The sequence below is a fragment of the Bradyrhizobium sp. ma5 genome (assembly GCF_042258955.1).
Lineage (GTDB): Bacteria > Pseudomonadota > Alphaproteobacteria > Rhizobiales > Xanthobacteraceae > Bradyrhizobium.
This window is the reverse complement of the sequence record NZ_CP170156.1, coordinates 4,377,882-4,600,679: the sequence shown is the minus strand read 5'-3', so window position 1 is coordinate 4,600,679 and position 222,798 is coordinate 4,377,882. Positions and strand designations below refer to the sequence as shown.

General features: G+C 63.9%; 229 protein-coding genes, 3 tRNA genes and 2 pseudogenes (2 of these 234 running past the window's edge). 90 read left to right on the top strand and 144 right to left on the bottom strand.

Annotated elements, in window-relative coordinates; all coding sequences use genetic code 11:
• The 4 genes from pxpB to ACE103_RS21245 all read left to right on the top strand — a co-directional run.
• Positions 1-103, top strand: the 3' end of a protein-coding gene (pxpB, locus tag ACE103_RS21260) for a 5-oxoprolinase subunit PxpB (RefSeq protein ID WP_375774775.1). Its footprint begins 629 nt before the window's first position; only the last 103 of its 732 coding nucleotides appear in the window; its start codon lies off the left edge, out of view; its stop codon occupies positions 101-103.
• Positions 100-1,134 (top strand): biotin-dependent carboxyltransferase family protein, encoded by a 1,035-nt coding sequence (locus ACE103_RS21255; protein ID WP_375774774.1) that lies wholly within the window; start codon positions 100-102, stop codon positions 1,132-1,134. The genes pxpB and ACE103_RS21255 overlap by 4 nt, the downstream gene beginning before the upstream one ends.
• Before the next feature lie 31 nt (positions 1,135-1,165).
• On the top strand, positions 1,166-1,939 hold the full coding sequence (locus tag ACE103_RS21250; RefSeq protein WP_092114433.1) for a LamB/YcsF family protein: 774 nt from the start codon (positions 1,166-1,168) through the stop codon (positions 1,937-1,939).
• 146 nt (positions 1,940-2,085) lie between these two features.
• Positions 2,086-2,502: a hypothetical protein gene (locus tag ACE103_RS21245; RefSeq protein ID WP_375774773.1), complete on the top strand. Its 417-nt coding sequence runs from the start codon at positions 2,086-2,088 to the stop codon at positions 2,500-2,502.
• Positions 2,503-2,576: 74 nt separating this feature from the next.
• Here the strand turns inward: ACE103_RS21245 and ACE103_RS21240 are convergent, their stop codons facing one another.
• The 4 genes from ACE103_RS21240 to ACE103_RS21225 form a co-directional block, all read right to left on the bottom strand.
• A complete protein-coding gene (locus ACE103_RS21240; protein WP_223975101.1) occupies positions 2,577-2,729 on the bottom strand; it encodes a hypothetical protein in 153 nt (50 codons plus the stop codon).
• Positions 2,730-2,996: 267 nt separating this feature from the next.
• A complete protein-coding gene (locus tag ACE103_RS21235; protein ID WP_223975102.1) occupies positions 2,997-4,154 on the bottom strand; it encodes a CmpA/NrtA family ABC transporter substrate-binding protein in 1,158 nt (385 codons plus the stop codon).
• Entirely contained in the window at positions 4,151-4,741 is a 591-nt protein-coding gene (locus ACE103_RS21230; RefSeq protein WP_028332037.1) for an ANTAR domain-containing response regulator, read from the bottom strand. Before ACE103_RS21230 ends, ACE103_RS21235 begins: the two co-directional genes overlap by 4 nt.
• 235 nt (positions 4,742-4,976) lie before the next feature.
• Positions 4,977-5,669 carry an Imm21 family immunity protein gene (locus ACE103_RS21225; RefSeq protein ID WP_223975103.1) on the bottom strand — a complete coding sequence of 231 codons (693 nt, stop codon included), beginning with the start codon at positions 5,667-5,669 and terminating at the stop codon, positions 4,977-4,979.
• A 144-nt stretch (positions 5,670-5,813) separates the two neighbouring features.
• On the opposite strand from ACE103_RS21225, the gene rimO reads away from it, so the two are divergent.
• Entirely contained in the window at positions 5,814-7,133 is a 1,320-nt protein-coding gene (rimO, locus tag ACE103_RS21220) for a 30S ribosomal protein S12 methylthiotransferase RimO (protein ID WP_375774772.1), read from the top strand.
• A gap of 6 nt (positions 7,134-7,139) precedes the next feature.
• On the opposite strand, the gene ACE103_RS21215 is transcribed toward rimO, so the two are convergent.
• Entirely contained in the window at positions 7,140-7,436 is a 297-nt protein-coding gene (locus ACE103_RS21215) for a hypothetical protein (protein ID WP_375774771.1), read from the bottom strand.
• Between the two features lie 310 nt (positions 7,437-7,746).
• Here ACE103_RS21215 and ACE103_RS21210 point away from each other — a divergent pair, with 310 nt between their 5' ends.
• Positions 7,747-8,943 carry an acetylornithine transaminase gene (locus tag ACE103_RS21210; protein WP_375774770.1) on the top strand — a complete coding sequence of 399 codons (1,197 nt, stop codon included), beginning with the start codon at positions 7,747-7,749 and terminating at the stop codon, positions 8,941-8,943.
• Between the two features lie 34 nt (positions 8,944-8,977).
• Positions 8,978-9,054, top strand: a tRNA-Arg gene (locus ACE103_RS21205).
• A gap of 48 nt (positions 9,055-9,102) precedes the next feature.
• Here ACE103_RS21205 and ACE103_RS21200 read toward each other — a convergent pair.
• From ACE103_RS21200 to pcsA, 3 genes are all read right to left on the bottom strand, one after another.
• Positions 9,103-10,077: a quinone oxidoreductase gene (locus ACE103_RS21200; protein ID WP_092114426.1), complete on the bottom strand. Its 975-nt coding sequence runs from the start codon at positions 10,075-10,077 to the stop codon at positions 9,103-9,105.
• Positions 10,078-10,212: 135 nt separating this feature from the next.
• The gene (locus tag ACE103_RS21195; protein ID WP_375774769.1) at positions 10,213-10,938 is read right to left on the bottom strand and encodes a TerC family protein; all 726 of its coding nucleotides are present in this window, start codon (positions 10,936-10,938) and stop codon (positions 10,213-10,215) included.
• A complete protein-coding gene (gene pcsA / locus ACE103_RS21190; RefSeq protein WP_298379892.1) occupies positions 10,935-11,663 on the bottom strand; it encodes a phosphatidylcholine synthase in 729 nt (242 codons plus the stop codon). Before pcsA ends, ACE103_RS21195 begins: the two co-directional genes overlap by 4 nt.
• A gap of 132 nt (positions 11,664-11,795) precedes the next feature.
• Between pcsA and ACE103_RS21185 the strand changes: the two genes are divergently transcribed.
• The gene (locus ACE103_RS21185; protein WP_375774768.1) at positions 11,796-12,980 is read left to right on the top strand and encodes a UbiH/UbiF family hydroxylase; all 1,185 of its coding nucleotides are present in this window, start codon (positions 11,796-11,798) and stop codon (positions 12,978-12,980) included.
• 12 nt (positions 12,981-12,992) lie between these two features.
• On the opposite strand, the gene ACE103_RS21180 is transcribed toward ACE103_RS21185, so the two are convergent.
• Positions 12,993-13,946: an AEC family transporter gene (locus ACE103_RS21180; protein WP_375774767.1), complete on the bottom strand. Its 954-nt coding sequence runs from the start codon at positions 13,944-13,946 to the stop codon at positions 12,993-12,995.
• Positions 13,947-14,067: 121 nt separating this feature from the next.
• On the opposite strand from ACE103_RS21180, the gene hspQ reads away from it, so the two are divergent.
• Positions 14,068-14,400, top strand: a complete 333-nt coding sequence (gene hspQ / locus ACE103_RS21175) for a heat shock protein HspQ (RefSeq protein ID WP_024584048.1) — start codon at positions 14,068-14,070, stop codon at positions 14,398-14,400.
• A gap of 50 nt (positions 14,401-14,450) precedes the next feature.
• Here hspQ and ACE103_RS21170 read toward each other — a convergent pair whose 3' ends face one another.
• Positions 14,451-15,725: an MFS transporter gene (locus ACE103_RS21170; RefSeq protein ID WP_375774766.1), complete on the bottom strand. Its 1,275-nt coding sequence runs from the start codon at positions 15,723-15,725 to the stop codon at positions 14,451-14,453.
• Positions 15,726-16,113: 388 nt separating this feature from the next.
• Entirely contained in the window at positions 16,114-16,947 is an 834-nt protein-coding gene (locus ACE103_RS21165) for an invasion associated locus B family protein (protein ID WP_375774765.1), read from the bottom strand.
• A 384-nt stretch (positions 16,948-17,331) separates the two neighbouring features.
• On the opposite strand from ACE103_RS21165, the gene ACE103_RS21160 reads away from it, so the two are divergent.
• The 3 genes from ACE103_RS21160 (at position 17,332) to ACE103_RS21150 (ending at position 21,999) form a co-directional block, all read left to right on the top strand.
• Complete coding sequence (locus ACE103_RS21160; protein WP_375781150.1) at positions 17,332-19,068, top strand: extracellular solute-binding protein; 1,737 nt, start codon at positions 17,332-17,334, stop codon at positions 19,066-19,068.
• Between the two features lie 85 nt (positions 19,069-19,153).
• Positions 19,154-20,665, top strand: coding sequence for an AMP-binding protein (locus tag ACE103_RS21155; protein ID WP_375774764.1), 1,512 nt, complete (start codon positions 19,154-19,156; stop codon positions 20,663-20,665).
• Positions 20,666-20,772: 107 nt separating this feature from the next.
• Positions 20,773-21,999: a GGDEF domain-containing protein gene (locus ACE103_RS21150; protein ID WP_375774763.1), complete on the top strand. Its 1,227-nt coding sequence runs from the start codon at positions 20,773-20,775 to the stop codon at positions 21,997-21,999.
• A 108-nt stretch (positions 22,000-22,107) separates the two neighbouring features.
• Here the strand turns inward: ACE103_RS21150 and ACE103_RS21145 are convergent, their stop codons facing one another.
• The 4 genes from ACE103_RS21145 to ACE103_RS21130 form a co-directional block, all read right to left on the bottom strand.
• Positions 22,108-22,575 carry a hypothetical protein gene (locus ACE103_RS21145; protein ID WP_375774762.1) on the bottom strand — a complete coding sequence of 156 codons (468 nt, stop codon included), beginning with the start codon at positions 22,573-22,575 and terminating at the stop codon, positions 22,108-22,110.
• Positions 22,541-28,342 carry an AIDA repeat-containing protein gene (locus ACE103_RS21140; protein ID WP_375774761.1) on the bottom strand — a complete coding sequence of 1,934 codons (5,802 nt, stop codon included), beginning with the start codon at positions 28,340-28,342 and terminating at the stop codon, positions 22,541-22,543. The genes ACE103_RS21145 and ACE103_RS21140 overlap by 35 nt, the downstream gene beginning before the upstream one ends.
• Positions 28,343-28,850: 508 nt before the next feature.
• On the bottom strand, positions 28,851-32,369 hold the full coding sequence (gene mfd / locus ACE103_RS21135) for a transcription-repair coupling factor (protein ID WP_375774760.1): 3,519 nt from the start codon (positions 32,367-32,369) through the stop codon (positions 28,851-28,853).
• Complete coding sequence (locus ACE103_RS21130; RefSeq protein ID WP_342711233.1) at positions 32,366-32,656, bottom strand: succinate dehydrogenase assembly factor 2; 291 nt, start codon at positions 32,654-32,656, stop codon at positions 32,366-32,368. Before ACE103_RS21130 ends, mfd begins: the two co-directional genes overlap by 4 nt.
• 253 nt (positions 32,657-32,909) lie before the next feature.
• On the opposite strand from ACE103_RS21130, the gene recG reads away from it, so the two are divergent.
• On the top strand, positions 32,910-35,018 hold the full coding sequence (gene recG, locus ACE103_RS21125; RefSeq protein ID WP_375774759.1) for an ATP-dependent DNA helicase RecG: 2,109 nt from the start codon (positions 32,910-32,912) through the stop codon (positions 35,016-35,018).
• A gap of 215 nt (positions 35,019-35,233) precedes the next feature.
• Here recG and ACE103_RS21120 read toward each other — a convergent pair whose 3' ends face one another.
• From ACE103_RS21120 to ACE103_RS21110, 3 genes are all read right to left on the bottom strand, one after another.
• Positions 35,234-36,019: a DUF502 domain-containing protein gene (locus tag ACE103_RS21120; RefSeq protein WP_223975127.1), complete on the bottom strand. Its 786-nt coding sequence runs from the start codon at positions 36,017-36,019 to the stop codon at positions 35,234-35,236.
• Between the two features lie 197 nt (positions 36,020-36,216).
• Positions 36,217-38,043 (bottom strand): glutamine--fructose-6-phosphate transaminase (isomerizing), encoded by a 1,827-nt coding sequence (glmS, locus tag ACE103_RS21115; RefSeq protein ID WP_375774758.1) that lies wholly within the window; start codon positions 38,041-38,043, stop codon positions 36,217-36,219.
• Between the two features lie 211 nt (positions 38,044-38,254).
• The gene (locus tag ACE103_RS21110) at positions 38,255-38,434 is read right to left on the bottom strand and encodes a hypothetical protein (RefSeq protein WP_375774757.1); all 180 of its coding nucleotides are present in this window, start codon (positions 38,432-38,434) and stop codon (positions 38,255-38,257) included.
• Positions 38,435-38,641: 207 nt separating this feature from the next.
• On the opposite strand from ACE103_RS21110, the gene ACE103_RS21105 reads away from it, so the two are divergent.
• The gene (locus ACE103_RS21105; RefSeq protein WP_375774756.1) at positions 38,642-39,856 is read left to right on the top strand and encodes a diguanylate cyclase; all 1,215 of its coding nucleotides are present in this window, start codon (positions 38,642-38,644) and stop codon (positions 39,854-39,856) included.
• Between the two features lie 217 nt (positions 39,857-40,073).
• Here the strand turns inward: ACE103_RS21105 and ACE103_RS21100 are convergent, their stop codons facing one another.
• Together ACE103_RS21100 and ACE103_RS21095 are read right to left on the bottom strand one after the other, a co-directional pair.
• Complete coding sequence (locus ACE103_RS21100; RefSeq protein ID WP_375774755.1) at positions 40,074-40,868, bottom strand: adenylate/guanylate cyclase domain-containing protein; 795 nt, start codon at positions 40,866-40,868, stop codon at positions 40,074-40,076.
• 140 nt (positions 40,869-41,008) lie between these two features.
• A complete protein-coding gene (locus tag ACE103_RS21095; RefSeq protein WP_375774754.1) occupies positions 41,009-42,073 on the bottom strand; it encodes a carbon-nitrogen hydrolase family protein in 1,065 nt (354 codons plus the stop codon).
• 259 nt (positions 42,074-42,332) lie between these two features.
• Between ACE103_RS21095 and ACE103_RS21090 the strand changes: the two genes are divergently transcribed.
• From ACE103_RS21090 to ACE103_RS21080, 3 genes are all read left to right on the top strand, one after another.
• Positions 42,333-43,283, top strand: a complete 951-nt coding sequence (locus tag ACE103_RS21090; RefSeq protein WP_375774753.1) for a LysR family transcriptional regulator — start codon at positions 42,333-42,335, stop codon at positions 43,281-43,283.
• Positions 43,284-43,360: 77 nt separating this feature from the next.
• The gene (locus ACE103_RS21085) at positions 43,361-43,651 is read left to right on the top strand and encodes a DUF485 domain-containing protein (protein ID WP_375774752.1); all 291 of its coding nucleotides are present in this window, start codon (positions 43,361-43,363) and stop codon (positions 43,649-43,651) included.
• Positions 43,652-43,665: 14 nt separating this feature from the next.
• On the top strand, positions 43,666-45,249 hold the full coding sequence (locus tag ACE103_RS21080; protein ID WP_375774751.1) for a cation acetate symporter: 1,584 nt from the start codon (positions 43,666-43,668) through the stop codon (positions 45,247-45,249).
• A 278-nt stretch (positions 45,250-45,527) separates the two neighbouring features.
• On the opposite strand, the gene glmU is transcribed toward ACE103_RS21080, so the two are convergent.
• The gene (gene glmU, locus ACE103_RS21075) at positions 45,528-46,886 is read right to left on the bottom strand and encodes a bifunctional UDP-N-acetylglucosamine diphosphorylase/glucosamine-1-phosphate N-acetyltransferase GlmU (RefSeq protein WP_375774750.1); all 1,359 of its coding nucleotides are present in this window, start codon (positions 46,884-46,886) and stop codon (positions 45,528-45,530) included.
• Between the two features lie 183 nt (positions 46,887-47,069).
• On the opposite strand from glmU, the gene ACE103_RS21070 reads away from it, so the two are divergent.
• Complete coding sequence (locus ACE103_RS21070) at positions 47,070-48,455, top strand: hypothetical protein (RefSeq protein ID WP_375774749.1); 1,386 nt, start codon at positions 47,070-47,072, stop codon at positions 48,453-48,455.
• Positions 48,456-48,551: 96 nt separating this feature from the next.
• Positions 48,552-48,932 (top strand): hypothetical protein, encoded by a 381-nt coding sequence (locus ACE103_RS21065; protein ID WP_018271584.1) that lies wholly within the window; start codon positions 48,552-48,554, stop codon positions 48,930-48,932.
• Here the strand turns inward: ACE103_RS21065 and ACE103_RS21060 are convergent.
• The gene (locus tag ACE103_RS21060; RefSeq protein WP_375780985.1) at positions 48,892-50,520 is read right to left on the bottom strand and encodes a beta-(1-6) glucans synthase; all 1,629 of its coding nucleotides are present in this window, start codon (positions 50,518-50,520) and stop codon (positions 48,892-48,894) included. The genes ACE103_RS21065 and ACE103_RS21060 overlap by 41 nt on opposite strands.
• A 244-nt stretch (positions 50,521-50,764) precedes the next feature.
• Here ACE103_RS21060 and ACE103_RS21055 point away from each other — a divergent pair, with 244 nt between their 5' ends.
• The 6 genes from ACE103_RS21055 to rfbG all read left to right on the top strand — a co-directional run bounded on the left by ACE103_RS21055 (position 50,765) and on the right by rfbG (position 59,477).
• Entirely contained in the window at positions 50,765-51,376 is a 612-nt protein-coding gene (locus tag ACE103_RS21055) for a beta-1-3, beta-1-6-glucan biosynthesis protein (RefSeq protein ID WP_375780984.1), read from the top strand.
• A 194-nt stretch (positions 51,377-51,570) separates the two neighbouring features.
• Positions 51,571-54,444 (top strand): glycosyltransferase, encoded by a 2,874-nt coding sequence (locus tag ACE103_RS21050; RefSeq protein WP_223975146.1) that lies wholly within the window; start codon positions 51,571-51,573, stop codon positions 54,442-54,444.
• Positions 54,445-54,621: 177 nt separating this feature from the next.
• Positions 54,622-54,697, top strand: a tRNA-Lys gene (locus tag ACE103_RS21045).
• A gap of 640 nt (positions 54,698-55,337) precedes the next feature.
• A complete protein-coding gene (locus ACE103_RS21040) occupies positions 55,338-57,197 on the top strand; it encodes a glycosyltransferase family 39 protein (RefSeq protein WP_375780983.1) in 1,860 nt (619 codons plus the stop codon).
• A gap of 182 nt (positions 57,198-57,379) precedes the next feature.
• Positions 57,380-58,381, top strand: coding sequence for a glycosyltransferase family 2 protein (locus ACE103_RS21035; RefSeq protein WP_375780982.1), 1,002 nt, complete (start codon positions 57,380-57,382; stop codon positions 58,379-58,381).
• 46 nt (positions 58,382-58,427) lie between these two features.
• The gene (gene rfbG, locus ACE103_RS21030) at positions 58,428-59,477 is read left to right on the top strand and encodes a CDP-glucose 4,6-dehydratase (RefSeq protein WP_375780981.1); all 1,050 of its coding nucleotides are present in this window, start codon (positions 58,428-58,430) and stop codon (positions 59,475-59,477) included.
• Here rfbG and ACE103_RS21025 read toward each other — a convergent pair.
• Positions 59,474-60,613, bottom strand: coding sequence for a Gfo/Idh/MocA family oxidoreductase (locus tag ACE103_RS21025; protein WP_375780980.1), 1,140 nt, complete (start codon positions 60,611-60,613; stop codon positions 59,474-59,476). The two genes, rfbG and ACE103_RS21025, sit on opposite strands and share 4 nt — an antisense overlap.
• Positions 60,614-60,814: 201 nt before the next feature.
• On the opposite strand from ACE103_RS21025, the gene ACE103_RS21020 reads away from it, so the two are divergent.
• The 3 genes from ACE103_RS21020 to ACE103_RS21010 are packed head-to-tail and all read left to right on the top strand — an operon-like array spanning position 60,815 to position 63,604.
• Positions 60,815-62,065 carry a class I SAM-dependent methyltransferase gene (locus tag ACE103_RS21020; protein WP_375780979.1) on the top strand — a complete coding sequence of 417 codons (1,251 nt, stop codon included), beginning with the start codon at positions 60,815-60,817 and terminating at the stop codon, positions 62,063-62,065.
• Positions 62,066-62,116: 51 nt separating this feature from the next.
• Positions 62,117-62,887, top strand: coding sequence for a glucose-1-phosphate cytidylyltransferase (gene rfbF / locus ACE103_RS21015; protein WP_375780978.1), 771 nt, complete (start codon positions 62,117-62,119; stop codon positions 62,885-62,887).
• Between the two features lie 6 nt (positions 62,888-62,893).
• Entirely contained in the window at positions 62,894-63,604 is a 711-nt protein-coding gene (locus tag ACE103_RS21010; protein ID WP_375780977.1) for a class I SAM-dependent methyltransferase, read from the top strand.
• A gap of 294 nt (positions 63,605-63,898) precedes the next feature.
• On the opposite strand, the gene ACE103_RS21005 is transcribed toward ACE103_RS21010, so the two are convergent.
• Positions 63,899-64,144: a hypothetical protein gene (locus tag ACE103_RS21005; protein WP_223975150.1), complete on the bottom strand. Its 246-nt coding sequence runs from the start codon at positions 64,142-64,144 to the stop codon at positions 63,899-63,901.
• A gap of 366 nt (positions 64,145-64,510) precedes the next feature.
• On the opposite strand from ACE103_RS21005, the gene ACE103_RS21000 reads away from it, so the two are divergent.
• On the top strand, positions 64,511-64,960 hold the full coding sequence (locus ACE103_RS21000) for a BLUF domain-containing protein (protein WP_375780976.1): 450 nt from the start codon (positions 64,511-64,513) through the stop codon (positions 64,958-64,960).
• A gap of 1 nt (position 64,961) precedes the next feature.
• Here ACE103_RS21000 and ACE103_RS20995 read toward each other — a convergent pair whose 3' ends face one another.
• From ACE103_RS20995 to ACE103_RS20965, 7 genes are all read right to left on the bottom strand, one after another.
• Positions 64,962-65,156: a hypothetical protein gene (locus ACE103_RS20995; RefSeq protein ID WP_223975152.1), complete on the bottom strand. Its 195-nt coding sequence runs from the start codon at positions 65,154-65,156 to the stop codon at positions 64,962-64,964.
• Positions 65,157-65,206: 50 nt separating this feature from the next.
• Positions 65,207-65,584, bottom strand: coding sequence for a hypothetical protein (locus ACE103_RS20990; RefSeq protein ID WP_375780975.1), 378 nt, complete (start codon positions 65,582-65,584; stop codon positions 65,207-65,209).
• A 177-nt stretch (positions 65,585-65,761) separates the two neighbouring features.
• Positions 65,762-66,244 carry a hypothetical protein gene (locus ACE103_RS20985; protein WP_375780974.1) on the bottom strand — a complete coding sequence of 161 codons (483 nt, stop codon included), beginning with the start codon at positions 66,242-66,244 and terminating at the stop codon, positions 65,762-65,764.
• 30 nt (positions 66,245-66,274) lie between these two features.
• Positions 66,275-66,439 carry a hypothetical protein gene (locus ACE103_RS20980; RefSeq protein WP_375780973.1) on the bottom strand — a complete coding sequence of 55 codons (165 nt, stop codon included), beginning with the start codon at positions 66,437-66,439 and terminating at the stop codon, positions 66,275-66,277.
• Between the two features lie 87 nt (positions 66,440-66,526).
• On the bottom strand, positions 66,527-66,790 hold the full coding sequence (locus tag ACE103_RS20975) for a DUF3551 domain-containing protein (protein WP_223975155.1): 264 nt from the start codon (positions 66,788-66,790) through the stop codon (positions 66,527-66,529).
• A 287-nt stretch (positions 66,791-67,077) separates the two neighbouring features.
• Positions 67,078-67,929, bottom strand: a complete 852-nt coding sequence (locus ACE103_RS20970) for a 3-hydroxybutyryl-CoA dehydrogenase (protein ID WP_375780972.1) — start codon at positions 67,927-67,929, stop codon at positions 67,078-67,080.
• Between the two features lie 141 nt (positions 67,930-68,070).
• Positions 68,071-68,565, bottom strand: a complete 495-nt coding sequence (locus ACE103_RS20965) for a hypothetical protein (RefSeq protein ID WP_375780971.1) — start codon at positions 68,563-68,565, stop codon at positions 68,071-68,073.
• Positions 68,566-68,792: 227 nt separating this feature from the next.
• Between ACE103_RS20965 and ACE103_RS20960 the strand changes: the two genes are divergently transcribed.
• From ACE103_RS20960 to ACE103_RS20935, 6 genes are all read left to right on the top strand, one after another.
• Positions 68,793-69,008, top strand: coding sequence for a hypothetical protein (locus ACE103_RS20960; RefSeq protein WP_375780970.1), 216 nt, complete (start codon positions 68,793-68,795; stop codon positions 69,006-69,008).
• A 104-nt stretch (positions 69,009-69,112) separates the two neighbouring features.
• On the top strand, positions 69,113-69,370 hold the full coding sequence (locus tag ACE103_RS20955) for a hypothetical protein (protein WP_375780969.1): 258 nt from the start codon (positions 69,113-69,115) through the stop codon (positions 69,368-69,370).
• Positions 69,371-69,576: 206 nt separating this feature from the next.
• Entirely contained in the window at positions 69,577-70,866 is a 1,290-nt protein-coding gene (locus ACE103_RS20950) for a hemolysin family protein (protein WP_375780968.1), read from the top strand.
• Between the two features lie 118 nt (positions 70,867-70,984).
• Positions 70,985-71,584 carry a formyltransferase family protein gene (locus ACE103_RS20945; protein WP_375780967.1) on the top strand — a complete coding sequence of 200 codons (600 nt, stop codon included), beginning with the start codon at positions 70,985-70,987 and terminating at the stop codon, positions 71,582-71,584.
• Positions 71,585-71,777: 193 nt separating this feature from the next.
• Complete coding sequence (locus ACE103_RS20940) at positions 71,778-72,137, top strand: hypothetical protein (RefSeq protein WP_223975167.1); 360 nt, start codon at positions 71,778-71,780, stop codon at positions 72,135-72,137.
• Complete coding sequence (locus ACE103_RS20935; RefSeq protein WP_223975169.1) at positions 72,082-72,636, top strand: hypothetical protein; 555 nt, start codon at positions 72,082-72,084, stop codon at positions 72,634-72,636. The genes ACE103_RS20940 and ACE103_RS20935 overlap by 56 nt, the downstream gene beginning before the upstream one ends.
• A 68-nt stretch (positions 72,637-72,704) precedes the next feature.
• Here the strand turns inward: ACE103_RS20935 and ACE103_RS20930 are convergent, their stop codons facing one another.
• Together ACE103_RS20930 and ACE103_RS20925 are read right to left on the bottom strand one after the other, a co-directional pair.
• On the bottom strand, positions 72,705-72,911 hold the full coding sequence (locus tag ACE103_RS20930) for a hypothetical protein (RefSeq protein ID WP_223975171.1): 207 nt from the start codon (positions 72,909-72,911) through the stop codon (positions 72,705-72,707).
• Between the two features lie 11 nt (positions 72,912-72,922).
• Positions 72,923-73,321 carry a RidA family protein gene (locus ACE103_RS20925; protein WP_223975173.1) on the bottom strand — a complete coding sequence of 133 codons (399 nt, stop codon included), beginning with the start codon at positions 73,319-73,321 and terminating at the stop codon, positions 72,923-72,925.
• A gap of 141 nt (positions 73,322-73,462) precedes the next feature.
• Here ACE103_RS20925 and ACE103_RS20920 point away from each other — a divergent pair, with 141 nt between their 5' ends.
• Complete coding sequence (locus ACE103_RS20920; RefSeq protein ID WP_223975175.1) at positions 73,463-74,338, top strand: DMT family transporter; 876 nt, start codon at positions 73,463-73,465, stop codon at positions 74,336-74,338.
• Positions 74,339-74,417: 79 nt separating this feature from the next.
• Here ACE103_RS20920 and ACE103_RS20915 read toward each other — a convergent pair whose 3' ends face one another.
• Positions 74,418-74,663, bottom strand: coding sequence for a BrnA antitoxin family protein (locus ACE103_RS20915; protein ID WP_092114100.1), 246 nt, complete (start codon positions 74,661-74,663; stop codon positions 74,418-74,420).
• Between the two features lie 3 nt (positions 74,664-74,666).
• On the bottom strand, positions 74,667-75,641 hold the full coding sequence (gene cysK / locus ACE103_RS20910) for a cysteine synthase A (protein ID WP_375780966.1): 975 nt from the start codon (positions 75,639-75,641) through the stop codon (positions 74,667-74,669).
• A 229-nt stretch (positions 75,642-75,870) separates the two neighbouring features.
• Between cysK and ACE103_RS20905 the strand changes: the two genes are divergently transcribed.
• Entirely contained in the window at positions 75,871-76,086 is a 216-nt protein-coding gene (locus ACE103_RS20905; RefSeq protein ID WP_223975179.1) for a hypothetical protein, read from the top strand.
• Between the two features lie 10 nt (positions 76,087-76,096).
• On the opposite strand, the gene tgt is transcribed toward ACE103_RS20905, so the two are convergent.
• Positions 76,097-77,230 carry a tRNA guanosine(34) transglycosylase Tgt gene (gene tgt / locus ACE103_RS20900; RefSeq protein ID WP_375780965.1) on the bottom strand — a complete coding sequence of 378 codons (1,134 nt, stop codon included), beginning with the start codon at positions 77,228-77,230 and terminating at the stop codon, positions 76,097-76,099.
• A 255-nt stretch (positions 77,231-77,485) separates the two neighbouring features.
• Between tgt and ACE103_RS20895 the strand changes: the two genes are divergently transcribed.
• The 6 genes from ACE103_RS20895 to ACE103_RS20870 all read left to right on the top strand — a co-directional run bounded on the left by ACE103_RS20895 (position 77,486) and on the right by ACE103_RS20870 (position 82,729).
• A complete protein-coding gene (locus tag ACE103_RS20895) occupies positions 77,486-78,619 on the top strand; it encodes a patatin-like phospholipase family protein (protein ID WP_375780964.1) in 1,134 nt (377 codons plus the stop codon).
• 98 nt (positions 78,620-78,717) lie between these two features.
• Positions 78,718-79,455 (top strand): TetR/AcrR family transcriptional regulator, encoded by a 738-nt coding sequence (locus ACE103_RS20890; RefSeq protein WP_375780963.1) that lies wholly within the window; start codon positions 78,718-78,720, stop codon positions 79,453-79,455.
• 307 nt (positions 79,456-79,762) lie between these two features.
• Positions 79,763-80,365 (top strand): PepSY domain-containing protein, encoded by a 603-nt coding sequence (locus tag ACE103_RS20885; RefSeq protein WP_375780962.1) that lies wholly within the window; start codon positions 79,763-79,765, stop codon positions 80,363-80,365.
• Between the two features lie 249 nt (positions 80,366-80,614).
• Positions 80,615-81,652, top strand: coding sequence for an aspartate-semialdehyde dehydrogenase (locus ACE103_RS20880; protein WP_375780961.1), 1,038 nt, complete (start codon positions 80,615-80,617; stop codon positions 81,650-81,652).
• A 140-nt stretch (positions 81,653-81,792) separates the two neighbouring features.
• Positions 81,793-82,125, top strand: coding sequence for a tautomerase family protein (locus ACE103_RS20875; RefSeq protein WP_375780960.1), 333 nt, complete (start codon positions 81,793-81,795; stop codon positions 82,123-82,125).
• Positions 82,115-82,729: a GNAT family N-acetyltransferase gene (locus tag ACE103_RS20870; protein WP_375780959.1), complete on the top strand. Its 615-nt coding sequence runs from the start codon at positions 82,115-82,117 to the stop codon at positions 82,727-82,729. Before ACE103_RS20875 ends, ACE103_RS20870 begins: the two co-directional genes overlap by 11 nt.
• Positions 82,730-82,732: 3 nt before the next feature.
• On the opposite strand, the gene queA is transcribed toward ACE103_RS20870, so the two are convergent.
• The 5 genes from queA to coaD form a co-directional block, all read right to left on the bottom strand.
• Positions 82,733-83,809 (bottom strand): tRNA preQ1(34) S-adenosylmethionine ribosyltransferase-isomerase QueA, encoded by a 1,077-nt coding sequence (gene queA / locus ACE103_RS20865; RefSeq protein ID WP_375780958.1) that lies wholly within the window; start codon positions 83,807-83,809, stop codon positions 82,733-82,735.
• A gap of 112 nt (positions 83,810-83,921) precedes the next feature.
• Positions 83,922-84,386 (bottom strand): peptidylprolyl isomerase, encoded by a 465-nt coding sequence (locus tag ACE103_RS20860; protein WP_223975197.1) that lies wholly within the window; start codon positions 84,384-84,386, stop codon positions 83,922-83,924.
• Positions 84,362-84,802 carry a TonB C-terminal domain-containing protein gene (locus ACE103_RS20855; protein WP_223975199.1) on the bottom strand — a complete coding sequence of 147 codons (441 nt, stop codon included), beginning with the start codon at positions 84,800-84,802 and terminating at the stop codon, positions 84,362-84,364. Before ACE103_RS20855 ends, ACE103_RS20860 begins: the two co-directional genes overlap by 25 nt.
• Positions 84,803-84,808: 6 nt before the next feature.
• Positions 84,809-85,372, bottom strand: a complete 564-nt coding sequence (locus ACE103_RS20850) for a peptidylprolyl isomerase (RefSeq protein WP_173643492.1) — start codon at positions 85,370-85,372, stop codon at positions 84,809-84,811.
• Positions 85,373-85,419: 47 nt separating this feature from the next.
• A complete protein-coding gene (coaD, locus tag ACE103_RS20845) occupies positions 85,420-85,917 on the bottom strand; it encodes a pantetheine-phosphate adenylyltransferase (RefSeq protein WP_092114077.1) in 498 nt (165 codons plus the stop codon).
• Between the two features lie 265 nt (positions 85,918-86,182).
• Here coaD and ACE103_RS20840 point away from each other — a divergent pair, with 265 nt between their 5' ends.
• The 4 genes from ACE103_RS20840 to ACE103_RS20825 all read left to right on the top strand — a co-directional run bounded on the left by ACE103_RS20840 (position 86,183) and on the right by ACE103_RS20825 (position 89,580).
• Positions 86,183-86,440, top strand: a complete 258-nt coding sequence (locus tag ACE103_RS20840) for a hypothetical protein (RefSeq protein ID WP_212319671.1) — start codon at positions 86,183-86,185, stop codon at positions 86,438-86,440.
• Positions 86,441-86,594: 154 nt separating this feature from the next.
• Positions 86,595-88,493, top strand: a complete 1,899-nt coding sequence (locus ACE103_RS20835) for a potassium transporter Kup (protein ID WP_374708069.1) — start codon at positions 86,595-86,597, stop codon at positions 88,491-88,493.
• Between the two features lie 111 nt (positions 88,494-88,604).
• Positions 88,605-89,399 (top strand): phosphotransferase family protein, encoded by a 795-nt coding sequence (locus ACE103_RS20830; protein WP_375780957.1) that lies wholly within the window; start codon positions 88,605-88,607, stop codon positions 89,397-89,399.
• Positions 89,344-89,580: a hypothetical protein gene (locus ACE103_RS20825; protein WP_375780956.1), complete on the top strand. Its 237-nt coding sequence runs from the start codon at positions 89,344-89,346 to the stop codon at positions 89,578-89,580. Before ACE103_RS20830 ends, ACE103_RS20825 begins: the two co-directional genes overlap by 56 nt.
• A 46-nt stretch (positions 89,581-89,626) precedes the next feature.
• On the opposite strand, the gene ACE103_RS20820 is transcribed toward ACE103_RS20825, so the two are convergent.
• Both ACE103_RS20820 and ACE103_RS20815 read right to left on the bottom strand, forming a co-directional pair.
• Entirely contained in the window at positions 89,627-89,818 is a 192-nt protein-coding gene (locus tag ACE103_RS20820; protein ID WP_223975205.1) for a hypothetical protein, read from the bottom strand.
• Positions 89,815-90,624: a transglutaminase family protein gene (locus tag ACE103_RS20815; RefSeq protein ID WP_223975206.1), complete on the bottom strand. Its 810-nt coding sequence runs from the start codon at positions 90,622-90,624 to the stop codon at positions 89,815-89,817. Before ACE103_RS20815 ends, ACE103_RS20820 begins: the two co-directional genes overlap by 4 nt.
• Positions 90,625-90,883: 259 nt before the next feature.
• On the opposite strand from ACE103_RS20815, the gene ACE103_RS20810 reads away from it, so the two are divergent.
• On the top strand, positions 90,884-91,063 hold the full coding sequence (locus ACE103_RS20810) for a hypothetical protein (protein ID WP_092114072.1): 180 nt from the start codon (positions 90,884-90,886) through the stop codon (positions 91,061-91,063).
• Between the two features lie 408 nt (positions 91,064-91,471).
• Here ACE103_RS20810 and gyrA read toward each other — a convergent pair whose 3' ends face one another.
• From gyrA to ACE103_RS20795, 3 genes are all read right to left on the bottom strand, one after another.
• Positions 91,472-94,201, bottom strand: coding sequence for a DNA gyrase subunit A (gyrA, locus tag ACE103_RS20805; protein ID WP_223975208.1), 2,730 nt, complete (start codon positions 94,199-94,201; stop codon positions 91,472-91,474).
• 212 nt (positions 94,202-94,413) lie between these two features.
• Positions 94,414-94,812 (bottom strand): DUF2306 domain-containing protein, encoded by a 399-nt coding sequence (locus ACE103_RS20800; protein WP_375780955.1) that lies wholly within the window; start codon positions 94,810-94,812, stop codon positions 94,414-94,416.
• 257 nt (positions 94,813-95,069) lie between these two features.
• Positions 95,070-95,564, bottom strand: a complete 495-nt coding sequence (locus tag ACE103_RS20795) for a single-stranded DNA-binding protein (RefSeq protein ID WP_097672149.1) — start codon at positions 95,562-95,564, stop codon at positions 95,070-95,072.
• A gap of 445 nt (positions 95,565-96,009) precedes the next feature.
• Here ACE103_RS20795 and ACE103_RS20790 point away from each other — a divergent pair, with 445 nt between their 5' ends.
• The 4 genes and pseudogenes from ACE103_RS20790 (at position 96,010) to uvrA (ending at position 101,354) form a co-directional block, all read left to right on the top strand.
• On the top strand, positions 96,010-96,753 hold the full coding sequence (locus ACE103_RS20790; protein ID WP_375780954.1) for an outer membrane protein: 744 nt from the start codon (positions 96,010-96,012) through the stop codon (positions 96,751-96,753).
• 96 nt (positions 96,754-96,849) lie between these two features.
• Positions 96,850-97,236 (top strand): annotated as a pseudogene (locus tag ACE103_RS20785) (outer membrane protein); the annotation flags it as partial.
• Positions 97,237-97,461: 225 nt separating this feature from the next.
• Positions 97,462-98,121, top strand: a complete 660-nt coding sequence (locus tag ACE103_RS20780) for an outer membrane protein (RefSeq protein ID WP_375781149.1) — start codon at positions 97,462-97,464, stop codon at positions 98,119-98,121.
• A 245-nt stretch (positions 98,122-98,366) separates the two neighbouring features.
• Complete coding sequence (gene uvrA / locus ACE103_RS20775; protein WP_375780953.1) at positions 98,367-101,354, top strand: excinuclease ABC subunit UvrA; 2,988 nt, start codon at positions 98,367-98,369, stop codon at positions 101,352-101,354.
• Positions 101,355-101,457: 103 nt separating this feature from the next.
• On the opposite strand, the gene ACE103_RS20770 is transcribed toward uvrA, so the two are convergent.
• The 5 genes from ACE103_RS20770 to ACE103_RS20750 all read right to left on the bottom strand — a co-directional run bounded on the left by ACE103_RS20770 (position 101,458) and on the right by ACE103_RS20750 (position 104,887).
• Positions 101,458-101,826: a VOC family protein gene (locus tag ACE103_RS20770; protein ID WP_375780952.1), complete on the bottom strand. Its 369-nt coding sequence runs from the start codon at positions 101,824-101,826 to the stop codon at positions 101,458-101,460.
• Between the two features lie 158 nt (positions 101,827-101,984).
• Positions 101,985-102,317, bottom strand: coding sequence for a PRC-barrel domain-containing protein (locus tag ACE103_RS20765; protein WP_375780951.1), 333 nt, complete (start codon positions 102,315-102,317; stop codon positions 101,985-101,987).
• Between the two features lie 201 nt (positions 102,318-102,518).
• Positions 102,519-103,457 (bottom strand): cytochrome D1 domain-containing protein, encoded by a 939-nt coding sequence (locus ACE103_RS20760; protein WP_375780950.1) that lies wholly within the window; start codon positions 103,455-103,457, stop codon positions 102,519-102,521.
• Positions 103,458-103,459: 2 nt separating this feature from the next.
• On the bottom strand, positions 103,460-103,999 hold the full coding sequence (locus tag ACE103_RS20755) for an SRPBCC family protein (protein WP_375780949.1): 540 nt from the start codon (positions 103,997-103,999) through the stop codon (positions 103,460-103,462).
• A gap of 156 nt (positions 104,000-104,155) precedes the next feature.
• Positions 104,156-104,887, bottom strand: a complete 732-nt coding sequence (locus tag ACE103_RS20750) for an AAA family ATPase (RefSeq protein ID WP_375780948.1) — start codon at positions 104,885-104,887, stop codon at positions 104,156-104,158.
• A gap of 177 nt (positions 104,888-105,064) precedes the next feature.
• On the opposite strand from ACE103_RS20750, the gene ACE103_RS20745 reads away from it, so the two are divergent.
• Together ACE103_RS20745 and ACE103_RS20740 are read left to right on the top strand one after the other, a co-directional pair.
• Positions 105,065-105,472: a PaaI family thioesterase gene (locus ACE103_RS20745; RefSeq protein ID WP_375780947.1), complete on the top strand. Its 408-nt coding sequence runs from the start codon at positions 105,065-105,067 to the stop codon at positions 105,470-105,472.
• Between the two features lie 3 nt (positions 105,473-105,475).
• A complete protein-coding gene (locus ACE103_RS20740; protein ID WP_375780946.1) occupies positions 105,476-105,799 on the top strand; it encodes a hypothetical protein in 324 nt (107 codons plus the stop codon).
• A 253-nt stretch (positions 105,800-106,052) separates the two neighbouring features.
• Here the strand turns inward: ACE103_RS20740 and ACE103_RS20735 are convergent, their stop codons facing one another.
• From ACE103_RS20735 to ACE103_RS20725, 3 genes are all read right to left on the bottom strand, one after another.
• Positions 106,053-106,928: a PCC domain-containing protein gene (locus ACE103_RS20735; RefSeq protein WP_375780945.1), complete on the bottom strand. Its 876-nt coding sequence runs from the start codon at positions 106,926-106,928 to the stop codon at positions 106,053-106,055.
• 4 nt (positions 106,929-106,932) lie between these two features.
• The gene (locus tag ACE103_RS20730) at positions 106,933-108,573 is read right to left on the bottom strand and encodes an acyl-CoA synthetase (RefSeq protein ID WP_375780944.1); all 1,641 of its coding nucleotides are present in this window, start codon (positions 108,571-108,573) and stop codon (positions 106,933-106,935) included.
• Positions 108,574-108,783: 210 nt separating this feature from the next.
• Complete coding sequence (locus ACE103_RS20725) at positions 108,784-109,185, bottom strand: SPW repeat protein (RefSeq protein ID WP_223967680.1); 402 nt, start codon at positions 109,183-109,185, stop codon at positions 108,784-108,786.
• A gap of 343 nt (positions 109,186-109,528) precedes the next feature.
• Between ACE103_RS20725 and ACE103_RS20720 the strand changes: the two genes are divergently transcribed.
• Positions 109,529-109,801: a GNAT family N-acetyltransferase gene (locus tag ACE103_RS20720; RefSeq protein ID WP_298363310.1), complete on the top strand. Its 273-nt coding sequence runs from the start codon at positions 109,529-109,531 to the stop codon at positions 109,799-109,801.
• 14 nt (positions 109,802-109,815) lie between these two features.
• Here ACE103_RS20720 and ACE103_RS20715 read toward each other — a convergent pair whose 3' ends face one another.
• Together ACE103_RS20715 and ACE103_RS20710 are read right to left on the bottom strand one after the other, a co-directional pair.
• Positions 109,816-110,607 (bottom strand): fumarylacetoacetate hydrolase family protein, encoded by a 792-nt coding sequence (locus ACE103_RS20715; RefSeq protein ID WP_375780943.1) that lies wholly within the window; start codon positions 110,605-110,607, stop codon positions 109,816-109,818.
• A gap of 153 nt (positions 110,608-110,760) precedes the next feature.
• Complete coding sequence (locus ACE103_RS20710; protein ID WP_038387103.1) at positions 110,761-111,174, bottom strand: DUF3597 domain-containing protein; 414 nt, start codon at positions 111,172-111,174, stop codon at positions 110,761-110,763.
• Between the two features lie 288 nt (positions 111,175-111,462).
• Between ACE103_RS20710 and ACE103_RS20705 the strand changes: the two genes are divergently transcribed.
• Both ACE103_RS20705 and ACE103_RS20700 read left to right on the top strand, forming a co-directional pair.
• The gene (locus ACE103_RS20705; RefSeq protein ID WP_375780942.1) at positions 111,463-112,374 is read left to right on the top strand and encodes a DUF2189 domain-containing protein; all 912 of its coding nucleotides are present in this window, start codon (positions 111,463-111,465) and stop codon (positions 112,372-112,374) included.
• A gap of 233 nt (positions 112,375-112,607) precedes the next feature.
• Positions 112,608-113,423, top strand: a complete 816-nt coding sequence (locus ACE103_RS20700; RefSeq protein ID WP_375780941.1) for a lytic transglycosylase domain-containing protein — start codon at positions 112,608-112,610, stop codon at positions 113,421-113,423.
• A 121-nt stretch (positions 113,424-113,544) separates the two neighbouring features.
• On the opposite strand, the gene ACE103_RS20695 is transcribed toward ACE103_RS20700, so the two are convergent.
• The gene (locus ACE103_RS20695; protein WP_374707969.1) at positions 113,545-113,820 is read right to left on the bottom strand and encodes a hypothetical protein; all 276 of its coding nucleotides are present in this window, start codon (positions 113,818-113,820) and stop codon (positions 113,545-113,547) included.
• Between the two features lie 755 nt (positions 113,821-114,575).
• Here ACE103_RS20695 and ACE103_RS20690 point away from each other — a divergent pair.
• From ACE103_RS20690 to ACE103_RS20675, 4 genes are all read left to right on the top strand, one after another.
• Positions 114,576-114,728, top strand: a complete 153-nt coding sequence (locus ACE103_RS20690) for a DUF1127 domain-containing protein (RefSeq protein ID WP_016846063.1) — start codon at positions 114,576-114,578, stop codon at positions 114,726-114,728.
• Positions 114,729-114,944: 216 nt separating this feature from the next.
• Entirely contained in the window at positions 114,945-116,378 is a 1,434-nt protein-coding gene (gene trmFO, locus ACE103_RS20685) for a methylenetetrahydrofolate--tRNA-(uracil(54)-C(5))-methyltransferase (FADH(2)-oxidizing) TrmFO (protein WP_375780940.1), read from the top strand.
• A 5-nt stretch (positions 116,379-116,383) separates the two neighbouring features.
• Positions 116,384-117,487: a serine/threonine protein kinase gene (locus ACE103_RS20680; protein WP_375780939.1), complete on the top strand. Its 1,104-nt coding sequence runs from the start codon at positions 116,384-116,386 to the stop codon at positions 117,485-117,487.
• A 138-nt stretch (positions 117,488-117,625) separates the two neighbouring features.
• On the top strand, positions 117,626-117,847 hold the full coding sequence (locus ACE103_RS20675; protein WP_375780938.1) for a hypothetical protein: 222 nt from the start codon (positions 117,626-117,628) through the stop codon (positions 117,845-117,847).
• Here ACE103_RS20675 and ACE103_RS20670 read toward each other — a convergent pair.
• The 5 genes from ACE103_RS20670 to yajC are packed head-to-tail and all read right to left on the bottom strand — an operon-like array spanning position 117,844 to position 122,140.
• Entirely contained in the window at positions 117,844-118,707 is an 864-nt protein-coding gene (locus ACE103_RS20670; RefSeq protein ID WP_375780937.1) for a phytoene/squalene synthase family protein, read from the bottom strand. The genes ACE103_RS20675 and ACE103_RS20670 overlap by 4 nt on opposite strands.
• Entirely contained in the window at positions 118,704-119,087 is a 384-nt protein-coding gene (locus tag ACE103_RS20665; RefSeq protein WP_223967691.1) for an Mth938-like domain-containing protein, read from the bottom strand. Before ACE103_RS20665 ends, ACE103_RS20670 begins: the two co-directional genes overlap by 4 nt.
• 6 nt (positions 119,088-119,093) lie before the next feature.
• Positions 119,094-120,128 carry a protein translocase subunit SecF gene (secF, locus tag ACE103_RS20660; protein ID WP_223967692.1) on the bottom strand — a complete coding sequence of 345 codons (1,035 nt, stop codon included), beginning with the start codon at positions 120,126-120,128 and terminating at the stop codon, positions 119,094-119,096.
• Positions 120,129-120,138: 10 nt separating this feature from the next.
• On the bottom strand, positions 120,139-121,743 hold the full coding sequence (gene secD, locus ACE103_RS20655; protein WP_223967693.1) for a protein translocase subunit SecD: 1,605 nt from the start codon (positions 121,741-121,743) through the stop codon (positions 120,139-120,141).
• Positions 121,744-121,783: 40 nt separating this feature from the next.
• Positions 121,784-122,140 carry a preprotein translocase subunit YajC gene (gene yajC / locus ACE103_RS20650; protein ID WP_050400518.1) on the bottom strand — a complete coding sequence of 119 codons (357 nt, stop codon included), beginning with the start codon at positions 122,138-122,140 and terminating at the stop codon, positions 121,784-121,786.
• Positions 122,141-122,330: 190 nt separating this feature from the next.
• Between yajC and ACE103_RS20645 the strand changes: the two genes are divergently transcribed.
• The 3 genes from ACE103_RS20645 to ACE103_RS20635 all read left to right on the top strand — a co-directional run bounded on the left by ACE103_RS20645 (position 122,331) and on the right by ACE103_RS20635 (position 125,862).
• Entirely contained in the window at positions 122,331-123,314 is a 984-nt protein-coding gene (locus ACE103_RS20645) for an ATP-binding protein (RefSeq protein ID WP_375780936.1), read from the top strand.
• A 79-nt stretch (positions 123,315-123,393) separates the two neighbouring features.
• Positions 123,394-123,873, top strand: coding sequence for a hypothetical protein (locus ACE103_RS20640; RefSeq protein WP_375780935.1), 480 nt, complete (start codon positions 123,394-123,396; stop codon positions 123,871-123,873).
• Between the two features lie 357 nt (positions 123,874-124,230).
• Positions 124,231-125,862: a porin gene (locus tag ACE103_RS20635; RefSeq protein ID WP_375780934.1), complete on the top strand. Its 1,632-nt coding sequence runs from the start codon at positions 124,231-124,233 to the stop codon at positions 125,860-125,862.
• An 86-nt stretch (positions 125,863-125,948) separates the two neighbouring features.
• On the opposite strand, the gene ACE103_RS20630 is transcribed toward ACE103_RS20635, so the two are convergent.
• Complete coding sequence (locus ACE103_RS20630; RefSeq protein ID WP_375780933.1) at positions 125,949-127,334, bottom strand: peptidoglycan DD-metalloendopeptidase family protein; 1,386 nt, start codon at positions 127,332-127,334, stop codon at positions 125,949-125,951.
• 110 nt (positions 127,335-127,444) lie between these two features.
• Positions 127,445-128,101: a protein-L-isoaspartate(D-aspartate) O-methyltransferase gene (locus ACE103_RS20625; RefSeq protein WP_375780932.1), complete on the bottom strand. Its 657-nt coding sequence runs from the start codon at positions 128,099-128,101 to the stop codon at positions 127,445-127,447.
• Between the two features lie 374 nt (positions 128,102-128,475).
• Between ACE103_RS20625 and ACE103_RS20620 the strand changes: the two genes are divergently transcribed.
• On the top strand, positions 128,476-128,853 hold the full coding sequence (locus ACE103_RS20620) for a response regulator (protein ID WP_375780931.1): 378 nt from the start codon (positions 128,476-128,478) through the stop codon (positions 128,851-128,853).
• Positions 128,854-128,953: 100 nt separating this feature from the next.
• On the opposite strand, the gene surE is transcribed toward ACE103_RS20620, so the two are convergent.
• The 12 genes from surE to ACE103_RS20560 form a co-directional block, all read right to left on the bottom strand.
• The gene (surE, locus tag ACE103_RS20615) at positions 128,954-129,721 is read right to left on the bottom strand and encodes a 5'/3'-nucleotidase SurE (RefSeq protein WP_375780930.1); all 768 of its coding nucleotides are present in this window, start codon (positions 129,719-129,721) and stop codon (positions 128,954-128,956) included.
• Between the two features lie 78 nt (positions 129,722-129,799).
• Positions 129,800-130,717 (bottom strand): hypothetical protein, encoded by a 918-nt coding sequence (locus ACE103_RS20610; RefSeq protein WP_375780929.1) that lies wholly within the window; start codon positions 130,715-130,717, stop codon positions 129,800-129,802.
• 13 nt (positions 130,718-130,730) lie between these two features.
• Complete coding sequence (gene serS, locus ACE103_RS20605; protein ID WP_375780928.1) at positions 130,731-132,062, bottom strand: serine--tRNA ligase; 1,332 nt, start codon at positions 132,060-132,062, stop codon at positions 130,731-130,733.
• 204 nt (positions 132,063-132,266) lie between these two features.
• Positions 132,267-133,073 (bottom strand): twin-arginine translocase subunit TatC, encoded by an 807-nt coding sequence (gene tatC / locus ACE103_RS20600; RefSeq protein ID WP_375780927.1) that lies wholly within the window; start codon positions 133,071-133,073, stop codon positions 132,267-132,269.
• Positions 133,070-133,594, bottom strand: a complete 525-nt coding sequence (gene tatB / locus ACE103_RS20595) for a Sec-independent protein translocase protein TatB (protein ID WP_375780926.1) — start codon at positions 133,592-133,594, stop codon at positions 133,070-133,072. Before tatB ends, tatC begins: the two co-directional genes overlap by 4 nt.
• A 159-nt stretch (positions 133,595-133,753) precedes the next feature.
• Positions 133,754-133,987: a twin-arginine translocase TatA/TatE family subunit gene (locus tag ACE103_RS20590; RefSeq protein ID WP_050400528.1), complete on the bottom strand. Its 234-nt coding sequence runs from the start codon at positions 133,985-133,987 to the stop codon at positions 133,754-133,756.
• Positions 133,988-134,134: 147 nt separating this feature from the next.
• Positions 134,135-135,004, bottom strand: a complete 870-nt coding sequence (gene scpB / locus ACE103_RS20585; protein ID WP_375780925.1) for an SMC-Scp complex subunit ScpB — start codon at positions 135,002-135,004, stop codon at positions 134,135-134,137.
• Between the two features lie 76 nt (positions 135,005-135,080).
• Positions 135,081-135,902 (bottom strand): ScpA family protein, encoded by an 822-nt coding sequence (locus tag ACE103_RS20580; RefSeq protein ID WP_097672191.1) that lies wholly within the window; start codon positions 135,900-135,902, stop codon positions 135,081-135,083.
• The gene (gene nagZ, locus ACE103_RS20575) at positions 135,899-136,921 is read right to left on the bottom strand and encodes a beta-N-acetylhexosaminidase (protein WP_375780924.1); all 1,023 of its coding nucleotides are present in this window, start codon (positions 136,919-136,921) and stop codon (positions 135,899-135,901) included. Before nagZ ends, ACE103_RS20580 begins: the two co-directional genes overlap by 4 nt.
• A 46-nt stretch (positions 136,922-136,967) precedes the next feature.
• A complete protein-coding gene (locus tag ACE103_RS20570) occupies positions 136,968-138,434 on the bottom strand; it encodes an SPOR domain-containing protein (protein WP_375780923.1) in 1,467 nt (488 codons plus the stop codon).
• 118 nt (positions 138,435-138,552) lie between these two features.
• The gene (gene argS / locus ACE103_RS20565) at positions 138,553-140,349 is read right to left on the bottom strand and encodes an arginine--tRNA ligase (protein ID WP_375780922.1); all 1,797 of its coding nucleotides are present in this window, start codon (positions 140,347-140,349) and stop codon (positions 138,553-138,555) included.
• Between the two features lie 9 nt (positions 140,350-140,358).
• Positions 140,359-141,567 (bottom strand): deoxyguanosinetriphosphate triphosphohydrolase, encoded by a 1,209-nt coding sequence (locus tag ACE103_RS20560; protein WP_375780921.1) that lies wholly within the window; start codon positions 141,565-141,567, stop codon positions 140,359-140,361.
• A gap of 138 nt (positions 141,568-141,705) precedes the next feature.
• Here ACE103_RS20560 and erpA point away from each other — a divergent pair, with 138 nt between their 5' ends.
• Positions 141,706-142,035 carry an iron-sulfur cluster insertion protein ErpA gene (gene erpA / locus ACE103_RS20555; RefSeq protein WP_021081206.1) on the top strand — a complete coding sequence of 110 codons (330 nt, stop codon included), beginning with the start codon at positions 141,706-141,708 and terminating at the stop codon, positions 142,033-142,035.
• A 61-nt stretch (positions 142,036-142,096) separates the two neighbouring features.
• Here the strand turns inward: erpA and ACE103_RS20550 are convergent, their stop codons facing one another.
• Positions 142,097-145,225, bottom strand: coding sequence for an efflux RND transporter permease subunit (locus ACE103_RS20550; RefSeq protein ID WP_375780920.1), 3,129 nt, complete (start codon positions 145,223-145,225; stop codon positions 142,097-142,099).
• Positions 145,226-145,228: 3 nt separating this feature from the next.
• Complete coding sequence (locus tag ACE103_RS20545) at positions 145,229-146,362, bottom strand: efflux RND transporter periplasmic adaptor subunit (protein ID WP_375780919.1); 1,134 nt, start codon at positions 146,360-146,362, stop codon at positions 145,229-145,231.
• A gap of 162 nt (positions 146,363-146,524) precedes the next feature.
• Here ACE103_RS20545 and xth point away from each other — a divergent pair, with 162 nt between their 5' ends.
• The gene (gene xth, locus ACE103_RS20540; protein WP_375780918.1) at positions 146,525-147,316 is read left to right on the top strand and encodes an exodeoxyribonuclease III; all 792 of its coding nucleotides are present in this window, start codon (positions 146,525-146,527) and stop codon (positions 147,314-147,316) included.
• Positions 147,317-147,369: 53 nt separating this feature from the next.
• Here the strand turns inward: xth and ACE103_RS20535 are convergent, their stop codons facing one another.
• The 7 genes from ACE103_RS20535 to ACE103_RS20505 form a co-directional block, all read right to left on the bottom strand.
• Positions 147,370-148,206, bottom strand: coding sequence for a tetratricopeptide repeat protein (locus tag ACE103_RS20535; protein ID WP_375780917.1), 837 nt, complete (start codon positions 148,204-148,206; stop codon positions 147,370-147,372).
• Entirely contained in the window at positions 148,193-149,917 is a 1,725-nt protein-coding gene (gene ilvD, locus ACE103_RS20530) for a dihydroxy-acid dehydratase (protein WP_375780916.1), read from the bottom strand. The genes ACE103_RS20535 and ilvD overlap by 14 nt, the downstream gene beginning before the upstream one ends.
• Before the next feature lie 714 nt (positions 149,918-150,631).
• On the bottom strand, positions 150,632-152,215 hold the full coding sequence (locus ACE103_RS20525; RefSeq protein ID WP_375780915.1) for a diguanylate cyclase: 1,584 nt from the start codon (positions 152,213-152,215) through the stop codon (positions 150,632-150,634).
• Positions 152,216-152,407: 192 nt separating this feature from the next.
• Positions 152,408-153,322, bottom strand: a complete 915-nt coding sequence (locus tag ACE103_RS20520) for a hydroxymethylglutaryl-CoA lyase (protein ID WP_375780914.1) — start codon at positions 153,320-153,322, stop codon at positions 152,408-152,410.
• Complete coding sequence (locus ACE103_RS20515) at positions 153,319-155,328, bottom strand: acetyl/propionyl/methylcrotonyl-CoA carboxylase subunit alpha (protein WP_375780913.1); 2,010 nt, start codon at positions 155,326-155,328, stop codon at positions 153,319-153,321. Before ACE103_RS20515 ends, ACE103_RS20520 begins: the two co-directional genes overlap by 4 nt.
• A 2-nt stretch (positions 155,329-155,330) precedes the next feature.
• Positions 155,331-156,935: a carboxyl transferase domain-containing protein gene (locus ACE103_RS20510; RefSeq protein WP_375780912.1), complete on the bottom strand. Its 1,605-nt coding sequence runs from the start codon at positions 156,933-156,935 to the stop codon at positions 155,331-155,333.
• Between the two features lie 88 nt (positions 156,936-157,023).
• Complete coding sequence (locus tag ACE103_RS20505) at positions 157,024-158,196, bottom strand: isovaleryl-CoA dehydrogenase (RefSeq protein ID WP_223967719.1); 1,173 nt, start codon at positions 158,194-158,196, stop codon at positions 157,024-157,026.
• Positions 158,197-158,388: 192 nt separating this feature from the next.
• Here ACE103_RS20505 and ACE103_RS20500 point away from each other — a divergent pair, with 192 nt between their 5' ends.
• Together ACE103_RS20500 and ACE103_RS20495 are read left to right on the top strand one after the other, a co-directional pair.
• Positions 158,389-159,042 carry a TetR/AcrR family transcriptional regulator gene (locus tag ACE103_RS20500; protein ID WP_375780911.1) on the top strand — a complete coding sequence of 218 codons (654 nt, stop codon included), beginning with the start codon at positions 158,389-158,391 and terminating at the stop codon, positions 159,040-159,042.
• Between the two features lie 2 nt (positions 159,043-159,044).
• Positions 159,045-159,542 (top strand): Lrp/AsnC family transcriptional regulator, encoded by a 498-nt coding sequence (locus ACE103_RS20495; protein WP_375781148.1) that lies wholly within the window; start codon positions 159,045-159,047, stop codon positions 159,540-159,542.
• Between the two features lie 64 nt (positions 159,543-159,606).
• On the opposite strand, the gene ACE103_RS20490 is transcribed toward ACE103_RS20495, so the two are convergent.
• A complete protein-coding gene (locus tag ACE103_RS20490) occupies positions 159,607-159,912 on the bottom strand; it encodes an ETC complex I subunit (RefSeq protein WP_375780910.1) in 306 nt (101 codons plus the stop codon).
• 242 nt (positions 159,913-160,154) lie between these two features.
• On the opposite strand from ACE103_RS20490, the gene ACE103_RS20485 reads away from it, so the two are divergent.
• On the top strand, positions 160,155-161,318 hold the full coding sequence (locus ACE103_RS20485) for an OpgC domain-containing protein (protein ID WP_223967723.1): 1,164 nt from the start codon (positions 160,155-160,157) through the stop codon (positions 161,316-161,318).
• Between the two features lie 9 nt (positions 161,319-161,327).
• Here ACE103_RS20485 and ACE103_RS20480 read toward each other — a convergent pair whose 3' ends face one another.
• A complete protein-coding gene (locus tag ACE103_RS20480) occupies positions 161,328-162,218 on the bottom strand; it encodes a VOC family protein (protein WP_375780909.1) in 891 nt (296 codons plus the stop codon).
• 850 nt (positions 162,219-163,068) lie between these two features.
• Here ACE103_RS20480 and ACE103_RS20475 point away from each other — a divergent pair.
• Positions 163,069-165,321 carry a TOMM precursor leader peptide-binding protein gene (locus ACE103_RS20475; protein ID WP_375780908.1) on the top strand — a complete coding sequence of 751 codons (2,253 nt, stop codon included), beginning with the start codon at positions 163,069-163,071 and terminating at the stop codon, positions 165,319-165,321.
• A 30-nt stretch (positions 165,322-165,351) separates the two neighbouring features.
• Positions 165,352-166,800: a SagB family peptide dehydrogenase gene (locus tag ACE103_RS20470; RefSeq protein WP_375780907.1), complete on the top strand. Its 1,449-nt coding sequence runs from the start codon at positions 165,352-165,354 to the stop codon at positions 166,798-166,800.
• 7 nt (positions 166,801-166,807) lie between these two features.
• Here the strand turns inward: ACE103_RS20470 and ACE103_RS20465 are convergent, their stop codons facing one another.
• Positions 166,808-168,625 (bottom strand): carbamoyltransferase, encoded by a 1,818-nt coding sequence (locus tag ACE103_RS20465; RefSeq protein WP_375780906.1) that lies wholly within the window; start codon positions 168,623-168,625, stop codon positions 166,808-166,810.
• Positions 168,626-168,991: 366 nt separating this feature from the next.
• Between ACE103_RS20465 and ACE103_RS20460 the strand changes: the two genes are divergently transcribed.
• A complete protein-coding gene (locus tag ACE103_RS20460) occupies positions 168,992-169,273 on the top strand; it encodes a hypothetical protein (RefSeq protein ID WP_375780905.1) in 282 nt (93 codons plus the stop codon).
• 358 nt (positions 169,274-169,631) lie between these two features.
• On the opposite strand, the gene ACE103_RS20455 is transcribed toward ACE103_RS20460, so the two are convergent.
• The 5 genes from ACE103_RS20455 to ACE103_RS20435 form a co-directional block, all read right to left on the bottom strand.
• Positions 169,632-170,408, bottom strand: a complete 777-nt coding sequence (locus tag ACE103_RS20455; protein WP_375780904.1) for a cyclase family protein — start codon at positions 170,406-170,408, stop codon at positions 169,632-169,634.
• A 915-nt stretch (positions 170,409-171,323) separates the two neighbouring features.
• Positions 171,324-171,400 (bottom strand) — tRNA-Pro (locus ACE103_RS20450).
• A gap of 120 nt (positions 171,401-171,520) precedes the next feature.
• Positions 171,521-172,000, bottom strand: a complete 480-nt coding sequence (locus ACE103_RS20445) for a DUF192 domain-containing protein (RefSeq protein WP_375780903.1) — start codon at positions 171,998-172,000, stop codon at positions 171,521-171,523.
• A 122-nt stretch (positions 172,001-172,122) separates the two neighbouring features.
• Complete coding sequence (locus ACE103_RS20440) at positions 172,123-172,785, bottom strand: cold-shock protein (protein ID WP_375780902.1); 663 nt, start codon at positions 172,783-172,785, stop codon at positions 172,123-172,125.
• A 199-nt stretch (positions 172,786-172,984) separates the two neighbouring features.
• Positions 172,985-173,746 (bottom strand): NAD-dependent deacetylase, encoded by a 762-nt coding sequence (locus ACE103_RS20435; RefSeq protein WP_375780901.1) that lies wholly within the window; start codon positions 173,744-173,746, stop codon positions 172,985-172,987.
• Positions 173,747-173,781: 35 nt separating this feature from the next.
• Here ACE103_RS20435 and ACE103_RS20430 point away from each other — a divergent pair, with 35 nt between their 5' ends.
• Positions 173,782-173,991, top strand: a complete 210-nt coding sequence (locus ACE103_RS20430; protein ID WP_375780900.1) for a hypothetical protein — start codon at positions 173,782-173,784, stop codon at positions 173,989-173,991.
• 23 nt (positions 173,992-174,014) lie between these two features.
• A complete protein-coding gene (locus ACE103_RS20425) occupies positions 174,015-174,176 on the top strand; it encodes a hypothetical protein (protein WP_223967733.1) in 162 nt (53 codons plus the stop codon).
• Between the two features lie 69 nt (positions 174,177-174,245).
• On the opposite strand, the gene ACE103_RS20420 is transcribed toward ACE103_RS20425, so the two are convergent.
• The 3 genes from ACE103_RS20420 to ACE103_RS20410 form a co-directional block, all read right to left on the bottom strand.
• The gene (locus ACE103_RS20420; RefSeq protein WP_375780899.1) at positions 174,246-174,521 is read right to left on the bottom strand and encodes a hypothetical protein; all 276 of its coding nucleotides are present in this window, start codon (positions 174,519-174,521) and stop codon (positions 174,246-174,248) included.
• Between the two features lie 334 nt (positions 174,522-174,855).
• Positions 174,856-175,041 carry a hypothetical protein gene (locus ACE103_RS20415; RefSeq protein ID WP_375780898.1) on the bottom strand — a complete coding sequence of 62 codons (186 nt, stop codon included), beginning with the start codon at positions 175,039-175,041 and terminating at the stop codon, positions 174,856-174,858.
• A 241-nt stretch (positions 175,042-175,282) separates the two neighbouring features.
• On the bottom strand, positions 175,283-175,630 hold the full coding sequence (locus tag ACE103_RS20410; protein ID WP_223967736.1) for a GrlR family regulatory protein: 348 nt from the start codon (positions 175,628-175,630) through the stop codon (positions 175,283-175,285).
• Positions 175,631-175,797: 167 nt separating this feature from the next.
• Here ACE103_RS20410 and ACE103_RS20405 point away from each other — a divergent pair, with 167 nt between their 5' ends.
• The 3 genes from ACE103_RS20405 to ACE103_RS20395 all read left to right on the top strand — a co-directional run bounded on the left by ACE103_RS20405 (position 175,798) and on the right by ACE103_RS20395 (position 178,197).
• Positions 175,798-175,971: a hypothetical protein gene (locus tag ACE103_RS20405; protein ID WP_223967737.1), complete on the top strand. Its 174-nt coding sequence runs from the start codon at positions 175,798-175,800 to the stop codon at positions 175,969-175,971.
• 786 nt (positions 175,972-176,757) lie between these two features.
• Positions 176,758-177,210, top strand: a complete 453-nt coding sequence (locus ACE103_RS20400; protein WP_097672220.1) for a VOC family protein — start codon at positions 176,758-176,760, stop codon at positions 177,208-177,210.
• A 345-nt stretch (positions 177,211-177,555) separates the two neighbouring features.
• On the top strand, positions 177,556-178,197 hold the full coding sequence (locus ACE103_RS20395; RefSeq protein WP_375780897.1) for a glutathione S-transferase family protein: 642 nt from the start codon (positions 177,556-177,558) through the stop codon (positions 178,195-178,197).
• 12 nt (positions 178,198-178,209) lie between these two features.
• Here the strand turns inward: ACE103_RS20395 and ACE103_RS20390 are convergent, their stop codons facing one another.
• Together ACE103_RS20390 and ACE103_RS20385 are read right to left on the bottom strand one after the other, a co-directional pair.
• Entirely contained in the window at positions 178,210-178,455 is a 246-nt protein-coding gene (locus ACE103_RS20390) for a hypothetical protein (protein ID WP_375780896.1), read from the bottom strand.
• A gap of 31 nt (positions 178,456-178,486) precedes the next feature.
• A complete protein-coding gene (locus ACE103_RS20385) occupies positions 178,487-178,744 on the bottom strand; it encodes a PilZ domain-containing protein (RefSeq protein ID WP_375780895.1) in 258 nt (85 codons plus the stop codon).
• Positions 178,745-180,500: 1,756 nt separating this feature from the next.
• On the opposite strand from ACE103_RS20385, the gene ACE103_RS20380 reads away from it, so the two are divergent.
• On the top strand, positions 180,501-181,856 hold the full coding sequence (locus tag ACE103_RS20380; protein ID WP_375780894.1) for a molecular chaperone: 1,356 nt from the start codon (positions 180,501-180,503) through the stop codon (positions 181,854-181,856).
• Between the two features lie 64 nt (positions 181,857-181,920).
• Here ACE103_RS20380 and ACE103_RS20375 read toward each other — a convergent pair whose 3' ends face one another.
• Positions 181,921-182,421, bottom strand: a complete 501-nt coding sequence (locus tag ACE103_RS20375) for a hypothetical protein (RefSeq protein WP_375780893.1) — start codon at positions 182,419-182,421, stop codon at positions 181,921-181,923.
• Positions 182,422-182,536: 115 nt separating this feature from the next.
• The gene (locus ACE103_RS20370; protein WP_223967744.1) at positions 182,537-182,707 is read right to left on the bottom strand and encodes a hypothetical protein; all 171 of its coding nucleotides are present in this window, start codon (positions 182,705-182,707) and stop codon (positions 182,537-182,539) included.
• Between the two features lie 299 nt (positions 182,708-183,006).
• Between ACE103_RS20370 and ACE103_RS20365 the strand changes: the two genes are divergently transcribed.
• Positions 183,007-183,825 carry an extracellular solute-binding protein gene (locus ACE103_RS20365; RefSeq protein WP_375780892.1) on the top strand — a complete coding sequence of 273 codons (819 nt, stop codon included), beginning with the start codon at positions 183,007-183,009 and terminating at the stop codon, positions 183,823-183,825.
• Here ACE103_RS20365 and ACE103_RS20360 read toward each other — a convergent pair.
• Positions 183,799-184,497 (bottom strand): ABC transporter permease, encoded by a 699-nt coding sequence (locus tag ACE103_RS20360; protein ID WP_375780891.1) that lies wholly within the window; start codon positions 184,495-184,497, stop codon positions 183,799-183,801. The two genes, ACE103_RS20365 and ACE103_RS20360, sit on opposite strands and share 27 nt — an antisense overlap.
• A gap of 432 nt (positions 184,498-184,929) precedes the next feature.
• Between ACE103_RS20360 and ACE103_RS20355 the strand changes: the two genes are divergently transcribed.
• From ACE103_RS20355 to ACE103_RS20340, 4 genes are all read left to right on the top strand, one after another.
• Positions 184,930-185,325 carry a response regulator gene (locus ACE103_RS20355; RefSeq protein WP_223967747.1) on the top strand — a complete coding sequence of 132 codons (396 nt, stop codon included), beginning with the start codon at positions 184,930-184,932 and terminating at the stop codon, positions 185,323-185,325.
• A 484-nt stretch (positions 185,326-185,809) separates the two neighbouring features.
• Positions 185,810-186,262, top strand: a complete 453-nt coding sequence (locus ACE103_RS20350) for an Hsp20 family protein (RefSeq protein WP_223967748.1) — start codon at positions 185,810-185,812, stop codon at positions 186,260-186,262.
• 399 nt (positions 186,263-186,661) lie between these two features.
• The gene (locus ACE103_RS20345) at positions 186,662-186,964 is read left to right on the top strand and encodes a hypothetical protein (RefSeq protein ID WP_223967750.1); all 303 of its coding nucleotides are present in this window, start codon (positions 186,662-186,664) and stop codon (positions 186,962-186,964) included.
• Between the two features lie 2 nt (positions 186,965-186,966).
• Positions 186,967-187,146 carry a hypothetical protein gene (locus tag ACE103_RS20340; RefSeq protein WP_223967751.1) on the top strand — a complete coding sequence of 60 codons (180 nt, stop codon included), beginning with the start codon at positions 186,967-186,969 and terminating at the stop codon, positions 187,144-187,146.
• Between the two features lie 332 nt (positions 187,147-187,478).
• On the opposite strand, the gene ACE103_RS20335 is transcribed toward ACE103_RS20340, so the two are convergent.
• The 4 genes from ACE103_RS20335 to ACE103_RS20320 are packed head-to-tail and all read right to left on the bottom strand — an operon-like array spanning position 187,479 to position 189,811.
• Positions 187,479-187,853 carry a DUF1515 family protein gene (locus tag ACE103_RS20335; protein ID WP_223967752.1) on the bottom strand — a complete coding sequence of 125 codons (375 nt, stop codon included), beginning with the start codon at positions 187,851-187,853 and terminating at the stop codon, positions 187,479-187,481.
• Positions 187,850-188,176 (bottom strand): hypothetical protein, encoded by a 327-nt coding sequence (locus ACE103_RS20330; RefSeq protein ID WP_375780890.1) that lies wholly within the window; start codon positions 188,174-188,176, stop codon positions 187,850-187,852. The genes ACE103_RS20335 and ACE103_RS20330 overlap by 4 nt, the downstream gene beginning before the upstream one ends.
• A complete protein-coding gene (locus ACE103_RS20325; protein ID WP_375780889.1) occupies positions 188,163-188,564 on the bottom strand; it encodes a hypothetical protein in 402 nt (133 codons plus the stop codon). Before ACE103_RS20325 ends, ACE103_RS20330 begins: the two co-directional genes overlap by 14 nt.
• The gene (locus ACE103_RS20320; RefSeq protein WP_375780888.1) at positions 188,561-189,811 is read right to left on the bottom strand and encodes a peptidoglycan-binding protein; all 1,251 of its coding nucleotides are present in this window, start codon (positions 189,809-189,811) and stop codon (positions 188,561-188,563) included. The genes ACE103_RS20325 and ACE103_RS20320 overlap by 4 nt, the downstream gene beginning before the upstream one ends.
• Before the next feature lie 79 nt (positions 189,812-189,890).
• Between ACE103_RS20320 and ACE103_RS20315 the strand changes: the two genes are divergently transcribed.
• Both ACE103_RS20315 and ACE103_RS20310 read left to right on the top strand, forming a co-directional pair.
• The gene (locus ACE103_RS20315; protein ID WP_375780887.1) at positions 189,891-190,073 is read left to right on the top strand and encodes a hypothetical protein; all 183 of its coding nucleotides are present in this window, start codon (positions 189,891-189,893) and stop codon (positions 190,071-190,073) included.
• A 167-nt stretch (positions 190,074-190,240) separates the two neighbouring features.
• A complete protein-coding gene (locus ACE103_RS20310; protein ID WP_375780886.1) occupies positions 190,241-190,453 on the top strand; it encodes a hypothetical protein in 213 nt (70 codons plus the stop codon).
• Between the two features lie 252 nt (positions 190,454-190,705).
• On the opposite strand, the gene ACE103_RS20305 is transcribed toward ACE103_RS20310, so the two are convergent.
• Genes ACE103_RS20305 through ACE103_RS20265 form a run of 9 tightly spaced genes read right to left on the bottom strand, consistent with a single transcriptional unit; the run spans position 190,706 to position 199,097 of the window.
• Complete coding sequence (locus ACE103_RS20305) at positions 190,706-191,065, bottom strand: hypothetical protein (protein ID WP_375780885.1); 360 nt, start codon at positions 191,063-191,065, stop codon at positions 190,706-190,708.
• Between the two features lie 5 nt (positions 191,066-191,070).
• Entirely contained in the window at positions 191,071-192,930 is a 1,860-nt protein-coding gene (locus ACE103_RS20300; RefSeq protein ID WP_375780884.1) for a hypothetical protein, read from the bottom strand.
• A gap of 3 nt (positions 192,931-192,933) precedes the next feature.
• On the bottom strand, positions 192,934-193,305 hold the full coding sequence (locus ACE103_RS20295; protein WP_375780883.1) for a hypothetical protein: 372 nt from the start codon (positions 193,303-193,305) through the stop codon (positions 192,934-192,936).
• Complete coding sequence (locus ACE103_RS20290; protein ID WP_375780882.1) at positions 193,302-193,856, bottom strand: hypothetical protein; 555 nt, start codon at positions 193,854-193,856, stop codon at positions 193,302-193,304. Before ACE103_RS20290 ends, ACE103_RS20295 begins: the two co-directional genes overlap by 4 nt.
• Positions 193,853-194,257 (bottom strand): hypothetical protein, encoded by a 405-nt coding sequence (locus tag ACE103_RS20285; protein ID WP_375780881.1) that lies wholly within the window; start codon positions 194,255-194,257, stop codon positions 193,853-193,855. Before ACE103_RS20285 ends, ACE103_RS20290 begins: the two co-directional genes overlap by 4 nt.
• Positions 194,257-194,694 carry a hypothetical protein gene (locus ACE103_RS20280; protein WP_375780880.1) on the bottom strand — a complete coding sequence of 146 codons (438 nt, stop codon included), beginning with the start codon at positions 194,692-194,694 and terminating at the stop codon, positions 194,257-194,259. The genes ACE103_RS20285 and ACE103_RS20280 overlap by 1 nt, the downstream gene beginning before the upstream one ends.
• A gap of 1 nt (position 194,695) precedes the next feature.
• Complete coding sequence (locus ACE103_RS20275; RefSeq protein WP_375780879.1) at positions 194,696-195,127, bottom strand: hypothetical protein; 432 nt, start codon at positions 195,125-195,127, stop codon at positions 194,696-194,698.
• Entirely contained in the window at positions 195,124-198,633 is a 3,510-nt protein-coding gene (locus ACE103_RS20270) for a host specificity factor TipJ family phage tail protein (protein ID WP_375780878.1), read from the bottom strand. The genes ACE103_RS20275 and ACE103_RS20270 overlap by 4 nt, the downstream gene beginning before the upstream one ends.
• A complete protein-coding gene (locus ACE103_RS20265) occupies positions 198,618-199,097 on the bottom strand; it encodes a hypothetical protein (RefSeq protein WP_375780877.1) in 480 nt (159 codons plus the stop codon). The genes ACE103_RS20270 and ACE103_RS20265 overlap by 16 nt, the downstream gene beginning before the upstream one ends.
• A gap of 245 nt (positions 199,098-199,342) precedes the next feature.
• On the opposite strand from ACE103_RS20265, the gene ACE103_RS20260 reads away from it, so the two are divergent.
• A complete protein-coding gene (locus tag ACE103_RS20260) occupies positions 199,343-199,570 on the top strand; it encodes a hypothetical protein (RefSeq protein WP_375780876.1) in 228 nt (75 codons plus the stop codon).
• A gap of 80 nt (positions 199,571-199,650) precedes the next feature.
• Here the strand turns inward: ACE103_RS20260 and ACE103_RS20255 are convergent, their stop codons facing one another.
• The 15 genes from ACE103_RS20255 to ACE103_RS20185 all read right to left on the bottom strand — a co-directional run bounded on the left by ACE103_RS20255 (position 199,651) and on the right by ACE103_RS20185 (position 209,845).
• Positions 199,651-200,175 carry a DUF1833 family protein gene (locus ACE103_RS20255; protein ID WP_375780875.1) on the bottom strand — a complete coding sequence of 175 codons (525 nt, stop codon included), beginning with the start codon at positions 200,173-200,175 and terminating at the stop codon, positions 199,651-199,653.
• Positions 200,176-200,177: 2 nt separating this feature from the next.
• Positions 200,178-200,543 (bottom strand): hypothetical protein, encoded by a 366-nt coding sequence (locus ACE103_RS20250; protein WP_375780874.1) that lies wholly within the window; start codon positions 200,541-200,543, stop codon positions 200,178-200,180.
• A 10-nt stretch (positions 200,544-200,553) separates the two neighbouring features.
• Entirely contained in the window at positions 200,554-202,758 is a 2,205-nt protein-coding gene (locus tag ACE103_RS20245) for a hypothetical protein (protein WP_375780873.1), read from the bottom strand.
• A complete protein-coding gene (locus ACE103_RS20240) occupies positions 202,758-203,126 on the bottom strand; it encodes a hypothetical protein (protein WP_375780872.1) in 369 nt (122 codons plus the stop codon). The genes ACE103_RS20245 and ACE103_RS20240 overlap by 1 nt, the downstream gene beginning before the upstream one ends.
• Positions 203,123-203,584, bottom strand: coding sequence for a hypothetical protein (locus ACE103_RS20235; RefSeq protein ID WP_375780871.1), 462 nt, complete (start codon positions 203,582-203,584; stop codon positions 203,123-203,125). The genes ACE103_RS20240 and ACE103_RS20235 overlap by 4 nt, the downstream gene beginning before the upstream one ends.
• A gap of 104 nt (positions 203,585-203,688) precedes the next feature.
• Entirely contained in the window at positions 203,689-204,912 is a 1,224-nt protein-coding gene (locus ACE103_RS20230; RefSeq protein WP_375780870.1) for a phage tail tube protein, read from the bottom strand.
• A 21-nt stretch (positions 204,913-204,933) separates the two neighbouring features.
• Positions 204,934-205,389: a hypothetical protein gene (locus ACE103_RS20225; protein ID WP_375780869.1), complete on the bottom strand. Its 456-nt coding sequence runs from the start codon at positions 205,387-205,389 to the stop codon at positions 204,934-204,936.
• 12 nt (positions 205,390-205,401) lie between these two features.
• Positions 205,402-205,869 carry a hypothetical protein gene (locus ACE103_RS20220; protein WP_375780868.1) on the bottom strand — a complete coding sequence of 156 codons (468 nt, stop codon included), beginning with the start codon at positions 205,867-205,869 and terminating at the stop codon, positions 205,402-205,404.
• On the bottom strand, positions 205,869-206,159 hold the full coding sequence (locus ACE103_RS20215) for a hypothetical protein (RefSeq protein WP_375780867.1): 291 nt from the start codon (positions 206,157-206,159) through the stop codon (positions 205,869-205,871). Before ACE103_RS20215 ends, ACE103_RS20220 begins: the two co-directional genes overlap by 1 nt.
• Entirely contained in the window at positions 206,159-206,536 is a 378-nt protein-coding gene (locus ACE103_RS20210) for a hypothetical protein (protein ID WP_375780866.1), read from the bottom strand. The genes ACE103_RS20215 and ACE103_RS20210 overlap by 1 nt, the downstream gene beginning before the upstream one ends.
• Entirely contained in the window at positions 206,536-206,928 is a 393-nt protein-coding gene (locus ACE103_RS20205) for a hypothetical protein (protein WP_375780865.1), read from the bottom strand. Before ACE103_RS20205 ends, ACE103_RS20210 begins: the two co-directional genes overlap by 1 nt.
• Positions 206,929-206,935: 7 nt before the next feature.
• Positions 206,936-207,295 carry a hypothetical protein gene (locus ACE103_RS20200; RefSeq protein ID WP_375780864.1) on the bottom strand — a complete coding sequence of 120 codons (360 nt, stop codon included), beginning with the start codon at positions 207,293-207,295 and terminating at the stop codon, positions 206,936-206,938.
• Entirely contained in the window at positions 207,295-207,915 is a 621-nt protein-coding gene (locus ACE103_RS20195) for a head-tail connector protein (RefSeq protein WP_375780863.1), read from the bottom strand. Before ACE103_RS20195 ends, ACE103_RS20200 begins: the two co-directional genes overlap by 1 nt.
• A 64-nt stretch (positions 207,916-207,979) precedes the next feature.
• On the bottom strand, positions 207,980-208,429 hold the full coding sequence (locus ACE103_RS20190; RefSeq protein ID WP_375780862.1) for a hypothetical protein: 450 nt from the start codon (positions 208,427-208,429) through the stop codon (positions 207,980-207,982).
• 102 nt (positions 208,430-208,531) lie between these two features.
• Complete coding sequence (locus ACE103_RS20185) at positions 208,532-209,845, bottom strand: phage major capsid protein (RefSeq protein ID WP_375780861.1); 1,314 nt, start codon at positions 209,843-209,845, stop codon at positions 208,532-208,534.
• Positions 209,846-210,053: 208 nt separating this feature from the next.
• Between ACE103_RS20185 and ACE103_RS20180 the strand changes: the two genes are divergently transcribed.
• Both ACE103_RS20180 and ACE103_RS20175 read left to right on the top strand, forming a co-directional pair.
• Positions 210,054-210,323: a hypothetical protein gene (locus ACE103_RS20180; RefSeq protein ID WP_375780860.1), complete on the top strand. Its 270-nt coding sequence runs from the start codon at positions 210,054-210,056 to the stop codon at positions 210,321-210,323.
• Positions 210,324-210,369: 46 nt separating this feature from the next.
• Complete coding sequence (locus ACE103_RS20175; protein ID WP_375780859.1) at positions 210,370-210,600, top strand: hypothetical protein; 231 nt, start codon at positions 210,370-210,372, stop codon at positions 210,598-210,600.
• Between the two features lie 955 nt (positions 210,601-211,555).
• Here the strand turns inward: ACE103_RS20175 and ACE103_RS20170 are convergent.
• The 15 genes and pseudogenes from ACE103_RS20170 to ACE103_RS20100 all read right to left on the bottom strand — a co-directional run bounded on the left by ACE103_RS20170 (position 211,556) and on the right by ACE103_RS20100 (position 222,251).
• Entirely contained in the window at positions 211,556-212,425 is an 870-nt protein-coding gene (locus tag ACE103_RS20170; protein WP_375780858.1) for a S49 family peptidase, read from the bottom strand.
• Complete coding sequence (locus tag ACE103_RS20165; RefSeq protein ID WP_375780857.1) at positions 212,418-213,686, bottom strand: phage portal protein; 1,269 nt, start codon at positions 213,684-213,686, stop codon at positions 212,418-212,420. Before ACE103_RS20165 ends, ACE103_RS20170 begins: the two co-directional genes overlap by 8 nt.
• Before the next feature lie 77 nt (positions 213,687-213,763).
• Positions 213,764-215,524, bottom strand: a complete 1,761-nt coding sequence (locus tag ACE103_RS20160) for a terminase TerL endonuclease subunit (RefSeq protein ID WP_375780856.1) — start codon at positions 215,522-215,524, stop codon at positions 213,764-213,766.
• On the bottom strand, positions 215,524-216,021 hold the full coding sequence (locus ACE103_RS20155) for a hypothetical protein (RefSeq protein WP_375780855.1): 498 nt from the start codon (positions 216,019-216,021) through the stop codon (positions 215,524-215,526). Before ACE103_RS20155 ends, ACE103_RS20160 begins: the two co-directional genes overlap by 1 nt.
• A gap of 79 nt (positions 216,022-216,100) precedes the next feature.
• Positions 216,101-216,409: an HNH endonuclease gene (locus tag ACE103_RS20150; protein ID WP_375780854.1), complete on the bottom strand. Its 309-nt coding sequence runs from the start codon at positions 216,407-216,409 to the stop codon at positions 216,101-216,103.
• 355 nt (positions 216,410-216,764) lie between these two features.
• Positions 216,765-217,397 (bottom strand): transcription termination/antitermination protein NusG, encoded by a 633-nt coding sequence (locus ACE103_RS20145; RefSeq protein ID WP_375780853.1) that lies wholly within the window; start codon positions 217,395-217,397, stop codon positions 216,765-216,767.
• On the bottom strand, positions 217,370-218,620 hold the full coding sequence (locus tag ACE103_RS20140) for a helix-turn-helix domain-containing protein (protein ID WP_375780852.1): 1,251 nt from the start codon (positions 218,618-218,620) through the stop codon (positions 217,370-217,372). The genes ACE103_RS20145 and ACE103_RS20140 overlap by 28 nt, the downstream gene beginning before the upstream one ends.
• 57 nt (positions 218,621-218,677) lie before the next feature.
• On the bottom strand, positions 218,678-218,920 hold the full coding sequence (locus tag ACE103_RS20135; protein ID WP_375780851.1) for a hypothetical protein: 243 nt from the start codon (positions 218,918-218,920) through the stop codon (positions 218,678-218,680).
• 40 nt (positions 218,921-218,960) lie between these two features.
• On the bottom strand, positions 218,961-219,299 hold the full coding sequence (locus ACE103_RS20130; protein WP_375780850.1) for a hypothetical protein: 339 nt from the start codon (positions 219,297-219,299) through the stop codon (positions 218,961-218,963).
• A 35-nt stretch (positions 219,300-219,334) separates the two neighbouring features.
• Positions 219,335-220,579 (bottom strand): hypothetical protein, encoded by a 1,245-nt coding sequence (locus ACE103_RS20125; protein WP_375780849.1) that lies wholly within the window; start codon positions 220,577-220,579, stop codon positions 219,335-219,337.
• 122 nt (positions 220,580-220,701) lie between these two features.
• Positions 220,702-221,133 (bottom strand): ABC transporter permease, encoded by a 432-nt coding sequence (locus ACE103_RS20120; protein ID WP_375780848.1) that lies wholly within the window; start codon positions 221,131-221,133, stop codon positions 220,702-220,704.
• The gene (locus ACE103_RS20115) at positions 221,130-221,615 is read right to left on the bottom strand and encodes an HNH endonuclease (RefSeq protein ID WP_375780847.1); all 486 of its coding nucleotides are present in this window, start codon (positions 221,613-221,615) and stop codon (positions 221,130-221,132) included. The genes ACE103_RS20120 and ACE103_RS20115 overlap by 4 nt, the downstream gene beginning before the upstream one ends.
• Positions 221,615-221,873, bottom strand: a pseudogene (locus tag ACE103_RS20110) (DUF2312 domain-containing protein). Before ACE103_RS20110 ends, ACE103_RS20115 begins: the two are co-directional and overlap by 1 nt.
• Positions 221,870-222,025, bottom strand: coding sequence for a hypothetical protein (locus tag ACE103_RS20105; RefSeq protein WP_375780846.1), 156 nt, complete (start codon positions 222,023-222,025; stop codon positions 221,870-221,872). The pseudogene ACE103_RS20110 and the gene ACE103_RS20105 overlap by 4 nt, the downstream one beginning before the upstream one ends.
• Before the next feature lie 19 nt (positions 222,026-222,044).
• Positions 222,045-222,251 (bottom strand): hypothetical protein, encoded by a 207-nt coding sequence (locus tag ACE103_RS20100; protein ID WP_375780845.1) that lies wholly within the window; start codon positions 222,249-222,251, stop codon positions 222,045-222,047.
• A gap of 82 nt (positions 222,252-222,333) precedes the next feature.
• Here ACE103_RS20100 and ACE103_RS20095 point away from each other — a divergent pair, with 82 nt between their 5' ends.
• Positions 222,334-222,798: the 5' portion of a LexA family protein gene (locus tag ACE103_RS20095; RefSeq protein WP_375780844.1), read on the top strand. The gene runs 165 nt beyond the window's last position; only the first 465 of its 630 coding nucleotides appear in the window; its start codon is at positions 222,334-222,336; the stop codon falls past the right edge of the window.

The following is a 222,798-nucleotide window of genomic DNA, read 5'->3' as shown; positions in this document are numbered from 1 at the left end:
GGGCGATGCCGTCAGCTTCAAAGCGGTGGATGCCAAGACCTTTGCCGAACAGGACCGCGCCGCCGAGGCGGGCGAGTTCGTCGCAGAACTGGTGACGCCATGAGCAAGCTCGTCGTCACCTCGATCGGCCCGGCAAGCTCGGTGCAGGACGGCGGACGTCCGGGCTCGCAGCGCTACGGCCTGACGCCGAGCGGCGCGATGGACCGGCTTTCGCTGGCGGCCGCCAACACGTTGGTCGGCAATGAGCCGTTTGCCGCCGTGGTCGAGATCGGCCCGTTCGGCGCCACCTTCACCGCGCGCGGCGGCGCGGTGCGCATCGGGCTCGCCGGCGCGTCGCGCAATGCTGACATCGGTGGCCGGCCGGTTGCCTTCGACAGTTCGGCAACGCTCGCCGAAGGCGAGACGCTCAATCTCGGTTTTGCGCGCGGCGGCTCGTTCAGCTATCTCGCGATCGAGCACGGCATCGAAGGCGAGCCGATGTTCGGCAGCCTCGCCGTCAACGCCCGGGCCGGGCTCGGCAGTCCCTACCCGCGGCCGCTGCAAAGCGGCGACGAGTTGAAGACGAAGGCTGCGAGCGGCGCCACTGAGCGCCGCATCGAACTGCCGGCCGCCACCGATGCGCCGATCCGCATCGTGTTCGGCCCGCAGGACGACGAGTTCACTGCGGAAAACAAGCAGCTGTTCCTCGACAGCGAATGGAAGATCTCGGCCACCAGCGACCGCATGGGCTACCGGCTCGAAGGCGCCGTCATCAAGCACAGCGACGGCCACAACATCGTCTCCGACGGCACCGTCAATGGGAGCATCCAAGTGCCCGGCAACGGCCAGCCGATCGTGCTGATGCCGGACCGCGGCACCAGCGGTGGTTATCCAAAGATCGCAACCGTGATCACCGCCGATCTTGGCCGCTTCGCGCAGACCTCGGCCGGCCGGCCGTTCCGTTTCAAGGCCGTCACGATGGCGGAAGCGCAGGCCGAGGCGATCAAGTTCCACGCGCTGCTGCATTCGCTGCCCGATCGCCTCCGCGGCATCGACGATCTCGGCCTCAACATCGAGGCGCTGCGGGATGCGAATGTCGCGGGTCAGGCGGTCAGCGCCGTCGATGTGACGACCTGGCAAGTTGCGCTACCCTGAATCAATACGAACAACGAACGGATCGATCGTCATGACTGCAACCATCGACCTCAATTGCGATCTCGGCGAAAGTTTTGGCCCCTGGGAAATGGGCAATGATGCCGCGATGATCGAGCTTGCAACCTCGGTCAACGTCGCCTGCGGCTTCCATGCCGGCGATGCCGACATCATGCGCAAGACCGTCGAACTCGCGAAGGCGCGCGGCGTCAGCGTCGGCGCCCACCCTGGGTATCGCGACCTGCATGGTTTCGGCCGCCGTCCGATGCCGGGGCTGACATCCTCCGAGATCGAGAACCTGATCGCCTACCAGATCGGCGCCTTGCAGGCGATCGCAACCGCGGCCGGCCACAAGGTCACCCACGTGAAGGCACATGGCGCGATATCCAACGTCGCCTGCGAGGACGACATGACCGCACGCGCGATCGCCAATGCGATCAAGGCGGTCGACCGCAATCTCATCTTCGTGGTGCTCGCTAACTCGAAGCTGGTGCGCGCGGGCGAAGCCGCCAATCTGCGGATGGCGCATGAAGTGTTTGCCGACCGCGCCTATGAGGACGACGGCAATCTGGTGTCGCGCAAGAAGCCCGGCGCAGTGCTGCACGATCCCAAGGCGATCGCCGAACGCGTGGTGCGGATGGTGCAGGATGGCGCGGTTGTCTCGGTCACCGGCAAGGTGATCAAGATGCAGACCGACACCGTCTGTATCCATGGCGACACCCATGGCGCCGTCGAGATCGCGCGCGGTCTGCGCGAGGCGCTGAGCAAGGCCGGCATCACGGTAGCGCCGTTCAAGACCGCGCACTGAGCCGCCAATGCATCGACGGGGCCGGCTATCGCGCCGACCCTTTTAGATTCCGTTAAGAGTCTTCTTAAACCCAAACTTGCCGTTTGATTGCTAGGTGCAGCTTCCGAGCCTTTGATTGTCCTCTCAGGAAAATTGGGTACGAAAGCATGTTCCGCACCAGCCTCTCCCTCGCAATTGCTGCGGTGGCCACGGCCGCCTTCACCAGCGCGGCCTCCGCCGGCTGCTACAGCTGCTATACGCCGCCGCCCCAGCCCTGCACGACCTGCTATCAGGTGCAGACCGTGCCGCCGCAGTATCGCACCGTGCAGGAGACCGTGATGGTGTCGCCGGGCCGCGTCATCGCGCATCGTACGCCGCCGCAGTATCGTACCGTGATGGTGCCGAAGACCGTAATGGTCGCGCCCGAAGGCGTCGCCTATGAGCGCATCGCGCCGCAATACGCCACCCAGGAGCGCACCCAGATGGTCTCGCCGGGCTATTCCTACTACGCGCCGGTCCAGCAGACCTGCAGCACCTGCGGCGGTGGTTACGGTTACGGTTATGGTCGCGGCTACGGCTACTGAGCCGTCAGCGTCCAGACAGCACAAAGCCGCCGCCTGAGGACATCAGACGGGGGCTTTGCAGTTCTCTCAGGGCCTCAGAACGGGTGGACGGAGAGTGTGCCGAACACGATGGCCGCGATCACTGCAAACGCGCTGTAGAGCGCCGCAGTGTGAACTCCGGTCCCGGACTTCCTTGAAATTTGTCGCGCGTAAAAGTGCAGGCGGGCTTCCGCCGATAGCTCGCGCATGGTCGATCTCCAACGCCCCATTCTCAGGCATATGGAATATCGTTCGCGCGCCGATTCAAGCGGGTGGCAAAAATAGCGACGTCGCTCCCTCGGCGAACCCGGTTCCCAGAGGAATATTCTTCCCCGAAGGCCGGCCCGAGAATCTTATTCGTTGCAATTCGAGGCGTCGGGAACCCGCGCCAAGCTTGCAATAACCGAAAATCTCGAAAACAACCCCATGCAAAGTAGCCGACGGTGGCCAACTGAGGCGCGGCCGCTGCGTCGCGCTCAGGGCTTCCAGCGCCCAATTTTGAAGGCCGCCAGATGGCCGGGAACGTCGGTCGGATCGAACGGCGGACCGGCGAACGCGCCTATGGCGTGGGAGGTATCGGCCGGGCGCCCGGCCGCGGCGTCGTAGAGGTCCGGCCTGAACACCGCCATGGCAGCCTTCAGCGCCTCCGGCCGGTACGGTGTCTGGCCCCAGCGAACCATCTGCGCGTAGAGCCAGGCCGCCTGCCCCGGGTCCGGCCGCGCCGCCGCCTCGCGCCCGACCAGCAAATAGCGGCTGCTTTCGCGCATGGTGCCGTCGGGCAGGATCTTCAGCCGGCCATCGAACGTGCGCTGGATGACGCTGGCGTCGACGCCGAGCCGCTCGGGCTGCGCCAGGATGCGCGCGACCTCGGGGCGGTTTTCCGGCTGCTCGATGAACTCCGCGGCGCGCAGATGCGCGCGCACCAACGCGGCCACGACGTCGGCGTGCTTCTCCGACCAGCTCTGGCGCACCGCCAGCACCTTCTCCACCGCGCTGAGCAGGATGTCCGAGACGAAGTGCAGGATGTGGCCGACGCCGAGATCGACCGCGATCGAATTCCAGGGCGCGCCGACGCAGAACGCGTCGACATGCCCGTTGGCCAGACTGTCCACCATGTAGGGCGGCGGCAGCACCACGAGCTGGACGTCCTCGTCGGGATCGACGCCGCCGGCGGCCATCCAGAACCGCAATTGATAATTGTGGGTCGAGAACGGAAAGGTCATGCCGAACGTCAACGGCTCCGCCCCGCTCTTCCGCCGTTTTGCAACCACGCGCGCGAGCGCCCGCGCGGTCGCCATCGGATCGAAGCGGTCGCCGTCGATCTCTGCCATCAGCGCGGCGTGCAGCGCCGGCGATACCGTGATGGCGTTGCCGTTGAGCCCGAGATTGAACGGGGCTGCGATCGGCACCTTGACGTGACCGAGCCCGAGGTGTGATGCGATCGCCACCGGCGCCAGCAGATGAGCCGCGTCGAACAGGCCTATATTGAGCTTGTCGCGGACGTTCGACCACGACACTTCGCGCACCAGCGTGACGTCGAGGCCCTCAGTCGCCGCAAACCCCTTGTCGACCGCGACGATCAAGGCGGCAGCGTCCACCAGCGGAATGAATCCGATGTGCAGGGGTGTGGTCATTTCAACAGCTCCGACGCCGTCAGGATCGATTGCGCGATCTCGCCGATCTTCTTCTTCTCGCGCATCGCGGTCGAGCGCATCAGCACGTAGGCCTCTTCCTCGGTCAGCCCCTTCACTTTCATCAGGATGCCCTTGGCGCGGTCGATCACCTTGCGCTCCTCCAGCGCATGCTTGGTACGGTCGAGTTCATCCTGCAGCTTGGCGAAGGCATTGAAGCGGGAGACGCAGAGATCGAGGATCGGCTTCATCCGCTCCTTCTTGAGGCCGTCGACGATGTAGGCGGAGACGCCGGCCTCCACCGAGGCCTGGATCGAGGCGGCGTCACTCTGGTCGACGAACATCGCGATCGGCCGGCGGACCGCACGGCTGACCTGGAACATTTGTTCCAGCACGTCGCGGCTGGGGTTCTCGAGATCGATGACGATGATCTCGGGATCGAGCGCATAGATCCGCGACAGCAGGCTCTGCATCTCGCTGATGTGGACCACGTCCGTGTAGCCGGCCTCCCGCAGCCCCTCCTCCAGGATGGCCGCACGGATCGGGCTCTCGTCGACAATGACGATCTTGGGAGACGATTCAGCGCTCATCGACCACTCTTAAAGCCCGGCAACAACCACCCATATCACGCCGGGGCGGCGCGGAAAGGGTTGTAATTCTCGGCAATTGGGACTAGCTCCTGCCCATCAATCAGGCAGATTCACAGATATGCAAGAGGCCGCCGCGCCGAAGGTAAGCTTTGTGTCCTTGGTTGGTCCTGAGGCAAGGAATGTAAACTCTTCGAGCCGGCTATTCAGCCCGAAGCCGGTCGACTGGCCCCGGAATCTAACCAGCTTCGTTGAGCGGTGATTTGATCCGGCGGATTTCGCGAACGACAATCGCGAGCCCGGCTGAACAGTAGTACGCAGCCTTCGCGAGGTAGCTCCCTGGCAGCAACGCGAGAGCTTGATGATTGCCGCGCAGATCGCGGCCTCGATCGCTTGCATCAATCAGCCACATCGTGCCGGACGCACCTGTTTCCAATTCAAGCCGCTCAGCGTCTGAGCTTCCCAAAATGTCCCGCAATTGTGGTGTGCGCAATGCAGGCTCGATGAGTCGTTCGTCATCGACGCCGATCCATTGAACGAGAAAGCCCCCGTCACCCTGACCATCGGAATACCATGCGATGTCGCCGGCATCGCCAGATAACACAACAGCTTTGCCTCGGTGGCAGGCAATTGACCCCAACCAGGTCGTCACTCTGCACGCACGGGCATAGTCACTTTGGTCAGCCGGATCTCCATGGTCGCGCCATCCCTCGATACCCCGCCAATGTAACAGCTGTTCATCAGCAATTACCAGGTGAGGACCGCCGGACGTCGCTATCCAGTTGTGTGTTCGGGTCATGCGTATCCAATAGCAGTATTTTTCCGGCTGGCCGATCGCTGGCCGGCGAATGTTCGTTCTTGTGCCGGTTGCGGGGTTGGGCATCCGGCCGACTGCCTGGGCGAAGCGCTCGCGCGCGTCGAATTGTTGCATCCCAAAGAACTGGTGGATTGCAGATCGTCAAGAACAAGCAAAACTTTCTCATCGCCGGAACGCGCTAGCGGTTGAATTTTGCTATGAGATCAATTAGTTGGATCACCATATCCGAACAATTCAGATCAGGCTCCAGGCGACCACATGGAAAGAGCGCCCCATATTTCGTTCGTCAGTCTCGGCTGCCCCAAGGCGCTGGTCGATTCCGAGCGCATCATCACCCGGCTGCGCGCGGAGGGCTATGAGCTGGCGCGCAAGCATGACGGCGCCGACATCGTCATCGTCAACACCTGCGGCTTCCTCGACAGCGCCAAGCAGGAATCGCTCGCCGCGATCGGCGAGGCGATGGCCGAGAATGGCAGGGTCATCGTCACCGGCTGCATGGGCGCCGAGCCTGAGCAGATCGAGAGCGCCTATCCCGGTGTGCTGTCGATCACGGGGCCGCAGCAATATGAGAGCGTGCTGGACGCCGTGCACCGCGCGCTGCCGCCGGCGCACAACCCGCATCTCGACCTGGTGCCGCCGCAGGGCGTCAAGCTCACGCCGCGGCACTACGCTTACTTGAAGATTTCCGAAGGCTGCAACAACCGTTGCAGCTTCTGCATCATCCCGAAGCTGCGCGGCGACCTGGTGTCGCGGCCGGCCAATGACGTGCTGCGCGAGGCCGAGAAGCTGGTGAAGGCCGGCGTCAAGGAATTGCTCGTCATCTCGCAGGACACCTCGGCCTATGGCGTCGACATCAAATATGCCGAGAGCCCGTGGCAGGATCGCAGCGTGCGCGCAAGATTCTTCGATCTCGCCAAGGAGCTCGGCGAACTCGGCGCCTGGGTGCGGCTGCAATATGTCTACCCCTACCCGCATGTCGACGAGGTCATCGGCCTGATGACCGAGGGCAAGGTGCTGCCTTATCTCGACATCCCGTTCCAGCATGCGAGCCCCGATGTGCTGCGTGCGATGAAGCGCCCGGCAGCACAGGAGAAGACGCTGGCGCGAATCCAGAAGTGGCGCGAGCAATGCCCGGAGCTGACGCTGCGCTCGACCTTCATCGTCGGCTTCCCCGGCGAGACCGATTCCGATTTCGCCTATCTGCTCGACTGGCTCGATGAAGCCGAAATCGATCGCCTCGGCTGCTTCAAATACGAGCCGGTCGCCGGCGCCGCGTCAAATGCAATTGGCAATGTGGTGCCTGACGAGGTCAAGCAGGAGCGTTGGAATGCGCTGATGGCGCGGCAGCAGAAGATTTCGGCAAGGCGCCTGAAGCGCGAGGTCGGCACCCGCCAGCAGGTTATCATCGACGAGGTCGGCCCGACGGTCGCGAAAGGTCGTTCAAAGGCCGACGCACCGGAGATCGACGGCGCCGTCTATCTCACCAGCCGCCGCCCGCTCAAGGTCGGCGAGATCGTCACCGCCAAGATCGAGCGCGCCGACGAATACGACCTGCACGGCAGCGTCGCCGGATTCTGAACGCACCTAACTGGCAGTTGGCGGAGTGGCGAGCGCGGCATCGAGCGTGCGAAGCACGCGATGGATGCGGACCGAGCTTGCGATGCCTGCATTGCGCACATAGGCATCGATGACCTCCTCGCTCTCGACCACGACGAGGCCGAACAGCTTGCGGTCGTCGGTCGCGTAGGTGCAGAGCCAATGCATCTTGCCTTGCGTCGCGATGATGGCGTCCAGCGCGATCCGCGCGTGACGCGCCGCCTGCGCGTCATCGGTCACATCGAAACCGGCCGGAAGATCTCGTTCGATCAGCAGCTTGATCACGGTGCCACCTCCAGGATTTGCCTGGTCGCAGCCTAACACGCTCAACGAGCCCGTCGCGTCCGATATCACCGCCCGCTTGACACCACCGGCCCTTCGGCTGTATGGCCCTGCGCCATGAAGCTGAACCGGACCCACCGCCGCGCCATCAACCGTCGTCGCACCCGCGACGATGCTGGGCTGCGCCGTGTCCGACGCCACCGCTGATTAGCTAAATCAGCCAAGGTTTTCGAGAAGGCCGCGCCCCCAAAGCGCGGCCTTCTCGCTTTTCGGCCCGCCCTTAATCCCCACACCGACCCCAGAGGAGATCGACATGACCAACGCCACCCATCCGTTCGATGCGCTGATGGACATCACCGCTCGCCCCGAGGTCGTGTTCGTGCGCGGCGCAGGCTCGTATTTGTGGGACGCCAACCGCAAGCGCTATCTCGACTTCGTGCAGGGTTGGGCGGTGAATCCGCTCGGCCACTCGCCGACCATCGTTGCCGATGCGCTGGCCGCGCAGGCCAGGCGGCTGTTGACGCCGAGCCCGGCGTTCTACAATGAGCAGAGCCTGAAACTGGCGAAGATGCTGGTCGACAAAAGCTGCTTCGATCAGGTGTTCTTCGCCAATTCCGGTGCCGAGGCCAATGAGGGCGCGATCAAGCTCGCGCGCAAATTCGGCGCCAAGTACAAGGGTGGCGCGCACGAGATCATCACCTTCGAAGGCGGCTTCCACGGGCGCACGCTCGCGACCATGTCGGCGTCGGGCAAGAAGGCGTTCGAGCCGTTGTTCGAGCCAAAGGTCTCGGGATTCCGAAAGGCCAAGCTGAACGACATCGAGTCGGTGCGGAAGTTGATTTCGCCATCGACGGTGGCGGTGATGCTGGAGCCGATCCAGGGCGAGGCCGGCGTGTGGCCGGCGACCGACGCGTTCCTGCAAGAGTTGCGGGCGCTGACCCAGCAGCGTGGGCTGCTGCTGATCGTCGACGAGATCCAGACCGGCATCGGCCGGACCGGAAAGCTGTTCGGCCATGAGCACGCCGGAATCGCGCCCGACATCATGACGCTCGGCAAGGGCATCGGCGGCGGCGTGCCGCTCGCAGCGCTGCTCGCGACCGAGCACGCCTCCTGCTTCGATCACGGCGACCAGGGCGGCACCTTCAACGGCAACCCCCTGATGTGCGCCGCTGGGCTTGTCGTGCTCGATAAGATCGGCCAGCCCGATTTCCTGAAATCGGTGGTCGATACCGGTCTGCTGCTCGAGCGCGAATTGCAGCGGCTGTCGGCGCGTCACGGGCTCGGCGAGATCAGAGGCCGCGGCCTCCTGCTCGCGCTCGATCTCAAGATGCCGCTCGGCGCCGCCGTCGTCGCCGAGGCGTTCGCGGCCGGCGTGCTAGTGAACTCGCCGCAGCCGGACACGCTGCGCTTCATGCCGGCGCTCGACGTCACGCGGGAAGAGATATCCGCTGTCATCGATTGTCTGGATGGAGTGCTGACGAAGGTCGGTGCGGCGAGACGCGTGGCGTAGACAGGCGATATCAGATCGCGGCCGATGATGGCATGGTCCCGTAGCTCAATTGGACAGAGCACCGCGTTGCGGACGCGAAGGTTCGAGGTTCGAGTCCTCGCGGGACCACCATCTTGCCGGGTTGGCTCGTCCGGCAAAGTGCTTGCGACCGTAGCATCTCTACGGCCGCAAGATCGCCGCGCCCGTCGTAGCCCGGCTCTCCAGATCGATATGCGCCTTGGCGACGTCCTTGAGCGCATAGGCGTGGTTGATCGGCACGTGCAGCTTGCCGTTGATCACGGCGGCGAACAGCGTGTCGGCGCCTTCGAGCAATTCCTTGCGGGTGCCGACATAGTCGTTGAGCTTCGGCCGCGTCGCGAACAGCGAACCGTGGTTGTTGAGCTCGGCGAGCGGGAACGGCGGCACTGGACCCGAGGCGTTGCCGAACGAGACGAACAGGCCGCGTGGCCGCAGGCACGACAGCGATCCCGGGAAGGTGGTCTTGCCGACGCCGTCATAGACGACGTCGCAAAGTTCGCCGCGGCTGATCTGTTTGACGCGTTCGACGAAATTCTCCTCGTTGTAGAGGATGACGTGGTCGCAGCCATTGGCGAGCGCGATATCGGCCTTCGCCTTCGAGCCGACGGTGCCGATGACATGCGCACCGAGCGCGTGGGCCCACTGGCAGGCCAGCAGCCCGATGCCGCCGGCCGCCGCATGAATCAGCACCCGATGGCCCTGCTCGACCTTGAAGGTCTTGTGCAGGAGGTACCAGACCGTGAGGCCCTTAAGCATCAGGACGGCGCCCTGCTCGTAAGTGATGTGGTCGGGCAGTTTGACGAGTTTGTCCGCCGGGATGACGCGCTCTGAGGCGTAACCGCCGAGGTTGTAGTAGTAGGCAACACGATCGCCGGGGTGGAAATTGGTCACCCCCGGACCAACGGCCACGACCTCGCCCGCGGCCTCGTTGCCGGCGATGAACGGCAGGCCCGGCGCCTTGTAGAGGCCGGTGCGGAAATAGACGTCGATGAAGTTCAGCCCGACCGCATGCTGGCGGATGCGGACCTCGCCGGTCCCCGGCGCCCCCACCTCGACATCCTCATAGGTCAGGACCTCCGGGCCCCCCACCTTGTGCACCCGCACAGCCTTGGTCATGTCGTCGCTCCCTCAGATCTCAGCGTCAAACGAGCGAATGCCATCGGCACCGGCTTGTCAACCAACCTGCCGGAACCGGGGGCTACAGCATGATCCGGAAAAGTGCGAAGCGGTTTTCCGAAAAAATCATGCCCTTTAGCGCGCCGGCTTCCTGCGGTTGCGTTTGGCCAGCACGTTGAACATCTCGACCGCCGCCGAGAATGCGATGGCGAAATAGATGTAGCCGCGCGGGATGTGGAATTTGAAGCCGTCGGCCACCAGCGCCACGCCGATCAGCACCAGGAACGCCAGCGCCAGCATCTTGGTGGTCGGATGCTCGGCGACAAACCGCGCCACCGGTCCCGACGAGACGTACATGATGATGCACGCGATCACGACCGCCGCGATCATGATCTCGATGTCCTGCGCCATGCCGATCGCGGTGATGATCGAATCCAGCGAGAACACCAGGTCGATGATGATGATCTGCACGATCACCCAGAAGAACGCGTTGGGGCTCGGCTTGTCATTCTCCTCGGCGTCACGCGCCTCGACCTCGGCGTGGATCTCGTGGGTCGCCTTCGCAATCAGGAACAGGCCGCCGCCGATCAGGATGATGTCGCGCCACGACAGCGCGACACTCTCGATGGTGATCACCGGCTGCGTCAGCCCGATCAGCCAGACCAGGACGCTGAGCAGGATGATGCGGAACACCAGCGCCAGCAGCAGGCCGATCTGCCGCGCGCGGTTGGCCTGCGGCTGCGGAATCCGCGAGACCAGCACCGACAGGAAGATGACGTTGTCGATGCCGAGCACGATCTCGAGCGCAGTCAGGGTCAGCAGCGCCGCCCAGGCTTCCGGGCTGGTGATCAATTGCATCATGCTCTGAAGGCTTTCATCCGGCGTATCAAGGTGTCGCTGCCGACGATGTAGACGGCGATGGCGCAGAGGCCGAAGGTGATCGGGGCTCCGACCACGAAATCGTTGGCGAGCGTGTACATGCCGAGCAGCGCCCAGGCGCCGAGCAGCCACAACGTGAGCCAGCGCAGCCGCACCACGCGGAACGGGTGCAGCACATGGAACGGCGCAAAGGTCAGCACGATCAGCAGCGCGACCACGATCGTCGACAGCACCGGCGGCAGATGCAGCAGGAACAGGTAGAACGCCGCCGCATTCCACAGCGCCGGGAAGCCGCGGAAATGGTTGTCGTCGGCCTTCATGCGGCGGTCGGCGAAATACAGCGCGCTGGAAACCACGATGCCGATGCCGAGCACCGGCGCGGCCAGCGGCAGCAGCATGCCGCTCGCGGTGATCGCATAGGCCGGCACGAACACATAGGTGACGAAATCGACCACCAGGTCGAGCACCTCGCCCGACCAGTTCGGTTGCAGCCGCACCACGTCGAGCCGGCGCGCCAGCGGGCCGTCGATCCCGTCGATGATCAGCGCCACCCCGAGCCAGGCGAACATGTTGGCCCAGTGCTCGCGCACCGCCTCCAGCATCGCCAGCAGCGCGACCCCGGCGCCGAGCGCCGTGAAAATATGAACGGAGAATGCGGCGGTCCGCATCCGTTCTGGCAACGCATCCGGCTGGCTCGAGTGCTCCATCGGCCGAGTGCTATCAGGAATCGGCCCCCTTTGCATATGCAGTCTTGCGGCGTTCCGCCGCGCAAACCATTGGAAGGATTCAGTGGTTACCGATGGCTTGAAAATCGGGCCAAGCATGTCAAATGTCCTGATATGACCGACAGCTCGCAGGATTATGACGTTATCGTAATAGGCGGCGGCCCGGCCGGATTAACGGCTGCGATTGCCCTCGCCGACGCCGGCGCGCGCACCGCGCTGTTGGCGCGCCGCGCCCCCTATGCCGACAACCGCACCACCGCGCTGCTCGGCGCCTCGACCGAGATCCTGGAGCGGCTCGACGTCTGGCGGCGCTGCAGCGACAAGGCTGCCGCGCTCAAGACCATGCGCCTCGTCGACGACACCGGCCGCCTGATCCGCGCGCCGGAGGTGCGGTTCACCTCCGAGGAGATCGGCCGCGAGCAGTTCGGCTTCAACATCGACAATCGCTCGCTGGTCGCAGCGCTCGAGGAGCGCGCCGGCGAGATGGCCGCAATGACGCGGTTCGACGACGAGGCCGCCTCGGTGCAACCGGATGATGCCGCGGTCACCGTGGTGACGCGGCAGGGCCAGACGTTATCGGCCCGGCTCGTGGTCGGCGCCGACGGACGCAATTCGCTCTCGCGCGAGGCCGCCGGCATCGAGGTGGTCAGCCGCGAGCTCGGCCAATCCGCCCTCACCTTCAACATCACCCACAGCCGGCCGCACAACAACATCTCAACCGAGTTTCACACCGAGCATGGCCCCTGCGTGTTCGTGCCGCTCAGCGGCAACCGCAGCAGCGTGGTCTGGGTCTCGGCGCCCAAGGAGGCCGAACGGCTGAAGGCGCTTGGCGATGACGAGTTGTCCGAAGCGGCCGAGCGACAGTCGCATTCGATTCTCGGCCGCGTCGAGGTCCAGGGCGGCCGTTACGTGTTTCCGCTTGCGATCGAGCGGCCCCGGCAATTCGCCAAGGACCGGATCGCGCTGGTCGGCGAATCCGCCCACGTGCTGCCGCCGATCGGCGCGCAAGGACTCAACATGGGGCTGCGCGATGCTGCCGATATCGCCGAGATCACGGGCCAGTCGATCGGCCGCGGCGAGGATCCCGGCGCGCCGAATGTGCTGTCGCGCTACCAGGCGGCGCGGCGTCCTGATGTCGCCAGCCGGACCTGGGCGATCGACATCGCCAACCGGTCGCTGCTCAGCGATTTCCTGGGCGTACAGACCGCGCGTGCCGCCGGCCTGCATCTGCTCGGTGCCTTCGGCCCGCTGCGGCGGCTGGCGATGCGCGAAGGCCTCGCGCCGTCATGGCGGCGGTAGCCCCTACTCGTCTTAGGGAAACACCAGCCGTCCGCTCTGGATGAACCACATCACGCTGGTCAGCGTGACGACCGAGGCGAAGGTGCCGATCAGCACCGCGACCGATGCCGGCTCGATCCAGGTGTCGTTCTGGCGCGCGATCACGAACACGTTGAGTGCCGGCGGCAGCGAGGCCATCAGCACCGCGGTCGCAGCCCAGGGCTGCGCGAACGGACCGAACAGCAGCATCAGTCCGAAGGCGAGCAGCGGATGGATCAGAAGCTTGATCGCGACCACGCCCGGCACCTCCCACGGCACCCGCTCGAACGGCCGCAGCGCCACGGTGATGCCGAGCACGAACAGCGCCGTCGGTGCAGCGGCGTTCTCGAGGAACTGGATGGTGCGGTCCAGCGCGACCGGGATCGGGATGTGAAACGCGGCCACCAGCGCGCCGAACACCGCCGACATGATCAGCGGGTTCTGCACGATCTGCCGGAGCACCACGCCGAATGCGTGCAGCAGCGAGGGATGGTCGCGGTCGGTGAGCTCGATCAGGAGCGGCACGATCGAGAACAGGAAGATGCTGTCGCAGCAGAAGATCAGCGCGGTCGGCGCCGCCGCCTTGGTGCCGAGCACGGCGAGCGCGAGGCCAGGCCCCATGTAACCGATATTGCCGTAGGCGCCGGACAGGCCCGCGAGCGTCGCCTCGCGCAGCGACAGCCCGCCGATCAGTCTGCCTGCGACCATCGCCAGGAAGAACGCGATCACGGTTCCGAGCGTGGTGGCGATCAGGAATGGCGGGTTGTTCAGCTCGGCGAACGGCGTCTTCGACATGATCCCGAACAGCAGCGCCGGCAACGAAACGTAAAGCAGGAAGAAATTCATCCAGGCGAGCCCGCTCTCGGGCAAACCCTTGGCTTTTCCGCACGCGTAGCCGATGAAGATCAAGCCGAAATACGGCAACGCCAGATTGAGGATATCGATCATTCTGAAAGTAGTTTCTCGGCCGGATTTCGGGTCGTTTTTGCAGGGCTAGAATCGGTAAACCGGGGGTTAATTCGAGGCTTAGCCCCTAGCATCGGCCACAATGTTGGTCTATCGACGAACCATGATCAAAGCGCGCACCGCCAAGTTTCAGATCGGGCAGATCGTCCGTCACCGGGTGTTCTCCTTCCGGGGCGTGATTTTTGATATCGACCCGGAGTTCAACAACACCGAGGAATGGTGGCTGTCGATCCCCGAGGACATGCGGCCGCACAAGGACCAGCCGTTCTATCACCTGCTCGCGGAAAACTCGGAGACCGAGTACGTCGCCTATGTGTCCGAGCAGAACCTGCTGCCCGACGATTCCGGCGAACCGATCCGGCACTCGCAGGTGGCGGAGATCTTCGTGAAGGACAAATCGGGCGGCTACCGTCCGCGCAACCCGTCGCTGAACTGACGCGCGGCGCCTGTCCGGCGACGGACGCGACGGCGCGGCTTCCGAACTGCTCATACCCCCTCACGCGCGGCCAGCGCCGCCGCGATTGCCCACACCGCAAAACCCGCCAGGGCCAGTCCGGCACCGACGAGACCGGTCGAGGTCCAGCCGTAGCCGGCTGCGACGGCCATTCCGCCGAGCCACGGCCCCAGCGCATTGGCAACGTTGAAGGCGGAATGGTTGAGCGCCGCGGCGAGGCTCTGCGCTTCGCCCGCGACATCCATCAGCCGGGTCTGCAACACGGTGGCGAGCGCGCCGCCCAGGCCGATCAGGAACACGTCGGCGCTCAGCGTCCAGAAGTCCGCCGCCGCCAGCGGATACAGCGCCAGCGTCGCGGCCGACCACAGCAGCAGGCCGCCGGCGGTTGCCATCAGCGCGCGGTCGGCGAAGCGCGGCACGATGATGTTGCCGGCGGTGAGGCCGGCGCCGAATACGCATAGCGTGACGGGCACCAGCGCGGGCGACGTATGCGTCACCGCCAGCATGGTCGACGCCAGATAAGTGTAGACCGAGAACAGTCCGCCGAAACCGATGGCGCCGATCGCAAGCGTCAGCCAGACATGCTTGCGCCCAAGCGCCGAGAGCTCACGCAACGGGCTCGCATTGGTGTCGGCGACGTCACGCGGCGCGAAGATCAGGACCAGGATGGACGTCAGTAGCGCGAGGCCGGCAACGATCGCAAACGCCCAGCGCCAGCCGATCGCCTGCCCCACGCCATTTGCGAGCGGCACGCCGATCGTCGTCGCAATGGTGAGGCCGAGCAGCACGCGTCCGACGGCCGCCGTACGCTTGTCGATCGGGACCAGCGAGGCCGCGACGAGCATGGCGATGCCGAAATAGGCGCCGTGCGGCAGCCCGGCGAGGAAGCGCAGCGCCAGCATGGTGTGATAATCCGGTGCGAGCCCGGAGAGCCCGTTCATCAGCGCAAAGAAGCCCATCAGCGCGATCAGCAGCGTCCGCCGCGTCATTCGCGCCGACAGCACGGCGATGACAGGCGCGCCCACCACGACGCCGAGCGCGTAGGCGCTGATCGCGTGGCCGGCCTGGGGCTCGCTGATGTGCAGGTCATGGGCGAAGAACGGCAGCAGGCTCATGGTCGCGAATTCGGCGATGCCGATCGCGAAGCCGCCCATCGCCAGCGCAAGATGAACGATGCCCGGATGGAAGCTCCCGGGGGCGTTGTCCTGGTTGAGGCGCCCGCCGGCATCGACCGAAGCGCGGCCGGTCGGCTGCTCCGAAGGCCGGGAAAGCGGTTCCCGCCGCTGCGTGCTGACTCGCTGGGACATTGGGGACTTTCATGATTGCGAACGACGGACGGACTTGCGGCCCAGGCAAAGTCCAGTCGCATCGCGCCATCACGCTTCCACACAGTGGCCGGGGTTCGCAGCGAACGACGCACGCATTTGCGCATCGAAGGCGCGTTCCGCGCTTTCGTCCGGCCTCCCGTGACAGATTTATGATTGTGCTTCGACGCCGGACTTGTCCGGACAAGGCAACGACGATGCGGCTTGGCGCGATCGAATTGCCTTGCGCGACCATCGCACACGACCTGCGCGATCACCAGCGCGGCAGGCTGCCATCAGCCAGTCTGTTTCGCATGACAAAAAAGGCGCCCTTGCGGGCGCCTTTTGCTTGTGACGATCTCGCGCTTTCTTGAACGCGCGATCGACGTTGTTACTTCGCTGCCGGATTGGCCGGAGCCGGCGCCGCGCCACCGCCCGCGCCTTCCAGCTTCTTGCGCTGTTCTTCGGCGCGCTTCTGCAACTCTTCCTGCAGCTTCTTCGAGTTTTCCTCGAACACCTTCGGATCGGTTGGCGGGCCGTCATAGGCCTTGGCGAATTCGGTGTTGAGCGGCAGCGGCAGCGTCAGCGGCGCGCCGTTCGAATTGATCGCCTGGACCACGAGGTTCTGGCCCTTCTTCATGTTAGCGATCAGCTCGGGGGTTGCTTCATAATCGGACATGCAGCCGTTCTGGAAGCAGATCACATAGGGCGCCTGCTGCGGCGGGTTGCTGTCGACGATGATGCGGGTGCCGTGAACCAGCTGCATGCCGAGCGGCAGCGTGACGCGCAGGATCTTCTTCGGCTCGCCTTCCGGCTCGATGATCACGGCGGCGATCACGGGCTGGCCCGACTCGATGCGGCCATCCTTGCCGGTGAAGCAAACCTGCTTGGCGTTGGCTTCCTGGCCCTTCAGGCAGAACTTGGTCCAGGGGGCGTAGATCAGCTGGATCTGCTGATCCTGGGGCGGCTGGGCTGCCGCGGCGGGCGCCTGACCTGCGGCCGGGGCCTGTGCCTGGGGCGCCGCCTGGGCTGCCGGAGCCGGCGCCTTCGGAGCTGCCTTGGGTGCCGCCTTGGGCGCGGCCTTCGGTGCCGCAGGCGCCGGCGCTGCCGGCTGCTGGGCCTGAGCGGCAGGAACCAGGAGCGCTGCAGAGAATACCGTCGCCGCCATCAGGGCAACAATTCGCCCATGCGGCCGGACCGGGGCGGCCAAGATACGGAAATTCATTGCGGAAAACCCTTTCTGAACGGCAGCGCCCGAAACCGCTGCAGGCGCCGACACATAGCCGTTTGGGCGGCTGTCTCCTAGTCAATTGAGGCGGATACGTGACAGGCGTTCCCGCCTTCGAATTGCACGCCTTCAATACAGCGGCGCGCGGAAAGATCAATGCCGACAAGCGCATTTGCGCACCTGTCACGGCGAGTTTTGCCGCCCTGTGATAAACCTCCCGATGTGACGTTTCGCGAATCAAATCCGGCGCCTCATGCACGTGTTCCCGGGCCCGTTTGGCGCGCCGCATTGGCCGCCATCTGGCTCGTGCTGGCATCGGCTCTGGGTTTCCTCACGACCGCACTTGCCCCCGCGGCCGCCAGCGAGAGCCACGCCATCGCGATGCATGGCGCGCCCGCGCTGCCTGCCGACTTCAGCCACCTGCCCTACGCCAATCCTGACGCCCCCAAGGGGGGCCGTCTGGTCCTGAGCCCCCGGGAGGGCACCTTCGACAGCCTCAATCCCCTGATTGTCAGGGGTCTCGCCGTGCAGCAGCTCCGGGGCTACGCCTACGAGCGCGGCTATGTCTACGAAAGCCTGCTGGTGCGGAACAATGACGAGCCGTTCACGCTGTACGGCCTGCTCGCCCGCAGCGTCGAGACCGACGATGCCAGAAGCTATGTGACATTCCACCTCGACCCCCGCGCGCGCTTCTCCGACGGGCACGAGGTCACGGCCGACGACGTTGTGTTTTCGCTCGAGCTGCTGCGCCATCACGGCCGCCCGCTGCATCACCAGTATTATTCGAAAGTCGCAAAGGCCGAGGTGCTCGACCCGCTCACGGTGCGGTTCGATTTCGGCGGCGTTGCGGACCGCGAATTGCCGCTGATCCTCGGCCTGATGCCGATCCTGCCGCGCCATGCCACCGACGTCTCCAAGTTTGAAGAGACCACCTTGGCGCCGCCGATCGGCACCGGCCCGTACCGCGTGACGGCGGTCAAGCCCGGCAGCAGCGTGACCTTCACCCGCAATCCGGATTACTGGGGGCGCGACCTGCCGGTGAACCGCGGGCTCTGGAATTTCGACGAGATCAGGCTCGATTACTATCGCGACGCCAACGGCCAGTTCGAGGCGTTCAAGCGCGGCCTCTATGACTTCAGGACCGAGCCCGAACCGCTCCGCTGGCATGACGGCTACGACTTCCCCGCCGCGAAAAGCGGCGAGGTGATCCGCGACACCATCAAGATCGGCACGCCCGATCCGTCGGAATTCCTGGTGTTCAACACCAGGCGGCCGAAGTTCGCCGACGTCAGAGTGCGCCAGGCGCTGCTGATGCTGTTCGATTTCGAATGGATCAACCGCAACTACTATTTTGGACTCTATTCGCGCGCCGGCGGTTATTTCGCCGGCTCGGACCTGTCCGCCTATGGCCGCCCGGCGGATGATCGCGAGCGCGAGCTCCTCAAGCCGTATCTGTCGCATATCGCGCCCGACATCCTCGAGGGCCGCTATCGCCTCCCCGAGACCGACGGCTCAGGCCGCGACCGCACCGTCCTTCGCGACGCGCTCAAGCTGCTGTCGGACGCCGGCTACGCGCTCGACGGCACGGTGTTGAAAGAGCGCGCGACCGGGACGCCGCTGCGGATCGAGCTTCTGGTGACGACACGCGAGCATGAGCGGATCGCCCTCGCCTATCAGCGCGACCTGAAGCGGGCCGGCATCGACGCCGCGGTCCGGGTGGTCGACGCGGTGCAGTTCGAGCAGCGCCGGGTCGCCTATGACTTCGACATGATCCCCATTCGCTGGGACCAGTCGCTGTCGCCGGGCAACGAGCAGTGGTTCTACTGGGGCAGCCAGGCCGCCGACGTGCCAGGCACCCGCAACTACATGGGCGCCAGGGATCCGGCCATCGACGCCATGATCGCCGCGCTGCTCGCGGCGCGGGAGCGGCCGGCCTTCGTCTCGGCGGTGCGGGCGCTGGACCGGACCCTGATGTCCGGCTTCTACGCTATCCCCCTATTTAACTTGGGAGAGCAATGGATCGCGCGCTGGAATCGGATAGAACGGCCTTCGGCCACCGCGTTGACGGGCTACCTGCCGGAGACCTGGTGGCAGAAGCCCGGCGCGCAATCCAATTGAGCTGCCAAGTTGAGCTACCAAGTGATTTGCGACCCGACGCGGCATGGTCCGGTCTGATCGAAGCGATGCAACCGACGTTGAACCTGTGAACCAGTCGATCACCTCGCCCACGCTCGATACGCTGTTCAAGCGCAGCTTGGCGCGGCAGCCCGAGGCGCTGGCGCTGGTCGACCCGATCAACAAGCAGCGCATCACCGGACAGACCTGCAAGCGCCTGACCTATGCTCAGGCCGACCGCGCGATCTCGGCGATCGCCGCCCATTTCGTCGAGAGCGGATTGCCGGCCAATACCGTGATCGCGGTTCAGCTTCCCTCGACGATCGAATTCGCCCTGACCGTGCTCGCCGCCCATCGCGTCGGCCTCGTGGTGGCGCCGTTGCCGCTATTGTGGCGGCAGGCCGAGCTGACGTCCGTCCTCAACCGCACCGCGGCGCGGGCGATCGTCACCTGCGGCAAGATCGACGGCGTCTCCTACGCCGACATCGCCATGAACGCCGCGGCGGAAGCCTTTTCGATCCGCCATGTCTGCGGGTTCGGCACCGATCTGCCCGAAGGCATGACGTCGCTCGATGACGCGATCCTGCAGGACTCGCGGACCGCGCGCCCGATGATCCAGGACGGCCGCAAGCCGGCGCTGATCTCCTTCGACGTCACCAGCGAGGGCTTTCGCCCGGTGCCGCGCGCGCATTTCGGCCTGATCGCCGGCGGGCTCGCGATGTCGCTGGAAAGCGACCTGGCCCAGGGCGCCACCATCATGTCGGCATTCGCACCGATGTCGTTCGCCGGCATCTGTTCGTCGCTGGTGGCCTGGCTGCTGTCGGGCGGAACGCTCGTCATGCATCACCCGTTCGACGAGGAAGCGTTCGAAACCCAGTTCAACGATCACGGCTGCGACACGCTGATCGCGCCGGCGCAACTCGCGCTGCGGCTCGACGAGTGCGGCCTGTCGGAGCGTCTGCCCACGCTGCGTAACGCGATCGGCCTCTGGCGGACGCCGGAGCAGGTTGCCTCCAGTGCGCACTGGACGTCGCGGCGGGTGACCTTGACCGACGTCTATCTGTTCGGCGAGGCCGGGCTGTTCGGCGCCCGCCGCAACGCCGAGGACGGATCGCCGGCCCCGATCAAGGCCGGTCCGCACAGCGCGCCGCGTGAGACTCCCGGCGCATCGATCGCCGGCGAGATCCTGCTGACCCCGAAGGGCACGCTCGGCTTGCGCGGCCCGATGGTGCCGGTCGCCGCCTATGCGCCGTCGCCGCCCCCGGGCGACACCCTGATTGCGCCAGCGCCGCGCGATTACGTCGACACCGAATATGCCGCGCGGGTCGATCGCGCGACCGGCGCCGTCAACATCACCGCCCCGCCGTCGGGGGTCATGACGGTCGGCGGCTACCGATTCATCGCCCAGGAGCTACAGGAGTGGTCGCGCCGCCTCGGCCAGGGCGCATTGTTGACGGCACTGCCCGACCGCCTCAGTGGCCACCGGCTGGCCGGACGAGCCCAGGACAATGCGCGGGCCCGCGACGCCCTGACAGAACTTGGGCTTAACCCCTTGATGGTCGAAGCATTTCGCGACCGCGGCGGCACCGGAACGCCCTAGAATCTTATCATTGCGTTAGTCTTAGCATTGCGTTGACGCCGCATTAAGCCATGCCAACTAGCATCGTAGCCGTTTGCTGATCTTAAGCATTGGTTTCGAGCGTTCGAATGTCTCAACAAGGTCCGGTCCTCATCGTATCTGCGTCGGCAAAGCCGCCGTTTGCCGCGGTCCTCGATGAGACGAAGCTGTTTCCGGTCGTGGTCACCGACTGGAACGAGGTCGGACGCGCCATCGAGCAGGTCAAGCCGGCCGCGATCATCGCCGCCGCCGAGGGAGTCGACTTCGTCGCCCTGTCGGGCCTCGCCAAGCGCGCTGCCGCCCGCGCGCCCTATCTGCCACTGATCGCGGTCGATCCTGCGACCACCCTACCCGACACCGTCATCGCGTTCTTCCAGCACAAGGGCATGCCGGATCGCCTGGTCGCCCGGCTCAACGCGTCCTTACGCGTTCGCGCCTTGCATGCGACCGTGATGCGCCGCCTGATGCCGCCGGCGCCGATCGCAATGTCCGATATCGATCCGGTCGGAGAGGCCACCGCGCTCCTGATCGGCCGCGGCGGCGCCTACCCGGCCCTGTCGGTCGCGCTCGGCGAACGCGCCGGCGTGGTTGGTGCGCTGAGCATCGAGGCGGCCGCAAAACATCTCTCCAACCGTGACATCGACGGCATCGTGCTGGCCGAAGGCTTCACCCCGCGCGTGATGGATGCGTTCCTGACGGTGCTGACCGAGGATGTTCGCTTCCGTCCGTTGCCGGTGATCGTCGCCTCCGGCGAGTTGACGCCGCGTTACGAGCTGCCCAATCTCGAGATCGTCACGGCCGGACCGACACGCGTCGGCGACATGGTGTTGCCGATGATCCGGCAGCATGCCTTCGAGGCGCGGCTCGGCCGCATGTTGAAGGCGATCGACGCCAAGGGCCTGATCGATCCCCGCACCGGTCTGCTCACCAAGGCCGCGTTCGAGCGCGACTTCGCGACCGCCGTCTACCAGACCGCCGAGCGCGGCGGCGCACTCTCGGTGGCGCGCTTCACCTTCGACAATACGCAGCCGCGCGCGCAATTCGACGGCGCCCGGATCATCAGCCGGCTGATGCGCCAGGCCGATTTCGGCGCCGTGCACGACGACCGGTCGCTCGTCGTGGCGTTCGCCGGGACCGACATGCGCAACGCCCAGGCAATTACGCGGCGATTGGCGAGCGTGATGCGCCACACCCAGAACGGCCGCCGCGACAGCAGGGCCGAGCCCGCCGTCAGCATCGCAACGCTGCTGCCGGGCGATTCCGCGATGTCGCTGCTGGGACGATTGTTCGGGACGCCGGAGCGCGCGGCGTCGTAATCAAGCTCTATGCCGCTTTTCAGTTGCTGCAATCGCTGCGCAGGCAGCGTCGGCAGCAGGCGAAGCCACCTTATCTTGGTGGCTCCGCATGCCTCTCATCCTCAAGCCTCACGCATGCTGTGGCTGCGCCAGCTGGCTAACCTGCGTCGCCGGCGGATCGACAACCAGGGTCCCGCCATGGCCGTCACTCGAGGTCGTGAAGGTCGAGGCCATGTAGTTGCCGAGCAGCGCAATGCTCGCCGTGACGGTGCCGTCCGTCACCGTGAGCGTTCCGCCCGCTGCGTTTCCGCTGAAGCTCGGGGTGTGAACGCTCGCGAAATTGATGTTCGCGAAATCGATCGCATCCGAACCGGTCATCCCGGCGACGGTCCCGCTAAAGCTCGCGGAATTGTCGAGCTTCAGCGTCCCCGTCGAACCCTGGAACGTCACGGTGGCGTTCGAGGCCCCCGGCAATTCCAGGGTCGCGCCCGCCGCGATGGTGGCACTGGTGGAACTCTCGCCGGTCGCGTTGAAAGACTGCCAAGCCCCCCACGCGGTGCCGTCATTGGCCCGGATCCAGAGTTGGTCTGTGCCCAAGCCGGCCTGATAGGTGGCCTGGGAAAGTTGCGCCGCCGTGATGTCGATCTCGGTATTTGCCTTCTGCGTGACGTTGTTGACGATCCAGGCCCCGTTCGTGTTGGAATCCCACAACGCATATTTCGTGATGGTATCGCCATCTGCGTCCGTCGCGCTGAACAGGCTCGATGCGGCGAAGGTCTGCCCGGAGACCGTCGCCACGTTCGGTCGGCGCCTGGTTGGTTGCGGTCGCCGTGAACGCCGTCCAGTTCCCCCACAACTTGCCGTCATTGGCCCGCACATAGAGCGTATCCGACGGCGAACCACCAGGGCCGAATACGTAGCTCACCTGCGTCAGGTTCGCCGCCGAGACGTCGATCTCGGTGTTGGCTAGCTGGGCGACGCCATTGATCGCCCAGTGGCCGTTGCCGCCGGTGTCCCAGAACGCGTACTGGGTGATCGTGTCGCTGTCGGCATCCGTCGCCGAGAACAGGCTCGTGGCTACGACCGAATGGTCGTGGGTCCCGGTCGCGTTCGATGCCGTCACAACGGGCGCGTGGTCGGGCCCCGGCGTTGCCGTGAATCCCGTCCAGGTTCCCCACAACAGGCCATCGTTGGCCCTGACGTACAATGTGTCGGGCGTGGTGCCGGTCGGCCCGAACACGTAACTCACCTGTGACAGGTTCGCCGCCGACACATCGATCTCGGTGTTGGCTGCCTGCGCGACGCCATTGATCGCCCAGTGGCCATTGCCGCCGGTGTCCCAGAATGCGTACTGGGTGATGGTGTTGCTGTCGGCATCCGTGGCCGAGAACAGGCTCGTGGCGAGCGCCGACGTCTCGCCATGGGTTGCTGCGACGTTCGGCGCCGTCACCACCGGCGCATGATCGGACCCTGACGGGGCCGTGAAGCCCGTCCAGCCGCCCCACATGAAGCCATCGTTGGCCCTGATGTACAGCGTATCGGGCGGCGAGCCGGTCGGCCCGAACACGTAGCTCACCTGCGACAAGTTCGCCGCCGACACATCGATCTCGGTGTTGGCCGCCTGCGCGACACCATTCACCACCCAGTGGCCGTTGCCGCCGGTGTCCCAGAACGCGTACTGGGCGATGGTGTCGCCATCGGCATCCGTCACCGAGAACAGGCTCGTGGCGAGCGTCGACGTCTCTCCTGGGGTTACTGTCACGGTCGGCGCCGTCACCACCGGCGCGTGGTCAGGCCCCGGTGTTGCCGTGAACGCCGTCCATGTGCCCCACAACATGCCGTCATTGGCCCGCACGTAGAGCGTATCCGACGGCGAACCACCGGGGCCGAACACGTAGCTCACCTGCGACAGGTTCGCCGCCGACACATCGATCTCGGTGTTGGCTGCCTGCGCGACGCCATTGATCGCCCAGTGGCCGTTGCCGCCGGTGTCCCAGAATGCGTACTGGGTGATGGTATTGTTGTCGGCGTCCGTGGCCGAGAACAGGCTCGTGGCGAGCGCCGATGTCTCGCCATGGACTGCTGTGACGTTCTGCGCCATCACGACCGGCGGATTGTCGGCTCCCGGCGGGGCCGTGAACGCCGTCCAGGCGCCCCACAAATAGCCGTCGTTGGCCCTGACATACAACGTATCGGGCATCGAGCCGGGCGAACCGAACACGTAGCTGACCTGCGAGAGGTTCGCCGCCGACACATCGATCTCGGTGTTGGCCAACTGGGCGACGCCATTCACCACCCAGTGGCCGTTGCCGCCGGTGTCCCAGAACGCGTACTGGGTCATCGTGTCGTTGTCGGCGTCCGAGGTCGAGAACAGGGTCGTGGCGAGTGTCGACGTCTCTCCTACGGTTACCGTCACGTTCGGCGCCGTCACCACCGGCGCGTGGTCAGGCCCCGGCGTTGCCGTGAAGGCCGTCCAGGTCCCCCACAGGTAGCCGTCGTTGGCCCTGACGTACAGCGTATCGGGTGTCGACCCTGTCGGCCCGAACACGTAGCTGACCTGCGACAGGTTCCCCGCCGACACGTCGATCTCGGTGTTGGCCAACTGGGCGACGCCATTGATCGCCCAGTGGCCGTTGCCGCCGGTGTCCCAGAACGCGTACTGGGTCATCGTGTCGTTGTCGGCGTCCGAGGTCGAGAACAGGCTTGTGGCGATCGCCGAGGTCTCTCCATGGGTTGCGGTCACGTTCGGCGCCGTCACCACCGGAGCGTGGTCAGGCCCCGGCGTTGCCGTGAACGCCGTCCAGGCGCCCCACAGGTAGCTGTCGTTGGCCCTGACGTACAGCGTATCGGACGTCGACCCTGTTGGTCCGAACACGTAGCTCACCTGCGACAGGTTGGCCGCCGACACATCGATCTCGGTGTCGGCTAACTGGGCGACGCCATTGATCGCCCAGTGGCCGCTGCCGCCGGTGTCCCAGAATGCGTACTGGGTCATCGTGTCGTTGTCGGCGTCCGAGGTCGAGAACAGGCTCGTGGCGAGCGCCGAGGTCTCTCCATGGGTTGCCGTCACGTTGGGCGCCGTCACCACCGGCGCCGCATCCGGCCCCGGTGTTGCGGTGAACGCCGTCCAGGCGCCCCACAGAATTCCGTCGTTCGCTCTTATGTAAAGCGTGTCGGGCGTCGATCCTGTCGGCCCGAACACATAGCTCACCTGCGACAGGTTGGCCGCCGACACATCGATCTCGATGTTGGCCAGCTCGGTAATACCATTCACCACCCAGTGGCCGTTGCCGCCGGTGTCCCAGAACGCGTACTGGGTCATCGTCTGGTGATCCGGATCGGTCACCGTGAAGAGACTTGACGATGCGGCAACCGACGTTTGGCCGTGCACCGCTGCGACATTGGCGGCATGCACGGTCGGTGGAGTGTCCACAAAAGCGGTTGCGGTAAATTGAGTCCAGCCGCCCCAAGCCGTACCGTCATTGGCCTTTACGAAGAGGGTATCAGCCGTGCCACTCGGACCGAATACGTAGCTCACCTGCGACAGGTTCGCTGCCGCAACATCGATCTCGGCGTTGGTGGCCTGGACGACGCCGTTGATGGCCCAGTGGCCGTTACCTTGCGTGTCCCAGAATGCGTATTGGGTGATGGGATCACCATCGGCGTCCGACACCGTAAAGAGGCTGGACGCCAGCACAGAGGTCTGGCCGACCGTTGCCTGTACATTGGGCGCTGACGTGACCGGTGCGATATCGGCACGCGTCGTGACCAGCGTGCCGGTGCCGGAATCCGTGCTGACGCTGAACCGCACGCCAGGCGTCTGATCAAGCTGAAGATCGTAGAAGGTCCCACCCTCCGTGACCTGCATGACATTGCCCGCGAGCAAGGTCACCGAGCCGCCGGAAGAGAACGTCACCCCGGCCAGATCGATGCTGTCGCCCAGCACCAGCCCGCTGATGGTCGTCGTCGGCATCGAGGTGCTGTCGATCTTGAGCTGCCCGCCGGACCCGCTGAAGGTGATGCCGCCGCTCGCGACGCTGCCGGCCTGCAACTCGACCACGCCGCCCGAAATCGTCACCGGACCAGTCGACCCGCCGGAGGAAACGATTTCCGTGCCGCCGGCAAACACCGTCACGTTGCTGGTCACTGCGCCAGCCACTTTGAACGTGCCGCCGCTGGAGACGGAAACATTGTGGGCCGTCGCCCCGGACAGAACGTTCAACATGCCGCCACTGCTGACGGTCGTGTGGTCGATTGCGCCTCCCGACGACACGTTGACCGTGCCGCCTGAAATCCCGGTTCCGGAGCCGGTCACGCCGATAACCACACCTCCCGAGAACACGTTCTCGATGCCGCCGGCAAAGACCGCGACGTTGCTCAGAACCGTGCCGCCGACGTTGAAGATGCCGCCGCTCGAGACGGAGATATGGTCCGCCGTCGCGCCGGACGAGACATTCAGGTCACCGCCACTGAAGACGGTCGCATATTCGAACGAAGCGCCGGAGAGAACGTCAACCACGCCCGAAATTGCGGTCCCCGAACCAGTGACGCCGGTGACGGAGCCACCCGCAGAGACGATTTCGTGGCCGCCGCTCTGAACGGTGACATTGCTGGTGATCTTGCCCCGCACGTTGAGCGTGCCGGACACGTTGATCATGCTGGCCGAGCCTCCGGCCAGAACGTTGAGCGTCGCACCGACTGCGACGAACGTGCCCGTACCGGCCGTGCCGCTGATGGTGCCCTGGATGACACCGCCGGACGAGACGTTCTCGATACCACCGCTCAGCACTGCGACCGTATTGGACGTGGTCCCCGTCACGTTGAGAGTGCCGCCCGCCGAGACGGTCGTCCCGGTGGCAAATCCACCAGCCAGGACGTCGAGCGTTCCCCCGGATACGAGCGTTCCGCTGGCGGTGCCGCCGCTGCTGACAAACATCGTCGCGCCGCTTGCAACGAAGGCATTCGTATCGTTGCCCGCGACCGCTTCGGTGCCGCCGGACGAGACGGCCGTACCCGTGTCGCTGCCGCCCTTGCTGATGGTCAGAAGTCCGCCGCTGCTGACGGTGGTGCCGACGGCTGTCCCGCCGGAGGCAACGAACATCGAACCGCCATTGAGGACGGTATCACCGGTGTCGGTTTGGCCACTCGACACGGTGTAGGATGATCCGCTGCTTACGGTCACAGGGGCGCTTTCGATAACGACTGTGCCGCCATTGCTGGTGACGTTCGTGACATTGGCGCCGGTGATGAGAATCAAGGTGCCGCCGCTATCGACCACGATGCCGCTTGCGGTGCCGCCGGACGAAACGACTTCGGTGCCACCGGAGCTGATCACTGTGCTGCTGGCGATCCCGCCCGCCATGACGGTCTCGGTGCCGCCGGCACTGATCACCGTGGTCCTGGCGATGCCGCCGGATGAAACGATCTGGGCACCGCCGGAGCTGATCACAGTGCTGCTGGCGATGGGGCTGTACACGCCGCCGCCCCACACGATCTGTTCACCGCCCGCGATCAGCGTGGTGGAGATCGCCGTTGCGCTGCCGCAGTATTGGCCTTCGCCGACATATTGGATGCTGCCGCTGCCGGTGACCGTCGTGTTGACGGCCGTGCCGGTTTCAACGTAGCCGTACGGCGCAATGTACTGGATTCCACCGTCGGTGACGGTGGTATTGCTGGCGTAACCAATACCGGCGGTTCCGAAGGCGGCATAGCCGATGTACTGCGTAGCACCATCGATGATGGTGCTGACCGCGCTGCCGGCGCCGAGAAATCCAACGATCTGTTCGGAACTGCTTCCCACCACCGTGGTGTTGGACACGACTGCGCTGCCATAGGCGCCAGGGTTGTTATTGTAGTCGTTTGAGACGTACTGGTATCCTCCGCTCACAACCGTGGTGTTGATCGCGGTGCCGCCATAGATGTCCTGCCTACCGCCATTGAGAGTGGTATTGATTGCCGTGCCGCCGAAAAAGGTCAGACTGCCGCCGCTGGTGACCGTGGTGCTGCTTGCGGTTGAGCCACTGTCAATTGTCAGTCGGCCACCGATGATCGTCGTGCTGATCGCGGTTCCAACGCCGGTTGTGTAGGAAGGGAGATAGCTGAAGCCGAGGATCGCGTTGCCACCGCTGATCACGGCGCTGATGATGGTGCCGAGAACGTAGAGCTGCGCGGCACCATTTGAGTCGTTGGATACGGTGTCGCCGAAATCGGTGCCGCCGGAGGACACAACGACGGTGCCGACATCGAGCGTGCTGCTGATATACCCACCATTCAGCACGTAGAGCGTGCCGCCGTCCTGGACCGTGTTGCCGCTCTCCGTATCGGACACAGAAACGGTGCTGCCGCTGCCGACGTTCACACCCATCAACCCCTCCCCCGAAAAAACTGATCTCGAAATCCAATAAATCTGGCCGGCAATTCGCCCCCGCAGCCGAGCCTGGCCGATGGCCCAACAGTCGACGCAAACGCCTCCTGGCCCTCACCAACTCACTTGGCGCGGGGTCTCGATCACTGAGTTTTGGAGAGCAGTTGAAATGCTGGCGGGACGCCAACCAGATTCAAGTTGCTACGTCATCCAAAATATAAAGGCCGATCTGAACTAAAAACACGATCAGCTTACAATTCGCCCCAAAGCCGTCAAGATCCAGGTCGCAAAAGTTCAATGTTTCTCGCCAGTTGTTCACATTGTGGAATCGTCGCGCCCGCCTCAGATCTTCCGTTCGCTCTCTGAGTCGAGCCGCGCCAAGGTGCAGAAATATTTGGAAACGAACTGATGTTTGAGAACCACCATGTCCGGGCTTATCCCGGGCATGACGAGTTTGCGTGAGATCGCCTCAAGCTTACAGATGCAACAACCACCGGGAGTGTGAACCTCACGCCGCCTTCTTGTTCTCCGCGAGATTGGCGAGCTGGCGCAGGATCTCGGTGGTGCCGGCGAGCCGCTCTTCGGGCGTATCCCATTCCTGGAAGAACACCACCTTCATATCGGGTCGCACCTTGGCGGCCTGGCCGTGCTGGCGGATGAACGTCACCAGCCGCTCCGGATGCGCAAAGCTGTTGTCGCGGAACGCGATCACCGCGCCCTTCGGGCCGGCATCGACCTTCCCCACATTGGCCCGGCGGCAATAGGCCTTGATCGCGGCGACCTTGAACAGATAACGCACCTCGTCCGGCAGCACGCCGAAGCGGTCGCGCATCTCCGCGGCGAAACTGTCGATCTCGTCGTCGGTCTCGAGATCGGCGAGACGCCGATAGAGCGACAGCCGTACGCTGAGATCGTTGACGTAGTCCTCGGGGATCAGGACCGGCATCCCGATCGTGATCTGCGGCGACCAGCGGTCGGCGGCGGGCTCGGCGACGCCGGCCTTGAGGTTGATGATCGCCTCCTCGAGCATCGACTGGTACAGCTCGAAGCCGACTTCCTTGATGTGGCCGGACTGCTCTTCGCCCAACAAATTGCCGGCACCGCGAATGTCGAGGTCGTGCGAGGCGAGCTGGAAGCCCGCGCCCAGCGTCTCCAGCGATTGCAGCACCTTCAACCGCCGCTCCGCCTGCGCCGTGATCTTCTGCTGCGCCGGCAAGGTGAACAGCGCATAGGCGCGCAGCTTGGAGCGGCCGACACGACCCCGCAGCTGGTAGAGCTGGGCGAGACCGAACATGTCGGCGCGATGCACGATCAGCGTGTTGGCGTTCGGGATGTCGAGACCGGACTCCACGATCGTGGTCGAGAGCAGGATATCGTATTTGCCGTCGTAGAACGCGGACATGATGTCCTCGATCACGGTCGGCGGCATCTGGCCATGCGCGACCGCGACCTTCATCTCCGGCACGTTCTTGTCGAGGAAATCCTTGACGCCGGCGAGGTCCTCGATCCGCGGGACGACGTAGAACGCCTGCCCGCCGCGGTAGCGCTCGCGCAGCAATGCCTCGCGGATCATCAGGGGATCGTGCGGCGCGACGAAGGTGCGCACCGCGAGGCGGTCGACCGGCGGCGAGGCAATGATCGAGAGCTCGCGCACGCCGGTCAGCGCCAGTTGCAGCGTGCGCGGGATCGGGGTTGCCGACAGCGTCAGCACATGGACCTGGGCGCGAAGCTGCTTCAGCCGCTCCTTGTGGCTGACGCCGAAATGCTGCTCCTCGTCGACGATCAAAAGACCGAGGTCTTTGAACTTGATGGCCTTGCCGAGCAGCGCATGGGTGCCGACGACGATGTCGACGTTGCCATCGGTGAGTCCCTTCTTGACCTGGTTCAACTCCTTGGTCGAAACCAGCCGCGACGCCTGCGCGACATTGACCGGGAAACCTTTGAAGCGCTCGGTGAAGGTGCGCGAGTGTTGCCGCGCCAGCAGCGTGGTCGGGACCACGACCGCGACCTGCCGGCCTTCGAGCGCCACGGCGAACGCCGCGCGCAGCGCCACCTCGGTCTTGCCGAAGCCGACGTCGCCGCAGATCAGGCGATCCATCGGGCGGCCGATCTCGAGGTCGTTCAGGGTCGAAGTGATGGCTCCCAACTGATCCTCGGTCTCCTCATAGGGGAAGCGCGCGCAGAACTCGTCATAGATGTGCGGCTGCAGCGGAAATTTCGGCGCCTCGTGCAGCTGCCGCTCGGCCGCGATCTTGATCAGTTCGCCGGCGATCTCGCGGATGCGGTTCTTGAGCTTCGCCTTACGCACCTGCCAGCCGCCACCGCCCAGACGATCGAGCTCGACATTGGCGCTGTCGGAGCCGTAGCGCGACAGCAGCTCGATGTTCTCGACCGGCAGGAACAGCTTGGTCTCCGCCGCATAATGCAGCTCGAGGCAGTCATGCGGCGCGCCGGAGACTTCCAGCGTCTGCAGCCCGACGAAACGGCCGATGCCGTGCTCGACGTGAACGACGAGGTCGCCGGTCGCAAGGCTCGTCACCTCCGAGATGAAATTGTCGAGCTTGCGGCTCGCCTTGCGCGGCCGCACCAGGCGGTCGCCGAGAATGTCCTGCTCGCTGATGACGGCGAATTCGTCGGTCTCGAAGCCGGACTCCATGCCGAGCACGGCCAGCATGGTCTCGTTGCGCGGGGTCGCCTGCACGATCCGCCAGGTGTTGACGCTCGTGGTGTTGAGCAGCTTGTGGTCGCGCAGCATCGCGCCCATGCGGTCGCGCGAGCCCTCGCTCCACAGCGCGACGATCACCTTCTTGCGCTGCGACTGCAGCGCGCCGATGTGGCCGACGACGGCCTCGAACACGTTGACATTGCCGTCGGCGCGCTCCGGCGCGAAATTGCGGCCCTGCCGCGCGCCGGCGTCGAACACGTCGGGCGAGCCTTCCGGCACCGCGAACGGCGTCAGCCGCGCGAGCGGTGTATCGCCGAGCAGCCTGGTCCATTCGGCCTCAGACAGATACAGCTTGTCCGGCGGCAGCGGCTTGTAGATCGCGCCGCTGCCCGGATGCTCCAGCGCTTCGCGCCGTGCGTCATAGTAGTCGGCAATCTGCGTGAAGCGCTCGCGCGCGGCGTCCTCGCCCTGCGGCTCGATCGCGATCGTCGCGCCGTCGAGATAATCGAACAGCGTGTCCATCCGCTCCTGGAACAGCGGCAGCCAGTGCTCCATGCCAGGATGACGCCGTCCCTCGGAGACCGCTTCATAGAGCTGGTCGTCGCGTCCCGGCGCGCCGAACGCTGCGACATAGCCCATCCGGAAACGGCGGATGGTTTCGGTCGTGAGCTGGAACTCGGACACCGGCACGAGATCGAGCCCACGCATGTCGAGCAGCGTGCGCTGGGTCTCGGCATCGAAGGTGCGGATCGACTCCAGCGAGTCGCCGAAGAAGTCGAACCGCACCGGCTGGTCGAGGCCGGCCGGAAACAGATCGAGGATGCCGCCGCGCACGGCATATTCGCCGGGCTCGCGTACCGTGGACGAGCGGGTGTAGCCGTTGTGCTCGAGCCAGGCCACGACCGAATCCATCGGCACGACGTTGCCGGGCGCAACCGACAGCGCTTGCGCCGCGACCTGATCGCGCGCCGGCACCCGCTGCACGGCGGCGTTCACCGTGGTCAGCACGATCAGCGGCTTGTCGGAGCCGACCAGCCGCGACAGCTTCGCCAGCGCCGTCAGCCGCTGCGCCAGAACGCCGGAATGCGGCGAGACGCGGTCATAGGGCTGGCAGTCCCAGGCCGGAACCTGCATCACGGCGATATCGGGCGCAAAAAACTCCAGTGCGCGGGCGAGCTGCTGCATCCGCGCGCCGTCGCGGCACACCACGGCGAGACTGACCGCCGACCGCTTCGGCTGCGCGGCGATCGCGCGCGCCAGATCCGAGATGACGAGCCCCTCGGCGCCCTCGGCGACATTGGCGATGGTCAGCACCCGGCCGGGCGCGAGCATCGCGGCCGGGGATTTCATGGGCTGCTTCATGCGCTGGGATCCGCGACCCTGAACGCCTTGATGCGGGCAAACAGCGCGGTCTGATGCTCGGCAGCCAGCACCCTATCGCCGGTCAGTGCGGCATAGAGGTCGGGGTCCGGTACCTCGATCAAATGCTCGAGCTCGCCGAGCTCCTGATCGGACAGGTCGGCGATGGTCGAATCGGCAAAGCGGCCGAGGATCAAGTCCATCTCCCGGGTGCCGCGATGCCAGCAGCGAAACAAAAGCCGCTTGCGGCGGTCATCGAGCCCGTGGCTCGATCGTGTCGATCCCGTCATGTCCCAAAATCCATCGAACGCCAAAAGCCCGGACGTGCCGGGCGGGCTTGATATAGCGATGGCCGGGGCCGATGTCAGCCCTCTTTCGCCGCGTTTTGGAGATGCTTTGGGCGCATGCCGTCATTGCCGGGCTTGCGCGCCCGTCGAAGCCTTGGCGTAGACGGGACCCGGCAATTCATGCTCGCTTAAAAAAGACGTGGATGCCCAGCACAAGGCCGGGCATGACGTGTCGAAACGGACCTAGATTCTCCCGATGCGCCCCAGCCTGCTCAATCCGCTGTTTGCCCAGGTCACGACCCTCCAGGGTGTCGGCCCGAAGCAGGACAAGCTGCTGCGCTATCTGCTCGACCGCAGCGAGACGCCGCGGCTGGTCGATCTGCTGCTGCACCTGCCGGCGAGCGTGATTGATCGCCGCGCGCGGCCGAAGATCCGTGACGCTGCGGTCGGAACGATGGTCACGCTCGAGGTCACCGTCGACCGCCATCGCCCGCCGCCGCCGCGCAATTCGCGCGCGCCCTATCTCGTCTATGCCAGCGACGACACCGGCGATGTCGTTCTGACCTTCTTCCGCGCCCAGCCCGGCTATGTCGAAAAGTTGCTGCCGGTCGGCGAGAAGCGCTACGTCTCCGGCACGCTGGCAATGTATGACGGCATCCCGCAGATCGTGCATCCCGACCGCGTCATCGATGAAGCCGGCTTTGCTAAGCTGTCCGGGATCGATCCGGTCTATCCGCTGACCGAGGGGCTCGCGATCGGCTCGCTCCGCCGCGCGATTGCGCAGGCGCTGACCAAGCTGCCGGACCTGCCGGAGTGGATCAGCCCCGAAGTGCTGCGCCGCTGCAACTTCCCGCCGATCAGGGAGGCGCTGACCCGCGTCCATATTCCGGTCGAATTGACCGACATCCTGCCCGACGGCCCGTTCTGGTCGCGCCTCGCATTCGACGAACTGCTCGCCGGCCAGCTCGCGCTAGCCTTGATCCGCGCCACGCTGCGCCGGCCAGCCGGCGTCCGCAACGCCGGCGACGGCCATCTGCGCAACCGGATTATCGATGCCCTGCCCTATGCGCTGACCAAATCGCAGCAGGAGGCGGTCGCGGCGATCATTGAGGATCTGCGCCAGCCGGTGCGGATGCTGCGCCTCGTGCAGGGCGATGTCGGTTCCGGCAAGACCGTGGTGGCGCTGCTAGCTGCCGCCGCCGTCGCCGAAGCAGGCAAGCAGGCCGCGCTGATGGCGCCGACCGAAATCCTGGCGCGCCAGCACATTAAGACCATCGCGCCGCTCGCCGAGCGCGCCGGCATGCGGGTTGCCATCCTGACCGGCCGCGAGAAGGGCAAGGAGCGCCGCGAGCTGTTGGCGCGGCTTGAGGCCGGCGAGATCGACCTATTGGTCGGCACCCACGCGCTGATCCAGGACGACGTGATCTACAAGGCGCTGGCGCTCGCCGTGGTCGACGAGCAGCATCGCTTCGGCGTGCGCGAACGCCTTGCGCTGACCTCCAAGGGCGAGGCCGTCGATGTGCTGGTGCTGAGCGCGACGCCGATCCCGCGCACGCTGGTGCTGACATACTTTGGCGACATGGACGTCTCGGAGCTGCGCGAAAAGCCCGCCGGCCGCCAGCCGATCGACACCCGCGCGGTGCCGATGAGCCGGATCGAGGATGTCATGGACGGCGTCGGCCGTGCGCTCGGCGCCGGCAAGCTGGTCTACTGGATTTGCCCGCTGGTCGATGAATCCGAGGCCGAGGGCACCGAGCACCTCACCAACGCGACCGAGCGCTTCGAGAGTTTGCAGCAGCGGTTCGGCGATCGCGTCGGCCTGGTGCACGGCCAGATGAAGGGCACCGAGAAGGATCGCGTGATGGCGCAATTCGCCGCGCACGAGATCGGGCTCCTGGTCGCAACCACCGTCGTTGAGGTCGGCGTCGACGTGCCGGCCGCGACCATCATGGTGATCGAGAATGCCGAACGCTTTGGGCTGGCGCAACTGCACCAGCTGCGCGGCCGCATCGGCCGCGGCTCGGAGGCCTCGACCTGCCTCCTGCTGTACAAGGAGCCGCTCGGCGAGATGTCGAAGGCGCGGCTGAAAGTGATCCGCGAGACCACGGACGGCTTCCGGATCGCCGAGGAAGATCTGAAGCTGCGCGGCGAAGGCGACGTGCTCGGCATCCGCCAGAGCGGCCTGCCCGGCTACCGCATCGCGCGCTCCGAGGTGCACGGCCAGCTCATCACCCAGGCCCGCGACGAGGCGCTGCGGATCATGAAGGACGATCCGAAGCTGAAGGGCGAACGCGGCGAAGCGTTGCGCTGCCTGCTCTATCTATATGAGCGCGACGAGGCCGTGCCGCTGATCGGCGCGGGGTGATTCAACGCGACACACGCCGAGCCCTCACACCGTCATCCTGAGGAGGCCGCAACGCGGCCGTCTCGAAGGATCGACGGCCCGGCTGGTGGCCGTGCATACTTCGAGGCGCGCGCAAGAGCGCGCTCCTCCAGCGACAAAGGCGAAGCCTTTGCGCGGGGATGACGGTGCGATAGCGCGATCGTACGACCAGACACGCCGCATGGGCGCGCCGGCCCCTACTCCACCTTTGCCGGCGCGGGCTGAGTGGCCGGCTGCAACGAGGCCTGGTTGGCGACGCGCGCGGCGTTGGCCATGCCGGCGAGCGCCGCGGCGCGCTGCTTCTGATCGTTGGCGCCGGGCTGCACCACGCCGGCCGACATGATCAGCGTCGCAGCATCTTCGGTGCTCATGTCGATCTCGATGATCTTGCTCCTCGGCACGTAGAAGAAGAAGCCGGTGGTCGGGTTCGGCGCGCACGGCAGGAACACCGAGATGTGCTCCTCCTCGCCAGGCAGACTGGCCGCAAGCTCGGCGCTCGGCGCCTGGGAGATCAGCACGATCGACCACATCCCGGGCGAGGGAAACTCGACCAGGCCGACGCGGCGGAAGCTCGATCCGTTGCCGGAGAACAGCGTCTCGAACACCTGCTTCAGGCCGCGATAGATCGCACGCACCGCAGGGATCCGGCCGAGCAGCCGCTCGCCGAGATCGACCAGGGTTCGCCCGATCAGATTGGCAGTGAGGAAGCCGAGCAGCGTCAGCGCGATGACGGCAACTATCAGGCCGGAACCCGGCAATCCGAACGGCAGATAGGTCTCCGGCCGGTAGGCCGTGGGCACGAACGGCCGGACCAGATTGTCGACCCAGTTCACGAACCACCAGGTCAGATAGAACGTGATCGCGATCGGCCCGGCCACCACGAGGCCGGTCAGGAAATAGTTGCGGAACCGCGCCATCAGCCCGCGGGGAGCGTCCGGAGGCAGTTCACCTGGCGCGTGGGGAGGCACTTTGTTGGACGTCATTGCTGTTCCAGATCGTCGAAGCGGCCGTCCTCACCAGCATGATCCGGAAAAGTGCGCCGCGGATTTCCGAAAAGACCGTGCATAAACAAAAGGCTAGCGCGAGATGATGATCCTGTCCCGAACTTCGGCGCGCAGCACCCCTGAGCTAAGCCATTCTAGCAGGTTTTTGAAGGGCTGCGTGACAGCGTCACTTGCGGCTATTCGACCGTGACCGATTTGGCCAGATTCCGGGGCTGATCGACGTCGGTGCCCATGACCACGGCAGTATGATAGGCGAGCAGCTGCACCGGAACGGCATAGACCATCGGCGCGAAGGTCGCCCCCATATCCGGCATCACGATCGTCACCAGCGACTGGATGGTCGCCTCCGCGGCGCCCTTGGCGTCGGTCATCAGGATGATCTTGCCGCCGCGGGCGGCGACCTCCTGCATGTTGGAGACGGTCTTCTCGAACACCTTGTCGTAGGGCGCGATCACCACGACCGGCATGTGCTCGTCGATCAGCGCGATCGGCCCGTGCTTGAGCTCGCCGGCGGCGTAGCCCTCGGCATGGATGTAGGAGATTTCCTTCAGCTTCAGCGCACCTTCCAGCGCCAGCGGATAGCTGGTGCCGCGGCCGAGATAGAGCACGTCGCGCGACTTCGAGATCTCGCGCGCCAGCTTCTCGATCTGCAGCTCTGAGGTGAGCGCTTCCGACATCAGACGCGGGATCTCGACGAGGCCGTGCACCAGCTTGGCCTCGTCGGCATCGGAGAGTTCGCCGCGCGCCTTGCCGGCGGCAACCGCGAGCGCGGCCAGCACCATCAGCTGGCAGGTGAACGCCTTGGTCGAGGCAACGCCGATCTCGGGACCAGCGAGCGTCTGCAGCACGGTCTCGCTTTCGCGCGCGATCGTCGAGGTCGGCACGTTGACGACCGAGAGCGTGTGTGCGCCCTGCGACTTGGCGTAACGCAGCGCCGCCAGTGTGTCGGCGGTCTCGCCAGACTGCGAGATGAAGATCGCAAGGTCGCCCTTGCGCAAGGGCGCCTCGCGGTAGCGGAATTCGGAGGCAACATCGAGCTCGACCGGAACGCGTGCCAGCCGCTCCAGCCAGTATTTTGCGACAAAGCCGGCATAGCTCGCGGTGCCGCAGGCCGTGATCGAGATGCGCTGAATGTCCTTGAAGTCGAACGGCAGCTTGACCGGCAGGGCGACGCGCTCTGTCGCCATGTCGACGTAGCGCGCAAGCGTGTGCCCGACCACTTCCGGCTGCTCGTGGATCTCCTTCGCCATGAAGTGGCGATAGTTCGCCTTGTCGACCAAGGCGGTCGCCGTCGTGTGCTTGATCGCCTCGCGATGGACGATGGCGTTGTCCTTGTCGAAGATCGTGGCGCCCTTGCGGTTCAGCACCACCCAGTCGCCGTCCTCAAGATAGCTGATCGTATCGGTGAACGGCCCGAGCGCGATCGCGTCCGAGCCGAGATACATCTCGCCCTCGCCATGGCCGACCGCGAGCGGCGGGCCGTTGCGGGCGCCGATCATCAGATCGTCCTGGCCGGCGAAGATGAAGCCGAGCGCGAAGGCGCCGCGCAGTTGCGACAGCACCGCCCTCACCGCCTCGACCGGCGCGACGCCGCCCTTGAGCAGATCGTCGACCAGATGAACCACAACCTCGGTATCGGTCTCGGTCGAGAACACTGCGCCTTTATGCTCGAGTTGCTCGCGCAACTCGCGGAAATTCTCGATGATGCCGTTATGCACCACGGCGACGCGTTCGGTGGCGTGCGGATGCGCGTTGTTCTCGGTCGGCCTGCCGTGAGTGGCCCAGCGGGTGTGGCCGATGCCGGTGTGGCCGCCGAGCGGCTTGGCCTGCAACCGGGTCTCGAGGTTCTTCAGCTTGCCCTCGGCGCGGCGCCGCGCCAGCAAGCCGTTCTCCAGCGTGGCGACACCGGCTGAATCATAGCCGCGATACTCCAGCCGCTTCAGCGAATCCACCAGTTGCTCCGCGACCGGAGCGCGTCCAAGAATGCCGACGATGCCGCACATGCGGTTCAATGTCCCCAAAAATCGCCGAAAATTTGCCAAAGCGGCGACACGGTCCCTTAACGGGAATCGCCGGTCGCAAGATACTCAATAATTATTGCCGATTGCGACAGTCTTAAACGGCAACGTTGATGCGACCGGCTGGTTAATCGGGGCTAACTATTTTGGCAAGAGCGCGTCAGCGTCGTCCAACGCGGCGGGGTCCCAAAGCCCTTCACCTCGACATCATGACGTAGGTGAATAAACCCGCGAAAGTCCAAAACATCAGTTCGCTGAACATCGATACGAGGTCGTGTGGACGGAGGCCGACGATGCCCCACAGCCCTCGGCCGGTCTTGGTCAGGAACGCATCGAACAACATTTCGGCGAGGCCGCGGACCAGGCTATCGATCACGGTTCCCATCCCTGAGCCGTTCACCCACTGGCGTGGGCAAGCAAACCGGCAAAACTCCGAACAGACAGACGGCAGCAATCTTGCGCATGAAGCATTGCTAGCCGCTGCCGGCTAAGTCCCGAGAAACCGCCGGCGGCGAACGTTTCAGATCGCGTCAACGCAGCATTAACGGCTTTCGGAGAGGGTGCCGCCGCCGGAGGTACCCTGATGCAAGCCACGCACGACCGTGAGACGCAGCGCCTCGATGTTTTGGCCGAACTCGACATCCTCGATACGCCGCGCGAGCTCGCCTTTGATCGCCTGACCGGGCTGTGCCGCAAGATCTTTCGCGTGCCGATGTCGACGCTGACGCTGATCGACGGCCATCGGCAATGGTTCAAGGCCTCTGAGGGCATGGCGGATCGCGAGACCGCACGCGGACCTGCGCTGTGCAACTTTGCGATCGCGCAGGACCATCCCCTCATCATTCCCGACACGGAACGCGACCCGCGCCTCGCCGACAACATTTTCGTGCGCGGCAAGCCATTCATCCGCTTCTATGCCGGCGCGCAGCTCAGGATCTCAGGCGCGATCGTCGGAACCCTGTGCGCGATGGACACGCGCCCGCGCGAGTTCGATGACGATACCGTCAGCATGCTGACCGACCTCGCCGCGATCGCCGTCGACGAGATGATGCTGCGGAATCTGAGCATGCAGGACGGCCTCACCGGCTGCTCTTCGCGGCGCGCATTCCGCAGCGAAGGCGAACGGCTGACCGCGTTGGCCGCGCGGCATCTCAGTCCGCTCGCCTGCGCCGTGCTTGATGTCGATCACTTCAAACAGGTCAACGATACCTATGGGCATGCCGTCGGCGACATGGTGCTGGCAGCCGTCACGGACGCCGCGCGATGTGCGCTGCGCAGTTCCGACGTGATCGGCCGGCTCGGCGGCGAGGAATTCGGCATCCTGCTGCCGCACACCCCACTTGACCAGGCTATGGGCGTGCTCGAGAAGGTGCGCGCTGCCGTCGCGGCAACGCGGATCGAGACGCCGGCCGGCACGATCCGTGTCACCTGCAGCCTTGGCGGCGCGGTGCTCTCGCCCGGCAACTGCTTCGACGACATGCTGCGCAACGCCGACCTTGCGATGTACGGCGCCAAGCAGGCCGGCCGCAATCAGGCGCTGGCCTGGGTCGAGCGGGCGCCGTCGATCGCGCCGACCGCGCGACGGGTGTTCAAGGCCGGCAAGATCAGCTTCAACGCCGGCCATTCCACGATCGACTGCACGGTGCGCGGCCTGTCGCGCGACACCGCGACGATCGAGGTGCTGTCCACCTCAGGTATCCCCGACCAGTTCAAGCTCGGGATCGCCGCCGACGCGCTGTCGCGGGCCTGCCGCATCACCGCGAAGTGCGACAACCGGATCGAGGTCGCTTTCACCTGAGCGGCGGCGCGGGATTATCTCCACAAGTCAATCTCTAATCGTCATTCCGGGGTTCGCGAAGCGAGAGCCCGCAATCCGTTTCACCACCGATTCCGCGGCCTGATGGATCCGGGCTCGCGCCAAGGGGCGCGCCCTCAGGTGCGCAATTGCGCACCGGGGAATGACGAGAGATTAGCGGTCGGCGTTGATTGCAACCCAGGCGTCCGTTCAAGACGCCCTAATGTTCGACCCGGTAGAGCCGCCATCGCTCCGGCACGCCCTTGAGCTGGTGCGCGCCGCGATCCTTGAACTGGATGGCTGACCCTGGCATCAGGTCCTTGACCGCGCTCGAGACCAGCACCTCGCCGGCACGCGCCTTGGCGGCGACGCGCGCACCGATGTGAAACGCGAGGCCGATCACCTCCGCGCCGCTCACCTTGTACTCGCCGGCGTGCAGTCCCACCCTGATCTCGAGCCCGAGCGTCCTCACGGCCTTGACGATCGCGGTCGCGCAATTGATCCCGGCAGCGGGCGCGCGGAACGTCGCCAACACGCCGTCACCGGTCGTCACGACCTCCTTGCCGCGCAAGGCCTTCAGTTCGCGGCGGACGGCGGCGTAGTAGTGATTCATCACCGTTGCCCAGCGCGAGTCGCCGAGCCGCGCGGCTTTTTCCGTGGATCGGACGATGTCGACAAAGAGGATCGTCGCGAGCGCCTGTTTGAGCTCCGGGCCTCGGTCGGAGGTCCGACGCCGGTTCGCAATATTTCCCGTCAGCGGTTCATAGCTATGGCTGCGCCGCCGCGCGACGGCCGCCTTGGTGTAGTCCTGGGCACGCTGCACTGTACGGCAACGGACGGTTTTTTCCTGCGGTGGAAACGTCCAGTAGACCTTGCGTCCGGCGCCAGCGCCCTGAACCTCCACGGCGCCCCATTTCAGGAAGACCGTCGAGCCGGCCCGTCGAATGCACCATGCCTTCGACGTGTATCCGGACACGTTCGACTGATGGACTCCGATGCGAAGGAATTTGGGCATGAGCGTCCGGCCGATCGAACGAGCGCTTGGGGACTAACCTAGGGCAAAACGTAGCCATAGATTTCCGCATTGGCAACGGTGCTCGTCTCCGCACCGATCAAAAGCGTCAGGCTCTGCGACGTCGGATAGCCAGCTCTTCGTCAGCTCCGGTATTCGCGCCTCTGCCCGCTCGATACGGCGTCAGTGTCGACGGACGGAATTGCCTCGTCCTGCGCCTTCGCTATTGGCTGCTCGTCATCGCGAAATCGCGCCGGGGTCAGTCGGCTGCGGTCGACAGTCATGCCAAAGATATCGAAGCGGTTGTAGTAGCCGACCACGTCGTGAAACTGCTTCGGCTCGACGCAGCGATTGAGATCGATCTCCGCGTAGGCGATCCCTTCCTGGTCCTGCAATTCATCGCCAAAAACGCCACCCGTCGGATCGACAAAGAAGCTCGCCGCACGCGGCGTCTGGTCGATCACGTCGGCGATGGTTCTGTCCCGTTCGATGAGGAAGGCCCGCATCGGCTGGTCCATGTAGCCGGCGGTGACGATCCCGAATACCTTGGCTTCGAAGCAGTGGGCGCTGGCCCGGATGCGGTTGGCGGCAACGTTGTCGAAATTGCCGCCGCCTGCCGGGCGTCTTGTGGGCCACATCGGCGGCCAGCTCGAGATGTGCACCTGCTCGCCCTGCGCCATCAGCGCGAAGCGGGCCAACGGATTGGTGTTCTCGCCACAGATCAACCCACCGATCCGGCCCTGCCGCGTCTCCGCGACCTTGAGGCCCGCACCGTCCCCCGACGACCACACCAGCTTCTCATAGAAGGTCGGAACCAGCTTGCGGTGATGCACCAGAATTTCGCCGGTCTCGCCGATCAGCAGGTTCGAGTTCCAAAGGCCGCCAACGCTGACGGCCGAGCGCTCGCTGATGCCGATCGAGACGGTGACGCCGAGGCCGCGCGCCTCGGCGCACAGCCGGGCCACTTCCGGCCCGTCCACCAGCACCGACTGCTCCGCCATCCGCACGAACAGATCGTGATTGTCGATCGGCGGCCACAGCGCGGCCCAGACCGGAAAGGCGGGAATGTAGGTTTCAGGAAACGCAATCAGCTCGGCGCCGGCCCTGGCCGCCTCGCGCATGATGGCGATCGCCTTTTCGGTGGTCGCCCGGCTGTCGAGGAAGACGGGCGCGGCGTGGACGGCAGCAGCCTTGAAACGAGGGAGCATGACGAAAATTCCGGCTAGAGCGTTTTCCCGCGAAGTGGATACTGGTTCGCGCGAAGACGCGTCAAAACAAGATCTAGAGCTCCGTTCCGATCCAATCGGAACGGAAAAGCTCTAGGACCAGGGAGGCGAAGCGGTATCATCCCTGCCTTCCCGGCACGCATGGGAATTGTCGCAAGGTCGGTTGCGAAGGATCGGAGCCGTCGGCGCATTGGAACGGGAATTGCTTTGCAGACAGGGGCCGTAAATCCGGAGGCACGCCATGTTCGATACGATCAACTGGGACGATTTGCGGGTCTTCCTCTGTGCCGCCCGCGCCGGAAATTTGAGTCAGACCGCAAAGCGGCTGCGGCTGGACCATTCCACCGTGAGCCGGCGCATCGCCCAGATGGAGGCTTCGCTCGGGATCGCGGTGTTCGAACGCCACCGCACCGGGCTCAAGCTCAACGAAGTCGGCGAGCGCTTGTTGCGTCATGCCGAGCGGGTCGAGAGCGCGGTGATCGCCATTCGTGAGGAGGCCAGCGCCAGCGACACCCAGAGACTGATCGGGACCGTGCGGCTCGCCACCATGGAGGGGATCGCCTCGCTCTATCTGGCGCAACGCTTCGCGAAACTGCGTCGCACCGCGCCGCAACTCGCCGTCGAGCTCGTCACATCAGCGCAGACGGTCTATGTGCACAAGCGCGAAGCCGATCTGTTCGTGTCGTTCTTCCGGCCCCCCGGTCCGGGCCTGATCTCCGAGCGCATCGGCAAGTTTCGGCTCGGGCTATTCGCGAGCCAGAGCTATCTCGACCATCACGGCACGCCAGCAAGCCTTCGCGACCTCGCCGATCATTGGTTCGTCTCCTACATCGAGGATCTGATCCAGGTCGATTCGGTGCGCTGGCTTGCCGACGTCATCGAGGAGCCGAAGATCGCGTTCCACTCCAACAGCATGATCGCACAGATGAACGCGGCGGCCGGCGGCCTCGGCATCGTCATGCTGCCGAGCTTTGCCACCAACGACCGGCCCGACCTGATCCCCGTGCTGCCCGCCCACGCCGGCACCTTTCGCGAGGTCTGGCTCAACGTCCACAGCGACCTGCAATTTGCCCCGCGCATCCGCGCCGTCCGCGCGTTTCTGAAAAATACCCTGAAGCAGGACCCCGACATGCAGGTCACGCTGGCGGATGCCCTGCCGCAGCCGCGCACGGCAGATTGCAAAAATCCATAGTTCCTTTCCCTCGGAGCCCGGCTGAAGCTCGTTCGATTGGCGCAAAGTCGCGCGCGTGAAGCTTTGAGGGGGCAAGCATGAACGTGGTTATTCCCGGCAAACCCGATCCGGCGCCGAGTGTCAGCGCCTTGGCCAAAAAGCGGCTGACAGTCGCGCTCGTGCTCAGTGCCGCGATGATCGTGATCTATTTCGGCTTCATGGGGCTGTTCGCGTTCGACAAGCCGCTGCTCGGCACCATCCTGATGCCCGGCCTGTCGCTCTGCATTGTGCTCGGCCCGCTCGTCATCATCTTCTCCTTCGCGCTCTGCCTGGTCTACGTGCTGTGGGCGAACCGGGTGTTCGATGCCGGCATCCGCAATCTTCGCTGAAGGGGCAGAGCAAGATGGGCAGCAGCACGCTTTCGATCGGGTTCTTCTTCGCCTTCATGACGTTGACCTTGGCGATCACCTATTGGGCCGCGCGGCGCACGCGCACCACTGAACACTTCTTCGCCGCCGGCGGCCAGGTCACGCCGTGGCAGAACGGCTGGGCACTCGCAGGTGACTTCCTGAGTGCCGCCGCCCTGCTCGGCATCGCCGGCATCGTCACCTCGAACGGCTTCGACGGCATGATCTATTCGATCGGGTGGCTGGTCGGCTGGCCGATCATCCTGTTCCTGATCGTCGAACCGCTGCGCAACGTCGGCCGCTTCACCTTCGCCGACGTCGTGGCCTATCGGCTGCGCCAGCGCCCGGTGCGCCTTGCCGGCGCCGTCGGGACATTGGCCGTCATCCTGTTCTACCTGATCGCCCAGATGGTCGCGACGGGATCGCTGATCAAGCTGCTGTTCGGCCTGCCCTACACCTGGTCGGTCGTCGTGGTCGGCAGCGTCATGCTGGTCTATGTGCTGTTCGGCGGCATGTTGGCGACCACATGGGTGCAGGTGGTGAAGGCTGCGCTGCTGATGGGCGGCGGCATCCTGCTCGCCTTCCTCGTGTTGACCCATTTCGAGATGAACCCGCTCAAGCTGTTCGCCGCGGCCTCCGAGAAATACGGCACCAAGGTGCTGCAGCCGGGATCGAAGGTGGTCTCGGGCCAATGGGACGCCATCTCGCTCGGGCTCGGCCTGATGTTCGGCACAGCCGCGATGCCGCATGTGCTGATGCGGGCCTATACGGTGAAGGATGCCAAGGCCGCGCGGCTGTCGATCCTCTATGCCACCGGCTTGATCGGCGTCTTTCACCTGATGGTCTTCATCATCGGCTTCGGTGCTATGGTGCTGGTCGGCGCCGACGCGGTGGCAAAGGCCGGAGGCGGTGGCAACATGGCAGCGCCGCTGCTGGCGCTCACGGTCGGCGGCAACGCCTTCTTCGGCTTCATCTGTGCGGTCGCGTTCGCGACCATGCTCGCCGTCGTCGCCGGGCTGACGCTGTCGGGCGTCGCCACGCTCTGCCACGACGTCTGGACCAATGTGATCCGCAACGGCAGCGCTTCGGAGGCCGAGCAGCTCAAGGTCGCACGTGTCGCGACCGTCATGATCTCGATCTTCGCCATCTTTCTCGGCATCGCGTTCGAGGGCCAGAACGTCGCCTTCATGGCGGGCCTTGCGTTCTCGATCGCCTGCGCCGCCAATTTCCCCTCGCTGGTGCTCGCCATCACCTGGCGCCGCTTCACGACGCCAGCGGCGGTGGCGAGCATCCTCGTCGGCACGCTGAGCTCGCTGGTGCTTATCTATCTGTCGCCGACCATCCAGGTCGACATTCTCGGCAAGCCGCTGGCATCGGTCGAGCACCAATGGTGGTTCGTGTCGCTGCGCAACCCGGCGATCATCAGCATGCCGCTATCGTTCGCGGTCGCGATCCTGCTGTCGTTGGTCACACGGGAGAAGAACGCCGATCTCGCCTTTGACGAGATGCAGCGGCGCATCCTGCTCGGAGCGGTTCAGCCGAATACTGATGAACTTGCCCGGGCAAAGAGTGCCGCCTGAACAGCGGCGCGCCGGGCGAGATGTCGCGATAGCGCGGTAGCTCACATATCGTGCAACACATTCAGTGTCGTCCTCGCGAAAGCCAGGACCCATTACCCCTTACGCCAATTGCTGCGCGACGCTGGGGCCCCAATCCCTCTCACAATCACATGTAGTGGTATGGGTCCTGGCTTTCGCCAGGACGACGATTGGGGAAATTGCGTGCTCGAATCTATCACCGTTCTGCCGGCACAATGGCAAAGCCGTTGCGCCGGCATGACGACAGTCACGCCAGCCGCTCACTTCCCCTTCGCGGCCTTCGCTTTCAGCTTCGCCGCACGATAGCGCGCGGCGCCGCCTTCGCGGATCGACTGCTCGCTGCGCTCGAGCGCCATCGCGTCGTCAGGGACGTCCTTGGTGATGACGGAGCCTGAACCGATATAGGCGCCCTTGCCGATCGTGACCGGCGCGACCAGCGAGGTGTTGGTGCCGACGAAGGCACCCTCGCCGATCATCGTCTTGTGCTTGAGGAAACCGTCATAGTTGCAGGTGATGGTGCCGGCGCCGAGATTGGAATTGGCGCCGACATGGGCATCGCCGACATAGGAGAGATGGTTGACCTTGACGCCGGCCTCGAGCACGGCGGCCTTGGTCTCGACGAAATTGCCGATCCGTGCGCCGTCGCCGAGCGAGGTGCCGGGCCGCAGCCGCGCATAGGGACCGACCGACACCTTCTTGCCGATGGTGGCCTCGACGATGTGCGAGAAGGAATGGACCACGGCGCCGTCGTCGATCGAAACGCCCGGCCCGATCACCACGAACGGCTCGATCACAACGTCCTTGCCGAATTTGGTGTCGGCGGCGAGATAGACCGTATCCGGCGCGATCAGTGTCACGCCGGCCTCGAGCGCCTGCTTCCGCAGCCGCGCCTGCATCACGGCCTCCGCCTCGGCGAGCTGTGCCTTGGTGTTGATGCCGCGCACTTCGTCTTCGCTGGTCTCGATCACGACGGCCTCCAGTCCCAGTTCCCTGACGATGCCGACCGCATCGGTCAGATAATATTCGCCCTTGGCGTTGGCATTGCCGATCTTCTCGATGATCGCGAGCGCCTTGCTGCCGCCGAACGCCATCACGCCGGCGTTGCACAGCGTGATCTTGCGCTCCTCGGCGCTGGCATCGGCATGCTCGCGGATCGCAACCAGTCTGCCGTTCTCGGTCACCAGCCGGCCGTAGCCGGTCGGGTCGGCGGCCTGGAAGCCGAGCACCGCAAGCGCAGCGCCGTCGCGCAGCGGCGCGCGCATCCGCGCAAAGGTCTCGGCTGAGATCAGCGGCGTGTCGCCGAACGCGACCAAGAGGTCGTCGGCGCCGCTGGCGAGCGCCTCGCGCGCCGCGAGCACCGCATGCGCCGTGCCGAGCCGCTCGCGCTGCACGTAGATCTGCGCGTCGGTCCGCACCCGGCGCGCCTCCGCGGCGACCGCCTCGTGGTCGGGACCGATCACGACCGCGAGTTGCGAGCCCTCGCCGGAGGCTGCTGCATCGAGCACGTGCGCCAGCAGCGACTGTCCGGCCACCGGGTGCAGCACCTTCGGCAGCGACGAGCGCATCCGCGTGCCCTCACCAGCCGCAAGCACCACTGTCAGGCTCGATCGCGCAGTCATTCAGTATCCTCGACGGTTCGCGCAATCCGCTGCGCAACGCTTTCTTTGAGGCCGTCTTTAATTGTTTTCCCCGGCAGAAGAAACCGATTCGCCTCCGTGGCCCCTCAGATTCAAGTTCCCGGTCCATTTCCTGTTAATCTTTGCCTCGTGATTCGGCGGGCCTTGAGGAGGGCCAAGCGGGCTTTGGCCAAAGATCCCGACAATCTGGCGGCGGATTTCGATGCCGAGAGCAGCACCGGCTTTTTGGCCGAGGAGGATGCTCTCGATCGCCGCATGCTGTGGCGGCTCGGGTCGTGGGGCGTAGCTGCGGTCGGCGCCGTCACCATCGCCGTGATGGCCAACCAGTCGGCGCTGACGCTGCGGCGCGACCAGGTCGCGGCATCCGATGTCGCACGACAGGCCCAGCAGCTGCAGACGCTGGCGAAGGAAAGCCACAACGAGACGCGGCGGCTGGCATCCGCGATCGATACGCTCAACGGCGACCGCGACCGACTGTATTCGCGCGTCACCACGCTGGAACAGGGTCTCGACTCCGTGACCGGCACGATCGCGAAACAGCCGGTGGCAGCCGTGCCGGCACCAACATACTCGGCAGCGGCGCCGGCCACGCCGCCTGCTTCAGCCAATTCGGCGCCCGCGGTGGCGGCACCGGCTGTTGCCGTCGCAACAACGCCACCTGCCGCGGTGGACAAGCTGGTCGCGACCGACAAGATGGTGGCATCCATCGACAGCAAGGCGCCGGCGCCGGTCGAGAAGCCAAATGCTGCGGCCGAGAAGTCCGCGGCGGCCGACAAGAAGCCGACGGCCGCCGCTAGCAGGCCACCGATTGCCGCGGAGAAGCCGTCAGCGCCCGAGAGTTCGCCGCCGGTTTCTGCCGCCGTCCCATCCGTTGCCAGTCCAATGAGCGCCGCTGCCGCCGCGGCCAGTACCGACGAAGTAAAAGCGGCCGCGCCCGTGAGCACGGCCAGTCCGGTCGCGGACAAGCCGCTGATGGCATCGCGCGATCCCGCGCCGAACAAGGCAACCGAAGCGGCCAAGCCGCCGACCGCGAGCGACGTCAGCGCCGCGCCGATCCCGCCGCTGGTGATCACCCCGGATCCGGACTCCGAAGTTGAAGAGGATGCGCCGAAGGCGCAGGTCCAGCGCACCGAGTTCGGCGTCGATCTCGGGACGGCAAATTCGGTCAATGGACTGCGCGCGCTGTGGCGCGGTCTCTTGAAGTCGAAGGCCAACGCGCCGCTGGCGGCGCTGCGGCCGATCATCGTCATCAAAGAGAGCAGCAACGGGCTCGGCATGCAGTTGCGCCTGGTCGCCGGACCACTGAACGACGCCGGGACCGCCGCCAAGATTTGCGCCGGCCTCAGCCTGGTCCAGCGGACCTGCGAGACGGCGATCTATGACGGCCAGCGGCTGGCCCTGAACGAGCCGCCTGCCGGCGCCAAGCCGGCTTCGCCGCACCGGCGTGTCGCGCCGAGGCGTACCGCCGCACCACCGCCGCAGCCGGTTGCGGAGGAAAAGAAGCCGGAGCCGACGACAATCTCCTCGATGTTCCGGCGGAACAGCCAATAATCATGTCCGGCAAGGGATTGCGGCAAAATTCTCAACCAATTTCGCTGCGTCTCGCCGAGCCTTGTCCGAAACCCCGTTCCCGACCATAGTGCCGCGATGACAAAACCTCCGTTCCGCCTCTCCCCCTATCAGGTCCAGTTCCTGATGGTCGTGGGCTTCGTCACCGTCGGTTACGCGCTGTACGTGCGCTATCTCGCGATCGAATTCTCGCCCGTTGCACTGGCTTGCGACGCCGGCACGCAGACCATGCTCTGCAAGGCGCGCGCGCTGTCGACCGTACTGTTCAAGAACTCGGTGTTCGGGATCACTGCGCTGGTGATTGCGGTGCTGAACCTGACGCGGCCGTCGATCGTGCTGCTCACCGTCGGCTTGATCGCAGCCGGGCTCGGGATCGTGCTCTACAACGTCGTGCTGTCGGGGCTTGCAATCGGACTGTTCATCCTGGGTTTTGCGCGGCCCGCCCCCGCCACAGCGTAGCGGCGAGCAAAAGGTACATCACGCAGGTCCAGTCCGACTGCCAGTTGATCGTGCCCTCGTTGCAGATCGTGTAGACGGCGGCGACCGCCAACAGGCCGGCGAACACGGATTCCGCGAGCGGGCGGATGCCTTCCTTCGGGCGATTGAGCATGGTCAGCAACGCGAACGGCACCACGGCCATTGTCAGCGAAGCATACGGAAAATCGCGGTAGCGAGGGTCGAAGGCGAAGCCGAGCGCGGTCTCGGCTGCGATCACCGTGGTGATGACCAGCACGATCGCCAGCACTGCGCCGATCGCGCCCTTGCCGCGATAGTCGCGCGGCCCGACCAGCTCCAGGAAGGTCGGCAGCGAGCGCCCGGCAATCAGCGCATGCGCCGTCAACAAGGGCGAGGCGATCGCGGCAGCGAGCAGCGCGCCCCAATGCAGCCAGCCACCGACGCCGTAGCTCTCAAAGTACATCTTGTCGCCGGCGATCCCGAGCAGCGTCCCCGCCGTCGTCGCCGAAATCGCGACCGCGATCCAGGCCGACGGCCGCGGCGTCCAGGGCCGGCGGCGCAGGGTCAGCCAGGCCGCGAGGAAGGTGGCGATTGACAGCGCCATGCCGCCCGCCATCTGCAGCTTCCAGTCCGGGTAATTGCTGATCGCAACGCCGGGCGGGTACTTCACCTGTCGCTTGACCGCATCGAACAGGCCCCAATTGCCGCCGACGGTGCCCTCGAGCTTGCGCTTCCAGGGCTGGTCATAGGCCTCGATCAGGTTGACGCGAAAACCTTCGCGCTTAGCGAGGTCGAGGATCTCGGACACCACCCGCGCCTGGTTGGTGCGCGACGGCAAGGCACCCTCCCGCATCCGTCCCGCGCTCGGCCAGCCAGTTTCGCCGATCAGGATCTCCTTGCCCGGGAACGCCACCGCCATCCGCTTGCGGATATCGTCGACATGCGCCGCGGCGTACTTCGCCTTGATCGGAACGTCCTCCCAATACGGCAGGATGTGAATGGTGACGAAATCGACCGCGTCATAGATCTCGCGGTTCTTCAGCCAGTATTCCCAGACGTCGGCATAGGTGACCGGGAGATTGCCCGACGCCGCCTTCACCGCGCGGATGTTGCCGGCAAGATCGGTGGCGGTCATCTCACCGCGCAGCAACACCTCGTTGCCGACGATCAGCGAGGTGACGACACCGGGATATTCCTTGGCGAGCCGGACTGCGATCGCGATCTGCTGCAAATTCTTGAAGCGGTTGCTGCTGAGCCAGATGCCCTGCATCACCTTCAGCCCGACCTTGGCCGCAACGCCGGGGACCTGGTCGAGGCCGTTCTCGATCGAATAGGTCCGCACGCAATCGGTGACCTTGGCGAGATCGGCGAGGTCCTGCTCGATCTGCTCGACCGGAATTTGCGTGGTGGGATCAAGCGGTGTCTGGGCGCCGCGGAACGGCGTGTAGGACACGCATTGCAGCTTTGCGGCAGGATCGATCGGCGCACGCGCGAGCGTAATCGGCGTGGCGAGCCACCACCACACGGTTGCAATCACAGCGAGCGAGATCAGGAGAAGCGCCAGCGGCGTACGAAGCGAAATCGGTTCCATCCTCCGGGGGACCGTCGAATTAGCCGGTCATAGCCCGTCTGCCAAGTCCAGGAATCGGTCAATACCATGGTTGTCCTGCGACAGTTTTGCGCTGGGCCGATAAAGTTGTGAGTTTGCTGGACAAAATACCAAATTCCAGTCATCAGATTTCGCCAGAGTCTCCGCCGCGCTGGAGACCTATTTGGACGGCATCACGCCAGCCGTTAGGATGATCCCGCAGGGGCCGGAACATATCGGGGAATGCATGCGTCGACGGCTGCTTGAGTTGAAGAACACTGCTTTGCGCCATCTTGCCGTAACGGGCTTGGTCACAGCGCTCGCGCTCGTGAACGGAGCCGGCGGCGCGTTCGCCCAGAGCGGCACGCCGAACCCGCCCGATCAGGCCAAGCAGCAGCCTGGTCAGGCCGACGCCAATGCCAACGCAGTGCGGGAGGCCAACCAGCGCAAGGTCGAGGAATTCGTCGAGGCCCAACAGGCCATCAACGGCCCGGCCGGCAACCCGGAATGCGTCTGGCTCGGCCGCCGCGTGGTCCGCCTGATGTGGAACGACGACCTCGATACCGCGTTCCGCCATCTCGACCTCTATGACCGGTTCGGCTGCCCCGGCGGTCACGTCCAGGCCGCGTTCCGCTGCCTGACCCGGTTCGGCGCCCAGATCGACGACAAGGTGCGCGGCAGCCTCGACGGCCGCATCCACGCCTGCTGGGTCAACCCGGGCGCCCAGCCGCAGGCGGCGGCAGCGGCCGCCGCGCCAACCCCGGCGCCGGCGACGGCCGGCAATGCCGCGCCTGCGCCGGCCGCGTCGGCCTCGCCTGCGCCGACCCCGTCGGCGACACCGGCGCCGGCATCGAAATAGCGGCATCGCGCGCTCGGATCCGGCCGCGATTTTTTTTCGCAGCTGGAACGGCTTGCGCCCTTAAAACGCCATTGCGGCACACCAGTTGTTAAATCGGATGGCGGAGATATCTTTCCCTCCGCCGCTATGTTGGCCGAACCCAGGGGACGGGTTCGCTTAGTCCTCAATCTCAGGCCCCGTATGGTTTAACCGCGATGCGCGCCGTCGTCGCCGTCCTGTTGCTTGTCACCGCCGCCCACGCTGCCCTGTGGGGTCTCTTCCAGGAGAAGCAGTCGGCGCCCGATTTCCGTGGCACGCTGCCGAGCCTGTCCTACGCCCCGTTCGAGTCCGGCCACTCCGTCGCAGACGTTGCCGCCGACAGCGAGAAGGTGCGCGCCGACCTCAGGAAGCTCTCGACGCTGACCAAAGCGGTCCGCCTCTATTCGTCGACCGAAGGCAACGAGTTGGTACCGCCGGTCGCCGCCGAGTTCGGCATGAAGGTCACGGTCGGCGCCTGGATCGACAAGGACGCCAACCGCAACAGCCGCGAGCTGTTCAATGCGATCAATCTCGCCAAGCGCAACAGCAATGTCATTGGGATCGTGGTCGGCAACGAAACCGTGTTCCGCGGCGAGCAGGTTCCGATCGAGAATCTCGGACCGTTGCCCAAGGACGACCCCAGCCCTGACGAGGCCGAGCGCTTTCGCGAGGATTTTGCTCGCTTCCTTCGTGACGAGGCCCCGCGCGTTCAGCGGGAGGAGGACACACGCCTCCACGATGCCGAAGCGCAGCCCGAGGACAAGCGGGCCGAGGCGATCAAGTGGGCGATCGCCGAGAACAACGTGCACCGGCTGATCAAGGTGATCCAAACGGTCAAGAAGTCGGTCAGCGTTCCCGTCACGACCGGTGAAATCTGGAACATCTGGCGCGACCATCCGCAGCTCGCCAATTCGTCCGACTTTGTCGCCGCGCACGTGCTGCCGTACTGGGAAAACTTCACCGACAAGCAGGCGGTGGATCAGGCGGTCGACCGCTACAACCTCCTGCGCGACTCTTTCCCCGGCAAGCGCATCCTGATCGCCGAATTCGGCTGGCCGAGCCAGGGCTACAATCTGCGCAGCGCCGTACCCGGCCCGTTCCAGCAGGCCACGGTGCTACGCAACTTCGTCGCACGCGCCGAAGCCATCGGCATGGACTACAACATCGTCGAGGCCATCGATCAGCCCTGGAAGTTCTTCGAAGGCGGCGTCGGTCCCTATTGGGGCATCCTCAATGCCGACCGCGAGGCGAAGTTCGCCTGGACCGGCCCGGTTACCGATCCGAATTACTGGAAGATCGCGCTGGTCGCCGTGCTGGTCGGCCTGTTCATGTCTCTGCCGATCCTGCGGCTGGACCAGCCGACCGTGATGCAGGCGCTGCTGCTGTCGGCCGCAGCCAACGGCGTCGGCGCCTGGACCGCAACCGTGTTCTCGTACTGGACCACGCACTACTTCGTCTGGGGCTCGGCCTTTGCGCTCAGCCTCGGCCTCGTGCTGCTGGTTCCGCTGGTCCTGATCGCGATGGCGCGGATCGAGGAGATCGCGGCGGTGGCATTCGGCCGCGGCCCGCGCCGGCTGATCGGCAAGAGCGAACCGCTCGCGCCCGCCACGATGGGCGAGGACGTCAAGTTTCCGAAGGTCTCGATCCACATCCCGGCCTATTTCGAGCCGGTCGAGATGCTGAAGCAGACGCTCGATGCGGTGTCGCGGCTCGACTATCCGAATTTCGAGTGCGTCTGCATCATCAACAACACACCTGATCCCGACTTCTGGCGGCCGATCCAGGATCACTGCCGGATGCTCGGCGAGCGCTTCAAGTTCATCAATGCCGAGAAGGTGCAGGGCTTCAAGGCCGGCGCGCTGCGGATTGCGATGGAGCGGACCGCGGCGGATGCCGAGATCATCGGCATCATCGACGCCGACTATGTCGTGCATCCGGACTGGCTGAAGGACCTGGTGCCGGCCTTCGCCGATCCGCGCGTCGGCCTGGTGCAGGCGCCGCAGGAGCATCGCGACGGCGATCGTTCGCTGATGCACTACATCATGAACGGCGAATATGCCGGCTTCTTCGACATCGGCATGGTCCAGCGCAACGAGTTCAACGCCATCATCGTGCACGGCACGATGTGCCTGATCCGCCGCGCCGCGATGGACAAGGCCGGCGGCTGGTCGTCCGACACGATCTGCGAGGACACCGATCTCGGCCTCTCGATCCAGCAGCAGGGCTGGCTCACGCACTACACCAATGTGCGTTACGGCGAAGGCCTGCTGCCCGACACCTATGAGGCCTTCAAGAAGCAGCGCCACCGCTGGGCCTATGGCGGCTTCCAGATCGTCAAGAAGCACTGGCGCCGCTTCCTGCCCGGCGCCAGCCGGCTGACGCCGGACCAGCGCCGCGAATTCTCGCTCGGCTGGCTCAACTGGCTGGGCGCCGAAAGCCTCGGCGTCGTGGTCGCGATCCTCAACCTGATCTGGGTGCCGATCGTCGCCTTCGCCGACATCGCGATCCCCGACAAGATCCTTACCCTGCCGATCATCGCCTCCTTCATCGTCTCGCTGGTGCATTTCGTCGCGCTCTACCGGCTGCGGGTGAACATCAAGGCGGCCCAGATGCTGGGCGCCATGATCGCGGCGATGAGCGTGCAGTGGACGGTATCGCGCGCGGTGGCGCAGGGCCTGATCACCGAGCATCTCGCGTTCGCCCGCACCTCGAAGGGCGGCCTGTCGCGGATGTCGATCGAATTCCAGGCGTTCTGGGAGGCCGTGATCGGCGTGCTGCTCCTGATCGGCGCCATCGTGCTTGTCGTCACCAACGGCTACAAGCAGGTGCGCGAGATCTACATCTTCGCCGGCGTGCTGGTGCTGCAAAGCCTGCCGTTCCTCGCCGCGGTTTCCATCGCGATCCTGGAGAATTCGCGGATCAACGAGTTCGCATTCTGGCGCAACAGCGCGATCCGCACCGCGGAACTGATCGGGCTCCGCCCGGTCAGCCTGCCCTCGGTCGCCGCCCCGTCGCAGCCGGTCGGCTCGGAAATCCGCCACGACAGCTGACTAACTTCAAGAAACCGGCCTAACCTGAGGCGCCGGAACGGCAAATCCGCCGTCACGGTGCACAATTGACCGCCCCTCGGCTATTGACCCGATGGGCCCTGCCCCCTACACAGCGCGGGCTGGAGCATGATCCGGAGCGGCGCGAAGCCTTCGTCCGGATCCGATGTTCAGGTGAGTGAGCGCGTAGCTCAGGCGGTAGAGCACGTGACTTTTAATCATGGGGTCGAGGGTTCGAGTCCCTCCGCGCTCACCAATCAAGACAATGATTAAGTTGCGCGATTTTGATTCCGAAATCAGACCAAGCTCTGCGGCTAGCAGGCAGTTGCGGCGAAAGCCCTCGGACTGTGCGACGACGACACCAAGGCAGTCCGCGCCCTACGCTACAACGCGCTCAAATCATCCGGCACATCACCGAGCGCTTTGATTACCTTGGTATCGCTGAATCGTCCATGGAACGATCACCAGTGTGGCTGAACGCGACCGCGCCGACGTTCCCCTCCTTCTTTGACAACACCTCGGTGCGATCACAGCGGCATTGGAATTGAAGCATGCGATGGCTTACCGGGCCGTCACTGGCGGCGAACGGCAGCGCTGTCGTATGGCACCTCGGCCATATTCCTCCCTGCTCGTTGATCGCGTGTCAGCCGGTAGCTCATTTCAGTCCGTGAGCTCATGACGGGTACGAAGGCGCAACCAGCAGCTACTGTGTTTCCATAGCTACAACCCGAACGAAAAGAGATCTTCCGCAGTCACCGAAATTGTCAGTGACTTGTCTTTGCAAGGCATTCCCGTATCAGGTGACACTGAACATCAATTGGATGAGGCGCGCGAATGTCTAGCGGAATGGCAAAGAAGCTCCGGTAGCCCATTCAGTGATTTCGGGGAGAGAAGCTTTGCAAAAAACCTTGGCCTGGGTACTTCCCATTCGGATCATACTGCAGGTTATTCGCGATTATGCGCGCGTGGATCGATATATCGCACCAATTCTTCTCGTATTTTTGATCAGCATTGGTTCTCTTGTTCCGCGTAACACTGATAACCCTCAATTGCTGGCGGCTTTCGCCAACGATGAACCGTGGATGACGTTGGCGCTCGATGGCACGATCGCCAAGCCTTTTGGCAATCCCGCCAATTACCTGGATCCGACAGCGGAAGCCTTCAAGAAGATCCCGGCATATTGGGGAACGCTTCGATACGACAATATCGTCTATTATGGCGCGGTGACGTTCGATATCGCCCTTCCCTTCTATGCGACGGCGCGCCTGATCGGACTCCCTGCCTTTCCAACCGCTCCCATTGTCCTCAGAACGATATCGATGCTCGCCGCGTTGATGAGTCTGCTTTTCGTCTATAATTTTGCGAAGAAGCATGCGGGGGTCGTAGTCGGAATATTATCCTGTTTTGTGTTGCTGACGGACGGCTATTTTTTCTATTACACGACGATAATTCATCCGGATACGCTTCAGATATATTTCGGGCTGTTGGCACTCGGACTCGCACTGCGTCATTCGAATGACGGGCTCCTCTCGAGCCTCGCTGCTTTGGGCTTGATGTGTGGTTTGGTGCAGGGGACGAAGTTTGGCGGACCATGGACGGTGCCGTTAGCAACGGCCGCGTTGTTGATGGGAATTCGAGCGACAGGCGCTCACGAATGGGACAAGAAGGTTGTTGCCCAGCGAGTTGCCGTCCTCGGAGCGGCCGCCTTGGCGGGTTGGCTCGGTACGAATCCTTACGCGGTCATCACGCCCTACTACTTCCAGTCTTGGATCACGCAATGGCGCATCGTCGGTAGCTCGGGTGGGCCGCTGGGAACGTTCACGTTTTGGGATTGGATAAAGGCCATCTACGACTACGTCGGCCCGCTCGGTTCAGTGTTGGCCGTGGCGGGATTGCTGCACGCGCTGGTCGGCGGCCTCTCGACGCCGAGAAAACGCGCCTTCTTCCTGGCCGCAATACTTTCATTGTCGCAAATTGCTTACTACGCCTTTCTCGGCAAGCTTTGGGTCATTCTAGGATACCTTTTGGTCGCGCTGCCTCTAATGGCGATCCTTAGTTTTGACTTCGTCGTGACTTGGCTACAGTTTTTTCTTACCAGGCCGTTCGGGCGCATAGCGCGTCCAATCGCTGTCACTGCTGTTTTCCTTACGAGCCTATACCTCGGCACTGACCAGGTCTTCGCACTGGTCAACCGCGCGCTCGAGCTACACCATCGCGATAGCACCTTGTTGGCACTGAACGACTGGGCGGCCAAAGGTGGCATACCGCCGAACGCCCGCATCGTTTTCGACGATCTTGGCTACTTCGATCCAAAGATATTCAAACACGCCAAGATGTATGGAGGCGTGCTGACCTGGAGCGGCGTCAATACTCTCGACCCCGAATACATCATCCTTTCGAGCAGTCTGTATGGAAGCCCGCACTACGCCAAGATGATCGAGACACAACGCCTCGCTGCCGACGATCCCAGTCCGATTTCGATGCGCATGTACCAAGCCCTGATTCCAACGCCGACGCCCGGCCCGACTGCGGCGGAGGGAATCTCCTTCGTTAAAGAAATCGCCCCCGATCCCAGCGGGGTGACGGCCACCGCGCCGATTTATCTTCTCACACCGTGGCCAAGCCTTGAATTTCGGGTGAGATCCTCGCTCGCTATCTTGAAAGGCATTTGGCAGCCGATCGACAAACCACGCGTTGGACCGACCCTCAGAATCTATGAGCGGAAGCCCAACCGACCTTCCGACGACCAGAACTGACTTGAGGTCCAACAATTCAACGCGTGCTCTTGTCGCCGCGGCACCACGCAATATTGGGAAATCCGCCGGCGGACGCTCGGATGGCCGCTCAAAATAAGCATTCCTAGGCGTTCCAAGAGTTGCATATCTTGAGTGGCCTGCCTAGAAGTTCCGATTGCATTAATTAGCAGCAATGAGCCGACATGAGCAGCGCCGTCGATGCGGGGACACTGGAGGGAGAGCCGCACAAGCGAAGACGGCTGATCTCCCTCGTCATGCCGGTCTACAACGAAGAAGCCAATGTCGATCGCGCCTACGCCGCGCTGACGGCTATTTTCAAAGACCTACCCCAATACGATCTGGAGTTTGTTTTCACCGACAACCACAGCGAGGACCGAACGTTCGAACACCTTGCTGCACTTGCCAAGACCGACAGCAGGGTCAAGGTGATCCGCTTCACGCGCAACTACGGTTTTCAGCGCTCGCTACTGACCGCCTACCGAAACGCAACCGGTGATGCCGCAATTCAGGTCGATTGCGATCTTCAGGATCCACCTGAATTGATTCCGCAATTCATTGCGCTTTGGGAAAAGGGCCATGATGTGGTCGTGGGGTTGCGCCGACGCCGCGAGGAAGCAAAACTGCTCACCCTCGGTCGCCGTGCATTTTACGCGCTGCTCACCCAGATTTCCGATGATCAAATCACCCGCGACGCCGGCGATTTCCGCCTCGTCGACCGCTCCGTGATCGACCGCCTCAAGGAGCTGAACGACTACAACCCTTACGTCCGCGGCGTCGTATCTTCGTTTGCCGCGCGCGAGACCGGCATTCCCTACGACCGGACACAGCGGCTACACGGCCGCAGCAAATTCCCGGTGCGGAAACTTGTCGGCTTTGCCCTTGACGGAATTATCGGGCACTCGGTTCTTCCGCTGCGGCTTGCGTCCTATGCCGGCCTCCTGATCTCGATCGCTGTTTTTCTGCTTGGGCTGTTTTACGTCGTCGAGGCGCTGCTGCGGGGCAAGTCGTGGCCGAGTGGCTTTGCAACGCTCATCGTCGTTATGCTGTTCGGGATCAGCCTGAACGCAATCTTTCTTGGCATTATCGGCGAATATGTGAGCCGGATTTATCAGCAAGTCCGCTTCAGACCCCTGGTGACGGTCGAGGCCACCGCCAATATCTCCGCAGAACAGAGCAAGCAATGACGTCAGCCATTTTCACAGTATGTATCCTGCGTTGGGAAATGCGAATTTGACCCCGAGCTTCTGGCACGGTCGCCGCGTCCTCTTGACCGGACATACCGGTTTCAAGGGCGCGTGGGCCAGCGTGATACTGGCCGATCTCGGCGCGAAGGTAACCGCGTTTTCCTTGAAGCCGCAGACCGAACCTAATCTCTGGCAAGCCATCGGGCAGCGCGTGGCGATCGACAGCCGCAGCGCCGATCTTCGCGATATGCCGGCGGTGACCAAAATCTGCAAAATCGTCGAACCCGAAATCGTTCTGCATATGGCTGCACAGGCGCAGGTTAGGGAAAGCTACCGCGACCCGGTCGGAACCTTCGCCAGCAATGTCATGGGAACGGTGAACTTGCTGGAAGCTCTGCGCGCCAGCCCAGGATTGCAGGCTATTCTGGCCGTGACCAGTGACAAGGTCTATGCGAATGCGGAGACTGGCCTGGCATTTCCCGAGAACGCCCCGCTGGGCGGCTCAGATCCGTACAGCGCGTCCAAGGGCGCGACCGAAATCGTGATCCGGAGTTATGCGGAGAGCTTCTTTGGGCCGCTCGGGGTGCCTCTGGCCTCGGCGCGCGGCGGCAACGTGATTGGTGGCGGCGATTTTTCCAGCGACCGGCTCGTCCCGGACCTCTACAGGGCCGCACGCAAAGGCGCGCCGGTTGAATTGCGATATCCTGCGGCGACCAGGCCGTGGCAGCATGTACTGGACTGCCTCGCCGGCTATCTTGGCTTTGCGGAATACCTCGCAAACAGAGGTGCAGCCGATCCACCCTCCTTGAACTTTGGCCCACTTACGGATGAATCGATGTCGGTCGCCCAAGTGGCGGCGGCGATCGGCGAAGGGCTGGGCAATGGACAGGCCTGGAAGCAGGCGTCGGGCTCATTCCCACCGGAAAAGCAGACGTTGCGGATCAACTGCGCGCTGGCTGCCAAGACGTTGGATTGGCGGCCTCGGCTCGACGTCAACGAGACGATCGCATGGACGGCGCAGTGGTATGCGGATTTCGCGAACGGCAAGGACGCGCTCGAACTCATGCGTGCGCAGATATCTCGCTACGGGACCTAGCCCGCGTCGGAAAATAGCCGACTTCTGGCCAAAAGCATCTTCAGTTCAGCTTGACCAGCAATTGCTGGCCAAGCCTTGGAGATGCTGTCGGCGGTCCCGGCTTCGTTGCCGCCGAATTCCGCCAGCGCATAAAGCAGCGCGGTATCGAGCGGTTCACCCAAGCGCTTCGCCAGCCATTCAGCCTGATGGGCGATGTAGCGGCCGCGAATCGCGTCGGCGAATGCGGCAGATGCGATGGCCCGGTCCGGCGACAAACGCGGATCCAGTGGCGCGCCTTCGACGGCGGCAATGAACGCGGAAAGCATTGTTCCCAGTGGTCGGAGCGCCGTCGTCCACTGCGGGTCGCCGTTCACGCGCGTTCCCGCGACATCGATGACCCCTGGCTCCTCGGCGAAATCGAGCACAGCAACGCCCTTTTCGGCTTCGACTTCGATCCGGCGCTGCCGACCTTGATCGTTGCGTGCAATGAGCAAAGAAACCGGCAGCCCATGGGCCTGTGCTTCGATCGCCAGACGCGCGCCGCCGCGTCGAACATCCAGCGACACGAGTGCGAGATCGCGGAACTGCACTTCGCCGACCATCGGCACGATGTGGGGCAACACATCATCGAACAGTGTCACCGCGGGGTCGTAGCTCTTGGCTTCTCCGCGACGGACGTCCGAAGCGCCGTCGGTCCAAGTCGCCCGGATGCTCCGCCGGCGGCCGAGCGAGGCCAAGGAGGCTGCATAGGCCTCGACGTATCGTGCGAACAAGAAGACGTGGCTGGCCCCGAACGCCGTACCCTTGGCCCTAGCGATGCTGTTGAGTTCCTCGATCTTGCCACGCGAAAGGGCAACGGGCTTCTCTACCAACACCGGGATACCGTCAACCAGAAGGCCGGACGCAGCCTCGAAATGGTCTTCCGCACGGTTAGCGACGATGACTGCATCGGGCCGCTCCGGACCGGCTCCAGAGGCGGGCCAGGCGTCCAGAGCGCTCAACCGGCCGGCAAATTGCGATTGCGCAACCCACGCCCGGAGGCCCGCAGCATTGCTCGGCGAGTGCATGGCGATCCGATCCGCGCGGCCCGGGAGCCCGCACAGCACCGAGGCGATCGTCCGGGCCCAACGCCCGCCGCCGATGACCGATATCTTCATCGTTATCGCCCTAACCATCTGCGAAGGTTCTGGCAATCCGCCGAATGCGAGATGCTGCGACCCGCAAGATCCATCGGGGGATATCCGCCGGCCTCAACCTTTGACAAATGGAGCCCAATACGCAAAGTCACCGCGTATTTCAGGGTACGGCGGCTTTGATACAACAATATGCGCCGTAACAGCTTGTCACATGGATATCGAATGAACTCGACAATCGTGCCGGCCAATCAGATCGATCATTGCGAAGTGTGCGGCAACCGCACGCTTGCTCCCGTGCTGGATCTCGGGGCCCACCCGATGTGCGACGATCTTGTCGCGATCGGAAGCCCGCGGACGTGCGGCGAATACCCGATCGAGATCCTCTTTTGCGACAATTGCCGGACCGCACACCAGCGCTTTCAGGTTCCAAAGCGCGAGCTGTTTCCCGAGAGTTATCACTACCGGTCGCGCTTTACTGCCGACGTGCTCTCCGGAATGAAGGACCTCACCGATTCCTGCGAGCAGCGCTTCGGCCTGGTTGCAGGGAGGAAGGTCGTCGATGTCGGCTGCAACGACGGAAGCCTACTGGATTTCTTCCGAAAGAAGGGCGCCACCACCATCGGCGTTGAGCCGACCTCGGCTGCGCAGGATTGTGCGGCGAAAGGACACGTTACCATCCATGATTTCTTCACCGAAGCAACGGCAGAGCAGATCGTAGCCACGCATGGCAAGCCGGACTTCATCACCTTCACCAACGTGTTCGCGCACATCGAAGACCTCGGCAGCGTGATCGCCGCGCTGAAGCGCTTGATCGGCGAAAAGACCGTCCTGGTCATCGAGAACCACTATCTCGGGTCGGTTTTGCGCACCAATCAGTTCGATACTTTCTACCACGAGCACCCGCGCACATACAGTTACCGCTCGTTCGTGTTCATCGCCCGCACGCTCGGTCTCAATCTGATCGACGTGCAGTTTCCGGCGCGTTATGGCGGCAACATTCGTGTTTTTGCGGGCAAGCTGGCGTCCGCGGTAGACTTGGCAGCCATAGAGGAACTCGAGGCCAAGGAGGCGAACTTCGGCCTGGACTTCGCAACACTGCGCAGCGGCGTGACGCGCTGGCGCGACAAGAAGAGTCAGGAGTTGAGGACTCTCGTACAGAAGAATGGACCGCTTCGCGGCAAGGCCTTCCCGGGGCGCGCCGCCATCCTGATCAAGCTGTTGGCACTCGGCGACGACTCGATCTTGATCGTGCACGAAAAGCCCGGTTCGATGAAGATCGGCCATTACCTGCCGGGCACGCGGATTCCGATCGGTTCCGACGATGATCTATTGAAGGCCTCACGGGGCGCCAATCCGCTGCTTAATCTGGCATGGCACATTCCGGTCGAGATACGTAATTATCTCAAGGATATTGGCTATGATGGTCCGGTGATCGATATTTTGAGCCAGCAGGATTTTCAGCCTGGCGCGTGAGACCGCCAATACAACTCAACCGCCACCGCGCGGCGAACTGAAAGCCAAGACATGAAAGCGGTTATTCTCGCCGGTGGATTCGGCACACGCCTTTCCGAGGAAACCGACCTCGTGCCTAAGCCGCTGGTTGAAATCGGCGGCCGGCCGATTTTGTGGCACGTGATGAAGCTCTACGCGGCAGCCGGGTTGAATGATTTCGTCATCTGCGCTGGCTACAAGGCATCGATGATCAAGCACTATTTCGCCAGCTATTTCCTCGAAACCAACGACATCGAGATTCGCACCGCCACGCGCGAAGTCCACTACCTCACACCTAAATCGCTTGATGACTGGACAGTGAAGATCATCGATACCGGCCTGAATACGATGACCGGCGGACGCATAAAACGTGCTGCACCGTACCTGGATGGAACCTTCTGTCTCACCTACGGCGATGGCGTCGCCGATCTCGATATCGCCAAGGTGATTGCATTCCATCGCAGCCATGGGAAGCTCGCGACGGTGACGTCAGTCCCCTCACCTGGCCGTTTCGGCATTCTCGATATGGACCAGTACGATGCCGTATCGCGGTTCCACGAAAAGCCAGATGCCGAAATGGGCTGGATCAATGGCGGGTTCTTCGTTCTCGAACCTCGCGTCCTCGACTATATCGACGCCGACGAAACCGTTTGGGAACGTCGACCGCTGGAACGGCTGGCAGCCGATGGACAATTGATGGCCTATCGCCATCCAGGCTTCTGGAAGGCGATGGATACGCTGCGAGAGAAGCGCGAACTCGAAGAAATGTGGGCCTCCGGCTCCGCACCGTGGAAGCTATGGTGAGAACCGATGACACAGCCCGACGATCTCAACCGTGCCGAGTTCGACGCGTACACAGCGAACTACAATGAGGAGATCAACAAGGCCTTGAATTTTTCGGGCCTCGATATCGACTTCTTCGCGCGCGTTAAGAATGACTATCTGGTCGATATCCTCGACGCACGTCAGGGCGGCGCAGCCAAAGCCGAACTGCTCGACGTCGGCTGCGGCGTTGCCAATGCCCACAAGCAATTGACTGATCGGGTCGGCGGGATTTCGGGAATTGACGTTTCGGGCGCCAGTATCGCGGTGGCACGTCAACGCAACCCTGGCATCCGCTACGAAGTCTTCGACGGCACTCATCTCCCGTTCGGCGACCAGTCATTCGACGGCGCGTTCGCGATCAATGTGTTTCATCACGTCCCCGTGGCACAGCGGCCGACGCTGGTTGCCGACGTACGCCGCGTACTGCGTCCCGGAGGATTGTTTGCGATCTTCGAGCACAATCCATTCAATCCCGTGACCCGGCGCATCGTCAACACCTGCGAATTCGACAAGGACGCGGTGCTGTTGAAACGACGTGATTCCGAAACACTTCTCGAGGGCGCCGGCTTCAAAGATATCAGCACGCGGTATATTTTTTCGGTGCCGGCGGCCGGCCCGCTGCTCCGCAGAGTTGACCGGCTGTTTTCGTTGCTACCGTTCGGCGCGCAGTATTATACGCTGGGTACCAACCGCTAGGGTGCTCCCAAGGCCTCGATCGGCTCTCTGGCGGGATTCATCGACCCGCTAGCGGAAGTTGATTCAAAACTCCCGATGCGGATTTATTCAAACAGATGCAAATGCGTTGTGAGGGCTCCCCAGCCAACCCACTTTGAGACGACTTGCGCGCGGCACCCGATTGGGAAGCAAATGAATCGCACGGCGTCGTCGACGGCACTGTCATCAACTGCCTCGGTTGCGCCTAAGACTGTCGCGCTCGATGTTGTGATGCAACCGAAGCGAACGGCCATCTAGGCCCTCTGCGCTACCCGCTCACGGCCCCACCGTCAGCGGCAGCTCGCCCTGGCCGTTCGTCCAGTCGATGATGTCGAGCTGCAGCCCCCGCTTCAGCATCTCGGCCTCGAGACTGCCGGCGTGGCGTTTCCATTCGGGCGTTGCGCGGACCCGGAATTTGGGCTCTTCGCCGTGTGCCTCGAATTCATCGTCGGCCTTGAGCGCGCCGCGGATGGCTTCGTACATCATTTTCAGGCTGGCGTCGGTGAAGGCGCCGTAGTCCATCGGTCGTCTCCCTCAGCACTGTCAGAAGCCAAAAGGCCGCCACGAAACTCATCGTGGCGGCCTTCGGCGTAGCGGCCCATCCAGACGGCCCGGTACGAGCGTGGGCGAGTCGGGTTAATGAAACGTTGTTTGCGCGGCGGCGGCATACCTTCTCGGAGCTCGCCGACACCTTCTGCCGTCCCGTGTTTCTCCGGATTCGCCTTTAATCGGGAACCGCGCTAACCAACGGGGAACTTGGGCTATTGCATCATGATCGAAATTTTCAGATTTGCCGGTAGGGGCCGTTGGCGTGACGCGGCCCCTTTTCATTTTGGACCGCGTGTTCGTTGCCGGCTTCTTCCTTCGACGCGCTGAGGCAATTTCAGGATGTCGCCAACCGAGCATGCCCTGATCTACGTCAGTCGTAGCACCAGCAACCTGCACGACAGTTCCGCGAGTGAGATCATTCGCAGCATCCTGGCGCAGTCGCGCGCGAAGAATGCGCGGCTCGGCGTGACCGGCGCCCTGCTGTTCAGTGAGGGTTACTTCTGCCAGGTCCTCGAAGGCGAGCGGGCTGCCGTCGAGGAGATATTCAGCGCGATCGAGTCCGATCCGAGACACCGGGACATCACCCTGCTCACCTTCAGGCCGGCGACGCCGCGGCGCTTCCCCGATTGGTCGATGGCTTATTCCGGCGCCGCTGCCGGCCCGGCCTGGACTTGCAAGATGGAAGGCCTGCTTGCAAACCCGTCCGCGATCGACGGCGATCAGATGGGCCGCGAACTGCTCGTCCTGATGACGGATCTGGTCAGGCAGCAGGACGTCGACGGCCCCTAGTTCAGAGCCTCAGGCATCGAAACAGTTGGGCGAGCGCGGTGTTGGCGGATTGGGCGCGCCGTTCGAGGATTTCGGCAGCTGTAGCGTAGTTGCGTGCCAGGATCTGGAGCGCGCGTCGAGCATCCGGCAGCGTGGACTGCCTGGCCATCTCCAGGCACTGGTGCTCGAAGTAGCGAAGCTCCTCAAGTTCGGTCATTGCGATTCGTCCGATTTCATCTGCATCTTCGAACTCAGTGCGCCAACGGCCTAGTGAAAGTTTGGCAAGATTGTTGCCGACACGGGATGATCTGGTCGGAGTGTTGCTGGAGGCATGATTTGATAATCACTGCTCCGTGACCAGCGCGGGTGCGTGCTGCGCGGATCGACAAGCGCGCCCGATCGCATCACTATGCGTGAGTCTTGCTTCGGACGCAGCAACGTCTTGACGGGAGCGCGGGGCATCTTCGCGAGCATTGCCGCGGTGGGCATTTTGGCGGACTGGTTGGCGCTGGCCACGGCCGGTGCATCCTTGAGTTGGCATTGTTGCATCAGATGAAGAAACGCGATTGGGCCTTTGTGGCCGCCTGTGCGGCCGGCGCGCTGCTGTTCGGTATCTGGAGTTTCCAGATGGGCATCGCGTTTCATCGCTCCCGGCAGGCCCCGACCGATCTCTCCAGCTCGCACCGGCGTGGTCAGGACGGCTCCCAGGACGGCTCTTCCGCGAGTGGCCCTCCTCGGCCCGCGGCCGACGACAGCGACGAACGGGCCCGACAGCCGCGATAGATGGCGCAATTGCGTTCCTCACTGCCGCATCGCCTCGACCTAGGCCCACGCCAGCCCCGGGACGACAGCGGGCTCATCATCGTCGGCCCTCGCGCCGGTGAGGCGCCTGCGGCGCGCACTGTCCCTGGCGCGACGATGACGCGTGTCAAACCGGCGTAGCGCCATCGGCACGCGCCGCGCGAGGCTTTGAGCGAGCTCGATGGCCTGTCTGACGACGGCCATGACGGTTGCCACGCGCGTGAACAGGCCGATCAGGAACACCATCGAGAAGACGTCGATATAGGCCAGCACATCACCGACCAGCATCAATTCGGGAGGAAGCGGAATCCGGTGCAGATAGGCGCCGATCACGATGACGACCGGGATCAGCGCGATCAGCTTCCGTAACGTCAGCCGATCCAGCAAGGCAGCGAGCTCAACCACCAGGACCAGCCCGAGCCAGTCGCCGAGCGCGGCCGGCTTGTCGATCGTCCAGGTCTGCCAAAACGTCTGCCACAGCTGCCGCCAGTTCCGTTTCCCCATCGCCGCGTCCTCTCGAGCGCAATCCCCGCGCTACGGCTTCGACGACGCCTCGCCGCCGTCACCCTCGATCGCGGCGCCTTCCACGTCAGCCGAATCGGCCGACGGAAAAATGCGCTCGTAATTGGCTCGGGCCTCGCGAATCAGACGCGCACGCTCGCGTTCAGACTTCGAGATGAACCTGATGATCTCGCCCATATCCTCTCCAACGCAGGGGGAATTCTCCGACCATCGGCAATGCAACCATCATGCCTGATGGCCGCCCGGCCGATACGCTCGCGGCGCTTACCGGGTGGTTGCCCGCGGCGCTATCCGCTGCTGGCTGAACGCGACACGCGGATTGATGCCGCAATAGGCATCGCGGCCCGACGCCGACGCCTGGCACTGCTCGTAGGTCTGGTAGCCGCAATAGCCGGGATAGCCCTCATCCCTGCCCTGGATGCACCAGGGATAATCGTAGGGATCGGCCGCCGCCGGCTGTGCGGAACCGACAATCCAGCTCGTCCCGAGCGCCGCGAACGCCAGAATTGCCAAATTTGACCTGCGCATGAGCCTGCTTCCTTCTCGATCGGCACCCAGCAGCTGATCTAGGTACGCCGGGAAGATCTGCGAGGTTTCCGCTCACCGCCTCAAGAAGGTGTGACCCGCGCGGGGGAAGCCATGGCGCCATGGACAGGCGCGGGGCACCCAACAAAAAACACGAGGCCCGGTGTGCCTAGGAGCCCGGGCCTCGTGTCTGATGTCCCCCGCCTCAGTGGCGGATCAGGCGTTGTGGTTACGCGAGCTCGTCCGCGCGATCCATCCCGGATGACTACGGGGTCGGGCGCGCGCAGATTTCACTTGCTGTAGCTGTAGAATCCCTGCCCGGACTTGCGGCCGAGATGGCCGGCATCGACCATCTCCTTCAAGAGCGGCGCCGGCCGGTACTTGGGATCGTTGAAGCCGGTGTAGAACACCTCCATCACCGACAGCATGGTGTCGAGCCCGATCAAATCGGCAAGCGCGAGCGGGCCGATCGGATGGTTGCAGCCGAGCTTCATGCCGGCATCGATCTCTTCCGCGGTCGCAATGCCTTCCTGCAGCGCGAAGATCGCCTCGTTGATCATCGGGCACAGGATGCGGTTCACGGCAAAGCCCGGGCTGTTCTTCGCGGTGATCGCGACCTTGCCGACACGCTTGGCGAACGCCTCGGCCTTGGCGACCGTATCGTCCGAGGTCTGCAGGCCGCGGATCAGTTCGAGCAGCGCCATCACCGGCACCGGATTGAAGAAGTGCATCCCGATGAAGCGGTCGGGACGATCGGTCGAGGCCGCAAGGCGGGTGATCGAGATCGACGAGGTGTTGGTCGCGACCAGCGCGCTCGGCTTCAGCCCTACGCAGAGATCCTTCAGGATCTTGACCTTCAGCTCCTCGTTCTCGGTGGCCGCTTCGATCACGAGATCGCAGGCGGCAAGCTTGGCCTTGTCGGTGGTCGCAATGATCCGCGCGAGCGTCGCGTCGCGATCGGCCGCCGTCATCTTCTCCTTGGACACCAGGCGATCGAGACTGGACCCGACCGTCTTCAAGCCGCGTTGCACCGCCGCGTCCGAGATATCCACCATGGTCACGGCAAGGCCCGCCGCCGCGCAGATTTGCGCGATACCGTTGCCCATGGTTCCGGCGCCGATGATGCCAACCGTCTCGATCATTGTGTCTGTCCCTTCTCGTCGCTTGCGCCGCCGCGCGGCCGCATCGTCAAAAACGGCGGACCCTTGGAGGTCCGCGGATGGCGCATGCATAGCAGTCCGGCCGAACGGCCGATACAGGAGGCGGCGGTATTCCGGTAAGGTCTATTCCGGACGCGGCGGGATTGATCGGCGCGGCGGAACGGCGGCGCGCGGCGGCAATTGGGTGCGCGGCGGCTCTGCCGCGCGCGACGGCTCGAGCACGCGGTTGAGCCGTACGATCCACCAGGCGAACCGGCCGTAGCTGCGGCGCAGCGCCGACCCAAATCCCTCATCGATGTCCTGGTCTCGATCCATGCCGCTATCGTTAACGTCGATTTTTGAAGGAACGGTGTGACGCAATCGCCCGCTGCGCCAGCCGCCGTTAGGAATTTGGCAACCATTGGCGCGCAGGCTGAAGGCTTCGGCGCCGGTATTCTCCCGGATTGCACAGGGCAGACCCCGCGCCGCAGCATCGCCATCGCGGCGCGACTCGCTTTTAATTGATCGAATTTTCCGCCGCGCCCGGCGACATAAGGACATTAGACGACGAGGGCTACGCCCATGCTTTCTGAAAAATTCTTTTTGGTTCTCGAGACATTGCTCAACGGCCAGACCCATTCCGACGGAAGCCCGCGTGTGGTGAGCACATCGCCCCACGTCCCGGTCAAGCTTCCGCAGGAAGGCCAGCCGGAACGCAAGCTCCCTCGCTAGGCTTCGCGCCGCGAGCCGGCCTGACTGATCGCCGCGACGCGCGGAGCCAATCCGCGAGCTCGCGCGCGTGATCCAGCTCATAGTCGGTGCAGGCGAGGCACGCTACACCACTCCCGCAACGAAGTGGTGGTGCCATGGACTGCAAGCCCGACAGCAAGACCGATTTCGGGAGCATCGCCGTCGCGATCTGCGTCGCCGCCTACACTGCGATCATGCTCGCCTATCTCGCCCAAGACGATCTCGGCCTGACCGCCGCGCAGACACGCCACTTCTCGATGGTGGCCGCGCTGTTCCTTGCGCTGCCGATCGCGCTGGATTTCCTGCGCACCGGCCCCGGCAATGCGCGCTGACGCTGATCTCCCCTGCCGTCCACGCGCCCGCGCAACATAGCGCTAGGTGAAGCGACGCGAATCAGCGTTACTTTGCAACTGATCACTTCGTGGGATTTGGCTGCATGACCCAGCCCAGCGTCCTGGATCAGAAGATTTTGGATCAGAACATTCGCGAGCTGCAGGAATGGCTCCGCACTGCTTGGCAGCAGCTCGCGGATCCCTCGCTCACCGCCTTCTCCCGCCGCGAGCTGCGCAACCAGATGAAGCAATGCCACGCCGATCTGCGCGTGCAGCTGCAAGCCGCTTCCAAGCAAATGCTGAGTCAGCCGGCGGCAGCGGGCAAGACATTCGTCAGACCTGAGCTTCGGATCCTCGCCTAGCCGCGTTTTCCAGCAGAACGGATTCCGGTTCAGGTGAAGGCGTCACAATTGCCAACGCGCCAAAATGCCGCGATCTCCTGCCGCATGCGCGCCATACGCACCCTCTGCTTGTGCAGGGACGCCCGACAAGGCACAGCAAAACCGCTCCGGTATGCCTATATAGGGCGTCGCAGAGCGGCCCATGCCGCTAAACCTCAGGGACTCCCGTGTTATATCTGGAACTTGCGATCGTGGCGGTCTTGATCGTCGTCAACGGTCTGTTGTCGATGTCGGAGCTCGCGATCGTCTCCTCCCGTCCGGCGCGCCTCGCGGCGCTGGTCGAGAAAGGCGTCAGCGGTTCGCGCCGCGCGCTCGCGCTGGCCTCCGATCCCGGAAAGTTCCTGTCTACCGTGCAGATCGGCATCACGCTGATCGGCGTGCTGTCGGGCGCGTTCTCGGGCGCGACGCTGGGCCAGCGCCTGTCGCAATGGCTATTCGAGTTCGGCGTGCCGGCCAACGTCGCCGACGCCGCCGGTGTCGGCATCGTGGTCGGCGCGATCACCTATGCCTCGCTGATCGTCGGCGAACTTGTGCCGAAGCAGATCGCGCTGCGCGATCCCGAGGCGATCGCGGTGCGGGCGGCTCCGGCGATGACGGTGATGGCAAAATTGTCGCTGCCGGTGGTGTGGCTGCTCGACCGCTCCGGCAAATCGTTGCTGTGGCTATTGGGCCATCGCGAGGATGCGCAGGACCGCGTCAGCGAGGACGAGATCAAGACGCTGGTGGTGGAAGCCGAGAACGCCGGCGTGCTGGAGCCCGGCGAAAAGGAGATGATCGCCGGCGTGATGCGGCTTGGCGATCTGCCGGTCGGCGCCGTCATGACGCCGCGCCACGAGGTCAGCCTGATCGACCTCGCCGCGCCCGCGGCCGAGATCCTGGCGACGCTGCAGAAGAGCAGTCACTCGCGCTGCGTGGTGTTCGACGGCAACCGCGATCATGCGCTCGGCATCGTGCAGGCCAAGGACGTGCTCGACGTCTATCTCGCCGGCCAGACGCCGGACATCCGCGCGCTGACGCGCGATGCGCCGATCATTCCGGAGACCGTCGACGCCCGCGACGTGGTCGCGATCCTGCGCGACTCCGCGGTGCATATCGGCCTCGTGCACGACGAATACGGCACCTTCCAGGGCGTCGTCACCAGCGCGGACATCCTCGAGGCCATCGTCGGCGCTTTCCATACCGAGGAAGGCCCAGCCGAGCCCGCCTATGTCAGGCGCGACGACGGCTCCTATCTGATCTCGGGCTGGATGCCGGCACTCGAGTTCAGCGAACTGCTCGGCATCGCGCTGCCCTCGCCGCGGCCCTACCAGACCGCCGCCGGCTTCCTGCTGCATGCGTTCGGCGCGATCCCCGACACCGGTGCGAAAACCACGGCGCAGGGCTGGGACTTCGAGATCGTCGATCTCGACGGCCGGCGCATCGACAAGGTATTGGCGAGCAAGCAGCCGGCGGCCTGAGGTTGCCAGCCGGCCGGCCTGTTGATAACGGGCAGGACAACGAAACAGGCGACCGCGGTGTGCTATCGCATAGCGGCAGCCCAAGCAAATCCCGCGTAACCCCCACGGAATTGATCCCATGCGCCTCACCCTTGTCGGTTCCCGCCATTTCGGCGTGACGACCTTGAACATGCTGCGCGAGCACCACGTCACGCTGGTCAGGGTGGTCGTCCATGACGGCGAGGACCGGCTGGCGGCAGCGGCCAGGGCGGCCGGCATCGAGGTCGTGGTCCAGGCCGATCCCAAGCTGGTGACGGCCGCCGAGATCGCGCCGGGCACCGACCTGATCGTGACTGCCCACAGCCACGCCCGGGTCAGCAAGGAAGCCCTTGCCGTGGCCAAGCTTGGCGGCATCGGGTACCACCCGTCGTTGCTGCCGCGGCACCGCGGCATCGCAGCGGTCGAATGGACCATCAAGGAAGGCGATCCGATCGCCGGCGGCAGCATCTATCACCTCGCCGACCGCATGGACGCCGGCGCGATCGCCGCCCAGGACTGGGTGTTCGTCAAGAAGGGCGAAACGGCACGCGAATTGTGGGAGCGCGCGCTGGCGCCGCTCGGCCTGCGTCTGCTCGGCGAGGTCATCGACTACGGCAAGGTGAACGGCTCGCTGCCGGCCAAGCCCCAGGATGAGCAGTTTGCGACCAAGGCGCCTAACCTTAGCCCCGATAAGCACTAATCCGCAATTACGGTATCATAATACCAAAGATTCGAAAGAGTGAGCCAGATTCTCCGTTCCTGATCCGGAACCGAATTCACCATGATGTGTTTGAGTTCATAGGAACATCCGACGCTCCCGCGACGCAGCAAATTTTGAACACATTGTGACAGGATAAGCCGCGTCATCACACGAAATTACAGGGATTTGATTCATGCGTTCGATCCGCATTCGCGACCTGATTTTGGTCACTTCGGTCGCTTCGGCTGCCGCCCTCACCGCTGCTCCCGCCTCCGCCCAGCAGCCCTATGACGGCCTTTGGAGCGTCACTGTCGTCACCAAGACCGGCAGCTGCGAGCCGTCGTCCAGTTCGACGGTGAATGTCATCGACGGAAAGATCTCGGCGCAGGGCGCGGCGATCTCCGGCACCGTCGGCAGCGGGGGACTTGTGCGAGTCTCGATCAATGGTGCATATGCGAACGGACAACTCAGTGGCAACTCCGGATCGGGGAAGTGGAATGGGGCATCAGCTGGCGTACCGTGCAGCGGCCGATGGGAAGCGTCCCGTCAGTAAGATCACCAGCGTATCGAATTTCTTCGCCATCGCGCGGCGGCCAGCATTTGCAGCCGCCGCGTTTTTCGTCACCGCATTGGCAAGCACCGCAGGCCATGCCCAGTCTAGCCCGTTCGCCGGCATGGCGGGCACCTGGTCCGGCGCCGGCTCGGTCACCCTCGACGACGGTTCCAGCGAGCGTATCCGCTGCCGTGCGACCTACCACGTCGGTGGGCCCAGGATGACCATGAGCCTTACCTGCGCCAGCGACGCCTACAAGTTCAATCTGGCGGCCGACGTGGAGGCCGAGGGTAGCGCGGTCACTGGCTCCTGGAGCGAGTCCAGCCGCAATGTCAGCGGCGATCTGCGTGGTCGCGGCGGCGGCGGCAACTTCCAGGTCGTCGCCAGCGCGCCAGGCTTCAACGCCGACATCTCGATGCGCACCGCCGGCAACAAGCAGTCCGTCACGATCCGGGCCGACAGCCAGTTCCGCGGCGCCAACATCACGCTGACGAAGTAACCGGCCTTCAGACAACAACGCCCCCGGGACCCAAATCTCGGGGGCGTTTTTCATTCGCCATGCGCTCGCTACGCAGTGCGTGGTTTGCCAAGATTCTCGGCGGTCTGCTGGATGGTGCGGGCGATCAACAGCGCCTGATCCTTGGTGACCGCAAAGTCGTGCACGCCTTTGTCCGTCGTCATGGAGATCACCATGATGTCCGGTTGTTGCTCCGGCCAACCAGTCGCGAACCCCGTGAGGAGCTCAGGCGCCTTTCGCATGTTGCTCTTGTTCATCGCTGAAAGTCCTATGCTGCGGGAATGAATGCCGTGACCTCGATTTCGACCTTGGCGCGCTGATCGACCAGCCCGTCGATGTAAAGCAGCGTGGACGGCGGGAAATTGCGCCCGAGCGTCTCCTTCCACGCCGCACCGATACCGGCGCCCGCGGCCTCGTATTCGCTGCGGCTGGTCAGGTACCAGGTCAGGCGGACGATGTGCTCGGGACCGGCGCCGGCTTCGTTCAACAGCTTGATGATGCGCTTCAGCGCCATGCCGACCTGGGCAGCCATCTCGGGCGCGTACTCGCCCTTCTCGTCGCCACCCGTCTGCCCTGCCAGCACGATCCATTTGCCGGGCGCGTCGAACGCGACACCGTGCGAGAAGCCGCGGGGTTTCGACCACTCGGCCGGTTGCAAGACACGCATGAGCAGATCCTCCTGATGTGATTAGTCCCGCCCTGCTTAGCAGAGATCACGCGGTTGGCGCACCACGCATCGGCAGAATTGCGCGTTGCAAATTCATAGCGGCTCGCCGATACCGGGATCCCTCCTCATCTCGTTCCCGTCATGGATCGCACGCCCTCAAAGACCCGCGCAGCACTGTGGATGTCCGGTTGGCTCGCGCTGATGCTGATCGTGGCGGTGGCAGGCCGCGAGGCGACGCGCGAGGTCAACGTCTTCCAGCTGATGGCCGTGCGCGGCGTGCTCGGCTTCGTGATGCTGTATCCGTTGATCCACATCAATGGCGGCTTTTCGATCGTGAAGACGGCACGCGTGCACGTCCACATCGCGCGCAACCTAATCCATTTCTGCGCGCAGCTTGGCTGGTTCTATGCACTGACACTGATCCCGATCGGCCAAGTGGTCGCGATCGAGTTCACGATGCCGATCTGGACCGCGATCCTCGCGGCGGGCTTCCTCGGCGAACGCATGACATCCTGGAAGATCGTCGCAATCGTGCTTGGTCTGGTCGGCGTCATCGTGATCGTGCGGCCGGCGACCGGTGCGATCAATCCGGGCCAGCTGATCGCGCTCGGCGCGGCCATGGGCTTCGGAGTCTCGATCGTCGTGGTCAAATCGCTGACGCGAACCGAGCAGGCGCTGACGATCATCTTCTGGATGCTGGTGGTGCAGTCGCTCGCCAGCATCGGGCCTGCGCTCTATGTCTGGACCTGGCCGCCGCTATCCACCTGGGGCTGGCTTGCGGTAATCGCATTCTGCGGCACCTTCTCGCATTACTGCATGGCGCGCGCCCTGCTCCATGCCGATGCGACCGTCGTGATCCCGATGGATTTCGTCCGGGTGCCGCTCACCGCGATCGTCGGGTGGCTGATTTATGCCGAGCAGCTCGACGCCTACACGGTGCTTGGCGCCGCCATGATTCTGGCCGGCAACCTCCTGAACCTGAAGCCCGGGGCAAAGCTGCCGGCGCGTGCAAGATGACCGCCGTGCAGCGCTACACCGCTGCCGCTCGACCACAAAGCCCGGGGATCATCCCGGGCTTCGTTGCTTCGAAAGTACGTTACTTCCCGGCGGCCTTGCGCAGCGCCGCGTTGATGCGGTCCTGCCAGCCAGGGCCGCCCTCCTGGAAATATGCCAGCACGTCCTGATCGATCCGCAGCGTGACCTGCTCCCGGACGCCGGGGACCGGGACGGCCGCAGTCTTCGGCAGCGCATCCGCGACCTTGGTCGTGGCCCGTTTGAACGCCGCCTCGGCTTCGCTACGGGCATCGTTCAGGGTTCGCGGTCGTCTCGGCTGGTCGGCCATGTCCTAGATTCCTTCAAACAGCACCGTCGAGAGATAGCGCTCCGAGAATGACGGCACAATCGCCAGGATGGTCTTGCCCGCAGCCTCCGGCCGCTTGCCGATCTGCAAGGCGGCCGCGATCGCCGCCCCTGACGAGATGCCGCCGGGAATTCCTTCGTTGCGCGCCAGCGCGCGCGCGGTCTCGATCGCGGTGGCGCTGTTGACCTTGACGATCTCGTCGATCACCGAGCGGTCGAGGATGTCAGGGATGAAGCCCGCGCCGATGCCCTGAATCTTGTGCGGCGTATGCTGGCCGCCCGACAGCACCGGGCTCTCCTCCGGCTCCACCGCGACGACGCGCAAGGACGGCTTGCGCGGCTTCAGCACCTGCCCGACGCCGGTGATGGTACCGCCGGTGCCGACGCCGGCGACGAAATAGTCGATGTTGCCGCCGGTGTCGTTCCAGATCTCCTCCGCCGTGGTGCGGCGATGGATTTCGGGATTGGCGAGGTTCTTGAACTGCTGCGGCATGACCGCGTTGGGGGTCGTGCGCACGAGTTCTTCCGCGGTCGCGATCGAGCCCTTCATGCCCTGCGCCGCCGGCGTCAGCACGATCTCGGCGCCGAGGAAGGCGAGCATCCGCCGCCGCTCGATCGACATCGATTCCGGCATCACGAGCTTCAGCCGATAGCCGCGCGACGCCGCGACATAGGCAAGCGCAATCCCGGTGTTGCCCGAGGTCGGTTCGATCAGCACGGTGTCGGCGTTGATAATGCCGGCCTTCTCCATCGCCACGATCATCGCCGCGCCGATGCGGTCCTTCACGCTGGCCGCCGGGTTGAAGTATTCCAGCTTGGCGAGGATCGTCGCGTTGACGCCACTGGCCTGCGGCAGTCTGCGCAGCCGCACGATCGGCGTCGAGCCGATCGCATCAACGATGGAGTCAAAGACGCGGCCGCGTCCGGGTTGCACTGCACTCGTTGTCGACGGCGCGTCCATCAAACGGCTCCTGTTGCGGGATATGCTGGAAATATGCGGTCTTCTCTCATTAGAAGCAGCGCATCATGACGCGCAAGTGAGAAACCGCCGAGGTGCAGATTCGTTGCATTGCAAAAACTAGAACCTGCGCAAATAACGTAAAACCTACGCATTTGTGTTGCGACAAGGTCAAACAAGTGCGTCTATATACTTTCGTCAGGTGTAGCTCAGAACGTAAAGGGAGACGCGCATGCCGGCACTTGCTGAAGTTCTGTCGACCGTAGCGTCCAGGCCCGATCCGCGCGGCAGCGATTTGCCGACCTGTCCTGTGTGTGCTGACTCCATGGTAGCGGCGGAAGCGTCCGCGTACCTGTTCGACAATTTGATCAGCTATCTCTGGACCTGCGACAATTGCGGTTACGGATTCGTGACCAAGCACACGGTGAAACCGATCGTGTGCAACTGATCACTTAAGCTCACCTCGGAGCGATGTCACCGCGCGCCCAACCGGCGCGCGTTTTCGTTTTGAAGTCCTCGAAAGTGCCGTTTGCCACCGCATCGCGGATGCCCTGCATCAGCTCCTGGTAATAGGCGACGTTGATTTCGGACAGCAGCATTGCCCCAAGTGTCTCGCCGGCACGCACCAGATGGTGCAGATAGGCGCGCGAAGTGTTGCACGCGGCGGGCCACGAACTCTCCTCATCGAGCGGACGCGGATCGTCGATGTGCCGCGCGTTGCGCAGATTGATCTGCCCGAACCGGGTGAACGCCATGCCGTGGCGCCCGTTCCGTGTCGGCATCACACAGTCGAACATGTCGACGCCGCGCGCCACCGCCTCCAGAATGTCTTCGGGCGTGCCGACGCCCATCAGATAGCGCGGCCGATCGGACGGCAGCGCCGGCGCGGTCTCCTCGATCATCGACAGCATCACCGCCTGCGGCTCGCCGACCGCCAGCCCGCCGATCGCGTAGCCGTGAAAGCCAATGTCAGTCAGCCCGCGCGCGCTGGCGTGGCGCAGATCGGGGATGTCGCCGCCCTGGACGATGCCGAACAGCATGTAGCCGTCCGGCGCGCTCTCGAAGGCACGTTTGGAGCGTTCGGCCCAGCGCAGCGACAGCTGCATCGCCCGCTCGATGTCGGCGCGCTCGGCCGGCAGCCGCACGCACTCGTCCATCTGCATCGCGATATCTGAGCCGAGCAGCCGCTGCACCTCGATCGAGCGCTCCGGCGACAGCTCGACCTTGGCGCCGTCGATATGCGAGCGGAAGGTCACGGCCTTCTCGGTCACCTTGCGCAGCTCGGAGAGCGACATCACCTGGAAGCCGCCGGAATCCGTCAGCATCGGGCCGCCCCAGCCGGTAAAGCGCTGCAGGCCTCCAAGCCCTGCGATCCGCTCCGCGCCCGGCCGCAGCATCAGGTGATAGGTATTGCCGAGCACGATATCGGCGCCGGCATCGCGCACCTCGCGCCAATGCATGCCCTTCATCGCCCCGGCGGTACCGACCGGCATGAATGCGGGCGTTCGGACGACGCCATGCGGCGTGGTGAGGCGCCCGGTGCGGGCGGCGCCGTCAGTTGCCAGCAACTCGAAATGATTGGGAAGAGTCATGCGGCTGCTTATTGCGTGTCGCCGATGCCCGATCAACCCGTCGGGTAACGGTCTTCGCGCGACTTCGTGAACGCCAACGGCCGGACCGATGCTTGCCCCGGAACGGTCCATTCGCTAAACAAAACGAAACCGTATCGTTTTATGTCGAGAATATGGCAGCGGGTCCTCCCGCCCGTGAATGCAATCCGCGCGAAAACCTGACTGGCCGAGATGTTCCCATCCTCCAGCGCCCGGCCTGACGGCGTCCGCCATCGGATGACACCCGCTCATGCAATCCGGCAAGCGGTGCTGCTGTGCGGGCTCGCCTTCGCGCTGGCGGCCTGCAGCTCGCTGCCGCGCATGCCTTACACGGCTGCCGACGCCGCCAATTCGCGGGTGCTCGATCTCGACGGGCTGCGCCGTTACGCCGACGAGCCGGCGTCCAAATTCCGGCTCGAGAAGAACACCGTTGCCCCGATCAAGACCTATCTGGCCCTTTCCGGCGGCGGCGCCGACGGCGCCTATGGCGTCGGTGTCCTCAACGGCTGGACCGCGGCCGGCAACCGCCCGAGCTTTTCGGTCGTCTCCGGTGTCAGCACCGGCGGACTGATCGCGCCCTTTGCATTCCTCGGCCCGCGCTACGACGACACGCTGAGGGAGGTCTACACGTCAGGTATCGCCGAAAGCCTGCTGCAGGACCCGAGCCTGATGCGGGTGCTGTTCGGCTCCGGCCTGTTCGGCAACAAGCGGCTGCGCGAGCTGGTGGCGCGTTACGTCGGCCAGGACATCCTGAGCAAGGTGGCGCGCGAAAACGCCAAGGGCCGGAAGCTCCTGATCGTCACCACCGATCTCGACACCCAGCGCACGGTGATCTGGGACATGGGACGGATCGCCGCCGTCGGAACGCCCGAGGCGCTCCAGCTGTTTCGCGACGTGATGGCGGCCTCCGCCAGCATCCCGCTGGTGTTTCCGCCGATCATGATCGACGCCGACGGCCAGGGCCGCAGCTTCCAGGAGATGCATGTCGACGGCGGCGTGACCGCGCCGGTCCTGACGCTGCCGGACGCATTGCTGTTCCGCGAGCGTGCCTGGCCCGCCAATGGCCACATGAACATCTACATCCTCGTCAACAAGAAGCTCGAGGGCAATTTCGAGCTGGTGTCGAACTCGACGATCGACGTCGCCTCGCGCAGCATTTCCGCGATCACCCAGGCGCAGACGCGTTCGGTCATTCTCTCGACCTATGATTTCGCCCGCCGCAATCGGCTCGGCTTCCATCTGTCCTACATCGAGCGCGACTATCCGGCGCCGGAAACCCAGGGCTTCGACACCGCCTATATGCGCGCGCTCTACCAGCACGGCTACGAGAAGGCCGCCGCGGGGCAGGCCTGGACCGCGACGCCGCCCTAAAGCGGGCCAGCTCCCGGTACCGCCGAATGGACGAATCCGCATCGCGCGGGTTATAGACCGGACAGACCCGTCCGAACGCACAACGAGATGAATGGGCAATGGGATTGACGGCAACCAAGGCCAAGGCGGCCAAGCGCGGCGTGATCAAGTCACGCGGCGGCCGGCCGACCCGGGATGCTGCGATCGAGCGCGACCAGCGGCTGATCGAGGTCGCCACGCGCCTGTTCCTCGAGCGCGGCTTCGATGCGACATCGATCGACGCCGTGGCCGAGGCCGCCCGCGTCAGCAAGCCGACCGTCTATGGACAGTACGGCGACAAACGCGGCCTGTTCACCGCAGTGCTCCGGCGCGAGATCGCCCGCTGGCTTGCTCCGCTCGCCGCCGCGGCGGCCGAAGCGCAGGCCGACGGCAGCTGCGATGGTTCGGTCGAGGAACGGCTGATCGAGCTCGGGCGCCAGCTGCTGGTGCTGAACTGCAGCGCCGACTCGATCGCCTTCAGCCGGATCCTGACCGCGCAGGCGATCAATTTCCCCGAGGTCGCCAAGCTTGCCGTCGACGAAGGCTGGTCGAAAGCGGTGTCGACCACGGCGGATTTCTTCGACCATCTGGTCGACAACGGCGCTCTCGACCTCGAGGACACGACGATCGCGGCCGAGACCTTCCTCAACATGGTTGTCGGCCACACCCACCGGATGGCGACATTCGGGATTGTAATCGACATGAAGGCCGCCGTGACGCGGATGGAAGTCTCGATCCGGCTGTTCCTTGCCGGTGCCGTGGGACCGCGGGACCGGCTGCGCGACGCCGCCAAAGCGAGACGCCGGCCGGCGCGCTGACGTTTTTAGGGGATCGTTTCGTCGTCTTACACGTTGCCGTGAAGAACCTTGAATAAACAGAACGAAACCGTATTGTTTAGTTGCAAAGAGACGCCGAACCCAGATCGCCCCCCAAAGGGTTCTGCGTCGCCTTGTAACTTCGACCGTCACGACGGAGCTGCCGCCATCGCTCCGCCTGAACGTTCGGCGGCCGACCTCTGACTAACAAGGGTCGGCCGCATCTTTCTCGACCCGCCCCGTCGCGCTGCGAACGCGGGTCATGCGCGTGCACATATTCGATACAGGTTCGACGATGAGGACAGGACGATTGCACGCACTGAGGCATTTGGCATTGGGAACGCGGCTGCTTGCAACCGCGCTGCTGGCCCTGCCCTTCGCGTCGCCGGCCCATGCGATCTCGAGCTCGGCTGCCGCCGCGCTCTCCCCGCAGGACAGCGACAGCGGGCTCGACGTGCATGCGGTTCGCCGCGAGCTCGACAGCTTCCAATCCGCCCAGATCTCGCTGCGCAAGGCGATGGCAATTGCGGAAGCGCTGCACTCAGGCTCGATCACCGCCGACATCAGCTTCGACGGCGCATCGGACCCCGCGGTCTACCGGGTCAAGACCATGCAGCAGAACCGGATCTGGCAGCATGCGATCGACGCCTCGACCGGCCAAGTGATCGGCGGCGAGCCGCCTTCGCCGCTGGCCTCCCTCGGCGCTGAAGACCGCGACAACCTTGTCGTGCTCAGGGCGCTCCGGCATCGGCTCGCCGATGCGGTGCGCGTCGCCGAGCACACCACCTCGGGCAAGGCGATCAGCGGCGGCTTGATGCGCGAACGCGGCAAGCTCAATTTCGTCATCGTGGTGCTGACGGGCAGCGATCTGAAAGAGGTGATCCTCGAGCCGCCCGGCGCGCGCAGGCGCTGAGAGCGGCGCAGGCGATACCCGGTTCTCCCTTGCCAGGTTTTCGCCCAAAAGCCGTTGACGGACGCCGATCTCTGCCGCATAAGTCCGCATCATGATCACCGCGACCAAACGCACGACCAAAACCACCAAGCCCTCTGGGGCCTCGGGAGGCGTGCGCGCGTAGTCGGTCGTACAGCACCATCTCTACCCGAAGCCCCGCCTGATGAAGGTCCGGGGCTTTTTTGTTGCCTGCGTCATGCTCAAATTCGAATGGAGGACAAAGTGAGTAACGATCCCGTCGTCGCGATTGTCGGCGTCACCGGCGCAGTCGGCGCCGAATTCATCGCCACCATGGACAAGCGCGGCTTTCGCGTCGGCAAGCTGAAGGCGCTGGCGAGCGCCCGCTCGGCCGGCAAGACCGTCAGCTTCCGCGGCAAGCCGGTCGTGATCGAGGAGCTAACCGAGCGCGCCTTCGAGGGCGTCGACATTGCGCTGTTCTCGGCCGGCAGCGGCATCTCGAAGAAGTTCGCGCCTGTCGCCGTGAAGTCCGGCGCCGTCGTGGTCGACAATTCGTCGGCCTTCCGGATGGATCCGAACGTGCCGCTGGTGATCCCCGAGATCAACGCCAACCGCATCCGCGACCACAAGGGCATCATCGCCAACCCGAACTGCGCCGCCATCACCGCGCTGGTGCCGCTGTGGCCGATCCACCAGAAGAACCGCATCAAGCGCGTGATCATCTCGACCTACCAGGCTGCAAGCGGCGCGGGAGCAGCCGCGATGGAGGAGCTCGTCGAATCCACCCGCGCCAATCTCAACGGACAGGTCTACACCCCGAAGGTGATGCCGCACCCCTACGCCTTCAACCTGTTCAACCACAACACGGCGATCGATCCGGAGACCGGCTACAACGACGAAGAGACCAAGGTCATCAAAGAGACCCACAAGATCTTCGAGGACGACAAGATCGCGGTCGGCGTCACCTGCGTGCGGGTGCCGGTGCTGCGCGCGCATTGCGAGGCGATCACCTTCGAATGCGAGAGGCCGATTACCGAGGACCAGGTGCGCGCGATAATGGCACAGGCGCCGGGCGTCAAGATCGTCGACGATCGCGCGAAGAACTACTTCCCGATGCCGATCGACGCTTCCGGCCAGGACGACGTGCTGGTCGGCCGCATCCGCAAGGATCTCAGCGATCCCAGCGGACACTCGATCTCGATGTTCGTCGCGGCCGATCAGCTGCTCAAGGGCGCCGCATTGAACGCGGTGCAGATCGCTGAGTTATTGCCCGAACGCGCAATGGCGTGATGTGATGAACTGCGCAGGGTGGGCAAAGCGTAGCCCACCCCGCGATCCGCCGCATCGTTCGGCGACAGACAAGAACAGGACGTATCGTGCCAAGCACTCGGATCACGACCGGCATCTGGGCCCGCGGCATCGAGACCAAGGTGATTGAAGCCGTCCAGGACGCCCTGCTCGCGGCGCTGAAAATCCCTGACTACGACCGAGATGTCGTGCTCGACCTCTATGACGACACCGCCCGGATCGTGCCCACCGGCCGATCGGAGCGCTACACACGGATCGAGATTTTGCTGTTTTCCGGACGATCGCTGGCGGCCAAGAAAGCGCTCTACAGTGCCGTGGTGGCGAACCTCTCCGCCCTCGGGGTGCCCGCCAATGAGATCAAGACCGTTCTGATCGAGGTTCCATCCGACAATTGGGGTTTACGCGGAGGTTTGCCCGCGTCCGAAATTGACCTCGGGTTCAAGGTTGACGTCTGACGGGCATGCCCGGCGAAACTCGCTCAAGTCACACCATCGGGCGAGCTCCCGTAACCCACTTCGATGCGTTGCCGATGGACCCCTTCTCGATATGCATTCCTCATCCGAACAGTTCGAGATCAGAGATCTTCACACTCATTCTGAGCGCGACGACCTCCTGCACCTGAACAACGCCAGCGCGCGGGAGACTTCGCTGTTGACGGCGCAGCGTTTCGCTCAATTGATCGATACCGCATCGATCGCGCTGTTCGTGCCGCCCTCCGCCGCATTGCTGTTGGCGTTTGCGCATTCCGACGAGTACGACGGCACGCATTTCGGCTGGTTTCGCCACCGGATGGACCGGTTCATTTACGTCGATCGAATCGTCGTTGGGGCAGCATGGCGGCGGTACGGGCTGGCGCGCATGCTCTACCGCAAGGTGTTCCAGCAGGCTGCACAGCGCGACCTCGGCCGCGTCGTCTGCGAGGTCAACGTCGAACCTCCGAACCCGACGTCGGACGCATTCCACAGCTCGCTTGGCTTCGAGGAAGTCGGCCGGGCCACGATCGACGGCGGCGCGAAGACGGTGCGCTATCTCTGCGCGAAGCTTGAGCCTCGCGCGTGACCTTCAGTCGCCCGCCCGAAATAGCAAACACGCATCGCCGTACGAATAGAACCGGTAGCCGTCGCTGATCGCGTGCGCATAGGCGGCCTGCATCGTCTCCAGGCCGGAGAAGGCCGAGACCAGCATGAACAGCGTCGAGCGCGGCAAATGGAAGTTCGTCAGCAGGATATCTACCGCGCGGAAGCGATAGCCCGGCGTGATGAAGATCGAGGTTTCCGCCGCGAACGGCTGGATGGTGCCGTCGGCATTTGCGGCACTCTCCAGCAGCCGCAGCGATGTGGTGCCGATCGCGACAATCCGGCCACCCTTTGCGCGTGCGGCATTCAGGGCAGACGCGGTCTCGGCGGTGATGCAGCCCCATTCAGCATGCATCTTGTGCTCGGAGGTCTCATCCGCCTTGACCGGCAGGAATGTCCCGGCCCCGACATGCAGCGTCAGGCGATGCAGCGCGACCCCGCGGCTCTTCAGCGTGGCTTCCAGCGCCGGCGTGAAATGCAGCCCCGCCGTTGGTGCTGCGACCGCACCTTCATTGGCGGCGAACATGGTCTGGTAGTCGCTGACGTCCTGGTCGTCAGGCGTGCGCTTGGAGGCGATGTAGGGCGGCAGCGGCGTGGCGCCGACATCGGCGATGGCCTGGTCGAGCACCGGACCATGGAACGAGAATGACAGTGTCACCTCACCCTCGTGCCCCTTGGCCTCGACCTCCGCATCGAGATTGCCGAGCAGGCAGACCTTGCCCTCATTGCCGAAGCGGATGGTGTCCCCCGGTGCAAGCTTCTTCGCCGGCTTCACCAGCGCCTGCCAGCGCGAGCCATCGAGCCGCTTGATCAGGGTTGCCTCGATCTTCGGCTCGGTCTCGCGCCCGATCCGGCGGCCCCTGAGCTGGGCCGCGATCACCTTGGTGTCGTTGACGACGATCTGATCACCCGCCTCCAGCCAATGCGGCAGGTCGGCAATCGTGGCGTCGCGCAGCACGCTGTCCGGATGCACCACCAGCATCCGCGCGGAATCGCGCGGGCTCGCGGGGCGAAGCGCGATGCTCTCGGGCGGCAGTTCGAAATCGAAGAGATCGGTGCGCATGGCGGTGACTATTACTTCAGCGCCGTCATTCCGGGGCACGCGAAGCGTGAACCCGGAATCTCGAGATTCCGGGTTCGATGCTGCGCATCGCCCCGGAATGACAGCGAATAGCTTACGCCGCGTCGGCGGCCATGCGCGCCTTGACGATCTTGTCCGGATCCTTCACCGGCTCGCCGCGCTTGATCTTGTCGACGTTCTCCATGCCCTCGGTGACCTTGCCCCAGACCGTGTACTGGCCGTTGAGGAAGGAGGCGTCGTCGAAGCAGATGAAGAACTGGCTGTCGCCGGAATCCGGACTGGCGGCGCGCGCCATCGAGGTGGTGCCGCGGACATGCGGCTCCTTGTTGAACTCGGCCTTCAGCTTCTTGCCGGAACCGCCCATGCCGGTGCCCTGCGGGCAGCCGGTCTGCGCCATGAAGCCGTCGATCACGCGATGGAACACGATGCCGTCGTAGAAGCCTTCGCGCACCAACTCCTTGATCCGCGCGACGTGACCGGGCGCAAGATCCGGGCGCATCTCGATCGTGACCGGGCCCTGGGTGGTTTCGAGGATCAGAGTATTTTCGGTAGCAGCCATGCTCGCTTCTCCTGGCTTCGGGGTGGATATTTCTTATTCCGGAACGGAATCGCGAATGGACGGCCCGCAACCGCGCCGCCCAGGCTCTCGGTAAATGGCATCGGCGTGCAGCGTTGCAACGCCTCCATCACCGCGACCCGGTACGCGATCCGGTCGTTGTCGGTCGCTTCCTGCGATTCATAGCTGATCCTGGGATGCCCGAGGATCGCGCCCTCACGGTTGAAGCTGACAATGACGGTAATGTCGATCGGAGCGGCCTTGTCCGCCGCCGGCGGCCGCCAGCAGCGATGGATCGCCAGAACAACGTCCCGGATCGTATTGAGTTGCTCCGGCTCGGCCGCCGCCGATCCGGTCAGCGCGAGCCACAGCACCAGCGGCGCGGCGAACCAGGCAAGTGGCTTGCTGCGCGCCGCCATCGCCGATCACTTGATGTCGGATGCGACCTGCACCTTCACCATCTTGTCGGGATCGGTGACGGCGCCGCCGGGAGAGCCCGCGGGAGCCTTCTTCAGCTTGTCGACCACGTCCATGCCCGACACCACCTCGCCGACCACGGTGTACTGGCCGTTGAGGCTCGATCCGTCGGCGAACATGATGAAGAACTGCGAATTGGCGCTGTCGACACTGTCGCCGCGCCGGGCCATGCCGACGATGCCGCGCTTGAACGGGACCTGCGAGAATTCCTGCTTCAGGTTCGGATATTTCGAGCCGCCGGTGCCGTTGAAGTTCTGGCCGTCGCCGGTCTGCGCCATGAAGCCATCCATCACGCGATGGAACGGAACGTTGTTGTAGAAGCCCTCGCGCGCCAGCTGCTTGATGCGCTCGGCATGCTGGGGCGCGATGTCGGTGCGCAGCTTGATGACGATGCGGCCCTTGGTGGTGTCGATCACGATCGCATTGGCCTTGTCGAGATTGGCAGGCAGTGGCTGCGCGACCGCAGGCACGACGCAGAGCAGCGCGGCAACGAATGCAAGAATGCGGATCATGGAAACTCCGGACCTCTGGGCGTTCTGGATGTGGCAGGCCGCCGGCATCAGCCGGCGAACTTGGCCTTCAGGCTAGCGGCGACTGATGACGGCACGAATGCAGAGAAGTCGCCGCCCATCTGGGCGATTTGGCGCACCAGTGTGGCGGTGATCGGGCGGACCGCGACCGACGCCGGAACGAACACGGTATGCACCTCGGGCGCCATCGCCTCGTTCATGCCGGCCAGCTGCATCTCGTAGTCGAGATCGGTGCCGTCGCGCAGGCCGCGAATCATGATGGTCGCGCCGAGCTTGCGCGCCGCCGTCACGGTCAGATTGTCATAGGTGGTGCAATCGAAGGCGCAGCCCGCCTGCTGGGCAATCGGGCCGCACACCTCGCGCAGCATGTCCAGCCGTTCCTCGGTCGAGAACAGCGGCTTTTTGCCGGCATGGATGGCGACGGCGACGACCAGGCGGTCGCACAGGCCGACGGCTTGCCGGACCACGTCCAGATGGCCGTTGGTGACGGGATCGAAGGAGCCGGGATAGAGCGCGATACGGGACATGGTCCCTCCTAACCCGCCCGGCTCGTCCCGGCAAGCCGCCCGGGTTCCACCCGTCGCGCGAAATAAATACCTGCTCGTCCAGTGAACGAGTCCTGGGATGCCAGCGTCTACGTGGTGAATGTTTCGTCGGCCGCTGGCTGACGAAACAAAACCGGCCCGCGATGAAACCATTTTCGACCCTGGCGAAGACACCAGGAAACCTGCGGCCGGTAGACATTGGACAACGAAACGACGGGCCCGGGGGTCCGATCATATGGGGACCGTCATGATCAAGGCACTTTCCGCTATCGCCGTTGCCGCGTTCATCGCCGCCGCGCTCACCGTTCTGCCGGGCTTTGCGCCGCAGGTCGCAGCCTCCACCCCGCAGCCGCTGGCCAAGAGCGACCGTCTCGACGTGCACCCGGTCGGCAAGGAGTGCTCGCAGCAGGCCTGGCCGAATTTCGAAGCCTCCTGCCTGCGCAGCGCCGGCAACAAGACGGTGGTTCGCGAAGCCCGCCTCGTCACCGCCGATCGCACCCCGTAGTCATTTCTGACCCATAAAGGCGTCACTTCCGTCCGTCACACAAAACCCAATGGTAATTTGCGACGTCCCGTCGCAGACTATCGTCTAAGGCGCCCGACCGGATGATCCGGCGGGCGCAAGCCATCGGGGGATTGCCGTGACCAGTACGCCCGCCATCGTTTCTTCTGGCCATCCTCCAACTAGCCCGATCCCGTTTGCCGTCACGCTCGGTGCCCTGGGTGTCGTCTATGGCGACATCGGCACCAGCCCCCTCTACGCCCTGAAGGAAGCCGCCAAGGCCGCCGCGCATGGCGGGCCACTCAGCCAAGCTGCCGTGCTGGGCACGGTGTCGCTGATCCTGTGGGCACTGATCCTGATCATTTCCGTCAAATACGCCATGCTGATCCTGCGCGCGGACAACCGCGGCGAAGGCGGCATCGTCGCGCTGCTGGCGCTGCTCTCCGCACGCAACGCGGCGCCCGGCACCTGGCGCGCCCATCTGCTGGTCGTTGGCCTCATCGGCGCCGCCCTGCTCTATGGCGACGGCGCGATCACGCCGGCCATTTCCGTGCTGTCGGCGATCGAAGGCCTCAAGGTCGATGCGCCGTCGCTGACGCCGGCCGTGGTACCGCTCACCGTCGTGATCCTGATCGGCCTGTTCTTCATGCAGAAGCAGGGCACGGGCTTCATCGGCAAGATCTTCGGCCCGGTGATGCTGTTCTGGTTCGCCGTGCTCGCAGCGCTCGGCATTCACGGCATCGTCAAGGCGCCCGGCGTGCTGGTCGCGCTGAGCCCGTTCTATGCGTTCGATTTCCTGATCCATCAGGATTTTCACGTCAGCTTTGCCATCCTCGGCGCCGCGTTCCTCGCGGTGACCGGCGGTGAGGCCATGTATGCCGACATGGGGCATTTCGGCCGCTTTCCGATCCGGCTCGCCTGGTTCGCGATCTGCCTGCCCGCGCTGGTACTGAACTATTTCGGCCAGGCCGGCGAGCTGATCAACGATCCGAGCTCGATCGATAACCCGTTCTTCCAGCTCGCTCCTGACTGGGCGCATTACCCGCTCGTCCTGCTCGCGACCGTTGCCACCGTGATCGCCTCGCAGGCCATCATCTCCGGTGTGTTCTCGCTGACCCAGCAGTCGATCCAGCTCGGCTTCCTGCCGCGGATGCATATCCGCCACACCACGAGCGACGCGATCGGACAGATCTACGTGCCGCTGGTGAACTGGCTGCTTGCGGCGGGAACGCTCGGCGCCGTGCTCGCCTTCGGCACCTCGGACGCGCTGGCCGGCGCCTACGGCATCGCCGTGTCGCTGTTGATGGCGATCACCACGCTGCTCGCAGCCCTGGTCGCGATCCAGTGGGGCTATTCGCCGATCATCGTGATCGCGGTGAACGGCTTCTTCTTCATCATCGACGCGATCTTCTTTGCGGCGAACACCGAGAAACTGTTCGAGGGCGGCTGGTTCCCGCTGCTGCTGGCGGCCGCGGTGGCGTTCCTGATGCTGACCTGGCGCAGCGGCGTCAAGCTGGTCGAAAAGGCGCGCGGCAAGTTGCGTCAGCCGGAAGAGGATCTGATCGAGACCGCGGTCAACAAATGCAGCGCCCGCCTGCCCGGCACCGCGGTGTTCCTGGCCTCGGCCCCCAATGGCGTGCCGCTCGCGCTGACCCAGTTCGTCAAGCACAATCACGTGCTGCATCAGCGCGTGCTATTGGTCACCGTGCTGATCGAGGAGCGCCCGCGGATCTCAGACGAGGAACGCGCCAATGTGCTCGAGATCAGCCCCGGCATCACCCGCATCGTCCTGCATTACGGCTTCATGCAGTATCCGACGATCTATGAGGGGCTGAAGACCGCCTGCCTGCAGGCCAAGCTACCCGGCATCGATCTCTCCGACGTGACCTACTATATCGGCCGCGAAACCATCATCCCAAGCGAGGATATCCCGGGCATGTGGGTGTGGCGTGAATCGCTGTTCGCCTTCCTGCAGCGCAACGCCGAGCGTTCCGCGGCCTTCTTTGGCGTGCCGACCGGTCAGGTCGTGGAGTTCGGCACCGAGATCGAGATTTGATCGAGCGGCTTGCGTAGCCCGGATGCAGCGCAGCGCAATCCGGGACAAACAAAACCACATCGCAAGGACCCCGGATTTCGCTGCGCTGCATCCGGGCTACGATAACCGGCAATGTCAGACGATCCGCCTCTTCAGCTGAAGCCGCGGCTGGCGATTTCGATCGACCAGGCGCAGGCGATCATTGATCGTGTTGCGCCACGCTGGCGCGTGGCAGGCATCACTGAGCTGCGCGGCGGCGAGATCAGCACGATCCTCGAGATCGTGCTGGCGGATGCACCGAACCGCATCCTCAAGGTCTACCCCGCCCAGCTGCATTGGAAGATGGCGAAGGAGGTCTATGTCCACGGGCTGTTGCGCGACGCCGATATCCCCGTCCCGCGCATTCTGCTCGCCGACGACACCCGTTCGGTGATCGATCTCAGCTTCGTGCTGATGAGCAAACTCGACGGCGTCGAGCTCAGCCGGCGCGATCCGGAGCTGAGCCATCAGGAGCAGTTTGCGATCTTCGCCGAGATGGGCGCGGCGCTGCGCAGGATCAACGACATCACGCTCGACAGTTTCGGCTATATCGGCCCAAGCGGGGTCTGGACGCCCCACCCCACCAACCGCGCCTACATGTCCGCGCAGTTCGACCGCAAGCTGACCGAGTTTTGTACCCGCGGCGGCGACAGGGCGCTGGCCGAGCGGCTCCGGACCGGCATCGCCGCCCGTGCGCACCTGCTCGACGCCGCCGACAGGCCCCGCCTCTGCCACTACGATCTCCATGCCGGCAACGTGCTGGTGACGCCGGAAGGAAAGCCGCAACTCTGCGGCATCGTCGATTTCGAACGCGACGGCCGGCGATCCCCTGATGGATATCGCCAAGGCGCTGTACTACTTCACCCCGAAGGATGCGGCGCGGCGTGAAGGATTGCTCGCCGGCTATGGCGCGCTCGATCGCCCAGACTGGAAAGCGACGATCGCGCTCTACCGGCTCGCCTCCATGTTAGAGCTGTGGTGCTGGTTCGCGCAGATCGGCAAAGCGGATGCGCTGGCCGGCCTCACCAGAGAGCTCGAGAATTCGACCAGTCAGGCCGTGGCTTATTGACCGAAATCGGACGCGGGCATCGAAGGCCTGGCAAAGGCCGGACGGCCTATTCGCCCGCCGCGAGACGACGCACGCCGGATGCGGTCAGGCCGAGTTCACCGAGCCGTCTGACTGCGTAACCGAGACCGACAAGTCGCTCCCCGTGCAACTGAGGAATCTCCCGTTGCCCTTCACCCTTGCCGACCTCGACCAGCGAGGCGAACTCGTCCGAACTGAGGACTTGGGGATCATCCGTCATGACGCGACCTCGTCGGTCCAGACCTTGAACGAAACCAGCGTGTTTGGCCCAAACGTCTGGGTGATCGGAACGTCGGAGGCATCCCGTCCCTGTGCGATCAAAACCCGTCCAATCCTCGGCACGTTGTTGCGCGGATCGAACATATGCCAGCGGCCGCCGATATAGGCCTCGAACCAGCCGGCGAAATCACCAGCCGCCCAAGGCAGCGGGGTGCCGATGTCGCTGAGATAGCCGGTGCAATAGCGCGCCGGAATGTTCATGCAGCGGCAGAACGCAATAGCCAGATGCGCGTAGTCGCGGCACACGCCCTTGCCTTCGTCGAAGACCTCCCGCGCCGTCTTGGTGGCGCGGGCGTGCTCGTAGCCGAAAGCGATGTGGCGATGGACGAAATCGCAAATGGCCTGGACCCGCGGCCAGCCCGGCGGCGTGCCCTCGAACAACTTCCATGCAATTTCCGAAAGCCGGTCAGTCTCGCAATAGCGGCTGCCCAGCAGATAGACCAGCGTGTCCGCCGGCAAGTCCTCGACCGCGTGCTGACCGGCCGAAGCAAACACCGGATCAGGCTCGCCGCTGTCGCGCACGACGCCATCGGCCGCCAGGCGCATTGGACCGGCCGGCGCAACGATACGGCTGCACCAATTGCCGAATCCATCGCGGTACGGCGTGATCGGCACCGCCGGGCTGGTGGTCAGGTGGTCGGGGACGATGATATCGGATGCGCGCGTGAAATGCGTGCCCAGCACCATGATCATGGGCGTTGGCTGCGGGAACTCGTAGTGCATTTCGAATCCGACGCGAAGCTTCATTCGAAATACGTTCCTCTATGTCCTACCGACATGGCGACGATGCGGTCGAATACAAGGTACGATCTGCCTGATCGGACAAATACCCGTATCGCGCGAGAAAGTGCTGGCTATTTGCTGCAATCGCGCGCAGGAACGACGACGCTTGCCGACTGGCGCGGCTTTCCAGCGCGAGGCGAACCCGACGAAGTTCCAGTCGGATGGTCGAAAGCCTCCTCCGTGCGTTCGAGAAAGATTCGAACGCACTCACCGAAAGAGCTTCATGCAAAATCTCTCGCCTCGTCACGTCAAGACTGAAGAGTCCGTGCGCCTCGGCGTGACGTCCGGTTGGTATTCCACAAAGGTCAGCGGGACGTTCGTGACCGGCCCGCATGACACCGAAGCCGATTGCCTGCGCAAGATCGCCGAGATCAATCCTCCACCGCCGAGGAAGAAGAAATAGCTCCGGCGCGACCGGATTGGGCGCATCGGCAAATGCCAACTCAGACGCATGTCGGCAAGATGGCCAAACAAACCCGCGTTCGTCTTCTCGAGGTTGTCGTGAGTGCGCAGAAAGAGCCCACTCGCTGGAAATGGCATGTTTCCGAAGGCGGTTTGGAGCTCGTGCACGGCTACGCGACGTCACGCGAAACAGCGCAACGGGACGGCGATAGCGTTCTGTTCACAATGCTATCTGCGCCCCAGACGCCCTGAGCGGGGCGCCCTTCGACGAACAGAGACGCACGTTCGCGAAGCCCGGCGAAACGACGTAGGGGCGCAGCCCTGCGCGCCCAGGCAATCAGGCATCAGTCAACCCGGCGTGACGCCCCGACCTCGAGCCGCCTGCAACGAACCACGTTCGGGAACGGCCCTACTCGCCGTTCCCGTTCGCGCCGTTCTCTTCCTCCGGAATGTGCTCGACCGAGACGACATGCTCGTCCTCGGCGGTGTCGAACACGATCACGCCCTGGGTCGAGCGGCCGGCGACGCGGATGTCGGCCACCGGGCAGCGGATCAGCTGGCCCTTGTCGGTGACCAGCATGATCTGGTCGGCGTCCTCGACCGGGAACGACGCCACCAGATTGCCGTTGCGGTTGTTGACGCTCATCGCGACGATGCCTTTGCCGCCGCGGCCGGTGGTGCGGTACTCGTAAGACGAGGTCCGCTTGCCGAAGCCGTTGACGGAGACGGTCAGCACCACCTGCTCGGCCGCCGACAGCTCGGCATAGCGCTCCTGCGACAGCTGGATCGCATCGTTCGCAGGCTCCTCGCCCTCTGCCTCGACCGGTTCTTCGGTCGTGGCCTCGCCGGCCACCGCGCGGCGCATCTTCAGGTAGGCCGAGCGCTCGTCCGAAGTGGTCTCGACATGGCGCAGGATCGACAGCGAGATCAGCTTATCCGCCTCGGCCAGCGCAATGCCGCGCACACCCATCGAGGTACGGCCGGTGAAGACGCGCACATCGGTGACCGGGAAGCGGATGCACTGGCCGCCGGCGGCGGTCAGCAGCACGTCGTCGCGCTCGGTGCAGATCTGCACGTCGACTATCGCCTCGCCCTCGCCGAGCTTCATGGCGATGATGCCGGAGCGGCGGACGTCGACGAAATCGGACAGCTTGTTGCGGCGAACGGTGCCGCTGGTGGTCGCGAACATCACGTCGAGATTGCCCCAGGAGGATTCATCCTCCGGCAACGGCATGATCGTGGTGATGCGCTCGCCCTGCTCCAGCGGCAGGATGTTGATCAGCGCCTTGCCGCGCGCGTTTGGCGCCGCCATCGGCAGCCGCCAGACCTTCTCCTTGTAGACTTGGCCGCGTGACGAGAAGAACAGCACCGGCGTGTGGGTCGAGGCCACGAACAGGCGCGCGACGAAATCCTCGTCGCGGGTCTGCATGCCGGCGCGGCCCTTGCCGCCGCGGCGCTGCGCCCGATAGGTCGACAGCGGCACGCGCTTGACGTAGCCCGCATGCGACACGGTGACGACCATGTCCTCGCGCTGGATCAGGTCCTCGTCCTCGACCTCGCCTTCATGCTCGATGATCACGGTCTTGCGCGGGGTGGCGAACTGCTGCTTCACCTCGGCGAGTTCGGTCTTGACGATGCCCTGCACGCGCGCGCGCGAGCGCAGGATGTCGAGATAGTCGGCGATCTCGGCCGCGAGCTTGTCGAGTTCCTCGGATATTTCGTCCCGCCCCAGTGCGGTCAGGCGCTGCAGCCGGAGATCGAGGATGGCCCTGGCCTGCTCCATCGACAGCCGGAGCGTGCCGTCATCGTTGATGCGATGCCGGGGATCGTCGATCAGCGTGATCATCGCCTCGACGTCGCGTGCCGGCCAGTCGCGCGACATCAGGGCCTCGCGCGCGGTGTTCGGATCGGGCGAGGTTCGAATGACACGGATCATCTCATCGATATTGGCGACCGCGATCGCGAGGCCAACCAAGATGTGGGCGCGATCGCGGGCCTTGCCGAGCAGGAACTTGGTCCGCCGGGTCACCACCTGTTCGCGGAACGCGACGAAGATGGTGAGCAGGTCCTTCAGATTCATCGTCTGCGGACGGCCGGAATCCAGCGCCAGGATGTTGGCCGGGAAATTCGTCTGCAGCGGCGTGAACCGGTAGAGCTGGTTCAGCACCACGTCGGGCACCGCTTCGCGCTTCAGCTCGATGACGACGCGATAGCCGTCGCGGTCGGACTCGTCGCGCAGGTCGCCGATGCCCTCGATCTTCTTCTCTTTGACGAGATCGGCGATGCGCTCGACCATCGTCGCCTTGTTCACCTGATAGGGAATCTCGGTGATGATGATCGCTTCGCGATCCTTCCTGATGGTGTCGATCGCCACCTTGCCGCGCATCACGATCGAGCCGCGGCCGAGATGGTAGGCCGAGCGGATGCCCTGGCGGCCCAGGATGATGCCGCCGGTCGGGAAGTCCGGTCCGGGAATGATGTCGATCAACTCGTCGATCGTGAGCGCCGGATTGTCGATCAGCGCCACGCAGGCGTCGACGACCTCGCCGAGGTTGTGCGGCGGGATGTTGGTCGCCATGCCGACGGCGATGCCGCCGGCGCCATTGACCAGGAGGTTCGGGAACCGGGCCGGCAGAACCGCCGGCTCTTTCTCCGAGTTGTCGTAGTTCGGCTGGAAATCGACGGTGTCCATGTCGATGTCGGCGAGGACGGCAAGCGCCGCCTTCGTCAGCCGTGCCTCGGTATATCGGTAGGCCGCCGGCGGGTCGCCGTCGACCGAGCCGAAATTGCCCTGGCCATCGATCAGCGGCACCCGCAGCGAGAAGTCCTGCGCCATGCGGACCATCGCGTCGTAAATCGACTGATCGCCATGCGGGTGATATTTACCGATCACGTCGCCGACGACACGCGCGGACTTGACGTATTTCTTGTCCGGGGTGTGTCCCTGCTCATGCATCGAATAGAGGATGCGCCGGTGCACCGGCTTGAGCCCGTCGCGCGCATCGGGCAGCGCACGCGACACGATCACGCTCATCGCGTAATCGAGGTAGGACTTCTTCATCTCGTCGAGAATGGAAACGGGACGAATATCTGAGGGCACCGGCGGCTCGCCGGGCTTGTCGTCTTCGGGTTCGGACAAAGGGGAAATCCGGTCAGTTCTGCTGGGGAATCATATAGACCATCGAGGGCCTGATAACCACCCTTGCACGGCTCCGGCAAGCCGTTTTTCCCTTCGTTTTTTCATGCACTTACCGGCCGCATTGCAGGTTTGCGACGCGCCTGCTTAGCCCGGCGGTTGCAAGGTCGCGAAGACCTGGTGGAACCGGCCTTCGCAACGTCCTGATCATCCGATTATTGGCCGAAAATCACCGCGTGCATGATCCGCCCGGGCATGAAGGTGAATAGCCCGGCAATGACCAGCGCGCCGAAGAAAATGCCCATCATCGTGAACTTGTGGCGGCGGACATTGTGGCTCCGCGCGGCCGTCACGCCGAGCACCAGCATGATCAGCGAGAAGATCGACAGCAGATGGATCGGGCTCCACGGGCCCACCAGCTTGATCTGATGGATCCAGAACGAGCTCCCGGCGACCACCAGCATCAGGATCACCCAGATCCAGCCCAGCGTCCGGTGCGGCAGCGTGCCCTTCGGTGCGGCGAGCTGGATGGAGCCGAGCACGAAGGCGGCCATCGCGGCAAAGGCATGGAGCGGGATCGCAGGCGCAGCGTCGAGCAGTGGCGCGAGGCTCATGATGGCAGCCCTCGAGTGAAGCTCGCGGCCAGACGTCGCTCGCCGCAGGCCAATGTAAATATCATTCACATTGACCTGTGTCAAAGTCCGGGGAACCCGCGCTGGCCGTCCTCGGTTGGACAAGGTCACGCAGGCGCTTAGAGAGTTATCCTCATAATCCACACGAGGAGACTTCCGCGACAAATCTCAACGCCGCTCCGGGATAATGATCTTCACGGAACGGCGTCTGACGGAATCTCGGAAAGCCTGACCTGCGATCAGAACGGGATGTCGTCGTCCATGTCGCTGTTGCGGCTGCCGCCGCCGGCGGCGACCGCACGGCGTGGCGCCGAGCTGACCGGACCGGACGAGCCGAAATCGCTGCCGCCGCCATCATCGGCGAAGCTGCCGCCCCCACCGCCCCGCCCGTCGAGCATGGTGAGGTTGGAGTTGAAGCCCTGCAGCACGACCTCGGTCGAGTACTTCTCGACGCCGCTCTGGTCGGTCCATTTGCGGGTCTGCAATTGACCCTCGATGTACACCTTGGCGCCCTTCTTCAGATACTGCTCGGCGACCTTGCAGAGGCCCTCGTTGAAGATCACGACGCGGTGCCACTCGGTCTTTTCCTTGCGCTCGCCGGTGCCCTTGTCGCGCCAGGTTTCCGAGGTGGCGATGGAAAGATTTGCGATCGGTCGGCCGTCCTGCGTCCGCCGGATTTCCGGATCCTTGCCGAGGTTTCCAACCAGGATCACCTTGTTCACGCTTCCCGCCATTGCATCATCTCCGCTCAAAAACCGGGCACCGGACATCGGCCGCCACTCTCAACCATCGCCACTTACTTGCAGGCGCCGCGAATGACCTATACGGCCGGTGCCGGCTTGATGCCCTCGCCGTCGCGCGGTTATCCACGATATTCAAGATATAGCATCGCAGCCGACACTGTTCCAGTTTTGTTCGCCACAACCAGCCGTAGAAGCAGCCGGCGGTCATGGAGTCGCCGCCGATTTCGCTCCGACCACCAGCGGGCTCTGACGCCTTACGAAAATGTAAGTTAAATCAACGCTTTGCATTGTCGACACTTCTTCTGCGAGTGTTGCATTTGGGAGACGGCGCTTCAGGTTGAATCAGCGTATAGCTACCACCCATCAGATGGGCGCTCGCGTCTGAAGTCGCGCTTCGGGACCGTTGGAAGCCGATTGGGAAGCTGGGGGTTTGATTATGAAGAAGTTTTTGCTCGCTACGGTTGGCCTGATTGCGGTCGCTGCGCCTGCCGCGGCTGCCGATCTCGCTGCGCGCCCCTACACCAAGGCGCCGCCGATGATCGCCGCCGTCTATGACTGGAGCGGCTTCTACATCGGCGCCAACGGCGGCTGGGGCTCGAGCCACAATTGCTGGGACCAGGTCCCGGGCGGCATCTTCATCGGCTCGGATGGTTGCCACGACGCGACCGGCGGCGTTGCCGGTGGTCAGATCGGCTATCGCTGGCAGGCGGGCACCTGGGTGTTCGGCCTCGAAGCGCAGGGCAACTGGGCTGACCTGAAGGGCAGCAACAACAGCGCGATCTTCCCGGGCCTGTTCACCAACCAGAGCAAGATCGACGCGTTCGGCCTGTTCACCGGCCAGATCGGCTACGCCGTCAACAACGTGCTGCTCTACGCCAAGGGCGGTGCGGCGCTGACCGACAATCGCTTCAACACCTACTTCACGCCGACCGGCGTCCTCGCCGGCAGCGCGAGCGACACCCGCTGGGGCGGCACCATCGGCGCCGGCATCGAAGTCGGCTTCGCGCCGAACTGGACCGCCGGCGTCGAATACGACCACCTGTTCATGCAGGACAAGACCTACAACCTCACCACCCCGACCGGCGCGCTGTTCAGCAACATCCGCGATCGCCAGGACGTCGACCTCGTCACCGTCCGCGTGAACTACAAGTGGGGCGGCCCGGTGGTTGCGCGCTACTGATCGCGCGACACGGATTTGAGACGAAAGGCCGGCTTCGCGCCGGCCTTTTTGTTTGCGTGGGCGGCGCGCTCCAACGTCGGGCCGCCTGATGTGCTCGACAGCTACACCACCGAGCTGCGCAGCTTCGGCGACATCAAGGGCCGGCTCGGCCACGCCGACGGCGCCACGCTGTGGTTCGTGAACGGCGGCGCCGCGGTCGGCGACATCCTGCACCGCTACAATGCCGGGCTCGCGCCGTCCTCGGTCTCGGCCAGCGACACGCGCTGGAGCTGGACCGTCGGCGCCGGCGTCGAATACATGTTCGCCGCCAACTGGTCGGCCAAGCTCGAGTACAATTACATCGATCTCGGCAAGGTCGCGCCGATCCAGTACACGCCCGCGATCAACGATCGCTTGGAGTGGAGGGACACCTTTCACACCGTCAAGCTCGGCATCAAGTACCACTTCAACGCGCCGAGCCCGGTCGTATCAGCGAAATACTGAGGTACCGGCGGTCGCTTCGCATCGGAGACAAGAGCGCCTTGCGCCGGCATTTTGCTTGCTGGCAAGCGGGCGCATCGCCCGGGCTGTTTTCCGTGCATTGTGGTTTCACGGATACACAACTTCCAAGATTTCTATGTAGAAACACGCGATCGTCACACGACACTGCTGTGACGTTCCCTTCAGTGTTTGAAGGGACAACAAGAAAATGGGACTGGGACTTTGAAAATCAGGAATGTTTTGCTGGCTTCGGCCGGCATGTTTGCCCTCAGCGCAATTGCACCGGCAATGGCCGCCGACATGGCGGCACGCGCGCCTTACGTGAAGGCTCCGCCGCCGGCCGCGATCTACAACTGGACCGGCTTCTACATCGGCGGCTTCGGTGGCTATGCCAGCGAGGACTCCGGCAACCCGAAGATGGAAGGCGGCTTCGGCGGCGGCACCGTCGGCTACAACTGGCAGGCCGGCAACATCGTGTACGGCCTCGAGGCTGACGGCGCCTGGGCTGACGTCAATGCGTCCGCTACCGCTTTCGGCATCACCGCGACGAGCAAGATCGACGCGCTCGGCACCGCGCGCGGCCGCATCGGCTTCGCCGTGGACAAGGTGCTGTTCTACGGCACCGGCGGCTACGCCTGGGCCGACAACAAGCTCACCCTCAGCGCGGGCGGCGTGAGCGTCTCGCAGAGCAACTTCCACTCCGGCTGGACCGTCGGCGCCGGCATCGAGGCGTTCATCGCGCCGCAGTGGTCGATCAAGGGCGAGTACCTGTATCGCAGCCTCGGCGGCGAGACCTACTTCGGCATTCGGTCTGCCGACATCAACCTGCACACCGTGCAGTTCGGCGTGAACTATCACTTCGGCGGCCCGATCGTCGCCAAGTACTGAGCGAAAAACAGACCTCGGGGTCTCGGAAAGGCCGGCCTCGCGCCGGCCTTTTTGCGTCTGGGAACCGCATCCTGCTGACGACTGCTGCCAACAGGCAAACTATCCGTTGATGGAGACGACTCAGCACTGGAAATTGTCGGCCGTTCTTCCTACGTTCCAGTCTTCTCACCCATCGGCGCAAGGTCCCGGCAGCACCGGCGATGCGCGCCCAAAAGGCGCCCGATCATGCGCCCGGAAATGTCGCTATGGATGAAGTGCTCAAGGCGAAGCGCCAACAGAACGCCGGCTACTCATCGCGCGCCATCACGATCCGCGGCGCGCGCGAACACAATCTGAAGAACATCGACGTCGAGATTCCGCGCGACAAGCTCGTGGTGTTCACCGGCCTGTCGGGCTCCGGCAAGTCGTCGCTCGCGTTCGACACCATCTATGCCGAGGGCCAGCGCCGCTACGTCGAGTCGCTGTCGGCCTATGCGCGCCAGTTCCTCGAGATGATGCAGAAGCCCGATGTCGACCAGATCGACGGCCTGTCGCCGGCGATCTCGATCGAACAGAAGACCACGTCGAAGAACCCGCGCTCCACCGTCGGCACCGTCACCGAGATCTACGACTACATGCGCCTGCTGTGGGCGCGCGTCGGCGTGCCCTATTCGCCGGCTACCGGGCTGCCGATCGAGAGCCAGATCGTCTCGCAAATGGTCGACCGCGTGCTGGCGCTGCCGGAAGGCACCCGCCTCTACCTGCTGGCGCCGGTCGTTCGCGGCCGCAAGGGCGAGTACAAGAAGGAGCTCGCCGAGTATCTCAAGAAGGGCTTTCAGCGCGTCAAGATCGACGGCACCTTCCATGAGCTGTCGGAGGCGCCCGCGCTCGACAAGAAATTCCCGCACGACATCGACGTCGTGGTCGACCGCATCGTGGTGCGTCCCGACCTCTCCCAGCGCCTCGCCGAAAGTTTCGAGACCGCGCTGAAGCTCGCCGAGGGCCTCGCCGTGATCGAATACGCCGACGCGCCGGCAGCGGCAGGACAAGACGAGAAGAAAGAGGACAAGAAGAAGACCGCAAAAATCCACGACAAGAGCGGGCCCGAGCGCATCCTGTTCTCGGAAAAATTCGCCTGTCCGGTCTCCGGCTTCACCATCCCCGAGATCGAGCCGCGCCTGTTCTCGTTCAACAATCCCTATGGCGCGTGCCCTGCCTGCGGCGGTCTCGGCGTCGAGCAGCATATCGACGAAGACCTGGTCATTCCCGACAAGGAGCTGACCTTGCGCAAGGGCGCAATCGCGCCGTGGGCGAAATCGTCCTCGCCCTATTACATCCAGACCCTGACTGCGCTCGGCAAGCATTACAAGTTCACGCTCGACACCAAGTGGAAGGACCTGACCAAGAAGGTGCAGGCCGCGCTGCTGCACGGCTCGGGCGACGACGAGATCAAGTTCTCCTATGAGGACGGCGTCCGCTCCTACGACACCAAGAAGCCGTTCGAGGGCGTCGTCACCAACATCAATCGCCGCTACCGCGAGACCGAGAGCGAGTGGGCGCGCGAGGAGCTCGGCAAGTATTTCTCAGACGTGCCCTGCGCCGGCTGCAACGGCTACCGGCTGAAGCCGGAGGCGCTGTGCGTCAAGATCGGGGCTAAGCATATCGGCGAGATCTCCGAGCTTTCGGTCAGGCGCGCCGGCGAATGGTTCGAGACGGTGCCGGAGGCGCTGAATGCGCAGCAGAACGAGATCGCCGCACGCATCTTGAAAGAGATCCGCGAGCGCCTGACCTTCCTGCTCGACGTCGGCCTCAACTACCTGACACTGTCGCGCTCGTCTGGCACGCTGTCCGGCGGCGAGAGCCAGCGCATCCGCCTGGCCTCGCAGATCGGATCGGGACTGACCGGTGTGCTCTACGTGCTGGACGAGCCGTCGATCGGCCTGCACCAGCGCGACAACGCCCGCCTGCTCGACACGCTGAAGCGGCTCCGCGACTTGGGCAATACCGTGGTCGTGGTCGAGCATGACGAGGACGCCATCCGGCTTGCCGACTACGTGCTCGACATCGGGCCCGGTGCCGGCATGCATGGCGGCCACATCGTCGCCGAAGGCACGCCCGACCAGATCATGCGCAACCCGAAATCGCTGACCGGCAAGTATCTCACCGGCGAGCTTTCCGTCCCCGTGCCCGACCGGCGGCCGCCGAACCACCGGCGCACCATCAAGGTCATCAACGCCCGCGGCAACAATCTGAAGAACGTCTCGGCCGAGATCCCGCTCGGTCTGTTCACCTGCGTCACCGGCGTCTCCGGTGGCGGCAAGTCGACCCTGCTGATCGACACGCTCTACAAGTCGATCGCGCGCAAGCTGAACAACGCCAGCGAAGGCGCGGCCCCGCACGACCGCATCGAGGGCCTCGAGCACATCGACAAGATCATCGACATCGACCAGTCGCCGATCGGCCGCACGCCGCGTTCGAACCCCGCGACCTATACCGGCGCCTTCACGCCGATCCGCGAATGGTTCGCCGGCCTCCCCGAGGCGAAGGCGCGCGGCTACGAGCCCGGGCGCTTCTCCTTCAACGTCAAGGGCGGTCGCTGCGAGGCCTGCCAGGGCGACGGCGTCATCAAGATCGAGATGCACTTCCTGCCCGACGTCTACGTCACCTGCGACACCTGCAAGGGCAAGCGCTACAACCGCGAGACGCTGGAGGTGCTGTTCAAGGGCAAGAGCATCGCCGACGTGCTCGACATGACCGTCGAGGAAGCCGCCGACTTCTTCAAGGCAGTGCCGCGCGTGCGCGAGACCTTCCAGACCCTGCACCGCGTCGGCCTCGACTACATCCATGTCGGCCAACAGGCCACCACGCTATCCGGCGGCGAGGCCCAGCGCGTCAAGCTCGCCAAGGAATTGTCAAAGCGGGCCACCGGCCGCACGCTCTACATCCTGGACGAGCCGACCACCGGCCTGCACTTCCACGATGTCGCCAAGCTGCTGGAGGTGCTGCACGAGCTGGTCGCCCAGGGCAACACGGTCGTGGTGATCGAGCACAATCTCGAAGTCATCAAGACCGCCGACTGGGTGATCGACCTCGGTCCCGAAGGCGGCGACGGCGGCGGCGAAATCGTCGCCTGGGGCCCGCCCGAGGACATCGTCAAGGCGCCACGCAGCTACACCGGCAAGTTTCTGGCGCCGGTGCTGAAGAAGGCGAACAGCAAGCCGAGGAAGAGCTCGGCGAGCGAGGCGGCGGAGTAGTTCAACGTCCGTCAGTAAAGCAGATCGACGAAGCGTCATCCGCCGGTCTGTTGCCTCAACACCGGCGGGTTGCGCCTTCGGTTAACACGCCCTACGCACTACCTTAGTTGCCACGGTAGGTGGCGATCTGCCAGACGTTGGCCCAGGTATCCCGGACCATCGCGCGTCGGTCGCCATAAGGCGTATCGGCAGGCGCCTCAATCGATTCAGCACCTGCCGCAATCGCGCGCCGGTAGGTCTCGTCCGCGTTCTCAACATAGACATAGAGAAAGGCCGGCATGGCGTCCCGTACGCCTCCGCCGTCGCTGATCAGGATGATCGAGTCTCCGATCCGAATTTCCGTTGGCGCGCCGGACCGGACGTCGCCCTCCGCATCCAAAACGTCTCTCAGGAATCCGGCCAAACCGGTGAGGTCGCGCGTGACGATTCGCGGTATGACGGAAGGCCAGCCGGCGGGCTTGAACTTGGGCATGCGTCTGTCTTTGCCTAGGCCACGACGATGCGCCGTAGATTAGAGCAGTAGCCCGGATGAGCGAAGCGATATCCGGGAGCCTTCTCGTAGTCGTCGACCTCTGTCCCGCATGTCGCTTCGCTCATGCGGGCTACAACAACCGTCCCCTGGCCTCCGCGCTACACCGCCCAATAATTCGGGTGCGTGTAGCCGTGCGAGCGGTCACCCCAGTCGAATTCATCGCCGTCGAACTCGGATGGGCCGGTTCGCAGATCGTCCAGCGTCACCTCGGCCTCGAAGGCCTGGCGCGCGGGATCGAATTTCAAGGCCGTCCATTTGACCGGATAATGGTGGTGGCTGCTGAGCACGCCGCCGGTCTTGATCACGGCGTAGGCCACCGTTCCGCTCACCTTGTCGAGCATCAGCCGCTCGATCGACCCGAGCTTTGAGCCATCGCGCCCGAACACGCAGACATGCTCGACACGGTCGCTGGGCACCAAGGTATGATGCATGGCATCCTCCCTGTTTTCCCTAGTTCGGCCGAGATTATAGCACCGGCGCATGCCAATGTGCAGAGGTCGTAGGGTGAACTGGCGAAGCGTAATCCGCCGATCCGTTGTCGCAACAGCGGCGGGTTGCGGCGGAGCCTGTCATCGGGCCGCGCTTCGCGCGGCCCCGTTGGGCTACCCCACCCTACGCACCTAGCCTCGTACCTACTCCGTCCGCCTGAGAAACGCCCCGAACGCCCGTGGGCCGTCGCCGACCTTGACCTCACCGACCACCCTCAACTCGGCGGCATCGATCACGCTCAGCGTATTGCTCTCCCAGTTCGCGACCACGATGTGTTTGCCGTCGGCGGTCGCCTCGATGCCCTCGGGGTAGTCGCCCACCGTGATCCGCTTCACCAGCTGCAACGTCGTAAGATCGAACACGCTGACCTTGCCGTCATACTGGTCGGTGACGAAGCCGCGGCTCTGCGCCAGCGCCACCGCATAGGGTCGCAGGCCGACATGGACGCGGCCGATCTCGCGCGCGGTTAAGATGTCGATCACCGAGACGTCGTTGGACCCGACATTGGCGGTGTAGGCGCGCTTGCCCTCGGCATCGATGGTGACGCCGAACGGACGGGTCCCGACCTTCACGACCCCTCGCCGCTCGTGCGCGGAAATGTCTGTGATCGACACGCTGTCATCGTCGCGGTCGGCCGAGAGCAGCAGCCGGCCGTCTGGCGTGACGGCAAGCCCGGACGGCGATGCGCCGACCGCGATGCTGGTGACGACCCGCTGCTCCTTGGCATCGATCACTCGCACCGCGGCGGCGTACCAGTCGGCGACATAGACGGTTGCGCCGTCGGGCGCCACCGCGATGCCGAGCGGCCCGCCGCCGACATCGACGCGGCTGACCACCTTGCGCGCCGACGCGTCGACCACCGTGACCGCCTTGGCATCCGGGCTCGTCACATAGGCGAAGCGACCGTCATGGCTGACGGCAACGCCCGCGGGCTTGCCGCCGATCGCGATGGTCACGACCGGCTTCGAGGTCGCAAGGTCGACGACCGTCAGATCGTCGCTGAGCTGGTTGGTGACGAACGCCTCCTCGGCCCGCGCGCCGCTGAGACTGGCGAGCAGCGCCAGCAGCGCGATCGCGCGCATGCTCAGCTGCCGCTCTCGATCTTCTTCTTCAGCGCCGCCAGCCCGCCCCGGTAGAGCTCACTCACTGCCTTCACCGCAGCCTCGTCGTTCAGGTCCGGCGGTGGATCGTTGTTCGGAAAGCCGCGATAGAACGCGCCGGCCCATTCCAGCTTTGTCTTGCCGCCAGGCGCCGGCGACACCGACAGCGTCGAGGAGTAATTTGTGACCGGCAGCACCTTCACGTCGACAGCCGTGATCCGGTATGAATAGCTCATCATCTCGGGCTCGTATTTGTAGAGCTCCTCGTCGATGGTAATGCCGGGCGCCAGTGTCAGCCGCCGCGTGGCGCCGATCTCGTTGCCCTTCTCGCCCTCGGTCTTGGCGACACCGGCAAGCCAGCTCATGTCCTGGAAATTGCCGATCACCGCCCACACCTTGGCCTGCGGCGCATCGATCTCGATGGATTCGCGCACCTTCTGGCGGGTCGGCCCATGGGCCCAGGCGGCCCCCAATACGGCCAATGCCGCCACCAACACGCCGGCCTTCGCGATCGTCGATCTCATCCCTGGTCTCTCCCGATGTCCGTCGGTCATGCGCCGCCTGGCGCATGCCGCAGTTTATGGTTCGAGGTTCTAGACTAGATCGGGGGCCGGCTTCTTGCACCAGAGCGAAGTCGCGGCCGCCGGCTTCCCCGCGAGGCAAGCCTGCCGGGATCGGCGTCACTCTACGATCGCCGCCGCAACGAACCCCTTCGGATCGTCCCGCAGGTTGACCGGCTCGAGCCCGCTTTTGCTCAGCCGCAGCAGCGTCGCGTCGGGATAGGCCATCAGGACCGGCGCATGCGTGGCCATGATCACCTGGCAGTGGCCGGTGCCGTTCATCCGGTGCAGCAGCTTGAGGAATTCGATCTGCCGTGACGGCGACAGGGCGGATTCCGGCTCGTCGAAGATGAAGATGCCCTGCCGTTGGCAGCGCTCCTCGAAAAAGCGTAGGAAGCCCTCGCCGTGGGAATAAGACAGGAAGTTCGGCGGCGTGTCTCCGACATCCAGCGCGGCCTCGTCGACATAGCGCGCCACCGAGAAAAAACTCTCGGCGCGGAAGAACCAGCCATTGGTGATCTTGGGCAGCCAGCTCGCGCGAAGCGCTGACGCAAGCGAGCCGCCCATCTTCTCCACGGCATTGCTGTGGTCGACCGCGCGATAGCCCTTGCCGCCGCCGGCGTCGTCATAGCCCGCCATGACGGCGATGCCTTCCAGCAGCGTCGACTTACCGGTGCCGTTCTCGCCGACGATGATGGTGATCGCCTTGTCGAAGCTGAGTTCGAATTCGTCGCGTAGCAGCGGCAGCACGAACGGATATGCGTTGCGATTGGGAATGCGCTCCGGATCGAGCCAGACGCGCCTCAGATACGGCGCGGGCATGTTGATCGGGCGGTGTCGTCCTCTGGCCATTCGTCCTGCTTTCGGCACGCCGCGGCGGCGCCAACCACGATCCCAGATCGAGGTGAACCCGTCAAGAACACAACGGGAACGCACGGGCTGGTCTGGCGCGCACGTCGGCGCACAATGCTAGGTTCAACGTCCCGCGCATGCGACGCGGAATCAGCAAGCCTTGTTGGGATTCCCGAAATGACAACCTCGCCTCCGGAAGGGTTCAAGCTCCTGCCCAGCCGCCCAGGATTCATCGACCATAATGGCCCCTACTACTGGCGCGAGACCGGCGACGCCGCGCCTGAATGGGGCTTTCAGAGCGACGACCGGCACAGCAATCCCTACGGCTACATTCATGGCGGGGCGATCCTCGGCTTTCTCGATACCGCCCTCGGCAGTGCCGTGTTCATGGCAACCAACCGCAAATGCGCGACCGTTTCGCTGGACACCCGCTTCGTCGGCGGCGCCGCGCCGGGTCCATGGATCATTGGCCGCACGACCTTGAAGAAGGTGACGCGGACTTTCGCTTTCGTCGATGCGGAAGCCTTCGCCGACGACAAGCTGCTGGTGACGGCCGCCGCCGTCTTCCGCGTCTTTGACGACTGAGCGATGCCAAGTCGCACCTACATGCTCTTCCGCAAGGCGATCCTCACCGAGCAGCAAGCGGTCTGCATCTATGACGGCCGGCCGCGCGAGCTCTGCCCGCATATCATCGGCCACAACAAAAGCGGCGAAGAGGTCGTGCTGGCCTGGCAGTTCGCCGGCGACAGTTCGGGCAAGCTGCCGCAATGGCGCTGCCTGCGGCTTGCCCAGGTCACCGCCATCAGCCTGCGCAAGGGCGCCTGGCACGAGGGCGGCTCGCACCGCACCGAGCAGACCTGCGTCAGAGCGATCGACATCGATATCAACGTTCACGTCCGCAAGCGGCGGTGAGCGAATGCGAAACTGCGTCCTCACCACACCTGTCATCGCCCGGCTCGACCGGGCGATCCAGTACGCCGCGGCCTCTCGGCTCAAGCACCGGCGTCTCTGGAATACTGGATCACCCGCTTTCGCGGGTGATGACATCACGTCTGTGACAACTTGAATCGCACCCCACCTCCATCGTCGTCCCGGCGAAGGATGTGGCGCGGTATCGACTCCAGCGAACGCCGGGACGACGCGTGGAGAGACCAGAGGACGCCCACTACGGCCGCTCCGCCTCCTCCAGCACTTCCAGCACCAACTCCATCGTCATCAGCACGGGATTGTCGCCGCGCACCAGACGTCCCTCGGCGATGCCGCCGAGATAGTCGACCAGCGCGACGTCGAGACTGGCGCGCAGTCGGCGATTGGCGTCGGGCGCGATCTGCCCCGCGGTCACCGCAAGCTCGGTCGCGAACGGCACCACGCTGTGGCCACCGCTGAACACCGCGCCGATGGTCGAGCCGACGCCGCCATGCAGCCGCGCGCGCAGAATGCCGTGCTCACGGCAGAAGCCCTCCAGAGCACAGGCGAAATCCTGGTTCGGCCGCAGCCGCAACGCGAAGGCATGGCTCGTGGTCTTCGCACCCGCCGGCGCGCTTTCGACCGGGCCGAACAGCTTGAAATTGGTCTCGCTGTCGGGCTCGGCCACAAACGTCGCACCATCGATCCCGAACGCGCTGACCTCGAACGGCTCGGCGACGATGGTTTCATCGGGCAGCATGTGTCCGCCGCTGAAGCGGCCGTCGGCCTCGGTCCACAAGCCATGGCAGTGGAAGAACGGTGCGCCGTCGCGTTCGCCGAAGGTCAGCGCCGCGAGCTTGAGCCGCGTCACGCCATCAGGACGGCACGTGTCGCTGTAGAACGCGGCATTGACGCCGTCCTTCGACAGCGCCGGCATCACATAGGCGAACGGCCCCAGCGCGCCACCCGTCGCGCTCAGCACGCCGCCGGAAAATCCTTCCGCCGCAAAGCCGCGGCGCACGGCTTCGAGCAAGGGAATGCCGGCCTCGAGCACGAATGAAAAGGCGTGGCCGCGCGCGGCGACCCATTGAATGCGCTCGGGTATGGGAGCGCCAGGCTGGGCGATGCTGCGCATCGCCTCACGCGCCCGTTGATTTGGCTGTTACCTCGAGCAGCCCGCGCGCTTCGAGTTCGTCGCGGATCAGCCGCTTCGGCACCTTGCCGTAGCCGGACTTCGGCAGCGCCTCCCAGAAGAAGAAGCGTTTCGGCATCTTGTAGCGCGGCACTTTCGGCGCGAGGTACGCCGCAAGCTCCGCCTCCGCGACCGCCTCGGTGCCCTCGCGCGCGACACAGACGGCAATGCCGACCTCGCCCCAGAACGGGTCGGGCACACCGAGCACCGCGACCTCGCCGACCGCGGGATGGGTCAGGAGCTTCTCCTCGATCTCGCGCGGATAGATGTTGGAGCCGCCGGAGATGTACATGTCGGAGGCGCGGCCGGTGATATAGACAAAACCCTCCTCGTCCATGTGGCCGAGATCTCCGGTTCGGAACCAGCCGTCGCGGAACGCCTTCGCGTTAGCTTCGGGATTGTCGTAGTAGCCGGCGAACACGCCGGGCCCGATCACGCAGATCTCGCCGGTCTCGTGCGCCTTCAGCTCGCGTCCGTCATCGCCCTGGATTGAGACCTGCATGCCGGTGCGCTCGAAGCCGCAGGTGCCGATCCGGGCATGTGGGCCGTCCTCGGGATCGTGCAGGCCGGGCGGCAGCACCGTGATGTTGCCGGTGACCTCGCCGAGGCCGAAATACTGCACCAGCACGCCGCCGAGCTTGTGCAGCGCCGCCTTCTGGTCCTCGCGATACATCGGCGCACCGGCATAGATGATGTAGCGTAGCGAGGAATGGTCGTGCTGGTCGGCGGCGGGATGTTCGACCATCATCTTCAGGATGGTCGGCACCGTGAACATGTTGCTGACGCGATATTTGGCGATCAGCCGGAACGCCTCGGCGATGTCGAACTTCTCCGACGGCAGCAGGATGGTCGGCACGCCGCGCGCGGTCTGCACCAGCTGATGCACGCCGGCGCCATGCGACAGCGGCGCCACCACCAGCGAGGCGTCCCGTTCGGTGGTGCCGGGCATCAGGTCGGCGAGATGGTTGGTGATCACGAAGGCCATCTGGCCGTGGGTCAGCACCGCGGCCTTGGAGCGGCCGGTGGTGCCGGAGGTGAAAAAGAACCAGCAGGGATCGTCGTACTCGACCGGCGTGTTCTCGACCGCGGCGCCGGCATGTTTGGCGATCACGTCGCCAACGGTCGCCTCGCCGAAGGTCCCCTCCTCGCCGATCCGCCAAACGAATTCGAGCGAGGGATTGGCGGCCGCCTTGGCGTGCTCCGGGAAATCGGCGTGGCACAGAAACCCCTTGGCGCCGGAGGCCGCCGCCAGATAGGCGACCTCATCCGGCATCAGGCGGAAATTGGTCGGCACCCAGACCGCGCCGAGCCGGAAGGCCGCAAACATCGACCAGAACATCTCGTCGCAGTTCTTGGAATGCACCAGGATGCGGTCGCCCTTGCCGATGCCGCGCGCGGCGAGCGCCGCTGCCAACGCCGAGACGTTCTGGTCGATATGGCGCCACGACCAGGCCTTCTCGTTCCAGATAAAGCCGGGACGGTCGCCATGGCGGCGGGCGTTCTGGGTCAGGATGTAGGCGAGGTTCATCACCCGGCGCGACACCCGCGCGATCCCGCCGCGCGGCGCGGTCTCAGCCGACCCGCTCATTGCCGCCCCGCCGATACGCACAACAGACAGGGCATGGTCAGGACGGTCATCAGGTGTTTCCTCGGTCAGAACCGGGCGTCTTCAAGCGCCGCAAGGGATTGGTGCGCCCCGGTTTATCGCCAAGCAGCGCGCCTCGGCAAGGCCCGCCGGGCGCGGCGCGATGATACCGCGCCGGCGGCCGCCAACCCGACAATACTTGGCCCAAGCCCGCTATTGCGGATGCTTGGCCAGGTCCTGCTCGCTCAGGTTCCAGTCCTGCCAGAGCTGCAAGGCGCCGATCATCGCGACCAGCCCTCCGAGGAGGATGTGCCACAGTTGCAGCGCCTGGTCTTCCGAATAGCCGAAGATATTGGGCGACGCGATCAGCCAGAGGCCGAGCACGATGCTCGCCACCTCCTCCCAGCGATGCAGCGCGACATATTCAAGCTGGGCGAGGCCCAGCACCAGCATGCCGACCACGAAGCTGTTGAGCACCAGGTGGCTGCGCTCGACATCGACGACGTCGCTGACCTGCATCGGAAACCAGGGCGAGACCATGATCAGCACGCCGAGCAGCATGCCGAGCCAGTCCTCCCAGGGGCGGTGTGTGCCGAAGAAACGATTGTCCGACATGACGAACCTCCTTGCGACAAGGGGCATACGTCAGCGGCCGGCCTCACCACTCGGTACCAGACGACCATTGGGCCGCATCCGGGGGCGTATGTCTGGGAACAAGCCTAATCGAATTGCATCGGCCCGCAAGCCCGATCCGCGTATGTGCGATGCGGCAGGATCGCCGGCGGCGGCTCGCGAAGGATTTGGCAGCGTCAGCGCGGCGCCGAGCAATCCGGCGGTCAGGCAGGCCAAAATGCGCATATCGTCAATCCACAAATGCCAATTTGCGGGTTCGTCGCGGCTTTGCACCGGCGGGTTCACGCGCTTAGATCAAGGCCTGTGAATCAACCGGGATTTTGCGATGGCTGCCGTCCGCGACAACAAGGCCGAGAGGCGCTTCGAACTCGACACCGAGGGCGGCACAGCCTTTGCGAATTACCGGCAGACGCCCTCGGCCGTCATCATCACCCATACCGAGACACCGCGCGCCCTGCGCGGCCGCGGCATCGCATCGGAGCTGGTCAAGGGCGCGCTGGAGCTGATCCGCGCCGACGGCCACAAGGTGATCGCCGGCTGCGGCTTCGTGGTGGACTACCTCGACAAGCATCCGGAATTTGCGGACCTTGCCGGATAGCGTCCTGCCCGGCGTCAAACGATCTTGATTGACATGTCAGGCAAGCCTTCGAGCTTGCAGGGCAGCACATCGCCCTTGACGACCGGGCCGACATTCTCAGGCGTTCCGGAATAGATGATGTCGCCGGCCTTCAGCTCGAATGCCTCGGAGAGCTTTGCGATCTGCTCGGCGACGCTCCAGATCATGTTCTTCAGATCCGAGCTCTGCCGCACCGTGCCGTTGACCGCGAGCGAGATCGCGCCTTGCGTGAAATGGCCGGTCTTGCTTGCCGGATGGATCGGCCCGAGCACCGCGGCGTGGTCAAAGCTCTTGCCGATCTCCCACGGCTTCTTCTCCGCCGCCATGCCGTTCTGCAAATCACGCCGCGTCATGTCGAGGCCGAGCGCGTAGCCATAGACGTGATCGAGCGCCTTGTCGGCGGGAATGTTGGCACCGCCGGACTTCAACGCGGCGACCAGCTCGACCTCATGGTGATAGTTCTTGGTCAACGACGGATAGGGATGATCGGCGACCGTGCCGATCGCCACATTCTGGATCGCATCGGTCGGCTTCTGGAAGAAGAACGGCGGCTCGCGCGTCGGATCGGAGCCCCGCTCGATCGCATGCGCGGCGTAGTTGCGGCCGATGCAGTAGATGCGGCGGACCTGGAACACCTCGGTGGCGCCGACGATCGGGATCGTCACGGCCGGGACCGGAAACATCGCCTTCGGCGCAGCTTCGGCGTGGGCCGGCACGGATTGCGCGGCGGCGCCGGCCAGCGCGAGGGCGCCGGTCGCAAGCATCGTCCGGCGATCGAGATCAGTCATGGAAGTTTTCATGGGAGTTTTCTTGGGAGTTTTCATGGGCGTTCTCCTTCTTGTCCGCCGATCTATAGATGCTCGCCGGCCCATAAAAAAGGGCCCGCGCTGGCGCGGGCCCTGGCGGTGTGAAGGATGATGGTCCCGTCAGTGCTTGATATCTCAATGCTTGATATCCGGGGGCAGCTTGCCGCCATTGGCGGCGAGCTTCGTCATCACCTGCTTGTGCAGCCAGATGTTCATGCTGGCGGAATCGTTGGTGTCGCCGGTGTAACCGAGCTCCTTGGCGAGCTCCTTGCGGGCGGACAGGCTGGAGTCGATGTCGAGCGCCTTCATCAGGTCGACGATCGAGGTCCGCCACTCGAGCTTCTCACCCTTCGCGGCAACCGCCTTGTCGAGGATGGGGGCGACATCAACGGACTGCGCGGGCGCTGCGCCGGCGGGCACCGCGGCAGGAGACGACGATGCGCTACCGGATCCACCGGCGGGAGCTGCGCTTGTGGCCGTTCCGCCGGCGGGCGCGGCGCTGGCGCTGCTGCCGAAGATCGCGCCCATGATTTTTCCGAAAATGCTCATCGTTCGCTCCCAAGAGAGTTGAGATGTGAAGGCCACACGGCAATCCGCCGGCTGACCGAGGTCGCAGTTTAAGTCTATCGCCCCCTCAATACCTTGCCAATGCGACATTCACCTAAGCGTGAGTGCTTTTGCCGCGGTTTGGGAGTACCCTCCCTGCACAGTTCGCGACACGGCCAGTTCCCTGCTTTGTCTTTCGCGTCTGGCTTGCTCGTGATCGCTTCGAGAGACGGTACGTTTGTGCCCGCGCGCCGGGCGCAGAATGCGCCCGCCGAGAGGGAGACAACGACCATGGCCACTCCATACCAAGGCAATGTCACATCGATGACGCAGAGCGGACAAGGCGCCGCATCTGCGCCGGTTATTCGCACCATCGGCCTGTCCGATTTGCATCAAGCGCTGCGTCTCGGCTGGGAAGACTTCAAGGCAGTACCAAGCCACGCCATCATCCTCTGTCTGATCTATCCGGTGCTCGGCATCGTGCTTGCGCGCACCGTGCACGGCTATTCCGTGCTGCCCCTGCTGTTTCCGCTGGCCGCGGGCTTTGCCCTGCTCGGCCCGTTCGCCGCAATCGGCCTCTACGAGATGAGCCGCCGCCGCGAGGATGGCGGTGAGGCATCCGCGTGGGATGCCATTCAGGTCTTCCGCTCGCCGTCATTCGGCGCGATGCTCGGGGTCGGAACGTTGCTGTTCGCACTGTTCGTGACCTGGATCGCCACTGCGCAGGCGATCTACACCGCTGTGTTCGGCTATGCGGTTGCGGCCGACATTCCCGATTTTGCCACGCGCGTGCTGACCACCACGCAAGGCTGGTGGCTGATCGTGGTCGGCTGCAGTGTCGGCTTCCTGTTCGCGCTCGTCGCGCTTTGCATCAGCGTGGTCGCCTTCCCCATGATGCTCGACCGCCAGGCAAGCGCCGGCGAAGCCATGGTGACGTCGATGCGCGCCGTCGCACAGAACCCGGTGCCGATGGCGGTCTGGGGCCTGATCGTCGCGGTGTTGCTGTTGCTCGGCACGATCCCGTTCTTCCTCGGCCTTGCCGTCGTGATCCCCCTGCTCGGTCACGCCACCTGGCATCTGTATCGCGAGGTCATCGTCAAGGATCCGAACGCTCGGCCAGTGATCCCCGAGCCGCGCGAACGCAAGCCCGCCGCCGACTTCCCGGCCAACCTGTTCCCGTGGCGGCGCAGCGATCGCGGCTAAGCGCCCGTTAACCCGAACGCGTAAACGCCAAAGCAACCGCCGGCCGATTATATTCGGCCGGCGGTTTGTCGTTCCGGATCGTCAAATGGGTGTGAAATTGGCGTGGCATTTGCAGCACTGCCTGAGATAAACGGCTCGATCACGAGCCATGTTTTGGCCGCTGTTGCCGCGAACATACCCGCCGGGTTTCGCGACCAATCGATGACATCGCAGACTCCGGAGTGAAATTGCCTATGACCTCTCGTTTTTCCATTCGCGCGCTCGCCATCGGGGCGTGGCTCTTGACCTCGACCGCGTCTGCGCTCTCCGCCCAATGCGGCACGGGCACGTTCGAGTCCTGGCTCGACGACTTCAAGAAGGAGGCCGTGACTAAGGGTATTTCGCAGAACGCAATCCAGGCCGGGCTGAATGGCGTCACACAGGACAAAGCTATCCTGGCGCGCGACCATTCCCAGCAGGTGTTCAGCCAGACCTTCGAGCAGTTCTCGGGTCGCATGGTGCCGCCGCGGCTCAATCGCGGCTCCGACATGATGAAGCGCTACGGCTCGGTGCTGTCGCGGATCGAGGAAGCCTACGGCGTGCCCGGTGAAATCCTGGTCGCGATCTGGGGGCTCGAAACCGATTTCGGCGTCAACACCGGCAAGTTTCAGACCATGCGCTCGCTGGCGACGCTGGCCTATGATTGCCGCCGCTCCGACATGTTCAAGGCCGAACTGATGGATGCGTTGCGCATCGTCGAGCGTGGCGATCTCGCACCGCAGGAGATGCGCGGCGCCTGGGCCGGCGAGATCGGCCAGACCCAATTCATGCCGTCGTCCTACATCAAGTTCGCGGTCGATTTCGACGGCAACGGCAAACGCGACCTCTTGCACAACGTGCCTGACGTGCTGGCCTCGACGGCGAACTTCCTGAAGAGCTACGGCTGGAAGAAGGGCAAAGGCTGGGAGCCCGGCAGCGAGAATTTCGCGGTCATCCAGCAGTGGAATAAGAGCGAGGTGTACGCCAAGACGATCGGCTACTTCGCCACCCAGCTCGCCAAGGCTCCGTAGCGCTCTGCAGTTGCGTAGCGGCAAGAAGCCAGCGCTGCTCTGGTCTGCTCAGCGCCCGCAACGCTGAATCAAAAAGGGCCGATTGCCCCAGGCAATCGGCCCTTATTCCACGATCAAAAGCTTACTTCGCCATGCTCTCTTCGGCGGCCTTGCTGAGGTGCGCGCCGCATGCGCCCCACTTGTTGTTCAGCATTGCATCCTGCGCGAGCGAGACTTCCTTCTCCGCCGCGAATTTGACCTCATTGTCGGCCATAGCTTCAACTGCAGCTTCAGTCTTGCCGAAATTGGCACCGCTGCAGCCGACGCCCATATGATGACGATGAGCGGCCTGGGCGGGAGCAGCGACAGCGTAAGCAACGGCAGCCATGGCGGCCGCGGCGATGAATGTTTTAATCATGGGATGATCCATCTCTTGTTCTTGGACAGATCCCTGCGTGATTGCGGAATCTGCAGCGCGATTATTCGCTGTTCCCGGCACCGTTCAGAATGAACTTCGCGCGATATGAATGTGATCAGCGCTGCACGCGGATCGCGCATGCGTTGCATAGTGTTTCGATTACATGTCGGTAAGGAAGCGGCGCCGCATTAGCTTTGCCGCCGACGTTCACTTCAATCGAATGCACTTCCGATAATCCTCAGCACGTTCCGCACGACACGGCCGGACACGACCGGGATCCGCGCGCGGCGCATGACCGAATTACCTCTCACGTCAATGCGACTGATTGACGCTCCGCCGACCCATGGAGGTGCCCGCACCATAAGATGAATAAATAATCACTTCTATGACATCCTGTCGCATGCGAATCACGCATGGAACACATCGCCGTGATCCGGCCCGCGAGGTCGCCGAAAACTTGATTGGACGGTCTTCAGTTACCATATATGACGCCTAATCGGGCTTGCTGAAATTCTACCAACCAACTGATTTCAAGAATATTTTTGTTATGCACGCCGCATCGGCGGAACTTCCGTTTGTGGGCCTGCTCGGCAAGCGCCAAACGGTTAATCGAAACTTACCGTCGCCATGCGTTTTGGGTCTAGCTGCATCGCACCATTGGAACTACCGCGGCGCACCATATCATCTATATTCACTTCAATGATGAGGCTTTAGAAAAGCTGAATCTGAATTGCTAGAATTACTAGGAGACTACCATGTTGCTCTCGCTCATCCGCATGATCCAGGCTTTCCGGGATTATCAGCGCAATGTCAGCGAACTGTCCCAGCTCAGCGATCGCGAACTGGCCGATATCGGCCTCGACCGCTCGGACATTCCGCGCGTTGCCGCCGGTACCTACAACGGCTAATCGGCCGCAAGCCATCTGATGAACGGATAACGCCCGCTTCCACAGCGGGCGTTCTCGTTTTCAGAGCCCATCCCGTTCCGAACGGGGTCGGAACGGGATCGGCTCTGGTCCTAGGTTTGACGCGTTTTCTTCACGCGAACCGGTACCCACTTCGCTTGAAAACGCTCTGCTGCAGTTTCAGATGCATATGGTCTCGAAACGCGGTAACGCTGCGCGATGACACCGCATCAATCCTCTTCCCAACCCGTGCACATCGTGGGCGCGGGGCTCGCCGGCTCGGAAGCCGCCTGGCAGGTTGCCAATTCCGGCGTCCGTGCCGTCCTGCATGAAATGCGCCCGCACCGGATGACCGAGGCGCATCGGACCGAAGGCTGCGCCGAACTGGTCTGCTCGAATTCCTTCCGCTCCGACGATGCCGCAAACAACGCGGTCGGGCTGCTGCACGCCGAGATGCGGCGGCTGGGCTCGCTGATCATGCGCTCGGCCGATGCCAACCAGGTGCCCGCCGGCGGCGCGCTGGCGGTCGACCGCGACGGCTTCTCCGCTGCCGTCACAAAAGCCCTGAACGAACATCCGCTGATCGAGATCAGCCGCGAGGAGGTTGCGGGCCTGCCGCCGGCCGACTGGAGCAACGTGATCGTCGCTACCGGTCCCCTCACCTCGGCGCCGCTCGCCGACGCCATCAGGCAGCTCACCGACGAGAACGCGCTGGCCTTCTTCGATGCGATAGCACCGATCGTGCACAAGGATTCCATCGACATGTCGGTGGCCTGGTTTCAGTCGCGCTACGACAAGGTGGGTCCGGGTGGCACCGGCGCCGATTACATCAACTGCCCGATGACCAAGGAGCAATATGACGCCTTCGTCGCGGCGCTGCTCGACGGCGAGAAGGTCGACTTCAAGGATTGGGAGACCAACACGCCCTATTTCGACGGCTGCCTGCCGGTCGAAGTGATGGCCGAGCGCGGTCCGGAGACGCTGCGCCACGGGCCGATGAAGCCGGTGGGCTTGACCAATCCGCACAATCCGACGGTCAAGGCCTATGCGATCGTCCAGCTGCGGCAGGACAACAAGCTCGGCACCCTCTACAACATCGTCGGTTTCCAGACCAAGCTTAAGCATGGCGCGCAGCAGCGCGTGTTCCGCACTATCCCGGGCCTCGAGAACGCGGAGTTCGCGCGCCTCGGCGGCCTGCATCGCAACACCTTCCTGAACTCGCCGAAACTGCTCGATAGCCAGCTGCGCCTGCGCGCGCAGCCGCGGCTGCGTTTCGCCGGTCAGATGACGGGCTGCGAGGGTTACGTCGAGTCGGCCAGCGTCGGCCTGGTTGCCGGCCTCTGCGCTGCCGCCGACATGCGCGGCGCCGCGCTGACTCCACCGCCCGCCACCACCGCGCTCGGCGCGCTGCTCGGCCACATCACCGGTGGCCATATCGAAACCATCGACGCCGGGACCCGCTCGTTCCAGCCGATGAACATCAATTTCGGTCTGTTCCCGCCGCTGGCGAGTGCTCCGACCAAGAAGCCGGACGGCTCGCGGCTGCGCGGCAACGAGAAGACGGTTGCGAAGAAGCAAGCGATCAGCGCGCGGGCACTCACCGACCTCGACCACTGGATCGCAGAGCACCTGCGCGTTGCGGCAGCGGCCTGACAGTCATGAGCTTGACGAAAGACGACGACGCCACCCTGTCGGCGCAATGGAGCCAGGGCGTGCTGCTCAAGCGCGACGTATTCTCGACGGTCGAGCGCGGCCGTTTCCGGACCGATGGCGGCGAGGTCGAGGGCGTGCTGCGCCGGCTCGATCAGGTGCCGTTCTGGTCGTTCGCCGTGGCGCTGCATCTGTTCTCGCGCGAACGCCGCGCGCTCACCTTGGCGCGCGATCTCGACGTCGGCCCCAAGCTGTTGTGGGCAGGCAGGCGCGCGCTGGTGCGCGGCTTCATCGACGGCGCGGCGCTGCATCTGGCGAAGCCGCATGGCGACGTCGCCTATTTCCGCTCCGCCAAGGCCGCCTTGCGCAAGCTGCATCGCGCCGGCATCTGCCACAACGACCTCGCCAAGGAGCAGAACTGGCTGGTCGGCCGCGACGGCCGCGCCTACCTCACCGACTTCCAGCTTGCTGCCTGCTTCAAGACCCGAAGCCGGCTGTTCCGCATCGCGGCCTATGAGGATCTACGGCATCTGTTGAAGCACAAGCGCAGCTACGCGCCGGAGGCGTTGACGCCGAAGGAGCGCAAGGTGCTCGCGAAGAAGTCCGCGGTCGCCAGCGTCTGGCTCAAGACCGGCAAGAAGGTCTATCAGGCAATCACCCGCGGCATCTTCAATTTCACCGACCGCGAAGGTGGCGGCCGGCGACTGGTCAACGACGCGCCGGTGTTGGTCGATTTGATCCGCAGGAATCCCGACGTGCGCGACACCGCGATCGTCGCCTTTGCCGATCGGCGCGTCGGCGTCGGACTCTACGCCTTCGTCGAGGCCGACCAGTCCGCACTGGAGAAGACGCTGCGCAGCGAGCTTGCCGGGGCCAAGGGCGTCAAGCCGCCCGAACACATCCAGATCGTGCATGCATTGCCGCGCGATGCGACCGGCAAGCCGCGCACCGAAATCCTGCAGCTCGTCGCCATGAACCAGATCGACCTGATCGAGCCGATGATGCGCAGCGACGCCGATCGCGAGTTCCTCAAGGACATCCTCGAGCAACGCAAGAATCTGCGCGACCGCTTCAATTTTGAAGTTGCCGAGATGGATCGGCCGGCGCGCTGAAGCGCGCGCACTCTCGACAAACGAAGCTCGAAGCGCCAATCTTGTGAGGGCTAGCGCGCTCAAGGGACAAGCTTAATGCCACTCACCCGTGGCCGTATCGGGGGATATGATTCCGAACGCCTGGCGTTCGGATTCACCATGATGCACGGCGATCAGGAAATTGAATGTCAGATCAGCGACGCCGCAATGGACGAATTGGCCGGCACGCGCGGAACACCGAGCCTGGCCCGGCAGGCGCAGTTCATTGCGCTGCGCGACGCCATCGAGATGATCGCATCCGACATCTTTGACAGCGGCCCGGTGGTCAGAGGCGCGACGATCCGGATCTTCACCAAGCACATCTCGAAAGAGGAGCGCTAGCGACCGAACTCCTCGGTGCGCGCGGCTCGCCACAACGTCCAGAGCGTACGCAGTCGTGACACCGGCTTCGGCAGGAACGGGTCGTAGTCGGCCCTCCTCGCCCGGTTCAGCTCGCGCCTGATGTGAGCGAGCGGCAGGAAGATCGGCCTCACCCCGGATGGCACATCCGCAAGCAGCCCGAATGCGGTCTTGAGATGGCCCTGGGCCTCGTCCGCGAGCTGATCGATCGCAGCACGGATGTTCGGCGTTGGCTTGCCGGCAAACACCTCCTCCTTGCTGCTGCCGTGCTGCTGCAGCAGCCGGAGTGGCAGAAACAGCTGCTGTCGCGAGGCGTCGCGGCCCAGCGCCGCGATGACCTGCGCCATGCCCTGGGCGAGGCCTGCATGACGGGCCAGGTGATCGATCGCCTCCGACGGCCGCGCCACCACGCGCGTAGCTTGCGCGAACAGCGCCGACGCCGTGGCGTCGAGATAACCCTCGAGTGCGGCCAGCGACGGCATCGGGTCGTTGTAGAGATCGAACTGATGCTCCTCGACCAGCTGCGACAATGGCGAGACCGGCAGGCGGTGATTGCGGATCGCATACAGCAGCTCTGCCGCGACCGGATTGCCCTCGACGCCGCCGTGTCCGGCGCCTGCCAGCATGTCGGTCCACCATTGCAGCCGCATCTCGCCGGGCAGCGGCTGGCTGACCTGCTCGTGCACGCGCGAGACCTCGATGTTGAAGGCATAGAGTGCGAGCAGCGCCCGGCGCTCCGGACCCGGCAGGAACAAGGTCGACGCGTAGCGCACGAAGTCATGGGTCCGCACCAGATCAGCGCAGAACGCCGCGCCGTCCTTCGGCGCCTCCGCCGCGCTCATGGCACGGCGATCAGCGCCGCCGCGACGCGACGCCGCTCGCCCAGCATGATGTTGTAGGTGCGGATCGCGGGGCCCGTCTGCATCGGGTCGAGCACCACCCGCACCGCGCGCAGGGCCTCGCGTAGGCCCTTTGGCGGCACCCAGACCTCGGTGCCGCTGCCCACGATCAGGGTGTCGATCGCATTGGCGGCAGCGAATACCTTTTGCAGCGCGTATTCGTCGATCTCTTGCGGCCTGGTCACCGCCCAGGCCCACATCGAGTCGGGCAAGCACAGCAGCGAGCCGCGATGCGACATATCGGCAAACGCGAAGCCGCCCTTGCCGTAGGCCTCGATCGGCGCCGACCTCGGAAGATGGGGAGCGTCCGAGGGATTGCTCATGACCGGCTACTTCTTGGCTGCGGCCGCGTCCGGCTTCTTGGCCGGCGCGTCCTGCGCCTCGCCCCGCGTGGTGTGAACCCCGAGATAGATCAGGATGGGCGCCGCGATGAAGATCGAGGTGTAGGTGCCGACCAGCACCACGCCGAACATCATGACCGCGGTGAAGCTGTGGATCGCGTGGCCGCCGAACAGCAGCAGCGCGAGCAGCGCCAGGGTCACGGTGACGTGGGTGATGATCGAACGCGACAGCGTCGAGTTGATCGACTCGTTCAGCAGCTGCGGCATCGGCATCTTCTTGTAGCGGCGCAGCATCTCGCGGATACGGTCGTAGATGACGACGGTGTCGTTGAGCGAGTAGCCGAGAATGGTCAGCAATGCCGCGATGCTGGTGAGATCGAAATCGACCTGAGTGATCGACATGAAGCCGATCGTCAGCACGATGTCGTGGACGTTGGCGATCATGGCGCCGAGCGCAAATTGCCACTCGAACCGGAACCAGAGATAGATCAGGATCCCGACGATCGCGAGCATCAGGCCGAGCATGCCGAAGGCGAGCAGTTCGCCGGAGACGCGCGGTCCGACCACTTCAACCCGGCGGTAATCGACGGACTCGCCGAGCGAGGCGCGGATCTTGCCCACCGCATCCTGCTGTGCCTTGTCGCCGCCCGGCTGCTCGGCGACGCGGATCTGCACGTCGGCCTCGCCCGAACCGCCGAGTTGCTGCAACTGCACCTCGCCGAGGCCAAGACCGTTCAACGTCGTGCGCATCGCGGCGATGTCGGCGGTGCCGGACTTGGCCCGCACTTCCAGCAGCGTGCCGCCCTTGAAGTCGATGCCGAAATTCAGGCCGTGGGTGAAGAACAACGTGATGGCGAGGATCGAGAGCAGCGCCGAGATCGGGAAGCTGATGCGGCGGAAGCGCGTGAAGTCGAAATGCGTGTCGTCGGGCACGATACGCAGCGGCGGCAGCAGGCCGAGCGCCGCGACCACGGTCAGCACGGCAATCAGGATGCCAAGGCCAATGAGAACGGTATGAGTCACAATAGGCCTCTCAGATCGGCACGGTTTGCGGCCGCTTCCACCGCACCCACCCGGCGACGATAAGGCGCGTCATGGTGAAGGCGGTGAACACCGTGGTGATGATGCCGATGCCGAGCGTCACGGCAAAGCCGCGCACCGGTCCGGTGCCGATGTAGAACAGCACGGCGGCAGCGATGAAGGTAGTGATATTGGAGTCGAGGATGGTCGCCAGCGCCCGTTTGAACCCGGCGTCGATCGCCGAGATCGCGTTGCGGCCGCCGCGCAATTCCTCGCGGATGCGCTCGTAGATCAGCACGTTGGAATCGACCGCGATGCCGACCGTCAGCACGATACCGGCGATGCCGGGCAAGGTCAGCGTGGCGTTGAGCAGCGACAGCAGCCCGAAGATCATGGCGACGTTGATGGCCACCGCGATGTTGGCGAACACCCCGAACAGCCGGTAGGTGATCAGCATGAACACGATGACCAGGATCGAGCCGACATAGGCCGCGAGCTCGCCCTTCTCGATCGAGTCCTGCCCGAGACCGGGACCGACGGTGCGCTCCTCGACCACGGTCAACGGCGCCGGCAGCGCGCCGGCACGCATCAGGATCGCCAGATCGTTGGCGGACTGCACCGTGAAGCTACCGGAGATCTGCCCCTGTCCGCCGGTGATCGGCTCGCGAATCACGGGCGCAGAGATCACCTTGCCGTCAAGCACGATCGCAAACGGCTGGCCGACGTTATCGGCGGTCGCCTGAGCGAATTTGCGGGCACCCGACGTATTGAACTTGAAGCTGACGATCGCCTCGCCGGTGCGCTGGTCGAAGCCGGGTTGAGCGTCGGAGAGTTCAGCTCCGGAAACCAGCACCTGCTTCTTGACGACGTACGGAACCGGCGGCGGCGACGCACTCGTCAGCAATTCGGAGTCCGGCGGCACCCGGCCCTGTTGGGCCTGGTCGGGCGACACCGAGGAGTCGACCATGCGGAATTCCATCTTCGCGGTCTTGCCGAGCAGCTCCTTCAGATGGGTCGGGTCCTGCAGACCCGGCACCTGCACCAGGATGCGATCGGTGCCCTGACGCTGGATCAAGGGCTCGACGGTGCCGAGTTCGTTGACGCGCTTCTCGACGATCTGGATCGACTGCTCGATGGTCTTGCGCATGCGATCGAGCATGGCCGCTTGCGGTATCGTCATGCGGATCAGCCCGCCTCCGGCGTCCGCCACCTCAAGATCGCGCTGCCCGCTCGATCCGATCAGGCCGCCGATCGGCTGCGCGATCTCCCGAAGTTTGGCCAACGCCGCTGGAACATCGGCCTCCTTCGCGATCCGGGCCTCGACGCCGTCGTTGCGGATTACGATTCCGCCGGTGAAGCCGATCCGGGCATCGCGCAGCGCCTTCCGGGCATCGTCGCGGATCTGTTCGAGCTTCTCCTTCTTTACATAGTTGGAGTCGACCTCGAGCAGGAGATACGAGCCGCCCTGCAAATCGAGGCCGAGGACGAGGCGCCGCTGCGCCCAGGCCGGCCAGGTCTTGACCTGCGCTTCGGGGAAGAAATTGGGCACGGCGCACAGGCAGACCACCAGCGCTGTCAGGATAATCCCCAGCGCTCGCCACCGCGTGAAATACAACATCGAATTGACCTGTCAGATTCGGCAAAGGGCTCCGCGGCGATCAGCTCGCGGATGCCTCATCCTTGGCGTCGCCCTTCGCCGGCTCACCCTTGGTCCGCACGCCCGAAATCATCTGGCGCATCTGCCGCACGCGAACGCCGTCCGAAATCTCGAACTCGATCTGGTCGTCGTCGACCACCTTGGTCACCTTGCCGACGAGGCCACCCGAGGTCACCACGGTGTCGCCGCGGCGGATGTTCTTCACGAGATCTGCGTGATCGCGCACCTTCCGCTGCTGCGGGCGCAGAATCAGGAAGTACATGATGACGAAGATCAGCGCGAATGGCAGCAGCGACATCAACATGCTGTTGGTATCAGTGCCAGCTCCAGCCTGAGCAAACGCAGGAGTAATCAGCATTCAGACGATCCTCGGATAAGACGGGAAAGGACCGGCAGCACCCTCGGGTTCGGGGCGGTATGGCGGTCCGGACAAATTCGCGCGGACTATAGCGGCCGCGGTCCCAATTGCAACGTTAACGGACCGTCATTTAGGGCGCTTGCGGGACCGCCGCCAGCCCGATAAGGCTGCGCCGTCAGGAACTGGACAAATGCCGAAAAAAGCCAAGAAAACTACCAGTAAAACAGCCCGCAAAACCGCCCCTCAAGCTGCCGCCAAGCGTGCCGCAAACGCCGCGACAAAACGCCCGGTAATGCCGCTCGACGGCGTCACCGCCGAGCGGATCGCGAACGCCCTGGAGACCATTGCGAGCCGCCTTGCGGCCGCCTCCCCGGCCCCCGATCCGGCTGAGACGTTCAGTGCCGCCGACGCCTTTGTCTGGCATCCGGACGGACGCCTCGCCCCGGTGCCGCGCGTCAGCCGCGTCGAGATCGGCCTGCTCAAGGGCGTCGACCGGGTGCGCGATATCCTGATGGAGAATACCGAGCGCTTCGCCAACGGACTGCCCGCCAACAATGCGCTGCTGTGGGGCGCCCGCGGTATGGGCAAGTCGTCGCTGGTCAAGGCTACGCATGCCAGCCTCAATCTCGATCGCAAGCCGGCCGACCGGCTCAAGCTGATCGAGATCCACCGCGAGGACATCGAGAGCCTGCCCGGCCTGATGGAGCTTCTGCGCAGCTCCTCCTTCCGCTTCATCGTGTTCTGCGACGACCTCTCCTTCGACGGCAACGACGCCTCCTACAAATCGCTCAAGGCGGTGCTGGAAGGCGGTATCGAGGGACGCCCCGAGAATGTCATCCTCTATGCGACCTCGAACCGGCGGCATCTCCTGGCGCGCGAGATGATCGAGAACGAACGCTCGACCGCGATCAATCCGGGCGAAGCCGTCGAGGAGAAAGTGTCGCTGTCGGACCGCTTCGGTCTCTGGCTCGGCTTCCACCGCTGCAGCCAGGACGAGTACCTCGCGATGGTGAAAGGCTATTGCGACCATTACGGCATCAAGATCGCCGAGGACGAGCTCGAGCGCGAGGCGCTCGAATGGTCGACCACCCGCGGATCGCGCTCCGGCCGCGTCGCCTGGCAATACACGCAGGAACTCGCCGGCCGGCTCGGCGTGCGGCTGAGCGGCGCATAGCGCGAGCCGCACGTCCGGCAGGTCGCTGAATCAAGTCGCAGGCCTTCTGAATTCATTGCGGCATGGGTACACTCAACGCATGCCGGCCGAACCCAGCACGACTGCGAGACGATGTGGCGAGTGCACCGCTTGCTGCGATGGCTGGCTGAAGATCCGGATACGTGGCCACGACGTCCATCCGGGGCAGCCGTGCCCGTTCAGCAGTGCGGGCAAATGCACGATCTACGACGAGCGTCCGGTCGATCCCTGCCGGAATTTCGTCTGCGGCTGGCTTACGCCGACAAGCCCGCTGCCTGACTGGATGCGTCCGGACAAATCCGATGTCATCTTTCTTCCGGCAAGCTTTGTCTGGCGCACAATTCCAGTCGATGTCGCGGTTGCCATCGGCGCTCGTCCGAAAGCCAAGGCGCGCGCGTGGCTGGAAGCCTTCAGCCGCGACGCGCGCCGGCCCCTGCTGCTGCAATCGGATGGGGACTGGCACGCGTTTGGACCGCCGCGATTCCTGAGCGACATGGTCGAGCGTCTCGCAGATACGCGAGACCCCTGGCAGCCGATCTAGGCCTCTTGCCGGGCACGAACTCGCTCTGAACTACCGAAAGCTGGCATCCATTATTCCAAAATGCATCGACATTTCTGCGGTGCAATATCTTATGTCAGCAACCCTGTCTGAATTTGATGGCTCGATTTTCCTGACGTGAGTTCAATTGCATGAGTGTAAGTCAAATCTTATTCCAAAATCATGGATGCGACAAATTGATGCAGTGCAACAGTATTATAGTACCATATAAGTCACAACGCGTGTTTATCTGTCTGGCCTCGTCCGCATCCATGTATCTGGTGTGTGGTATACATTAACGTTCCTCCACTTTGTGACCCTCAGCACACCGCTGAGGCGTTCTGACAAAGGGGGGATTAGATGAAGAAGGGACTTCTCGCCGGAACCGCACTCGCGGCGATCGGCTTGGCGCTCACACAACAACCGGTGCAGGCGGCAACGCTCGACGACGTGATGGCGCGTCTGGATGCACTCGAACGAAACAATGCCAAGCTCGCGAAGGAGAATGCACAGCTCCGGGATCGCGTGAACAACATCTCAAGCCGCAGCGCCGCGCCCCCTGCGGCAGCCTCAACGCCAAAGGGCAACCCGGTACAGCATGCCGGCGTCGCGCCCTCCCCGACGCCGGCTCCGGCTCCGGAGCATGCCGTCGTCAGCATCGGAGGCGCGCCGCTCTACAGCAAGGCGCCGGGCGGCAACGCCTTCGTCGACAACACCACCGTCACGCTCTACGGCCATGTGGATCTATCCGGCGACGTCTTCAACGCCGGCGTGTTCGATCAGGGCACCAAGTTCGGTGTAGCAAGCAACCTCACCTTTTTCGGCGTCCACGCGCGTCACGATCTCACACCGTATGGCTTCGCCGGGTGGGCCGCCGTCGCCCAGTTTGAATCCCTCGTCGAGGTCGCCGCGGTTCCGACCGAGCGCGCCGCGCTCGGAACGCGCGACAGCTTCATCGGGATGGCAACGCCATGGGGCACCATCAAGGCCGGCAAGTCCGACACGCCGTACAAGAAGGCGACCTCAAAGTTCGATCCGTTCTCGGCGACGCTCGGCGACTACAACTCGATCATGGGCAATACCGGCGGCGACCTGCGCGCCGAGTTCGATTGGCGCGCGGCCCATGCGCTCTGGTACGAATCGCCGGTCTGGAACGGCTTCCAGACCACGCTGATGATCTCGCCCGGACAGAACACGGCAAAGGACAACAGCGATTTTGCGCTCGGCGACTTCAACTGCCCTGCTACGTCCGCGCGCGGCAGCGGCAGCGGCTTCCCGCTGACCTCGGCGCCCGAAGGCTGTACCGACGGCTCGTACGGCAACCTCTACAGTGCATCGCTGACCTACAATCAGGGACCGTTCACGGCGGTCGCTGCCTACGAGCTGCACGAAGGCACCAACCGCACCGGCGACGAGGCCGTCACGCCGTTGAGCAATGGCGGCGTGCTGATCGTTCCGCCGGGAGCCGTCGGCATCGCCAACGAATGGGCCGCGAAGGTCGGCGCCGGGTATCGCATCGACGACGGCATCGGCAAGCTACAGCTCTACGGCATCTATGAGGTGATGCGGCGCGAGAACACCGTGGCCGACTTCAACGAACGGTCGCGCGACGGCTACTTCCTCAGCGCCACCCAGAGCGTCGGCGCCTGGGACGTCAGCGCGTCATGGGCCCATGCCAACGCCTCCCCCGGCTCGCCCGGCACCAGCGTATTTAACAACTACACCGTCACTCCGGCACCGGGATCGGCCGACTTTGCGCTCAACTCGGTGGACAGCAGCGCCGATCAGTATGCGGCTGGCGTCAAGTACCACTTCAGCCCGTTTGCGACCTGGTATCTTGTCGGCAGTTACCTGCGCAACGGCCCCGGCGCGCATTACTGCCTCGGCGTGAGCGGTCACGGGTATGGCATATGCGGACGCGATGCCAACAACAACGTGGTCGCCGGCAACAAGGCAAGCGCTGTGACGACAGGCATGACCTTCGACTTCTAAACCGAAACAAAACGGGGGAGGCTTGCACCTCCCCCGTTGGCTTTGTTGTGAGACTTGGAAGTCCCTTGGAAGTCCCGGCGCGTAACTTATGCGCCGTTGAGGAACTGGAGCGGATCGACCGGAGACGATCCCTTGCGAATTTCGAAGTGGAGCTGCGGCGAGCCCGCCTCGCCCGACTGGCCCGACTTGGCGATCACCTGGCCGCGCTTGATGGTATCGCCGCGCTTCACCAGAATTTCGCTCGTGTGGGCATAGGCCGTGACATAGCCGTTGGAATGGCGAACCAGCACGAGGTTGCCGTAACCCTTCAGCTCATTGCCCGAATAGGCGACGACGCCGTCTTCGGCGGCCTTGACCGGCGTACCTTCGGGCACAGCGACGTTGATGCCGTCGTTGACCTTGCCGTTGGTCTTCGAGCCGTAGGCGGTGATGACCTTGCCGCGCACCGGCCAGCGGAACGTCGGCAATGCGCCCGTGGCTTCGCTCGACTTGGTGACCACCGGCGTTTCTGCGGCGGCGACCGGCTGCTCGACAGTCGCGGTCGGCTGAACCAGCCGCGCGCTCTGTTGCGGCAGCGCCGTGGCGACGACCTTCGGAGCCGCCATGGCCGGTGCCGGGGCAACCGCAACCGGTGCGGCAGCAACGCCTTGCGCAACCGGCGCAGGCGCCGCCATCGCGGTCTTGGCGCCGGGCACCACGAGCTTCATGCCGAGGCTGAGCCGAGCCGACTGATCGAGATTGTTGGCGCGGGCAAGCTCAGCCACGGGGATGTGGTGCTGGCGCGCGATGCTGTGCAGCGTGTCGCCGCGATTGACGTAGTGGACGCCGGAAGGCGCCGCTGCGACCGCAACGGGCCGCGTCGCAGGTGCTGCCATCGCCGGCGCTGCGGCGGCGGCAGCCATCGGGCGCGGAATGACCAGCTGCTGACCGGGCGACAGCGCCCGCGGTCCCTTGTAGCCATTGGCGCGCACGATCTCGGCAGTCGAGACGTTGTAGCGGCGCGCCAGCACTTCGAGCGTATCGCTGGTGCCGACGATGATGGTGGTGGTGGTGGTGCCGCTATGCCCGGCATGCGCTGCGGCGACCGAACGCGGAACGGTGCCGGTGGCTTCGATCTGCGGCTGCGCAGGCGGCGTGTAGGACGAAAGCCCGCGCCCTCCTCCGGAGACGCCAGCGTTGGCAACCGGATAGGACTGCGGCGCGGCAACCGGCGGCGGCAACGGCTGTGACTGATACTGCGAATATTGCGGTTGCGTTCGTGGCCGCGCGTATTGCGGCAGTTCGCGCGGCGGCGGCGCCTGCACGGTGCCGGTCGGCTGCGGATCAAACGCAAACGGATTTTGCGAGTAGGAATTTTGCGAGAAGCGCGACGACATATCGGCGCTGCAACCGGCAAAAGCCATGGACATCAGCGTCAGCACCGCAACCTGCGGCACGCGACGCGAGCGAAGCAACTCAACAACCCCAGACATGGTTACTCACTCGTACGCAACAAAAGACTGTTTTGAGTAAACACGTCGCGAGTAAATAACCGCTTAACCCTGCGAATAAGGCGTTGGTGCCAAGCAGCAAATCGCCGAATTTACAATTCGCGCGCGATTCCCGGCAGCGCCGGCACAAAGCGGACGTCGACCAATTCCTTGCGATCGAAGCCGCTCTCCGTGCGCACCACGCGGACCAGGGTCTGGGTACCCTGATGCGGCCCGACCGGGGCGATCAGGATGCCGCCCGGATCGAGCCGCTCCAGCAGCTTCTCCGGGATCTGCTCCATCGCCGCGGTGACGATGATGCGGTCGAAATCGCCGGCCCCCGCCGGGACGTCGAAACCGTCGCCGAGCAGCACCTCGATGTTGTAATAGCCCAGATTTTCAAGACGCTTGCGGGCACCGTCAGCCAGCGTCCGGTAGCGCTCGATGGTCAGAACCTGCTTGCACAGCCGGGACAGCACGGCCGCCTGATAGCCCGAGCCGGTGCCGATCTCGAGCACACGGTGGTCCTTCTGCAGCTGCAGCTGCTCGGTCATGTAGGCGACGACGAAAGGCTGGCTGATGGTCTGCCCGCAGGCGATCCCAAGCGCGCTATCGCGATAGGCCTCGTTGCGGTCGCGCGGATCGACGAACACCTCGCGCGGCACCTCCTCCATGGTGCGCAGCACCGCCTGATCGCTGACCCCTCGTCGCCGCAGGGTGAGCTGAAACATCATCTTCTCGGTCGGATCGGGCTTCACGGCCATGTTCATCAGCGTCTCTGGGCGGCAGCGCGGAATCTTGCCTAGGCTTGATGCCATTGAAATCCGAAATACCGCGTTAAGGAAAAATTTCCCGTCACCTTTTGTTCCCGGTCAGGAACCAGAAGTCCGATTTCGTGTTGGCGCCAGCACGACAGCTTCCCATATAGTCGACGGCGACGCGCGGTTAACGCCCAGGCGCGCGGGGGCTCTGGTCGTGCGGTTCGCACCCCGTCGGAGTCTGGACGAATCCTGCGCAACACGTCAGTCAGAACGATCCGGCGATGCAACGTCGCGTGCTGGAAACCGACTAATTCCCAAACGTTTGCATTGCGCCTTGTAGTGTTATTTGCGAGCCTATTTCAGGGACGGGCAAGGATTCCATCATGACAGCGACACGGCCGGCGGGCTGTTCAGTTTTCCTCGTGGAGGACGAGGTCATGATCCGGATGATGGTGGCCGACATGCTGGAAGAGCTCGGCCATAGCATCGCGGCCGAGGCCGGCGAGATCGGCGAAGCGGTCAAGCTCGCGCAATCGACCGAATTCGACCTCGCGATCCTGGACGTCAATGTCAATGGCAAGGTGATCACCCCGGTCGCCGAGTTGATCAACGCCCGCAACCGCCCCTTCATCTTCGCGACCGGCTATGGCTCGTCCGGCCTGCCCCCGGAGTATCGCGATCGTCCAGCGCTGCAAAAGCCCTTCCAGCTGGAAACGCTGGCGCAGGTGATCTCCAGCGCGATGCGGAGCGCACCGGTTTAGCGAGAGCAACGGTCTGTACCTCGGATGAGCGCAGCGACATCCGGGATTCAAAACTCAGACCCCCCCGGATATCGCTTCGCTCATCCGGGCTACGCGAACATCACTTCAACGTCGCGGTCAGCGTTTCCGAAAACACCTCATCGGTGCGGTCGAGCCGCAGCGGCGTCACCGAGACGTAGCGCGCGGCAAGCGCGGCGAGATCGGTGCCTTCGGCCGGCGCATCCATCATCGCCGCACGCTCGAAGCCGATCCAGAAATACGGATTGCCGCGTCCGTCGTGACGGCGATCGATCTTCAGGAAACCCTGATTGCGCTTGCCCTGCCGCGTGATCCGGATGCCCTTGACGTCATCGGGCATACAGGACGGGAAGTTGACATTGATGACGGTGTTGCGGGGAACGCCTGCGCCGATCACCTTGCGGATGATGTCGGGTCCGAATTTCAGCGCGGTCTCCCACAGCGGCGCGTTGCGCGTCTCGATCGAAAACTCCTGCGATAACGCAAACGACGGAAAGCCCAGGATGGTGCCTTCCAGCGCGCCGGCGATGGTGCCGGAATAGACCACGTCCTCGGCGACGTTGCGGCCCTTGTTGACGCCGCTCAGCACGAGATCGGGCAGCTTGTCTCCGAGGATGTGGCGCGCGCCCATGATGACGCAATCGGTCGGCGTGCCGCGCACCGCGAAATGACGCGGGCTGACTTCGCGCAGACGCAACGGATCGTTGAGCGACAGCGAATGCGACACGCCGGACTGGTCGAGCTCGGGGGCGACGATCCAGACGTCGTCGGACAATGAGCGTGCGATCTGCTCGACGACCTGCAGGCCGGGGGCGTGGATGCCGTCATCATTGGTGCAGAGAATTCGCATCCGTCAAAGTGCCCTTTGTTTCGATCCAACGCGGGTTTCTTGGGCCGCGGCTCCTGATTTGATTGCCGTCTTAACCGGCTAGGACCGTGGAGGCAAACCCGGCCCCTGCCATCGCGCCGAGGCGATGCGCCATGGATGCACGAATCTGCCGCTGCCGGCGATCTTGCGGTCGAACACCGGCCAGGCCGGCCGCCGAACGGACGCGAGGCCTGATGGTGAGGGCGGCGGCATAGGCGCCTCCGGCTCAACCGGTGCAGCCTGGCGAGCTTCGGGGGGTTCGGATATGGGAGCTTCGGACCTGATCGGGTCGGCCTCTGGAAGCTCAGGCTTGGGAGCCTCGCGTTCGGCAGGCTCAGCCCTGGGCGATTCGACCTTGGGCGGTTCAGTCCTTTGAACTTCAGGCTTGAGCTGTTCGGGAGTGACCGAGGCCGCCTGGAGAAGCTCGGGCCGCGGAGCCTTCGGAAGCTCCGACTTGAGGATCTCGGATTCGATGGATTCAATCTTCCGAGGTTCAAGATTCGAAGGCTCAGGCTTCGGCGCTTCAACCTTGGGCGTTTCAAGCTTCGGCGGTTCGGGTCCGGGCGGCGGCCGCGCGGGCGCCTCTTCGGCCGGCTTTGCGACGGGCGCGACCGATCTCGATTTCAGCCTCGCCAGCAGCTCCTCGATCGAGGGCACCGATTCCGCGTCACGCGGAGCACGCGGCGCGGCGGGCGGCGCGGCCCGGACCGGAGCCAGCGGCGGCGGGACGGGTGCGGATGCGGGCAGATCGGCCGGCGCCAAATCGGCGAACTTGCCGCGCGCGATCTCCAACGCCTTGTCGAAGTCCGGCCTGTCGATCCAGGCCTTCGTTTGTATCTCGGTCACGCGCGCTTCCCACAAGCGCGCGGCCTCGATGTCGTAGTAGCCCATCTGCTTCTGATTGATCAGCTGCAGACCGTGGCCCGTGACGGCCCATTGTCGACCAAGCCAGTGGATGTCCCGGTGGAGCGGCATCACACTGGCCCTCGCCTCACATGCCGTGCTCGATGACTTTGAGCCCGCCCATGTAGGGCTGCAGCACATCGGGCACCGCGATCGAGCCGTCCTGCTGTTGGTAGGTCTCCATGACAGCGATCAACGCGCGCCCGACCGCCGTGCCGGAGCCGTTCAGCGTATGCACGAAGCGCGGCTTGCCGTCGGGGCCGCGATAGCGCGCATCCATGCGACGCGCCTGGAAATCCCCACACACCGAGCAGCTCGAAATCTCGCGATAGGCGCCGCCATCGCCCTGCCCCGGCATCCACACCTCGATGTCGTAGGTCTTCTGCGCGGAGAAGCCCATGTCGCCGGCGCACAGCGTCATCACACGATAATGCAGGTCGAGCTTCTGCAGAACCTGCTCGGCGCAGGACAGCATGCGCTCGAGCTCGTCCTTGCTGGCTTCGGGCGTCGTGATCGACACCAGTTCGACCTTCGTGAACTGATGCTGTCGGATCATGCCGCGCGTGTCGCGTCCCGCCGCACCGGCTTCGGCGCGGAAGCACGGCGTCAGCGCTGTGAGCCGCATCGGCAGCTCCTTTTCGTCGAGGATGGATTCGCGCGCGAGGTTGGTCAGCGAGACTTCGGCAGTCGGGATCAGGCCCAAGCGCTCGCTGCGCAGATCGGCATTCGGCGCCGACAGCAATTCGCCCTTGATCGCCCAGAACTGATCGTCCTCGAATTTCGGCAACTGTCCTGTGCCGAACATCACGGCGTCGCGCACCAGCAGCGGCGGATTGATCTCGGCGTAGCCGTGCTCGCCGGTGTGCAAATCGAGCATGAACTGCCCGATCGCACGCTCGAGCCGCGCCAGTCCCTTCTTCAGCACGACGAAGCGCGCACCGGACAATTTCGCCGCCGCCTCGAAATCCATATAGCCGAGCGCGGTGCCGAGATCGTCATGCAGCTTCGGTGCAAAGCCGTAGTCGCGCTTCTTGCCGAACACATGGTGCTGGACGTTGCCGTGCTCATCGGTGCCGTCGGGCACCTCGTCGAGCGGCAGATTGGGAATCGACGACAGCTCCTTGGTCAGCTCGTCATCGGATGATTTCGCGGCCAGCTCGAGCTCTGGCATCGTGGTCTTGAGCTCGGCGACTTCGGCCATCAGCTTGGCGGCGCGCGCCTCGTCCTTGGCCTTCTTGGCGTCGCCGATCTCCTTCGAGGCCGCATTGCGCCGCGCCTGGGCCTGCTCGGATGCCAGGATCGCCGCACGCCGCTTCTCGTCGATCGCCAGCAGCGACGGCGACAGAGCCTCAAGTCCGCGGCGCTTCAGGCCGGCGTCGAAGGCTGTCGGGTTGTCGCGGATCGCTTTGATGTCGTGCATGGCAGTCGGGGTCCTAACGTCGCTCGGGCAGATAGCGTTGTATGCCAACGTTTGCGTTGTATGTTTCCACTACCACGACTGTCATCGCCCGCGAAGGCGGGCGATCCAGTATTCCAGAGACGTCGGCGTGTCACCGAGAAGCCGCGGCGCACTGGATACCCCGCTTTCGCGGGGTATGACACCGAATGTGACGTGAAGACAGCCCTACTCGGCCGGGTTGGTCGCCGATGGCGCCCCGGACGAGGTGCTCGAGGCCGCGGCCTTCTTCTCCACGATCCGGACCGCGATGATGGCGCCTTCATAGAGCGCGAGCAGCGGGATCGCGAGCGAGGCCTGGCTCAGCACATCGGGTGGCGTCAGCACGGCGGCGATGATGAAGGCGATTACGATAAAGTAGCGCCGTTTCTCCCTCAGCATCTTCGAGGTGACGATGCCGATGCGGCCGAGCAGCGTCAGGATCACCGGCAGCTGGAACGCGATGCCAAAGGCGAAGATCAGCGACATCATCAGCGAGAGATACTCACCGACCTTCGGCAGCAACTGAATCTGCGCGGTCTCCGCGCCGGCGGTCTGCTGCATGCCGAGCGAAAAACGGGTCAACATCGGGAAGACCACGAAATAAACCAGCATCGCGCCCATCACGAAGAATATCGGTGTGGCGACCAAATACGGCAGGAACGCATTGCGCTCGTGCTTGTAGAGCCCGGGCGCCACGAACATGTAGACCTGCCCGGCAACAATCGGGAACGAGATGAAGGCCGCCCCGAACATTGCGAGCTTGAGCTGGGTGAGAAAATATTCGAGCAGCGCCGTATAGATGAATTTCGAATTCTCCGGTCCCGCCACCCAGATGAAAGGCCAGACCAGGACGTTGAAGATCTGCTTGGCGAAGAAGAAGCAGATGATGAAGGCCACAGCGAAGCCGAGCAGTGCCTTGATCAGCCGCGAGCGCAGCTCGATCAGATGATCCATCAAGGGGGCCTTGCTGGCCTCGATATCTTCGGCGCTCATGACGCCCTCGCGTCCTTGAGCACGTCAGGCTGCGCCGGCGTCTCGTCCTGCGCAGGCGCCGGCTCGGACTTCACCTCGCTGGTGATCGCGAGCGGCTCGCCGGTGGCAGCGTGCGTCTCGGCCTCGACGAAGGTTTCCGGTGTCGGTGGTGCGGGTGTTGTCGGGGTCACCGGTGCGTCGCTTGAGGTCACCGGCGCGTCGATCGCAGACGCGACCTGCGCATCGACCGGCTTGTCGATCTGCAGGGCGTCGCTGACGTCCTTGTGCAGCGAGGTCATGATGTTGCCGCTGGTGATGCCGGTTGCGGCTTCCCTGACCTCGTCAAAACTCTTCTTGAGGTCGGCCATCTCGGCCTCGCGCATGGCTTCCTGGAACTGGCCCTGGAATTCCGAGGCCATCTTCCGGGCCTTGCCCATCCATTGCCCGACCATGCGCAGCACGCCCGGCAGCTCTTTCGGGCCGATGGCGATCAGCGCGACGACCGCGATGACGACCAGTTCACTCCACCCGATATCGAACATGAATTGTTCCGCCCAAGCGCGCCGCCATCGGCCCCATCGGTCCTAACAGGATCTGGGGCTGCCGGCGCCTTTTCTCATCGGCGTCCATAACGCGTCTCTACGGCGACGTCACCGTTTCGCGCGAAGAAAAACGTCGAAATATGCGTCAGTACAAGCGCGTTAGACGGCCTTGCTGCCGACGTCCTGGCGCGCGGCCGACGGCGCCGCATTGTGATCGATCGCCTTGGTGGACTCCGGCTTGTCCGCGACCTTGTCGTCGTCCTGCATGCCTTTCTTGAAGGCCTTGATGCCTTGGGCGACGTCACCCATCAGGTCCGAAATCTTGCCGCGTCCGAACAGCAGCAGGACCACTGCGATCACGACGATCCAGTGCCAAATGCTAAGCGAACCCATCCTGCAACCCTCCAGAAATGGCCGGTGGACCGGCCTGAACATGGCCGGAAGTTAGGCCCCCGGGGTGTCAAAAACAAGGACCTCGGCCGCGGCAAATCGCTGTCGCGGCTACGTAATATTGCTAGGCTTAACCGGGAATATTCCGGGCTATTCGCCCTTCTCCTCAGCGCCGTCGTCATCGCCCGCGTGGTCGATGTGCTCTTCCGGCTCATCAGCGTCAGGTTCGGCCGTGTCGACCTCGGCGGCAACGTCCGCTTCGAGGTCGGTTTCGGCCTCGGCTGTCGTTTCGAGCTCGACAGTCCCAACCTCGGCGGCCTCAACCTCGGCAACCGCTTCGCTGTCGGTTTTCGGTTCCTCGGCTTCCGGCTCGACGGCCGGCGCGAGCAGCAGTTCCAGCGTGTCGCCGGGCTCCAGCGGCTCCTCGTCCTCCCGCAGCGTCGCATCATCCGATGGCGACGGAACGGAAAAGCCGGTCGGCAGCCGCGAGTCGAGCAGGCCGGTGCCCTTCAGCTCCTCGAGTCCCGGCAGGTCGCCGAGCGCTTCCAGGCTGAACTGTGTCAGGAAGGCGTCGGTAGTTCCGAAGGTCAACGGACGGCCCGGCGTCTTGCGGCGGCCGCGCGGGCGAATCCAGCCGGTCTCCAGCAGCACGTCGATCGTTCCCTTCGACGTCACCACGCCGCGAATCTCTTCGATCTCGGCACGGGTCACCGGCTGGTGATAGGCGACGATCGCCAGCACCTCGATCGCGGCACGCGACAGCTTCCGTGTCTCGGTGCTCTCGCGCGTCATCAGCCACGACAGATCGCCGGCGGTACGGAACGTCCACTTGTTGGCGACCCGAACCAGGTTGACGCCGCGCGGCGCATATTCCGCCTGCAGCTGCGCAAGCGCCGCCTTGATATCGACGCCGTCGGGCATCCGCTTTGCCAGCGTTGCCTGATCGATCGGCTCGGCCGATGCGAACAACAGGGCTTCAAGGAGCCGCAATTCCTCAGGACGCGCTACCGGATGATCCATAGGAGAAACCTCCTCCTCGGGCTCGTCTCTGCGCACTTCCGCCAAGCTTGCCATGGGCCTGCTCTCCTTCTTCCACTTACTCAACCGACAGGTCCGGCGCAGCCATTGCGGCCTGCGCTTGACGCTTTCGGAAATAGATCGGCGCGAACGCCTGCTTCTGGTTGATTTCCATCTCGCCCTCGCGAACCAGTTCGAGGGCAGCAGCGAAGCTCGATGCGAACACCGTCGCCTTCTGCTTGGGATCGGCGACGTAGTTCATCAGGTACTCGTCGAGGCAGCTCCAGTCCTCGGCAAGGCCGACCAGCCGCTCCAACGAGGCGCGCGCTTCGGCTAGCGACCACACAGTCCGCTTGGCCAGATGCACCGAGGTCAGCACGCGTGACGCGCGCTGCGTGGCATAGGCCGACAGCAGGTCGTACAGGGTCGCGGTGAACTTCGGATGCTTGATCTCGGCGATCGATTCCGGATTGCCGCGCGGAAAGATATCGCGCTGGAACTGCGGCCGGTTCATCAGCCGGTTCGCAGCCTCGCGGATTGCCTCCAGGCGGCGCAGCTGGTTGGCGAGCGCGGTCGCCATTTCCTCGGCGCTCGGCCCCTCCGCAGTCGGCGGTTCGGGCAGCAGGAGCCGCGACTTCAAGAAGGCAAGCCAGGCGGCCATCACCAGATAGTCGGCCGCAAGCTCGAGGCGGATTTTGCGCGCGGCCTCGATGAACGACAGATACTGGTCGGCGAGCGCAAGGATCGAAATCTTCGACAGATCGACCTTCTGCTGTCGCGCCAACGTCAACAACAGGTCGAGCGGGCCTTCATAGCCCTCGACGTCGACCACCAGCGCCGGTTCGCCGTCGGCGAGATCGGCCGGCCGCCCGGTCTCAAACGATAGAATTTCAGCGGTCATGCCGTCCCTACCCGATCCAACAACGCATCCAGTTCAGCCCGTGCCGCCTGCCGGTCGAGCGGCTCAGGCTGCTTCCGCGCGGCGAGCACAGCCTTGGCCCGTTCATGCGCCTTGCCGGCCAGTTCCGGCGTCTCCCGCGCGACCTCGCGCATTTCGTCGATATTGCCGTTGCAGTGCAGAACCATGTCGCAACCGGCGTTGACGATGGCGCGGGTCCGTTCGGCAATTGATCCGGCCAGCGCATTCATCGACACGTCATCACTCATCAACAAACCTTGGAACCCGATCAGGCGGCGAATCACCTGTTCGATGATTGTCGCAGAAGTCGTCGCCGGATGGACGGGGTCCAGCGCGCTAAACACAACATGTGCGGTCATCGCCATCGGCAGGTCCGCCAGCGGCCGAAACGCGGCAAAATCGGTCCGTTCCAGCTCTAGTCTCGCGGTATCGACCGTCGGAAGGCGGAAATGGCTGTCCGCGGTGGCGCGGCCATGGCCGGGAATGTGCTTGAGAACCGGCAGCACGCCGCCCTGTTCCAGCCCGTCCGTGACCGCACGGGCGATCGCCGCGACCTTGTCCGGCTCGGTTCCATAGGCCCGGTTGCCGATCACCGCATCCGCGCCGGCCACCGGAACGTCGGCCAATGGAAGGCAATCGACGGTGATTCCGACGTCGATCAGGTCGGCCGCAATCAGCCGTGAGCTGAGCCGGGCCGCTGTCAGGCCTAGCTTCGGATCGATGTCGTAGAGCGCGCTGAAGCTCGCGCCGGGCGGATAGACCGGCCAATGCGGCGGGCCGAGCCGCTGCACCCGGCCACCCTCTTGGTCGATCAGGACCGGGGCATCGGCCATGCCGGCCACCGACCTGAGTTCCCTAACAAGAGCTGCCACTTGGGCAGGACTCTCGATGTTGCGCTTGAACAGGATGAAGCCCCATGGACGCTCGGCGCGAATGAATTCGCGTTCAGCGTCGTTGAGGACCAGCCCGGATGTGCCCGTGATGAATGCGCGGTTCGCCATTCGGCCGATTAGGCCGTATGCAGCTCACGGGTCAAGGAAACGGCCTTTAATTTCTTTGGATGAGGCACTGCGGCCCACCGGCCGACATCAGGCTCCGGCACACTTGGTTCGCCTCTTCCGACGACGCGAACGGGCCGGCAAAGGCGCGGTAGTAGACGCCCTTCTCACCGAGATCGACGCGTTTCACCACCAAAGGCTGCGAACCGAGCACGCTGCGATACTTGCCTTGCAGCGTCCGATAGGACGACTGCGCGTCCGCCTCGTTCTTCTGCGACGACACCTGAACAAGATATCCACCGCCACCAACCGAGGCAGTCGAGGTCGACGCCACCCGGGTCGGAGGCGCGGCCGGAGCCGCGTCGGCCTGCCCGGGAGCCAGCGACATTGGCGCGTTCACGCTGGCATTGGCCGCAGCCGGATTACCACGCGACACCGGTGGCTTCGCCGCCGTCGGAGGTTTCGCCGGCACGGCGGCCGTGGCTTGCGTGCCATCGGGCGAATCGCCTTTGACCGCGAGCGTGCGAACCTTGCGCGGCTCGTTGTTCGGCAGCGTCCCGTTCGCGGTGATCGGCGCCGGCGCGGGTTGCGCCGTCTGCACACTGGCCACCGGCGGCGGATTCGCATTCGCATTCAGCGCCGGAAACACCACGCGCGGTCCGGCGGTCTTCGAATTGACGTCGACCGGCGCCTCCTCACGCGACACGATCTTCTCGGTGCCGTCACCCGCTGCCATGCGATCCGGTGTCTTGGCCGGCGCATCGGCCTGGGCCGGGATCACCTTGGTCGGCGTGTTGTCGGCCTTGATGATCGGCGGCTCGCCGCTGCGGGGCGAGCCGACATAGGTCCGGTAGGCGTACGCGCCACCGACGCCGAACACGCCAAGCGCCAGCACCGCAGCGACCGTCATCAGGCCGCTGCTCCGTCGGCGCGGTTCAGGCTCTTCTTCGTCGGCTTCATACGCATAGGGATCGTCCGGATAGGACGGATCGCGCTGCAAATCCTGTTCGCCGGCTTCCAGCTGGCCGTAGAGCGCTTCGTCATAGCGCGACGGATCGTGGCTCTGATCGCCGCTCTGATAGGGCGGCTCGTCGTCAAAGGCCTCGGGTTGCCTGGGGGGCTCGACCGGCCGATAGGTCGCGACCGGTTCGGGCGCAGGCGGCTGTGCCTGCTGGGCCGCATAGCGGTGCAACGGATGCACCGGCTTCGGCTGGTAGTCCTGCTCGGGTTCTTCGTACGCCGTGTGCTGCACGGGCGGCGGAGCGACGGTCTCCTGCCGCGCGCGCTGCATCCAGGGCGGCGGGCCCGCGGGCGGCGCATCCTCGTCCTCGGCCTGCGGATCATAGTGTTGCGGCCGCGCGTTGGCGCGCGACTGCAACGGACGCGGCGGCGTCTTGTTCGCGGCGCCGAATGGATCCGTCTGGCCGATCAGCCGAGCCAGTTCGGCGAGCGGATCGCTCTCGGCCCTGGGTGCCGCGTCGGTGGAAAAAAGTCGGTCCTGATATCGATCAGCCATCGTGATGATGCATCCCCTTCGGGACAGCGCCAAGATCGCCGGCACAGCCGGTCCGAACGAGTTGGCCCCTGCCAGATGCCCTCACAAATCCCCACTCGTGAGGGCCTAATGCCCCTGCCTACCGCATCTCGGTTGGAGCACGGACGCCTAGAACAGCTAAGCCCGATGCCAGAACCGAGACGACGCCCTGAACCATTGCCAGTCGCGCCCTCGTGATCTCTGCATCATTATTGATAATGAAGCGTAAATAGGGCAAATCGCGCCCCTTGGTCCACAGCGCGTGAAATTCACTGGCCAAATCATATAGATAAAAAGCGATTCGGTGCGGCTCATGTGCCACCGACGCAGCCTCGATCATCCGTGGATAAAGCGCCAGCCGCCTGAGCAGCTCGAGCTCGGCCGGGTCGGTCAACCGCTCGACCGCAGCGTTCCGCAGATAGGCCAGCCGCGCCTCGTCGGTCTCGGGCAGATCGGGAACCGCCTCCTCCCGCGCATTGCGGAAGATCGAATGGCCGCGGGCGTGACCGTACTGCACGTAGAAGACGGCGTTGTCCTTTGACTGCTCGATCACCTTGGCGAGGTCGAAATCGAGCACCGCGTCGTTCTTGCGGAACAGCATCATGAACCGGACCGCGTCCGAGCCGACCTCGTCGACCACTTCGCGCAGCGTGACGAATTCGCCGGAGCGTTTCGACATCTTCATCGGCTCGCCGTCACGCAGCAGCTTGACGAGCTGCACGATCTTGATGTCGAGCTCGGCCTTGCCAGCGGAGACCGCCTTCACGGCCGCCTGCATGCGCTTGATGTAGCCGCCGTGATCGGCGCCGAACACGTCGATCATGCTGGTGAAGCCGCGCTCGAACTTGTCGCGGTGGTTGGCGATGTCAGACGCGAAATAGGTGTACGAGCCGTCCGACTTGATCAGCGGACGATCGACGTCGTCACCGTAGGCGGTGGCGCGGAACAGCGACTGCTCGCGATCCTCGTAGTCCTCGACCGGCTTGCCCTTCGGCGGCGGCAGGCGGCCCTCGTAGATGTCGCCCTTGGCGCGCAGGAAATCGATGGTCTCGGCGACCTTGTTGTTGCCGGACGTGATCAGCGAGCGCTCGGAGAAGAACACATCGTGATGGATGTTGAGCGCGGCGAGATCGCCCTTGATCATCTCCATCATCATGACGATCGCCTTGTCGCGCACGATTGGCAGCCACGCGGCTTCCGTCATGTCGAGCAGCTTCTCGCCGTATTCCTTGGCGAGCGCCGCGCCGACCGGCACGAGGTAATCGCCGGGATAGAGCCCTTCCGGGATCGCGCCGATGTCCTCACCGAGCGCCTCGCGGTAACGCAGGAACGCCGAGCGCGCGAGCACGTCGACCTGCGCGCCGGCGTCGTTGATGTAATATTCGCGACAGACGTCGAAGCCCGCGAACTGCAGCAGGCTGCACAGCGCATCGCCGAACACGGCGCCGCGGCAATGGCCGACATGCATCGGCCCGGTCGGGTTGGCCGAGACGTATTCGACATTGACCTTCTCGGCCTTGCCGATGTCGCTGCGTCCGTAGGCTGAGCCGGCGGCCAGCACAGCGCGCAACGCGTCCGCCCAGACCTGCGGCTTCAAGGTCAGGTTGATGAAGCCGGGCCCGGCGACGTCAACGGACGCCACCAGCGCGTCGGCACGCAGCCGCTCGGCGATCTTGTCGGCGAGCTCGCGCGGCTTAGCCTTGGCCTCCTTGGCGAGCACCATCGCGGCATTGGTCGCCATGTCGCCATGACTGGCATCGCGCGGCGGCTCAACCACCACGCGGGACAGATCGATGCCCGCGGGCCAGTTGTCCTCGGCAGCGACAGCGGCACAGATCGCGTGCACGCGCGCCAGCATGTCGGCAAAAAGGTGTGATGGTGCAGTGGTGTCGGCCATGGCAGGGCGCTAACGCAAATCCGGGGTCGAGTCAAAAAGCCTTTGGTGTTCGATCAGGGCAAAACGGTCGGTCATCCCGGCAATGAAATTGCCGATCCGCCTGTTCCGCGCGCTCCCGGTCTCCTGCACGCTCCCCTCGATCCATTCCGCCGGCAGGTCGCCCGGCGATTGCCGGTAACGCTCATAGAGATTGCGGACCACTTGCTCCGCCTCCCGCATCACAAGCATCACCCGCCGGTGGCGATACATCCGCCGGAACAGGAATGCCTTGATCGCCGCCTCCTGCTCGGCCACCTCAGGCGGAAACGCGATCAGCGGCGCGTTGTGGTGCCGCACGTCCTGGGCCGATTGCGGCTGCGCGGCCGCAAGGCGCCGGGTCGCCTCGTTGAAGACGGCGCTGATGAAATGCGAGATCAGCTCACGCACCAGTTCGGCACCGCGCCGGACCTCGTCGAGCACGGGATAATGGCGATCGATCTCGGCGATGATCTCTGCGGTCAGCGGCATCTCCTTGAGGTCGTCGACCGCAAACAGACCGGCGCGGAGGCCGTCGTCGATATCGTGCGCGTCATAGGCTATGTCGTCGGCGAAGGCCGCGATCTGCGCCTCGAGCGAGGCATAGCTCCAGAGCTCGAGATCGTAGGTCTGGTTGTAGTCGGCGATCCCGATCGGAAGTCCGCTGTCGAGGTAGCGCCCGCTAGGTGCGCCGTTGCGTTCGGTCAGCGGGCCGTTGTGCTTGACGATGCCCTCGAGCGACTCCCAGGTCAGGTTCAGCCCGCCGAATTCGGGGTAGCGATGTTCCAGCGAGGTGACGACGCGCAGCGCCTGCGCATTGTGGTCGAAGCCGCCATCATCCTTGAGGCAGTCATCGAGCGCCCGCTCCCCGGCATGCCCGAACGGCGGATGGCCGAGATCGTGCGCCAGCGCCAGCGTCTCGGTCAGATCCTCGTCGACCCCGAGCTGGCGCGCCAATGCGCGGGCGATCTGCGCGACTTCCAGCGAGTGGGTCAGCCTGGTGCGATAATGATCGCCCTCGTGGAAGACGAAGACCTGGGTCTTGTGCTTGAGGCGGCGGAACGCGGTGGAATGGATCACCCGGTCACAGTCGCGCCGGAACGGGCTGCGGGTCCGGCTCGGCGGCTCCAAGACAAGCCGTCCGCGGCTGCGGTCGGGATCGCAGGCATAAGGCGCGCGGGGGGCAGCCATTCCGACCGACACGGTATTTTAGTCCTTATCCATTTGATTCCATGGTCCGACGCACTTAACTATGACTGAGGCGGCGGACCAAATGAATTGGGCATGACGCCGGGCATGATCCGATCAGATCATGCACAGATTGGGTTTCGGAGACCGACCATGACTGCTGCCATCACCGTCAGCGAACGGGCCGCCCGCCGGATCGGACAGATCCTCAGCAAGGAAGGCGACGGTGCCAAGCTGCGCATTTCGGTCGAGGGCGGCGGCTGCTCCGGTTTCCAGTACAAGTTTGACGTCGAGCGCACCCAGGCCGATGACGACCTCGTGATCGAGCGCGACAGCGCCGTGGTGCTGATCGACCCCGCCTCGGTCCCGTTCCTCGCGGGCTCGGAGGTCGACTTCGTCGACGACCTGATCGGCGCCTCGTTCCGCGTCGTCAATCCGAACGCCACCGCGTCCTGCGGCTGCGGCACCAGCTTCTCGATCTGACGCTTCCTCGCCTGACGCGACCTCGTGACGCGAGCCGGTAACCGGTTCGCGGGACACTAGGTTATTCCGCCGCGACCACCTGCGGGCGCTCGACGTCGCCGCCCGCCTCCGCCTGCGGATCGAGCTTGCGCCGCAACCTGCGGTCGATGCGGTCGAGATAGATGTAGATGACCGGCGTGATGAACAGCGTCAGCAACTGCGACACGCAGAGGCCGCCGACCACCGCGACGCCGAGCGGCTGACGCAGTTCGGCGCCCGCGCCCGCACCGAGCGCGATCGGCAGCGTGCCGAAGATCGCCGCGAACGTCGTCATCATGATCGGACGGAAACGCAGCAGCGCCGCCTCGCGGATCGCGTGCTCGGCGCTGAGGCCGACGCGGCGGCGCTCCAGTGCGAAGTCGACCATCATGATCGCGTTCTTCTTGACGATGCCGACCAGCATCACGATGCCGATCATCGCGATCACCGACAGCTCCATCCCGAACAGCATCAGCGTCAGGATCGCGCCGATGCCGGCCGACGGCAGGCCGGAGATGATCGTGATCGGATGGATGAAACTCTCGTAGAGAATGCCGAGGATCACGAAGGCCGCAAACACGGCGGCGAGGATCAGCACGCCCTGCCCGCGCAGCGAATCCTGGAACACCTGCGCGGTGCCGGAGAATCCGGTCGCAATCGTCGGCGGCAGATTCGCGTTCTGCTCGAGCTCGGTGATCTTGTCGACCGCGTAGCCGAGCGAATTGCCCGGCGCGAGATTGAACGAGATCGTCACCGCCGGCTGCTGGCCCTGGTGGTTGATCTGCAGCGGCCCGACCGTCGGCACCAGCCGCGCCACCGCATCCAGCGGAATGGTCTGGCCGTTCGCGGTCTTCATGTAGAGCTTCGAGAGATCGGACGGATCGACGCGGAACTGCGGCTGCACCTCCAGGATGATCTGGTAGTCGTTCGACGGCATGTAGATGGTGCCGACCTGCCGCGAACCGTAGGCATTGTAGAGCTGGTTGCGGACCTGATCGACGGTGATGCCGTACACCGCCGCCTTCTCGCGGTCGATGTCGACCGTCATCTGCGGGTTCTTGATGTAGAGGTCGGTGGTGACGTCGAGCAGCCCTGCGATCTTCTCGATCTTGTCGCGCATCTCGGGCGCCAAGCGGTACAGTGCCTCGGTGTCGCCGCTCTGCATCACATACTGATACTGGCTCTTGGAGATGCGGCCGCCGATGTTGAGGTTCTGGACGCTCTGGAAGAACGCCTGCATGCCCGGGATCTCGCGCGCCTTCTGGCGCAGCCGTCCGATCACGACAGCAGCGTTGTCGCGGGTCTTCTGCGGCTTCAGCGCGATGAACAAGCGGCCGTAATTGGTGGTCGGATTGGGACCGCCGGAGCCGACTGTCGAATTGATGTAATCGATCGCCGGATCGGTCCGCATCACCTCGACCAGCGCCTGCTGGCGCACCTTCATTGCTTCGAACGAGGTATCGGTCGCCGCTTCCGTCACACCGATCAGGAAGCCGGTGTCCTCCTGCGGGAAGAAGCCCTTCGGCACGATCATGTAGAGATAGACGGTGCCGCCGAGCGTCGCGAGCGTCACGATCAGCATCAGGGCCTTCTTGGCCAGCACCCAGTCCAGCGCCCACTCATAGGCGCGCAGCCAGGCCTCGAACATCGCCTCGAACGCCCGCAGCACGATGTTCGGCCGCTTGGTGGCGTCATGCGCGCGCAGCACGCGGGCGCACAGCATCGGCGTCAAGGTCAGCGACACGAAGCCGGACACGATGATCGCGACCGAGATCGTGACGGCGAATTCGCGGAACACGCGGCCGACGATGCCGCCCATCAGCAGCACCGGGATGAACACCGCGATCAGCGAAAAGGTGATCGAGATGATGGTAAAGCCGATCTCGCGGGCGCCCTTCAGCGCCGCCTCGAACGGCCTCATGCCGTGCTCGATGTGGCGGACGATGTTCTCCAGCATGACGATGGCGTCGTCGACCACGAAGCCGACCGAGAGCGTCAGCGCCAGCAGCGTCATGTTGTTGATCGAGTAATCCAGCGCGTACATCGCCGCACAGGTGCCGAACAGCGAGATCGGCACCGCCAGCGCCGGAATGAACGTCGCCGACGCCGAGCGCAGGAACAGGAAGATCACCAGGATCACGAGCGCGACCGCGATCAGCAGGGTCTCCTCGACGTCGCTGACCGCCTGCCGGATCGAGACCGAGCGGTCCATCATGACCTGCATGGTCACCGAGGGCGGGATCGCGGCGCGCAGCGACGGCAATTTCGCCAGCACGGCATCGACGACGGCCACGGTGTTGGCGTCGGGCTGCTTCTGGATCGCGAGCACGATCGCCCGCTCGTCGTTCATCCAGGTCGCGATCTTGTCGTTCTCGACGCTGTCATAGACCTTGGCGATCTCGTCGAGGCGAACCGGCGAGCCGTTGCGCCAGGCGACGTAGATCTGGCGGTAGTCGGCCGCCTTGTCCATCTGGCCGGAGGCCTGCAGTGCGACGTCCTGCTTGGGGCCGTTCAGCGTGCCGACCGGGGTCGAGGAATTGGCGCGCGACACCGCGGCGCGGATGTCTTCCATCGAGACGCTGCGGGCAGCCGCAGCCTCCGGATCGGCCTGAACGCGGATCGCAAACTTCTGCGCGCCGTAGATCAGCACCTGCGCGACGCCGGGCAGCTGCGACAGCGCCTGCCCGATCGTGATGTCGCCATATTCGTTGACCGCCGACAGCGGCAGCGTCGCCGACCCCAGCGAGACGAACAGCACCGGGAAGTCTGCCGGATTCACCTTCCGGAAACTCGGTGGAATCGTCATTTCGATCGGCAGACGGCGCTGTGCGATCGTCAGCGCCGTCTGCACGTCGAGCGCGGCGGCATCGATGTTGCGGTTGAGGTCGAACTGGATGGTGATGACGCTCGTGCCCTGCGAGGAGTTCGAGTTCATCGAGGAGATGCCGGCAATGGTCGAGAGCTGGCGCTCGATGATGCCGGCGACCGACGCAGCCATGGTGTCGGCGCTGGCGCCCGGCAGCGTGGCCGTCACCGCGATGGTCGGGAAGTCGACCTTGGGCAGCGCCGAGACCGGCAGCAGGCGGAAGCCGAACACGCCGAATGCGATGATCGACGCCGTAATCAGCGTCGTCATGACCGGGCGGCGGATGCAGAGCTCGGAGAGCGTCATCGGTCAGGCTCCGGCCTTGCGCGCCCGCAGCTCGACCCGCGATCCCTCCGACAGCAGCAACTGGCCGTCGACGACGATGCTTTCATCGCCGGCCAATCCGTCCGAGATCACCGATGAGCCCTGGAAGGTGCGATCGACCTTGACTGGCCGGACCTTGGCGACGCCGTCCTGGACCACGAAGACGAAATTGCCGTTTTGGCTGCGCTGGACTGCGACCGTCGGCACCACGACCGCATCCTCGCTGCGGATAATCAGCTTGGTCTGCACGATGGTGCCGGGCCACAGCGTCTCGTTCGCGTTGTTCATGATGCCGCGCACCGTCACCATGCCGGTGGTCGCGTCGACGGCATTCTCGACCATGGCGACCTTCCCGCTCTCGGAGCGCTGATGGCCGGGAATGGTCGCGATCACCTTGGGATCATCCTTCCCCATGGCGTCGCGCAGATCGACCAGCGCACGCTGGGGAATGGCAAAGGTGACATAGACCGGCGCCATCTGGTTGATGACCGCGAGCGGCTGGGTGTCGGCGGGGCGGACGAAGTTCCCGACCTTGACGTTGGCGGCGCTGATCCGCCCCGCGAATGGCGCGCGGATCACGGTGTAGCTCTTCTGGACGCGGAGGTTTTCCAGCGCGAATTGGTCGGCCTTGATGGTGCCGATCAGGACGTCGGACTGGGTTTTTGCGTTGTCGAGGTTGACCTGCGTGGTCGCGCCCTTGCCGACCAGTTCGGTATAGCGGCGGAGGTCGCGCTGCGCGCCCTCGAACTGGGCCTGGTCGCGCGCCAGGACGCCCTCGGCCTGCTCGATCTGGGCGTCGATCTGCCGTGCGTCGAGCATGAACAGCAGGTCGCCCTCATTGACCCTGGCGCCGTCCTCGAAATGCACCGAGACGATGGTGGTTTCCAGCCGCGACTTCAGCGCCACGCTGGAGATCGGCGTGACCTGTCCGATCGCGTCGACATCGACCGGGACCGATCTGCGTTCGGCCTTGGCGAGATCCACCGAGACCACGCGCGGCCGCGCCGTCCCCTGCGAGGTGGCGGCACCGCCACCCATCCATGAAGCGCGGGTCATGTAAGCCGCCCCGGCCGCAATGCCGAGAACAGCGACAGTCAGAACCAAATTATGTTTCTTCATAAGTCTTGTACATGCGCCGCCCGCTTCCCTTCAGGGCCGGGACGCTTCGCAACTCCCCCATCGGCAATTGTTACGCCTTGTTTCCGGAGAGGGTTAGCACAGGCGGACCGCCCATGGTATGCCACCTAAGTAAAATCCTGCGGCTTCAATCCGGTCACTTGCATGCGCATCGCTACGTGGAACGTCAATTCGGTCCGGCAACGAATCGAGCTTCTGGTCGCTTGGCTGAAGGAGTGTTCCCCCGACATCGTCTGCCTGCAGGAGATCAAATGCGTCGACGACGCATTCCCCCGGCTCGAGGTCGAGGCGCTCGGATATAATGTCGTCACTCACGGCCAGAAGACCTTCAACGGCGTCGCGCTGCTGTCGAAGCTGCCGTTTGACGAGACCAAGTCGGGCCTCGCCGGCGACGACGAAGATGCCCACGCCCGCTTCCTCGAAGGCGTCGTTACGCTGAAACAGGGCGTGGTGCGGGTCGCGTGCCTTTATCTGCCCAACGGCAACCCCGCGAACACCGACAAATATCCGTACAAGCTCAAATGGATGTCGCGGCTTCTTGAGTACACGCGGGAACGGCTTAAGGCCGAGGAGCCGCTGATTCTGGCCGGCGACTTCAACGTCATTCCGGCGGCCCGTGACGTCTACAATCCGGCCGCCTGGGTCGACGATGCCCTGTTCCGTCCGGCGACCCGCGAAGCCTTCCAGTCGCTGCTCGGCCTCGGCCTGACCGATGCGCTGCGCGCGGTCAACGACGAGCCCGGCCAGTACACGTTCTGGGACTACCAGGCCGGCGCCTGGCAGAAGAACTGGGGCCTGCGGATCGACCATCTGCTGATGTCGCCGCAGGCGAGCGATCGGCTGATCGATGTCGGGATCGACAGCTATGTCCGCGCCTGGGAGAAGCCGTCCGACCATGTTCCGGTCTGGGCCGATCTCGATTTCGAGACCGCCTGAGCCTTGCCGGCCAAGCGACTGCCGGCAACGGGGGATATCAATCCCGGCTGCCCCTAGTCGCGACGACCCTGCACCCAGTGCTCGAGCATCTGCAGCGCCATCGCGCGGTCGTCTTCGGACGCCTTGGTGATCGCCCGGTTGTAGCTTTCCTTGATCCAGGCCTCGTCGGGCGTGGCGCTGTCACGCGCCAGGGTCAGCCACATCAGGCCACGTGCCCGCTGCGGCGGCAGCCGGTCGCCGTTGAACAGCATCTGGCCAAGCAGCGCCTGCGCCTGATGCTGGCCCTTCTGGGCGGCGAGCCCGAGCCAGCGTGCGCCATAGCGGAAATCGTCCCGCGAGGCATCCGGCGTCTTCAGGTACAGCCGGGCAAGGTCGTACTGGGCGTCGGCATTGCCGAAATAGGACGCCGCATAGGAGAACATCTCCCGGGCCCGCTCAGTGTCGGCCTTCACCTTGGAATTGGGAATGCCGCTCAGATAATAGCGGCCGAGCGCCACGAAGGCGTTGGCCACGATCGAGGCCTGCGGCGCCGACGGCGAATCCTCGGCATGCGCATTGGCTATCCGGCTAAAATACTCGAAGGCGCGCATGTCGTCCTGGATGACGCCGTCGCCCTCGGCGTACATCTTGCCGAGCTTCCACTGCGCGACGGGATGACCGCCCTCGGCCTGGTACTGCAGCGTGCTGAAGGACGAGGTCGGCGAGGTCGCCACAGGGGCAACCGGCGTGGCGGCCCGCTTCAGGGCGCCGGCCGTGCCGGGCTGCGGCGCGACCACCGGAAGAACGGTATCCTGGGGGTTGACCGGGGCGCCGTCGAATCCGAATCCGGGGCCCGCCACCGGGATGGCCCCTAACGCAAACGCAAATATCGCACGCTTAAACGTCCGCATAACACTGTTTCTCGTACGCGCCACCCGGATGGGTGACTGCGCCATCCACCGCCGGCCCCACTTGTTCGGCGTACTTCCACAGCGCACCAGTCGTGTGGTTAGTCGCCCGAGGGGCCCATTTGGTCTTACGGTTTGCGAGCTCGGCGTCGCTCAATTTTACGTCAAGTGTGCCGGCGACCGCATCGATCTCGATAATGTCGCCGTCCTGCAACAACCCGATCGGCCCGCCGACCGCCGCTTCGGGTCCAATATGGCCGATGCAGAAGCCACGGGTGGCGCCGGAGAACCGGCCATCGGTGATCAGGGCAATCTTGCCGCCCATCCCCTGCCCGGTCAGCGCCGCCGTGGTCGCCAGCATCTCCCGCATCCCAGGACCGCCCTTCGGCCCCTCGTAGCGGATCACAATCACTTCGCCTTCCTTGTAGGTGCGCTTCTGCACCGCCTCGAAGGCGTCTTCCTCGCGATCGAAGCACCGGGCCGGACCGGTAAACTTCAGGTTGGACATTCCCGCGACCTTCACGATCGCACCCTCCGGAGCGAGATTACCCTTCAGCCCGACAACGCCACCTGTCACGGTGATCGGATTATCGGCGGGCCGCACCACGTCCTGGTGCGGATTCCATTTCACGCTTTTGAGGTTTTCGGCGATCGTTCGGCCAGTGACGGTCAGGCAATTCCCGTGCAGGTGGCCATTGTCGAGCAGCGTTTTCATCAGCAGCGGAATGCCACCAACTTCAAACATGTCTTTGGCAACATAACGGCCGCCCGGCTTCAAATCCGCGACGTAAGGAGTCTTTTTGAAGATTTCCGCAACGTCGAACAAACTGAACTTGATGCCGCACTCATGGGCGATCGCCGGTAGGTGCAGCGCAGCATTGGTCGAACCACCTGAGGCTGCAACCACGGCCGCAGCATTTTCAAGGGCTTCGCGGGTGACGATGTCGCGGGGCCGGATGTTTTTCTCGATCAGCTCCATCACCTTCTCGCCGGCGGCGGCGCAGAAGGCATCGCGGATCTCGTAGGGCGCCGGAGCCCCGGCCGAATACGGCAGCGCGAGGCCGATCGCCTCGGAGACGGTCGCCATGGTGTTGGCGGTGAACTGGGCGCCGCAGGCGCCGGCCGACGGGCACGCCACCCGCTCGATCTCATCGAGATCCTCGTCCGACATGGCGCCGACCGAGTGCTTGCCGACCGCCTCGAACATGTCCTGCACAGTGACCGGCTGCCCGCGGAAGTTACCGGGCAGGATCGAGCCGCCATAGATGAAGATCGACGGCACGTTGAGACGGACCATCGCCATCATCATGCCCGGCAGCGACTTGTCGCAGCCGGCAAGCCCGACCAGCGCATCATAGGAGTGACCGCGGACGGTCAGCTCGACCGAATCGGCGATGCATTCGCGCGACGGCAGCGACGAGCGCATGCCGTCATGGCCCATCGCGATGCCGTCGGTGACGGTGATGGTGCAGAATTCGCGCGGCGTGCCGCCGGCCGATGCCACGCCCTTCTTCACCGCCTGCGCCTGGCGCATCAGCGAAATGTTGCAGGGAGCAGCTTCATTCCAACATGAAGCAACGCCGACAAAGGGTTGATGAATCTGGGTTGTCGTCAGCCCCATCGCGTAGAGATAGGAACGATGCGGCGCGCGCTGCGGCCCCTCCGTCACGTGACGGCTCGGCAGCCTGCCCTTGATGTTCGTCTTGACGTCCATCGCGACCCTGTTCCCGACGCTCTTTCCTCCAACAACGCCGGAACCGATCAAAAGTCCCGTCGTCGCGAGCGCTGGCTATTCAGCTACGTGAATATCCTTTCATGTCAGGGTGTGGCCAAAAAGCGGCGCGACTACGGACCGGCTGTGTTTAGGGTTAAATGTCCAGTAACTGTTGCAATGACGCAACAATCGTGGCTCCCGGGCAACCATGTATTACCGGTCCTTATGGGAACCTGACCCGCGCCTGACCAAATAGCCGTTGAGTTGCCACCTCGCGACGAAACTCGCCCGAGTTGTGAGTAGATTGCCGCCCTCTCCTAAAGTGACGATCGCGAAGCGCCCCTTGATCAGGCGAGACGGCCGAACCGTACACCGAGTTGTATTTCTGATAAAGCGAAATAGCTTCCCTGCGAGGCTAGCGCCGTCGGTAACTCAGATCTATGGCGCGCGACATCATCTCCTCTCGTCATTCCGGGCAGCCCGAAGGGCTGAGCCCGGAATCCATTTGACCGAAAAACAAGTGGTGAAATGAATTCCGGGCTCTCGCTCCGCGAGCCCTCAGGTGCGCAATTGCGCACCGGGGAATGACGAGGGAGAGAGTAGGCAGTTCGTAAGGGTGGAGCAGCGATGCCCATCAATACGCGTCGAGACACAATGGCTATCGCTTCCGCATAGCTCTTCGAGCTACGGCGGACAAGCCGCGCCACCTGCAGTCTACTCAGCCGCCAACTTCGGCGGCGCCGGAAGCGCCCAGCACTCGACGCGATTCCGGCCGCGCTCCTTGGCCTGGTAGAGCGCTGCGTCGGCGGCCTTCATCAGGGCGTCTATCCCGGGCATGCTGGTGATGGCCTCGGCAACGCCGATGCTCACCGTGAATGACACCGGCCGATCGTCCGCCCGCAGCGCCAGCCCTTCCGCCCGCTTGCGAATGCGCTCGGCGACGGTCCGGGCGCGCGACAATGTCGTTTCCGGCAGCAGAACTGCGAACTCCTCGCCTCCGACACGGCCGACGACGTCGGACTTGCGTTTGCCGCGGGTGCAAATCTCGGCGACGGCTTTGATGGCCTCGTCACCGGCCGCGTGCCCGAACCGGTCATTGATGCTCTTGAAGTAATCGATATCGACCATCAGGACGGACACGGAGCGATAGTAGCGCTGGAACCGGCTCCACTCCGCATCCAGCGTTGTCAGGAATTGCCTGCGGTTGAACAGTCCGGTGAGCGGATCAGTGGTCGCGAGCACTTCGAGCTGTCGCGCGTTACCGACAAGATCGGTCACGTCGACAAAGGTCAGCATCCGGCCGCCGTTCGCCATCGTCGAGCAATGGATCCTGATGTTGCGGCCATCAGGCGTCTGGACGTCGCGCTTGTGATCGCCCGCCCTGATCTCCGCAATCCGCTTCGCCGGAAAGGCTCTGATCTGTTCCGGGGTCGAGCCTGTCGGGACCGCCCGGCGGCTGCGCGTGAGAAGCGTGACGTATGCCGGATGCCGCGCCACCTCCTCCGCACTCACCTCCCAGAAGTCCCGCATTCTCCGATTGAGGAAAACCACATTGAGTTCGCGGTCGAGCAGGACAACGCCATCCTCCACGTTCTCGAGCGCGCCGGTCAGCACCTTCAACTTGTCCGATGCGCGCACGATGTCGGTCACGGGCGTGTAGCTCACCATCCGGCCGCCGTCGGGCAGCGGCGTACACTGACAGCGAACCACATCACCATTGCTGCGCCTGAGATCGATCGGGTTTGCGTCGCCGACGCTCACGAGGCGGACGCGCTCCGCAACATAGGCTTGAAGCTGCGCAGCCGGCAGCTCATAGGCCATGGTCTTGCAGCCGTGATGCATCAGATCGGTGAAGCTGGGGTTGCGGTCGGCCATCGCATCCGGAAGCTGCCACATGTTCCGGAACGCGCGGTTGATGAAGAGGGCTTTCAGCTCCGAGTCCAACAGCAGGATGCCGACCGGAATCTGATCGAGCGCTGAGCGCAGCGCCAGCATGTGCCCGCGCAGAATATCGCCGCTGCGCCGCTCAGGCATGGCTGATAGCGCCGGCGCGGCGGGCACGGCAGCAGCAGGCGCGGCAGCGGCCTGCTGCGCCTCAAACACCAGGCCGAGCTGGCGGTCCGATTGCCACAGCCGCTTGCATGGCCTCACCTGATTGGTGCCGACAATCAACAGTTGGACCTGGTCGGGAATGCCAACGACGCTTTCGAGTTCCACGGTCGCGCCGGTATCGGTGAGCTGCCGGACCGTGCAATCGAAGGCCGACCGACCGAAATTGAAGACGATCTTTCCGGCCAAAAACGTTCGGCCGCGGGAAGCTGACACCTGTCCGGACATGGCGCACCTGGAGCAATTGCGAGCCCCGTCACCTCAGCATGTTTGAGTCACCAAGCCATGAACGCTTTCGAGGGGTTTTGAGCAGCAGCCGTGCCGTGTGCGCCGCAAAACGGGTTCCATCCCGCTGTTCCTGGAACCCGTGCGGTGGAAGTACTATGCCCCGCTCAGCCGCCTCTGCTTCGCGTTCAACGCAGAGGCGACGCGGCTGACCGGCGGACGGCCGAGCAAGCGGGCGACCTCGTTCGTCGTGGCCAGCAGTCTGTCCATATCGATGCCGGTTTTCACGCCCATGCCTTCGAGCATGTAGACGACATCCTCGGTCGCGACGTTGCCGGTGGCGCCGGGCGCATAGGGGCAACCGCCGAGACCGCCGGCGGCGGCATCGATCACGCGCACGCCCTCCTCCATGCCGGCATAGAGATTGGCAAGCGCCTGGCCGTAGGTGTCGTGGAAATGCATCGCGAGATTGGCGACCGGCAGCTCGGCGCCGACCGCGCGCAGCATCTCCTTGGCCTTCAGCGGCGTGCCGACACCGATGGTGTCGCCGAGCGAGATCTCGTAGCAGCCGAGATCCCACAGGGTCATCGCGAGATCGGCGACCGCCTTCGGCTTGATCTCGCCGTCGAACGGACAGCCGAGCACGCAGGAGATGTAGCCGCGCACCTTGACGCCATCGGCCTTGGCGCGCGCCAGCACCGGCTTGAAGCGCTCGATCGATTCCGCGATCGAGCAGTTGATGTTGGCGCGCGAGAAGCCTTCGGAGGCCGCCGCGAACACCGAGACGACCTGGGCGCCGGCCGCGCGCGCGGCGTCATAGCCCTTCTCGTTCGGCACCAGCACGTGGAATTCGGCATCTTTGACGTGACTGACGCCGCGCAGCACCTGGTCGGAGTTCGCCATCTGCGGGATCGCCTTGGGCGACACGAAGGCGCCGACCTCCACGGTGTTAAGCCCCGCCGTCACCAGCGCCTCGATGAAGGCGATACGCGCCTCGACGCTGACCGGCGTCTTCTCGTTTTGCAGGCCGTCGCGCGGCCCCATCTCGACGATCTGGATCTGATCGGTCATGACGCGGCCGCGGGTTCGACTTCGGCAAGCTCGACGCCCTCGCCGACGATGTCGCCGACCTTGCATTTGAGTTTCTTCAACACGCCGGCATAGGGCGCGCGCAGGGTCTGCTCCATCTTCATCACTTCAAGCGTGAGGATCGGCGCGCCCTTCTCCAGCGTCGCGCCCTCCTCGGCGAGCAGCGCGACCACGGTGCCCGGCAGAGGCGCCACGATCTTGTCCTCGCCGACCTGCTCCTCGCTCTCGCCGCCGAACGGATCGACCCAGTGCAGGTCGAAGCGGCCGTTACGGGTGCGCAGGTAAAGCTCGTGACCCTCGATGACGGATGCGACGCGCGACTTGAGGCCGTCGAGCGTCAAGTCGAAGCCATCCTCGCGGGGTGATGAGATGACGAAGGCGAGTTCGCGCCCGCCGACCGACAGCGTCATCGGTCCGTGGCCATAATGAAGCGTAATCGTATGCGGCGGCTCGTGGCCCTGCCGGAACGAAAACACCCGCTGGCGACGCCCGACCGGCATCCAGCCGAAGGCCTGCCAGGGCGAATTCGCCTCGCGCCGCGCCGCCTTCTGCTCGTCGTCGACGATCGCAGCCACCGCCGCGCACAGCTCGAACTCGCCGGCCGCACCGGCGCCTGATGTCAGGTTCTTCAGCTCTCGCTCGATAAAGCCGGTATCGATCGCGTTGGCGCGGGTCGCCGGATGCGTCACCAGCGCCGACAGGAACGGGATGTTGGTGACGATGCCGCGAACGTCGGTCTGTTCCAGCCCGCGATTGAGCTTCTCGATCGCGCCCTCGCGCGTCGGCGCCCAGGCGATCACCTTGGCGAGCATCGCGTCGTAGTAGGGCGAGACGTTGTCGCCGCTACGGTAGCCGGAGTCAATGCGCAGGCCGTCGCCTTCCGGCGGCGTCCGCCAGGTCTTGATGCGGCCGACCGAGGGCATGAAGTTCTTCTGCGGATTTTCCGCGTAGACACGGGCCTCGATGGCGTGGCCATTGAGCTTGATCTCGTCCTGCTTCAGCGGCAGCGCCTCGCCGAAGGCAACGCGCAGCTGCCACTCGACGAGATCGACGCCGGTGATCAGCTCGGTGACGGGATGCTCGACCTGCAGGCGGGTGTTCATCTCGATGAAGAACACATCCCTGCCGTCGGAGACGAACTCAATGGTGCCGGCGCCGACATAGTTGACCGCACCGGCCGCCTTGCGGGCGGCCTCGCAGACCGTCTCACGCTGCACGACGTTGAGCGTCGGCGACGGCGCCTCCTCGATCACCTTCTGGTGCCGGCGTTGCAGCGTGCATTCGCGCTCCCACAGCGAGAGCAGATTGCCGTGGCTATCGCCGATGATCTGCACCTCGATGTGGCGCGGGTTCTGCACGTATTTCTCGATCAGCATGCGGTCGTCACCGAACGCCGCCTTGGCCTCGCGCTTGGCGCTGGTGATCGCGGCCGCAACCTCCGCCGCCGCATTGACCACGCGCATGCCACGGCCGCCGCCACCGGCTGACGCCTTGACCAGCACCGGGAAGCCGATCCGGTTGGCGGCCTCCGCCAGGATCGCCTCGTCCTGCGCCTCACCGTGATAGCCAGGCACCAGCGGCACGCCGGCCTTCTCCATCAGCGCCTTCGAACCGGATTTCGAGCCCATCGCGGTCATCATCGCGGCGGTCGGGCCGACGAACACCAGGCCGGCATCGAGGCAGGCCTGGGCGAACTCGGCATTTTCAGACAGGAAACCGTAGCCGGGATGCACCGCCTCTGCGCCGGTCTGCTTGGCGGCCGCGATCACGCGCTCGATGTTGAGATAGCTGTCGCGCGCCCGCGCGGGTCCGAGCAGCACGGCCTCGTCGGCGAGTGCGACATGCATCGCGTCGCGATCGGCCTCCGAATAGACCGCAACGGTGCGCAGCCCCATGGCGCGCGCCGAGCGGATGACGCGGCAGGCGATCTCGCCGCGGTTGGCGATCAGAAGCGTGCGGAAACGCCGGTAGAGTTTTGAGCGGTCCATGATCACATCCTGAACAGGCCGAATTTCGTCGACTCGATCGGCGCATTGGCCGCGGCCGACAGGCCGAGCCCGAGCACCAGGCGGGTGTCGGCGGGATCGATCACGCCGTCGTCCCAGAGCCGCGCCGTGGCGTAATAGGGATTGCCCTGCTTCTCGTATTGCGCGCGGATCGGCTCGCGGAATTTGTCTTCCTCTTCCGCCGACCAGCTCTCGCCCTTGGCCTCGATGCCGTCGCGCCGCACTTGACTGAGCACCATCGAGGCCTGCTCGCCGCCCATCACCGAGATGCGGGCGTTCGGCCACAGCCAGAGGAAGCGCGGGCTGTAGGCGCGGCCGCACATGCCGTAATTGCCGGCGCCGTAGGAGCCGCCGATCACGACGGTGAATTTCGGCACGCCGGCGGTCGCAACCGCCGTTACCAGCTTGGCGCCGTCGCGCGCGATGCCGCCCGCCTCGTATTTCTTGCCGACCATGAAGCCGGTGATGTTCTGCAGGAACACCAGGGGAATGCCGCGCTGGCAGCACAGCTCGATGAAATGCGCGCCCTTCAGCGAGCTCTCGCTGAACAGGATGCCGTTGTTGGCGATGATGCCGACCGGATAGCCCCAGATATGGGCGAAGCCGCAGATCAGCGTGGTGCCGTAGAGCTTCTTGAATTCGTCGAACTCGGAGCCGTCGACGATCCGCGCGATGATGTCGTGCACGTCGAACGGCTTGCGGCCGTCGGCGGAGACCACGCCGTAGATCTCTTCGGCGGGAAACAGCGGCTCCTGGACGGTGCGCATGTTGAGCGGCGCCTTCGTGGGCTGCTTCAGCGTGCCGACGATGCGGCGTGCAATCCCGATCGCATGGGCATCGTTCTGCGCATAATGATCGGTGACGCCCGACTGCCGGGAGTGGACGTCGGCGCCGCCGAGCTCTTCGGCGGTGACGACCTCGCCGGTCGCAGCCTTCACCAGCGGCGGGCCGCCGAGGAAGATCGTGCCTTGATTTCGCACGATGATGCTCTCGTCCGACATCGCAGGCACATAGGCGCCGCCCGCGGTGCAGGAGCCCATCACGATGGCGATCTGCGGGATACCCTGCGACGACATCTGCGCCTGATTGTAGAAGATGCGGCCGAAATGCCGCTCGTCGGGAAAGATCTCGTCCTGCAACGGCAGGAAGGCGCCGCCGGAATCCACCATATAGACGCAGGGCAGATTGTTCTGCCGCGCGATGTCCTGGGCGCGCAGATGCTTCTTCACCGTCAGCGGGTAGTAGGTGCCGCCCTTGATGGTGGCGTCGTTGGCGACGATGATGCATTCGCGCCCCGAGATGCGCCCCACGCCGGTGATGACGCTCGCCGAATGGACGTCGCCGCCGTACAGCCCGTTGGCGGCGAGCGGCGACAGTTCGAGGAATGCGGTGCCGGGGTCGACCAGGAGGTCGACGCGATCGCGCGCCAGCATCTTGCCGCGCGAGGTGTGCCGCTTGCGCGAGGTCTCGCCCCCGCCGCCGGCCACCTGCTTGAGCTTGTCGCGGAGCTCCGCGACCAGGCTGCGCATCACATCGGCATTGCGGGCGAATTCAGAGGATGTGGGATCGATCGTCGAATGAAGCGGCATCGCTGTTGCACGTTTCGTTGGAGGAGCCGACAGGATTTTTTTTGAAAAGCGGGCCGCCGCGCGTGAGGCGCGACGGCTGGTGCGCAGCTCAGGCCGTCTTGGCGAACAGCTCGCGGCCGATCAGCATGCGGCGGATCTCGCTGGTGCCGGCGCCGATCTCGTAGAGTTTTGCATCGCGCAGCAGCCGGCCGGTCGGATAGTCGTTGATGTAGCCGTTGCCGCCCAGGAGCTGGATCGCATCCAGCGCGCATTGAGTGGCCTTCTCGGCGGCATAGAGGATGGCGCCGGCGGCGTCCTCGCGCGTGGTCTCGCCGCGATCGCAGGCCTTGGCCACCGCGTAAACATAGGCGCGCGAGGCGTTCATCGTGGTGTACATGTCGGCGATCTTTCCCTGCACCAGCTGGAACGAGCCGATCGGCTCGCCGAACTGCTTGCGCTCGTGAACATAGGGCAGCACGACGTCCATGCAGGCCTGCATGATGCCGATCGGTCCCGCCGCCAGCACCGCGCGCTCATAGTCGAGACCACTCATCAACACGTTGACGCCGCGGCCGACCTCACTCAGCACATTCTCCTCCGGCACCTCGCAATCCTCGAACACCAGCTCGCAAGTGTCGGAGCCGCGCATGCCGAGCTTGTCGAGCTTCTGCGCGGTGGAGAATCCCTTCATGCCCTTTTCGATGATGAAGGCGGTGATGCCGCGCGGGCCAGCATTGGCATCGGTCCTGGCGTAGACCACCAGCGTCTCGGCATGAGGACCGTTGGTGATCCACATCTTGCTGCCGTTCAGCACGAAGCGGTCGCCCTTCTTCTCGGCGCGGGTCTTCATCGAGACCACGTCGGAGCCGGCGGAGGGCTCCGACATCGCCAGCGATCCGACATGCTCGCCGGAGATCAGCTTGGGCAGATATTTGCGCTTCTGCGCCTCATTGCCGTTGCGGCGGATCTGGTTGACGCAGAGGTTGGAATGCGCGCCGTAAGCCAGTCCGATCGACGCCGAAGCGCGCGAGATCTCCTCGACCGCGATGCAATGCTCGAGGTAGCCGAGGCCCGAGCCGCCGTACTCCTCCTCGACGGTGATGCCGTGCAGGCCGAGCGCGCCGATCTTCGGCCAGAGGTCGCGCGGAAAAGTGTTGGAGCGATCGATCTCGGCGGCGCGCGGCGCGATCTCGTTGGTCGAGAAATCGTGCACCGTCTCGCGGATCGCATCCGCGGTCTCGCCAAGGTCGAAATTGAAGATTGCCGCCCGGTTCGAGGCCATGATCCCTCCCATGAGATTCATCTTGCAATTAAACGATCATACGTTTTTTTCTTGGCTTCGCAAGCGACCGTGCTATGGTTTGCATATGAAATCCACAGTTCATTGAATTTACTGGGATTTCATGCGATATACATACGGTCGTTTGCTTGTTTCCGGCACTCCCTGGCAAGCCAAAATCCCTCCGAGGCCCTGATGGCACGCACGATCGGCTCACACGGCCCCACGACGCTGGAGGCGATCCGCAAGGCCGGCGTGCGCCTGATCTTCGAGCGCGGCTACGAGGCGATGAGCCTGCGCCAGCTCGCCGCCGAGGTCGGCATCCAGGCAGGCTCACTCTACAACCATATCTCAACCAAGCAGGACCTGCTGTTCGATCTGGTGCAGGAGCATATCAACGATTTGCTGCGCGAGCTCGATCTCGCGCTGGAGGGCAAGGCCGATCCGGTCGAGAAGCTACGCGCCTTCGTCGCCTTCCACGTCAGCTATCACATGACCCGCAAGCGCGAGGTCTTCATCGCGAATTCCGAGCTGCGCAGCCTCGAGGCCAAGAACTACGACGCCGTGGTGGCGCTGCGCGGCGCCTATGAGCAGCGGCTGGCGCAGATCCTCACCGACGGGGTATCGGAAGGCGTGTTCGAGGTCGGCGATATCCAGGTCGCGACTTTCGCCATCATCGCGCTGCTGACGGGTCTTTGCACCTGGTACCGCCCCGGCGGCCGCCTGACCCGCGACGCCATCATTGCGGCGCATGAGAAGCTGGTGCTGTCGGGCGTCGCGCCGCAGGCCGCGCTCGGTCGGGTCGGCAGCGGCAGCAAGAGCCCACGCACTGCGGTAGCGGGCTCGTGACTGTGACAGAACGCCCACAGCTCGATGACATCGATTTGCGGATCCTGTCCGAATTGCAGCGGGATGGCCGGATCAGGATCAACGAGCTCGCGGAGCGCGTCGGCATCACCGCCCCGCCCTGCCTGCGCCGGGTCCGCGCCTTGCGCAGCCGCGGCGTGGTGCAGGCGATCCGCGCCACGCTGGACGAGCGGCTCTTGGGCTATGAGGTGACGACCTTCGTCCTGATCCAGCTCGACAGCCAGAACCTGGTTGCGATCGAGGCGTTCGAGGCCGCGGTGGCGGGCGTGCCGCGCTTCCTGCAATGCTGGCGGATCTCGGGCGATGCCGATTTCATGCTGAGATGCGTCGCGCCCAGCGTCGACGACATGCGTCAGCAGCTGCTGCAGTTCGCCGGCCTGCCCAACGTGCGTAAAATTCGAAGCTTTCCGGTGCTCGGCGTCTCCAAGGACGCGCCGCTGCCGATCCCGGGCGCTCTCGCCGCGCCTATCTCCGCGAGCTGATCGCGGGCTCAGCCCGATCTGGTGGGCCCGACCTTAGTGGGTCCAGTCCTTAATGGGTCCAGCCCTAATGGGTCCACGGCTCCCAGCGGCGGAACGCGAAATTGTCGGCATAGGCGACCTGCCGGTGCGCCGAATCCTTCGGCTCGATCACCTGGTAGGCGATGCCCTTGCGCTCGCAATAGGCGACCGCCTCCTCCTTGGTCTCGAACTGCAGCGTGAGCTGCTGCTTCATGTCGGTCGACGAGGTCCAGCCCATCAAGGGCTCCACGGTGCGCGGCTGCTCCGGCTCGTAATCCAGCTGCCACTCTTTGGTCTTGGCACGTCCCGATTGCATCGCGTTTTTGGCGGGCTTAAAAATGCGTACGGTCATGGATGGTCGGCCCCGTGGGATGTGCGATATGGAAGCGATTTGAAGGAAACCGCCAGGATAGTATAGAGACACCGTTCAACGATCTGATCGGTGATTCCTCGATCTCGGAGGGAGCCTTCGCCGGACCGGTATAGTCATTCTACCGCGCTGTGACAATCTGGCCCCGGGAGGCTTCCCTTTGGAGTCCCTTGGGCCCGCGGCGCGGCCTTCTCGACAGCATCATCTCGAGGAAGCGGCGCCCCATGGAAATCCACGCTCACCTGCCCGAAAAAGGACGTGACCTCCGGCTCGACCTGTTTCGCGGGATCGCGAACTGGGCGATCTATCTCGATCACATCCCCGACAATATCGTGAACTGGATCACGACGCGGAACTACGGCTTCAGCGATGCCGCGGACCTGTTCGTCTTCATCTCCGGCTACACCGCATCCTTCGTCTATGCCCGCATGATGCTGGAGCGCGGCTTCATCGTCGGCGCCACCAGGCTGACCAAGCGGGTCTGGCAGCTCTATGTCGCCCACATCATCCTGTTCGTGATCTACATCGCCTCGATCAGTTATCTGGCGCTGCGCTTCGGCGATTCCGAGATCATCAACGAGTTCAACGTCGCGGGCCTCGTCGACAACGCCACCGAGACGCTGCGCCAGGGCCTGTTCCTGAAGTTCAAGCCGGTCAATCTCGACGTGCTGCCGCTCTACATCGTGCTGATGGGCCTGTTCCCGCCGGTGCTGTGGTTCATGCTGCGGCAGCCGAACTGGACCATGCTGGCCTCGATCGCGCTGTGGCTGGTGTCGCGGCACATGGGCTGGAACCTGCCCGCCTACCCGGCCGGGACCTGGTACTTCAATCCGTTCGCCTGGCAGGTGCTGTTCGTGTTCGGCTCGTGGTGCGCGATGGGCGGCGCGCGCGCGAACATGCACATCATCAATTCGCGCTACACGCTGTGGTTCTGCGTCGCCTACATGATCTTCGCCCTGATCATGACGATGGCCGGCCGCTTCCCGGACTTCGGCGCGATGTTCCCGGACTGGCTGTATTCGACCTTCAACCCGAACGACAAGACCAACCTCGCGCCCTACCGCTTCCTGCACTTCGTGGTGATCACGGTGCTGGTGATCCGCTTCGTTCCGAAGGACTGGTCGGCGCTGGAGTGGAAGGTGTTCGATCCGCTGATCGTCTGCGGCCAGCAGTCGCTCGCGGTGTTCTGCGTCGGCGTGTTCCTGTCCTTTGTAGGGCATTTCGAGCTCTCGATGAGCTCGGGCTCGCTGTTCGCGCAGATCTTCGTCAGCATCTCCGGCATCGCGATCATGACGATCGTGGCCTATTACATCTCGTGGTCGAAGCGGCAGGACAAGCCGATCAAGCCGCCGGCGCCGAAACCCGCGGCACCGGCAAAGGCCGGGTGACGATGCTCCTCATTTGCCCGGCCGTCGCCCTTTGCCACCCGGCTGGCCGTCTCGCCACCTGCCCTTTGAAGTGACCCCATCCCAAGTGGTGGTCCAGCGATACTCGGCCGCCGGCGCCTTCGCGATGCTCTCGGAGCTGCGCGCCCCCTCCAGGGCAAACGTGGCGCCCTGCGGGTCGAGGCAGCGAACGATCCAGCTTCCGTTCGGCAGCTCCAGCGGCCCCTCATAGACTCGTCCGCCACCGGCCCTGACTCGCACGATGGCCGCGTCGACGTCGTCGACGTTGAAATAGTAAAGCCAGAACGGGATCGGTTCGAGCGGACGCTTGTTGAAGATTCCACCGATGGTCTGCCCACCGGCGGAGAACAGTTGGTAGGACTCGGCGCCGGCGACGTCGCTGTCGGCCTGCCGCCAGCCGAAAACCTCGCTGTAGAAACCAAAGGCCCTCCGCCAGTCGGCAGCCAGCAGTTCATGCCAGCCGACCCGCCCAGGGGCATCGAGGCCCTCGACCGCGGGCCGAGCGATCCTTGATCCGCTCAGCAATCCGAACGTCGCCCGCTGCGGGTCGGCGACGATCGAGATACGGCCGATATTGGTGCCGGTCGGCGGCACGTAGACCGCGCCACCACGTTCTAGCATTCGGCGGACGGCAAGATCGATGTCGTCAACACCGACATAACCTATCCATCGCGGGGTTGCGCCCTGGCGTATGCCCTCTTCGGGCAACTCCATCAGGCCGCTTCGAGCAAGCTCGCCCGACATGAACAATCTGTAAGAAAACTCGGGTGTCGAGGTATCCTTCGTCACCCAGCCGAGGACGCTGCCGTAAAAGGCACTCGCTCTTCCCACGTCCGTGGTCAGCAGCTCATACCAAGCGAAGCTCGCAGCATCATCGGCCATGCCGATCCCTCGCTTCGGCGTCCAGACAACCGCAGTGCAGCATGCAAATTCCCACATCGTCAACGATCACGCCTGAGCGACAGGGCCGGCCAAAAATCGCGTTCATCAAGATGAACCGGGGAACGAAGATGAACGACAGTACTTGATGCACGCCAGCGTCTCCTCGCGAGAGTGTGCACGCAGCGCGTCTTGCATGCGGCTGCGACAATTTGTACAACTGCGCGAGAGTTGAATTCGACAACACGTCAAGAATGGAGGATGCGAGCATGCCGCGAGTGAAGCAAGCCCCCAAGAGCAAGCGTGTGACCAGCAAGCGTATGACCAAGGCCGCTGTGCCCGCTTTGGGGGCAGCCGGATTGACTTTCTCGCTGGTCGGGGGTGCGTCCGCATCCGCCGTTCCGGCCGCAGACGTGCCGCAGATTCAGAAGTACGGACCGACGCAAGCCATCACACTCGGCGAAGAAGAAATCGCCGACGTTAGCCTGGCGACGTTCCACCTGTTCGACAAGGAAGACGTCGGAGCCGGCGTCCAGGTTGCGTGGCGCGGATGCGGCGGCTGCCGAGGCTGCCGTGGCTGTCGCTGCGGTGGTTGCCGTGCCTGTCGCTGCGGTGGCTGCGCTGGTTGCGGTGGCGGCTGCTGTCTGTCGTGGGGCGCCTGCCGCATCTGCTAGTCGAAATCGCGTTGACACACATCGCTCGTCATGGCCGGGTCCGACACACGTCGGACCCGGCCAAATCATATTGTCTCCGTATCGTTGAGCGGCTCGCTCCGGGCAACGGCGCGGAGGTGTCGAGGCCGGGGCCTCGCCCGCTTCAATAATCGACCCGCAAGCTGCACAGGAACGATTCTTTGCCAGGAAAATCCACCCAGCGCGCCAACAAGGACGTTCTGCAGTTCGCACCGAATTTCACGGCCTACGTGCTGCCTCCGGATGTTGTCTGCCTCTATTCCGAAGATCGAAAGTTCTTTCTCCATGGCGAGCTCTATTGCACGCTGGCGTCGGCGATCGGCGCAAATGGATGCAGTGTCGCCAAGCTCACGGACACGCTCGGGCGAAGGTTTCCGTCCGACAAGATCAATGAAGCCATCAAGCGACTGCTCGACCGCCGCTATGTAATCGCGAAGCCGTCAGATCCCGGGACCGCCGCGGCGGGGCTTTGGGCAAGCCTGGGCCTTCCCGACGCCATCGCCGAACAAAACCTTCACAACTGCCGCGTTCGACTTGAGACGATCGACGTCAAGGGCGCGGCCGAATTGAGCAAGGCACTCCAGGAGCTGGGCGTCCGCGTCGTCAAGACATCGCCCGACCTCACGGTTACGTTGGTGAACGACTATCTCGATCGGCGGCTCGCCGAACGCAACCTGCAGCACGTGTCCGACGGATCGGCCTGGTTGCTGGTGCAGCCTTCTGGCGTGTTTCCCCTGGTCGGCCCCATGTTCAGCCCGGGCGAGACCGCGTGCTGGACCTGCCTGTACGACCGGATGATCCGCAACCGCGAGGTCAAGGGCTTCCTGGATCGCGGCGGAGCGCGGGCGGTCGCGGTGTCTCCGCTCGCCCAGCACACGGTTGGACAGAGCGCCATCCACTTTGCCGCGGTAGAAGTCGCCAAGGCGATCGCGAGCGGCTTCCGCACCGATCTGCGCAATCACATCGTCAGTCTCGACTTGCTGGGCTCGACCATTGGAAGGCACTACGTGGCAGCCCGCCCGCAATGCCCAACCTGCGGCAACAAGAAACTGCAAAACCCGCGGCGGTCACCACAGCCGATCGAGTTGGGACCCGGCGCCAAGCTGGTCATGACCAGTGGCGGGTATCGCGCCGTCTCGTCCCGCACCACGGTGGCGCGGTTCAAGAAGCATGTCAGCCCCCTCACCGGCGTGGTGACGCGGCTGGAGCGGATCGAAGTCGATCTGCCGATGAACACCAATTTCTACGCCCAACATAACTTCTCCGCGCCAGCGCAGAACGTGGATCAGCTTCGCGCCGGGCTGAGCGGCGGCAGTTTCGGCAAGGGCAGCACGGCCGAGCAAGGCGAGGCCAGCGCGCTGATGGAAGCGATCGAACGATATTCGGGGATTTTCCAGGGTGATGAGATCCGGGCCCGAAAGCGCTTCGCCGACTTCTCCCCCGGCGACGCAATCCGTCCCAACGACATCCTGCTCTTCAGCGACGCGCAGTACCGCGGCAGCGCCGTGCCGGATCCCGACGATTCACACCATACCCAGCCGGCCCCCGAGCCGTTTGATCCGTCCGCGAAAATCGAATGGTCACCCGTCTGGTCGTTGCGCGACAAGCGGTTCAGGCAGATTCCGACCAGCCTGCTGTATTTCTTCTACGAAGGTCCGGCCGCCTTCGCCGCTGATTCCAACGGCTGCGCTGCCGGCAATACCCGCGAGGAAGCCATCGTGCAGGGCTTCCTCGAATTGATGGAGCGCGACGCCTATGCGATCTGGTGGTACAACCGGTCGCAACGCGCCGCGGTCGATCTGAACCAGTTCGACGATTCCTACGTCCGCGATCTGAAGACCCAACTCGAGGAAACGGGCCGGCGGCTCTGGGTGCTGGATATCACCAGCGATCTCGGCGTCCCGACCTATGTCGCGATCGTGCACTGGATGCAGAACGGTCAGGAAAATATCGAGTTCGGCTCGGGCGCTCACTTCGATCCGCGCATCGCGCTACTGCGGTCGTTGACCGAGTTGAATCAGTTCCTCTCCATCGGCCTGATGGGCGGTGGCAGCGGCGAGAAGCCGAGCCTCGATGGCGTCAATCCGCTGCGGCTCGACGAATATCCGTTCCTGATTCCAAGTGCCAGTCCCGTGACCCCGCCGGCCGCCGCGGCCGACGTGCCGCTCGACAACGCCCGTGCACAGGTCGACGCCTGCGTTGATATCGCGGCCCGCGCCGGTCTCGACTTCCTCGTTCTCGACCAGACGCGACCGGACGTCGAAGTTCCGGTGGTCCGGGTCATCGTTCCCGGGATGCGCCATTTCTATCGTCGCTTCGCGCCCGGGCGGCTCTATGATGTGCCCGTCAAGCTCGGATTGCGCGATCGGCCATCGCTGGAAAGCGAGTTGACGCCATTTCTCCCGCACACTTGAGGTGATACCGGCGTGCGCGCGCCCAGGAAAATGAGCGAGAAAAAGAAATCGCCACGCGCCACGCCGCCGGCTGTCTTCGTTCGGCTCAACCCGCTCGTCGCGCTCGAAGCGCAACCTGACGGGAGCATAGCGGCTCTTGTCGAAGGCTATTCGGAGCCACTGGGAACGTTCAGCGCAGCCGCAGCGGAACGCGCCCTCGAACTGCGGGTGGGCCTGCCGCTTCCGCGCTCTGAAGGCGACGCGGTCGAGCGAGAGGTCGAGCGCCTGATGAGGCAATTGGCACGCCGCGGCCTGCTGGAGTATCGCCTGGCGCGTCCGGGCGACGCCAATGATCTCGTCACGATCGAGCCGCAGACCCCTGATTATTGGCCGCGAACGCCAAAGCTCGACGATGCGGCAACAGTCGTGCTGTCACGCTTCGCCTATCTTCGGCGGCGCGGCACCGAGATGATTCTGGAATCGCCGCGGGCCGGCGCACTGTTGAGGATCCATGATGCGCGGATTGCGGCTCTGCTGACCATCCTTGCCAGTCCTCAGAAGATCAGCCGCATCCGACGTCTGGATGGCTATCCGGGCCCTGCATTGCTTGCGCTGCTGCTGGACTGCCAAATCCTGATCGAGGTCGACGCGGCAAACCGCGATACGCTGCGAAAGACGGAGGGCGATGACGGCCTCGTGCTCTGGGATTTTCACGACTTGCTGTTCCATGCCCGCAGCACGGAAGGACGACAGGCCAGTCCGCTGGGCGGCCTCTATCCGCACACCGGCCTGATTGCGCCACTCCCCGCGATCCGACCTGCGTGGCCCGGCAAGACCGTCAAGCTACCGGAATCCGACCGTATCGCCTCGCCGCTGGAACAACTGCTGCATGACCGGCATTCGACGCGCGATTTCGACCATCACAAGCCTATTGCGTTGGCTGAACTTTCGACGTTCCTGAACAGAGTCGCGCGGGTCCGGGCGAAATGGAGCGGGCGGCTGGAGTTTGCCGACGATGGTCCCGATATCGAATACACCAGCAGGCCGTATCCGGCAGCGGGCAGCGCCTACGAGCTTGAGCTCTATCTGGCCGTCGCGAATTGCGACGGCCTGACGCCAGGTTTCTATCACTACGACGCCGATGCGCATGCGTTGGCAGCCATCGACGTTCGCCCACAACACTTCGAGGCCATGCTGCGAAGCGCGGAATTTGCCATGGACGCGCCGTCTCCGCCGCAGATCCTGATCACGATCGCCGCGCGATTTGGCCGGATCTCCTGGAAGTACAGCGCCATCGCTTATGCGCTCATCCTGAAGGATGTCGGCGTCCTGACCCAGACGCTGTACCTGGTGGCGACGGATTTGGGCCTCGGCGGCTGTGCGATCGGCACCGCCAATATCGATCTGTTCGCGAAGATGACCGGGCTCGACATTCATGTCGAGGGGCCGGTCGGCCAGTTCGGGCTGGGGCGCGGCATGGAACCGCCCCCTGCCCGATAGTCCTCGATCAGCCGCCGCGACTGCCGTCCTGCGTGGTCGAGGAGACGATGGTGGCGACGTCGCCGAACGTCGTCATGACAGGTGTGACGACCTTGTGCATTTTGGTCTTCGACACCAGCGTGTCGTGCAGCACGAGGTTGTCGATGCCGGTGGTGAGGAAGCAGCTCACCGCATCCTGCGGCGTCTCGATGATCGGCTCGCCCTTGACGTTGAACGAGGTGTTGATCAAGACCGGCACGCCGGTCAGCGCCTCGAACTCCTTCAGCAGCCGATAGAGCACCGGGTTGGTTTCCTCGCGCACGCTCTGCACCCGTGCCGAACCGTCGACATGCACGATCGCCGGGATCTTGTCACGCCATTCGGGCCGCACCGGCTTGGCGATCAGCATATAGGGTGAGTCCTCCTCGCCTTCGAAGACCTCCTTCATGCGCTCGGCCAGCACGATCGGCGCGAAAGGCCGGAATGCCTGGCGGTGCTTGACGCGGCTGTTGAGGATGTCCTTCATCTCGGCCTTGCGCGGATCGGCGATCAGGCTGCGGTTGCCGAGCGCGCGCGGACCGAATTCAGAGGGCCCCTGAAACCAGCCGATCACGCGCTGGTCGGCGAGCAGTTTTGCGGTGTCGCGGCAGATGTTGTCGCTGCGCTTGGCGTCGACCTGGATCCGCACCAGGAAGCTTTGCAGCGCGGCCGCGACCTCTGCGTCGCTGTAGCGCCGGCCGACATAGGCATGGTCCATCACGAACGAGCGGCGCTGCTTGAGAATCTCGAGCCAGCCGTAATAGGCGCAGCCGATGGCGATGCCGTCGTCGCCGGCGGCGGGCTGGATCCAGACGTTCTCGAAGCCGGCCTCGCGCGCGATGCGCCCGTTGGCCACGCAGTTCAGCGCGACGCCGCCGGCGATGCAGAGGTTCTTCGCGCCGGTGGTCTCGCGCAGCCAGCGTGCCCGCGCCAGCAGCACGTTCTCGGTGTCGTCCTGCACCCGCCAGGCGATGTCCTCCCAGTGCCGCATCGTCGGGCTCTTGTCCCAGCTGCCGCTGTCGAGCACGAAGGGCTGCTGGTTGTCGGCGCCCCAGAACGGCACGTTCAGCCGGCCGTCCTTCATCTCGAGCAGATGGCCGACCTGCTCGTGGCGACCATAGGGCGCAAGCCCCATCAGCTCGCCACACTTGTTCCAGTCGCCGAACACATAGGTCGAGACCCGGCTGTAGAGCGCGCCGAGACCCGGCATGTTGTAGAACTCGTCCGACAAGAGACCGCGCGCCGGCTCCATAAAGACCTTCTTCAGGCATTCGAGCTTTGTATCGTCGAACCTGTAGTAACTCTCGGACTCGCGGGCGAGCGGCGACGTCCCATCCTGCGGATAGGTTTCCATCGCATCGGCCTGGTAGTTGCCGACGCCGTCGACGATCATCACGACACCGTCCTTGAACGGCGACACCGCGAACGCGCTGTAGGCATGCGCGAGGTGATGCGAGATCGACACCACCTTGTCGGACTTCGCGCGAAACAACGGATGCTTGATCGCCTCATTGCGTTCGGCGATCGGCAGGAAGCCCGGCATGTCCTGGTGGAGCATCCGCTCCTCCATCTCGGGCACCGGCAGGATGTAGCTGTTGCTCACCACGAGATCGACGTCGTCGAGCGTGATGCCCTCGGCGGACAGGCAGTAGTCGATGACTTCCTTGTAGAAGCCGGAGGCGTGCTTCTCGCGGGTGATGCGCTCCTTGGAGATCGCATAGGCGATCGCGCCGTCACGCAGCAGGCAGGCGCTCACGTCATGGTCGTAGACGTTGAGACCAAGGACATAGGTGTGTTGTTTCGGCATGGGCACTCTTCGGGAAGGATTCTGAAAGGCTCAGAGAACATGATCGTGTCGACTTCAAGTTCTCGACAGCATTTTCCGCGGCTCGCAAGTCTCTGCTTCTGCGACGCACAAATCACATCGGCACAATGCAAGATGAACAGAATGAACGGCGGATGAACGACAAGATGAGTGTAGCAACCACATCATCCTTTGCAGGCGGGAACGTAACTTGACCTTACCTGTTGGTCTCAATAGAGTCGCTAAAGCTCGCAAGAACCTTAGTGAAAATATTGTCTTAGCATGCTCGAACCGGATACCGGTGTCGCGCATCCAAGTGAGACAGCCAGCATCAGTTCAGATGTTTGGAAGTGACTGGAGATCTTCGGAATGACTAAACGCTACAATATCCTGACTCGTTGCCTCGCAGCAGTCGCTTTGTTGTTCGTCTATGTCGCAAGCACCTCTGCCATCCTGATCGGCGCCACCACGTCGTCTGCGCAGGCGCAATGGCGCGGACGTGGCTACGGATATCGCGGCGGCTGGGGTCGCGGAGGCGGATGGGGTTATGGTCGTGGATATGGTTATGGCCGCGGCTATGGCTACTACGGCGGTTATGCAGGTCCCCGTTGCTGGTGGACCCCGCGTGGTGTTCGCGTTTGCCGCTGGTAACAACCGACGGCCGATACAAGCGATATTGAAGACATCAATCAGGTGCGTCGGTCCCGGCGCACCTGATTTTCTTTTTGCGGATTGGTTGTCCTGCTTGGACTTGGTTCACCCGCTGGGGCCCGGCTCATCTCCGGCACGCAAGAAAGAGCCCCGGGAGACGCCGGGGCTCCAGTCACGGGAGAGAACGCTTCAGAAATCGGGACGCGAGGACGAGCCGCCGGCCCGATCACCCAATGCATCTACGGCGTGCATGAGAGCAGATTCGGCTGCCTCTGGCTGTAGCCATACCGCAACAACCTGCCGCAATGCACAGCCTGTCCACCGGTTCCAGAGGCTTGCCGAAAACCTCGGTAGGCGCCTAGCCGTCTAGGATCGCAACCGCCCTCGTCCACCCCGCCGACGCGCGCTCGATCTTCACCGGGAAGCACGACACCATGAACCCGGTCGCCGGCAGTTGCTCGAGATTGTGCAGCTTCTCGATGTGGCAGTAGCCGATATGCCGCCCGGCCTTGTGGCCTTCCCAGATCAGGCTAGCGTCCCTGGTCTCGGCATATCTCTTCGCGGTGAAGACGAACGGCGCATCCCAGCTCCAGCCGTCGATGCCGGTCAGCCGCACGCCGCGCTCGAGCAAATACATCGTCGCCTCATAGCCCATGCCGCACCCGGAATTGACGTAGTCGGCGTGGCCGTATTTCGCGCCGGCACTGGTGTTGACGACGACGATCTCGAGCGGCGACAGCGTGTGGCCGATCCGCTTCAACTCGGCTTCGACATCGCCTGCGGTCGCGACGTAGCCGTCAGGCAGATGCCGGAAGTCGAGCTTGACGCCCGGCTGAAAGCACCATTCCAGCGGCACCTCATCGATGGTCCAGGAGCGTTCGCCGCGGTTCATGGTCGGATGGAAATGCCAGGGCGCATCGAGATGCGTGCCGTTGTGCGTGGAGAGCGAGACCTGCTCGACGGCCCAGCCCTGCCCGTCAGGCAGATCCGCAGCCTTCAATCCATCAAAGAACTGCAGCATGCGCGGCAACCCTTGCTGATGGTCGATATACTGGATGGTCGGATGGTTGCCCGGCGGATCGGCCGGAACGTCGTTCTGCAAGGGAACCGAGATATCGATCAGTCTGCGCGCCATGGTGCCTCCTCGCGGATTGGTCTTGTCAGGCAGGAGCAACCTGCCAGTCCGCGCGCACCATCGGCAAGCCACATCCGCACGAGATCAGGCGATGGGTCTGCCCCGGTTGCGACAGCGGCAAGGCGCCGCGGCGTTGAACCTATTTCCCGTGCGGACGACCCATGGGCACTGGGGATTTCAGGGCCCAGTATTCGGCGACGCCGTCTGGACGATCCATATTCCGTCCCGACGGCGTTGTTGCGTCAGGCGAGACAATCCCGACCGAAACGTGGTTACCCGTGCCAGAACGCTGTTCACGCACAGCGAGCCGCAGAAACAATCCGTGTGCTCAATTCGGGCGGATTGCTGATGGTGTTGCCACGACGATACAGAGATACCCTTACAACGATGCTAACCAACCTGCATCTGAACCAAGACGGGGTTGCGTCGTGTCGGGATTTGATCACTGGAACGGTGCAAATAGAGCTTACTCGTCCTCCGAAGCGCCACATCTGCGCGATGAGCAGCAGCAGTTCGACCGCTATCACAAATTCGACGACGCCATCGCGCGACCGTCGGCGAGTGGCCCTAGAACCGTGATCCTGGATCGCTACAACCCGCCGGCTCGTTGATCTGGGTCAGCGCCCGGGCGGCTGGAGATGCGGGGAGTGGAGCGCGGGGGCTTCGGTCCGGCGCTTGCCATTTCAGGGTGCCGACTGACTACGATTTGTGGATTGGCAAAGCGTCGCGATGTGCTTGTCGCCAACCACCTGTTGGTTCGGATCCCACACGTTGGCAAGCCTGATCAGCGAGAGCATCTCGCCGCAGGCGTGCGTTGCCGCCCTCGCCTCCACCGGCTACCTGACCATCAGGATCCGCAAATTCAAGAATGGTCTTGGGTACGAAAGCGATCCGCCGTTCACGATCGCTGGGAGATGGTCGGGGCAGCTGGATTCGAACCAACGACCTGCAGTACCCAAAACTGCCGCGCTACCAGGCTGCGCTATACCCCGATATTTCCGAGAAGCCCCGTGGATACACGCTTCAGCCAGCGCCAGCAAGGCGGCGGTGCGGGACTTCCGACTGGGAAATCAGCCGCGGTTTCCGTCCGGAAACCGCAAGGGAACGGCGAGCTAGTGGCCGCCGAACAGCGGGTGGCCGACCCGGTCGCCGGGCTGGATGCCGTATTTCTGCGCGGTGCCGGCAATCACCTCGAGGACGCCCTTGGCGAGCCCCCGCGACGGAATGATCTTGGTCGACATCGGCTCGGTGTTCTCGGCGATCCGCAGGATGCGCCCGTCGGCGCGGATGAAGATCATGTCGAGCGAGATGTAGGTGTTCTTCATCCACATCGACACTTCCTGCTCCGGTGTGAAGTCGAACAGCATGCCTTTGCCGTCGGCGAGCTCCTTCCGGTACATCAGGCCGGTCTCCTTCTCCTGCTCGGTGGTCGCCATTTCGACGGAGAAGACGTGCACGCCTGATTTGGTGACGATCTCGAGCGGCTGGATGCTGGCCGCCTGCGCGGCCGGGGCCAGCAGCGCGCCGAACATCACGACGAGGGAGGCCACCAGCCACGGGCGAAGCCGCCCAACCATGCGATCGAAATTCATCGACAAATACTCACACCGGGGAAGATTTTCCGGCGGACCCTAACCCGATGATTGCGGCAAATGCCAGAGCCCTGACGGCTCGCCGGCGGCTCACGTTTCCGTCAGGGAGTCCAGCTAGGGGCTCAGTGCGACGAGAGCGCCGAGGGGCCGGTCTCCGGGTGGATCTCGGCGGCCATCATGCCCTTGGAGCCGGGCCCGAACCGCACGAGAACATACTGGCCGGGACGCAGCTCGGTCATGCCGAAGCGGCGCAGCGTCTCCATGTGCACGAAGATGTCGGGCGTGCCCTCCCCGCAAGTCACGAAGCCGAAGCCGCGCAGCCGGTTGAACCATTTGACCTGTGCACGTTCGAGCCCGCTGGTCGCGGTCACCGTGACATGGGTCCGCGGCGGCAGCATCTGTGCCGGATGGATCGCGGTCGACTCGTCCATCGAGACGATGCGGAAGGCCTGGTAGCCCTTCGCGCGCTGCACGCACTCGACGACGAGCCGCGCGCCCTCATAGGCGGTCTGGTGGCCGTCGCGCCGCAGCACCGTCACGTGCAGCAGGATGTCGGGCCAGCCATTGTCGGGGACGATGAAGCCGTATCCCTTCGAGGCGTCGAACCATTTGATGACGCCGGAGACTTCGACGAGGTTCGCCGCCGTGTCGCCGAGACCGGAGAAGGCATCGATCGCCGGATCGCGCGGCGCGCTGCCGTACTCGCCTTGTACAATCCTGCTTTGCCCAACTCCGCCTATCGGCGGTCCGCCGAGCTTCTTGGACTCAAATCCGTCCGACCCCATGACCCCGGACCCCACACATCAAATGCAGATCGCCGACGTTGCGGCGCACCCTGTACACGCTGCTCTCCATGACCAACTCATTTGGACGCTGCGCGAATCTCTCAACCAAAAGATAACACTCCCGCTTGCCGGGCATAGCTAAAAAACGATTCTTGCTGGAACTATGAACAGGCTTGCGCAGCCACGAATCAATCAGGCGTCAATTGCCTACGAAAGGACCAAGCGTGTCGCCGATGTCGTGCCGGATCACCAGGTCGGCGATGTCGTCCTGATCGGTCGGCTCGTTGTTGATGATCACGAGCCGCGCGCCGCTCTCCTTCGCCATCATCGGAAAGCCTGCGGCGGGCCACACCACCAGCGACGAGCCGATCGCCAGGAACAGGTTGCAGTGCCTTGCGAGTTCCGCGGCGCGACGCATCGCATCCTCGGGCATCGACTGCCCGAACGAGATCGTCGCGGTCTTCACCGGATCGCCGCACGCCGCGCAATCGGGCGCAGCACCGGTCTTGTCGAAGTGCAGCTTCACCCACGCAAGGTCGTAGTCCTTGCCGCACCCGATGCAGCGGGCATAGGTGGTGTTGCCGTGCAGCTCGATGACGTCATCGGCCTTAAAGCCCGACGCCTGATGCAGATTGTCGATGTTTTGGGTGATGATGCCGGGAACCTTGCCGGCCCGGTAGAGCGACGCGAGCGCGCGATGGCCGCGCCCCGGCTTGGCGGCCGCGAATGTCGGTTCCATCGCGAAGCGCCGGCGCCATGACTCGTCACGCGCCTCCTGACTGGCCACGAACTCGTCGAACGGAATCGGCCGGTTGCGCGTCCATAGCCCGCCGGGCGAGCGGAAGTCGGGAATGCCGCACTCGGTGGAGATACCCGCCCCGGTGAAGGGCACGATCGATGATGCCTCGGCAATCATGTTGCCGAGCCGCTCGACGCCGCTGCGCAGATCTTTTGCAATCACTGGGAATGATCCGGTTGGGCGGCCGCGACTATAGCATGGTCGGAGCGATTGCGAGCTCGACCATCACGCGAGCGATCGGCTGCGGTCAGGCCTCCGCGGTCGGATTGCGTGACCTGCTTCGCCGGCGCATCAGCTTCGTCAGTCTTCCGCTGCCCTTCTTCCGCTGCCTTGGCTTCATCACAATCCTGCAAAGCCTGCTCCGCATTGACGCCCAATTCACCGATGCCAATGCGCGGCGGGGATAGGACCATGACGAAGAGGATGGGCAATGGCCGATCAGAAGGACAGTGCCGCGCGCGAGCGCGAAGAGATCGTCGCACGCATTGCCAATTTCAGAGCGACGCAGCAGAAGTTCGAGCGCGATCGCCAGGAATATTACGACAACACGCTCGGCAATGTCTGGAGCGGATTGCAGCGCAAGAGCGCTTGAGCTTGCGCGCGATCACACCATGACGCGTGATTGAAAGGCCCGGAGCGGTGTGCTCCGGGCTCGTCGCCGTTACCAGTAATGGCGGTAGTGGTGGTGCCGATAATACGGACCGCGATAGTAGGCGGATCCGTCGTCGTAGTAGCCGTAGCGCGGGCCATAATAACCGTAGCCGGGCCCGTAGTAGTGTGGGCCGTACGCATAGGCGCCGGCCGCACCCGCGGCGAGCGCACCGGCGGCCAGACCGAACGCCAGGCCCGGGCCGATGCCGCGCGCCTGCGCCGGCGCGCTGACCATCGTTGCGCCTACCGTCGCGACCGTCGCCAAAACTGCCAATGTCTTTTTCATGGCCAACCTCCTCACGTGGTGATGTGCACCAACGCGGGCGCAAAAGGATGGTTGCTGCAAAACGCCTGTTCCGGTTCCGCAGCCATGCGATAGCGCAAAGCTACCATCGGTTAGCGGTGGAACAAAAACACAACCTCAATGATTAGTTTGCGTTGAGCGAGGTTGGCATTGATGCCGGCGTGGATGGAACTGCTGCTGAACGTGATGGGCTTTGCCGGCTTTATCGGCATCGCGATGTATCACAAGCATCCGAACGGGAAGCTGCCGGACTGAGCGCCGGGGCGCGGCTCAGCTTGCCGATTGCGGTTTGATGTCCGCTCTAGTTTGATTTCCTCTAGTTTGATTTCCGCGCCTCTCCCGCCGTGCGGACCAGCCGGTCCGCCTTAACGAGCACCTTGCCGCTCTCCGGCTGCGGCCGAAGCCAGAAACTGATCGCGACAAAGGCGGAACAGAGCAGCAGGCCCACCACCATCACGCGCCGGTGGGTCGGTCGGTCAGCGCTATGGAACGTTGGCGTCATGGCTGTCACCTGCAACCATTCCTACCGCAATCGCAGGTGGTGACAACGCAATGCTGCTCTTAACCTAACTAGGTAGGGTTAGCGGTGGCCCGGTAGGGCAGCGTTGGGATGCCTCACTTGTCGCGACATCCATCCACAACGATATCCCGCACTTGTCCGCAGCAAATCCACAGCCGCGGCAGATCATTTTGCCAAACAGAATGCGAAGCTTGCTGCGCACTCGTCCACAGGCTCGCCGCAATCAGGCATCCGCGAGGCGCTTCAGGGTTGCCTGGAAGCTCAGGCTGCGGGTTCCAACCAACACGGTCCCGAACACTTCGGCCTGGTCACCGCTGAAGGTACCGGAGAAGCCGCTCGTCACCTCTTGCCCTGCGAACAGCGGCCGGGCGAACGGATCGGAAAACGGAGAATGCTGATTGGTCCGGAGGTGCCCCTTCCAGGTGCCCTCGCCCGCCGTGTAGGCCCCGATCGACCAGAAATGCGGCCCGCCCCCGATCAGCAGGCCATCGCGAAGGATCAGGACGCCGCTGTCGCGGCCCCGCACGCCGTCCAACATAAGGATATGGATCGAATAAAGCCCGTTCCTCATCGATCGCGCCGTCCGGCCCCGCCGGCCCGCAGTATGCCGCCAAGCCGGGCGGCAGGCGAGCGGGCCGATCCCGCCCGGCCGCCGATTCGAGCCGAAAGCGCCGGTCCAGGCGCTTACAAATCGTTAAGAAAGCCCTGACAGGGTTCGACAGCCGGAGGGAGAGAGCCATGCTCGTTTACCCCGTACCTGTCGAAGTGACACAAGCCAGAGTGCAGCTCGTCGTCGATCAGACGGCGAAGGAGCAGCCGCGCGTCATCAGCGAGGATGTGCTCGACGTCTTCGCCGCCAAGAACAAGGCCGATCGCGACGCCGTCGAGACCCTTCTCGACATCAAGGTGTGAGATCGCAACCGGCCAAAGGCGCTTGCATTGCACATTTGGCGGCGCGCGCGGACGCATTCCGCGCGTGATCCGGGCCCCACGCCCCGGCAGGTTGGGCGACGCCGCAAATCCCCTCGCCGGACTTTTCCTTTGAACCTTTTACGCAGCGCCAAGACATAAATGCGCTGGGGATTTCAGGGCCCAGTGTTTGGCGCAGCGCTGTGGGACGAGGATATTCCGTCTACGCGGCGCTGTTGCATTTTATAAATTCAACCTTAAGTTTGGTCCCCAACAGTTGACGGCTCACGCCCTGAGAGATCCCCAGTCCGTCAGCTGGGAAAGCCCCGCATCCAGCCTGCGGGGCTTTCCATTTTCGGGATGCAGGAACCTGCCGCCGCGAGCACAGCGAGTTGGCTGGTTGCCGGCACGATCTCCCCAAGGCCGGCCGGGCATCAGACCTCGCGAGACCACGCGCGGGGCTTTGCTTTTTAGAGGATGTCCAACCTCGCGCGTCCTTGATTGGCAGTGATGGGCAATCGATGGGATAGAGGCCCGTGCCTCCAAGGCTCGACCACGAAAGCCCTGTCCCGGAATTTTCCTGGGCGGGGCTTTCTCGTATTGCGCGCGGCATCAGCGTGTCACCGCTCGCTCGGTTGCGTCGGCTCGCGAAAGCTTGAGAGCGCAACCGCCCCGAACGGTCGGCAAAAGTGGTGCACGCCCCTGCCCCGCGCCGCGTTTTGCTGCTATTTCTTGGCACGTCTCGCCCGAGCCAAAACAAAATCTCGCAATTCCCAGGAGGACAAGAAAATGCGCTATCTGCACACCATGCTGCGCGTCCGCAATCTCGATGTCGCGATGAAATTCTATCAGGACGCGCTGGGGCTGAAGGAAGTGCGCCGCATCGACAATGACAAGGGCCGCTTCACGCTGGTGTTTCTCTGCGCGGAGGAAGATCTCCATCTGCTCAAGTCGCTGCCGCAGAGCCGCGGCGCGCCGCTGGTCGAACTGACCTACAATTGGGACGAGGAGAAATACGGCGAGGACCGTCATTTCGGCCATCTCGCCTACGAGGTCGACGACATCTACGCGACCTGCGAGAAGCTGATGAAGATGGGTGTCACCATCAATCGTCCGCCGCGCGACGGCAACATGGCGTTCGTGCGCTCGCCCGACCTGCACTCGATCGAGATCCTGCAGAAGGGCGATCCGAAGGCGCCGGCCGAACCATGGGCCTCGATGCCGAACACCGGGCACTGGTAAACGCCGCTGCCGCGCGCATGTTCCTAATCCGCGTTTCTCCATCGGTGAAACGCGGAGCGTTCGCGAGGAACATGGCGCTCTGGTTGACGTTGCCTCCTCACACGAATGCGAGGAGGCGAGGAGATGGGAAAAGGACTTTTGCTTTGGCTGTTGGGTGTACCGATCCCGGTGATCATCGTGTTGTGGTTGCTGTTCGGTCACTGACTGCGCTTTGACTGAGATCGACGAGGCTCTGCCGCATCGCGGCGGAGCCTCTTTTTTGAACTCGGTACAATTCACCCCGCGCATTTCCCTGACGGTTCGGCTAGAACGCGCGCAAAGCACAACAGCGGAAAGAAACGCGTGATGGACAGCAAGCCGCAACTGACGATCTGGGGCCGGCCAAATTCGGTCAATGTGCAGAAGGTGCTCTGGTGTCTCGCCGAGCTCGACCTGCCCTATCAGCGCATCGATGCCGGCATGCAGTTCGGCAAGAACGATCAGGCGGACTATCTCGCGATGAATCCGAATGGCCGCGTCCCGACGCTGGTCGACGGCGACTACGTGCTGTGGGAATCCAATTCGGTGATGCGCTATCTCTGCCTGGCCTACGGTCAGGGTTCGTCGGTCTATCCGCATGCGCCGAAGGCGCGCGCCGCCGTTGACCGCTGGCTCGACTGGACCTTGTCGACGCTGCAACCGGTCGAGCGCCCGCTATTCTGGGGGCTGGTGCGCACGGCACCCGAAAAGCGCGACATGGTGCAGAGCCAGAAGGACGCCGATGCCGCCGGCGTGGTGTGGCGCGTCGTCGATGCGCAGCTTGCAAGCCGCCGCTACGTCGAGGGCGATCAGTTCACGATCGCCGACATCGCGCTCGGCGCCTTTGCGCGGCGCTGGTTCGGCGTCGAGGGCGTGACCAAGCCGAAGCTGCCCCATCTCGAACGCTGGTTCGGCGAGATCGCGCAGCGGCCGGCCTTCATCCGCATCGTCGCGCCGCCGATGTCGTGAGCGGCAAGCCGTTCAGCGTCCGCCGGACACCCCTGCACCGACGCTGACGGCGCCACCGAGCTTCACGCAGGTGTCCGAGCCCTCGACCTTGACGAAGCCCGGTCCGTACGACGCGCAGGAATTGCTCCGCGTCACGGATTTCGACGGCAGGGATTTGCCGGCATCGGGCGGCGTCTGGAAGTTGCGGCGGTCGCCGGTTTGCGCGAACGCAGCGGCGGGAAGCAGGACGGCGATGACGGCGAAGCAGGTCTTGCGCATGCCGCCTTTTATCGCGCGCGGCCGGATCAGGCTAGCGCACGAATCTAACACCGAACGTCTTGCCCTTGCGCCAGACCACTTCGCAGGCGCGCCCGGTGCGGGCGTCGCGCGAAAACGCCAACCGCAGCTTGGCCGGCAGCGTGTTGTTGTCCTGCACGGTGATTTTTGCGCCCGACGTGGAAATGTCCTCGACCACGCAAGGCCGCGCGGCGAATCCGCCGTCGAGCGTGATCCAGCCGGATTGACGCAGCGATTTGCGCGTTTCGCGCTTCTTGGATCCCAAAGCCATCACATCATCCCCGGGCTCACGCCTATCGCCACGGGCTTACCAAAGGGTTGCGAAAGATCGGCGGATTGCAGCAATCTAGGCCTTGTGCACACCTGCGGGGGCATAGCGGCGAGCTGGAGCCGCTTTCTTTCGCGGCGTTTGCACGACCGCATCCCAGAACAAATCCGACATCCGAGTGTCAGCCCGGTGTCAGGCTTCGAGCTTATCCTCCGTTTCGGGAGGATACGCCATGCCGACCAGGCCCCGCCCTTCGTGGTCCGAAAGAGGTAACCAGCTGCATGAGCTCCGACGACGCCCCTCGGACACATGTCGCTATTTTACGGAAATTCGGCCGCACCCGTGTTGCTTGCTTTGTGACGATTGCGGGTGGGTTTGTAGAAGCCATCCGGGCCAGCCTTGGAACGGCCCGGACGCTTGCACCTGCGGCGCATCGGGCGTGCCATGCCCTACCTGCAATCGACTAGCAGATCGGCGGAAGCGTTGAAGAACAGCCTTCGAAACCGCGTGCTCAACACGCCGGGACAGTCGCTTCCCTGAGATGGCAGAGACGGCTCTTAGGAACCTTCTGCGAGTCCGAGACTTACTGAGACGCTTGCTGACCTCATCCGCCCCCAAGGCGGTCGGCAACACCAAACCCCGCCCCGCGAAGGCGGGGTTCTATTTTGAACTTTCTCGTTGCCGCCGAGACTTACCCCCGGCTCGGGATTTCAGGGCCCAGTGTTCAGGCCAGCGTCGCGAGACGAGCATACTCCGTCTCAGCGACGCTGTTGCTTCTGCGGCCGGTACGGATGGCGGGTCCGACTCTGATCCCCAGTTCGTGAGCTGGAAGAAACCCCGCCGTCGCTGGGTTTTCTAGGATTGTCGGGATTCAGTCGGGGCACTTCCTTGGGAAGACCAATTGTTCGAACTGGGGCTAGTACTGCTGAACGGCTTGGCTATTCATGTTGAGATCATTAGCAGTTAGCGGCTTTGCCCTTTCATGCCTCCCGCGCAATCACTCTGATTGACTGACATAGATCGAATACGACTCCTCGTATGTCGCCTGAAACAAGGGAACGGGAGACCATCAGGGATGAGTTTCTCCAGTTTGCAGCTAGTCAATCGTTCTCGACGAGTGCCCGACATGTTCCAAATGGAATAACTCCATCCCTGTAGGGGTTGGAAGCCGTAGGAGGTCGAATGGAAAATGGAAGCGAATGCCCGCCTTCAAGGCCGTGGTGAGGCTGCGTGCCAAGCCTGACACTCGCTGAGGCGGCGAGTATCGGGGCCTGTATTTGGGCCGTGGTATTCGCGGTCCACGTCATTGCAGTGTTGATTTATTTTCGGCTCGACCGGGATAAGGGGCCTCGGGAGCGTCGCAATCCGGGATGGTTGGCTGCTCTTGGCATGTTGGCTTACTTGCCAATCTTGGTGCCAATCACGGTCCTCGGCTTCATTTTTCGATGTCTGATTGACTGGCCGGTCAACGGGTTAGTCAAACTGTTTCGGCGAAGGTCCGAGATTAAAAGCTGAACTTGAGCAGTCAGGCCCTAGCCGGCGGCGTCGGCCATTCGTTCAGTAGATGCGCCCGGGGCGGGAAAGTCTCGCGGGGTCAAAAGAAGCAGGTTTTTTCACGCACTTGCACGATGGCGCTCCCTAGCGGCGCGGGCGACCTCCCCGGCGATGCTGTTGATATCTCGGGATAATTCGTAATTTGTTGACTTCTAGCCGCCACTCCTCGGATGTTGGCGTGCAACAAAACGTCCAACAGGGTCCGATGCCGGAGCGTCTCACCAAGCGAAAAGGGTACTGGCATTTCGTGCGGCGGGTACCGCCCGAATTCGCTGCGATTGACCTTCGCGGGATCGTCAAACAATCGACCAAGATCCGCGTCGCTGACGACCGGTCAGGCATCCGTGCCGGACGCATCGCTGACCAGCTTAATATCGACCTTGAGGCGTCCTGGAGGGCGGCCGCGGGCCAGGGAACACGGGACGCCATCGTCGCGCTCGAGGAGGCCCGGCACCGGGCGCAGGCCCTGCAGCTCACCTATAGGCCGGTCGATGATGTCGCCCGGGAGGCCCTTGCGGAGATCCTCCGCCGGATCGATGCCTTGGCGGTGGGTGATAGGCGGCATGACCCTGCCACGGCCGCGGCGACCCTCGGCGGCGTCGACCTGCCCGAGATCATGCTGTCCGGCCTCTGCGATGAGTTCGAGGTCGCCAAGAAAACGACGATCGCCAGGATGTCGGCCGGTCAGTTCAAGAAATGGAAGAACGGCAAGAAACGCGCAATCGACCTGCTCATAACCGTGATCGGCGACAAGGCCATCACGCGGCTGACGCGCGACGACGTCCTGAAATTTACCGACCACTGGACCGAGCGCGTGGTCGACGGTGAGGTTCTGGCCGCGACGGCCAATCGCAACCTGACGCACATCACCGGAATGCTCTCGGCCGTCTCCAAACGTCATAGGCTCAATCTGGACCGTGTATTCGCCGGCGCCAGGCTCGAGGGTGACGCGTCACGGCCTCGGCCGCCCTTCTCGCCCTGGTGGATTGTCAACCGGCTTTTGGCGGCCGGCGCGCTGGAGACCATGAACAACGAGGAGCGCGCGGTGGTCATGGTGATGATCAATACCGGCGCCCGGCCGAGCGAGATCATCAACCTGCGGCGGCGGCATATCGTCCTGGAGGCTCCGATCCCGCACATCCGCGTCCGGCCAGACGATCGCGTTCTGAAAACAACCTTCTCCGATCGCGACATCCCACTGGTCGGGATCTCGCTCGAGGCGATGCGCCAATTCCCGGACGGCTTCCCGCATTACCGCGACAAAGGCGACACGCTATCGGCCGCAGTCAATGCGTACTTTTCTGACCATGACCTGCGCGAGACCGAGAGCCACACACTCTATTCGCTGCGGCACGGCTTCAAAGACCGCCTGCGCAGCGTCGAGACACCGGACGAGCTCAAGGACGAGTTGATGGGCCACGACACCAAGAAGCCGAAATACGGCGATGGTCACGGGCTCGACCTGAAGCAGAAGTACATCCAGCTGATCGCACTGGCGCCTGGAATGCAGGTTCCCGCTCCGCTTCAATTGATATTGCAGCGTCAGGCTAAGCGTCCATAGCGAAGTCTGCAGCTATCCTTCGACGAGGCGGGCCATTTGGCTTCCGCCAGGGTCAATAGGTCTCTCAGGCGTTGCCCGGCGTACCGCCCCAGGCGCGAGCTACCGCGCGCAGCCGCTCGCCGACCAGCCGATGCCGCTCCAGCAGCTCTTTGAACCGCGCCTGGGCCTGCTCGATCGTTATTTCACCGCTCTCGACCAGCCCTTTCAGCCCGTCCATTTCGGCAAAGATGACGTCGGTTTCGGCTTGAGCCTTGTCGAGTTCAGGCTCGCCCCATTGCTTCTGATCTTTCTTGTCAATCATCGCGACGACTCCTCGTGCACTCTTGACGTAGCTCATTACCGGAGTTTTTGTGGTCGATTGATTTGGATGACCATGACAGTTGCAGAGAAGATCATTCGCGCCGTTCGCGAACACCCGGGCCTGACTGAGCGTCAACTCGCCGACCGCATCTTTGGAGAGAACGCAGCGATCCAGCGCGTTAATCCAACATGCCGAAAACTCGTCACGCAGGGCCTGCTGCTGCGCCAGGGAAAGGGATGGAGCGGCGATCCGTTTCGATATCACCCGGCAACGCGGCCTCGATAGACCGAACGCCCGGCGTACTTTTTCAGCGGGTACAGCCGCCTCCCAGCCCGCGGAGATGCTTGACGATCGGGCCATCCGCCCGGACCGAGCCCGGTCATCCCCGCTTTTTGCCCGATTTCTTCTTGGCCGTTATTACTTCGGCCTGACTGCGAAAGGCTCTTGCCAACGCCAAAAGGCTTTCGGCGGCCTCACTATCAGAGATCGCCCGCGCTGCGCGTTCGGCCTTATCGGCCTGCTTGCGTAGGGATTTCGTCTCCTTGACCATCAGCTAATCCTAATGGGGCACATATTCGTAGGCGACGAATGCTCCGAGCCCGATCATGGCAACTAGTACAGCGATTGCGAGAAAAGACTGTGGGCGCATCGCGTCCTCCACGGCCAGTTAGCGGACTGCTTTTACCGCAAAAAGGGTCCAGCTTCAAAACGTGTTGCTATATATTGAAGCCGGCCGCCGCCTAAATCTCCTCCCAGCACGACCCGCAAGGTACCACGCGCACGGCATCGTTCGATTTGAACACGTCCAGAATTCAATATACCACTGCTCGCGCCGTCGGGGAGGAGCAGATGAAATTGCACAAATTTGGCTTGGTGCTCTCAATCCTGGCTTATGTCGCAGCGGCACAGGCCGAGCCAGCCGCAACAATTACTGTGGCCTCCACGACTTCGACGGAACAGTCTGGCCTGTTCGGATATCTCCTGCCGCACTTCACCGAGGCCACGAACATTGTCGTAAAAGTTGTCGCAGTCGGTACCGGCCAGGCGCTGGACATCGGGCGACGAGGCGATGCCGACGTCGTGTTCGTTCACGACAGGCCGGCCGAAGACAAGTTCATGTCCGAAGGCCAAGGCGTGAAGCGCTTCGACGTCATGTATAATGACTTCGTCATCGTCGGACCGAAATCTGATCCGGCCCACGTCGCGGGTGACAAAGATGTTGTCGAAGCACTGCGCAAGATTGCCGCCGCGAAAGCACCCTTCATATCGCGTGGCGACCGCTCCGGAACGCACGAGGCCGAGCTTCGGCTGTGGAAGCAGGCGGGCATCGACGTGGCGGCCGTGAAGGCCGACTGGTATCGCGAGATCGGTCAGGGCATGGGACCGGCGCTCAACATGGCATCGTCATCGAACGCCTATCTGCTGTCCGACCGGGGTACATGGCTGTCTTTCAAGAACCGCGGCGAGTTAGCCATTCTTACCGAAGGCGACAAGCGACTCTTCAACCAATATGGCGTGATGCTGGTGAACCCCGAAAAGCATCCCGCGGTTAAGGCCAAAGAAGGTCAGGCCTTCATCGACTGGCTGATCTCGCCAATGGGCCAGCAGAGCATCGCCAGTTACAAGGTCGCTGGTGAACAGCTATTTTTCCCCGACGCGCCCCACTAGCAAAAACGCAACCGTCGAGACCGCGAGGCTGAGCGCCAGCAAAATCAGACCCAAGCCCAGCGCCAGCGGCAGATCGCCCTTGCTGGTTTCAAGCGCGATGGCGGTCGTCATCGTCCGTGTGTAGCCGCGAATATTACCGCCGACGATGATGATGGCGCCGACCTCCGCGATGGCCCTTCCGAAAGCTGCGAGGAACGCTGTTAGCAGCGATGCGCGGCCGAGCGCGAACAACAACGCGATGCTGCGCGACCGTGACAGACCGTCGATGCGCGCAAGGTCAGCGTATTCTGCCCACAGCAGCGTCGACGGCCTATGCACCAGCGCCACCACAATCGGCGCGGCAAGCAGGGATTGGGCCATGATCATTGCAGTGGGCGTGAACAGGAGGCCGCCTGACCCGAGCGGACCGGAGCGCGACAGCAACATATACAGAGCGAGGCCGACCACGACCGGCGGCAGCCCGAGAAAGGCATTGGTGAGCACGATGATCGCCTGGTGGCCGCGAAACTTCGTGATCGCCAGCCACGCGCCGAATGGTGCGCCGACAATCAGCGCGACGATGCTCGCCGATAGGCTTATGCGCAATGACAGCGCGACGATTCCAAGGAGTTCTGGGTCGAGGCCGCCAATCAGTAGGATTGCAGTACTGATGGATTCCACGAAGTCATTCATTACAAGCACCGACGCATCAAGACAATCAGCGGCCCGGCCGCGTTCCGTAAGCACGCGCCGGGCCTGACCAGCGGCTGCGGGAGCGCCGCACGACCGTCTGGCTAGGGCTAGTATGAGACACGTCGGCGGCGGCGAAAAGGCAGGCGAACGGCTGGGGTCTGAGCAGACGTCCAATTGACCAACTTCTAGCGCGGCGCCGAGGCCAGTCGACAACCTCTAGCGACTTCCCGCCCGCCCGATTCAGCGGGAGAATGGACGCGATGGCTTCGAAACACCACCCCACTTCTCTCTCGGGCGATGTTTGGCGCGCCATCCGGTGCACTTCCGGTGCAATCGTTCCATGCCATTTTGGGGTATGGCCGCCCTCTACAGGAACAAGTGTTCACTTTGTAACTTAGCCATTACCGCATTGGCGCGGCAGGAGGATGGGGCATGCTAGAGCAACCGGTATTGCTGATCCTCGTGGTTGAGGACGAAGTATTTATTCAAGAGCTAGTCGAGGAAGCCTTGGCCGACGGAGGTTTTAAAACAGAATCTGTTTCATCTGGGGAAAAGGCGATCGCCCTCCTCGAAAATGACCAGCAAGAATACCGAGCCCTCATCACTGACATTCATTTGCCTGGTGCTCTTTCCGGTTGGGATGTCGCGAGGCGCGCAAGAGAGCTTAATGGGCAAATGCCCGTGGTCTACATGACCTCAGGCGCAGCCGATGAGTGGGCCGCGCAGGGAGTACCAAACAGCATCATTCTGCAAAAGCCTTTCGCGCTCGCGCAGGTCGTGACGGCGATTTCCCAACTACTGAACCAGGTACCCCCGACGCAAGAGTAAGGCCTGTTGGCGGCCTTCAGCCTAGGTAAAGGTCGCGCAGTTATCGGGAACGTCGCAAGGTTCATCAAAGGCGCGCCCTGCCACCGTGCCCTCTGGATACTGGCCCCCGACAAAAGCTTTGATGCGGTCTCGCGGATTTGGTGCGGACCACGCTGAACATTTGCACTGGCAAGTAACGTTCGCCTGGTCGAGTGCAGGTGCTGGCGGTGAACCTGAGCGGGTCGGTTTCCCTTAGCTGCCCGGTGGTTCACCTGGGGCGACAGAACCAAATGCATACCGCAACCCGGCACGGGCCCTCACAGCAGCCCGAGCCGCTCTCGATTTTTTTTTGCAAGCCCTCTTGACACCATCAAATTCTAATTTATTTCCTCGCTCGTCGGTCCGGTTAGGGTCGATGTCTGGACGCCAATCGGGTCCAGGCGTAACGGGCACCGGTCGTGTCCGGTGCTTCTCATACCCATCTTGCTCTTTGGAGGATTTGGCTATGCGCACGTACGACTTCTCTCCCCTTTTCCGGTCGACGATTGGGTTCGACCGTCTCTTCGATCTGGCCGAAACCGCCCAGCGCGCCACCGAAGATAACTACCCCCCCTACAACATCGAACGACTTGCCGATGATCGCTACCAGATCGCGCTCGCAGTCGCGGGCTTCTCGCCGGACGAGATCTCGGTGACCGCCGAGCAGAACGTCCTGACAATCGAGGGCAACAAGGTCGAGAAAGCAGACAGTGACTATCTCTATCAGGGCATCTCGACCCGGCGATTCAGGCGGCAATTTAGCTTGGCAGACCATGTTCTGGTCAAGCACGCCGCGTTCGACAACGGTCTGCTCAAGATCGAGCTGGCGCGCGAAATTCCAGAAGCCATGAAGCCGCGGCGGATTGCGATCAACGCGACGCCGAGCCGGCCGCAACAGCTCGAATCCGCTGCAGCCTGAACGGCGACAAGCCGCGTCCGGGTCTGCCGCACGCGGCTTCAACCATCCCATTCTCGTCTTAGAACGGAGGCAAACATGCGGCCGACGACCGCGAATGTTAGTTTCTTGAATATATCTGGTCGACGCGATGCGCGGTTCAATCATCCCCTGGATGTCGTGGCGGATTTATCCCTGACCACGGAAGAAAAACGCGCTCTGTTGGCGTCCTGGGCGTCGGATGCTGCTACGGTTCCCTCCCGACCAGGCTTGCGGGCTCCACGCGATCTAAGATCACCAGTCGGGATCGACGCAATTCTTGACGCACTACGTCGCCTCGACAGCGATCCTGATCATCCGCCAGGAGGCAAGCCCTACCGACTTCGCTCAACCGCGCGGCCGCTAGCGGCTTAGGAGGCAGGCATGAACGACATCAACCTCCCAAAACACGTCGTCGACAGAATCGAGGCCCGCTGGTGTGCCCGACAAGCCTCAACAAAGGGCGAGTTCGTCGACCGCCAGCTCGAACAGCTGCGGGCGCATCGCAACAACATCCGGCGATATCAATGGCTACTCAGCACGAAGCTGAACGACCTTGAGCGCAATTACATCGAACGACGCCTGTCCGAGGAATCAACTGCAATTGAAAATCTGGTAGGTGACATTCCTCCTCTCGGCCGTGAGCAGCCGCTGCTCGACGTCGGCCTTGGATCAAAAAGGGCGTGACCATGAGCACGACGCAATTTCTGATACAGGGAAGCCAGAAGATAATCGGTCACTATCGGTTTTTGCTCGACACGGCGAAAACGCAGCAGGAGCAGAAGGAGTTGGCGAAGAGGATAGATGAAGAGAATCGAAACCTGGAACGACTGCTTGCTGATCTTGCTCGGCCAGCGCAAGCGGCCTGATCACTCGTAGTCAATCCGGTGGCAACTTAGAGGGCGAGGCTCAGATCATGAGAACGCCAATATCGGCGAGGGACCTGGAATTAATCGCTTTGCGCGAGATTCGCAGCTTTCCCGGCGGCGAATATGTTTGCCATGTGGAAGTTGTTCAGGCGAACCCGGATTGGAAACTTCACGCGACGGTCAGGGACGGCGCCGATCTCGATCGAATCCAGCACGCGGCGGGAGCCACGGAGTTTAGATTGAAGCATCGGTATGAACTGCGAACCGATTGGTGATCGAACCGCGGCAAGGCTGGTTAGTTGCGATCACCGGCAACAGCGCGACGCGCTCGTTCACCGCTTATGCATATCAAGGTAGGTGGTCAAAATCCAGCCGACGCCTCCGCTCAAGAGAGCAGCGAACCAATAAAGCCAACGGCTGAGATTACGAACGCCGGTGGCCTGCGCCTGGACGCTTTGGACGGTCTGGACTGTTGGTTTCATGTCAGCGATGTCCTTCGTAGCCGTCGCCACCTGCGCGCCCAATGCCGTCATGTCCGCGCGGAGGTCGTCAACCTTCCGATGGAGATCCTTTCGCCCTTCCGAGGCCTTTTCCTCCATTCGCTGCCATGTCTGCAGCAACGTCGATACCGTAGATTCAAGCCCACCGATCTTAGCGGCCATTTGAAGCAAGGCAGCATTTAAGCTGCCACTATCATCACCGCTCATTTCGCGTTCTTTCGCTTGAACAGGCTGAAACCGTGCGCCGGCTTTTCCGCCGGCGCCGCGCTCTCGCAGGCGATACCGGCGACGCGGCCGATGCCCTCGCGAACGTCCTGGTATTGGCAGACGGCGCGACGCAGGCAGGCATTGACCTTTGCCAGCGCGGCGCGGTCGGTTTTCCAGAGCCGCTCGATCTCGCCGGCGTCGAGCTCGCGGTCCGGCGTCTCGACGGGCGCGCGCTCGCAGGCCGCGACGTCCGCAGGCAGCGCCGGAATGTTCGGCGCGTCCGGAGGCGGAGGCTGTAGCTTGTCGACGCTACCGGACCCCACGCACCCGGCGAGACATGTCGCGAGTAAAACACTTGTTAGGATTAGCCGGCGTTGCATCAATAGCCCCCTGGTTCGACTGGATCTGCGCCTCGGCCGCCGCGGCGCGCTTGGCGTCGCGTTGCTGCAGGGCATTGGCGAAAGCGAGCTGGCGCTCCTTCTCCGCCAGGCGCGCCTGCAACTGCGCATTATGCTCGGCGACCTGTGCCGCTTCGCACTTCGCCTCTGCCGAGCCAAAGCCGGCGTTGTAGAGATGCGCGCCGCCAGCGATCGCAGCGCCGCCGGCGACGACGGCCAGGCCGCCGGCGAACAGCGCGCCGGCGGCAAATGGCGAGAGGTTGACGCCGGCGAGGCCCGCCAGGCGCACAACGATTGCGACGACCCAGCTCATGCGTGTTTCCCCGCGCGATAGTCAGCCAGGCGGCGCCGCTCGAGCTGGTCGGCAACAAACCAGACCAGGACGCCGACGCCGGCGACGACGACCAGGGCGGCGATACCGATCGCGATCGCCTGGATCGCGCCAGGCGTCAGGCCGAGGCCACCAACCGCGTCCTTTGCGGCCGAGACTTGCGTCGCGCGGTCTGTGAGCCAGGCGAGCACGCCGGCGCCACCGAGGCCGCTCGAGCCGCCGAATATCTTCCCGGCCCATCCTTTGGCCCGATCGGCCAGCGCGATTGTCTGCGAGCCCTCGTCGCGGAGATCCTCGACGGTCGCGCTCGCCCGCGTCTCGGCGACCTGCCGCGGCGCCTGCGGCTTGCCGAGCTCGGCGATCAGCTGGTCGTCGATCGCAGGCGTCAGCGGCAGGCCGCGCGCGTTGCGATAGGCCAGGATCATTCCCTCGGTCCGGCCCTGCGGCGATTGCTCGCCGTCGACCTGGCCGACGTCGTAATAGCCGAGCTCGCGCAGCCGCCCCTGCACATACGCGACGGCCTCCGGATCGACCGGCGCCGGCGTCGTCGCCAGCTTGGCATGTTCCTGCGGATGCGACGTTGCGAGGCCGCGCTCGAATAGCGCCGCCTCGTCGTCGCGGCGGATGCGCAGCCCCTTGCTGTCAGGCCAGAGCCGTTTCATGGAGCGGATCAGGCCAGGGATCTTGGCGAGCTCGCCGCTGCCGATCGCCGCCTTGATCTGCCGCATCTCCGACCAGCGCGGCCCCGGCTTGTTGAAGCCGCCAGCGTCGCGGTTAAAGGCGATCGACAGGATGACGCCTTTGCAATCCGGCGAGAGCTCGTCGAAACCAGGCAGCAGCCGCCGGCAGATCGCGAGATAGCGCGGAATGTCATGGCTCGAGAAAACCTCGAGCGCAACGTCCCAAGGGATGTCGACGACGCCGCGCAGCTTGCGCGCCAGCTTTTCCGCCGCCGGCCCCGTGACGCCGCAGCACTTCGCCAGCGCCTGCAGCATCGCGTCCGGGATCTTGCCCGACCAATCGGCCAGGAACTGCTGCCGCGTCGTCTGGCCGACGTCATAGCCGCAGCCAATCGTCACGCCGGACTGTTCGCCAGGCCAGGTCGCGCCGCTCAGATGCTTCGAATACCAGGCCGAGCTGGTGACCTCGGCGCTGACGATCAGGTCAAAGGTCGCACGGGAGATGCCATGCAAATCGATAGCGCTCGCAGAAATGACTGCGCTGGTCATCGTGATAGTCCTTGTGTGATGAAACGGGGCCAGGAACAGGTATTCACGGCCGTCGTTAATTCGGCAGAGAGCGCCGAAAATGAAAGCGATGACACCTGGAGATTGCAGGGACCGTGCCGAGCACTACCGGCAGGCCAAAGCGATGGCCAAAGACCACTTTACACGCCGCTATCTGGCGGCGATGGAGCACAGCTACCGGGTCTTGGCAGAGAGTGAGGAAGCCTTCGAGAAGGCGCCAAAGTTAGAAGACAAGAAGGGCTGAAGACCGGCTGGTCAACCTGCCCGTCGGACATGCCAACGACCGCAACGATAAAGTCTCATCTGCGCCAACCCGGCCTTGACAGTCTGCGCATGTGATCTAAGTTTTCGATCGGGCAAGGCCCTCCCATTTTTCAAGGAAAATTATACGACCGTCAAAGGATGACGACGATGACCGACGAAGATTTTGCGCTGTTGCGGACCCATCGCAACAACATCCATCGATACCGCAGATTGCTCGAAACCCAGCTCTCCGCACTTGAGCGTCAGTATTTGGAAAGGCGCCTTTCGGAGGAGCAGACCGCGATAGAATTGCTGTCGAGGTCGATATTTCCTCTCGAGCTGGGCGCCGTCTCGCGACGATCGCCGCCAGCCACGGCCTAGGCAGCTTCGACAATGTTGGACGTCGTCTTGACCGACCGCCATAGACGCGGCTGGGAATGGGAGGTTCGCGATCCTTCCGGCAAGATACTCGTAGCCGGACGGGAAAAGACCCGACGAGCCGCAAAGTACGCGGGAGACCGGGCCTTGTTCCAACTTCTCGTCACCGACCCGCAATCAATAGACCTGGAAAGACGAAGGTAGGAAGCGCGTAGCCGCTCAGTATCTGCCCTTGGGTTTGGCCGGCGGCGCCAGTCAGACCAGGGCATTTGCGCGAATGAGGAGCTGGTCGACCTGCGCGTCAGAGAGGCCGAGGGCCGTAATCATGCGTTGAACCAAAGGATCTGTGCGCCGGAGCTCGGTTGCGAGATCCCATTCCTCCTGGACCGAAGCATCCGCTGCGATCGCCGCCCGGACCACGGCCCAATCGCCGAGCTCGTCATAGGCTCGCTTCAAGCCGAGCTTCGTGCACGAGCTCGGCGCCGGCGTCGGCGGCTGCAGAAATGCAATGACCGCCGGATCACCGTCAGCTACCTGCTCGAGGACGCGGCCAGGCTGCTCGCAGCCAAACCATCCAACAATTTCACCAGCGTTGTTTCGTTCGACGAATCCCATATCTGTCAGCCCTCCATCGGATCAAACCAGCCGCGCGACGCGATGCGGAGCACCGTTGATGCAGCGCTCGCCCTGGCCGCAACGTTCGCATTCGTGTCGGTCCACACGCGAATTTCAGAGAAGTTGCCCATTGAGGCGTTTGTCACTTCTGTCGCTGTCGCACCGTTTGAGAAGTTTGGCGCGGTGTCGACCATCGCAACGTCATGAACCCACCATTGCGTGTTTTGCGTCGCGCTCCAGCCGATGACGGTCAGAATGGCTTGCACCTGGATGCCAGTCGGAACGCTGGCGAGGGAGTAGGTCGTCAGCGCTGTTCCGAGGTTGGTCACGTTCACGTCGATCGAGACGCCGGGCCAGATGAACTCGTTTCCGCGCACCAATAGTTGAGAGAAGACGCTGCCGTTCCAATAGACGGCACCAATCCGACGAAACAGCGTGTAACCGCCCGGCAGCGTTGGAGCGGCGGCACTTCGAGAAATGAGAGCGTCGACCGTGCCAAGGCCGGTCGGGTTTTTAATCACGAAGACATGGTAAAAGCCGGTCGCGATCGCGCCGGTGTCCAAGCCGCCGGAGCCGTTGCCGACCGACCACGCCCCACTCGTTTTGTTGAGCGCGGCTGCGAGCGTAATCATGTCCGCCGCGTTGCGATCAGCCGCAACGCCAGCGGTCACAGTGAAGTTTGCGACCGCAGTAGTATTGACCTTTAAGCCGCTCCTGTAGCCCTTCAGCAGACCAGGAATGCCGAGATTGATTATTGCAACCGGCTTGTTTGTCAGCTCGGCGAGATTGAGGCTTGACGTCAGATCGCCTGCGCCGGGCTGACCGACGTGGTTGAAATTCCAGTCTCCGAACGTGCCGACACCATTCGCCTTGTCGACCGTCATCGTAATGATTTGCGCAACAGGATCGTAGAGACAAACGCCCTCCATCCAATTGGTCGGCGAGGCATTCGACGATGCGCGCAGCCTCACGCCGTTCTGATACGAAAACCCTGTGACCGCTGAGAACACTTTCGTTCCAGGGCTGCCGATCGCCAGCGCGGTCGCGCTCGTCGCCTCCGTTGCGCTCTGAGCGAGTAGCAGCCATTTTCCGGCCGCCAGATCGGTTGCGAAATTGCCCGACAGATGCGGGACGATGCACTGATAAAGGTTTTTGTTGATCGGGTGCACCACGATCGAGGCCGGCGGAGCGACTACGTAATTCGTGCCAGTTGCCCAGGCCGTCGCGCTGCTCCACGGCACCGCGCCGGTATCGCCCTTGTCACCCTTGGCCGCCAGGACCTGCCAGTATGTCGCATCCGGCGCCGGATGCCCCGATCCCGGCGCCGGGTTGATCCAAACATAGGACGTCCCGGACGTCGTCTGCACGTCGCCGACCGAATAGGTCGCGGCGTTGTCATAGGCGCCGCGAAAACTGAAACCCTTGTATATCCCGAGATAGGACCAGGCGCCGGCGGTATGGAACCACATTTTCCCGGTCGTCGGCTGCAGCGCATATTGGCCGTCAGAGCCGAGCGAAGGATCTGGCGCGGCGAGCGACACGTCGACGAACCAAAAGAAGCCTGACGTATTCAGCGCCGCGATCAGATCTGAAACGTCACCGATGACCTGCGCGCCGGCGATGCGCTGAGACGACGCTTTCCAGATGACATAGGGAACGCCGGCCTGCGCGCCGCCGCCCCACGGCGGAATGACGAGATGCATCGGATCAGTGACGTCTGCGATGATCGTCTGAAAATTGCCGATCTGCAGGGTATCGCCCGGCCGAACATTGGTGCCGGACCAGATTGTCCCGACACCCGTAACGGCCGTTCCGTTCGCCGCGACAGAGATCGTTCCGGTCGAATAGCTCGAGAGCGCGGTCATTGACTACGGTCCTTCGTGCAAAAAGATGCGAGACGTCGGCGCCGGCACCGCCGCCGCGTCGGCCTCGGCCTGGATCGCCTCGAGCTCGGCGACCGTCTTGGCCGCGCGCGTCCGAACGACCATCGATCGCCGCTTGTTTTCCTTGATCATCAGATCGTCCGGCTTTGCCAGGATCGTCTGCGCCAGCGCTTGTGGCGTGACGCCCTCGACGGTTGCCGCCTCGGCGAATTCGGCGGACGGTTCGGCGCCGGCGGCGACGGCCGCTGCCAGCGCTCGCTTGCGATCGTGCGCGATGTCATGACCGTCGACCATGTAACGCTCGTTGACGAGCGCCTCGACGCGCTTCCGCTTGACCTCGATTACACTCACCCTCATGGCGCGGCCGCCTCGACGTCCAGCCTCTTGAGCCGATACGGATGCGCCGGCACGACGAAAATCGCGTAGCTGCCAGGATGATCGACCGCGAACTCGAGCTTTCCATCGGTCACATGCTCGGAATGCACCATCGCGCCGTCGAGCGCGACGGTCGCATCGAACTCCGCCGGCGAAACCGTCAGCTCCAGCAGATCCTCGCCGTCCGCCCTGACCGAGCGGACCTCGCCGGAGATCTCGACGTCGAGTTTCGGCACAACCTCGCCGTCCTTTACCCAGGCGTCGGCGATATCGACCTCGCCGTCATAGAGAATGTGCGGGATACCCATCTCCGCATATTTCTCGGACAGCCTTTCCATCCCCATCTCGACCTGCAGCGTGACGGCCGTAATCACGCCGTTGCCGTCGTGCCGCACGATCACCTTGGGCCGGCTGGCAGCCGCCGGCTCCTCGAGCGCGGTCGGCTCCGCGCCTCCTGCAGCAGCCTGCCCGCCGCCACCAGGCGGCATGTAGCCCGCAACAGCCCATGCCCCATCGAGGGTTACCCCCGTCATCCTGCGATCCTCCTGAAAAGTGCGTAGTAAAGCCGCCCTACCGCATTGCCGAAATTGAACCGGAACTGCAGGGACGAGGTCGTGACCTGCGCGTAAACCCAATAATCGGAGCTGTTGCCCCGAAAGTTGGTGAAGCCCAGATACTGGCTGCCTGGCGCGAGCGTGATGTTTGTGTCCGTGTAGGCCGCCAGGAACGGGACGGCATCGAGCGTCGACGGAAAGACAAACGTCGCGACCGAGTCCTTTGTGCTGTCGAGCGTGCCCGATGCGTAGAACTGATGCCCCGACCAGCGCGAATCGAAAACCATCTGGTCGATGTTCGCCGTTGTCACGTCGACGCCAGGCAGGCTCACGCTCATTGCGGCGCCGGCGCCAGACTGGATCAAAACCCGCTTGACCATCAGAGACCAAGGCTCCGATGAAAGATCATGTAATCCACGTAAAAGGCATAATCGGAACTGGCGTTGCTCAGCGTGATCTTGTTGTTCCAGAACGTCAGGCCCATGCCGACCTCATAGGTCAGGATGCCGCCGATCGTGATGTCGCGCGCGGCCATGCCTTGATTGTAGGGATAGGCGACCACTCCGCTGTCGATGTACGCCTCAAACCAAACGTAGGGCGTTCTGGTGAACGTCGCCGGATAGGGGATGTTCTGGTCGCCGCTGCCGATCGGCAGATAGATCGAGCCCGACATGACGATCTGGTCATTCTTGGTTTCCGACCGCAGCAGAAAATCGGAATTGCTCGAGGTCGCCAGCACGTCGACGCCTGGTCGCGACAGCCAGACGCCATAGGCCCCAAGGAACGAGTTGTAACCCGCGTGAAAACGCCGAGGCATCTCACCAGACCTGCCAGGCGATGTAATAGAGGTTGACGCCTGTTCCCATGATGCGCGAGCGCCTGTAATGCCAATCGTCCGAGATCAGAAACCCGTCCGTGTAGAGGATCGGCACCCAGCTCGAGCGCTGGTAAGCAATGCTCGTATTGGCATCCCGGCAAACCATCGCCTTCGAGTACAGCGCAACACCAGCTGACGGGATGCTATAGGCGACGATGTCGACGGCCGGCGGATGCGGATAGGTCGTCGAGTAAAACACCTTGCCAATGCCAAACACGGTACTCGGAAACAGGCCGACCTCGAGCGGGCGCCCCTGGTTCAAGCGCGAATCCAGCGACAAATATCTGTAGTCGACGGCCGGCGGATTCTCGGCGTCATAGCCCGGCTTGGAAACCGTGATGCGGTCCGCAGCGATATAGATGCGCTTGGTCACGAGTCTGAGATCGTGATGGTGCCGCCCGTCAGGTTTATGACCATCAGGCCCGACGTGCTTAGGAGGAGGCCCGCCGTCAGCGTGCCGACGTTCGCCGTGATAGCGCTCAAAACGCCGATGTTCATCATCCGCGCGGTCAGGACACCGTCGAGATACATATTCGCCGTGATGCCGATCGAGGCGACGCCGCCGATCGTGCCGGCCGTAAAGACCGCCTTCGGCGCATTGCCGTTGTAGCCCGGCAGCTGGATCTGGAATTTGTCGGCGAGAACCGTGAAGGCCGAGACGCCAGATCCGCCATTGACCAGCTGAATTCCGCTCACATAGCCGTTGACGTTGAGCGTCAGCGACCAGGCCGCGGCGGCGTATCCGTTGAGCTGCGCGATCGCCGTCGACTGCTCAGTAATCGACGCATTGACGTCGCCGAACTCAGCTGTAACCGATGTGCTGAGATCCGCGACGGCCTGCTGCGCATCGACCGCGACCGTCTGGACCGTGGCGATCTGCGCGAATGCCGCGCCGACGCGGGCTGACATTTCCGACTTGATCGACTTTTTGTCGAGCCAGTTGCGCGCGTCCTGGTTGGCCGCGCCCGCAGCGATCGCTGCCAGCGCGGCATTGATCTCGTCGTTGTTCTGGTCCTCGACTTCCGTGACCTGCTTTTTCAGCGCCGCGTTGAATGACTCGAGCGTGACCATCCCCGGCGATAGCTTGACCGTCGGCGCCTCGAGGTCGACGGTCGAATAAGCGCCGCGCATGGTCGCGTTGACGGCCTGGACGCGCAGCCGCACCGCAGCCAGGCTGACGACCGTATCGAACTGGTTTTCGGCCGCCTCATAGACCTGCGTCCAATTCTTGCCCTCGTCATAGGAGACGCCGGCGACGTAGTAGACCGCGCCGGCGGTCGGGAACCAGCTGGCGAAAAGGCGCGGCTCGGCCGTGCCCTGGCTGATGTAGGCATTGAGGCCGAACACCAGCGGGACCTTGTCGTTTGACGGATACTGCGCGCTCGGCAGCACAGGCGGATTGCCGAGATCCGTCGCATGAACCCGCTGGTCATCAACCACCATGTTGAGCGTGAACTGGTCGCCGTTCGGCGAGCCGTCCAGGACCACGCAAAGGCGCGATTGGCTAACGCCCGTGCCGAGGTCAAATGACGGGTACTCCGCGCCGTCCTCGCGGGCCATGACGGCCGCCAGCGTCGTCGCCTGCGCCGTCTCGGCCGCAGCCAGGCCAGCGGCATCCAGCACGGCATGCCGATCGTCGACGCCGCGGCTGCAAAGCACCGGGCCAAAGAATTTCCCGTTCGGTTTCCGCAGGCGCATATAGAACGGCCCGCTATCCCAGACCGGCGCCGGGTTGAGCGTCAGCGTCGCGCCGGCGACGCCGACGACGGCCCCGCCATAGCCATAGGTCTCCGGCAGGTCGGATTGAACCCTGACGACAGATCCGCGCGTGATCGCCCTGCCCTCGTATTCCGAACCGAGCGCGACGTTTTCCCGCCGATAGATCGACTGCAGGTAATAGAACGCGCATTCCCGAAACGCCTGGTCACGGTTGACGATGCCGTCGACGCGCTTGATCTCGGCATTTACCGACGTGAACGTGTCGCTGTCGGGCGGATATTGCACCTGTGCCGGCCGCCATGTGCTCTCGTCGACATACTCGACCGCGACGGCGTCGGGATCTTCCTCGCCGAGCATGGTGAAACTGACCTGCATCGAATCCCGCACGATCTCGCGATCGGTCATCAGCATGGTCGGAACATCGCGCCACTCGTCACGCACGATCGAGACGGTATCGCCAAGCCAGAAGTGCTGCGCTCGAGACGGCGCCAGGATCTTGTTGAGCGCGTCCGGCACGGCGACAGCCGTCGTAAACCGATAATCGAACGTGTCGCCGCGCGCAGCGCAGCCAGCAGCGTGATTCACGACAGCGTTAAAGTCGACCTTGGCGATCGACAGCCCAGATCCGTATTGCCCGCTCGTCACCGCGTCGAGGAATGCCCATGCCGGGTTACGCGTCGCCTGCGTGACGAAGGCCGCACCATTCCAAACCGGCAGCTTGCGGGTACCCAGCACGCCGAACTTATAGGCGCCCTGTGTCGACTGCGACGCCTTCAACCGGATCGCGATCGTCGAGACGTCGGCAAACGAATTGTTGCCTTTCAGGAACGAGCGCAGGCCTGCCCAGAGCACGGAGTTACTGCCGGCGGTCCCGGAGAGCTCGGCGTCCTCGCGGCGAAAGCGGACCAGGTACCGGCCAGGCGCAACGTCGACCTTGACGCTGTCACGGACCGGCGCCTGCGAACCATACTGCCGCACGATGGAAAACAGCGGGTTGAAAGGTCCGGTCTGCGCGCCGGCGTTGTCGCAGGTCGCATATTCAGCGGTCAGGCCGACGTTTGAATAACCAATAGAGCCATTCTTGCCGTTGACCGTGTAGCAGCCGGCCGCAAAGACGAAATCGACGGCCAGCGATTGCGCCAGCGTGCCGGCTGGATTTGCCGCGAAAGGTCCGATCCAGGCACCAGGAGACCGCGCAGAGGCGCCGAACGGCAAGCCATTCGCGTCATACTGTCCGCCTGACGTCCCGGTCCCCGATGGCAGCTGCTGGCCGCTGACCTCGGCGGACTGGTCGACGTTGGTCGGGAACAGCGTGACCGGGCTGCCCGGCTCATAAAATGCGATCTGTGCATCAGTGAACGCCGCCGCGATCCCATTGGTCGCGTCCCAGAACACGGTATCGTCAACATAGACCGCCTCGTATTGCATGCTGCCCATGGTCGGCGACAGCAGGACGTTGAGGTACTGATCGTTGGCAACGAACTCGCCCCAGGGCGTCGCGGCGAAATCCGGATAGTCCTTTACGCGGCCGTACCAGACCGGCATGGGCTGGCCGAGCTTGGCGACGTTGCCCTGCGCTGCGACCGAATAGATCTGATCCTGCGTTGCGCTCGGCGTATTGGTCGCGCCGGCCTTGGGCGCCACCAGGGCGTTAACCAGGAGCGAGCCGCCGATGCCGATCGCAGCGGTCGTCGCGAGCGCGCCAAAGGTGCCGGCGCCGAACAACGCCGGGCCTGCCCAGATCGCGAAGGCCGAGACCGCAACCAGCGCGACCAGGCCGATCACCTGCTTGACCGCGTTGCCCCCTCCGTGGCCGCCGCCGAGCGGATACGACATGAAGCGAACCGCGTCGGCCGGACCGATGCGGCGCGACCGCCAATCCCTGCGCAGCACGGCCTCGCCGTTGATCTCGAGGACGGTCGGCAGGCCTTTCTTGAACTGCCAGCCGAATTCCCGATCGCGCACGGCCCAGCCTGTGCGCCGCAGGAAAGCCGTGACAGTTTCCCTCGGCCGCGGTTCGGCGCGACCGACCTCGAGGCCAGGCATCACCAGATGCAGCACCGGCTGACGCGCGGCGTCGCTGCGACGCTCGCGACGAGCTCGCGGACGCTCCGGCGAGCTCGCCGGCGGCTTGGGCAATTGCTTCACAGATCCGTGCATGTCACCGGCTCAAAGAACATGAGTTTCTTCCAACCCACCTGGCGCAGCGCCAGGACGGTTTCGCAGGCAACGCCCGCCTTTCCGTCGCAATGGATCACCCGGCCCTCCTGGCGCAGCCAGACGCCGATATGGGCGGGAAAGCGCGCATGGGCCATCAGCACCAGCGCGCCGTCAGCGGCCGTCACCAGGCCGCCAGGGCCGTCCTGCACCTGACGCCAGCGCGCGCGCTCCGGATGGCCGGCGAATTCGTCGAGCACCCAGCGCCTGCTGAAATCGGCCGGTACCGCGATTTGTGGCAGCTCGCGGCCGAACAGCTCGCGCTGCACATGGCAGGCGAAATCCCAACAGTTGCGGGATTGCCAGGCCCATGCCTCGCCGATCAGGGGCGACAGGAATGACGAACGATCAATGGACAAGAAGCGCGTTGCCTTAAATGGCGCGGCGGATAACGCGATGGCATTCATTGCTTATCCGGAACCCCCGTAGTTCTACGGACTTAACTGGCACAAACTGCACTGGAATTGCAGAGTTTGGCCGCCGTAGCCTGTTCGTCTACGTGGGGTTGTGTGATGACAGATGATGTATTGTTTAAAATCTGGGCCGTGACACTCGGCTTGAGCCCCGTTGCCATCGTAGCGCTGGCTCTGTTTGTGCAGTGACAATACCGGCCCAACCGCTAAGCTCGCGTGAAAAGAAGCTCCTGAGGCGCATGGCTCTTGGGCGGCGTGATAGGGAGATTGCCGCGCAGATCGGCGGGACCGAAGCACAGGTGTCTGTCCAGCGTCTTCGCTTACTCAGGAAGTTGAAAATCCATTCTCAGACTCAGATCGCGGATGCCGCGGAAAGATTGGCTAGATGGCCTTCGCCACGGCGGCGACCCACTTCTAGTTCGAACCTGGCTCAACGCATCGAGCCGGTAGATGGCCCCAGCAACTAGCCTTCCGTCACACAGGCCCCCAATGGTTGCTGGGGCCGCTCAATCAGAGAGGAAGAGCGACCTTCCTGTTACGTCCGCTACTAAGGCAATAGAGACGGAAACTGGATATAGTCGTAATTGCGGGTCAGGCGCGGAAAGCGTTTGTTCTGCAGGTTTTTGACCATGACCGTTCCGGTCAGCGATGCGCCGACCATCTGGACGCTACGCAGCTCGAATTCGATCGGCCCATAAGCCGGCTCGGTCAGGTCGCTGCCGAGGTACTCCCGATAAAGCACCTGGATATATTCCCGCGTCCCCTGCGCCGCGCGGATCTTCGGCACCAGCTCGCGGTTGACGTTGTCGATCTTGATCGTGGTCGACGGCGGCTGGCCTTCCTTTTGCTCCGGATAGCCGGCCTGGAACGGACAGGCGATGAATGTCACGGTCTCGCCGGCGTCGCGCGGTGCGCCGACCTCGAGCCCAAAGGCCATATCATCGCCGACATTGGCGACAACCCGCGCCGGCTGATCGAACGACGACTGCCAGAGCTCGAGCGTGTAATAGATCCGCGCGCTAGGCGGACAGGAGGCATAGGCCTCGAGCAGCGCTTCATTGTGCGTCGGCATGGCTAGACGTCGTAAACCCGCAGCGTCATGCGGACGTCGACCGTCCCCGGATTCGGCCAGCTGGCGATCAGCGACGAGCCGGGCTTGATAAACTGACAGACCTTGTTCGCCAGCGACGTTCCGAGCCAGACGTCGATAGTAAAGCGCGCCGTTCCGAGGTTGAGCGTCGTCTTAACCCACTCGACGAACGTGTCATAGTCGGCCGCATAGAAGCGAACTGTCTGCGTCACCGTGCCGACGTTGTCGCCAGGCCGCGGACGCTGGCGCGTGTTGCCCTGCTCCATATCGGTCGCGATCGGATCGCGCATGCGCTGCAGACCGAAACCCTCTTTAAGGATGACGGCGTTTGCGATCGGGAATGCCGGCAATGCCATTTGATTATTGCCCCGTGAACGGTTTGACGCCGTACTGGTCGCCGAGCACGCGCCGGCCAGTGCCGGTCGACAGCGAGTCCCCGACCGCGCCGTCGACCATCTTGCGCAGCGTCACCGTGATGTCGCCGTTCGGCGCCTGCTCGACCGCCGGCGTCGCATCCGTGTAATTGTTGATGGTGACCTGCGGCGATCGGCCTCCGCCAGCGCCGGCGCCGAGGGCAGCCATCTGGCCCGGCGTAAAGACGCCCTCGCCGCGCTGCGCGATGATCGGGATCTCGTTTCCGGCAATGCCGCCCGTGTGGAAACGCGGCGCGTCATCGAAATAGGCGCGATGGATGTAGCGCATCGACGTCGGCTCGGAGCCGATGATGCCGCCCGTGTGGTAGAGGCCGCCAAGGCCGCCGCTAAAGCCCGTCGACGACGTTGCCCCGCCGGAGGAGCCACCAAGCGAGAGGCCGCCAGCTGCCGACTGCAGCGACCGCATCAACGGCTCGACGATCGTAATCTTGATAATCATCTGCTCGATCGCCTTGACGATCGCATTCGACATGTTGGTGAAGCCCTGGCCGGCCGACTTGGCGCCCGTCGTGATGTCGGTCAGGCCGTTGACCAGGCTGCCCTCGATCGAGGACGAGATCCCCTTAAACGCACTGTTGGTGCGGATCGCAGCCGCATACGTGCTGTCCAGGGCCGCCGGCACGTCGTTTCCATAGATCCCCTTGAGCTGCGAGGCGATCGCGACGTCGTCGGATGACAGGAACGCCGTCTTGCCGCTGAAATCGATCTGCGAGCTCACCTTGGCGCGCGCCAGGGCGTCGGCAGCAGCAGCCGCGCGATCGCGCAGCTCGGCGAACTTGGCGGCCTGCGCCGCCGTTTCCTTGCCGTTATTGGCCTGCACTGCGGACGTCTCGGCGGCCGTTGCGCGGAACGACGCGAGCGCGGCATCGCCGAGCCCGACCGCCTTGGTATCGGCCTCCTGCGTCTCCGTATGCTTTCGCAGCGAGTTGATCGCGCGGTCGACCGGATCTAGGGCCGCATCGCCCCGCGCCGCCACATTGGACGGCCGGCCGAACTGCAGACCGGTCATGCCCGCTTGCATCGACTTGAGCGACGCTGCCTGGTTCTGCCAGGCCCAATCGTTTTGGGCGTTGCTCGTGTCGGAGATCGAGGAGCCGGTCCCGGCGTACCACTTGATTTCGTCCTGCGAGAGCGCCCTGATGTTAGCCAGAGGCTGGTTTGCGGACACGATGCCGAGCAGCTTGACCCAACCATCCCAGAGCGAGCCGGCGTTAGAGAGCTCCTCAACCGCTCGCTTTGCCTCTGGCGTGATATCAATCCTCAGACCGACCGTCCCGTCAGCCTTCGGCCCTCCGACAGCGTCGGACAGAGCGCTGACCTGGTCGTTCGCGGCCTTCTCGATCGAGTCCCGGTCGAGCGACTTTAGGAACTTCGCCGCGCGCTCGATCAGGTCATCCAAGACCGGCAGCAGGCCGGCGGCTGCCTCTTTCATGTAGAGCGACCATTGGACCGAGCTCTTGCGCCATTCCGCGTCGAAATCGGCCGCGCGCTTCACTGTCTCGTCGTCGATGACCGCGCCGGCGGCCTGCGCCTGGTTGCCGAGATCCGCCATCGCGCCGGCGCCCTGCTGCAGCAGCGGCACCCAATCCTTGGTAAAGCCGAGCATCTGCGCGATCGCGGTCGCATCCTGCGGACTGCGCGCGCGGCTGACCAGGTCGGCCGCGATCTGCAGCAGCTGGTTCTGGCTAATCAGCTGCCCGTTCGCGTTGCGGAGGCTGATGCCGTTGGCATCGAACTCTTTCGACAGCGAGTTAGCATTGCGCTGCGCGTCATTGAGCAGCTGCGACGATTTTTCCAGCCCCGCATTGATCTGGCTTTCGGTCAGCCCGGCGATCTGGCCGCCGAACTGGATACCCTGCAGATCCTTGAGCGGAAGTCCGACGCGATCGGCAAGAGTCCCCATGTCGGCCAGCGATTTGTTGAAGCTGACGATATAGTCCAGCGCCTTGTTGACGGTAGCCGCCGCCGCGATGGCGCCGGCGCCGAGCGCGATCAGGCCGACGTTAAAATCGGTCGCCGCGTCTGTACCGCGCTGCGCGGCGCCGGCGGCGCTATCCATCGCCCGCTCGTAATCGACCGCGCCTTGCGTGTTCGCGTCGATGACGAGCTCGGTCACGACCTGGTCGGCCATCACTCCTCCTCCGTCTGCAGTTTCGAGTAATCGACCAGATAGAGATCATCGAGCATTTCGAGGATCTCGAGCTCCCAGGGAGCCAGGTCGGTTTGTGTCCGACGCAGGAAAGCGTCGATGTCCTGCCATTCGATCGGCGACAACGCGAAGCCGTTGCCGCCCTTGCGCCGGCGCAGCCGGTCATAGATGCGCCAGAGGTAGGTCAGCGCCAGCGGGATAGGCGGGACCGTTAGGATCGTTTCCCGTCTGGCCTTGCGCTGCGGATCTCGCGTGCGGAGGACGAGGCCCTCGAGGACCTGGCGATAGGTCTCGCCGGCGTCGCCGGCCCTCGAGGACAGCAGAAAGCTGCGCTCGGCGAATGCCCTCAAGTCTGACTTGAGGGCCTCGTAAAAGCCCGTTCGCTCGTCAGGTAGTCTGTCACCTGGACGAAGAAGCTGCCGAGCTCCGGCCGCAGGAACAGGTCGACCGCGCTCTCGAGCGTGAACGCGATAGGATCTGGCGAAACGATCGCGAACGTCGGATTTGGCGACCAGCCGACGATACGGCGGCAAACCTTGGTCACGTTCTGCCGCCGCCGATCGGCGACGGTCTCATCCTCGGTTTTCCACTTGCGGCCGTTGACCTGCGCGAATTCGATCGCTTTCTCCTTTTCGATCGCGTCGCGGGTCGATTCATTGTTGAGCGCGATCGTCTGCGGATGCGCCGGACCGGCGAGCTCGATCACCCAGCCGATCGGCGTATCCGTGCCGGGCTTGCGGATCTGCAGCTTGAACGCATCGACGGGCAAATGGGCGGAGAGATCGAGGATTGCAGTTGCAACAGTCATTTCGGTTTCCCTTTTGTCGGAAAGGTTGGCCGCAGGGTCCGACAACCCTGCGGCCGGTCTCGCGAGACATTCCATCGGCCTGGTCGGCGCCGATCACTCAAACGCTACGCAGCAGTAGTCTGGAACGAGATCATGCTGTTATTGCCGGTCACCGAGGTATCGATACCGACCAGCGCCGGCGGGACCGTGATCGTCTGCGTGCGACCGCCGCCCTGCTTGGAGAACGCCGAGGGATCGACGCCGCCGATCGTGAAATTCGGCACCGTGATCGACATGAAGTCTTTCGGCTCGGCCGTATTGTCGACCGCCAGGATGTTGAGCGAATACTGCGTCTCGGCGACGAAGTCGGCGAGCAGCTGCAGATCCTTGCGCAGCATGGTCAGATTGATCGAAACCTTGAGCGGGCCTGTGAACACATCAGGCGCATACTTGATGTTGCCCGAGCCGAATGCGTCCGGCGCGGCCGGCTGGATATCGAGCGACAGATCGAACGAGGTCAACTCGACCAGGTCGACGCCGTTGAGGCGGATGGTTGCGTCGACGACGGCGAACGGCGTCCCGGTCGTCGCGGCCGGGTTGGTGAAGTATGGAACGCCCGCATCCAATGGCCGGATCTTGCCGGTCCCGATGCCGCCCGGATCGAACGTGATGATCCCGTTCGGCGTCATGGAGATCTTGCCCGTGCCCCAGACGAAATCGTCGAGCACGGTCGACTTGCCGATATCGCTCTCGAATTCCTCGATCCCGAAATAGCGCCGGATCAGCGTCGCCGGATTGGTCAGCCGCTTGCCAGGCCGTGCGATCGTGCAATTCGTATCCGGCGCAGCGTTGACGATCAGCGTCTCCGGCACTGTGATCTTGTTCGCCGAGAGCGCCGAGATCCGCAGATTGCGGTCATTGTTGCCGGCGTCCGGCAAATTCGATGCGCGGATGATATCGCCGACCTTGAAGCCCATGGCGATCGGCGAGCCGGAGCCGAGCACGATGCCGTCCGCGACCGTGGTCAATGACGTGAAATCGGCCTGCGTTTTGCTGAGAGCCGTCGCGTCCCAGGTGCCGCGCATGATCGCCTCGAGGATCGGATCATGTGAACCGAGCGACATTTCCGCATTGAAGTTTGATGACGTTTTCTGCGTGCCATGCCGGCCGCGCGTCGACATGCCGTCGTTGCGGACCTCCTGCGACTCGGTCGACGCCTTGGACAGTTTCGCGCCAGGACCGCCGGAGATCCGTAGCTGCGAGGCTCCAGCGCCGCCTGCGGCCACCTGGCCGAGGCCGGCCTGCGCCTTGTAGGCGACGCGGCCGGCGGAATTGCTTTGATAGACCATGCGATCAGTCTCCTGTTTGGATCAGCCGATGAAAAAGAACTGGAAAGGAATCACGACGACCAGGCCGAACCAGTTGCCGTCGTCGGAGGCGCTGTCGCCGCCCTGGACGGTCGGCCCTTCGCCGTTCTCGCCCCAGCAGCGCACGCAGGCGCCAGGCTCGGCGTCGTAGAACGTCGCATCCTTGAACAGGTCCCCGGCCTGGCCGGCGAGCGCAAGATGCGCGGCGAAGCCGTAACCCTTCGGCACGAATACGTGCACGAAGATGTTGCCGGTAATCAGCCAGGTCTGGTCGCCAGGCGTGCCAACGCCGCGCTTGCGCCGCAACGTCTCGACGACCTCGAAATAGCACCAGGGCTGCCCCTGCGGCGGCCAGGGCGTCTGCGGCGGATCTTCATTCTGGAACGAGCTCGGCGCTGCGTTGAAACCAGCTTCGTAGCGCGCGCGCATCGCTGCGACGGCGCCGGCGTAATCAGCCATGGGAATTGACCTCTAGCGTGCGCGGATATCGAGGGCCGGCTGACGAACCAGCCAGGCCTGCCGGGCCTTGTCGGACATGCGGCGCCGGCCGGCCTTGATCTGCCTGGAAAATGCGGCATAGGCCGCGATGTCGCCGAACCGGACCGGCATGAACGTGAATTTCACCGCGGCGCGATTGCCGAACCGCGCCGCCACGATCAGCGCGGTCTCTTGGTAGATCTTCGGCGCGACCTTCATTTTCATCCGGCCGATCTCGATCTTGCGCGCGTAAGGGACCGGGTTGGAAATGTTGATCTGGTCACCGCGCCGGAAATCGGAAACGTCGCTGACGACTTGACCATTCAAAAAGACTGTATGACTGTCCCGGTAGAGACCGGGATGCGAATCTCCGACCGAGCCGACAGGCGACCGCTGCCGCAGCGTCTCGAGCGCGAATTCGACGACGTCCTGCATCGCCTGATAGCGAAAGATGATCCGCATCAGCCCTCGACCGAGACGATCTCATCATGCGGACCGTTGAGGACCTCCTCGACCTCGGTCGGAATGAGATCGTTCAAGGAATGGTCCGCCTCTTCCTGGCGGATACGGTCGAGCATCTTTTTGCGCGCCTTGCGCAAGGCGAGCTCTTTCGCATCCTGGAACGCTTTTCGCGCGTTCAAGCCGGCCAGGTCACCCGTGATGATGAATTTGGCCTCCTCGGCGGTCGAGATGCCATTGCGGGCTGCATCGATCCGGCGTTCATAGTCGTCGCCGTCAAATACCTTTCCCATCAGCCGCGGACCTGCAGCTCGAAGGCGATGACCTGCCCCTGAATCCGCCTGGTCGCGTCGTCGACGCCCTTGATGCTGACCTCGGCGCCGGCGATCACCAGAAAATCGCGATCGGTCAGCGGCAGCATGGCCGACAAGGCTACCTTGCCAGCCGGCACGGCCGCCGCGGGATCATTCAACAGGATGACGTGACGATCGCCCTGGCGGATCTCGCCGACGAGCTCGGCCGGCTGATAACCTTTGACTTTCGCCAGGACTGCCGCCTCTTTCGCGACCGCGCGCGCCGGCCCGACGCCGACGTAACGCCGGACCAGGACGGTCTCGCCGCTCTCCTCGAGCGCGCGGATATGCTGGTCGAGGGACTCGTCCGGCGTCACTAACCGTCAACCTTGCTGGTAATGACCTGGCCGACCTCGGAGCCGCTCGAGCCGGCGTCGCCATCGTTTGGGCCGCCATTGTCCCCCGCGACCATCCTGCCGAGGATCTGGTCGAGCTGCGCTCTATTGTCCTCGAGCGAACCGACATGACTTTTCAGCGCCGCATGCTGCTCGTCGATCGCGTCCTGCACCGCGTCGTAGCGCTGGCCTGTGACAGCGAGATCAGCCTCCTGCCGTTGCGCCCGCGCCAGGCGCGCCCGCATGCCGGCGAGCTCGATCGGCCGTTTGATAGCGATCATGTCGATTTCCTCCAGGATCTCCGGGTGCCGCTCGAGGAGCTCGAGCCGCAATTTCAGATGCGCGATCGCGACCAGCGCCGTGACGCGGTCCATCGCGCGCTCATTTCGCGCGAATGCGCAGCTTGACGACGCGCTCGAGCTGCTGACCTTTCGCAGTCTCGATCCGATTTGCGATGCTGTAGACGCGGCCGAGCTCGCCGCCGGTCAGCGTCACCAGGGCGACGGTCGCCGAGCTGCTCGAGGCGCTGGCGACGATGCCCTGCGGCAGCACGTAGCTCGAGGCCTTGATGCCGTCCGCCGGCGTGACGGTCTCGCCGGCAGCCAGGCGCGCGCGCTCGGCCTCCGAGAGCAGGACGTCGGACCAGTCGAAGCCGCGCTCGACGACCTCCTCCGGCGCCTTGGCCGGCCAGAACTGCAGTGTCCGCGCGTTACGCGGCGCCTTGAGGACGCGATCGGCCATCACCAGACCTCCGACAGCATAAGCAGCGTGACCGCATCAGGGATCAGGGTTTTGACGTCAGGCGACAATTGCCAGGCCTTGTCGCTGACGCCGATGACGAGATCGCGGACCAGCGCGGGATTTGTCTCGCCGATGCTGTAGAGATGCCGGATCTGCAACATGATGCAGGTTTTGACGACCGCCGGCAGATCCTCGAGATCCTCGTAACCGGCGTCGAATTCGATGACGATCGGCTCCGGCGCATACGCAAACGCGAGCGGCCAGGGAGTGCCGAATTTCGGAAAGATGCGGACGCTATCGCCCGCGGTTTGCACGACGTAGCTCGCGGGATCGAGCGTCTGCAGCGTCTCCGTTGCCCAATCGACATACTTGATCGAATGGATCGCATCATGGGCGACCGGCGCGATCGGGATCTCGATCACAGGCCGCCAGCACGGCAGCACCCATTGGAACGTCCGCGGCACAAATGCACGCTGGACCAGCGCCTCGCAATGCCCCGTTGCCGCGCCGATCAGGCCGGAGATCAAAGCGTCGTTTTTCGTGCTCGAGACGCGCAGCTGCGCCTTGGCCTCGTCGAGTGTGACGGGATAACCCGCCGGACGCTGAGAGATGCGGAGCATGTCGGGAGCCCTGCCGGAAAGGGAAAGGGCGCCTCGGCCAGGGCGGCCGAGGCGCGAGGCTGGATCAGCCGATGAACTCAGCGACGGACGCCGCATCATTGTCGGTTGCGAACCCGTACCGGGCATCGAAACCGAGCACGGAACAGCCGATCAGGCAGGCGGCGACCGCCGGCGTCACCGACACCTGGAAAAAGCCAAAGCCGCTGTTGATGTCGAGATCTTCCTGCTTGAGGTTAATCAGGACCTGCTTGTTATCGTCCGCGCCGACCTTGGTGCGCTGAGTGATCGCCTTCCCGGCGATGTCCTTTGCGCCGGTGCCGGCAGCCGAGGTCGCCTGCTGGATCTTGGCGTCGACGGTCGCCGCGGCGCCGAGAACGCCGAGCGAGATGACGGCCATATAGTTGTGGAACTTGCCGGCATCGATCCAGCCCGTGGTAAGCGCGGCATTGGCCGATTGCGGGTTGATCGAGTCGACAACGCTGACGCGCTGCGACGGTTTAAGGTTGGTGTGCATCTGCACTCCTCATGGTTTCGGGAAACAGGAACGCGGGCGTTACTCGCGCCGGCCCGGTTAGGCCAGCGCGCCGTCTTTGTCCGACGAACTCGCAGAGCTCGATCAGCGCGCCTCGAGCGCGACGAAATGCGACTTGGAGTTATTGCCCTTGGCCGGCGCGACCGGCGCCGACAGGTAAGGCTGACCGCCCATCCGGAAGATCCAGCGGAAGGCCGCCAGGTTGTAGTCAAAGAACAGATGGATCGAGGCTGCGAAATCGATGCCGCCTCCGGCCTTGGTCGCGAGCGCATAGCCCGAGAGGTCGACGCAGGTCAGGTCGCCGAGATCGCCGAGCGTCGCACTGTGCTCGTTGAAGATCAGCGGGCGGCCGAGGAAAACGCCGCCATCCGGCGCGCCGGCGAGCGGCTGATTCAGCGGCAGCCAGGCCGGCACGTTGCCGATCGTCAGCTGACCGATCTGCGGCAGAATGTCGGAATTGCCAAGCCACATCGGCCGGCCGCCCATCCGCAGCAGCCGCGAATACATCTTGAGGACGTTCGCGACGTTGATCGTGTCGGCCGCCTGGCCCGCTTCCTTCGAGACAGTCACCAGAGACGGCGCATTCATGAAGCCGAGCGGCTTGCCCTTGCCGTCGCCGGTCATGACCGCTTCAAACGCTTTCCAGCGGATTGCGTTTGCGGCCTGGTTGAAGATGCGGTTCTGCAGCCGCGGCGCATCGTCGAGGACTTCCTGCGAGGCCAGCACGAAGGCGTAGAGCTCATGCAGCTGGATGATCTCGCCGGTCATCGCCGCCTTTGTCGCGATCAGCTGCGTGCCCTCCGAGCGCCAGGCCGCCTGGACGCCGGACGCGCCCCAGGGCGTGGTTTCGTCCTTCGCGATCGCGATCGAATTGCCCTGCGTCGGCTCCGGATTACAGAAGCCGAGCAGGTTTTGGTCGTCGAAAACGAGCGCCCAGATCTGTTCGCGATACTCGGTCGGCACCAGGAAGCCCTCGCCGCCGCCGCCCTGGTTCTGCTGGAAATTGGTCGGCGCGGCGCCGAGACGCGGATCGAGGCCGCCGCCGGTCATGGCGTTGCGGACCGAGACCGCGAATTCCGCGACGCTGCGGAAGCCGCCGGTCCGCTCCGGATTGATATCGTTGACGACGGTCGCCAGCGCCGGACCGCCGAGCGCGGTCGAGGAGCCGAACAGCGCCGTCCGGCGCAGCTTCTTTTCCTCGGCGGCGATCTGCTTGTCGAGCTCGGCGACTTCGGCCTCGAGCGCGTCGACTTTGGACTCGAGTTCGCCAACCTGCGCGGTCTCGGCCTCGGTCAGAGTAGGCTTGCCCTGCAGCGCGTTGAGCTGCTCGAGCACGGTTTTGCCATCTTTCGCTTTATTGGCGCGGGCCTGGCGCAGCTGCTTGATGTCCACTCGCATGGATCTGTGACTCCTTGTTGGTTGTGTGGTTTGCCTGGACGGAGAAAGAGCCCGCGTTCCCGCTGTCCAGGCGACGGCGCGGGTCGAGCAACTCAGGAACTGAAGCGGGAAAGCGGCGCGCGATCGATGCCACCATGGAACAGCATTACGTCTGAGAAATCTCGGAACGAAACGGCTCTGCCAGTCCTTCTTTCCAAGGAGGACGCCTATGACTGCTCAAACAAGAAAAGCCGCGTGTGCGTTTGCTTGGCGGAACTACTTGCTGGTTAACAACGGCATCAACGAGAACGACAAGAGGCGTTCCGCCCTCGATCGCTATGTCACTGACCTCTGCGATTCAGGCGGCTATGATTTCGATCTCTTACAAATTGCGGCAGTAACCTACTTGAAAACTCTAGACGAACTGCACGACGACCGAAGTGCGAGACTCGTCGCAGATCGCGCCTTGGCCAAATGTTTGGAATCACGCAGTGCGTGACCGATCTTCGTCTTTTTCCCGACAACCAATCGAAGGAGCAAACCGCATGACAGACGAGATGAACAACGCAACCCGCCTTCTCCAGGAACCGCAAAAGCGTATGGCGGCAGCGACAACGATCGGCATGAGTGCCTTGAAGCCCATGCTGCATTTTCAGGTCTCAATGCTGAGGATGTGGGCTGATACCCTTGAGAGGTTCGCTGGCAATTACGAGAATGGGCTGGACGAAACCGCGACCGCCATCAAGGAACAGGCAGACAAGCAACGCGCCGCGTAAATCAGCGCGAACGCACCAGTCGAATGCTCGCGCAGATCACCGGCGCGAGCTCGGCCGCGGCCGATCTGAGTGCTCTCGGCCTGCGGTGCTGACCCGGCCGGGAAAACGTGGCAATAAATTTAGACTTGATTCACATATATCAGTTGACGACGCGCACGCCTGATTCGATGATCCGGCTACCGGGCAAGCTGATGTTTCATCAAGAATAGCTTTTAGACCCGGTAAGGCCGTTATTTTGAGGCAAGCGCGGTCCGAGACAGCATAGGAAAAGGAACGGCCTCAGCGTGGCGATACGCTGGGGCCGTTCTTTTTTCGGGAACAAGTGGCAAGTTTCGTTGTTAAAGAGACGGTCGTGTTGAGGAGCGGGACGACAAGCGGCCTCAGTGCTCTCCCCGGGGCACTGGGGCCGTTCATTTTGAGCTGGCACTTTCTGCATATACGGGACGTTTGTGGGGCGATCAAATTCTTGCAGGAACGAAGCGCGTTCGCTGGCACTTAATGCATATCCGGTGCCGTCCTAGGCGGCGCAGGATGACGACCAAAGTGGGAAAAACTCGGCCCCAGCTTGCCCCCCTCGCTGGGGCCGTTTCTTCGCTGGTTTCGCCAACTGCAACGACGTTTACTGCCTCCCAGCGAACTTGCGTAGCAGCTGTGCGCCCTTCCACAGCTCCATGGAATGTCTGTCCACTAAATCCTGGACCCGCTGGATAGCGTCTGCGTCGCTCACGCAGTGCAGGTCGACCCGGCTCAAAATGCGATCGTCACGGCCTATCGCATAGGCGCGGTAGAGTGTCGGTTCCATCGGTCCCCCACCGCCGAGGCCATATGCCAACGGCTAGAACCGTTTTTAAAGCAGTATCGAGCACGCAAGCCAACGGGAAAATTGCCACTCTTTCCCGACCCCGGAACCCTACGGATTGGCCGCGATGGAACGTTGAAGGCGACTTAAAGACCCCTAATCAAACATCAGCGCCGATCGCCGGCGGGAGTGCGGACGTGGCGAGCGCTGCTGCAGCATTCCGCTCATGACCTGGTCGAGCGTCGCGATCCTGTCAGCCATTCCGCGCGCAACCGCCTCGCGCGCGCCGACCATTCGGCCCTGACCGAATTCCTCGCGAACCTTGGTCTGCGACACGCGCCGGCCGTTCGCGACCGCCTTAACGAAATCCGCGCCAGCCTCGTTTGCCCGGCCCTGCAGATAGGCCCTCGCCTCGTCCGACAGCGGCGCAAACGGATGCGCCTCGTTCTTATTCGGCGACTGCTCCGAGCGGACGATCGTCATCTTGATCCCAACCTGATCGAGCCAGCCGGAAATATCCTGATGCATAATCATCGCGCCGATCGAGCCGACGTCGGCGGACGGCGTCATCACCAGCTCGCCGGCCTGCGAGGCAATCCAATAGGCCGCCGAGGCCGCAAGCGTGTTTGCGATCGCGATGACTGGCTTTTTCGCTGCGGCAGCAGCAACCGCGCTGGCGGCTTCAACCGTACCGGAGACCGTTCCGCCAGGACTGTCGACATTGACGACGATTCCGGCGACGTCCTGGTCATCAGCAGCCCGCATGACCTGCGCGGCGATATCGGACAAGCTAGAGCCGTACCAGCTGCCGCGCGGCGTCAGAGCGCCCATGACCGAAACAAGCGCAATCTTGCTTGCCGAGCTCGAGGCCTGCGCAGCAACAGCCGCAGCGAGCGCCTGACGTTGCTCGGCGCGCGCCAGGCAATCGGCGAGCGCTCCAACCTCGAGCGCGACAAGCGCATCGATCGACGTAACCTTCGATAGCACCTGGCGCAGATCCGGCGCCCCGGTTTCGATCTTAATCATTGTTGCCGTCCTCGTTTGGAGAGCTCGAGCCGCCGCCGGCGCCGGCCTTTTCGTCGGTGCCCTGCGCGTCGCCGGCAGAGTCCTTTGTCAGCGGGTTTCTGTACTCATTGCCGCCGGGATCAGTCCGCGGCGACATGTTCTCAAACCGCAGGATGTCGTTTGCCGACAGCCATTCGCCCTGGCGGCCGATCAGATAGGCGCGATAGCGGTTGAGCAGGTCGCCGCGCAACAGGCCGAAAAAGTTGAACTCGAAAAACAGATCGCCGCTTTCATTGTCAAGCAGCAGATCCCGCTCGACGCCCTGCTCGATCTCGATCGCGAGCGGCGCCACGCAACCGACGACAAAATCGAGCGACTGCTGCTCGACGTTGTTATTTGTCGCACGCTTGAGGCGCGACGCGCGATGCAGCGGATAGCTCCAAAGGCCGAAAACCGCAGTGTCGGCCGCATCCTCGGTCTCGAGCAGCTGCGCCTCGGAATTCGTCACCTTGATCGGGTTATATTTGACGCCATGCGTCAAAAGCCGGTCCTTGTGCCGGTTCATCCCGGTCCCGGCGGCGCGCCAATTCTCGAGAAACTCGTTTCGGTCAGCCTTGTCCTTAAACACGCCGGGATGCTCGAGCGTGCCGCCGGACTGGCCGTTGTTCTTAAACCAGATGTCGCCGTAGTCGTGCACGGCGATCGCGCGCGCAAAGACGTGCCTCGCGCTTTGGAAAATCGGCTCGCCGAGCAGGCCATCCTCGCGCAGCGGGTTTGACCGGATATGCCAGAGCTCGTCGTCCCGATAGGTTGTCTGTTTCAGCTGCGCGCCTTGGACGATCGTCGCCGCCGGATTGAAAGTGTAGTACAAGCGCCCGTCGATGCAGCGCTCGACCATTGCCAACCGCCGCGGATGCAGCCATTCGAGGCCGCCGACAGCGTAATATTCTGAGGCGCGCGGATCTCCCGGCGGCAAGATCGCGCAATAGGAATTCCGATAGTACGACACGTTCCAGGCGAGCTCGCCGACGAGCTCGGCCGGCGTCTGGCGAGCGTTCGGGTTGGCCGCAAACAATCTGGTGACAGGATGATTCGGCAATGCCTCGCGCGCGCCGTTTGCGCCGCGCCGATAGACCGACGCCGGCAGTGATTTCATGGCCGAGCTAAGGCCGTGACGTACCGCCTGGACGGCGCCGAGCTGGCTGACATTGCCGTCCGTGACGTCGACGCCGGCGAGCGACATGCGACCGCCAAAATCCGCCCAATATTGCGGCTCGCTCATGTCCCGCGGCGCGCCAGGATCAAACGCGTTTGCGACCGCGCGCAACGCCGAGCCCAGCCCGCTCCTCAAAATTCCCATCAGACCACCGTCAGGATATCAGCGCCGGTCACGAGCCTGCCGGCCGAGGGATTCCAGCTCATGAGGATCGCGGCCTGAAACAGCGCGATCAGCGGATCGATTTTTGCGCGGCCGGAGACGGCTTTCGTCACCATCACGGAATTGCCGCGCTGCTCGACCTTGGCGTTTCCGAGGACGAAGGCCATCAGCAGCATGCCGCCGTGCCAGAACGTGCCGTCGGACAGTTTGCGCTCGAGGCCGTACATTGCCGGCGCAAGCGCTGGCCCCTGCAGCAGCCGCCGGATCATTTCGTCGGTCACCCCGACGCCGACCAGCGCCTCGATAATCGCAGCGGCGTTATTCGGATCGATGCCGATCGCGTTTTTCTCCGGCAGCAGGCCCGATGCGATGATCTGCGCGATGATCATCGCGAGCTCGAGGACGTCCAGCGGCACCGGGCAGATAGAGATCTCGCCGGCGTCGGAAAAATCCTGCAGCTGCGTCGCGATGTCTTTGCGGATCTCGAGCACCTTCGGGTTGGCCCATGCCCGATACCAAGACAGCCATTCACGCGTTTTGCGGTCGCGGCCGATGACCGCCAGGCCGAGCAGGTCGTCGAGGCCGCCGCCGTCGATCCCGATCGTCACGACCTCGGAGCGTTCGAGCAGCGTCTCGAGCGTCAGCGCCTCGTCGACCGCGCCCTCCCAATAGTCGGCGCCGCGCCATCCCTCGTTATTAATGCCGACGCCGATCTCGATATTGAGATGCTGCGAGGCCCAGACCTTGATAGCGTCCTCGCCCTTCTCGCGCTCGCTTTCCCAATCGGCGCGCAGCGACGGCAGATGGATCGAGCGGCCGAGGTTCGGCATCACCATCGGCCAGTTTGCCGGGTCCTTCCATCGCTCCTCGACGCCGGCAGAGCGCTCTTCGCGCGTCAGAGACGCAATATCCGGCGGGAATTCGTACAGGATTGGCAACATCGGCCGGATGATCCGGCCGCGATACTTACCGTCCCGCACGTTGCGCGCGAATTTCAGCTCGGACTTGAACACGCCGGCCGGGATGTCGTCGCTTTGCGTCGTCGTCATCACCAAAACGCCTTCGGGCGTCTTGTCGAGGCCGCCGCGGATCTGGCGCAGCACTTTTGCGGCCGAGGCGCTCCGGCCGAGGACATGCAGCTCGTCGAGCAGCACGAAGAACAGGCCCATCGCGCCAGTCAGGATCTTGAGATCGAAGGTTTTGACCTGCGCCTCGGACTTGGTGACCAGGTCCTCGATCGTCTTGATATGGTCGCGCGGCCGAAACCGGCGGCGCAGATCTGGCGACTCCTCGATCATGCCGACCGCCTGCTCATAGGCGCGATCCGAGATCGCCTGCGTCGGCCCGACAAACAGCGCCGTCCCGCGCGGCCGGAAGTTCATCAGCATCGCCACGATCAGCAACGCCGCGGCGTTGGTCGTTTTTGAAGAGCCTTTCGGGACCAGCGCCAGGATATCGCGGATGTAGCGGACCTGATTTTGCGGGTCCCAGCTGCCGAACGTCGCGCGGACGATATCGCGGAACCACTGGCCCGACGCGGTCCGCATTTTCGGCGCGCCAGGAACGTCCGGAAGCTGCAGCTCGTCATAGAACGCCTGAGCTATGTCGGCCTCGGCGGCGAACAGCGGCAGATCCGGCACAAGCGACCGGCCCTCGCGCATGCGATCGGCCCAATCGACGCAGGACAGGTCCCACATCTCCGGCGCGATCGGCGGCGCAGCGTTTCCGCTCGAGAGGATCATCAGTGCGAGGTGACCGTCTGTTGACGCCGCGCCATGAGCTCGCCGAGCGGCGTCCCGGCGTCAGGCTGCTGCGCGGCGGCGATCGCCGCGGCTTTCTTGCCGACCTTCTCTTCCGGCGCCGGCTTCTCGGCCGCGGCGGCCCTCGCCGGCTGCTGCGTTTGGCCGTACAGCATCAGGTCATTGCGCTCGAGATACTTCTGGAATTCCCGGATCGCCGAGACGTTTCCGGCGTTGACGCCGTCCATCAGTTTGACGCCGACCTGCGCGACCAGCCGATCGCGCGCGACGTCCTTAAACTTGAGCTCTGAAAAATAATGCTTCCGCAGCGTCGGCTGCGTGATGAAAAGCGCCGACGCAATCCGCGCGTTGCTCCAACCGAGCGCGACTAACAGGCTGACGCGATTCCGGTTTTGCTGGTTCGCGACGTGCTCCGGCCGACCACGCCCGCCCCAGTTGGCCGGCACAGGATCGCCGAACAGGTCGAAAATTTCGGCCATGATGAAAAAAAACCGTCAATGTGAGATAGGCCGGTCCGTGGAGAGGGCGTCCGCGGAGGAATTGCCCACCCCCTACCCTTCAATCCCAGACGCCGCGCGTGTGCAGGCTCGCCTGCTCCTCGCGCTGCTTGTCTCGATCGTGACATGCCTTGCAGAGCGTCTGCAGGTTGCCCTCATCCCAGAACAGGCGCTCGTCGCCACGGTGCGGGATGAAATGGTCGCAGACCAGCTGCGACGTGTCGGCATCGACCCTGCCGCAGCCCTTTCGCTGGCACGTGTAGAGATCGCGCAGGAAGATGCGCAGGCGCAGCGCTCGCCAGCGGGCTAGCTTGTACCAGGCTTTCCACGGCTTCTCTGGCATGGCGTCGAAGGCCGTTTGCGTCGCCACAATTGGTCGGGCTCTCGAGGGAACTGTCCTGCAGGCGTCACGTGATCGCGAGACGAAGACAACGCATAGCGGCTATTCGGCGAATTCGCCGAACCCCCCGTATCAACCCGGTACAACTAACGCACGCTAGTTGCTAACCCCACACTCGAGCGTCGGCCTAGCCAACCACTCAGCACGGGACGCGAGGCCGTCGTTCTGGCTCGCGTTGCATCACCTCGGTGGAGCGGCGCGAGCCTCAGAAACAACAAAGCCCAGCATGAGCTGGGCTTGGAACTATTGAGGCGCGCTGCGCGCGGCCGCCTGAATCAGGCTCTGCGCTTTTAGTCGAGTTGCCGCGAATGCACCGCACCGCGAATTAGACGATCAACTCGATCTGCGTCTCGGTCAAACCGCTTACCTTGACGCCGCGCTTTCCGTCCTCGACGTAGACAGTGAGTCGCCCATTTGAGTCAATTCGCTCGATCAGCGCGCGGAAGCCGGCGAACAGGCCATCGACGATTGCGATGCGTTGATTGATCACAAGCCGCGCCTGCTTGCGCTGCGATGGCGGCAGGCCTTCGCATGCGGCGATGTCCCGCATCAGCTGCATTTCTTCCGGCTTCAGCCAACAGCGCAAAGTGCCGATCTGCAGCAGATTGTCGACGTCGTCGATCGCGCGGATCTGGTCGATCCTGCGCAGCTCGAAATCGGGAAGGAAGATCAGACCAGGCAGGAACGGCCGAACGACCTTGCGACCGAGATGCGGGCGACGCGCATCGCGACCTGACGTGCGGTTGACTACGCTAGTGACCGTCAGTGACCAACCGCTAATGCCACGCTCATCGAATGTGCGCATCACGCGCGCGTCGCGCCCGGGCGCCACGCGCAACAAATGCCAACTTGCGGGCGCCGCAGGCACCGCTCCGAACTCGTCGGATACCGAGACATAACCGACGATCTGCCCTTTGCGGTATTGCATGTTCATTCGCTCTCCCCTGCGCTTTCCCACGTTCCATCGCGCCGCGGCGGCCACGGCGATGGCACGCGGAAGCCCTGCTTTGACTTCCTCAAACGGAAATTCGGATTCGAGGCCGAGACGCCGTGAACGATGGGGTCAAACGGCTCGAGGAAGATCCGTTCGGCCTGCGGCTCGGCGCCGATCCAGATCGCCAGGCGATCGCGCCAGGCGGCAAACTGCGGTGTCCCAAGGTCGACCACCTGCCAGGCATCGCGCGCACCGGCAAACGCAGCCATTGCCACCAGGTCAGCCTGCGGCGCGAGCTGCGTCCAGACGCCCTCCCCGAGGTCCTGGTCGCGGATGGTGCGCAGCTCGCGCCGCTCAGCGATCTGCATCGCCACGGCGAGGCCCTTGAGCTCATCGCCTTGCACAAGCCGCCGTTGCGGAGGCGCGGGCTTCGCTGCCGTAGCACCAGGCGCCGGGAATTCTCGAAACCCACGCGTCCGCACCCAGAGATGAAAATTCATCGGCCGGCGCTGTTTGAGCTCGCGCAGTTTCGCCATGTAGAGCGGCACGGCATGGCCGCACCAGGATCGATCCTCCTGCGTCAGCAGACGGAACTCCTCGAGCGCCAGATCCCGCCGCATGACCTCATGGCCGACATAGCCATCGAACGCCGATGCGAACCCGGCCGGCTCGCCTTCCTCGATCGTTTTGTGATCGTCCGGAAATCCCCCGGAGGGGGACTTAGGGGGATCTTCAGGTTCAGGTTCAAAGATTAGGCCCTTACCCGAGTGGTAGGGCTGGCGGAGTCCTGGCGCAGGGCTAGCCTCCGAATTTAGCCCTATCTGGCAGGTAGGGCTAATCTCGTCCTCTCCGGCTACGGTCTCCTCGATATCGTCGGCGGCAGCTCGCCCGGCGGCGCGCGCCTCGATCAGATAGGGATCAACGTCGTACAACAGCCGGATCTTGTCAGTCGTGCGTTTGCCGCGGCCGTTGCCGTTCCTGTTCCCCTGGTCGTCGATCCATTGCTCGTGACGCGAGATCGCGCCGATCTCCTGCAGCCAGGCAAGACGCCGGCGAACGGTTTGCGGCGACAGCTCGCAGTCCTCTGCTAACGAAGGAATGCTGACGAAACAGGTGCCCTCGGCGTCGACGTAGAGCGTCAGCATACTGAGCAGAATTTTGGCTTGAATGTTTCGCAGGCGCAGGTTGCGCGCCCAGCTATGCGCCTCGTCGGCAGCGATGCGGCGCCGCCGTTTCGCGGTCGTCATGATTTCACGTCCTAAGTAGAATTCCGGGAGACGCTGACGCAACAAACACTGAGAATTTCACGGCCGCGGCTGCAGCAGACGATCGACGATGTCGCGCGCCGGCAACCGGGCGATCGCGTCGAGCTCGATCGCAACGCCAAGCCGGTCGAGCCACTCGCGGCGAAAACCGCGGCATTTGAGCCGCGGCGGATCGATGACGCCGGCAGCCAGCGCGGCGCAATCCGGGATCTCGTATTCCTCGAGCTCGCCGAGCTCGGCGCCGTGGACCACCAGCTGACAAATCACGTCGGCCAGCGTCAACGCTTGCGGCCCTCCGGCGGCCAGGCAACGGACAATCGGCCTAGCGCGATGCCGTGTCATTGTCCTCAAGCGACCGGCGTTCGATCGGGATGTCGAGGAAGCGCGCCAGGTTCATGCCGGCCTCCATGCCAGAGGAAATCCCGCGGTCGGTGTAGACGACAACGGCATCGGCGAGGTGCATCCAGGCATGCCCGGCGTTGATGCCATGGGCGCGCTCGTTCAGATCGCCGTCGTCGAGGATTCCGTCTTGCGTGTAGAGGAGATGCGATGCCAGCGGTGCCTCACCCCGCAGCAGCGCATCGCGCACGCAGGCGCGTGCATAGATGACGTTGTGCTCGACCTCGCCAGCGTATGGCGATTCCAGAATGACTCGCCGCATGTCGCGCGGTCGTAAAGTGTGATGCCTCTCGATTTTCATCGCCCCAACGCCCCTTTGTGCACCGGCTCGGCCTTCGGCACCCGGCGCAGGAACGCAGGAATATCGAGGCCGTCGTCGTTCGAATTGGCTCCAGGTCGGTTCGCCGGCGGCGCGGCTGTATCGGCGCGGCCGGCAGCGACGGCGACGCTCGAAACGACTTCCCCGATTGGCAACGAGGCAACGTCGGCCGAACGGGCTGGAGGATCGCCGCCGTGAGCTCCGGCGTCCGCAAACGGTGGGGCAACAGCCGCCTGGTTGCCCCAAGCGTCCCAGCCGGTTGGGAATGGATTGTCGGCATCAATGCGAGCAAAGAGCTCGAGCATCGGCACGCCGCCGCCCATGGCAGCGATCATGCGCCGGTAGTGTTCCGGCTTGCGCGAGTGGCCCAGCGGCCGCGATCGCTCGCGATGATTGGAGCCGAACTTTTCGCCGCTCGCCGGTTTTGGCAGGCCCTTACCGCGCTTGAACAGCAGCAGCAGCTCGTCCTGGTCGCGCACCAGTACGGCGCCGCCGGCCTCGTCGGGATGCTCGTCGTCGTTTTTGGTCCAGACGAAGGCTGTCGAATAGGCCTCAAAGCCCCATGCCAGTGCGACCGCGGACGCCAACGGCATCTGCGCGCGGACCTTGATGACCTCGCCGGTCCGCAGATCCGTCGCCTCGATCTCGGCCTCATGCCAGGCGAGCAAATGCGCGCGCGGAATCCAGAGAAACAGCCAGGCGTCCGGCAGGACCATGTCCTTAATCGGCAAATCGCAGATATCGGACCATGGCATGGTCGGATAATGGTTCTCATAGGAGCGGCTGGTGACGCCCTGGTTTCGATGCCACGGCGGATCTGCGTAAATGATCGGATACTTGCGGCCGGTCGTCTGCAATGCCGAGGCGTCAGAGAGTGCCTGCGCCACGTTGCGGCGATGCTCGCGGCCCTTTTCCTCTGCGGCTACCTTGGTCAGATCCATCGAAACGCGGCCCTTTGCTGACCGCATCTCGGTTTCGTGCTGGACGAGCGCCCCCTCGAACTCGTCGGGCTTCATGTCGGCGATCCGCTGCGCGCGCGCCGACAACTTCCTGTCAATGCCTGCCTCGGCCAATGTCGCTGGCCGGTCTACCTGTTCCCGCTCGGACTGGTAGGGCTGGCCGCCCCTTGCGAGCCCCACCGTTTTCTTTTGCTCGCGGACCAGTTCGCCGAGACGGCGCTCGGCGCGAAAGCGGATCTTCGCCGCATGGACCTGCAGCTCCACATCCTTGGCGACCAGCCCAGCAAGCCGGATCGCTTCCCATTCGTCCCGGATCTCGAGGACCTCGTCGACGGCAACGGCCTCGGCCAGGGCTCGTCGTGCAGCCTCATAGCGAACGAGCTCAGTCACGACGCTGCGCCCTCCTCGTCGTCGAGCACAATGGCGACGCCGTCGCCGCAAGGAACGACGCTGGCGACGTTGCCCTCAAGCTGGTCGAGATGCAGGCAGATCGCGTCGTCCGCGACGGCCGTCACCCTCTCGCCGTTCGCGGCGCAGAACGCCGCGAGCCGCGCGGCTGTATGCGGCCGGATCGAGATCAGCACACCCCCGCGGCCGAAACCGGCCAGCCCGCCGCCCTCCGCTACGGTCGACAGTTCGAAGCGTTCGACCAGGCGCTGCAGCCTGTTGGCGTTGTTCGGCGAGCAGTCCATCGCGGCCGCCAGCGTGCGGCGCGACGGCATCACGCCGTGCCGGCCGACAAATTCCGTGATCGCCGCCAGTGCGTCGACCATGCGCTGGGTCAGCCCCATGCCATCGGATACGGGAACGTCGGTCAAAATGGGATGTCCTCCGGTTGTGGCGGCTGGCCGAGGCCGGCTACAAGATCGCGAATGATGTCCTCGAGCGCAGGCGCGGAGCCGCGCGGGCGGCGATTGCGCGCGTTCTGCAACTTGGTCGACCAACGTAGATTGACGCGGCGGTTGTCGAGGGTCTGACCATTGATGTGGTCGACCGAATGCGAGGCCATGTAGCGGTCGCTGCGCGGGTCGCGCTTGATCTGGATCTCGCGATGCATGCGCACCGTCGATCGCGCCGGCCCTTCATTGCGCTTGGCGTAGCGCATCCAGTCGCCGCTACCGGCGTGCCACACGTTCCAGACGTTCTCGGAAAGCCAGCCGTAATCCGCGGCATCGACCAGCGCATAGACCGGCTCTCGCGCCGACAGCATTATCCGGCGCCAAGGCGTGCCAGCCAGGTCAATCAGCTCGGTCGAAACGGTTTCGATGCGCTGGCGGGCGATGGCGAAAGAGCCGTGCATCACAGCATCCCCAGCGCCTGCATGTAGGTTTCGAGGATCTGCTCGTCGGACTCGCGCTCGATCGGGTCCTGCTGCCGCAGCTTGACGATCCGCTTGATCGCCTTGGTGTCGAAGCCGCTGCCCTTCGCCTGGGCGTAGACGTCCTTGGTCGTCGGAGATCGTGCGCTTTTCTTCATTGAGGCGCTCGATGCGTTCAACGATCGATTTGAGCTGGTCCTTGGCAAAGCAGGTCGCCTGCTCGTCCTTCGCCTTGCTCATCGGCGCACCCAACGAAAACCAGTATCGGCGGCGCGTCGCCGGCCCAGGAACGGCTGCGTCGCGCAGCCGACCGCGGCAAACATCGCCACCAGCAGAATGCAGGCCATGATCACCAAAAAACGCAGATCCTCGATATCGATGTCGCCGGTCACGGCTCGATTCTCCTGTCGGTCATGCGTTCTGTTGCCCGGCGCTTTCGGTCCGAGGACCGACGCCGACCCAGTCGTTCGGCGTTACCTCGCCACCGGTCAGCTCGAAGATCGTTGCCATCGCCTTCTTGTCGGGCTCGCGTTCGCCGGCTCGGTAGCGGCGTACGGTTTCGCCACTCCAGCCGGCCCGCTTTCCGAAGCCGGCGTTGCTCTCTCTGTTAGCGATCATCCAAGGGTCAAAGCGCATAACCCCACTACGTCACCAATATGGTGATGATTCGCAAGTAATACTCACCAAAATGGTGCTATGATTGAACACCAATTTGGTGCCCATTGCCGCTATGAAGGAGAAATACCCAAACGGGCTGGCTGACGCCCTCACAAGGCGACCGGATGTAACGCAGGCAGAGCTTGCTAAAGCCGCCGGTACAAGCCCCCAGCAGATCAATCGACTGATTCACGGCGAGCGAGAGATGACGGCGCTCTGGGCCGAGCGGTTGGCCCCGGCCCTGCGCACGTCACCCGAGCGGCTGGTATTCCCCGGCCTAAGGACGTTTCGAGCGCCACTTCTATCGTGGGTCAGCGCTGGACGCCTCGCGAGCCAGGAAGGCGTCAGAAAGTCAGACGTACGAAAGTACGTTTATCTCGCTGATTTGCCAAAGGGCGATTGGATTGTCCTCGAAGTACAGGGCGACTCCATGGATCGGATCGCCCCTGACGGATCGTACATCTGTGTCAATCTGTCCGACCACCGACTGCTCACCGACAAATTCTAT

Excerpts from the sequence above, each read along its gene's own strand:
- ACE103_RS21255 (WP_375774774.1), top strand. The coding sequence starts at position 100 with ATGAGCAAGCTCGTCGTCACCTCGATCGGCCCGGCAAGCTCGGTGCAG.
- ACE103_RS21250 (WP_092114433.1), top strand. The coding sequence starts at position 1,166 with ATGACTGCAACCATCGACCTCAATTGCGATCTCGGCGAAAGTTTTGGC.
- ACE103_RS21245 (WP_375774773.1), top strand. The coding sequence starts at position 2,086 with ATGTTCCGCACCAGCCTCTCCCTCGCAATTGCTGCGGTGGCCACGGCC.
- ACE103_RS21240 (WP_223975101.1), bottom strand. The coding sequence starts at position 2,729 with ATGCGCGAGCTATCGGCGGAAGCCCGCCTGCACTTTTACGCGCGACAA.
- ACE103_RS21235 (WP_223975102.1), bottom strand. The coding sequence starts at position 4,154 with ATGACCACACCCCTGCACATCGGATTCATTCCGCTGGTGGACGCTGCC.
- ACE103_RS21230 (WP_028332037.1), bottom strand. The coding sequence starts at position 4,741 with ATGAGCGCTGAATCGTCTCCCAAGATCGTCATTGTCGACGAGAGCCCG.
- ACE103_RS21225 (WP_223975103.1), bottom strand. The coding sequence starts at position 5,669 with ATGCAACAATTCGACGCGCGCGAGCGCTTCGCCCAGGCAGTCGGCCGG.
- rimO (WP_375774772.1), top strand. The coding sequence starts at position 5,814 with ATGGAAAGAGCGCCCCATATTTCGTTCGTCAGTCTCGGCTGCCCCAAG.
- ACE103_RS21210 (WP_375774770.1), top strand. The coding sequence starts at position 7,747 with ATGACCAACGCCACCCATCCGTTCGATGCGCTGATGGACATCACCGCT.
- ACE103_RS21200 (WP_092114426.1), bottom strand. The coding sequence starts at position 10,077 with ATGACCAAGGCTGTGCGGGTGCACAAGGTGGGGGGCCCGGAGGTCCTG.
- ACE103_RS21195 (WP_375774769.1), bottom strand. The coding sequence starts at position 10,938 with ATGATGCAATTGATCACCAGCCCGGAAGCCTGGGCGGCGCTGCTGACC.
- pcsA (WP_298379892.1), bottom strand. The coding sequence starts at position 11,663 with ATGGAGCACTCGAGCCAGCCGGATGCGTTGCCAGAACGGATGCGGACC.
- ACE103_RS21185 (WP_375774768.1), top strand. The coding sequence starts at position 11,796 with ATGACCGACAGCTCGCAGGATTATGACGTTATCGTAATAGGCGGCGGC.
- ACE103_RS21180 (WP_375774767.1), bottom strand. The coding sequence starts at position 13,946 with ATGATCGATATCCTCAATCTGGCGTTGCCGTATTTCGGCTTGATCTTC.
- hspQ (WP_024584048.1), top strand. The coding sequence starts at position 14,068 with ATGATCAAAGCGCGCACCGCCAAGTTTCAGATCGGGCAGATCGTCCGT.
- ACE103_RS21170 (WP_375774766.1), bottom strand. The coding sequence starts at position 15,725 with ATGTCCCAGCGAGTCAGCACGCAGCGGCGGGAACCGCTTTCCCGGCCT.
- ACE103_RS21165 (WP_375774765.1), bottom strand. The coding sequence starts at position 16,947 with ATGAATTTCCGTATCTTGGCCGCCCCGGTCCGGCCGCATGGGCGAATT.
- ACE103_RS21160 (WP_375781150.1), top strand. The coding sequence starts at position 17,332 with ATGCATGGCGCGCCCGCGCTGCCTGCCGACTTCAGCCACCTGCCCTAC.
- ACE103_RS21150 (WP_375774763.1), top strand. The coding sequence starts at position 20,773 with ATGTCTCAACAAGGTCCGGTCCTCATCGTATCTGCGTCGGCAAAGCCG.
- ACE103_RS21140 (WP_375774761.1), bottom strand. The coding sequence starts at position 28,342 with ATGGGTGTGAACGTCGGCAGCGGCAGCACCGTTTCTGTGTCCGATACG.
- mfd (WP_375774760.1), bottom strand. The coding sequence starts at position 32,369 with ATGAAGCAGCCCATGAAATCCCCGGCCGCGATGCTCGCGCCCGGCCGG.
- ACE103_RS21130 (WP_342711233.1), bottom strand. The coding sequence starts at position 32,656 with ATGACGGGATCGACACGATCGAGCCACGGGCTCGATGACCGCCGCAAG.
- recG (WP_375774759.1), top strand. The coding sequence starts at position 32,910 with ATGCGCCCCAGCCTGCTCAATCCGCTGTTTGCCCAGGTCACGACCCTC.
- ACE103_RS21120 (WP_223975127.1), bottom strand. The coding sequence starts at position 36,019 with ATGACGTCCAACAAAGTGCCTCCCCACGCGCCAGGTGAACTGCCTCCG.
- glmS (WP_375774758.1), bottom strand. The coding sequence starts at position 38,043 with ATGTGCGGCATCGTCGGCATTCTTGGACGCGCTCCGGTCGCGGAGCAA.
- ACE103_RS21105 (WP_375774756.1), top strand. The coding sequence starts at position 38,642 with ATGCAAGCCACGCACGACCGTGAGACGCAGCGCCTCGATGTTTTGGCC.
- ACE103_RS21100 (WP_375774755.1), bottom strand. The coding sequence starts at position 40,868 with ATGCCCAAATTCCTTCGCATCGGAGTCCATCAGTCGAACGTGTCCGGA.
- ACE103_RS21095 (WP_375774754.1), bottom strand. The coding sequence starts at position 42,073 with ATGCTCCCTCGTTTCAAGGCTGCTGCCGTCCACGCCGCGCCCGTCTTC.
- ACE103_RS21090 (WP_375774753.1), top strand. The coding sequence starts at position 42,333 with ATGTTCGATACGATCAACTGGGACGATTTGCGGGTCTTCCTCTGTGCC.
- ACE103_RS21085 (WP_375774752.1), top strand. The coding sequence starts at position 43,361 with ATGAACGTGGTTATTCCCGGCAAACCCGATCCGGCGCCGAGTGTCAGC.
- ACE103_RS21080 (WP_375774751.1), top strand. The coding sequence starts at position 43,666 with ATGGGCAGCAGCACGCTTTCGATCGGGTTCTTCTTCGCCTTCATGACG.
- glmU (WP_375774750.1), bottom strand. The coding sequence starts at position 46,886 with ATGACTGCGCGATCGAGCCTGACAGTGGTGCTTGCGGCTGGTGAGGGC.
- ACE103_RS21065 (WP_018271584.1), top strand. The coding sequence starts at position 48,552 with ATGACAAAACCTCCGTTCCGCCTCTCCCCCTATCAGGTCCAGTTCCTG.
- ACE103_RS21060 (WP_375780985.1), bottom strand. The coding sequence starts at position 50,520 with ATGGAACCGATTTCGCTTCGTACGCCGCTGGCGCTTCTCCTGATCTCG.
- ACE103_RS21055 (WP_375780984.1), top strand. The coding sequence starts at position 50,765 with ATGCGTCGACGGCTGCTTGAGTTGAAGAACACTGCTTTGCGCCATCTT.
- ACE103_RS21050 (WP_223975146.1), top strand. The coding sequence starts at position 51,571 with ATGCGCGCCGTCGTCGCCGTCCTGTTGCTTGTCACCGCCGCCCACGCT.
- ACE103_RS21035 (WP_375780982.1), top strand. The coding sequence starts at position 57,380 with ATGAGCAGCGCCGTCGATGCGGGGACACTGGAGGGAGAGCCGCACAAG.
- ACE103_RS21025 (WP_375780980.1), bottom strand. The coding sequence starts at position 60,613 with ATGAAGATATCGGTCATCGGCGGCGGGCGTTGGGCCCGGACGATCGCC.
- ACE103_RS21020 (WP_375780979.1), top strand. The coding sequence starts at position 60,815 with ATGAACTCGACAATCGTGCCGGCCAATCAGATCGATCATTGCGAAGTG.
- rfbF (WP_375780978.1), top strand. The coding sequence starts at position 62,117 with ATGAAAGCGGTTATTCTCGCCGGTGGATTCGGCACACGCCTTTCCGAG.
- ACE103_RS21010 (WP_375780977.1), top strand. The coding sequence starts at position 62,894 with ATGACACAGCCCGACGATCTCAACCGTGCCGAGTTCGACGCGTACACA.
- ACE103_RS21005 (WP_223975150.1), bottom strand. The coding sequence starts at position 64,144 with ATGGACTACGGCGCCTTCACCGACGCCAGCCTGAAAATGATGTACGAA.
- ACE103_RS21000 (WP_375780976.1), top strand. The coding sequence starts at position 64,511 with ATGTCGCCAACCGAGCATGCCCTGATCTACGTCAGTCGTAGCACCAGC.
- ACE103_RS20995 (WP_223975152.1), bottom strand. The coding sequence starts at position 65,156 with ATGACCGAACTTGAGGAGCTTCGCTACTTCGAGCACCAGTGCCTGGAG.
- ACE103_RS20990 (WP_375780975.1), bottom strand. The coding sequence starts at position 65,584 with ATGAAACGCGATGCCCATCTGGAAACTCCAGATACCGAACAGCAGCGC.
- ACE103_RS20985 (WP_375780974.1), bottom strand. The coding sequence starts at position 66,244 with ATGGGGAAACGGAACTGGCGGCAGCTGTGGCAGACGTTTTGGCAGACC.
- ACE103_RS20980 (WP_375780973.1), bottom strand. The coding sequence starts at position 66,439 with ATGGGCGAGATCATCAGGTTCATCTCGAAGTCTGAACGCGAGCGTGCG.
- ACE103_RS20975 (WP_223975155.1), bottom strand. The coding sequence starts at position 66,790 with ATGCGCAGGTCAAATTTGGCAATTCTGGCGTTCGCGGCGCTCGGGACG.
- ACE103_RS20970 (WP_375780972.1), bottom strand. The coding sequence starts at position 67,929 with ATGATCGAGACGGTTGGCATCATCGGCGCCGGAACCATGGGCAACGGT.
- ACE103_RS20965 (WP_375780971.1), bottom strand. The coding sequence starts at position 68,565 with ATGGGTCTGGCCGTTGAGCAATGTCTCGAGAACCAAAAAGAATTTTTC.
- ACE103_RS20960 (WP_375780970.1), top strand. The coding sequence starts at position 68,793 with ATGGACTGCAAGCCCGACAGCAAGACCGATTTCGGGAGCATCGCCGTC.
- ACE103_RS20955 (WP_375780969.1), top strand. The coding sequence starts at position 69,113 with ATGACCCAGCCCAGCGTCCTGGATCAGAAGATTTTGGATCAGAACATT.
- ACE103_RS20945 (WP_375780967.1), top strand. The coding sequence starts at position 70,985 with ATGCGCCTCACCCTTGTCGGTTCCCGCCATTTCGGCGTGACGACCTTG.
- ACE103_RS20940 (WP_223975167.1), top strand. The coding sequence starts at position 71,778 with ATGCGTTCGATCCGCATTCGCGACCTGATTTTGGTCACTTCGGTCGCT.
- ACE103_RS20935 (WP_223975169.1), top strand. The coding sequence starts at position 72,082 with ATGGGGCATCAGCTGGCGTACCGTGCAGCGGCCGATGGGAAGCGTCCC.
- ACE103_RS20930 (WP_223975171.1), bottom strand. The coding sequence starts at position 72,911 with ATGAACAAGAGCAACATGCGAAAGGCGCCTGAGCTCCTCACGGGGTTC.
- ACE103_RS20925 (WP_223975173.1), bottom strand. The coding sequence starts at position 73,321 with ATGCGTGTCTTGCAACCGGCCGAGTGGTCGAAACCCCGCGGCTTCTCG.
- ACE103_RS20920 (WP_223975175.1), top strand. The coding sequence starts at position 73,463 with ATGGATCGCACGCCCTCAAAGACCCGCGCAGCACTGTGGATGTCCGGT.
- ACE103_RS20915 (WP_092114100.1), bottom strand. The coding sequence starts at position 74,663 with ATGGCCGACCAGCCGAGACGACCGCGAACCCTGAACGATGCCCGTAGC.
- cysK (WP_375780966.1), bottom strand. The coding sequence starts at position 75,641 with ATGGACGCGCCGTCGACAACGAGTGCAGTGCAACCCGGACGCGGCCGC.
- ACE103_RS20905 (WP_223975179.1), top strand. The coding sequence starts at position 75,871 with ATGCCGGCACTTGCTGAAGTTCTGTCGACCGTAGCGTCCAGGCCCGAT.
- tgt (WP_375780965.1), bottom strand. The coding sequence starts at position 77,230 with ATGACTCTTCCCAATCATTTCGAGTTGCTGGCAACTGACGGCGCCGCC.
- ACE103_RS20895 (WP_375780964.1), top strand. The coding sequence starts at position 77,486 with ATGACACCCGCTCATGCAATCCGGCAAGCGGTGCTGCTGTGCGGGCTC.
- ACE103_RS20890 (WP_375780963.1), top strand. The coding sequence starts at position 78,718 with ATGGGATTGACGGCAACCAAGGCCAAGGCGGCCAAGCGCGGCGTGATC.
- ACE103_RS20880 (WP_375780961.1), top strand. The coding sequence starts at position 80,615 with ATGGAGGACAAAGTGAGTAACGATCCCGTCGTCGCGATTGTCGGCGTC.
- queA (WP_375780958.1), bottom strand. The coding sequence starts at position 83,809 with ATGCGCACCGATCTCTTCGATTTCGAACTGCCGCCCGAGAGCATCGCG.
- ACE103_RS20860 (WP_223975197.1), bottom strand. The coding sequence starts at position 84,386 with ATGGCTGCTACCGAAAATACTCTGATCCTCGAAACCACCCAGGGCCCG.
- ACE103_RS20855 (WP_223975199.1), bottom strand. The coding sequence starts at position 84,802 with ATGGCGGCGCGCAGCAAGCCACTTGCCTGGTTCGCCGCGCCGCTGGTG.
- ACE103_RS20850 (WP_173643492.1), bottom strand. The coding sequence starts at position 85,372 with ATGATCCGCATTCTTGCATTCGTTGCCGCGCTGCTCTGCGTCGTGCCT.
- coaD (WP_092114077.1), bottom strand. The coding sequence starts at position 85,917 with ATGTCCCGTATCGCGCTCTATCCCGGCTCCTTCGATCCCGTCACCAAC.
- ACE103_RS20840 (WP_212319671.1), top strand. The coding sequence starts at position 86,183 with ATGATCAAGGCACTTTCCGCTATCGCCGTTGCCGCGTTCATCGCCGCC.
- ACE103_RS20830 (WP_375780957.1), top strand. The coding sequence starts at position 88,605 with ATGTCAGACGATCCGCCTCTTCAGCTGAAGCCGCGGCTGGCGATTTCG.
- ACE103_RS20825 (WP_375780956.1), top strand. The coding sequence starts at position 89,344 with ATGGATATCGCCAAGGCGCTGTACTACTTCACCCCGAAGGATGCGGCG.
- ACE103_RS20820 (WP_223975205.1), bottom strand. The coding sequence starts at position 89,818 with ATGACGGATGATCCCCAAGTCCTCAGTTCGGACGAGTTCGCCTCGCTG.
- ACE103_RS20815 (WP_223975206.1), bottom strand. The coding sequence starts at position 90,624 with ATGAAGCTTCGCGTCGGATTCGAAATGCACTACGAGTTCCCGCAGCCA.
- ACE103_RS20810 (WP_092114072.1), top strand. The coding sequence starts at position 90,884 with ATGCAAAATCTCTCGCCTCGTCACGTCAAGACTGAAGAGTCCGTGCGC.
- ACE103_RS20800 (WP_375780955.1), bottom strand. The coding sequence starts at position 94,812 with ATGAGCCTCGCGCCACTGCTCGACGCTGCGCCTGCGATCCCGCTCCAT.
- ACE103_RS20795 (WP_097672149.1), bottom strand. The coding sequence starts at position 95,564 with ATGGCGGGAAGCGTGAACAAGGTGATCCTGGTTGGAAACCTCGGCAAG.
- ACE103_RS20790 (WP_375780954.1), top strand. The coding sequence starts at position 96,010 with ATGAAGAAGTTTTTGCTCGCTACGGTTGGCCTGATTGCGGTCGCTGCG.
- uvrA (WP_375780953.1), top strand. The coding sequence starts at position 98,367 with ATGGATGAAGTGCTCAAGGCGAAGCGCCAACAGAACGCCGGCTACTCA.
- ACE103_RS20770 (WP_375780952.1), bottom strand. The coding sequence starts at position 101,826 with ATGCCCAAGTTCAAGCCCGCCGGCTGGCCTTCCGTCATACCGCGAATC.
- ACE103_RS20765 (WP_375780951.1), bottom strand. The coding sequence starts at position 102,317 with ATGCATCATACCTTGGTGCCCAGCGACCGTGTCGAGCATGTCTGCGTG.
- ACE103_RS20760 (WP_375780950.1), bottom strand. The coding sequence starts at position 103,457 with ATGCGCGCGATCGCGCTGCTGGCGCTGCTCGCCAGTCTCAGCGGCGCG.
- ACE103_RS20755 (WP_375780949.1), bottom strand. The coding sequence starts at position 103,999 with ATGAGATCGACGATCGCGAAGGCCGGCGTGTTGGTGGCGGCATTGGCC.
- ACE103_RS20750 (WP_375780948.1), bottom strand. The coding sequence starts at position 104,887 with ATGGCCAGAGGACGACACCGCCCGATCAACATGCCCGCGCCGTATCTG.
- ACE103_RS20745 (WP_375780947.1), top strand. The coding sequence starts at position 105,065 with ATGACAACCTCGCCTCCGGAAGGGTTCAAGCTCCTGCCCAGCCGCCCA.
- ACE103_RS20740 (WP_375780946.1), top strand. The coding sequence starts at position 105,476 with ATGCCAAGTCGCACCTACATGCTCTTCCGCAAGGCGATCCTCACCGAG.
- ACE103_RS20735 (WP_375780945.1), bottom strand. The coding sequence starts at position 106,928 with ATGCGCAGCATCGCCCAGCCTGGCGCTCCCATACCCGAGCGCATTCAA.
- ACE103_RS20730 (WP_375780944.1), bottom strand. The coding sequence starts at position 108,573 with ATGAGCGGGTCGGCTGAGACCGCGCCGCGCGGCGGGATCGCGCGGGTG.
- ACE103_RS20725 (WP_223967680.1), bottom strand. The coding sequence starts at position 109,185 with ATGTCGGACAATCGTTTCTTCGGCACACACCGCCCCTGGGAGGACTGG.
- ACE103_RS20720 (WP_298363310.1), top strand. The coding sequence starts at position 109,529 with ATGGCTGCCGTCCGCGACAACAAGGCCGAGAGGCGCTTCGAACTCGAC.
- ACE103_RS20715 (WP_375780943.1), bottom strand. The coding sequence starts at position 110,607 with ATGACTGATCTCGATCGCCGGACGATGCTTGCGACCGGCGCCCTCGCG.
- ACE103_RS20710 (WP_038387103.1), bottom strand. The coding sequence starts at position 111,174 with ATGAGCATTTTCGGAAAAATCATGGGCGCGATCTTCGGCAGCAGCGCC.
- ACE103_RS20705 (WP_375780942.1), top strand. The coding sequence starts at position 111,463 with ATGGCCACTCCATACCAAGGCAATGTCACATCGATGACGCAGAGCGGA.
- ACE103_RS20700 (WP_375780941.1), top strand. The coding sequence starts at position 112,608 with ATGACCTCTCGTTTTTCCATTCGCGCGCTCGCCATCGGGGCGTGGCTC.
- ACE103_RS20695 (WP_374707969.1), bottom strand. The coding sequence starts at position 113,820 with ATGATTAAAACATTCATCGCCGCGGCCGCCATGGCTGCCGTTGCTTAC.
- ACE103_RS20690 (WP_016846063.1), top strand. The coding sequence starts at position 114,576 with ATGTTGCTCTCGCTCATCCGCATGATCCAGGCTTTCCGGGATTATCAG.
- trmFO (WP_375780940.1), top strand. The coding sequence starts at position 114,945 with ATGACACCGCATCAATCCTCTTCCCAACCCGTGCACATCGTGGGCGCG.
- ACE103_RS20680 (WP_375780939.1), top strand. The coding sequence starts at position 116,384 with ATGAGCTTGACGAAAGACGACGACGCCACCCTGTCGGCGCAATGGAGC.
- ACE103_RS20675 (WP_375780938.1), top strand. The coding sequence starts at position 117,626 with ATGATGCACGGCGATCAGGAAATTGAATGTCAGATCAGCGACGCCGCA.
- ACE103_RS20670 (WP_375780937.1), bottom strand. The coding sequence starts at position 118,707 with ATGAGCGCGGCGGAGGCGCCGAAGGACGGCGCGGCGTTCTGCGCTGAT.
- ACE103_RS20665 (WP_223967691.1), bottom strand. The coding sequence starts at position 119,087 with ATGAGCAATCCCTCGGACGCTCCCCATCTTCCGAGGTCGGCGCCGATC.
- secD (WP_223967693.1), bottom strand. The coding sequence starts at position 121,743 with ATGTTGTATTTCACGCGGTGGCGAGCGCTGGGGATTATCCTGACAGCG.
- yajC (WP_050400518.1), bottom strand. The coding sequence starts at position 122,140 with ATGCTGATTACTCCTGCGTTTGCTCAGGCTGGAGCTGGCACTGATACC.
- ACE103_RS20645 (WP_375780936.1), top strand. The coding sequence starts at position 122,331 with ATGCCGAAAAAAGCCAAGAAAACTACCAGTAAAACAGCCCGCAAAACC.
- ACE103_RS20640 (WP_375780935.1), top strand. The coding sequence starts at position 123,394 with ATGCCGGCCGAACCCAGCACGACTGCGAGACGATGTGGCGAGTGCACC.
- ACE103_RS20635 (WP_375780934.1), top strand. The coding sequence starts at position 124,231 with ATGAAGAAGGGACTTCTCGCCGGAACCGCACTCGCGGCGATCGGCTTG.
- ACE103_RS20630 (WP_375780933.1), bottom strand. The coding sequence starts at position 127,334 with ATGTCTGGGGTTGTTGAGTTGCTTCGCTCGCGTCGCGTGCCGCAGGTT.
- ACE103_RS20625 (WP_375780932.1), bottom strand. The coding sequence starts at position 128,101 with ATGAACATGGCCGTGAAGCCCGATCCGACCGAGAAGATGATGTTTCAG.
- ACE103_RS20620 (WP_375780931.1), top strand. The coding sequence starts at position 128,476 with ATGACAGCGACACGGCCGGCGGGCTGTTCAGTTTTCCTCGTGGAGGAC.
- surE (WP_375780930.1), bottom strand. The coding sequence starts at position 129,721 with ATGCGAATTCTCTGCACCAATGATGACGGCATCCACGCCCCCGGCCTG.
- serS (WP_375780928.1), bottom strand. The coding sequence starts at position 132,062 with ATGCACGACATCAAAGCGATCCGCGACAACCCGACAGCCTTCGACGCC.
- tatC (WP_375780927.1), bottom strand. The coding sequence starts at position 133,073 with ATGAGCGCCGAAGATATCGAGGCCAGCAAGGCCCCCTTGATGGATCAT.
- tatB (WP_375780926.1), bottom strand. The coding sequence starts at position 133,594 with ATGTTCGATATCGGGTGGAGTGAACTGGTCGTCATCGCGGTCGTCGCG.
- ACE103_RS20590 (WP_050400528.1), bottom strand. The coding sequence starts at position 133,987 with ATGGGTTCGCTTAGCATTTGGCACTGGATCGTCGTGATCGCAGTGGTC.
- scpB (WP_375780925.1), bottom strand. The coding sequence starts at position 135,004 with ATGGATCATCCGGTAGCGCGTCCTGAGGAATTGCGGCTCCTTGAAGCC.
- ACE103_RS20580 (WP_097672191.1), bottom strand. The coding sequence starts at position 135,902 with ATGACCGCTGAAATTCTATCGTTTGAGACCGGGCGGCCGGCCGATCTC.
- nagZ (WP_375780924.1), bottom strand. The coding sequence starts at position 136,921 with ATGGCGAACCGCGCATTCATCACGGGCACATCCGGGCTGGTCCTCAAC.
- ACE103_RS20570 (WP_375780923.1), bottom strand. The coding sequence starts at position 138,434 with ATGGCTGATCGATATCAGGACCGACTTTTTTCCACCGACGCGGCACCC.
- argS (WP_375780922.1), bottom strand. The coding sequence starts at position 140,349 with ATGGCCGACACCACTGCACCATCACACCTTTTTGCCGACATGCTGGCG.
- erpA (WP_021081206.1), top strand. The coding sequence starts at position 141,706 with ATGACTGCTGCCATCACCGTCAGCGAACGGGCCGCCCGCCGGATCGGA.
- ACE103_RS20550 (WP_375780920.1), bottom strand. The coding sequence starts at position 145,225 with ATGACGCTCTCCGAGCTCTGCATCCGCCGCCCGGTCATGACGACGCTG.
- ACE103_RS20545 (WP_375780919.1), bottom strand. The coding sequence starts at position 146,362 with ATGAAGAAACATAATTTGGTTCTGACTGTCGCTGTTCTCGGCATTGCG.
- xth (WP_375780918.1), top strand. The coding sequence starts at position 146,525 with ATGCGCATCGCTACGTGGAACGTCAATTCGGTCCGGCAACGAATCGAG.
- ACE103_RS20535 (WP_375780917.1), bottom strand. The coding sequence starts at position 148,206 with ATGCGGACGTTTAAGCGTGCGATATTTGCGTTTGCGTTAGGGGCCATC.
- ilvD (WP_375780916.1), bottom strand. The coding sequence starts at position 149,917 with ATGGACGTCAAGACGAACATCAAGGGCAGGCTGCCGAGCCGTCACGTG.
- ACE103_RS20520 (WP_375780914.1), bottom strand. The coding sequence starts at position 153,322 with ATGACCGATCAGATCCAGATCGTCGAGATGGGGCCGCGCGACGGCCTG.
- ACE103_RS20515 (WP_375780913.1), bottom strand. The coding sequence starts at position 155,328 with ATGGACCGCTCAAAACTCTACCGGCGTTTCCGCACGCTTCTGATCGCC.
- ACE103_RS20510 (WP_375780912.1), bottom strand. The coding sequence starts at position 156,935 with ATGCCGCTTCATTCGACGATCGATCCCACATCCTCTGAATTCGCCCGC.
- ACE103_RS20505 (WP_223967719.1), bottom strand. The coding sequence starts at position 158,196 with ATGGCCTCGAACCGGGCGGCAATCTTCAATTTCGACCTTGGCGAGACC.
- ACE103_RS20500 (WP_375780911.1), top strand. The coding sequence starts at position 158,389 with ATGGCACGCACGATCGGCTCACACGGCCCCACGACGCTGGAGGCGATC.
- ACE103_RS20490 (WP_375780910.1), bottom strand. The coding sequence starts at position 159,912 with ATGACCGTACGCATTTTTAAGCCCGCCAAAAACGCGATGCAATCGGGA.
- ACE103_RS20485 (WP_223967723.1), top strand. The coding sequence starts at position 160,155 with ATGGAAATCCACGCTCACCTGCCCGAAAAAGGACGTGACCTCCGGCTC.
- ACE103_RS20480 (WP_375780909.1), bottom strand. The coding sequence starts at position 162,218 with ATGGCCGATGATGCTGCGAGCTTCGCTTGGTATGAGCTGCTGACCACG.
- ACE103_RS20470 (WP_375780907.1), top strand. The coding sequence starts at position 165,352 with ATGAGCGAGAAAAAGAAATCGCCACGCGCCACGCCGCCGGCTGTCTTC.
- ACE103_RS20465 (WP_375780906.1), bottom strand. The coding sequence starts at position 168,625 with ATGCCGAAACAACACACCTATGTCCTTGGTCTCAACGTCTACGACCAT.
- ACE103_RS20460 (WP_375780905.1), top strand. The coding sequence starts at position 168,992 with ATGACTAAACGCTACAATATCCTGACTCGTTGCCTCGCAGCAGTCGCT.
- ACE103_RS20455 (WP_375780904.1), bottom strand. The coding sequence starts at position 170,408 with ATGGCGCGCAGACTGATCGATATCTCGGTTCCCTTGCAGAACGACGTT.
- ACE103_RS20445 (WP_375780903.1), bottom strand. The coding sequence starts at position 172,000 with ATGAATTTCGATCGCATGGTTGGGCGGCTTCGCCCGTGGCTGGTGGCC.
- ACE103_RS20440 (WP_375780902.1), bottom strand. The coding sequence starts at position 172,785 with ATGGGGTCGGACGGATTTGAGTCCAAGAAGCTCGGCGGACCGCCGATA.
- ACE103_RS20430 (WP_375780900.1), top strand. The coding sequence starts at position 173,782 with ATGGTCGGAGCGATTGCGAGCTCGACCATCACGCGAGCGATCGGCTGC.
- ACE103_RS20425 (WP_223967733.1), top strand. The coding sequence starts at position 174,015 with ATGGCCGATCAGAAGGACAGTGCCGCGCGCGAGCGCGAAGAGATCGTC.
- ACE103_RS20420 (WP_375780899.1), bottom strand. The coding sequence starts at position 174,521 with ATGAAAAAGACATTGGCAGTTTTGGCGACGGTCGCGACGGTAGGCGCA.
- ACE103_RS20415 (WP_375780898.1), bottom strand. The coding sequence starts at position 175,041 with ATGACGCCAACGTTCCATAGCGCTGACCGACCGACCCACCGGCGCGTG.
- ACE103_RS20410 (WP_223967736.1), bottom strand. The coding sequence starts at position 175,630 with ATGAGGAACGGGCTTTATTCGATCCATATCCTTATGTTGGACGGCGTG.
- ACE103_RS20405 (WP_223967737.1), top strand. The coding sequence starts at position 175,798 with ATGCTCGTTTACCCCGTACCTGTCGAAGTGACACAAGCCAGAGTGCAG.
- ACE103_RS20400 (WP_097672220.1), top strand. The coding sequence starts at position 176,758 with ATGCGCTATCTGCACACCATGCTGCGCGTCCGCAATCTCGATGTCGCG.
- ACE103_RS20395 (WP_375780897.1), top strand. The coding sequence starts at position 177,556 with ATGGACAGCAAGCCGCAACTGACGATCTGGGGCCGGCCAAATTCGGTC.
- ACE103_RS20390 (WP_375780896.1), bottom strand. The coding sequence starts at position 178,455 with ATGCGCAAGACCTGCTTCGCCGTCATCGCCGTCCTGCTTCCCGCCGCT.
- ACE103_RS20385 (WP_375780895.1), bottom strand. The coding sequence starts at position 178,744 with ATGGCTTTGGGATCCAAGAAGCGCGAAACGCGCAAATCGCTGCGTCAA.
- ACE103_RS20380 (WP_375780894.1), top strand. The coding sequence starts at position 180,501 with ATGCCGGAGCGTCTCACCAAGCGAAAAGGGTACTGGCATTTCGTGCGG.
- ACE103_RS20370 (WP_223967744.1), bottom strand. The coding sequence starts at position 182,707 with ATGGTCAAGGAGACGAAATCCCTACGCAAGCAGGCCGATAAGGCCGAA.
- ACE103_RS20365 (WP_375780892.1), top strand. The coding sequence starts at position 183,007 with ATGAAATTGCACAAATTTGGCTTGGTGCTCTCAATCCTGGCTTATGTC.
- ACE103_RS20360 (WP_375780891.1), bottom strand. The coding sequence starts at position 184,497 with ATGAATGACTTCGTGGAATCCATCAGTACTGCAATCCTACTGATTGGC.
- ACE103_RS20355 (WP_223967747.1), top strand. The coding sequence starts at position 184,930 with ATGCTAGAGCAACCGGTATTGCTGATCCTCGTGGTTGAGGACGAAGTA.
- ACE103_RS20350 (WP_223967748.1), top strand. The coding sequence starts at position 185,810 with ATGCGCACGTACGACTTCTCTCCCCTTTTCCGGTCGACGATTGGGTTC.
- ACE103_RS20345 (WP_223967750.1), top strand. The coding sequence starts at position 186,662 with ATGAACGACATCAACCTCCCAAAACACGTCGTCGACAGAATCGAGGCC.
- ACE103_RS20340 (WP_223967751.1), top strand. The coding sequence starts at position 186,967 with ATGAGCACGACGCAATTTCTGATACAGGGAAGCCAGAAGATAATCGGT.
- ACE103_RS20335 (WP_223967752.1), bottom strand. The coding sequence starts at position 187,853 with ATGAGCGGTGATGATAGTGGCAGCTTAAATGCTGCCTTGCTTCAAATG.
- ACE103_RS20325 (WP_375780889.1), bottom strand. The coding sequence starts at position 188,564 with ATGAGCTGGGTCGTCGCAATCGTTGTGCGCCTGGCGGGCCTCGCCGGC.
- ACE103_RS20320 (WP_375780888.1), bottom strand. The coding sequence starts at position 189,811 with ATGACCAGCGCAGTCATTTCTGCGAGCGCTATCGATTTGCATGGCATC.
- ACE103_RS20315 (WP_375780887.1), top strand. The coding sequence starts at position 189,891 with ATGAAAGCGATGACACCTGGAGATTGCAGGGACCGTGCCGAGCACTAC.
- ACE103_RS20310 (WP_375780886.1), top strand. The coding sequence starts at position 190,241 with ATGACCGACGAAGATTTTGCGCTGTTGCGGACCCATCGCAACAACATC.
- ACE103_RS20305 (WP_375780885.1), bottom strand. The coding sequence starts at position 191,065 with ATGGGATTCGTCGAACGAAACAACGCTGGTGAAATTGTTGGATGGTTT.
- ACE103_RS20300 (WP_375780884.1), bottom strand. The coding sequence starts at position 192,930 with ATGACCGCGCTCTCGAGCTATTCGACCGGAACGATCTCTGTCGCGGCG.
- ACE103_RS20295 (WP_375780883.1), bottom strand. The coding sequence starts at position 193,305 with ATGAGGGTGAGTGTAATCGAGGTCAAGCGGAAGCGCGTCGAGGCGCTC.
- ACE103_RS20290 (WP_375780882.1), bottom strand. The coding sequence starts at position 193,856 with ATGACGGGGGTAACCCTCGATGGGGCATGGGCTGTTGCGGGCTACATG.
- ACE103_RS20285 (WP_375780881.1), bottom strand. The coding sequence starts at position 194,257 with ATGGTCAAGCGGGTTTTGATCCAGTCTGGCGCCGGCGCCGCAATGAGC.
- ACE103_RS20280 (WP_375780880.1), bottom strand. The coding sequence starts at position 194,694 with ATGCCTCGGCGTTTTCACGCGGGTTACAACTCGTTCCTTGGGGCCTAT.
- ACE103_RS20270 (WP_375780878.1), bottom strand. The coding sequence starts at position 198,633 with ATGCACGGATCTGTGAAGCAATTGCCCAAGCCGCCGGCGAGCTCGCCG.
- ACE103_RS20265 (WP_375780877.1), bottom strand. The coding sequence starts at position 199,097 with ATGAATGCCATCGCGTTATCCGCCGCGCCATTTAAGGCAACGCGCTTC.
- ACE103_RS20260 (WP_375780876.1), top strand. The coding sequence starts at position 199,343 with ATGGCTCTTGGGCGGCGTGATAGGGAGATTGCCGCGCAGATCGGCGGG.
- ACE103_RS20255 (WP_375780875.1), bottom strand. The coding sequence starts at position 200,175 with ATGCCGACGCACAATGAAGCGCTGCTCGAGGCCTATGCCTCCTGTCCG.
- ACE103_RS20245 (WP_375780873.1), bottom strand. The coding sequence starts at position 202,758 with ATGGCCGACCAGGTCGTGACCGAGCTCGTCATCGACGCGAACACGCAA.
- ACE103_RS20235 (WP_375780871.1), bottom strand. The coding sequence starts at position 203,584 with ATGACTGTTGCAACTGCAATCCTCGATCTCTCCGCCCATTTGCCCGTC.
- ACE103_RS20230 (WP_375780870.1), bottom strand. The coding sequence starts at position 204,912 with ATGGTCTATCAAAGCAATTCCGCCGGCCGCGTCGCCTACAAGGCGCAG.
- ACE103_RS20225 (WP_375780869.1), bottom strand. The coding sequence starts at position 205,389 with ATGGCTGATTACGCCGGCGCCGTCGCAGCGATGCGCGCGCGCTACGAA.
- ACE103_RS20220 (WP_375780868.1), bottom strand. The coding sequence starts at position 205,869 with ATGCGGATCATCTTTCGCTATCAGGCGATGCAGGACGTCGTCGAATTC.
- ACE103_RS20215 (WP_375780867.1), bottom strand. The coding sequence starts at position 206,159 with ATGGGAAAGGTATTTGACGGCGACGACTATGAACGCCGGATCGATGCA.
- ACE103_RS20205 (WP_375780865.1), bottom strand. The coding sequence starts at position 206,928 with ATGGACCGCGTCACGGCGCTGGTCGCGATCGCGCATCTGAAATTGCGG.
- ACE103_RS20200 (WP_375780864.1), bottom strand. The coding sequence starts at position 207,295 with ATGGCCGATCGCGTCCTCAAGGCGCCGCGTAACGCGCGGACACTGCAG.
- ACE103_RS20195 (WP_375780863.1), bottom strand. The coding sequence starts at position 207,915 with ATGCTCCGCATCTCTCAGCGTCCGGCGGGTTATCCCGTCACACTCGAC.
- ACE103_RS20190 (WP_375780862.1), bottom strand. The coding sequence starts at position 208,429 with ATGCACACCAACCTTAAACCGTCGCAGCGCGTCAGCGTTGTCGACTCG.
- ACE103_RS20185 (WP_375780861.1), bottom strand. The coding sequence starts at position 209,845 with ATGCGAGTGGACATCAAGCAGCTGCGCCAGGCCCGCGCCAATAAAGCG.
- ACE103_RS20180 (WP_375780860.1), top strand. The coding sequence starts at position 210,054 with ATGACTGCTCAAACAAGAAAAGCCGCGTGTGCGTTTGCTTGGCGGAAC.
- ACE103_RS20175 (WP_375780859.1), top strand. The coding sequence starts at position 210,370 with ATGACAGACGAGATGAACAACGCAACCCGCCTTCTCCAGGAACCGCAA.
- ACE103_RS20170 (WP_375780858.1), bottom strand. The coding sequence starts at position 212,425 with ATGATTAAGATCGAAACCGGGGCGCCGGATCTGCGCCAGGTGCTATCG.
- ACE103_RS20165 (WP_375780857.1), bottom strand. The coding sequence starts at position 213,686 with ATGAGCGAGCCGCAATATTGGGCGGATTTTGGCGGTCGCATGTCGCTC.
- ACE103_RS20160 (WP_375780856.1), bottom strand. The coding sequence starts at position 215,524 with ATGATCCTCTCGAGCGGAAACGCTGCGCCGCCGATCGCGCCGGAGATG.
- ACE103_RS20155 (WP_375780855.1), bottom strand. The coding sequence starts at position 216,021 with ATGGCCGAAATTTTCGACCTGTTCGGCGATCCTGTGCCGGCCAACTGG.
- ACE103_RS20140 (WP_375780852.1), bottom strand. The coding sequence starts at position 218,620 with ATGACGACCGCGAAACGGCGGCGCCGCATCGCTGCCGACGAGGCGCAT.
- ACE103_RS20130 (WP_375780850.1), bottom strand. The coding sequence starts at position 219,299 with ATGCGGCGAGTCATTCTGGAATCGCCATACGCTGGCGAGGTCGAGCAC.
- ACE103_RS20115 (WP_375780847.1), bottom strand. The coding sequence starts at position 221,615 with ATGCACGGCTCTTTCGCCATCGCCCGCCAGCGCATCGAAACCGTTTCG.
- ACE103_RS20100 (WP_375780845.1), bottom strand. The coding sequence starts at position 222,251 with ATGATCGCTAACAGAGAGAGCAACGCCGGCTTCGGAAAGCGGGCCGGC.